This window comes from Blautia sp. KLE_1732_HM_1032, from assembly GCF_025147905.1.
GTDB classification, from domain to species: domain Bacteria; phylum Bacillota; class Clostridia; order Lachnospirales; family Lachnospiraceae; genus Blautia_A; species Blautia_A fusiformis.
Genome location: NZ_CP102266.1, coordinates 2,634,981 through 2,865,666, shown reverse-complemented (window position 1 = coordinate 2,865,666; position 230,686 = coordinate 2,634,981). Strand labels below are relative to the sequence as shown.

The 230,686-nt window shown below is 45.0% G+C and carries 204 protein-coding genes, 9 tRNA genes, 3 pseudogenes, 1 riboswitch and 2 other annotated features (2 of these 219 only partly in view); of the genes and pseudogenes, 171 read left to right on the top strand and 45 right to left on the bottom strand.

Features of this window, described 5'->3' with window-relative positions; genetic code table 11:
* The 5 genes from recA to xerD all read left to right on the top strand — a co-directional run.
* Window positions 1-608, top strand: the 3' portion of a protein-coding gene (gene recA / locus NQ489_RS13650) for a recombinase RecA (RefSeq protein WP_021650811.1). The gene continues 445 nt to the left of window position 1, outside the view; the window shows 608 of its 1,053 coding nt (coding positions 446-1,053); its start codon lies beyond the left edge, outside the window; its stop codon occupies window positions 606-608.
* A gap of 3 nt (window positions 609-611) precedes the next feature.
* Window positions 612-1,100: a regulatory protein RecX gene (locus NQ489_RS13645; protein WP_021650812.1), complete on the top strand. Its 489-nt coding sequence runs from the start codon at window positions 612-614 to the stop codon at window positions 1,098-1,100.
* Window positions 1,101-1,393: 293 nt separating this feature from the next.
* Window positions 1,394-2,953 (top strand): ribonuclease Y, encoded by a 1,560-nt coding sequence (rny, locus tag NQ489_RS13640; protein ID WP_021650814.1) that lies wholly within the window; start codon window positions 1,394-1,396, stop codon window positions 2,951-2,953.
* A 131-nt stretch (window positions 2,954-3,084) separates the two neighbouring features.
* Window positions 3,085-3,693, top strand: a complete 609-nt coding sequence (locus NQ489_RS13635; protein ID WP_021650815.1) for a stage II sporulation protein M — start codon at window positions 3,085-3,087, stop codon at window positions 3,691-3,693.
* Between the two features lie 179 nt (window positions 3,694-3,872).
* Window positions 3,873-4,757 (top strand): site-specific tyrosine recombinase XerD, encoded by an 885-nt coding sequence (gene xerD, locus NQ489_RS13630; RefSeq protein ID WP_015526990.1) that lies wholly within the window; start codon window positions 3,873-3,875, stop codon window positions 4,755-4,757.
* 139 nt (window positions 4,758-4,896) lie between these two features.
* On the opposite strand, the gene NQ489_RS13625 is transcribed toward xerD, so the two are convergent.
* Together NQ489_RS13625 and NQ489_RS13620 are read right to left on the bottom strand one after the other, a co-directional pair.
* The gene (locus tag NQ489_RS13625; protein ID WP_021650817.1) at window positions 4,897-5,928 is read right to left on the bottom strand and encodes a 3-deoxy-7-phosphoheptulonate synthase; all 1,032 of its coding nucleotides are present in this window, start codon (window positions 5,926-5,928) and stop codon (window positions 4,897-4,899) included.
* A gap of 42 nt (window positions 5,929-5,970) precedes the next feature.
* Window positions 5,971-7,305, bottom strand: a complete 1,335-nt coding sequence (locus tag NQ489_RS13620) for a polysaccharide biosynthesis protein (protein ID WP_021650818.1) — start codon at window positions 7,303-7,305, stop codon at window positions 5,971-5,973.
* A 122-nt stretch (window positions 7,306-7,427) separates the two neighbouring features.
* Here NQ489_RS13620 and NQ489_RS13615 point away from each other — a divergent pair, with 122 nt between their 5' ends.
* From NQ489_RS13615 to NQ489_RS13600, 4 genes are all read left to right on the top strand, one after another.
* A complete protein-coding gene (locus tag NQ489_RS13615; RefSeq protein WP_015526993.1) occupies window positions 7,428-7,856 on the top strand; it encodes an RrF2 family transcriptional regulator in 429 nt (142 codons plus the stop codon).
* 25 nt (window positions 7,857-7,881) lie between these two features.
* Window positions 7,882-9,069 (top strand): cysteine desulfurase NifS, encoded by a 1,188-nt coding sequence (gene nifS / locus NQ489_RS13610; RefSeq protein ID WP_021650819.1) that lies wholly within the window; start codon window positions 7,882-7,884, stop codon window positions 9,067-9,069.
* A 28-nt stretch (window positions 9,070-9,097) separates the two neighbouring features.
* A complete protein-coding gene (nifU, locus tag NQ489_RS13605; protein ID WP_015526995.1) occupies window positions 9,098-9,544 on the top strand; it encodes a Fe-S cluster assembly scaffold protein NifU in 447 nt (148 codons plus the stop codon).
* An 89-nt stretch (window positions 9,545-9,633) separates the two neighbouring features.
* On the top strand, window positions 9,634-12,192 hold the full coding sequence (locus NQ489_RS13600) for an HAD-IC family P-type ATPase (protein WP_021650821.1): 2,559 nt from the start codon (window positions 9,634-9,636) through the stop codon (window positions 12,190-12,192).
* Between the two features lie 135 nt (window positions 12,193-12,327).
* On the opposite strand, the gene NQ489_RS13595 is transcribed toward NQ489_RS13600, so the two are convergent.
* Both NQ489_RS13595 and NQ489_RS13590 read right to left on the bottom strand, forming a co-directional pair.
* Window positions 12,328-14,472 (bottom strand): alpha-amylase family glycosyl hydrolase, encoded by a 2,145-nt coding sequence (locus NQ489_RS13595; RefSeq protein ID WP_227945543.1) that lies wholly within the window; start codon window positions 14,470-14,472, stop codon window positions 12,328-12,330.
* A 75-nt stretch (window positions 14,473-14,547) separates the two neighbouring features.
* On the bottom strand, window positions 14,548-15,366 hold the full coding sequence (locus NQ489_RS13590; RefSeq protein WP_021652274.1) for a histidinol-phosphatase HisJ family protein: 819 nt from the start codon (window positions 15,364-15,366) through the stop codon (window positions 14,548-14,550).
* Window positions 15,367-15,671: 305 nt separating this feature from the next.
* Between NQ489_RS13590 and gap the strand changes: the two genes are divergently transcribed.
* From gap to tpiA, 3 genes are all read left to right on the top strand, one after another.
* The gene (gene gap, locus NQ489_RS13585) at window positions 15,672-16,691 is read left to right on the top strand and encodes a type I glyceraldehyde-3-phosphate dehydrogenase (RefSeq protein WP_021652276.1); all 1,020 of its coding nucleotides are present in this window, start codon (window positions 15,672-15,674) and stop codon (window positions 16,689-16,691) included.
* Window positions 16,692-16,877: 186 nt separating this feature from the next.
* On the top strand, window positions 16,878-18,074 hold the full coding sequence (locus tag NQ489_RS13580; protein ID WP_015527000.1) for a phosphoglycerate kinase: 1,197 nt from the start codon (window positions 16,878-16,880) through the stop codon (window positions 18,072-18,074).
* A gap of 44 nt (window positions 18,075-18,118) precedes the next feature.
* Window positions 18,119-18,868 carry a triose-phosphate isomerase gene (gene tpiA / locus NQ489_RS13575; RefSeq protein ID WP_015527001.1) on the top strand — a complete coding sequence of 250 codons (750 nt, stop codon included), beginning with the start codon at window positions 18,119-18,121 and terminating at the stop codon, window positions 18,866-18,868.
* Between the two features lie 115 nt (window positions 18,869-18,983).
* Here the strand turns inward: tpiA and NQ489_RS13570 are convergent, their stop codons facing one another.
* Entirely contained in the window at window positions 18,984-19,262 is a 279-nt protein-coding gene (locus NQ489_RS13570; RefSeq protein WP_015527002.1) for a helix-turn-helix domain-containing protein, read from the bottom strand.
* Between the two features lie 101 nt (window positions 19,263-19,363).
* Between NQ489_RS13570 and NQ489_RS13565 the strand changes: the two genes are divergently transcribed.
* The 8 genes from NQ489_RS13565 (at window position 19,364) to NQ489_RS13530 (ending at window position 27,744) form a co-directional block, all read left to right on the top strand.
* Complete coding sequence (locus NQ489_RS13565; RefSeq protein WP_021652279.1) at window positions 19,364-19,585, top strand: hypothetical protein; 222 nt, start codon at window positions 19,364-19,366, stop codon at window positions 19,583-19,585.
* Window positions 19,586-19,768: 183 nt separating this feature from the next.
* Complete coding sequence (locus NQ489_RS13560; RefSeq protein ID WP_021652281.1) at window positions 19,769-20,887, top strand: Mbeg1-like protein; 1,119 nt, start codon at window positions 19,769-19,771, stop codon at window positions 20,885-20,887.
* A 53-nt stretch (window positions 20,888-20,940) separates the two neighbouring features.
* On the top strand, window positions 20,941-22,236 hold the full coding sequence (locus NQ489_RS13555) for a homoserine dehydrogenase (RefSeq protein ID WP_021652282.1): 1,296 nt from the start codon (window positions 20,941-20,943) through the stop codon (window positions 22,234-22,236).
* A 211-nt stretch (window positions 22,237-22,447) separates the two neighbouring features.
* The gene (gpmI, locus tag NQ489_RS13550) at window positions 22,448-23,989 is read left to right on the top strand and encodes a 2,3-bisphosphoglycerate-independent phosphoglycerate mutase (protein ID WP_015527007.1); all 1,542 of its coding nucleotides are present in this window, start codon (window positions 22,448-22,450) and stop codon (window positions 23,987-23,989) included.
* 257 nt (window positions 23,990-24,246) lie between these two features.
* Entirely contained in the window at window positions 24,247-25,599 is a 1,353-nt protein-coding gene (locus NQ489_RS13545; RefSeq protein WP_015527008.1) for an MATE family efflux transporter, read from the top strand.
* 127 nt (window positions 25,600-25,726) lie between these two features.
* Complete coding sequence (locus NQ489_RS13540) at window positions 25,727-26,221, top strand: hypothetical protein (protein ID WP_227945542.1); 495 nt, start codon at window positions 25,727-25,729, stop codon at window positions 26,219-26,221.
* Window positions 26,127-27,362 (top strand): L,D-transpeptidase family protein, encoded by a 1,236-nt coding sequence (locus NQ489_RS13535; protein ID WP_015527010.1) that lies wholly within the window; start codon window positions 26,127-26,129, stop codon window positions 27,360-27,362. Before NQ489_RS13540 ends, NQ489_RS13535 begins: the two co-directional genes overlap by 95 nt.
* An 82-nt stretch (window positions 27,363-27,444) precedes the next feature.
* On the top strand, window positions 27,445-27,744 hold the full coding sequence (locus tag NQ489_RS13530; RefSeq protein WP_015527011.1) for a DUF3784 domain-containing protein: 300 nt from the start codon (window positions 27,445-27,447) through the stop codon (window positions 27,742-27,744).
* 106 nt (window positions 27,745-27,850) lie between these two features.
* On the opposite strand, the gene NQ489_RS13525 is transcribed toward NQ489_RS13530, so the two are convergent.
* Window positions 27,851-29,209 carry an MATE family efflux transporter gene (locus NQ489_RS13525; RefSeq protein WP_044962002.1) on the bottom strand — a complete coding sequence of 453 codons (1,359 nt, stop codon included), beginning with the start codon at window positions 29,207-29,209 and terminating at the stop codon, window positions 27,851-27,853.
* Between the two features lie 2 nt (window positions 29,210-29,211).
* Window positions 29,212-29,832, bottom strand: coding sequence for an HAD family hydrolase (locus tag NQ489_RS13520; RefSeq protein WP_021652286.1), 621 nt, complete (start codon window positions 29,830-29,832; stop codon window positions 29,212-29,214).
* A 303-nt stretch (window positions 29,833-30,135) separates the two neighbouring features.
* On the opposite strand from NQ489_RS13520, the gene sfsA reads away from it, so the two are divergent.
* The 3 genes from sfsA to NQ489_RS13505 are packed head-to-tail and all read left to right on the top strand — an operon-like array spanning window position 30,136 to window position 32,897.
* Complete coding sequence (sfsA, locus tag NQ489_RS13515; RefSeq protein WP_044961964.1) at window positions 30,136-30,816, top strand: DNA/RNA nuclease SfsA; 681 nt, start codon at window positions 30,136-30,138, stop codon at window positions 30,814-30,816.
* Window positions 30,817-30,828: 12 nt separating this feature from the next.
* Window positions 30,829-31,884, top strand: coding sequence for an A/G-specific adenine glycosylase (gene mutY / locus NQ489_RS13510; RefSeq protein WP_021652288.1), 1,056 nt, complete (start codon window positions 30,829-30,831; stop codon window positions 31,882-31,884).
* A complete protein-coding gene (locus tag NQ489_RS13505; protein WP_021652289.1) occupies window positions 31,881-32,897 on the top strand; it encodes a glycosyltransferase family 2 protein in 1,017 nt (338 codons plus the stop codon). The genes mutY and NQ489_RS13505 overlap by 4 nt, the downstream gene beginning before the upstream one ends.
* Before the next feature lie 25 nt (window positions 32,898-32,922).
* Here the strand turns inward: NQ489_RS13505 and NQ489_RS13500 are convergent, their stop codons facing one another.
* Window positions 32,923-33,612 (bottom strand): phosphatase PAP2 family protein, encoded by a 690-nt coding sequence (locus tag NQ489_RS13500; RefSeq protein WP_021652290.1) that lies wholly within the window; start codon window positions 33,610-33,612, stop codon window positions 32,923-32,925.
* A 73-nt stretch (window positions 33,613-33,685) separates the two neighbouring features.
* Window positions 33,686-34,618 carry a diacylglycerol/lipid kinase family protein gene (locus NQ489_RS13495; RefSeq protein WP_044961966.1) on the bottom strand — a complete coding sequence of 311 codons (933 nt, stop codon included), beginning with the start codon at window positions 34,616-34,618 and terminating at the stop codon, window positions 33,686-33,688.
* Window positions 34,619-34,798: 180 nt separating this feature from the next.
* Here NQ489_RS13495 and NQ489_RS13490 point away from each other — a divergent pair, with 180 nt between their 5' ends.
* The 6 genes from NQ489_RS13490 (at window position 34,799) to NQ489_RS13465 (ending at window position 41,083) form a co-directional block, all read left to right on the top strand.
* The gene (locus NQ489_RS13490; protein WP_021652293.1) at window positions 34,799-35,473 is read left to right on the top strand and encodes a response regulator transcription factor; all 675 of its coding nucleotides are present in this window, start codon (window positions 34,799-34,801) and stop codon (window positions 35,471-35,473) included.
* 154 nt (window positions 35,474-35,627) lie between these two features.
* Window positions 35,628-37,823 (top strand): DNA topoisomerase III, encoded by a 2,196-nt coding sequence (locus NQ489_RS13485; protein ID WP_021652294.1) that lies wholly within the window; start codon window positions 35,628-35,630, stop codon window positions 37,821-37,823.
* 114 nt (window positions 37,824-37,937) lie between these two features.
* Window positions 37,938-38,318 carry a DUF6483 family protein gene (locus NQ489_RS13480; RefSeq protein ID WP_022426444.1) on the top strand — a complete coding sequence of 127 codons (381 nt, stop codon included), beginning with the start codon at window positions 37,938-37,940 and terminating at the stop codon, window positions 38,316-38,318.
* Window positions 38,318-38,989, top strand: a complete 672-nt coding sequence (locus NQ489_RS13475; protein ID WP_021652295.1) for a YkgJ family cysteine cluster protein — start codon at window positions 38,318-38,320, stop codon at window positions 38,987-38,989. Before NQ489_RS13480 ends, NQ489_RS13475 begins: the two co-directional genes overlap by 1 nt.
* Window positions 38,990-39,068: 79 nt before the next feature.
* Window positions 39,069-39,968, top strand: a complete 900-nt coding sequence (locus tag NQ489_RS13470; RefSeq protein ID WP_015527022.1) for a LysR family transcriptional regulator — start codon at window positions 39,069-39,071, stop codon at window positions 39,966-39,968.
* A gap of 326 nt (window positions 39,969-40,294) precedes the next feature.
* Window positions 40,295-41,083, top strand: coding sequence for a shikimate kinase (locus NQ489_RS13465; protein WP_021652296.1), 789 nt, complete (start codon window positions 40,295-40,297; stop codon window positions 41,081-41,083).
* Window positions 41,084-41,224: 141 nt separating this feature from the next.
* Here the strand turns inward: NQ489_RS13465 and NQ489_RS13460 are convergent, their stop codons facing one another.
* Window positions 41,225-42,133: a LysR family transcriptional regulator gene (locus NQ489_RS13460; protein ID WP_021652297.1), complete on the bottom strand. Its 909-nt coding sequence runs from the start codon at window positions 42,131-42,133 to the stop codon at window positions 41,225-41,227.
* A gap of 286 nt (window positions 42,134-42,419) precedes the next feature.
* Here NQ489_RS13460 and NQ489_RS13455 point away from each other — a divergent pair, with 286 nt between their 5' ends.
* From NQ489_RS13455 to NQ489_RS13435, 5 genes are all read left to right on the top strand, one after another.
* Window positions 42,420-43,259 carry a sugar phosphate isomerase/epimerase family protein gene (locus NQ489_RS13455; protein ID WP_021652298.1) on the top strand — a complete coding sequence of 280 codons (840 nt, stop codon included), beginning with the start codon at window positions 42,420-42,422 and terminating at the stop codon, window positions 43,257-43,259.
* 113 nt (window positions 43,260-43,372) lie between these two features.
* Window positions 43,373-45,298, top strand: a complete 1,926-nt coding sequence (locus tag NQ489_RS13450) for an FAD-dependent oxidoreductase (protein WP_021652299.1) — start codon at window positions 43,373-43,375, stop codon at window positions 45,296-45,298.
* A 114-nt stretch (window positions 45,299-45,412) separates the two neighbouring features.
* Window positions 45,413-46,294, top strand: a complete 882-nt coding sequence (gene aroE, locus NQ489_RS13445) for a shikimate dehydrogenase (protein ID WP_021652300.1) — start codon at window positions 45,413-45,415, stop codon at window positions 46,292-46,294.
* 5 nt (window positions 46,295-46,299) lie between these two features.
* Window positions 46,300-47,499 (top strand): MFS transporter, encoded by a 1,200-nt coding sequence (locus tag NQ489_RS13440; RefSeq protein ID WP_021652301.1) that lies wholly within the window; start codon window positions 46,300-46,302, stop codon window positions 47,497-47,499.
* Between the two features lie 232 nt (window positions 47,500-47,731).
* Window positions 47,732-49,114, top strand: a complete 1,383-nt coding sequence (locus NQ489_RS13435; protein WP_015527029.1) for a hypothetical protein — start codon at window positions 47,732-47,734, stop codon at window positions 49,112-49,114.
* 235 nt (window positions 49,115-49,349) lie between these two features.
* Here the strand turns inward: NQ489_RS13435 and aroD are convergent, their stop codons facing one another.
* From aroD to NQ489_RS13420, 3 genes are all read right to left on the bottom strand, one after another.
* Window positions 49,350-50,111: a type I 3-dehydroquinate dehydratase gene (gene aroD, locus NQ489_RS13430; RefSeq protein ID WP_015527030.1), complete on the bottom strand. Its 762-nt coding sequence runs from the start codon at window positions 50,109-50,111 to the stop codon at window positions 49,350-49,352.
* A 37-nt stretch (window positions 50,112-50,148) separates the two neighbouring features.
* Window positions 50,149-51,027: a shikimate dehydrogenase gene (locus NQ489_RS13425; protein ID WP_044961967.1), complete on the bottom strand. Its 879-nt coding sequence runs from the start codon at window positions 51,025-51,027 to the stop codon at window positions 50,149-50,151.
* A 222-nt stretch (window positions 51,028-51,249) separates the two neighbouring features.
* Complete coding sequence (locus NQ489_RS13420; protein WP_021652304.1) at window positions 51,250-53,247, bottom strand: oxidoreductase; 1,998 nt, start codon at window positions 53,245-53,247, stop codon at window positions 51,250-51,252.
* Window positions 53,248-53,634: 387 nt separating this feature from the next.
* Between NQ489_RS13420 and NQ489_RS13415 the strand changes: the two genes are divergently transcribed.
* From NQ489_RS13415 to NQ489_RS13370, 10 genes and pseudogenes are all read left to right on the top strand, one after another.
* Window positions 53,635-54,138, top strand: coding sequence for an NUDIX hydrolase (locus NQ489_RS13415; RefSeq protein WP_021652305.1), 504 nt, complete (start codon window positions 53,635-53,637; stop codon window positions 54,136-54,138).
* A 310-nt stretch (window positions 54,139-54,448) separates the two neighbouring features.
* Window positions 54,449-54,814, top strand: coding sequence for a BMC domain-containing protein (locus NQ489_RS13410; protein ID WP_015527035.1), 366 nt, complete (start codon window positions 54,449-54,451; stop codon window positions 54,812-54,814).
* 11 nt (window positions 54,815-54,825) lie between these two features.
* Window positions 54,826-55,257: a BMC domain-containing protein gene (locus NQ489_RS13405; RefSeq protein ID WP_044961969.1), complete on the top strand. Its 432-nt coding sequence runs from the start codon at window positions 54,826-54,828 to the stop codon at window positions 55,255-55,257.
* Window positions 55,258-55,275: 18 nt separating this feature from the next.
* On the top strand, window positions 55,276-55,806 hold the full coding sequence (locus NQ489_RS13400) for a EutP/PduV family microcompartment system protein (RefSeq protein ID WP_021652307.1): 531 nt from the start codon (window positions 55,276-55,278) through the stop codon (window positions 55,804-55,806).
* 129 nt (window positions 55,807-55,935) lie between these two features.
* The gene (locus tag NQ489_RS13395) at window positions 55,936-56,118 is read left to right on the top strand and encodes a hypothetical protein (RefSeq protein ID WP_015527038.1); all 183 of its coding nucleotides are present in this window, start codon (window positions 55,936-55,938) and stop codon (window positions 56,116-56,118) included.
* Complete coding sequence (locus tag NQ489_RS13390) at window positions 56,111-57,562, top strand: alanine/glycine:cation symporter family protein (RefSeq protein ID WP_021652308.1); 1,452 nt, start codon at window positions 56,111-56,113, stop codon at window positions 57,560-57,562. Before NQ489_RS13395 ends, NQ489_RS13390 begins: the two co-directional genes overlap by 8 nt.
* A gap of 3 nt (window positions 57,563-57,565) precedes the next feature.
* On the top strand, window positions 57,566-59,176 hold the full coding sequence (locus tag NQ489_RS13385) for an amidohydrolase (protein WP_021652309.1): 1,611 nt from the start codon (window positions 57,566-57,568) through the stop codon (window positions 59,174-59,176).
* Between the two features lie 230 nt (window positions 59,177-59,406).
* A pseudogene (locus NQ489_RS13380) lies at window positions 59,407-59,676 on the top strand (DEAD/DEAH box helicase family protein); the annotation flags it as partial.
* A 455-nt stretch (window positions 59,677-60,131) separates the two neighbouring features.
* Complete coding sequence (gene tnpA, locus NQ489_RS13375; protein WP_044961972.1) at window positions 60,132-60,542, top strand: IS200/IS605 family transposase; 411 nt, start codon at window positions 60,132-60,134, stop codon at window positions 60,540-60,542.
* 54 nt (window positions 60,543-60,596) lie between these two features.
* Entirely contained in the window at window positions 60,597-61,853 is a 1,257-nt protein-coding gene (locus NQ489_RS13370; protein ID WP_227945541.1) for an RNA-guided endonuclease InsQ/TnpB family protein, read from the top strand.
* A 121-nt stretch (window positions 61,854-61,974) separates the two neighbouring features.
* On the opposite strand, the gene NQ489_RS13365 is transcribed toward NQ489_RS13370, so the two are convergent.
* Entirely contained in the window at window positions 61,975-62,838 is an 864-nt protein-coding gene (locus tag NQ489_RS13365) for an AraC family transcriptional regulator (RefSeq protein WP_044961974.1), read from the bottom strand.
* A gap of 201 nt (window positions 62,839-63,039) precedes the next feature.
* Here NQ489_RS13365 and NQ489_RS13360 point away from each other — a divergent pair, with 201 nt between their 5' ends.
* From NQ489_RS13360 to uvrB, 6 genes are all read left to right on the top strand, one after another.
* Window positions 63,040-66,078 carry a glycoside hydrolase family 2 TIM barrel-domain containing protein gene (locus tag NQ489_RS13360; RefSeq protein WP_021652315.1) on the top strand — a complete coding sequence of 1,013 codons (3,039 nt, stop codon included), beginning with the start codon at window positions 63,040-63,042 and terminating at the stop codon, window positions 66,076-66,078.
* Window positions 66,079-66,247: 169 nt separating this feature from the next.
* Window positions 66,248-67,645, top strand: coding sequence for an MFS transporter (locus NQ489_RS13355; protein ID WP_021652316.1), 1,398 nt, complete (start codon window positions 66,248-66,250; stop codon window positions 67,643-67,645).
* 351 nt (window positions 67,646-67,996) lie between these two features.
* Complete coding sequence (locus NQ489_RS13350) at window positions 67,997-68,797, top strand: helix-turn-helix transcriptional regulator (RefSeq protein ID WP_044961976.1); 801 nt, start codon at window positions 67,997-67,999, stop codon at window positions 68,795-68,797.
* 161 nt (window positions 68,798-68,958) lie between these two features.
* Complete coding sequence (locus NQ489_RS13345; RefSeq protein WP_021652318.1) at window positions 68,959-69,771, top strand: HAD-IIA family hydrolase; 813 nt, start codon at window positions 68,959-68,961, stop codon at window positions 69,769-69,771.
* A gap of 32 nt (window positions 69,772-69,803) precedes the next feature.
* On the top strand, window positions 69,804-70,352 hold the full coding sequence (locus NQ489_RS13340) for a hypothetical protein (protein WP_015527045.1): 549 nt from the start codon (window positions 69,804-69,806) through the stop codon (window positions 70,350-70,352).
* Window positions 70,353-71,046: 694 nt separating this feature from the next.
* On the top strand, window positions 71,047-73,125 hold the full coding sequence (gene uvrB, locus NQ489_RS13335) for an excinuclease ABC subunit UvrB (protein ID WP_021652319.1): 2,079 nt from the start codon (window positions 71,047-71,049) through the stop codon (window positions 73,123-73,125).
* 86 nt (window positions 73,126-73,211) lie between these two features.
* On the opposite strand, the gene NQ489_RS13330 is transcribed toward uvrB, so the two are convergent.
* The 4 genes from NQ489_RS13330 to NQ489_RS13315 form a co-directional block, all read right to left on the bottom strand.
* On the bottom strand, window positions 73,212-73,481 hold the full coding sequence (locus tag NQ489_RS13330) for a hypothetical protein (RefSeq protein WP_021652320.1): 270 nt from the start codon (window positions 73,479-73,481) through the stop codon (window positions 73,212-73,214).
* A gap of 117 nt (window positions 73,482-73,598) precedes the next feature.
* Window positions 73,599-75,194: a response regulator gene (locus NQ489_RS13325; protein ID WP_021652321.1), complete on the bottom strand. Its 1,596-nt coding sequence runs from the start codon at window positions 75,192-75,194 to the stop codon at window positions 73,599-73,601.
* Entirely contained in the window at window positions 75,169-76,344 is a 1,176-nt protein-coding gene (locus tag NQ489_RS13320) for a sensor histidine kinase (protein WP_021652322.1), read from the bottom strand. Before NQ489_RS13320 ends, NQ489_RS13325 begins: the two co-directional genes overlap by 26 nt.
* Window positions 76,345-76,353: 9 nt before the next feature.
* On the bottom strand, window positions 76,354-76,995 hold the full coding sequence (locus NQ489_RS13315) for a hypothetical protein (RefSeq protein WP_021652323.1): 642 nt from the start codon (window positions 76,993-76,995) through the stop codon (window positions 76,354-76,356).
* Between the two features lie 246 nt (window positions 76,996-77,241).
* On the opposite strand from NQ489_RS13315, the gene NQ489_RS13310 reads away from it, so the two are divergent.
* The 13 genes from NQ489_RS13310 to thiI all read left to right on the top strand — a co-directional run bounded on the left by NQ489_RS13310 (window position 77,242) and on the right by thiI (window position 91,975).
* Window positions 77,242-78,477, top strand: a complete 1,236-nt coding sequence (locus tag NQ489_RS13310; protein WP_015527072.1) for an ABC transporter substrate-binding protein — start codon at window positions 77,242-77,244, stop codon at window positions 78,475-78,477.
* A gap of 78 nt (window positions 78,478-78,555) precedes the next feature.
* On the top strand, window positions 78,556-79,434 hold the full coding sequence (locus NQ489_RS13305; protein ID WP_044961978.1) for a carbohydrate ABC transporter permease: 879 nt from the start codon (window positions 78,556-78,558) through the stop codon (window positions 79,432-79,434).
* Between the two features lie 11 nt (window positions 79,435-79,445).
* A complete protein-coding gene (locus NQ489_RS13300; RefSeq protein ID WP_021652326.1) occupies window positions 79,446-80,300 on the top strand; it encodes a carbohydrate ABC transporter permease in 855 nt (284 codons plus the stop codon).
* Between the two features lie 41 nt (window positions 80,301-80,341).
* Window positions 80,342-81,451 carry a glycoside hydrolase family 172 protein gene (locus NQ489_RS13295; protein ID WP_021652327.1) on the top strand — a complete coding sequence of 370 codons (1,110 nt, stop codon included), beginning with the start codon at window positions 80,342-80,344 and terminating at the stop codon, window positions 81,449-81,451.
* A 15-nt stretch (window positions 81,452-81,466) separates the two neighbouring features.
* Window positions 81,467-82,720: an ABC transporter substrate-binding protein gene (locus tag NQ489_RS13290; RefSeq protein WP_021652328.1), complete on the top strand. Its 1,254-nt coding sequence runs from the start codon at window positions 81,467-81,469 to the stop codon at window positions 82,718-82,720.
* Between the two features lie 175 nt (window positions 82,721-82,895).
* Window positions 82,896-83,939 (top strand): heat-inducible transcriptional repressor HrcA, encoded by a 1,044-nt coding sequence (gene hrcA / locus NQ489_RS13285; protein WP_015527075.1) that lies wholly within the window; start codon window positions 82,896-82,898, stop codon window positions 83,937-83,939.
* Between the two features lie 18 nt (window positions 83,940-83,957).
* On the top strand, window positions 83,958-84,593 hold the full coding sequence (gene grpE, locus NQ489_RS13280) for a nucleotide exchange factor GrpE (RefSeq protein ID WP_021652329.1): 636 nt from the start codon (window positions 83,958-83,960) through the stop codon (window positions 84,591-84,593).
* A gap of 53 nt (window positions 84,594-84,646) precedes the next feature.
* Complete coding sequence (gene dnaK, locus NQ489_RS13275; protein ID WP_015527076.1) at window positions 84,647-86,539, top strand: molecular chaperone DnaK; 1,893 nt, start codon at window positions 84,647-84,649, stop codon at window positions 86,537-86,539.
* Window positions 86,540-86,560: 21 nt separating this feature from the next.
* On the top strand, window positions 86,561-87,751 hold the full coding sequence (dnaJ, locus tag NQ489_RS13270) for a molecular chaperone DnaJ (RefSeq protein WP_021652330.1): 1,191 nt from the start codon (window positions 86,561-86,563) through the stop codon (window positions 87,749-87,751).
* 158 nt (window positions 87,752-87,909) lie between these two features.
* A complete protein-coding gene (gene prmA / locus NQ489_RS13265) occupies window positions 87,910-88,863 on the top strand; it encodes a 50S ribosomal protein L11 methyltransferase (protein WP_021652332.1) in 954 nt (317 codons plus the stop codon).
* 4 nt (window positions 88,864-88,867) lie between these two features.
* On the top strand, window positions 88,868-89,611 hold the full coding sequence (locus NQ489_RS13260; RefSeq protein WP_021652333.1) for a 16S rRNA (uracil(1498)-N(3))-methyltransferase: 744 nt from the start codon (window positions 88,868-88,870) through the stop codon (window positions 89,609-89,611).
* A gap of 3 nt (window positions 89,612-89,614) precedes the next feature.
* The gene (locus tag NQ489_RS13255; protein WP_021652334.1) at window positions 89,615-90,769 is read left to right on the top strand and encodes a cysteine desulfurase family protein; all 1,155 of its coding nucleotides are present in this window, start codon (window positions 89,615-89,617) and stop codon (window positions 90,767-90,769) included.
* A gap of 24 nt (window positions 90,770-90,793) precedes the next feature.
* A complete protein-coding gene (gene thiI, locus NQ489_RS13250; protein WP_015527083.1) occupies window positions 90,794-91,975 on the top strand; it encodes a tRNA uracil 4-sulfurtransferase ThiI in 1,182 nt (393 codons plus the stop codon).
* A 165-nt stretch (window positions 91,976-92,140) separates the two neighbouring features.
* Here the strand turns inward: thiI and NQ489_RS13245 are convergent, their stop codons facing one another.
* Window positions 92,141-92,377: an HPr family phosphocarrier protein gene (locus NQ489_RS13245; protein ID WP_015527084.1), complete on the bottom strand. Its 237-nt coding sequence runs from the start codon at window positions 92,375-92,377 to the stop codon at window positions 92,141-92,143.
* 133 nt (window positions 92,378-92,510) lie between these two features.
* On the opposite strand from NQ489_RS13245, the gene mtaB reads away from it, so the two are divergent.
* The 9 genes from mtaB to NQ489_RS13200 all read left to right on the top strand — a co-directional run bounded on the left by mtaB (window position 92,511) and on the right by NQ489_RS13200 (window position 99,659).
* Window positions 92,511-93,839, top strand: a complete 1,329-nt coding sequence (gene mtaB, locus NQ489_RS13240) for a tRNA (N(6)-L-threonylcarbamoyladenosine(37)-C(2))-methylthiotransferase MtaB (RefSeq protein WP_021652336.1) — start codon at window positions 92,511-92,513, stop codon at window positions 93,837-93,839.
* Window positions 93,840-94,023: 184 nt separating this feature from the next.
* Window positions 94,024-94,296, top strand: coding sequence for an IreB family regulatory phosphoprotein (locus NQ489_RS13235; protein ID WP_015527087.1), 273 nt, complete (start codon window positions 94,024-94,026; stop codon window positions 94,294-94,296).
* 1 nt (window position 94,297) lies between these two features.
* Window positions 94,298-94,750: a Holliday junction resolvase RuvX gene (ruvX, locus tag NQ489_RS13230; RefSeq protein WP_015527088.1), complete on the top strand. Its 453-nt coding sequence runs from the start codon at window positions 94,298-94,300 to the stop codon at window positions 94,748-94,750.
* Window positions 94,751-94,842: 92 nt separating this feature from the next.
* Window positions 94,843-95,112, top strand: a complete 270-nt coding sequence (locus tag NQ489_RS13225) for a DUF1292 domain-containing protein (protein ID WP_044962006.1) — start codon at window positions 94,843-94,845, stop codon at window positions 95,110-95,112.
* A 281-nt stretch (window positions 95,113-95,393) separates the two neighbouring features.
* Window positions 95,394-97,028, top strand: coding sequence for a ribonuclease J (locus tag NQ489_RS13220; RefSeq protein ID WP_044962008.1), 1,635 nt, complete (start codon window positions 95,394-95,396; stop codon window positions 97,026-97,028).
* Between the two features lie 4 nt (window positions 97,029-97,032).
* Window positions 97,033-97,371 carry a YlbF family regulator gene (locus tag NQ489_RS13215; protein WP_021652339.1) on the top strand — a complete coding sequence of 113 codons (339 nt, stop codon included), beginning with the start codon at window positions 97,033-97,035 and terminating at the stop codon, window positions 97,369-97,371.
* A gap of 11 nt (window positions 97,372-97,382) precedes the next feature.
* On the top strand, window positions 97,383-97,787 hold the full coding sequence (locus tag NQ489_RS13210; protein WP_015527091.1) for an endolytic transglycosylase MltG: 405 nt from the start codon (window positions 97,383-97,385) through the stop codon (window positions 97,785-97,787).
* Entirely contained in the window at window positions 97,784-98,476 is a 693-nt protein-coding gene (locus NQ489_RS13205) for an O-methyltransferase (RefSeq protein ID WP_021652340.1), read from the top strand. The genes NQ489_RS13210 and NQ489_RS13205 overlap by 4 nt, the downstream gene beginning before the upstream one ends.
* Window positions 98,436-99,659, top strand: coding sequence for a peptidase U32 family protein (locus NQ489_RS13200; protein WP_021652341.1), 1,224 nt, complete (start codon window positions 98,436-98,438; stop codon window positions 99,657-99,659). Before NQ489_RS13205 ends, NQ489_RS13200 begins: the two co-directional genes overlap by 41 nt.
* A 54-nt stretch (window positions 99,660-99,713) precedes the next feature.
* On the opposite strand, the gene sigK is transcribed toward NQ489_RS13200, so the two are convergent.
* Entirely contained in the window at window positions 99,714-100,343 is a 630-nt protein-coding gene (sigK, locus tag NQ489_RS13195; RefSeq protein WP_021652342.1) for an RNA polymerase sporulation sigma factor SigK, read from the bottom strand.
* 181 nt (window positions 100,344-100,524) lie between these two features.
* Between sigK and NQ489_RS13190 the strand changes: the two genes are divergently transcribed.
* From NQ489_RS13190 to NQ489_RS13180, 3 genes are read left to right on the top strand one after another with little or no spacing between them, the layout of a single operon-like run.
* Window positions 100,525-104,064, top strand: a complete 3,540-nt coding sequence (locus NQ489_RS13190) for a DUF5717 family protein (RefSeq protein ID WP_021652343.1) — start codon at window positions 100,525-100,527, stop codon at window positions 104,062-104,064.
* Complete coding sequence (locus NQ489_RS13185; RefSeq protein WP_021652344.1) at window positions 104,061-105,335, top strand: DUF5716 family protein; 1,275 nt, start codon at window positions 104,061-104,063, stop codon at window positions 105,333-105,335. The genes NQ489_RS13190 and NQ489_RS13185 overlap by 4 nt, the downstream gene beginning before the upstream one ends.
* Window positions 105,332-106,111, top strand: coding sequence for a hypothetical protein (locus NQ489_RS13180; protein ID WP_021652345.1), 780 nt, complete (start codon window positions 105,332-105,334; stop codon window positions 106,109-106,111). Before NQ489_RS13185 ends, NQ489_RS13180 begins: the two co-directional genes overlap by 4 nt.
* Here the strand turns inward: NQ489_RS13180 and NQ489_RS13175 are convergent.
* Window positions 106,108-107,547: a helix-turn-helix transcriptional regulator gene (locus tag NQ489_RS13175; protein ID WP_044961981.1), complete on the bottom strand. Its 1,440-nt coding sequence runs from the start codon at window positions 107,545-107,547 to the stop codon at window positions 106,108-106,110. The two genes, NQ489_RS13180 and NQ489_RS13175, sit on opposite strands and share 4 nt — an antisense overlap.
* Before the next feature lie 167 nt (window positions 107,548-107,714).
* Here NQ489_RS13175 and NQ489_RS13170 point away from each other — a divergent pair, with 167 nt between their 5' ends.
* From NQ489_RS13170 to NQ489_RS13140, 7 genes are all read left to right on the top strand, one after another.
* Window positions 107,715-108,437, top strand: a complete 723-nt coding sequence (locus NQ489_RS13170; protein WP_044961983.1) for a LytR/AlgR family response regulator transcription factor — start codon at window positions 107,715-107,717, stop codon at window positions 108,435-108,437.
* Between the two features lie 92 nt (window positions 108,438-108,529).
* Window positions 108,530-109,420, top strand: coding sequence for an amino acid ABC transporter substrate-binding protein (locus NQ489_RS13165; protein WP_044961985.1), 891 nt, complete (start codon window positions 108,530-108,532; stop codon window positions 109,418-109,420).
* Window positions 109,421-109,649: 229 nt separating this feature from the next.
* Window positions 109,650-110,300 (top strand): amino acid ABC transporter permease, encoded by a 651-nt coding sequence (locus NQ489_RS13160; protein ID WP_022426149.1) that lies wholly within the window; start codon window positions 109,650-109,652, stop codon window positions 110,298-110,300.
* A 21-nt stretch (window positions 110,301-110,321) separates the two neighbouring features.
* The gene (locus NQ489_RS13155; protein ID WP_021652351.1) at window positions 110,322-111,014 is read left to right on the top strand and encodes an amino acid ABC transporter ATP-binding protein; all 693 of its coding nucleotides are present in this window, start codon (window positions 110,322-110,324) and stop codon (window positions 111,012-111,014) included.
* Between the two features lie 122 nt (window positions 111,015-111,136).
* The gene (purB, locus tag NQ489_RS13150) at window positions 111,137-112,570 is read left to right on the top strand and encodes an adenylosuccinate lyase (RefSeq protein ID WP_044961987.1); all 1,434 of its coding nucleotides are present in this window, start codon (window positions 111,137-111,139) and stop codon (window positions 112,568-112,570) included.
* A gap of 120 nt (window positions 112,571-112,690) precedes the next feature.
* The gene (locus NQ489_RS13145) at window positions 112,691-113,965 is read left to right on the top strand and encodes an adenylosuccinate synthase (protein WP_022426147.1); all 1,275 of its coding nucleotides are present in this window, start codon (window positions 112,691-112,693) and stop codon (window positions 113,963-113,965) included.
* A 134-nt stretch (window positions 113,966-114,099) separates the two neighbouring features.
* Window positions 114,100-114,921, top strand: coding sequence for an HAD-IA family hydrolase (locus NQ489_RS13140; protein WP_021652355.1), 822 nt, complete (start codon window positions 114,100-114,102; stop codon window positions 114,919-114,921).
* 134 nt (window positions 114,922-115,055) lie between these two features.
* On the opposite strand, the gene NQ489_RS17995 is transcribed toward NQ489_RS13140, so the two are convergent.
* Complete coding sequence (locus NQ489_RS17995) at window positions 115,056-115,190, bottom strand: helix-turn-helix domain-containing protein (RefSeq protein ID WP_442863932.1); 135 nt, start codon at window positions 115,188-115,190, stop codon at window positions 115,056-115,058.
* A gap of 126 nt (window positions 115,191-115,316) precedes the next feature.
* Here NQ489_RS17995 and NQ489_RS13135 point away from each other — a divergent pair, with 126 nt between their 5' ends.
* The 5 genes from NQ489_RS13135 (at window position 115,317) to thrS (ending at window position 120,012) form a co-directional block, all read left to right on the top strand.
* On the top strand, window positions 115,317-115,910 hold the full coding sequence (locus NQ489_RS13135) for an alpha-L-rhamnosidase-related protein (protein ID WP_021652357.1): 594 nt from the start codon (window positions 115,317-115,319) through the stop codon (window positions 115,908-115,910).
* Complete coding sequence (locus NQ489_RS13130; protein ID WP_021652358.1) at window positions 115,907-116,449, top strand: alpha-L-rhamnosidase-related protein; 543 nt, start codon at window positions 115,907-115,909, stop codon at window positions 116,447-116,449. The genes NQ489_RS13135 and NQ489_RS13130 overlap by 4 nt, the downstream gene beginning before the upstream one ends.
* A 188-nt stretch (window positions 116,450-116,637) precedes the next feature.
* Window positions 116,638-117,147: an SEC-C metal-binding domain-containing protein gene (locus tag NQ489_RS13125; protein WP_021652360.1), complete on the top strand. Its 510-nt coding sequence runs from the start codon at window positions 116,638-116,640 to the stop codon at window positions 117,145-117,147.
* Window positions 117,147-117,629 (top strand): YdcF family protein, encoded by a 483-nt coding sequence (locus NQ489_RS13120; RefSeq protein ID WP_021652361.1) that lies wholly within the window; start codon window positions 117,147-117,149, stop codon window positions 117,627-117,629. Before NQ489_RS13125 ends, NQ489_RS13120 begins: the two co-directional genes overlap by 1 nt.
* Window positions 117,630-118,050: 421 nt before the next feature.
* Window positions 118,051-120,012, top strand: coding sequence for a threonine--tRNA ligase (gene thrS, locus NQ489_RS13115; protein WP_044961992.1), 1,962 nt, complete (start codon window positions 118,051-118,053; stop codon window positions 120,010-120,012).
* A gap of 126 nt (window positions 120,013-120,138) precedes the next feature.
* On the opposite strand, the gene NQ489_RS13110 is transcribed toward thrS, so the two are convergent.
* Window positions 120,139-121,005: a shikimate dehydrogenase gene (locus tag NQ489_RS13110; RefSeq protein WP_021652363.1), complete on the bottom strand. Its 867-nt coding sequence runs from the start codon at window positions 121,003-121,005 to the stop codon at window positions 120,139-120,141.
* 297 nt (window positions 121,006-121,302) lie between these two features.
* Here NQ489_RS13110 and NQ489_RS13105 point away from each other — a divergent pair, with 297 nt between their 5' ends.
* The 18 genes from NQ489_RS13105 (at window position 121,303) to NQ489_RS13015 (ending at window position 141,683) form a co-directional block, all read left to right on the top strand.
* Complete coding sequence (locus NQ489_RS13105; RefSeq protein ID WP_044961994.1) at window positions 121,303-122,154, top strand: sigma-E processing peptidase SpoIIGA; 852 nt, start codon at window positions 121,303-121,305, stop codon at window positions 122,152-122,154.
* Between the two features lie 67 nt (window positions 122,155-122,221).
* Window positions 122,222-122,896: an RNA polymerase sporulation sigma factor SigE gene (sigE, locus tag NQ489_RS13100; protein ID WP_235812409.1), complete on the top strand. Its 675-nt coding sequence runs from the start codon at window positions 122,222-122,224 to the stop codon at window positions 122,894-122,896.
* Between the two features lie 40 nt (window positions 122,897-122,936).
* A complete protein-coding gene (locus NQ489_RS13090) occupies window positions 122,937-124,094 on the top strand; it encodes an HD domain-containing protein (RefSeq protein ID WP_021652365.1) in 1,158 nt (385 codons plus the stop codon).
* 230 nt (window positions 124,095-124,324) lie between these two features.
* Window positions 124,325-124,534: a binding site (T-box leader), on the top strand.
* A gap of 158 nt (window positions 124,535-124,692) precedes the next feature.
* Window positions 124,693-126,132 carry a proline--tRNA ligase gene (proS, locus tag NQ489_RS13085; protein WP_015527114.1) on the top strand — a complete coding sequence of 480 codons (1,440 nt, stop codon included), beginning with the start codon at window positions 124,693-124,695 and terminating at the stop codon, window positions 126,130-126,132.
* 185 nt (window positions 126,133-126,317) lie between these two features.
* Window positions 126,318-126,740, top strand: a complete 423-nt coding sequence (gene tnpA, locus NQ489_RS13080; protein ID WP_227945539.1) for an IS200/IS605 family transposase — start codon at window positions 126,318-126,320, stop codon at window positions 126,738-126,740.
* Window positions 126,740-127,837, top strand: coding sequence for an IS200/IS605 family element RNA-guided endonuclease TnpB (gene tnpB / locus NQ489_RS13075; protein WP_147602701.1), 1,098 nt, complete (start codon window positions 126,740-126,742; stop codon window positions 127,835-127,837). The genes tnpA (NQ489_RS13080) and tnpB (NQ489_RS13075) overlap by 1 nt, the downstream gene beginning before the upstream one ends.
* 260 nt (window positions 127,838-128,097) lie before the next feature.
* Window positions 128,098-129,438 carry a CCA tRNA nucleotidyltransferase gene (locus NQ489_RS13070; RefSeq protein WP_021650640.1) on the top strand — a complete coding sequence of 447 codons (1,341 nt, stop codon included), beginning with the start codon at window positions 128,098-128,100 and terminating at the stop codon, window positions 129,436-129,438.
* 59 nt (window positions 129,439-129,497) lie between these two features.
* Entirely contained in the window at window positions 129,498-130,472 is a 975-nt protein-coding gene (locus tag NQ489_RS13065; RefSeq protein ID WP_022427359.1) for a hypothetical protein, read from the top strand.
* A 98-nt stretch (window positions 130,473-130,570) separates the two neighbouring features.
* The gene (locus NQ489_RS13060) at window positions 130,571-132,304 is read left to right on the top strand and encodes a phospho-sugar mutase (RefSeq protein ID WP_015527116.1); all 1,734 of its coding nucleotides are present in this window, start codon (window positions 130,571-130,573) and stop codon (window positions 132,302-132,304) included.
* Between the two features lie 117 nt (window positions 132,305-132,421).
* Window positions 132,422-132,700 carry an HU family DNA-binding protein gene (locus NQ489_RS13055; protein WP_015527117.1) on the top strand — a complete coding sequence of 93 codons (279 nt, stop codon included), beginning with the start codon at window positions 132,422-132,424 and terminating at the stop codon, window positions 132,698-132,700.
* A gap of 73 nt (window positions 132,701-132,773) precedes the next feature.
* Complete coding sequence (locus NQ489_RS13050; RefSeq protein ID WP_015527118.1) at window positions 132,774-133,013, top strand: RNA-binding S4 domain-containing protein; 240 nt, start codon at window positions 132,774-132,776, stop codon at window positions 133,011-133,013.
* A 90-nt stretch (window positions 133,014-133,103) separates the two neighbouring features.
* Window positions 133,104-133,385, top strand: a complete 282-nt coding sequence (yabP, locus tag NQ489_RS13045) for a sporulation protein YabP (RefSeq protein ID WP_044960948.1) — start codon at window positions 133,104-133,106, stop codon at window positions 133,383-133,385.
* Window positions 133,386-133,496: 111 nt separating this feature from the next.
* Window positions 133,497-133,811 carry an FtsB family cell division protein gene (locus NQ489_RS13040; protein ID WP_021650636.1) on the top strand — a complete coding sequence of 105 codons (315 nt, stop codon included), beginning with the start codon at window positions 133,497-133,499 and terminating at the stop codon, window positions 133,809-133,811.
* A 119-nt stretch (window positions 133,812-133,930) separates the two neighbouring features.
* Window positions 133,931-135,424, top strand: coding sequence for a SpoIIE family protein phosphatase (locus NQ489_RS13035; protein ID WP_044960946.1), 1,494 nt, complete (start codon window positions 133,931-133,933; stop codon window positions 135,422-135,424).
* A gap of 25 nt (window positions 135,425-135,449) precedes the next feature.
* A complete protein-coding gene (gene tilS / locus NQ489_RS13030; protein ID WP_044960944.1) occupies window positions 135,450-136,892 on the top strand; it encodes a tRNA lysidine(34) synthetase TilS in 1,443 nt (480 codons plus the stop codon).
* Window positions 136,889-137,416 carry a hypoxanthine phosphoribosyltransferase gene (hpt, locus tag NQ489_RS13025; RefSeq protein ID WP_015527123.1) on the top strand — a complete coding sequence of 176 codons (528 nt, stop codon included), beginning with the start codon at window positions 136,889-136,891 and terminating at the stop codon, window positions 137,414-137,416. Before tilS ends, hpt begins: the two co-directional genes overlap by 4 nt.
* Window positions 137,417-137,432: 16 nt before the next feature.
* Window positions 137,433-139,280 (top strand): ATP-dependent zinc metalloprotease FtsH, encoded by a 1,848-nt coding sequence (ftsH, locus tag NQ489_RS13020; RefSeq protein WP_021650633.1) that lies wholly within the window; start codon window positions 137,433-137,435, stop codon window positions 139,278-139,280.
* Between the two features lie 285 nt (window positions 139,281-139,565).
* The gene (locus NQ489_RS13015) at window positions 139,566-141,683 is read left to right on the top strand and encodes a glycoside hydrolase family 13 protein (RefSeq protein ID WP_021650632.1); all 2,118 of its coding nucleotides are present in this window, start codon (window positions 139,566-139,568) and stop codon (window positions 141,681-141,683) included.
* A gap of 80 nt (window positions 141,684-141,763) precedes the next feature.
* Here the strand turns inward: NQ489_RS13015 and NQ489_RS13010 are convergent, their stop codons facing one another.
* The gene (locus NQ489_RS13010) at window positions 141,764-142,075 is read right to left on the bottom strand and encodes an ArsR/SmtB family transcription factor (RefSeq protein ID WP_022427364.1); all 312 of its coding nucleotides are present in this window, start codon (window positions 142,073-142,075) and stop codon (window positions 141,764-141,766) included.
* Window positions 142,076-142,209: 134 nt separating this feature from the next.
* Complete coding sequence (locus NQ489_RS13005) at window positions 142,210-144,522, bottom strand: heavy metal translocating P-type ATPase (RefSeq protein WP_021650630.1); 2,313 nt, start codon at window positions 144,520-144,522, stop codon at window positions 142,210-142,212.
* Window positions 144,523-144,534: 12 nt separating this feature from the next.
* Here NQ489_RS13005 and NQ489_RS13000 point away from each other — a divergent pair, with 12 nt between their 5' ends.
* The 11 genes from NQ489_RS13000 (at window position 144,535) to NQ489_RS12950 (ending at window position 152,720) form a co-directional block, all read left to right on the top strand.
* Window positions 144,535-145,383, top strand: a complete 849-nt coding sequence (locus NQ489_RS13000) for a hypothetical protein (RefSeq protein WP_227945659.1) — start codon at window positions 144,535-144,537, stop codon at window positions 145,381-145,383.
* 250 nt (window positions 145,384-145,633) lie between these two features.
* Window positions 145,634-146,176, top strand: coding sequence for a 5-oxoprolinase subunit PxpA (locus NQ489_RS12995; RefSeq protein ID WP_227945538.1), 543 nt, complete (start codon window positions 145,634-145,636; stop codon window positions 146,174-146,176).
* A gap of 168 nt (window positions 146,177-146,344) precedes the next feature.
* Window positions 146,345-147,127, top strand: a complete 783-nt coding sequence (locus tag NQ489_RS12990; protein WP_021652375.1) for a ZIP family metal transporter — start codon at window positions 146,345-146,347, stop codon at window positions 147,125-147,127.
* Window positions 147,128-147,146: 19 nt separating this feature from the next.
* Window positions 147,147-148,058, top strand: coding sequence for a ketopantoate reductase family protein (locus tag NQ489_RS12985; RefSeq protein WP_044962024.1), 912 nt, complete (start codon window positions 147,147-147,149; stop codon window positions 148,056-148,058).
* A 14-nt stretch (window positions 148,059-148,072) separates the two neighbouring features.
* The gene (locus NQ489_RS12980) at window positions 148,073-148,741 is read left to right on the top strand and encodes a class I SAM-dependent methyltransferase (RefSeq protein WP_044962031.1); all 669 of its coding nucleotides are present in this window, start codon (window positions 148,073-148,075) and stop codon (window positions 148,739-148,741) included.
* Window positions 148,731-149,432 carry a transglutaminase-like domain-containing protein gene (locus NQ489_RS12975; protein WP_015527132.1) on the top strand — a complete coding sequence of 234 codons (702 nt, stop codon included), beginning with the start codon at window positions 148,731-148,733 and terminating at the stop codon, window positions 149,430-149,432. The genes NQ489_RS12980 and NQ489_RS12975 overlap by 11 nt, the downstream gene beginning before the upstream one ends.
* A 40-nt stretch (window positions 149,433-149,472) precedes the next feature.
* Window positions 149,473-150,024: a class I SAM-dependent methyltransferase gene (locus NQ489_RS12970; RefSeq protein ID WP_110102478.1), complete on the top strand. Its 552-nt coding sequence runs from the start codon at window positions 149,473-149,475 to the stop codon at window positions 150,022-150,024.
* Between the two features lie 53 nt (window positions 150,025-150,077).
* Window positions 150,078-150,500 carry an IS200/IS605 family transposase gene (tnpA, locus tag NQ489_RS12965; protein ID WP_110102477.1) on the top strand — a complete coding sequence of 141 codons (423 nt, stop codon included), beginning with the start codon at window positions 150,078-150,080 and terminating at the stop codon, window positions 150,498-150,500.
* Window positions 150,500-151,597: an IS200/IS605 family element RNA-guided endonuclease TnpB gene (tnpB, locus tag NQ489_RS12960; RefSeq protein ID WP_259852170.1), complete on the top strand. Its 1,098-nt coding sequence runs from the start codon at window positions 150,500-150,502 to the stop codon at window positions 151,595-151,597. The genes tnpA (NQ489_RS12965) and tnpB (NQ489_RS12960) overlap by 1 nt, the downstream gene beginning before the upstream one ends.
* Before the next feature lie 507 nt (window positions 151,598-152,104).
* Window positions 152,105-152,377 (top strand): hypothetical protein, encoded by a 273-nt coding sequence (locus NQ489_RS12955; protein WP_021650832.1) that lies wholly within the window; start codon window positions 152,105-152,107, stop codon window positions 152,375-152,377.
* A gap of 175 nt (window positions 152,378-152,552) precedes the next feature.
* Window positions 152,553-152,720 carry a tyrosine-type recombinase/integrase gene (locus tag NQ489_RS12950; RefSeq protein ID WP_021650830.1) on the top strand — a complete coding sequence of 56 codons (168 nt, stop codon included), beginning with the start codon at window positions 152,553-152,555 and terminating at the stop codon, window positions 152,718-152,720.
* Between the two features lie 278 nt (window positions 152,721-152,998).
* Here NQ489_RS12950 and NQ489_RS12945 read toward each other — a convergent pair whose 3' ends face one another.
* On the bottom strand, window positions 152,999-153,922 hold the full coding sequence (locus NQ489_RS12945) for a LysR family transcriptional regulator (protein WP_015527133.1): 924 nt from the start codon (window positions 153,920-153,922) through the stop codon (window positions 152,999-153,001).
* A gap of 136 nt (window positions 153,923-154,058) precedes the next feature.
* Between NQ489_RS12945 and NQ489_RS12940 the strand changes: the two genes are divergently transcribed.
* Window positions 154,059-154,400, top strand: coding sequence for a demethylmenaquinone methyltransferase (locus NQ489_RS12940; protein WP_015527134.1), 342 nt, complete (start codon window positions 154,059-154,061; stop codon window positions 154,398-154,400).
* Window positions 154,331-154,609 (top strand): annotated as a pseudogene (locus NQ489_RS17880) (NAD(P)-dependent oxidoreductase); the annotation flags it as partial. The gene NQ489_RS12940 and the pseudogene NQ489_RS17880, both read left to right, overlap by 70 nt.
* 786 nt (window positions 154,610-155,395) lie before the next feature.
* Here NQ489_RS17880 and NQ489_RS12930 read toward each other — a convergent pair.
* A tRNA-Tyr gene (locus NQ489_RS12930) sits at window positions 155,396-155,477 on the bottom strand.
* A gap of 194 nt (window positions 155,478-155,671) precedes the next feature.
* Between NQ489_RS12930 and fba the strand changes: the two genes are divergently transcribed.
* The 8 genes and pseudogenes from fba (at window position 155,672) to NQ489_RS12895 (ending at window position 167,511) form a co-directional block, all read left to right on the top strand.
* Window positions 155,672-156,535: a class II fructose-1,6-bisphosphate aldolase gene (fba, locus tag NQ489_RS12925; RefSeq protein ID WP_015527136.1), complete on the top strand. Its 864-nt coding sequence runs from the start codon at window positions 155,672-155,674 to the stop codon at window positions 156,533-156,535.
* A 276-nt stretch (window positions 156,536-156,811) separates the two neighbouring features.
* Entirely contained in the window at window positions 156,812-158,140 is a 1,329-nt protein-coding gene (locus NQ489_RS12920; RefSeq protein ID WP_021650828.1) for an ABC transporter substrate-binding protein, read from the top strand.
* A gap of 118 nt (window positions 158,141-158,258) precedes the next feature.
* The gene (locus NQ489_RS12915; protein WP_110104281.1) at window positions 158,259-159,107 is read left to right on the top strand and encodes a carbohydrate ABC transporter permease; all 849 of its coding nucleotides are present in this window, start codon (window positions 158,259-158,261) and stop codon (window positions 159,105-159,107) included.
* The gene (locus tag NQ489_RS12910; RefSeq protein ID WP_021650827.1) at window positions 159,107-159,943 is read left to right on the top strand and encodes a carbohydrate ABC transporter permease; all 837 of its coding nucleotides are present in this window, start codon (window positions 159,107-159,109) and stop codon (window positions 159,941-159,943) included. The genes NQ489_RS12915 and NQ489_RS12910 overlap by 1 nt, the downstream gene beginning before the upstream one ends.
* Before the next feature lie 89 nt (window positions 159,944-160,032).
* Window positions 160,033-161,571: a response regulator transcription factor gene (locus tag NQ489_RS12905; RefSeq protein WP_059085412.1), complete on the top strand. Its 1,539-nt coding sequence runs from the start codon at window positions 160,033-160,035 to the stop codon at window positions 161,569-161,571.
* Window positions 161,546-163,249 (top strand): sensor histidine kinase, encoded by a 1,704-nt coding sequence (locus NQ489_RS12900; RefSeq protein WP_021650824.1) that lies wholly within the window; start codon window positions 161,546-161,548, stop codon window positions 163,247-163,249. The genes NQ489_RS12905 and NQ489_RS12900 overlap by 26 nt, the downstream gene beginning before the upstream one ends.
* Window positions 163,239-164,366: pseudogene (locus tag NQ489_RS17990) on the top strand (extracellular solute-binding protein); the annotation flags it as partial. The gene NQ489_RS12900 and the pseudogene NQ489_RS17990, both read left to right, overlap by 11 nt.
* A 471-nt stretch (window positions 164,367-164,837) precedes the next feature.
* Window positions 164,838-165,820, top strand: a sequence feature (16S ribosomal RNA rRNA prediction is too short).
* Between the two features lie 284 nt (window positions 165,821-166,104).
* The gene (locus NQ489_RS12895) at window positions 166,105-167,511 is read left to right on the top strand and encodes an MATE family efflux transporter (protein ID WP_044961660.1); all 1,407 of its coding nucleotides are present in this window, start codon (window positions 166,105-166,107) and stop codon (window positions 167,509-167,511) included.
* On the opposite strand, the gene NQ489_RS12890 is transcribed toward NQ489_RS12895, so the two are convergent.
* The 3 genes from NQ489_RS12890 to NQ489_RS12880 all read right to left on the bottom strand — a co-directional run bounded on the left by NQ489_RS12890 (window position 167,493) and on the right by NQ489_RS12880 (window position 170,636).
* Window positions 167,493-168,635, bottom strand: coding sequence for an RluA family pseudouridine synthase (locus NQ489_RS12890; protein ID WP_021651844.1), 1,143 nt, complete (start codon window positions 168,633-168,635; stop codon window positions 167,493-167,495). The two genes, NQ489_RS12895 and NQ489_RS12890, sit on opposite strands and share 19 nt — an antisense overlap.
* A 65-nt stretch (window positions 168,636-168,700) precedes the next feature.
* Window positions 168,701-169,321, bottom strand: coding sequence for a response regulator (locus NQ489_RS12885; RefSeq protein ID WP_021651843.1), 621 nt, complete (start codon window positions 169,319-169,321; stop codon window positions 168,701-168,703).
* A gap of 133 nt (window positions 169,322-169,454) precedes the next feature.
* Entirely contained in the window at window positions 169,455-170,636 is a 1,182-nt protein-coding gene (locus NQ489_RS12880) for a sensor histidine kinase (protein ID WP_044961657.1), read from the bottom strand.
* A gap of 357 nt (window positions 170,637-170,993) precedes the next feature.
* On the opposite strand from NQ489_RS12880, the gene NQ489_RS12875 reads away from it, so the two are divergent.
* From NQ489_RS12875 to NQ489_RS12845, 9 genes are all read left to right on the top strand, one after another.
* Entirely contained in the window at window positions 170,994-171,923 is a 930-nt protein-coding gene (locus tag NQ489_RS12875) for an ABC transporter ATP-binding protein (protein WP_044961680.1), read from the top strand.
* Window positions 171,924-171,935: 12 nt separating this feature from the next.
* A complete protein-coding gene (locus tag NQ489_RS17660; protein WP_015524315.1) occupies window positions 171,936-172,382 on the top strand; it encodes an ABC transporter permease in 447 nt (148 codons plus the stop codon).
* Complete coding sequence (locus NQ489_RS17655) at window positions 172,379-173,059, top strand: ABC transporter permease (protein ID WP_227945535.1); 681 nt, start codon at window positions 172,379-172,381, stop codon at window positions 173,057-173,059. Before NQ489_RS17660 ends, NQ489_RS17655 begins: the two co-directional genes overlap by 4 nt.
* Entirely contained in the window at window positions 173,046-174,191 is a 1,146-nt protein-coding gene (locus NQ489_RS12865; protein ID WP_021651837.1) for an ABC transporter permease, read from the top strand. The genes NQ489_RS17655 and NQ489_RS12865 overlap by 14 nt, the downstream gene beginning before the upstream one ends.
* Before the next feature lie 72 nt (window positions 174,192-174,263).
* The gene (locus tag NQ489_RS12860; protein WP_021651836.1) at window positions 174,264-175,235 is read left to right on the top strand and encodes a D-2-hydroxyacid dehydrogenase; all 972 of its coding nucleotides are present in this window, start codon (window positions 174,264-174,266) and stop codon (window positions 175,233-175,235) included.
* A gap of 29 nt (window positions 175,236-175,264) precedes the next feature.
* A complete protein-coding gene (locus tag NQ489_RS12855) occupies window positions 175,265-175,864 on the top strand; it encodes an NUDIX hydrolase (RefSeq protein ID WP_021651835.1) in 600 nt (199 codons plus the stop codon).
* 48 nt (window positions 175,865-175,912) lie between these two features.
* Entirely contained in the window at window positions 175,913-176,107 is a 195-nt protein-coding gene (locus NQ489_RS17985; protein WP_227945534.1) for a PF20097 family protein, read from the top strand.
* Between the two features lie 153 nt (window positions 176,108-176,260).
* A complete protein-coding gene (gene udp, locus NQ489_RS12850) occupies window positions 176,261-177,052 on the top strand; it encodes a uridine phosphorylase (RefSeq protein ID WP_021651833.1) in 792 nt (263 codons plus the stop codon).
* Between the two features lie 36 nt (window positions 177,053-177,088).
* The gene (locus NQ489_RS12845; RefSeq protein WP_015524321.1) at window positions 177,089-177,517 is read left to right on the top strand and encodes a cytidine deaminase; all 429 of its coding nucleotides are present in this window, start codon (window positions 177,089-177,091) and stop codon (window positions 177,515-177,517) included.
* A gap of 172 nt (window positions 177,518-177,689) precedes the next feature.
* On the opposite strand, the gene NQ489_RS12840 is transcribed toward NQ489_RS12845, so the two are convergent.
* Window positions 177,690-177,760 (bottom strand) — tRNA-Trp (locus tag NQ489_RS12840).
* Between the two features lie 127 nt (window positions 177,761-177,887).
* Window positions 177,888-177,975: transfer RNA gene (locus NQ489_RS12835), tRNA-Ser, on the bottom strand.
* A gap of 156 nt (window positions 177,976-178,131) precedes the next feature.
* On the opposite strand from NQ489_RS12835, the gene epsC reads away from it, so the two are divergent.
* From epsC to NQ489_RS12810, 5 genes are all read left to right on the top strand, one after another.
* Complete coding sequence (gene epsC / locus NQ489_RS12830; protein WP_022426729.1) at window positions 178,132-179,052, top strand: serine O-acetyltransferase EpsC; 921 nt, start codon at window positions 178,132-178,134, stop codon at window positions 179,050-179,052.
* A 134-nt stretch (window positions 179,053-179,186) separates the two neighbouring features.
* Window positions 179,187-179,257, top strand: a tRNA-Gly gene (locus NQ489_RS12825).
* A gap of 3 nt (window positions 179,258-179,260) precedes the next feature.
* Window positions 179,261-179,333 (top strand) — tRNA-Gly (locus tag NQ489_RS12820).
* A gap of 35 nt (window positions 179,334-179,368) precedes the next feature.
* Window positions 179,369-179,439 (top strand) — tRNA-Gly (locus NQ489_RS12815).
* Between the two features lie 3 nt (window positions 179,440-179,442).
* Window positions 179,443-179,515, top strand: a tRNA-Gly gene (locus tag NQ489_RS12810).
* A 105-nt stretch (window positions 179,516-179,620) separates the two neighbouring features.
* Here NQ489_RS12810 and NQ489_RS12805 read toward each other — a convergent pair.
* Both NQ489_RS12805 and NQ489_RS12800 read right to left on the bottom strand, forming a co-directional pair.
* Window positions 179,621-179,836 carry a DUF378 domain-containing protein gene (locus NQ489_RS12805; RefSeq protein ID WP_021651831.1) on the bottom strand — a complete coding sequence of 72 codons (216 nt, stop codon included), beginning with the start codon at window positions 179,834-179,836 and terminating at the stop codon, window positions 179,621-179,623.
* A 211-nt stretch (window positions 179,837-180,047) separates the two neighbouring features.
* Window positions 180,048-181,211, bottom strand: coding sequence for a DUF5067 domain-containing protein (locus tag NQ489_RS12800; protein ID WP_021651829.1), 1,164 nt, complete (start codon window positions 181,209-181,211; stop codon window positions 180,048-180,050).
* Between the two features lie 241 nt (window positions 181,212-181,452).
* Between NQ489_RS12800 and NQ489_RS12795 the strand changes: the two genes are divergently transcribed.
* From NQ489_RS12795 to NQ489_RS12785, 3 genes are all read left to right on the top strand, one after another.
* Entirely contained in the window at window positions 181,453-182,391 is a 939-nt protein-coding gene (locus tag NQ489_RS12795) for an alpha/beta fold hydrolase (RefSeq protein WP_022426630.1), read from the top strand.
* A 97-nt stretch (window positions 182,392-182,488) separates the two neighbouring features.
* The gene (malQ, locus tag NQ489_RS12790) at window positions 182,489-184,033 is read left to right on the top strand and encodes a 4-alpha-glucanotransferase (RefSeq protein ID WP_021651827.1); all 1,545 of its coding nucleotides are present in this window, start codon (window positions 182,489-182,491) and stop codon (window positions 184,031-184,033) included.
* Window positions 184,034-184,070: 37 nt separating this feature from the next.
* Complete coding sequence (locus tag NQ489_RS12785; RefSeq protein ID WP_021651826.1) at window positions 184,071-184,499, top strand: hypothetical protein; 429 nt, start codon at window positions 184,071-184,073, stop codon at window positions 184,497-184,499.
* A 129-nt stretch (window positions 184,500-184,628) separates the two neighbouring features.
* Here the strand turns inward: NQ489_RS12785 and NQ489_RS12780 are convergent, their stop codons facing one another.
* Window positions 184,629-185,159 (bottom strand): VanZ family protein, encoded by a 531-nt coding sequence (locus NQ489_RS12780; RefSeq protein ID WP_021651825.1) that lies wholly within the window; start codon window positions 185,157-185,159, stop codon window positions 184,629-184,631.
* Between the two features lie 225 nt (window positions 185,160-185,384).
* Between NQ489_RS12780 and thyA the strand changes: the two genes are divergently transcribed.
* Together thyA and NQ489_RS12770 are read left to right on the top strand one after the other, a co-directional pair.
* Window positions 185,385-186,233 (top strand): thymidylate synthase, encoded by an 849-nt coding sequence (gene thyA, locus NQ489_RS12775; RefSeq protein ID WP_015524333.1) that lies wholly within the window; start codon window positions 185,385-185,387, stop codon window positions 186,231-186,233.
* Window positions 186,234-186,256: 23 nt separating this feature from the next.
* On the top strand, window positions 186,257-186,751 hold the full coding sequence (locus NQ489_RS12770) for a dihydrofolate reductase (protein WP_015524334.1): 495 nt from the start codon (window positions 186,257-186,259) through the stop codon (window positions 186,749-186,751).
* 147 nt (window positions 186,752-186,898) lie between these two features.
* Here the strand turns inward: NQ489_RS12770 and NQ489_RS12765 are convergent, their stop codons facing one another.
* Complete coding sequence (locus tag NQ489_RS12765; protein WP_021651824.1) at window positions 186,899-187,924, bottom strand: branched-chain amino acid aminotransferase; 1,026 nt, start codon at window positions 187,922-187,924, stop codon at window positions 186,899-186,901.
* A 148-nt stretch (window positions 187,925-188,072) separates the two neighbouring features.
* Here NQ489_RS12765 and NQ489_RS12760 point away from each other — a divergent pair, with 148 nt between their 5' ends.
* From NQ489_RS12760 to NQ489_RS12735, 6 genes are all read left to right on the top strand, one after another.
* Window positions 188,073-189,308, top strand: coding sequence for a 5-bromo-4-chloroindolyl phosphate hydrolysis family protein (locus NQ489_RS12760; protein WP_021651823.1), 1,236 nt, complete (start codon window positions 188,073-188,075; stop codon window positions 189,306-189,308).
* 71 nt (window positions 189,309-189,379) lie between these two features.
* Complete coding sequence (locus NQ489_RS12755) at window positions 189,380-190,528, top strand: toxic anion resistance protein (RefSeq protein ID WP_044961654.1); 1,149 nt, start codon at window positions 189,380-189,382, stop codon at window positions 190,526-190,528.
* Window positions 190,529-190,612: 84 nt separating this feature from the next.
* Window positions 190,613-191,677, top strand: coding sequence for a flavodoxin-dependent (E)-4-hydroxy-3-methylbut-2-enyl-diphosphate synthase (ispG, locus tag NQ489_RS12750; RefSeq protein WP_021651821.1), 1,065 nt, complete (start codon window positions 190,613-190,615; stop codon window positions 191,675-191,677).
* Window positions 191,677-196,170 carry a PolC-type DNA polymerase III gene (locus NQ489_RS12745; RefSeq protein WP_021651820.1) on the top strand — a complete coding sequence of 1,498 codons (4,494 nt, stop codon included), beginning with the start codon at window positions 191,677-191,679 and terminating at the stop codon, window positions 196,168-196,170. Before ispG ends, NQ489_RS12745 begins: the two co-directional genes overlap by 1 nt.
* Before the next feature lie 98 nt (window positions 196,171-196,268).
* Window positions 196,269-198,227 carry a fructose-bisphosphatase class III gene (locus NQ489_RS12740; protein WP_021651819.1) on the top strand — a complete coding sequence of 653 codons (1,959 nt, stop codon included), beginning with the start codon at window positions 196,269-196,271 and terminating at the stop codon, window positions 198,225-198,227.
* A gap of 60 nt (window positions 198,228-198,287) precedes the next feature.
* Window positions 198,288-199,046, top strand: a complete 759-nt coding sequence (locus tag NQ489_RS12735) for a hypothetical protein (protein WP_049947001.1) — start codon at window positions 198,288-198,290, stop codon at window positions 199,044-199,046.
* Window positions 199,047-199,151: 105 nt separating this feature from the next.
* On the opposite strand, the gene NQ489_RS12730 is transcribed toward NQ489_RS12735, so the two are convergent.
* The gene (locus NQ489_RS12730; RefSeq protein WP_015524345.1) at window positions 199,152-199,367 is read right to left on the bottom strand and encodes a helix-turn-helix domain-containing protein; all 216 of its coding nucleotides are present in this window, start codon (window positions 199,365-199,367) and stop codon (window positions 199,152-199,154) included.
* Between the two features lie 184 nt (window positions 199,368-199,551).
* On the opposite strand from NQ489_RS12730, the gene NQ489_RS12725 reads away from it, so the two are divergent.
* From NQ489_RS12725 to NQ489_RS12675, 11 genes are all read left to right on the top strand, one after another.
* Window positions 199,552-201,123 (top strand): YifB family Mg chelatase-like AAA ATPase, encoded by a 1,572-nt coding sequence (locus NQ489_RS12725; RefSeq protein WP_021651817.1) that lies wholly within the window; start codon window positions 199,552-199,554, stop codon window positions 201,121-201,123.
* 25 nt (window positions 201,124-201,148) lie between these two features.
* Entirely contained in the window at window positions 201,149-202,036 is an 888-nt protein-coding gene (gene dprA, locus NQ489_RS12720; protein ID WP_044961671.1) for a DNA-processing protein DprA, read from the top strand.
* Window positions 202,037-202,111: 75 nt separating this feature from the next.
* A complete protein-coding gene (gene topA / locus NQ489_RS12715) occupies window positions 202,112-204,184 on the top strand; it encodes a type I DNA topoisomerase (protein WP_021651815.1) in 2,073 nt (690 codons plus the stop codon).
* A gap of 145 nt (window positions 204,185-204,329) precedes the next feature.
* Window positions 204,330-205,115, top strand: a complete 786-nt coding sequence (codY, locus tag NQ489_RS12710) for a GTP-sensing pleiotropic transcriptional regulator CodY (RefSeq protein ID WP_015524350.1) — start codon at window positions 204,330-204,332, stop codon at window positions 205,113-205,115.
* Between the two features lie 297 nt (window positions 205,116-205,412).
* Window positions 205,413-205,697: a co-chaperone GroES gene (groES, locus tag NQ489_RS12705; RefSeq protein ID WP_021651813.1), complete on the top strand. Its 285-nt coding sequence runs from the start codon at window positions 205,413-205,415 to the stop codon at window positions 205,695-205,697.
* 47 nt (window positions 205,698-205,744) lie between these two features.
* Entirely contained in the window at window positions 205,745-207,364 is a 1,620-nt protein-coding gene (gene groL, locus NQ489_RS12700) for a chaperonin GroEL (RefSeq protein WP_021651812.1), read from the top strand.
* Between the two features lie 113 nt (window positions 207,365-207,477).
* Window positions 207,478-207,981 carry a DUF6106 family protein gene (locus NQ489_RS12695; protein ID WP_044961649.1) on the top strand — a complete coding sequence of 168 codons (504 nt, stop codon included), beginning with the start codon at window positions 207,478-207,480 and terminating at the stop codon, window positions 207,979-207,981.
* 68 nt (window positions 207,982-208,049) lie between these two features.
* Window positions 208,050-209,504 (top strand): IMP dehydrogenase, encoded by a 1,455-nt coding sequence (gene guaB / locus NQ489_RS12690; protein ID WP_021651810.1) that lies wholly within the window; start codon window positions 208,050-208,052, stop codon window positions 209,502-209,504.
* A gap of 112 nt (window positions 209,505-209,616) precedes the next feature.
* On the top strand, window positions 209,617-210,333 hold the full coding sequence (locus tag NQ489_RS12685) for a peptidoglycan recognition protein family protein (protein WP_044961668.1): 717 nt from the start codon (window positions 209,617-209,619) through the stop codon (window positions 210,331-210,333).
* A 97-nt stretch (window positions 210,334-210,430) separates the two neighbouring features.
* A riboswitch (ZMP/ZTP riboswitch) is annotated at window positions 210,431-210,512 on the top strand.
* Window positions 210,513-210,598: 86 nt separating this feature from the next.
* Window positions 210,599-211,312 (top strand): IMP cyclohydrolase, encoded by a 714-nt coding sequence (locus NQ489_RS12680; RefSeq protein ID WP_015524355.1) that lies wholly within the window; start codon window positions 210,599-210,601, stop codon window positions 211,310-211,312.
* Window positions 211,313-211,350: 38 nt separating this feature from the next.
* Window positions 211,351-212,535, top strand: coding sequence for a phosphoribosylaminoimidazolecarboxamide formyltransferase (locus tag NQ489_RS12675; RefSeq protein WP_015524356.1), 1,185 nt, complete (start codon window positions 211,351-211,353; stop codon window positions 212,533-212,535).
* A 164-nt stretch (window positions 212,536-212,699) separates the two neighbouring features.
* Here NQ489_RS12675 and NQ489_RS12670 read toward each other — a convergent pair.
* Window positions 212,700-212,772: transfer RNA gene (locus NQ489_RS12670), tRNA-Gly, on the bottom strand.
* A gap of 166 nt (window positions 212,773-212,938) precedes the next feature.
* On the bottom strand, window positions 212,939-213,628 hold the full coding sequence (locus NQ489_RS12665; protein ID WP_044961647.1) for a lysozyme family protein: 690 nt from the start codon (window positions 213,626-213,628) through the stop codon (window positions 212,939-212,941).
* Between the two features lie 162 nt (window positions 213,629-213,790).
* Between NQ489_RS12665 and NQ489_RS12660 the strand changes: the two genes are divergently transcribed.
* Window positions 213,791-214,870, top strand: coding sequence for a 3D domain-containing protein (locus tag NQ489_RS12660; protein ID WP_044961645.1), 1,080 nt, complete (start codon window positions 213,791-213,793; stop codon window positions 214,868-214,870).
* Window positions 214,871-214,974: 104 nt separating this feature from the next.
* Here NQ489_RS12660 and NQ489_RS12655 read toward each other — a convergent pair.
* Both NQ489_RS12655 and NQ489_RS12650 read right to left on the bottom strand, forming a co-directional pair.
* Window positions 214,975-215,047: transfer RNA gene (locus tag NQ489_RS12655), tRNA-Phe, on the bottom strand.
* Window positions 215,048-215,177: 130 nt separating this feature from the next.
* Window positions 215,178-216,362: an iron-containing alcohol dehydrogenase gene (locus NQ489_RS12650; protein ID WP_015524359.1), complete on the bottom strand. Its 1,185-nt coding sequence runs from the start codon at window positions 216,360-216,362 to the stop codon at window positions 215,178-215,180.
* 312 nt (window positions 216,363-216,674) lie between these two features.
* Here NQ489_RS12650 and NQ489_RS12645 point away from each other — a divergent pair, with 312 nt between their 5' ends.
* The 3 genes from NQ489_RS12645 (at window position 216,675) to NQ489_RS12635 (ending at window position 219,852) form a co-directional block, all read left to right on the top strand.
* Window positions 216,675-217,577: an NAD(P)/FAD-dependent oxidoreductase gene (locus tag NQ489_RS12645; protein WP_021651805.1), complete on the top strand. Its 903-nt coding sequence runs from the start codon at window positions 216,675-216,677 to the stop codon at window positions 217,575-217,577.
* Window positions 217,578-217,626: 49 nt separating this feature from the next.
* Window positions 217,627-217,926, top strand: coding sequence for a thioredoxin (trxA, locus tag NQ489_RS12640; protein ID WP_021651804.1), 300 nt, complete (start codon window positions 217,627-217,629; stop codon window positions 217,924-217,926).
* Window positions 217,927-218,028: 102 nt separating this feature from the next.
* Entirely contained in the window at window positions 218,029-219,852 is a 1,824-nt protein-coding gene (locus NQ489_RS12635; protein WP_021651803.1) for a DUF6020 family protein, read from the top strand.
* On the opposite strand, the gene NQ489_RS12630 is transcribed toward NQ489_RS12635, so the two are convergent.
* Window positions 219,849-220,529 carry a Crp/Fnr family transcriptional regulator gene (locus NQ489_RS12630; protein ID WP_021651802.1) on the bottom strand — a complete coding sequence of 227 codons (681 nt, stop codon included), beginning with the start codon at window positions 220,527-220,529 and terminating at the stop codon, window positions 219,849-219,851. The two genes, NQ489_RS12635 and NQ489_RS12630, sit on opposite strands and share 4 nt — an antisense overlap.
* Before the next feature lie 223 nt (window positions 220,530-220,752).
* Between NQ489_RS12630 and NQ489_RS12625 the strand changes: the two genes are divergently transcribed.
* The 3 genes from NQ489_RS12625 to trmL all read left to right on the top strand — a co-directional run bounded on the left by NQ489_RS12625 (window position 220,753) and on the right by trmL (window position 223,727).
* The gene (locus tag NQ489_RS12625; RefSeq protein ID WP_044961642.1) at window positions 220,753-222,438 is read left to right on the top strand and encodes a B12-binding domain-containing radical SAM protein; all 1,686 of its coding nucleotides are present in this window, start codon (window positions 220,753-220,755) and stop codon (window positions 222,436-222,438) included.
* A 104-nt stretch (window positions 222,439-222,542) separates the two neighbouring features.
* Window positions 222,543-223,154 carry an AIR synthase-related protein gene (locus NQ489_RS12620; RefSeq protein WP_021651799.1) on the top strand — a complete coding sequence of 204 codons (612 nt, stop codon included), beginning with the start codon at window positions 222,543-222,545 and terminating at the stop codon, window positions 223,152-223,154.
* 72 nt (window positions 223,155-223,226) lie between these two features.
* Window positions 223,227-223,727, top strand: coding sequence for a tRNA (uridine(34)/cytosine(34)/5-carboxymethylaminomethyluridine(34)-2'-O)-methyltransferase TrmL (gene trmL, locus NQ489_RS12615; protein WP_015524365.1), 501 nt, complete (start codon window positions 223,227-223,229; stop codon window positions 223,725-223,727).
* Between the two features lie 101 nt (window positions 223,728-223,828).
* Here the strand turns inward: trmL and NQ489_RS12610 are convergent, their stop codons facing one another.
* Genes NQ489_RS12610 through NQ489_RS12600 form a run of 3 tightly spaced genes read right to left on the bottom strand, consistent with a single transcriptional unit; the run spans window position 223,829 to window position 228,333 of the window.
* A complete protein-coding gene (locus tag NQ489_RS12610; RefSeq protein ID WP_021651798.1) occupies window positions 223,829-225,238 on the bottom strand; it encodes a sensor histidine kinase in 1,410 nt (469 codons plus the stop codon).
* Complete coding sequence (locus tag NQ489_RS12605; protein WP_015524367.1) at window positions 225,235-225,936, bottom strand: response regulator transcription factor; 702 nt, start codon at window positions 225,934-225,936, stop codon at window positions 225,235-225,237. The genes NQ489_RS12610 and NQ489_RS12605 overlap by 4 nt, the downstream gene beginning before the upstream one ends.
* A 15-nt stretch (window positions 225,937-225,951) precedes the next feature.
* The gene (locus NQ489_RS12600) at window positions 225,952-228,333 is read right to left on the bottom strand and encodes an endonuclease MutS2 (RefSeq protein ID WP_021651797.1); all 2,382 of its coding nucleotides are present in this window, start codon (window positions 228,331-228,333) and stop codon (window positions 225,952-225,954) included.
* Between the two features lie 307 nt (window positions 228,334-228,640).
* Between NQ489_RS12600 and NQ489_RS12595 the strand changes: the two genes are divergently transcribed.
* Together NQ489_RS12595 and rlmD are read left to right on the top strand one after the other, a co-directional pair.
* Window positions 228,641-229,588 carry a 3'-5' exoribonuclease YhaM family protein gene (locus NQ489_RS12595; RefSeq protein ID WP_021651796.1) on the top strand — a complete coding sequence of 316 codons (948 nt, stop codon included), beginning with the start codon at window positions 228,641-228,643 and terminating at the stop codon, window positions 229,586-229,588.
* Between the two features lie 3 nt (window positions 229,589-229,591).
* Window positions 229,592-230,686 carry the 5' portion of a 23S rRNA (uracil(1939)-C(5))-methyltransferase RlmD gene (gene rlmD / locus NQ489_RS12590; protein WP_021651795.1) on the top strand. 273 nt of this gene lie beyond the right edge of the window, so only the first 1,095 of its 1,368 coding nucleotides appear in the window; its start codon is at window positions 229,592-229,594; its stop codon lies off the right edge, out of view.

The following is a 230,686-nucleotide window of genomic DNA, read 5'->3' as shown; positions in this document are numbered from 1 at the left end:
CCCTGGTCCCCAAGGCTGAGATCGAAGGAGATATGGGAGACAGCCATGTAGGTCTGCAGGCCCGTCTGATGTCACAGGCACTCCGTAAACTGACGGCTGTTATCAGCAAGTCTAACTGCGTGGTGATCTTTATCAACCAGCTTCGTGAGAAGGTTGGAGTGATGTTTGGTAATCCGGAAACTACAACCGGTGGACGTGCGCTGAAATTCTATGCATCTGTCCGTATGGATGTACGCCGTGTGGAAACATTGAAGCAGGGTGGTGAGATGGTTGGAAACCACACCCGTGTGAAAGTAGTTAAGAACAAGGTGGCTCCGCCATTTAAGCAGGCAGAGTTTGATATCATGTTCGGAACCGGTATTTCCAGAGAGGGAGATATCCTGGATCTGGCTGCAGAATGCTCCATCGTAAACAAGAGCGGAGCCTGGTATGCATATGAAGGGGATAAGATCGGACAGGGACGTGAGAATGCCAAATTATTCCTGAGAGAGCATCCGGAGATCCGCGATGAGATCGAGAAGAAGGTTCGTGTACATTATCATCTGGATCCGGCAGATGAGACAGCAGAAGCAGTAGTACAGGCAGAAGATACAGAGAAGGAAGAGTAATCCATGCTGGATCTGGAAGAACGAAACCGTGCAAGAAAGAAAGCCATGCGGCTTCTGGAACATATGGACCGCACAGAGAAAGGCCTGACGGATAAACTCCGTCAGGCTGAATTTTCACCGGAGGCAGTAGAAGATGCCATTGCTTATGTGAAGTCCTATGGGTATATCAACGATGCCCGTTATGCCAGAACCTATATCTCCTTCCGCATGGAATCCAGAAGTCGTCAGAAGATCTTCTCGGAACTTCAGTTAAAGGGTGTGGACCGTCAGACTGCCCTGGATGCCTGGAATGAGATGGAAGAGCTTCTGGAACCGGACGAGCGGGAGGTATTACGCAGGACGATCGAGAAGAAATATGCGCCGGACACAGAGCTTGATGAAGGACAGATGCGAAGGCTGTATGGATATCTGGCCAGACGAGCGTTCCGGTATGAGGATATTTCCCATACCCTGGAAGAAATGAACATCCGGGTGAACCGTGATATGGAATAACTCGTTACTGTTCACTGGTAATGTCCCGCGAGGTGTTTTTTGTGAGCGAAGGTCACAGAAAACCCGAGACATACCGCGCGAATTTATGCGATCAGCATAAATTCTGTGCATCGCGAAGCGTGTTACTGAGAACGGAGTGAACAGTAACAATAACTCTGCGGAGAAAAAGAGCCAGTTTATATGTGCTAACCAAAATCTGCTTTTTCATGAGAAAAACTTGACATAAATGTGAAAAACAGCTAAACTTGTATTGTTGTATTTGTACAATGAAAACTAAATAAGGAGGTGCTCCTGTGGCAGGCACAATTATCGGTGTTATTGTCGCTGTGGTAGTCACGCTACTTATTGCAGTTCCTGTTACTTGCAAGGTTGCTGTTGACAAGAAAGTACGCAAGGATGCGGAAATCATAGGTACAGCAGAGGATAAGGCAAGGAATATTCTTGATGAAGCATTGAAAGCAGCAGAGACCAAGAAACGCGAAACTTTACTTGAAGTAAAGGAAGAATCTCTGCGAACTAAAAATGAACTGGAAAGGGAAACCAAGGAACGGAGAAACGAGCTGCAGAGATACGAGAAGCGAGTTTTGTCAAAAGAGGAATCTGTTGACAAAAAAGCCAATGCAGTGGAGAAGCGTGAGCTGGAATGTACAGCGAAATTTAACGAGTTACAAGAAAAAGAAAAACGAGTAAATGAACTTGAGGAAAAAGGAGTACAGGAACTGGAACGAGTTTCAGGTCTTACCTCCGAACAGGCAAAAGAAGAATTACTGAAATCTGTAGAAGATGACGTAAAGGTGGATGTTGCAAGACTCTATAAAGAGCTTGAGAACAGAGCCAAGGAAGATGCCAATAAGAAAGCCAGGGAATATGTAGTCAATGCCATTCAGAAATGTGCAGTGGATCATGTTTCCGAGACAACGATTTCTGTGGTACAGCTTCCAAGTGATGAAATGAAGGGAAGGATCATCGGTCGTGAAGGCCGTAACATCCGTACACTTGAGACACTTACCGGTGTGGATCTGATCATTGATGATACACCGGAGGCAGTGGTACTCTCCGCATTTGATCCGATCAGGAGAGAGATCGCCAGAGTGGCTCTTGAGAAACTGATCGTGGATGGACGTATCCATCCGGCAAGAATTGAAGAGATGGTAGAGAAAGCCCAGAAAGAAGTGGAAGCACAGATCCGGGAAGACGGTGAGAATGCTGCCATGGATGTAGGGGTACATGGAATCCATCCGGAACTTCTGAAGCTTCTTGGACGTATGAAATTCCGTTCAAGCTATGGACAGAATGCTCTGAGACATTCAATTGAGGTTGCACAGCTTTCCGGACTTCTTGCAGGAGAAGTTGGTGTGGATGTGCGTATGGCCAAGCGTGCCGGACTTCTTCATGACATTGGTAAATCCATTGACCATGAGGTAGAAGGTTCTCATATTCAGATCGGTGTGGATCTCTGCAAGAAATACAAGGAGTCCCCGATCGTTATCAACACGGTTGCGTCTCATCATGGTGATGTGGAGCCGGAATCTCTGATCGCGTGTATTGTACAGGCTGCTGATGCAATTTCCGCAGCAAGACCTGGAGCAAGACGTGAGACCCTGGAAACCTATACCAATCGTCTGAAACAGCTTGAGGATATCACCAATGAATTCAAGGGTGTAGAGAAGTCTTTTGCTATTCAGGCAGGAAGAGAAATTCGTGTTATGGTCGTGCCGGATCATGTAAGTGATGCAGATATGGTTCTCCTTGCAAGAGATATTGCAAAGCAGATCGAGGCAGAGCTTGAGTATCCTGGACAGATCAAAGTTAATGTGATCCGTGAAAGCAGAGCGGTTGACTACGCAAAATAAGCTTTCAATGGAAGAAAGTTCTGGAAATACCAAAGGCCGGACAGCTTTTTAGCTGGCCGGTCTTTTTTTGTCGTGAGGAAAAACGGTCATATTACTGGAAAAACAGGCGTAAACTGGTACAGGGTGAGTAAATGGAGAGTAAGACAGAGAACCGGAAGTGGAAAAATGCCGGACGTTTTCCGGCGGAGCTTCTTTTTATGACCGGAGTTTTTGCGGGAAATGTGTTGCCGAATCTGATCTGGAAAATGGAGTGGAAGCAGAAAACCCTGGCTTCTTTTTATCTGATCCGCAGCTTTGCAGGAAAAGATATTTCCGGCGGAGCTTATTTCCTGGAAGTGCTGCGACGAAGAGGAGGTTTTTTTCTTCTGTTGTTTTTATGCGGATTTACAATATTCGGAGTGCCTTTGACGGTCGCATATATGCTGTTTTTGGGAATGGAGACAGGAATGATCCTGGCATTATCGGTTCTGGAATTTGGTATTTATGGCGGTGTGGCCGGCGCTGGACTTCTGATGCCGCAGTATCTGGTCTATATTCCGGCGTATTTTTATCTTGCAGGTATCGTATACAGACAATCGTATGGGATCTGGAAAAATTATGGACTTGTGCCGCAGAAAACAGGGGCTTATTTTCGGCAGGGGATCACAGTTTTTCTGCTGTATACAGGAGGAATCCTCGCAGAAAGTTTTCTGAATCCCTGGATCGTAGAAAAAGTTATAAAGGGCCTGAAATTTTTTTGAGGAAAATTTCCACAATATCTAGTAATGGTTTCCATAAAATCTGCGATATTTGGTGGTTTGTGCCGGAAAGTGTTGAAATTGTGCGGTTTTACGATGAAAAACTGTTTGATTTTATGTAAAATTCACAGTATAATTCAGTCATAAACGAGTATGATTTTAGAGAAACGGGATGCAGAGAAATGGACATAGAGATACGGGAATTTATTACATATTTACATAATAGAAAAAGGACGTCACATAATACAGAAGTATCTTACCAGAGAGACCTGAAGAAGATGGCAGTGTATTTTGCAGATCGTGGGATCTATGATATCCGAGATGTAGGAGAACTGGAGCTGGAAGGCTATCTCAGCTATATGGAGAGAGGACAGTTCGCTTCCTCAACGATCTCCAGAAATGTAGCATCTATCCGTGCCTTGTTTCAGTATCTTTATCAGGAGAACAGGATCGAGAGGGATCCGTCTCTGGAACTGAAGCCGCCCAAGGTTGAGAAGCGGATGCCGGAGATCCTTACTGTGGATGAGGTAGACCGCCTTTTGAAACAGCCGGATCTGAATACACCGAAGGGAATCCGGGACAGTGCCATGCTGGAGCTTTTGTATGCTACAGGAATGCGTGTCAGTGAACTTTTGCGGCTGAATCTGGAGGATCTCAATCTGCGGCTTGGTTATGTAGTCTGTCACGATGAGGATAAGGAACGGGTGATCCCGATAGGAAATGTATGCAAAACAGCCATGGAGAAATATCTGAAGGAAGCCCGTGGAAAATTTGTGAAAGAAAATGAGACGGAGAGTCTTTTTACCAACTGTTCAGGAAAATCCATGAGCAGACAGGGATTCTGGAAGGTTCTCAAGGGATATGCAGAGGAAGCCGGGATCCAGCATGATATCACGCCGCATACACTGAGACATTCTTTTGCCGCACATATGCTGCAGAATGGAGCGGACGTGAAGAGTGTGCAGGAAATGCTTGGACATTCGGATATTTCCACCACACAGGTCTATCTGAATTTTGGCGTTGCGAAAATGCGAGACGTATATATGAAAGCACATCCGAGGCATTGATCTGTAAGAAATAATATAAAAAACGCGTTCAAAAAAGAACCGGCAGCTTCCAAAATGGAAGAATGCCGGTTCTTTTTTTGAACATAAATTGTAGAATGATCACAAATGTCTGTTCCCTGAACTGCAGATCAGACAGATCTTAGCAATTTTCAGCAATCGTGTAAAGCAGCTTCTCAGACTCATCCCAACCAAGGCAGGCATCTGTGATGGATTTTCCGTAGATGTGATCTCCACCGATCTTCTGGTTGCCTGGCTCGATATAGCTCTCGATCATGAGACCCTTTACCATGGAGTGAAGCTCAGAATCTACCTGACGGCTGTGAAGAACCTCACTTGCGATACGAACCTGCTGCTCGTAATGCTTGTTGGAGTTGGAGTGGTTGGTATCCACGATCACTGCCGGGTTGGCAAGGTTCTTTGCATGGTATTTGTCATAGAGAAGACGAAGATCCTCGTAATGGTAGTTCGGGATCGCTTCCCCATGCTTGTTTACAGCACCGCGAAGGATTGCGTGAGAGAGTGGGTTGCCGGTGGTCTCAACCTCCCAGCTTCTGTAAATAAAACGATGAGCGCCCTGTGCTGCAACAATGGAGTTCAGCATAACGCTGTAGTCACCACTGGTAGGATTCTTCATACCAGCCGGAACATCCATGCCGCTGACAGTCAGTCTGTGCTGCTGATCTTCAACAGAACGTGCGCCTACAGCAACGTAGGAAAGCAGATCAGAGAGATAACGGTAGTTCTCCGGGTAAAGCATCTCATCTGCACAGGTGAAGCCACTTTCGCGGATAGCACGCATGTGCATCTTGCGGATCGCGATCAGTCCGGCAAGAAGGTTCGGTTTTTTCTCAGGATCCGGCTGATGGACCATTCCCTTGTATCCTTCACCGGTCGTACGTGGTTTGTTTGTGTAAACACGCGGGATGATAAGGACTTTATCCTCGATTTTTTCCTGAACTTTGCGAAGTCTTAAAAGATAATCGCATACGGCATCTTCGTTATCTGCAGAACATGGTCCGATGATAGCGAGGAATTTATCGGATTTTCCGGTGAAAACGTCGCGAATCTCAGCATCGCGTTTCTCCTTGAGCGCCTGAAGTTCAGCATCGAGCGGATACTGATTGCGGATTTCCTCAGGAGTTGGCAGTTTTTTTATGAATTCAAAACTCATAGTACTTTATTCCTCCATAACTATAGACATTTCGATTATTTATTATAAACGATTATTGGCCGATTGTCGATAGGGAAATTTTAGCGCTTTCACGTGTAGAAGAGTAAGCAGCAGCTCACCCAGAAAAATCCCGTAAAAATAGCCTCGGATCCCTGTTGCCGGAATTATAAAAACAACGGAGAAAATACGGATGAGAATGCCGGCAATACTGTGGATCAGACAGAGCCCCGGTTTTCCAAGTCCCTGCAGGATGCTGGTGAGCATGGTGTTTGTATAAAGAAAAGGACAGATAAAAGACAGATACCGTATGTAGGTTCCGGCAGTCTGGCTGTGAAAAAGCAATGCTCCGAGGAATGGGCCAAAAAGAAAGAATCCGCTTCCGCATAGAAATCCCAGGAACATGCACAGAAAAAAGGTCTGGTCAGTGACACGGCGGATCTGCTGCTGCTCTCCCAGTGCATCAAGCTGTGCGATGGAAGGCATCAGCATCACAGCGGCGGAAGACGTAAGTGTGGAAGGAAACAGGAGCAGGGGCAGTGCCATTCCTGTAAAGATCCCATAGATCTTCAGTGAGTCTGAGGCTGTCATGCCGGAACGCAGAAGCATCTGTGGGATCAGGACCGCTTCTATGCTGCCGAGAAGTGTCAGAAGGATCCTGTTCAGGGAAATGGGAAAAGACAGTGTGAAAAGGTCCTTTATCAGCGGAAAGATCCTGACGGGAGTCTTTTCGTGTACAGGGTGATTTCCGAAATGAAAGGAAACTACCAGCAGCGACACCAGCGAAGCGGCAGTCTCTCCGGCAAGGGAACCTCCCGCTGCGATCAATGCAGTGATCGGACGTCCTTCGGAAAGAAAGATCAGATACAGGATATAGGTAGTGCCGATCCGTGCAGACTGCTCCGAAAGCTGCACGACTGCCGGAACAGAGGCTTTTTTCCGGGCATAATAATAGCTGTCAATGCAGGAATGAATGGCACAGAGAGGAATACTGACAGCTATTAGGCGAAGAAGACCGGCAGTCTGCGGTGTTTTCAGAATTGCGGAAGCAAAAAAATATGCGTGCTGAAAAAGCAGAAAACCGGCTGCAGCAGAAAAAAAGACAGCCATAAGTGTTCCTGTGACCAGCGAAAAACGTGCCTCCTTTTTCTCCTGAAGGGCAAGTCTGGATGCGATCAGGCGTGAAAGGGCAGACTGGATCCCTGTATAGGATAAAGCGGCCATAAGTCCCTGGAGAGGAAGAACCAGCTGATACAAACCAAGACCTTCCGCACCAATGGCATGGGAGAGGAATATTCTATAAAAGAAACCTGCGATACGGCTGATAAGGCCTGTGCAGGCAAGAATCAGGGTTCCTTTGAGAAATATTTTTTTTGACATGGATAACCTTGAGTCTTTTTTGTCAGTATATGAAGAAGTTAGTCTTGACAGAACCATATGTTTCTGATAGAGTAAACATGAAATCCGAGGAAAACACTGGGAATTGAAAAAGAGGTGAGCGGATGAAACTGTCAACAAGAGCAAAATACGGACTTAAGGCTTTAATAGACCTTGGTCTTTACAGTGAAAAAGAAGCGGTCTCGCTTCAGAGTATTGCGGGCCGTCAGAATATATCAGTCAGCTATCTGGAGCAGCTGATGGCACTTTTGAAGAAAGCGGGCCTTGTGAAGAGTGTCCGCGGCGCAGCCGGAGGATACTTCCTTGGAAGACCGGCAGAAGAGATTTCAGTGGGAGATATCCTTCGTGTCCTGGAGGGTGGCCTGGAGGCTGCAACATGTCCGGGAACAGAAGGTGACGGTGGCTGCCAGGGTTCTGATCTCTGCGTGGCTAAATTAGTGTGGAAGAGGATCAACGACAGCATCACAGATGCAGTGGATACCCTGATGCTCAGTGAGCTGATCGAAGAAAGCCGGAGAATACACGAAAAATAATTATCCTGAACAGGAGGAAAAGAAAATGGGAAAAATGATATATCTGGACAATGCGGCTACCACAAAGACCGCACCGGAAGTTGTGGAGGCTATGCTGCCGTATTTTACAGAGTTTTATGGAAATGCTTCAACCGTTTATGATTTTGCGGCAAACAGCAAGGCTGCCATCGCAAAGGCAAGACAGCAGATCGCAGATGTGATCGGAGCCAAAAAAGAGGAGATCTATTTTACAGCAGGTGGTTCCGAGTCTGATAACTGGGCTCTGAAAGCGACCTTTGAGGCATATAAAAATAAAGGAAACCATATCATCACAACAAAGATCGAGCATCATGCCATCCTTCATACCTGCGAGTACCTTGAAAAAGAGCGTGGTGCCAAGGTCACATACCTGGATGTAGATGAGAATGGTTTCATTGACCTGGATGAGCTTCAGAAAGCCATCACACCGGAGACCATCCTGATCTCTGTTATGGCTGCAAACAATGAGATTGGTACTCTTGAGCCGCTGAAAGAGATCGGACAGATCGCACATGAGCATGGAATCCTGTTCCATACAGATGCTGTTCAGGCATTCGGCCAGATCCCGATCAATGTAGATGAGTTCAATATCGATATGCTCAGCTCCAGCGGACATAAGATCAACGGACCGAAGGGAATCGGCTTCCTCTATATCCGTAAGGGCGTTAAGATCCGCTCCTTCGTACATGGCGGAGCACAGGAGAGAAAACGTCGTGCAGGTACAGAGAACGTTCCTGGTATCGTAGGATACGGTCTTGCAGCAGAGCGTGCAAACAAGTCCATGAAAGAGCGTACTGCAAAAGAAATCGAGATCAGAGATCATATGATCAGCAGGATCCTCACAGAGATCCCGTACGTACGTCTCAATGGAGATAAAGTAAAACGTCTTCCGAACAACGTAAATGTAAGCATCCAGTTCATCGAGGGAGAGTCACTTCTTCTGATGCTTGATAATTTCGGAATCTGTGCATCCAGCGGTTCCGCATGTACATCCGGTTCTCTGGATCCGTCACACGTTCTGTTAGCTATCGGTCTTCCTCATGAGATCGCACACGGATCTCTCCGTATGACCTTAAGCGAGGAGACGACAATGGAGGATGTTGATTTTGTAGTAGATAAGCTGAAAGATATTACTGCAAACTTAAGAAGCATGTCTCCATTATATGAAGATTTTATTAAAAAGCAGAAAAAATAATAAAAATACTTGCCAGGAGGAAAAAATAATGTATAGTGAAAAAGTAATGGATCATTTTCAGCATCCACGTAATGTCGGTGAGATCGAGAACGCAAGCGGCGTGGGTACTGTAGGAAATGCAAAATGCGGTGATATTATGAGAATATTCCTTGATATCGATGACGAAACTCATATTATCAAAGACTGCAAATTTAAAACATTTGGATGCGGTGCAGCAGTTGCAACAAGCAGCATGGCAACAGAACTTGTAATGGGCAAGACCATTGAGGAAGCTATGGAAGTAACCAACAAGGCCGTTATGGAGGCTCTGGACGGACTTCCGCCGGTAAAGATCCACTGTTCCCTGCTTGCTGAGGAAGCAATTCATGCAGCTCTTTGGGATTATGCAGAGAAACATCACATTAAGATCGAGGGTCTTTCCAAACCGAAGTCTGATATCCACGAGGGTGAAGAGGATACAGAAGAGGAGTATTGATCCCTTTTATTTATGATCATAACCGGGGCATGAGCAAGCTTCAGTTGAACAGAACCGTAAGCCATTGAAAGGACAGGTAAGTAAGAAGCATGACAGGACTTACGAACGAAGAAGTTCAGGAAAGAATTGCGCAGGGCCAGGTAAATAATAACGAAAACCCCAACACCAGGACATATAAGCAGATCATTCTGGAGAATACGTTGACATTCTTCAATTTTCTGAACCTGGTGCTGCTGGTTCTCGTACTGCTGGTTGGTTCCTACAAAAACTCCATGTTTGTAGGAATCATTTTTATTAATACCGTGATCGGGATCATTCAGGAGGTCCGTGCCAAGAAGACGATTGACAAGCTGGCCATCCTGACAGAATCCAAGACGGTTGTTCTGCGTGAAGGAAAAAAATGGAAAATTTCTACAGAGAAGCTGGTTGTCGATGATCTGATATTCCTGAAGGCCGGAGAACAGGTTCCGGCAGATGCGAAGATCCTGGAGGGAAGTCTTGAGGTCAATGAATCTCTGCTTACCGGTGAGGCAGACAATCTTCCGAAGAATCCGGGAGATGAGCTTTTTTCCGGAAGCTTTGTGACGGCGGGACAGGCCTGTTGCCAGATCATCCATGTGGGAAGTGACAACTATGCGTCAAGGATCACCAGCGAGGCAAAGGAATTCAAACGCCATAATTCAGAGCTTAGAAATTCCCTGAATGCCATTCTGAAGGTGATCAGTATCATTATCGTACCAATGGGTGCGCTGCTTTTTTATAAACAGTATTATTTTGTGGGAGACAATATCCGGGATTCTGTTGTCAATATGGTTGCAGCGGTCCTGGGAATGATCCCGGAGGGACTGGTCCTTCTTACCAGTGTGGCACTGACTCTGGGTGCGCTGAAGCTTGCCCAGAAGAAGACGCTGGTGCAGGAGCTGTACTGTATAGAAACTCTTGCACGCGTGGATACGCTCTGCCTGGATAAGACAGGAACTATCACAGAGGGTACCATGTGTGTGGAGGCGGTGGAGAACTATCCGCCGGTGTATGATGAGATTTCAGAGACAATATCCGGGAAAGATCCTGAATCCGGCGAAGGTGACAGCGATGGAACTGAGAGTTCTGCGACTTCTGCAGTTTCAGCAACAGATGCGATCGCAAAGGAGGATGGAAGCGCGAATCTCGTATTACAGGAAAAGTCAGAAGCTGACCCGGAGAAACATAGTCAGGAAGATCCGGAGAAGACCCGGGAGATCGAGCATATCATGGGAAATCTGCTTTCTGTGCTGAAGGATCAGAATGCCACTGCCGATGCACTCAGGGCAAGATTTAAAGTATCTCAGGATATGGAGCTGGATCATGTGATCCCGTTTTCTTCTGACAGGAAGTACAGCGGAGCTGCATTTACAGATACAGGTACTTATCTGATGGGTGCAGCGCAGTTTCTTTTTCCGGAAGGGAACCCGGAGCTGATGGAGTATTGTGGCAGATTTGCAGAGGAAGGTCTTCGTGTGTTGGTTCTTGCCCATAGTGTAAATGTGAGTGAGGGAGCGGAGCTTCCGGAGGGACTGGAACCTGTCGGACTTTTGCTTATTACCGATGTGATCCGTGCAGAGGCACCGGATACGCTGGCATATTTCGAAAGTCAGGGTGTTGATCTGAAAGTGATCTCCGGTGATGATCCGATGACGGTTTCTGCAATTGCCAGACGTGCAGGCCTTAAAAATGCAGAGCATTATATCGATGCGACAACGATCACAACTCAGGAACAGATGGACGAGGCAGTTGCAGAATATAGTGTGTTCGGGCGTGTAACACCTCAGCAGAAACAGGCAATGGTGAAGTCTTTGCAGGCTCAGAAGCATACGGTTGCCATGACCGGTGATGGTGTCAATGATGTTCTGGCGCTTAAAGAGGCGGACTGCAGTATTGCCATGGCTGAGGGCAGTGATGCGGCCAAGAATATTGCCAATGTGGTATTGCTGGATTCTAATTTTGCAGCAATGCCGGAAATTGTGAATCAGGGACGCCGGGTTGTAAACAATATCCGTACTGCGGCATCTATGTTTCTGATCAAAACGATTTTTTCCGTGCTGCTGTCACTGATCACGATCTTCTTCGGGGATTCCTATCCCTTTGAGCCGATCCAGATGTCTCTGATCAGTGCCTGCGCTGTTGGTATTCCTACATTCCTTCTGGCACAGGAGAATAATTATGAGAAGATCGACCATACATTTTTGCGTCATGTATTTATGAATGCATTTCCGGCTGCTGTGACCATCACGGGCTGTGTGTTCAGTGTGATGCTGGTATGCCAGAATGTATACCATTCCAATGTTATGCTGAATACAGCCTGTGTGCTTGTAACAGGATGGAATTATATGGCGGCACTTAAGACAGTTTACGCACCTCTGAATAAGTATCGAAAGGTGATCATTTACAGTATGCAGGTGATCTTTTTCGGTGCGGCGGTGGTTCTGCAGAATCTTCTGACACTGGGATCGCTGGAATTCGGAATGATCATTCTGGTGTTCCTTCTGATGACATTTTCTCCGATCCTGATCGATGTGATCACGGCCTGGCTCAGAAATATTTACAGCCGTTCGCTGGATAGTGGGGAACAGGGGAAATTTGCTGCATTTATTGATAAGCTGAGAAAATAATAATATGAGAAATAAAAAAGGACACTGCCCGTTGAAAATGGCAGTGTCCTTTTTTTGCAAATAAACTGTGAAGCAGTTATCCGGTGCAGAGCTGTGTAGAGAATGCAGATTGTGGATATCCGCCTGACAAAGCTATTATTTTGTGTGCATAAGCCAGATAAATCCGAAGGCCGGGATCTCTACAGCCTGTGCGTCTCTCTGAACTCCTGTGAGAAGATCTGTGTAGGTACCGTCCTGTTCGTTGATCCAGGCTACCTTATCCTGGTCGCTGAAGTTGTAGATGCAGATCAGCTTTTCTTCAGAAGTTTCTCTTACCAGGGCAAGGAGAGCTTTTTCCCAGGTTTCCAGTGTATGTGCAGAAACTTCAGGTGCAAATACCGAATGGCTGGCACGGATGGATTCCAGCTGTTCAAGGCTGTTGAAAATGCGTCCCTGGATCGTTTCGGCATCGGCTCTGTTCCGGGCAAGTGCCCAGTTGAAACGTCCATTGTGGAGCCAGCGAGGATCAGCTGCTTTGGAAATGTCTGTTTTATAGGTGTAGTCATTCAGCTGTCCGACCTCGTCACCGCTTCGAAGTACCGGAATTCCGGGGAGGGAAAGAAGCAATGCATGAAGTGCTACGTCATAGCGGATTCCCCGGCTGACACCCTCCATATTTCCTTCATAATCAAAACGCTCGATTCCTGCAAGAGATGCGGTTGTTCCGCAGAGCTCGGATTCCTCGGTTTCCGGATTTACATAAATTTCACCCCGGGCAAAGGAATCAGGGAAAATACCTGCCAGGAATTCATTCAGATAATCTCTGTGAGGCCCTTCTGTGATAAAGCTTCCTTTCAGGAAATCATAGTCCAGATTCCAGCGTACCGTGTTGCGGTTACGGAGGTAATTCTGGAATACCGGTGCCTGCGGAAGGTCTGCAGCTCTGTCGATTCCCCGGCGGAGAAGGGCAGTGTCCTTTGTGGCAACGGTATGCCAGAGATCGGACATCAGCTGGGTGCTGTTTACAATGTGAAGTTCCGGCATATCGGAAGTTCCGCCAAATGCAGCAGCCTCTGCAGGTGGGCGGTCTGTTTCGCCAAGGAGAAGAATTCCGGGGCATACGATCTCACACACCATTCGGGTCATACGCAGCAGAGAGTGAAGCTTCCAGAGATTTTCTTCCGGCATCATCGGAAGGATACCAAGGCTGAATACAGAAGCACCTTCATTTGCAAGCTCCATGATCTGAAGAAGCATTGCATTGAAATAAGCCGGAGTCTGGAGCACACATGGCGCACCGGACTGTGGGTCATCCACAGAAAGACTTAACGGGATCTCAAGAGCCAGGCGGATACCTGCTTTCCTACAGTTAGCTGCAAGTGTGTACAGATCTTCGGAGGTTCCGATCTCCGGGATAATGCGAAGAGAGCAGTTGGAGGTTGCCTGGAAAAGATCTGTCAGGTACAGAGTGTCTGCTTTGCATTCACTGATATAGTCCAGTTTATCGGACAGCCCGGAAAGAGTATCTGCGAAGTCAGCAGGATTTACAGCCATTCCGGTGAAAGTAGTCTTACGGAACCAATCAGGATCTGCAGCGCAGTTCTGGTCGGCTTCCTTCATGGAAAGAGAACGCTCACGGTAGATTTCTTTCATCTTTTTTGTGAGGCTTGAGAATGTGCCGGTAACTTCCGGGTGATCGCGGAACAGTTCGCAGTAAAGCCATTTCAGATCATTGTAGTAGTGTTTCAGACGTTTCTCGTAGAGGGCATCGTAAGCTGTGTCCTCCTTGGAAGTTTCGACTTTCAGAGGCTCGGTCTTGGAAGTAGTAACTTTCGCCGGCTCAGTCTTGGAAGTCTCGACCTTGATCGGTTCGGTCTTGGAAGTCTCAACCTTGATCGGCTCGGTCTTGGAAGTCTCGACCTTGATCGGTTCGGTCTTGGAAGTCTCAACCTTGATCGGCTCGGTCTTGGAAGTCTCGACCTTGATCGGTTCGGTCTTGGAAGTCTCGACCTTGATCGGTTCGGTCTTGGAAGTCTCGACTTTGATCGGTTCAATCTTGGAAGTCTCGACCTTGATCGGTTCGGTCTTGGAAGTCTCGACTTTGATCGGTTCAGTTTTGGAAGTTTCGACTTTAAGCGTTTCCTTCTTTACGGTTTCAAGTTTTTTCACTTCGGCTTTAGCATTTTCAACAGATTTGGCAGCACTGGAACTGGTGCCGGCAGCAGAGGTATTTTTTTTCAGTTGCTTTTCTTTTTTTGCCTGCATGGCAGCTTTCTTTTTCTGGAGTCTTTTTGTTGACATATAGAGTTCCTCCTTAGATAAAATGATATTTTCGGTATAAAAATGTAAACTCTCTCACCGGAGAGAGAAACAGAGCTACAGCTTATGAAAAACAGGACGGCGGTTTTTAAATACAGCATAATAGGAAAAACCACATTCACGGAGAACATCAGCCGCCTTGTCAAAAGCATAGCCGATCTTATCCGGAGTATGGGCATCTGCACCGATGGTGATGATCTCACCGCCAAGCTCACGGTAACGTCGGATAATATTGACACAGGGATTCGGTTCACCAAGCCCGTAGTGATAACCGCCTGTGTTCAGCTCGATTCCCACATTTTTGTGGATCAATGTCCGCAGGATCTCGTCCAGGATCTCCTTATATCGTCCGTAAGAATACTGACGGTTCTGATTTGGACCATAACGTACTACATAGTCGATATGTCCGTACACATCCATCTCGTCAAAAGCAGCGATATTTTCCAGGATGGATTCAAAATATTCCATGTAGCATGCGGATTCCTTACGGCCCTCAAAATAAGAAGGATAATAAGGATCGTATCCGTGCACCACATGGGAGGAACCAATAACGAAATCAAAGGGAACTTCTTTCAGAAGATCGGAAAAAGATTCTGCAAGCTGAGGCTGAAGTCCAAGCTCGATCCCGAAGTTAACCTGAATCTGGTCTTTAAAAGCATCCGCAAGACTCTCAAGTTTCTGGCGGTATGCAGGGATGTTCAGGGAAAAATCAAGATTTTCCGGAGTATCGGGATAATCCGGATCAAAATGTTCAGTAAAACAGATTCCCGTGAGACCCTGGTCTGCGGCAGTCTGGATCATTTCTTCCATCGGTGTATCGGAATCTGCGGAAAAAGAGGAGTGCATATGGCAGTCCCATAAAATTTTCTGGTCCATTTTGTACCTCCATATTCAAGCCTTTATATTCTGTGACAATGATCGTATCTGCCTGTTATGAATCCGGGAAAGTCAAACTTCCAGCGGGAATATAGATATCCGTTTTGGGAATCAGCAGGACAGAACTTTCTATCAGAGAATTATAGCACATTTTTCAGAAATTTTCTTAATATTTATTTTAATGTTCTTTTTTATAAATAGCTCTTGAATTTTTGTTTGGAATTAGGTACAATATGAAACAGGTTGATGTTTCTTTAACAAAGGAACGATTTAAATCACCATTCAATTCATAGGAGGAATTTATCATGGCAGTAAAAGTTGCAATTAATGGTTTTGGACGTATCGGTCGTCTTGCATTCCGTCAGATGTTTGGAGCAGAAGGATTTGAGATCGTAGCAATCAACGATCTTACATCTCCTAAGATGCTTGCTCACTTATTAAAATATGATTCTACACAGGGAAGATATGCTCTTGCTGATAAAGTAACAGCAGGCGAGGATTCCATCACAGTAGACGGAAAAGAGATCAAAATCTATGCTAAGGCTAACGCTGCAGAGCTTCCATGGGGAGAGATCGGTGTAGACGTAGTTCTTGAGTGCACAGGTTTCTACACATCCAAAGACAAAGCTCAGGCTCATATCGATGCAGGTGCTAAGCACGTAGTTATTTCCGCTCCGGCTGGAAACGACCTTAAGACAATCGTTTACAACGTAAACCATCAGGGTCTTACAAACGAGGACAAGATCATCTCCGCAGCTTCCTGTACAACAAACTGCCTTGCACCAATGGCTAAGGCTCTTAACGATCTTGCACCGATCAAATCCGGTATCATGTGCACAATCCACGCTTACACAGGCGATCAGATGACACTTGACGGACCGCAGAGAAAAGGCGATCTGAGAAGATCCCGTGCAGCTGCAGTTAACATCGTTCCGAACAGCACAGGTGCTGCTAAAGCTATCGGACTTGTTATCCCAGAGCTTAACGGCAAACTTATCGGTTCTGCACAGCGTGTACCTACCCCAACAGGTTCTACAACAATCCTTACAGCAGTAGTTGAAGGAAACGTTACTAAAGAGCAGATCAACGCAGCTATGAAAGCAGCTTCCAATGAGTCCTTCGGATACAACGAGGATGAGATCGTATCCAGCGATATCGTTGGTATGAGATTTGGTTCCCTCTTCGATGCTACTCAGACAATGGTACTTCCACTTGAGAATGGCACAACAGAGGTTCAGGTAGTTTCCTGGTATGACAACGAGAACTCCTACACAAGCCAGATGGTTCGTACAATCAAGCACTTCGGAAAACTTCTGAACGCTTAATTTTCTGCGAACGGGTGTAGAAGAATAGACTCAGAAAGGGTCCGGTCTGAAGAGGACCGGGCCCTTTTTTTCCAAAAGATCAAACAAAAAAATGTCTGAGGAAATGACTGTTAACAGAGCGGACAACAATACCGCTCGCCCTTATTCATCTGCTTTTGCAGAAATAAAAGTTAAGGAGATATAGAGATGCTGAACAAAAAAAGTGTTGACGATATCAATGTAAAAGGACAGAAAGTACTTGTAAGATGCGACTTCAATGTTCCGCTTCAGGATGGAAAGATCACAGATGAGAACCGTCTTGTAGCTGCTCTTCCTACAATCAAGAAACTGATCGCAGACGGCGGAAAGGTTATCCTTTGCTCCCACCTTGGAAAACCGAAGGGAGAGCCGAAACCGGAGCTTTCTCTTGCACCTGTAGCAGTTCGTCTTTCTGAGCTTCTTGGCCAGGAAGTAAAATTTGCAGCAGATCCTGAGGTAGTAGGACCGAACGCAAAAGCTGCTGTAGCAGAGATGAAAGATGGCGATGTAGTTCTTCTTGAGAACACACGTTATCGTGCAGAAGAGACAAAGAACGAAGACAAGTTCAGCGAAGATCTTGCTTCCCTCTGTGATGTATTTGTAAATGATGCATTCGGAACTGCTCACAGAGCTCACTGCTCTAACGTAGGTGTTACCAAATATGTAAAAACAGCAGTTGTAGGATATCTGATGCAGAAAGAGATCGATTTCCTTGGAAACGCTGTAAACAATCCGGAGAGACCATTCGTAGCAATTCTTGGCGGTGCTAAGGTTTCCAGCAAGATCTCTGTAATCAACAACCTTCTTGACAAGGTAGATACACTGATCATCGGTGGTGGTATGTCCTATACGTTCTCCAAGGCTATGGGCGGACATATCGGAACATCCCTCTGCGAGGATGATTACCTTCAGTATGCTCTTGACATGATGAAGAAAGCAGAGGAGAAGGGCGTGAAGCTTCTTCTTCCTGTAGATAACAGAATCGGTGATAACTTCTCCAACGACTGCAACATCCAGGTTGTAAAACGTGGTGAGATTCCGGACGGATGGGAAGGAATGGATATCGGACCGGAGACTGAGAAGCTTTTTGCAGACGCTGTAAAAGATGCCAAGACTGTTGTATGGAACGGACCGATGGGATGCTTCGAGATGCCGAACTTCGCTCATGGTACAGAAGCAGTTGCCAAAGCTCTTGCTGAGACAGATGCAACAACGATCATCGGTGGCGGTGATTCTGCAGCAGCTGTAAATATCCTCGGATATGGCGACAAGATGACACACATCTCCACAGGCGGCGGTGCTTCTCTTGAGTTCCTTGAGGGAAAAGAGCTTCCGGGTGTAGCAGCAGCTAACGATAAAGACTGATAAAAAATAAAGTGTTCCAAGAACACAAAAAAGGAGATAAAACCATGGCAAGAAAGAAAATCATTGCTGGAAACTGGAAAATGAACATGACACCAAGCGAGGCTGTAAAGCTGGTTGAGACTTTAAAACCGCTTGTTGTTAACGACGAAGTTGATGTAGTATTCTGCGTACCGGCTATCGACATCATTCCTGTTGTTGAGGCAGCTAAAGGAACAAACATCCAGGTTGGTGCTGAGAACATGTACTTCGAGGAGAAAGGTGCTTATACAGGCGAGATCGCTCCTGCTATGCTCGTAGACGCAGGCGTTAAGTACGTAGTACTTGGACATTCCGAGAGAAGAGAATACTTCGGTGAGACAAACGAAGACGTTAACAAAAAAATGCTTAAAGCTTTCGAGCATGGTATCACACCGATCATGTGCTGCGGTGAGACACTTACTCAGAGAGAGCAGGGCGTGACAATGGACTTCATCCGTCAGCAGGTTAAGGTTGGATTCCAGGGTGTTACAGCTGATCAGGCTAAGACAGCAGTTATCGCTTACGAGCCGATCTGGGCTATCGGAACAGGTAAGACAGCTACAACAGAGCAGGCTCAGGAGGTTTGCGCTGATATCCGTAAATGCATCGCTGAGATCTATGATGACGCTACAGCAGCAGAGATCCGTATCCAGTACGGCGGATCTGTAAACGCTGCAACAGCTCCTGACTTATTCGCTCAGGCTGACATCGACGGCGGTCTTGTAGGTGGCGCTTCCCTGAAACCAGATTTCGGAAAGATCGTAAACTACAAATAAGATTCACTTAAAAAGGGGCTTCGGCCCCTTTTTTTATATCTTTTTATAAAAAAACCAGAAAAACTCTCCCTGACACGGATAGCACAGCCAACAAAAAAGCTGCATCTGATCACAGTCAGAGAGAGTTTTTCTTATCTTCAGAGTAAGGATTGTTTTTCTCTGAAGCTTTTTCTGTATGTTCGTTCCTTTCGTCAGGCTCGGGAACGTGTTCCACAATGTCCTCGATCTCGCAGTGGAGAATGGAACACAGCCTGTCTATGGTATAAATTTCAACATTTTTATTTTTTCGAAGTCTGTCCAGAAGTGAACGGGTGATCTGGTAATGTTCATAAAGATCATACTGAGTGATTCCACGCTCCTTCATCGTGACCCAAAATCTGTCATATTTTATCATATATATATCCTGTCCGATTCATCCTTGAATTAATCTTATTATGAAGGTAAAATTGGAATCACAACAGTGTCCTTATATCGACACTACAGAAAGGAGAAGCAATGAGGAAGTTTTTTAAAATCTTAATTTCAGTGGTGATCACACTGTATTTTTCAGCTACCATGTTCTACTGCTTTGTGGCAGGAACACCGGATGACGGAAAAGGGGCAGTGATCTATATGATGTCAGCAGCAGGCCTGTCGATACTGTTTCCGGCTTTTACCTGCGGCTGCATTCATTACATCCTTTATCTCAGAAAAAAAATGGATGAAAGGAGCAAATGATCAGGATTTATGGTATGATAACAATAAATATCTGGCAGGGTATGTCGTTTCAGAAAACGGTTATCTGATAACGGCAGAAACGCATCAGATGGCTGTGCTGTGATGCAGCCGTTACGTATTATAATAGAAAGAAAGCCTGCAGCTGTGCGTAAGACGCTTATATGATCATTTGCGGAGGATTTTATGGGGAATATTCTGGATTATCTTGACTGGAGAGGAGATCTTACCTTTGAGCAGTCACCCTTTAATGAAGTTGACAATCTGATACTGGCGTGTTTTTCCTATCTTGATCTGGATGAGAGGGCAGAAGTAAAAAACGGAAATACTCTTTCTGTAGAAGAACTCTTTGCGGCTTTTTCCAGACGGGAAATGAAGAAGGATCTGAAAGCAGAAAGCGCCTTTCTGCAGAATACACCGGTGCTCCTTGAAAAAATGGCCTGTGCGGAGAGATTCCGGAAATGTACAGTAGGAGGCTTTGTCAATGAAATCCTTTCCAGTCAGGCTCAGCAGTTTGCGGCAGTGACTATAGGACTGGATGATGGAACCACATATATTTCCTTTCGGGGAACCGATGATACCATTGTGGGATGGAAGGAGGATTTTAACTTAAGCAACGGAGTTGTTCCTTCGCACAGAAAGGCGTTGGGATATCTGGAAACGCATGGAACTTATATACAGTCCATGCTGCGGATCGGCGGTCATTCCAAAGGAGGAAATCTGGCTATGTATGCAGCGATGCAGTGCAGTGACATCCTGCAGGAAAAGCTTCTTTCTGTCTATGATAATGATGGCCCGGGTTTCCCGGAAGGATTTTTCAGTCCCGGAAGAGTGGAAAGGGTTTTGCCAAAAGTCACTCGTATCATTCCCGAGGCATCTGTGATCGGTATGCTGCTCAGCCACCAGAAAGATCCGCGGATCGTAGCCAGTACACAGAAGGGGATCCTGCAGCATGATGCTTTTACCTGGGAGGTAATGGGGCCATCCTTTATAGAGAAAGAAAGTTTGACAAGAAGAGCTGCGGCGTCAGATCGAAGTCTTCATAAATGGATCGACCATATGGATGAAAAACAGAGAGAGCATCTCATCGGGGAACTCTTTTCTGTGTTGGAAGCAACCGGAGCAGATACCATTTCCCAAATCCAGGAAGGTGGTCTGAAAAGTCTGGCTGCCATGGTGCGCCAGCTGGATAAACTGGATCCACAGTCAAAAGCTATGGTGCAGGAACTGATCACCGGACTTTTTGGCAGCTGGCTGGAATTACTTCCTCTGCCGGAACTTGACAAAAAGCGTTTTCTGCCATAACATAGGAGTTACTTTGATAAAAATTGGAAAAAACGGAAAGGGGACATCAGAAAATGAACGAAAAAGTCGTAAATGCGGCCCTTCTTGGTCTCGGAACAGTAGGAACCGGTGTATATAAAGTGATCAAAAGCCAGGAGCAGGAAATGACAGCCAAGCTTGGATGCCAGGTAAAGATCACAAAGATCCTGGTGCGTAACCTTGAGAAAGCGTCCGGGAAGGTAGACGATCCTTCTGTTCTTACAACAGACTGGGCAGATATTGAGGGAGATCCTTCCATTGATATTGTGATCGAGCTGATCGGCGGGATCGAGCCGGCACGTACTTATATCCTTGCAGCACTGAAAGCTGGCAAGAACGTTGTAACTGCAAACAAGGATCTGATCGCAGTCCACGGAAAAGAGATCCTGGAAACTGCCAGGGCAGCGCAGAAGGATTTTCTGTTTGAGGCAGCAGTTGCCGGAGGAATCCCGATCATCAGCCCGTTGAAGAACAGTCTTGAGGCCAACCATGTAACGGAAGTTATGGGAATCGTAAACGGAACTACGAACTTTATCCTTACCAAGATGTCCCAGGAGGGAATGGAATTTTCAGATGCTCTTGCTCTTGCTACAGAACTTGGATATGCAGAGGCAGATCCTACTGCAGATATCGAGGGAATTGATGCTGGAAGAAAGGTTGCCATCCTTGCATCAGTTGCCTTTAATTCCAGAGTTACCCTTGATAATGTTCATATAGAAGGAATCACAAAGATCACGGCAAAGGATATCCGTTACGCAAAAGAAATGGGCTGCGAGATCAAGCTTCTGGGTGTTGCACGCTGTCAGGAGGACGGCGTTGAGGCCTATGTCTGCCCGATGCTGATCCCGGCAGAGCATCCCCTTGCATCCGTCAATGATTCTTATAATGCGGTTTTTGTACACGGAGATGCAGTAGGAGATACCATGTTCTACGGACGTGGAGCAGGTGAGCTTCCTACAGCAAGTGCGGTTGCCGGTGATGTATTTGAGGTAGTCCGTAATATGAAGGCAGATTGCTGCGGAAGAGTAGGCTGCACCTGCTATAAGACACTTCCGGTAAAAAATATGGCAGATACCCATAACCGTTATTTCCTCCGCCTGCAGGTAGAGGACCGCTGCGGTGTGCTGGCTGAAATCCTGGAGCATTTTGCAAAATATCAGGCAAGCGTGGCACAGATCATGCAGAAAGAAAGCAAGAGACCGGATACCGCAGAGGTTGTTGTGATCACCAAACTTGTAAGCGAGGGCGCTTTCTTTAAGGTTAAGGAAGAACTGGAAAACAGCGCATCTGTAAGAAAGATTTCTTCTATGATCCGTGTATACCAGAAATAATATCTTTCGCGTAAATTTACAGATCAGCCGTATCAGTTGTCGGGAAATTGAAAACAGACAAATTTTTGTCAAAGAAAACGTTGCAAAATTTCTGGATTTTGGTACTATATAAAATGGAAAACAAAAGAATCCTGAATGGTACAGAGGGTTTCAGAATCAGTGAAGAGCTGTGCCGGACAGATTTTCGATCAAAGATAAGAAGGGGAAAATTATGAGCAAAAAACCAACAGTTTTAATGATCCTTGATGGATACGGACTCAATGACAGACATGACGGAAATGCTGTATATGAGGCAAAAACACCGGTTATGGACGGACTCATGAAAGATTATCCGTTTGTAAAAGGCAATGCCAGCGGTCTTGCGGTAGGTCTTCCGGACGGACAGATGGGTAACTCCGAGGTTGGTCATATGAACATGGGCGCAGGCCGTATCGTATACCAGGAGCTTACAAGGATCACAAAAGAGATCCAGGACGGCGATTTCTTCAAGAATGAGGCACTTCTTTCTGCTATGAAGAATGCAAAAGACAACGATTCCGCGATTCATTTTATGGGACTTCTTTCTGACGGTGGCGTACACAGCCACAATACACATCTCTACGGACTTCTTGAGATGGCAAAGAGAGAGGGACTCAAGAAAGTTTACGTACACTGCTTCCTGGATGGACGTGACACACCGCCTGCATCCGGTAAAGAGTTTGTAGAGCAGCTGGAAGCTAAAATGAAAGAGATCGGCGTTGGTGAGATCGGTGTGATCTCCGGACGTTATTATGCAATGGATCGTGATAACCGCTGGGATCGTGTTGAGCTTGCATATAAAGCTCTTACACAGGGCGAAGGCGTAAAGGGAACAGATGCTGCAGCAGCAGTTCAGGCTTCCTATGATGATGACAAGACAGATGAATTTGTGCTTCCGACTGTTATCGAGAAGGACGGCAAACCGGTTGCAACTATTTCCGATAAGGATTCCGTTGTATTCTTCAACTTCCGTCCGGACCGTGCAAGAGAGATCACAAGAGCTTTCTGTGATGACGATTTTAAGGGCTTTGAGAGAGCAAAGAGACTGGATACCACATTCGTATGCTTCACAGAGTATGATGATACCATCCAGAACAAGCTGGTAGCATTCCACAAGGTTCTTCTTCACAATACCTTCGGTGAGTACCTTGCAGCTCACGATATGACACAGGCACGTATCGCCGAGACAGAGAAATATGCACATGTTACATTCTTCTTCAACGGTGGTGTTGAGGAACCAAACAAAGGAGAGGACAGAATCCTTGTAAAATCCCCGAAGGTTCCGACCTACGATATGCAGCCGGAGATGAGTGCACCGGAGGTTTGCGAGAAGCTTGTAGAGGCGATCAAATCTGACAAATATGATGTGATCATCATCAACTTTGCGAACCCGGATATGGTTGGCCATACAGGTGTTGAGGCAGCTGCGATCAAGGCTGTTGAGACTGTTGATGCGTGTGTTGGTAAGGCTGTAGAGGCAATCAAAGAGGTTGACGGACAGCTCTTTATCTGCGCTGACCATGGTAACGCAGAGCAGCTTGTAAATTATGAAACAGGTGAGCCATGGACAGCTCATACAACTAACCCGGTACCGTTTATCCTTGTAAACGCAGATCCGAAATACACACTTCGTGAGAACGGATGTCTTGCAGATATCGTTCCGACTCTGATCCAGCTTATGGGTATGGAGCAGCCGAAGGAAATGACAGGAGAGTCTCTTCTTGTTGAGAAATAAATAAGCTTCACGGAATCCCGGCAGATTTTTACGGATCTGCCGGGATTTTTTCATCCGATTGTTTCTGTTTCCACACATGAAAAAAATTTTCAAAATCATCTTGTAAAATCATTCCATTTCAACTATAATCCCTCTGATACATAAAAACAGGTAACTTTTGAGCAACTGTAAAGTTACAGAAAGAATAATAAAAAGAATAACAAAAAGCAGCACAAAGTTTATGAACGATCAAATTAAATGGGGGGAAAAAAGATTTCATGAAAACAGACATGACACAGGGAAAACCGGTAAAAGTGCTCCTGGGATTTACGATCCCGGTATTTATTGGTAATGTATTTCAGCAGTTCTACAATATGGTAGATGCGGTGGTTGTAGGAAAATTTGTAGGAACAAAGGCACTGGCGGCAGTTGGCTCAACAGGAACTATCATCTTTTTGATCATAGGCTTTCTTCTGGGACTTACTGCCGGTTTTACCGTACTGACTGCACAGAAGTACGGTGCGGGAAAAATGGATGAGATGCGTCAGACCGTGGGAAATGCACTGATCCTGACAGCGCTGGTCTCGGCAGTGATGACAGCAGTCAGCATGACAGGTATGCATGCACTTCTGAAATTTATGCATACGCCGGATGATATTTTCAAGGATGCATATGCTTACGTTATGATCATCTGCGGAGGGATTTTTGCCCAGGCATTATATAATATCCTGGCCAGTATCCTCCGTGCACTGGGAAACAGTAAGGTACCACTGTATTTTCTGATCTTATCTGCAATGCTGAATATTGTGCTTGACCTTGTATTTATCATCGTGTTTAAGCTGGGAGCACCTGGAGCAGCCTGGGCTACCATTATTTCCCAGGGAGTTTCAGGAGTCTTATGTCTGGTATATATCTGGAAGTTTGTGCCGGAGCTCCGTATGAAAAAAGAAGACTGGTATTTTAGACGTAACCTCGCAGCCAAGCAGATCGGTGTGGGAATCCCAATGGGACTGCAGTATTCCATTACGGCGATCGGAACCATGATGGTACAGTCAGCCTTAAATATGCTTGGCTCTTATGCGGTGGCGGCGTTTACAGCAGGAAGTAAGATCGAGCAGATCTTCACCCAGGCATATGTGGCACAGGGAACTGCCAGCGCTACCTACAATGCACAGAATATCGGAGCCGGAAAGCTTGAGAGAGTGCGGGAAGGCTTCCGGGCTTCGCATTTTATAGGAATTGTATATTCTGTTGTTGTTGGCAGTTTTCTGTTCTTTGCGGGAAAATATTTCGCATATCTGTTTATCTCAGATAACATTGAAGAAGTGCTTCCTATGGTAGCAATCTATGTAAAATGTGTGGCACTGTTTTTTATTCCTCTGTATTTTGTCAATGTACTGCGAAACGGGATCCAGGGAATGGGATATGGTCTTCTTCCTATGATGGCCGGTGTAGCTGAGCTTGCAGGAAGAGGGATCACCGCTACCATTGCAGCCGGAAAAAGTAGCTATATCGGTACCTGTCTTGCAAGTCCGGTGGCCTGGATCTTTGCGTCAGTGCTCCTTTGGGTAATGTACGTCTATGTTATGAAAGATATGGCGCGGAAGCTGTACGGTACAAATAAGTTATAAAAAAACCGTGAAATGAGATGCAATTTCCGGAAAGTATGATATAATGAAAAAGCTGGTGAGTAAGACCAGAAAGTATCAATGGAAAGATGCCTTTTTTGAAGGCACATGAACATAGAGGTGAATAAATATGAGCAACGATGAAAAGAGGGATATCGAGGACAGGATCAATGATGCCATGGCAAAAATCGTCAGTGATACTGCAGGAGAGCCTCAGCCTGAAAATAAAAATAACAGATCAGCTGCTCACAAGTCGGCAAGACCTTCGAAATCAGCAAGGCCAAGGAAGATCACCTACGTACCTATCGATGAATCTGAATTTGAACCTATCGTTATACCCGAAAAGAAAAAGCATAAGGCACTGAAGGTGACCGGAATGATCGCCGCCATGGTTTTGGTAGTGGCAGGCTGTGCATATGCAGGAGTATCTTATTATTACACCAGTCATTTCTTTGAGGGCACAACGATTAACGGGATCGACAGCTCCAACAGGACTGCATATGAGGTTGAGCAGGAGATCGCAAAAAAAAATGGAAGGCTATTCCATCCAGGTAAAGGCCAGAGATCAGGAACCGCAGACTATAGAAGGAACGGATATCAGTTATCGTTATATATCCAGTGGTGAAGTTCTGAAGCTTTTGAAAGCGCAGAAGCCCTATGAATGGGTGAGAGGATTTTTTGAAAAGACGACTTACACAGCCAGTGAGCAGACAGCTTTTGACAAGTCAAAGCTGGAGTCAGAAGTGAAAGCACTGAACTGTGCCCAGAAAGAGAATCAGGTAGCACCGGAGAATGCGTACGTAAGCTTTAATGATTCCGAGTTTACGATCGTGCCGGAGACAGTGGGAAGTGAACTGAAGGTAAAAGAAGCCTATCAGATGATCAGTGATGCTATCAGCAGCGATGACGGGGAAGTAGATCTTGGCAGTAACCCGGATGCTTATGTGAAAGCAGATGTGACCAGCGACAGTGCAGATCTGCAGGCAACGGTGGATGCATATAATAACTTTGCGAGGGCAAGCATCACCTACACATTTGGAGATGAGACAGTAACACTTGATGGAAGCACCATCAAGAACTGGCTGCAGTTTGACGAAAAGGGCCAGCTGATCCAGGATGATGCATCCTTCAAACAGCATATCGTGGATTATGTGGCACAGCTTGCAGCGGATCATGATACAGTAGGTACAGAGCGTCAGTTCCAGACAACAAGCGGAAGAACTGTTTCGGTTTCCGGTTCTGCATATGGCTGGAAGATCGATCAGGACGGAGAGGTGGCACAGCTTACCCAGGAGATCCAGTCCGGAGCTCAGACGACCAGAGAGCCGGTTTATTCCATGAGAGCCAATTCTTATGGTGTGAATGATCTGGGAAATACCTACATTGAAGTGGACCTTACAGAACAGTATATGTGGTATTATCAGGATGGAAATGTGATCTTTGAATCAGATATCGTATCCGGACTTGCAAGTGATCCCAAGAGAAAAACACCTCCTGGAATCTTCACCTTGTACTATAAGAAGAGCCCGGATGTGTTACGTGGCACCAAGAAACCAGACGGAACCTATTCCTATGAACAGCCGGTAACCTACTGGATGCCGTTTAACGGAGGCATTGGATTCCATGATGCAGACTGGCAGCCGTATTTTGGAGGCGATCGGTATCTAACCGGAGGTTCCCACGGCTGTATCAATATGCCGCCGGATAAAGCGGGAGAGCTTTACAACATTATCCAGTATAATGTTCCGATCGTCTGTTTCTATTGATCGGAGCTGTAGTCAAAAAACAAACAGGAGCCAGCCGGTGATCCGGTGTGTGGCTCCTGTTCTTTAGCAGGAGGAAAACATTATGTTTGATCAGTCATTCAGCTTTATACTTACAATCGCAGCACTGGTAGTAGGATTTATGCTTTTTACCGGACACGGTTCCTTTTTTATGAAAGGCGGAAACACACAGGCCAGAGCCCAGAAGTATGATGAGAAAAAAATGGAAAAAGTTTCAGGAATCTGTCTGATACTTATCGGAGTGGCTACAGGAGTTGACGCATTCACCACAAGTGTAGCAGCAAAGATCGCCTATGTAGTAATTCTGTTTGTGATACTTGCGGTATTTCTGTTTGTACTCAGAACAAAATGTATCAAAAAATGATCAGAAGTATCAGAACTATCCTTTAGGTAAAAAAGCAGAACTCCCCGTGAAACGGTAACCTGTCTGATCAGGCTCCGGTATCCGCGGGGAGTTTTTCTGTCTGTATTTAGTTTAATTTCGTTCGGCTGGTCTGCCGGAATGTCAGAGTAAAGATGATTCCCTTTACGATAGAAGTAAGGGAAAGTGCCCACCAGATACCATTGAGTCCCATTCCCGCATGAGTCAGCAGCATGGCAAGCGGGATTCTGGCCCCTGTCAGGATAATACTGATGATACTGCAGAGCTTGGTCATACCAAGGCCGGACAGTGCACCGATGGTCATCAGCTCAATGGCCATGAAAGCCTCACAGAAGCCGATGATGATCAGGTAATTTACAGAAATCCCAAGGGATTCCGGATCATGGAAAAACAGTCCGGAGATCGGGCGTGGGAGCAGCACAAAGGCTGCAGTTATGATAAGGCCCCAGATTGTCAGGATACCAAAGGAAATACGGTAGCCCTGGCGGATGCGGTCGTATTTTTTTGCACCGAAATTCTGTGCGGTAAAAGCATTTAAGGCAGAGGCAAAGCCGTCCGCGGTGTTCCAGGAAACGGATTCGATCTGTCCGCCCACACGTTGGACAGCAATGGCAGCAGCACCGAAGGCGGAAACCATTCTGGTCAGTACCATGGAGATCATACAGTAGAGCATGCTCTGGATAGCGGTTGGAAAACCAATGCGGAAGATATTTTTATAAAATTTTCCCGGAAAACGTGAAAAAAGATGAAGTTCACGAAGTACATTTGTTTCCAGCCCGGAAGTAAAGATCCGGAAAACCAGCACTGCAAAAACCAGAAACTGTGCAGTTACTGTGGCAATGGCAGCACCTAACGTTTCAAGCCGTGGAAAAGGTCCAATGCCAAGGATCAGGAGCGGATCCAGGAGCATATTTCCCACAAGTCCAAGAAAATTGGCCATCAGCGGAGATCTGGAATCTCCCTGGGCTGTAAAAAGTCCGGTGAGAGTCAGGTTCAGGAAGGAAAAAATGATCAGTCCGCAGGTGATCAGCATATAAGATCTGGCAGAAGAATATGCTTCCGGGTCTGTCAGATTAAAAAATCCGATCAGAGGATCAAGAAATATAATACTTGCTGCAGAAAATAAGAGACCGAAGAGAATGGTCATCTGCAGGGCACTGGCCGCGTAGGAACGTGCCTCTTTATAATCCTTCCGGCCGCAGGATTGTGCGGTGTTTACCTGTCCGCCCATTCTCGGAAGGGCTACCAGTCCCTGGGAAAGCCACACATACATGCCGCCCACACCGACACCGGCAACTGCCTTGGAGCCCAGAAGCCCGATCCAGGCCATATCTGTGATATTATAGGCAGTTCCAAGAAGGGAAGATGCCATGATAGGAAGAGCAAGCTCTGAAAGCGTTTTCAGGATCGGACCGGAAGTAAGGTCTATGGATTTTGATCTTTTCATACTCATCTGCATATCTCCGTAAGGTCAAAAGGCCTGGTGATCCGGTAATCCGGTTTATCCACCTGACCGAAACCGTATTCAGCAAAGATAAAAGGAACTCCTGCTTTCCGGCAGGCATTAAAGTCTCCTATAGTATCACCGATATAAACCGGATCGGAAAGATTATTATCCTCGCGGATCTTCATGATATTTTCCGCTTTGGCCATGCCGGTGTCACCGGGACAGAGATGGCCCTTGAAATAGTGTCCGAAGCCTGTGGATTTCAGGAACACTTCAATATATCCGGCCTGGCAGTTACTGACGATAAAAAGAGGAAAACGGCTGGAAAGAATCTTCAGTGTTTCCTCAAGATCCGGATACAGCGGAGCACATTTGCGAAGCAGTGCCTCGTGCTCTGCCTGGCAGCAGCCGTCGATGATACGAAGCTGTTCTGCTTCCGGAAGCTCAGGGAAAAGAGCCTTTGCGATATCCGGCAGCAGCTGGCCGAAAAGCCCCATCAGTCGTTTGGCGCTTACATCGGTATCCATGTGCTCCGTATGGATAAGGTAATCACTCCAGGCCTCAGCTACGATCCCGGTGGAATCCCAGAGCGTACCGTCAACATCAAAAATAATACTGTCCATCAGAAAAACCTCCCCAAAAAACTATGATATGTAAAAAAAGCAACCCTTTGTACTGGACATAGTACAAAACAAGTTACTGTTCACTCCGTTCTCAGCAATACGCTTCGCGATGCACAGAATTTATGTTAATCGCATAAATTCGCGCGGTATGTCTCGGGTTTTCTGTGGCCTTCGCTCACAAAAAACACCTCGCGGAATATTACCAGTGAACAGTTATCAAAACAATTCTATATGAGAAAAGAAAAAAAAGCAACTGCGCTTTTGAAGATTTTATGTTATAGTAAGGGTTACGAGGGAAAAACTATGAATTATAAGAATACGATCAGAGGTATATTCAAAGACAGGCCTAACCGTTTTATCGCTCATGTGCAGATCGGGGATCAGCTGGAAACGGTCCATGTGAAGAATACAGGCAGATGCCGGGAACTTCTTGTTCCGGAAGCAGAAGTGATCCTGGAAAAGAGTGATAATCCTGCCAGGAAAACGAAATACGATCTGATCAGTGTGAACAAGGAGGGCCGCTGGATCAATATGGATTCCCAGGCCCCGAATAAAGCAGCAGAAGAGTGGGTGGCGGCCGGAAATCTTTTTCCGGAGAAAGTGACTGTCAGGAGAGAAAAGACATACGGAAATTCCCGTTTTGACCTGTATGTGGAATCCGGGAAGCGAAAGGCTTTTATCGAGGTAAAAGGCGTCACTCTGGAAGAAAATAATATCGTGCGCTTTCCGGACGCACCTACAGAACGGGGGATCAAGCATCTCTGTGAGCTGATGCATGCAGCAGCTGACGGCTATGAGGCGTATCTTCTTCTGGTGATCCAGATGAAGGGTGTAAGGTATTTTGAACCAAATCGGGAGACACATCCGGAATTTGGAGAGACACTTAAGGCGGCAGCAGATGCCGGTGTTCACATCCTGGCCTATGACTGTGCCGTCACGGAAGATTCCATGAAGATCTGTGATCCGATACCGGTAAGATTATAGAAAGGAAACGATATGCCTGAAAACATTGCAGAACCCCTTCTGAAATGGTACGATAAAAACAAAAGGATCCTGCCCTGGAGAGATAAAGACAATGCCTATTATACCTGGGTATCTGAGATCATGCTCCAGCAGACCCGAGTGGAAGCTGTGAAACCTTATTTTCAGCGCTTTATTCAGGAACTTCCGGATGTAGCAGCCCTTGCGGCGGCACCGGAAGAGAGGATCATCAAGCTGTGGGAAGGCCTTGGCTATTACAGCCGTGTCCGCAACATGCAGAAAGCGGCTGTTCAGGTCATGGAAGAATATGGAGGCAGGATCCCTGAGGATTTTGAGACACTTCTCTCGTTAAAAGGAATAGGAAGATATACGGCAGGTGCCATTGCGTCCATTGCCTACGGAAAGAAAGTCCCTGCAGTAGATGGAAATGTGCTGCGGGTATACGCAAGACTCACCGAAAACCGTGGAGATATCATGAAACAGTCTGTACGGAAATCGGTGGAAAATGATCTTACAGAGCAGATGTCTGAGGACAGACCAGGGGATTTCAACCAGGCTATGATGGAGCTGGGAGCTGTAGTCTGTGTTCCAAACGGAGTAGCAAAGTGCGAAGAATGCCCGCTGGGGCATTTTTGCCTTGCCAGAAAGCATGGAACTGTAGAAGAACTTCCCGTAAAAGCACCGAAGAAAGCCCGCACCATAGAACAGCGAACGGTCCTTGTGATCCAGGACGGAGCAGGTACAGCGATCCGTAAACGTCCGGATACAGGACTTCTGGCAGGCCTTTATGAGCTTCCAAATGTGGAAGGACATCTGACGGAGAAGGCGGCACTTGCCCGGGTAAAAGCCATGGGGCTGGAACCACTGCGGATCGAAGCACTGCCGGATGCGAAGCACATTTTTTCCCATATTGAATGGAGGATGTGTGCTTATCGTATCGCTGTATCCTCTCTGGAAGAAGCACCGCAGGGGGAGTTCCTGTTTGTGGATAAGAGAGAATCCGATAAAAAATATGCAATACCATCTGCGTTTCGCGCATACACCAGATATATGAAGGAGGAAAACACATGAAACTTTTGAGCGTAGCAATACCATGCTATAATTCAGAGGCTTATATGTCAAAATGCATCAATTCCCTGCTGATCGGAGGAGAGGAAGTAGAGATCATCATTGTAGATGATGGCTCCAGTGACCGTACTGCCGAGATCGCAGATGATTATGCCGAGAAATATCCAACTATCGTAAAAGCCATACATCAGGAAAATGGCGGCCATGGACAGGCAGTCAACACAGGGATCAAAAACGCAACAGGACTTTATTTCAAGGTTGTGGACAGTGATGACTGGGTAAATCAGGATGCCTACTATGAGGTCCTGAAAACACTTTATGAACTGATACGTGGGGCTGAGACCGTGGATCTTCTCATCAGTAATTTCGTTTATGAGAAGCAGGGAGCTACCCGCAAAAAGGTCATGCAGTACAGACACTGTTTTCCGACAAACCAGATTTTCGGATGGGATGAGGTACGCCACATGAAAAAAGGCCAGTATCTCCTTATGCATTCCATGATATACCGTACAAAACTTCTCCATGACTGTGGAATGGAGCTTCCGAAGCATACGTTCTACGTAGATAACCTGTTTGCGTTTGAGCCGCTTCCCTATGTAAAAAATCTCTATTATCTGGATGTAAATTTCTATCGATATTTTATTGGAAGAGATGATCAGTCTGTCAATGAGAAAGTGATGATCAAGCGTATCGATCAGCAGATCCGTGTAAACAAACTGATGGTGGACGCCTATCTGAAGGCTAATGTGAGCAACCGCAGACTTCGTGCTTATATGTTCAGCTATCTGGATATCATCACAACCGTTTCTTCGATCATGCTGGTAAGAGCTGCAACGCAGGAATGCCTGGATAAAAAACAGGAGCTGCAGGATTACATCAAAGATCAGAATATGGGACTGTACCGGAAGCTTCGGAGAAGTCTCTTCGGAAGGGTGTCCAATCTTCCCGGAAGAGGTGGAAGAAAGATGTTTGTGGCAGCCTATAAGATCTGTCAGAAGTTTTATGGATTTAATTAAAAAAAAGCCCCCAACGGGGCTTTTTTTATAAATTCTGTTCCGGCTTCTTCTTGCGCATATGAGATAGGGAGCGCTGTTCCTCGTAATCCTCCACTCTCTGTGGATAGAACAGGAGATGTCCGAACAGTGCCAGTGTGGTACCAAGACATACATCGATCACGGAGTGCTGCTTGATAAACATGGTGGACAGGATGATCAGAACAGAAAGGATCAGGGCTCCTCGCTGAAGCCATTTCCTGTCTTTCAGTGCCTGGCAGTGATGAATGGCAAAATAAACAGCCAGGGAATTAAATACATGGATACTTGGCAGGATGTTGGTGGGAGTATCTGTCCGATAGAGCTCGGCCACCAGTCGTGTAAAGATGTTGCTTCTGGGGAATACCGCAGGGCGGAGATACTGAACGTTCGGATAGATGTAGGAAACAACAAGGAAAACCGTCATTCCCATCATCAGGTTGAAGATCAGCTGGAAATATTCCTTTTTATTCTTATTGCGAAACAGGAAATACACAACCGTTATTACCACATATGGAAACCATAAAAGGTACGGAATAATAAAAATCTCGCAGAACGGGATCATATCATCAAAAACAGTATGTACAACATGGTAGGCTCGTACAGGCCGCTGCTCCAGATATCCAAACAGGATAAGATAGGCAACGAAATAGATTGCTATGATAAAACCGTGCCTGTATTTTTTTATTTTACTCAACATTTTGCCGCTCCTTTTCTTGAGGTATGGCTGATGTCAGCCTTAAGCTTCTTTTTTGTTAAGTATCTACCTGCTACTATAACACAGGCATTATGATTTTTAAAGGTTTCTTTTCAATGGTCACAGAAAATTCACGCTGGATTCCGCCGGATTCTCCGTCTTTATGCACAGGAAGGGAATGGGCACTTGTAATATGTACGTTCCTGCACTGTAAAATATGTACACCGCGAATGCGGGTATGTTTTCCCCAGAGAGCGCTCGGCAGGCAGAACAGCATTTTCAGCTTGGAGATTCCTTCAATAACGATCACATCCAGTAAACCATCCTCCGGACTGGCGTTTGGACAGAATTTAAAGCCTCCGCCTTCATATTTCTGGTTCATTACAGCCGCAAACCAAGTCCTGCTGAAGGTTTGTGGCTTGTTCCCGTCAAGTGTTATCGTGACCGGGGACGGAGTAAGGAAGAGAAATTGCTTCAGTGCCACCATAAGGTAGATGAGTTTACCCATATGGAGACGGTTGAGAAATTTTTTGCCAGGTGTGATCAGGACTTCCTGACAGATTGCCGCATCGTAGCCCATTCCTGCACTGATGCCGAAACGGTAGGAATGGCTGCCAAGGTGGAGAACAGGAACATCCATGGAAATGGTCCGTCTGTTTTCAAGGATAGAGCGAAGCGCTTCAAAAGGATCAAAGGGCAGGCCCATACTGCGGCAGAAATCGTTGCCGGACCCGACCGGGATAAATCCGAAAACAACCGAAGACAGATCAATGATCCCGGTAAGTACTTCATAAATAGTGCCGTCACCGCCTACTGTTACCAGAGTTACCGGATCCTCCGGTGTTCCGGCGGCACTGATCCTTCGTGCCAGTACTGTGGCGTGTCCCACATATTCTGTGAGAAAATACTGATATGAGATCCCCTGACTTTCCATGATGCTGCGAAGCCGGTTCCAGACATTACGTCCCTCACCGGATCTTGAATTGGGATTCACAATAAAAGAATACATAATAAAAAACCTCCAAACAACTCTCTGCTTTATCATAACATTGACGTTCGGCTTTTACAAATTAAAATTTCTTAAGGATTTCTATATTTTACATAAACTTAACCTTTTTTCTATGTTGGATTTTACGAATGCACTTTATACTTGCACGTATCAGATGAAAAATGAAGCTGGAGGAAAATTATGATATATCTTGTGGAAGATGATGAAAGTATCCGTGAACTTGTTGTATATACATTAAACAGTCAGGGTCTGGAGGCACAGGGGTTTGAACGGCCATCACTTTTCTGGAAAGCGTTGGAAAAAGAACTGCCTTCACTGGTGCTTCTGGACATTATGCTTCCGGAGGAAGACGGACTGTCTATTTTAAAAAAAATCCGTATCCGTCCGGATGTGCGGAAGCTTCCGGTGATCATGCTTACGGCAAAGGGTAGCGAATTTGATACCGTGGTAGGTCTGGACAGCGGCGCAGATGATTACATTCCGAAGCCGTTCCGTATGATGGAGCTGATCTCCAGGGTACGTGCCCTTCTTCGGAGATCAGAGGACAATGGCGCAGAGGAGTATCGTATGGAAAATCTTTATGTATGTCCGGGAAGACATGAGGTAACTGTTGATCAGGAGCCTGTGAATCTGACACTGAAAGAATACGAGATGCTTTGTCTCCTTCTGAAAAACAGTGGTACGGTTCTTTCCAGAACACAGCTTTTAAATCAGATCTGGGGATATGAATTCGACGGGGAGAGCAGAACCGTAGATGTACATATCCGTACCCTTCGCCAGAAGCTTGGCCCGGCAGGAGATCTGGTGGAAACAGTTCGTGGAGTGGGCTATAAGATCAGCGGAAAATGTGCATGAACAGCTGCTGAGAGTAATATGAAAGTAAAGAGCATTTCGACGGAAAAAGGCTTCGGCCCTTTTCTGGACGAAGTGCTTTTTTCATGCTATAATAGTTGAACCCCGGAGCCATTAGGAAACAGGCTCCAAAGAGTAAGAGGTGAAAGAAAAAAATATGAAATCATTAGTAATTGCGGAGAAGCCATCCGTTGCCAGAGACATTGCCAGAGTCCTCCACTGCAGTCAGAAGGGGAACGGAACCCTGGAAGGAAAAGACTATGTAGTGACCTGGGCCCTGGGACATCTGGTAACACTGGCAGATCCGGAAGAATACGATAAAAAATATACCAAATGGGAGCTTTCCACGCTTCCCATGATGCCGGAGAAAATGAAACTGGTGGTGATACGCCAGACCTCCAAGCAGTACAATGCGGTGAAAACCCAGCTTTACAGGAAGGATATCGGGGAGATCATCATTGCCACAGATGCTGGACGTGAGGGAGAACTGGTAGCAAGATGGATCCTTGCAAAGGCAGACTGCCATAAACCTATTAAGCGTCTGTGGATCTCATCCGTAACGGACAAAGCAATCCGTGACGGCTTTGCCCACCTTAAAAACGGCCATGATTATGATGATCTTTACCGTGCGGCACAGGCCAGGGCGGAGGCGGACTGGCTGGTGGGAATGAACGGGACCAGAGCGCTGACCTGTAAATATAATGCCCAGCTTTCCTGCGGACGTGTGCAGACCCCCACCCTTGCCATGATCGCAAGAAGAGAGCAGGAAATCCGGGAATTTAAGCCGGAGGATTATTACGGGATCACTCTGCAGGCGGGAAATGTACGCTGGACCTGGCGTGACGGAAAAAGCGGAAGCCTCCGCACCTTTAAGAAGGAGCGTGCCCAGGAGATCCAGACAAAGGCAGGAAAAAGCAACCTTACCATAACAAAGGTTTCCAGAAAGCCGAAGAAGACCTATGCGCCGGGGCTTTATGACCTGACCACTCTTCAGAGAGAAGCCAATCAGAAATACGGCTTTTCTGCAAAGGAAACTCTGAATATCATGCAGAGGCTCTACGAGAATCACAAAGTCCTTACCTACCCAAGAACGGATTCCAGATATATAGGAAAAGATGTAGTTCCTACCATTAAAGAGCGTCTTCAGGCATGCGGGACAGGTCCTTATCGAAAACTTGCCGGTGCGCTGGTCAATAAACCGATCCAGACCAGTGCTGGCTTTGTGGATGACAAAAAAGTCAGTGACCATCATGCCATCATTCCTACAGAACAGTTTGTACAGCTGGATCATATGACCAACGAGGAACGGAAGATTTACGATATGGTAGTACGCCGTTTCCTGAGCGTGCTGTATCCGCCGGCTGTATATGAGCTGGTAAGCATGGAAGGAACTGCAGCAGGAGAAACTTTCGCTGCAAGCGGACGTATTGTAAAAAGTGCAGGGTGGAGAGAGGTTTATGAAGGCGGCTGGCAGGATGAGGATGAAGAGGAATCCGGTGATAAGCTGAAAGACCAGAAGCTTCCGGAGCTTACGGAAGGTCAGATACTTACTGTGGAAGGAGCAGCTCTTACAGCAGGCAAAACAAAACCACCGGCCAGATTTACAGAGGCCACACTTCTTGGTGCCATGGAAAATCCGGTTCATTTTATGGAAAGCCACGACAAAAAAGCGGCAAAAACCCTTGGTGAGACCGGTGGACTTGGAACGGTAGCCACAAGAGCGGACATCATCGAGAAGCTTTTCAACAGCTTTATGATGGAAAAAAGAGGCAATGAGATCTACATTACCTCCAAGGCGAAACAGCTTCTGGAGCTGGTTCCGGAAGAATTGAAAAAGCCGGAGCTTACCGCAGACTGGGAGATGAAGCTCAGTGATATTGCAAACGGAAAGCTCCGTCAGGATAAATTCCTCACAGGGATCCGTAAATATGCCTGTGAGATCGTAGATGAGATCAAAGGCGGACAGGGAACATTCCGCCATGACAATATGACAAACAAGAAGTGCCCTAACTGCGGCAAACATCTTCTGGCAGTCAACGGAAAGAATGCCAAAATGCTGGTGTGCGAGGACCGGGAATGCGGATACAGAGAGACAGTATCCAGGACCACCAATGCGCGCTGTCCGAAATGCCATAAGCGTATGGAGATGCTTCTGAAGGGAAAAGAAGAGACCTTTGTATGTCAGTGCGGCTATAAAGAAAAGCTTTCATCCTTCCAGGCAAGACGAGCCAAAGAGGGTGCAGGTGTGAATAAGCGTGATGTGCAGCGTTATCTTAAGAAACAGCAGAAAGAGGCCAATGAGCCGGTGAACAATGCATTTGCACAGGCGTTGTCAGGAATTAAACTGGATTAAATAAATTGCCTGTCCAGATATCCGGGGTTCGGATGAGCGGAGGACCGGATGCAGATACGTCGGTCGGAGAAATGTGTCTGGCAGAACAGGACAGCAGAAAGAGAGGAAAACGATTTGGGATTACAGGATGACAGAATGTCAGGAAATATTCAGGATATCGCAAGACTGATCACAAGACTTCTTCTTAAGGGAGATATGCCGCAGTATACACTTCCTGCAGCAGAGGCAGATTATACAGAGGCAGACCAGCTTTTTAAGAAGGTTATCGGACTTGCTGATGAGGGTGATATCAACGGAGCGGAAAATGAGCTTCTTATGAACATGGAGGAAGATGATCCAGATTATCTGGAGCTTGCCCTTACCTTTTATCTGCATCTCAATGATATGGACGTAGATTACCTGGATGATCACGATTATTCCAGGGAGGAGATCCTGGACGGGTTGAAAAGCCTGGCTGAGGACTGGGGAGTTACAGGACTGGAGGCACTTGTCTGATGCGGCGGGAGGTTACACTGGAGGAAATTTCCGACGGTCGTTTATACGAGGCAAATGACATGGTAAAGGCAGACTGTCAGGACTGTAAGGGCTGTTTTGACTGCTGTACGGGAATGGGAGATTCTGTTGTATTGGATCCGCTGGATGTATGGCGGTTAAGTCAGGGACTTCACTTAAGTGTGGACCAGCTGCTTGCCGGAAAAATAGAGCTTGGCGTCACAGACGGAAATATTCTGCCGCATCTTAGGATGACAGGGGCAGAGGAACGATGCGTATTTCTGAATAGCAACGGAAGATGCTCCATCCACAGCTTTCGTCCGGGCTTCTGCCGTTTGTTCCCGCTGGGAAGATACTATGAGGACGGGAGTTTTAAATACATCCTTCAGATCCACGAGTGCAAAAAGACCAGCCGCAGTAAGATCAAGGTCCGGAAATGGGTAGATACTCCGGATTTTCAAAATTACGAAAAATTTGTCTGTGACTGGCATTATTTTCTTCTGGATGTCCAGGCGGTTCTCTATGAGAGCGAGGACAGTGATCTGATCCGAAACCTGAACATGTATGTGGTGAACCAGTTTTACAGGAAGCCTTATGATGAGAAGCGGGATTTTTATGAGCAGTTTTATGAGAGACTTGCGGCGGGAAAAGAACTCCTGAGCCTTGGAGTGTGAAACAGACCAGGCAGCGAGGTGTCTGAGCTTACCTGCCTGAAAGTCTCTCGCGCGGAGGAAAGAAAGGATTTTTTGACATATGAACTTAAATCAGCTCACATATTTTGTGACTCTTGCCCAGATCGAAAATTATACCAGAGCAGCCAAGAGGCTGGATATAACCCAGCCAAGCCTGAGCCATGCGATCTCCAACCTTGAAAAGGAACTGCAGGTTCCACTTTTTGAGCGTCACGGAAGAAATGTGACCATGACCAAATACGGGGAAATGTTTCTGAAATATGTGCAGGACTCCTTACATATCCTGAATCTTGGTGTGGAGAGGATACAGGAAGCGGCAAGGATTCCGGGAGGAAGTATTTCCATCGGGTATATCCATACCCAGGGACGCAGATTTATCCCGGAGCTTGTCCGGGGGTTCCTTAATGAACAGGAGGGGAAGAAGATTGATTTCCGTTTTCAGAATGCAGCTACCGGAAGTCTGATCCGGGGTCTGAAGGAAGAGAAATTCGACGTGATCTTCTGTTCCCGGGCAGAGGGCGAGAAGGAGATCAGCTTTGTGCCGGTGTCAGAAGAAAAGCTGGTGGCTGTAGTGCCTGAGAACCATGCTCTTGCAGACCGAAATTCAGTGACCATAAAAGAGCTGGGGCAGTATCCGCAGGTGACCTTTACCCCTGCAAGCGGACTGTATTTTGTGATCCGGGAGCTTTTCGAAAAGGAAGGACTTTCACCGGAGACGGCCTTTGAGGTAGAAGAGGATGGTGCACTGGCAGGTATGGTGGCGGAGGAATTTGGTGTAGGCATTGTGCCGGATGTACCGGTGATCCATACACTTCCTGTGAAAATCTTAAATATTGAGAATCTGCACTGCCGTCGTTACATATACATGGGAATGATGAAAAACCGGTACCCAAGTGCGCTTGTGGAGCAGTTCCGGGATTATATATACAAGCATTACCGGATCTATGAAGTGATACAGTAGAATCTTGGTGATAAAATTTCTGTAAAAAATCTCTGCTTCTGTAAAAGGGCGGAGATTTTTTTGACACAGATCCTGGCGTGAATACTATAGCAATTCCATAAATTACTGCAAACAATTCAGTCCATCATAGCGTGAAGTCCGGCGTCGGATATCTTTGCCGTGCCTAAAAATTATAAAAATAATCTATAGATCACATGCGTAAATTCAATGAAAATTTGGGTTGAGATAAAAATGACCAGTTGGTATAATAAGGACAGATACTTGATTTAAAGTGATAAAGTGATGACGGAAATCCGTAATAAAATGAACGAAGTAAAGGAGATATTATGAACCAGTTAGAAGTATTAAGAGAAAGCCTTGGACAGTGCGATGAGATCATCCTGGACGCACTCCTTATGAGAAACAGGATCGTAGAGGACATCATGGTATACAAGGAAGCTAACGATCTTCCGGTACTTCAGCCGGAACAGGAGGCGAAGCAGAAAGGATGGCTGGAAGCCAGAATGGAAGGCAGACGTCATAAGAAAGAGGTCAATGATGTTTTTGCAAGCATCACACAGAACAGTAAAAGGATCCAGTCCAGAAATCTTTTCAATTATAATATCTTCCTGATCGGATTTATGGGAGCTGGTAAATCTACGATCTCCGATTATCTGAAGAATGTTCTTGCCATGGATGTTGTGGAGATGGATCAGTGTATCGTGGAGAGACAGGGAATGAGCATTTCCGATATCTTTGAGACTTACGGTGAAGAGTATTTCCGTGAGCTTGAGACAAATCTTCTGATCGAGATGCAGTCCAGATCTAATGTTGTAGTATCCTGTGGCGGTGGTGTTCCGATGCGGGAGCGCAATGTTACCGAGATGAAAAAAAATGGCCGTGTTGTACTTCTGACTGCAAAGCCGGAAACTATTCTGGAACGTGTAAAGGATAATCATGACCGTCCTTTACTTGAGAACAACAAAAATGTTTCATTTATCGCTGATCTGTTGGAAAAACGTCGCGCGAAATATGAGGCAGCAGCAGATATAGTTGTTGAGACAGACGGAAAGAGTGAGCTTGAGATCTGCGAGGAGCTGATCCACAGACTTCGTGAGGCAGAGGCAAATAAATAACTGCTGATCATAAAACAGAATAGTTTTACATATAAAAGGGACAGCTGTCCGATAAACCGTACAGAAACAGAACGGAGATCGGGCAGCTGTCCTTTATGATATAAAAGATCCGGACCATATATTTGCAGATGAACAGATCGTTTAATTGGTCTTATAAAAAATCTCCCTCGAGGTTTCCTCGATCACAAATTTTTTAAAGGCTTCCACGACCGGCGGATGGTATACATCCTTCAGCATGGCCATGTAGAAATTCCGCTGCCAGCTTGGAGAGACAAGGGGCAGGATCTTAAGGTTCAGAGAGTGAAGGATCGGGATATCCGGTGCAATGCAGATGCCGAAATCATTGGCAACAAATCCTGCGGCAACCTGATCCTCATCGATTTCAAAAGCCACATCCGGGTACTGACCGATGCTCTTAAATAACTGGTCAATGATCTGGCGGAGACCGCTTCTCTTCTTGAAGATGATCTGCTTGTATGGAAGCGTTTCCTCCAGATGAATCTCGGATTTCTCAGCAAGAGGATGTTCCGGCGGAACGATGACGACCAGATCCTGCTTGGCAACCGGAATAAATTCGATCAGTGGTTCGTCGTCAAATTTGGAACAGAAGCCGATATCGTATTTCTTTTCTTTCAGTCCGGTGAGGATATCGCCGGTAAGCACCTTATCGCAGAACAGATTGAAATGGATCTGTTTTCCCTTATTGGCATTAAGAAAGCTGCGGATGATCTTTGGCATAAAGTCAACACCCAGAGTTCTGAGAAAAGCCACATCGATCTGTCCTTCTCCCTTTCCTGCAAGCTGGAGACCGTTTACGGAGGAATCCAGCCGGTTCAGGGTTTGTTCCACATCCTCCAGAAAAGACTTGCCATATTTGGTGAGAGAAACATTCCGTCCGTTTTTTTCAAATAATTTCACTCCAAGCTCTTCCTCCAGAGAAGAGATCGCGTGACTTAGGCTGGGCTGTGTGATGGCCAGAACATCCGCAGCTTTTGTATAATGTTCCAGATGAGCCAGTGTCACGAAATAGCGAAGATGATACAGATTCATTTTTCAATACTCCTTTCGTAAGTTTATCTGAATGTTTTACTTCGAACAGATCCCCGGTAAGTCTGACAGACATAAGAGATTTGCCGGGCCGTATGCAGTGACGGCGGCAATACGGCTGAATATGTTTTATATAGTATAACATGATATATTGATAAAATCTATGGATTCTCCTGGTACAATCAATTTGTTTTGTATTTAACAAAGTTATATAATGCTTATAGAAAAAAGATACAAAATAATTTAAAAAAAACAAATAAAATTATTTAAATTTTCAGGAGGAATTATCATGTCAAAAGAATTTCCAATCACAATCAGTTCCTGGACACTGGGAGATCAGTGCAAATTTGAGGACCGTGTAAAAGCTGCCAAAGAGGCTGGCTATGAGGGAATCGGCCTGAGAGCAGAAACCTACGTAGATGCCCTGAATGAGGGACTTTTCGACGAGGATATCCTGGCGATCCTGGATAAATATGAAATGAAGGTAACAGAGGTTGAGTACATCGTGCAGTGGGCAGAGGAGCATCGTTCCTATGAGCAGAAATACAAAGAACAGCTCTGCTTCCATATGTGTGAATTATTTAACGTAAAACAGATCAACTGCGGACTGATGGAGAACTATTCCGTAGAGTACACAGCACAGAAGCTTCGTGAGCTTTGCCACAGAGCAGGCAAATACATCATCGGTGTTGAGCCAATGCCATACAGCGGAATCCCGGATGTGAAAAAGGGCTGGGCTGTTGTAAAAGCTGCTGACTGCGAGAATGCGAAACTGATCCTTGATACATGGCACTGGGTAAGAGCAAACCAGCCGATCGAGCTTTCCGTACTTGAGGGAATCCCGGCAGACAAGATCGTATCCATCCAGATCAACGATGTATGGGAAAGACCATATGCAACAACAATCTTAAGAGATGAGTCCATGCATGACCGTCTTGCTCCTGGAACAGGAATCGGAACAACAGTACCGTTCGTAAAAATGATCAAAGAAAAAGGCATCAGACCAAATGCCATCGGCGTAGAGGTTATCAGCGATGCAAACCTTGAAAAAGGTATCGAGTATGCTGCAAAACATACATATGAGAACACAAAGAAGGTACTGGAAGAGGTTTGGCCGGAAGTACTGTAATTAATATAAGAAACTAATATTTCAGACGGGCCCCTGTTTCCGACGTCATACCGGTGACAGGGCGTTACCGTGAAAGAAACAAAAAGATTGTTTCAAAGGAAAGGAGAACGCATATGAAATTCAATGCGATGTTTCAGCCGATCGAGATCGGTCCTATGACAGTAAAGAATCGTTTTGTTGTTCCGCCAATGGGAAATAACTTTGCAAACACAGACGGAACAATGAGTGAGCAGTCCGCTGCATATTACAGAGAAAGAGCAAAAGGCGGATTTGGTCTGATCACTATCGAGGCTACTGTAGTTCACAAGGGCGCAAAGGGCGGCCCGCGTAAACCATGTCTTTATGACGACTCTACGATCGAGAGCTTCCGCAAGGTTATCGACGGATGTCATGCAGAAGGAGCAAAGGTGTCCATCCAGCTTCAGAACGCAGGTCCGGAAGGAAATGCAAAGAACGCAGGAGCACCGATCACAGCAGCAACCAGTATCCCGTCAGTGTGCGGCCGTGATATTCCGAAGCAGCTTACAACTGAGGAAGTTTACGAGCTGATCAAAGGCTACGGTGAGGCTGCAAGAAGAGCAATGGAAGCAGGAGCAGATGCTGTTGAGATCCATATGGCACACGGTTATCTGGTAAGTACCTTCCTTTCTCCGAGAACAAACAAGAGAGTGGATGAGTTTGGCGGATGCTTTGAGAACCGTATGCGTTTCTCCCGTCTGATTATCGAGGAAGTTAAAAAAGCAACACAGGGAAAAATTGCAGTTCTTGCAAGAATCAACTGTGCAGATGAGGTTCCGGGCGGACTTGATATCCACGACAGTGCAGCGATCGCAGCATATCTGGAAAGTTGCGGACTGGACGGACTCCATGTATCCCGTGCCGTTCATATCAAGGATGAGTTTATGTGGGCACCGACTGTTATCCACGGTGGATTCTCTGCAGCAGAGGTTGAGGAGATCAAACGTGCGGTAAATATTCCGGTGATCACAGTTGGACGTTATACAGAGCCACAGTTCGCAGAGCTGATGGTAAAAGAAGGAAGAGCAGACCTTGTAGCATTCGGACGTCAGAGCCTTGCAGATCCGGCTATGCCGAAGAAAGCACAGGAAGAGCGTCTTGAGGATATGACTCCTTGTATCGCCTGTCTTCAGGGCTGTGTTGCAAACATGTATGCAGGAAATCCGGTATGCTGTCTGACAAACCCGTTCCTGGGTCATGAGGCAGAGCCGCTTGAGAAAGCGGAAGAGCCGAAGAAGGTTATGGTTATCGGTGGTGGTGTTGCAGGACTTTCCGCTGCATTTATCGCAAAAGAGAGAGGCCATGAGGTAACACTTTATGAGGCAGGAGATGTTCTCGGTGGAAACATGAGACTTGCTGCATATCCGCCGGGAAAAGGTGACATCACAAACATGATCCGCAGCTACATCCATCGCTGTCAGAAGGATGGCGTTAAGATCGTGATGAACTGTGAGGTAACTCCGGAGCTTATCAAAGAAGAGAAGCCGGACAGCGTGATCATTGCCACCGGTTCCAAGACTCTGATCCTTCCGATCGAGGGAATCGACAATCCGGCTATCATCCACGGCTCTGACCTTCTGGATGGCAAGAGAGCAGCAGGCAAAAAGGTTCTCGTTGTCGGCGGTGGAATGGTTGGATGCGAGACAGCTGCATTTTTAGGCGAGCAGGAGCATGATGTAACTGTTATCGAGTTCCGTGATACCGTAGGTGCAGACGTGATCCACGAGCACAGAGTATATCTGATGAAGGATTTCGAGGACTACGGAATCAAGGAAATCACCGGAGCAAAGGTATGCAAATTCTATGAAGACGGTGTAGAATATGAGACCGCTGACGGAGTACGTCACGAGTCAAGAGGATATGATTCTGTGATCCTTTCCATGGGATTCCGCAACTACAATCCTCTGGAAGAGAAGATCAAAGACCTTGTACCTGAGACACATGTGATCGGAGATGCTATCCGTGCAAGACGTGCACTGGATGCAACAAAAGAGGCTTATGAGGTAGCTTCCAGGATCTGATCTGCCAATCTATCCAATAAACCGGACAGTACAAAAATTAAAAAGATGACCTGTCAGACACCGGAGAAAATATATCCGGTGTCTGACAGGGGAAAATGCAGGAGGTAAAAAGAAATGGAACAGAGAATTAAAGGAACAACTGGTTTACTTGCACTGATCGGAAGCCCTGTAGGACATTCCGGATCCCCGGCTATGTACAACTTCAGCTTCCAGTACCATAACCTGGACTATGCCTACATGGCATTCGATATCAAAGAGGATCAGGTTCCGGCAGCTCTTGATGCAATGCGTCTGTTCAAAATGAGAGGCTGCAATGTAACCATGCCTTGCAAGAACAAAGTAGCTCAGTGTGTAGACGAGCTTTCACCGGCAGCAAAGATCATCGGCGCTGTAAACACCATCGTAAATGAGGATGGAAAACTTGTTGGACATATCACAGACGGTATCGGATTTGTCCGCAATCTGAAAGAGCACGGTGTTGATGTAAAGGGCAAAAAGATGGTAGTCCTCGGAGCAGGCGGAGCAGCTACAGCTCTGACTGTACAGTGTGCCCTTGACGGAGCAGCATCCATCGCGATCTTCAACCCTGACGATCCATTCCTTGACAGAGCAAAAAGAACTGCTGAGAAGCTTGCAAAAGAAGTACCGGACTGCAAAGTAAGCGTATATTGCCTTGACGACCAGGACAAACTGAGAGAAGAGATCGCAAACGCAGATATCCTCGCGAACGGAACACTTGCAGGAATGAAACCACATGATGACATCACACTGGTTGACAAATCCATGTTCCATAAGGATCTTGTTGTTGCAGACTGCGTATACAATCCGGCCGAGACAAAGATGGTAAAAGAAGCAAAAGAAGCAGGCGTGAAGCTTGCAGTAGGCGGAAAAGGAATGCTTCTGTGGCAGGGTGCAGCATCTTACAAGCTTTACACAGGTCTTGAGATGCCGACAGATGAGTACCAGAAATTTCAGGCTGAGAACGAAGGGAAATAAGAAAAATGAGCCAGACAGGTAAGAAAAATTTAGTGATTACTTCTATCGCGCTGTATTTTACATATTTCATCCATGGAATCGGAGCTTCCATCATGGGTCAGTACAAGCCGGAGCTTGCGGCTCACTGGGGAGCAAAGGCTTTAAGTGATGGAACTATGGATGTCAGCATGGTAGTATCTGTAATTGCCGCACTTGGACTTGGAAGACTGATCTCTCTTCCGTTTTCCGGTCCCCTGTCCGACAAATTCGGACGCAGATTAAGCGGAATCATCGGCGTGATCTGTTATGCAGCATACTTTATGGGAATCGCATTTGCTCCATCTATGGGAGTTGCCTACGCTTTTGCCATTGTAGGCGGTATCGCAAACTCCTTCCTGGACACCTGCGTAAGCCCGACATGTATGGAGATCTATGTAAATAATCCTTCTGTAGCGAACCTGTTTACAAAATTCTCCATGTGTATCAGCCAGTTTCTGCTTCCTTTCCTCATCGGATTTGTAGCAGCGGCGAATATGTCCTACAGAACCATCTTTATTGTTGCAGGTGCTGCGATCTTTATCGATGGAATCCTGATCCTGTTCCTGCCATTCCCGGAGAGAAATACAGCAGGTACAGTAAAGAAAGAAAAAGCAAAATTAAAGATCACTCCTGCAGCTCTTGCAGCAATCCTCATCGGATTTACAAGCTCTTCTACATTCATGCTGTGGCTGAACTGTAATCAGGAGCTCGGAAAGCTTTATAACTTAAGTGATCCTTCCAAGATCCAGTCCTTCTATGCAGTAGGAACCTTTGCAGCGATACTGTGTTCCTCTGTATTTATCAAAAAAGGACTGAAGGAGATCAATATCCTGATCATTTATCCGCTGATCTCTTTCATCATGCTGGGACTTTGCTACTTTATCCAGAATCCGACAATCTGTCTTATCGGTGGATTTGTGATCGGTTTTGCAGGTGCAGGCGGTGTGCTTCAGCTGGCTGTTTCCACAACTGCGGAGTTCTTCCCGGAAAACAAGGGAACTGCAACATCCATGGTCATGATCGCATCCAGCGTTGCGAACTACACCATTCTGACACTGGCCGGCTACATTACAAAGACTGCCGGAACCAGTGCTCCGAGAATGATCCTGCTTCTCAATATGGCAGTGACATTCATAGGAATCCTTCTTGCACTGTTCGTTAAGATGAACCGTGGAAAAGAGGCTTGACTGAATCAAGGAAATCCCTTGGGGTGAATATCCGTTTGACTACAGTAAAAAAAGTGAATCATTGTATGGATACAGACAAAGATGACTGAATCTGTGCAAAACAAAGTTCCAATTCGGGAACAATTCCCGGATTGGACTTTACCGTTTTTGAAAATGTTTGTTAATTAACAAACTTACAAAATAAAAGATACTATATATGTATTATCAAAAAAAACGACAAAGGAGAATCGTTATGGCACGTGCAGCAAGACAGCGAAGAGAAAACGAACTGCCCTACATTCCGTTTGGGCCATTTCAGATTCGTTTTCCGTTTATTCACTATAAAATTGAGTCCGTAGAGTTTATCCAGGGCCTGATCCTCGGGGTTACGGCACTGGCGGCGGTTCCTTATCTGGAACAATATCTGGGATTGCCTTATGAGCTGGCATGGAGCTGTGTGATCATAGAGACCATGCTGTATATGCTACACAGCTTACTTGGTGATCCGGTTGTACCGGGATGGATCACACCGACCCTTCCGCTGACGATCGTATTCCTGGAAGGCTTCCCTATGGGAAAAGAACGTATCCAGGCAATGATCGCCCTGCAGATGCTGGTTGGTCTCGTGTTCATATTTATGGGCATCACCAAGCTTGCGGATAAATTTGTCCATGCAGTACCAAATTCTGTTAAGGGTGGTATCCTTCTTGCTGCGCCGGTGACGGTTATGGCAGGACAGCTGGGAGAGGGCGGCAACATGCATAAGTATCCGCTGGCGATCGTTGCCGGTGTAGGCCTTCTGATTCTGATCAGCTTTTCAGATAAATATCAGGAGAAGAGAAAGAACAACAAATTCCTGGATCTTGTTGCCAGGTATGGAAACCTTTTCCCGTATCTGATTGCCATGGTGGTAGGTCTTCTTGTAGGCGAGCTGGATGCGCCTGGTTTGGAGCTGGGAACCTTTATCAAGATCCCGCAGTTCAAAGAGATCATCTCACAGGTAAGTATCTTTGGTGTGGGAATTCCGCCGGTCTCCATGTTTGTCAAAGCGCTTCCTCTGGCACTTGTATGCTATGTTATCGCATTTGGTGATTTTGTTACCACAGAGACACTGGTTACAGAGGCACGCCAGTCCAGAGATGATGAGTACATTGATTTCAATTCCAGCCGTTCCAACCTGGTCAGCGGCATCAGGAACCTGATCCTTTCCGTCATTGCCCCGTTCCCGCCGCTTTCCGGTCCGTTATGGGTTGGAATGACAGTATCTGTTTCCATCCGTTACAAGGAGGGAAAGAAAGCTATGAAGTCTCTGATCGGCGGTATGGCATCCTTCCGTATTGCAACGTTTTTAAGTGTGCTGATCATTCCGGTTGTAAGCTTCTTCCGTCCGATCTTCGGAGTCGGTTCCTCCATTACTCTGATGTTTCAGGCCTTTGTCTGTGCAAGGATCGGTATGGATTACTGCAGAACAGACCGTGACAAGATGATCGCAGGTGTTATGGCAGCTGTGCTTGCAACCCAGGGAACTGCATGGGCATCTGCATGGGCCCTGGCTGTAGGCTTCGGTCTGAATATCTTCCTTTCAAACTGGGACCCCAGAAAGAAAGAGGAGAATGCCATCGAGGATAAAAATTGATCAGAGGAATAACAAAGATATAAAAAACAGAAAAAGAAGAAGTGTGCTGGATGGGTCAGCACACTTCTTTTTTTGTCATGAGATTTGTTGTTTTTAATTATTATTTTAATAGATTTGCTATTATGGGATTAAAATTGCAAAAATTTGTTACATCAATTGGGTTTAAAAATTGGTTTATAATTCGCGTTCTGTTACAAAAATCTACCGTAGATCCTTTTTATGGGAGGTTACAGGATCACAGGCTTTTGTGGATAATGTCAAGAACCTGTGCAAGCTCGTTGACATTGATCTGTCCTGGTGCGGAAGCTTTGGTAGCTGCACCGAAGGTAAGGGCGGAACCGAAGGTTTCGCCGGCGAGACGGCTGACAACACCGGTACCTGCCATGGACATGGTAATGATCGGGCGGTCGGCGAACTGCTCGGACATTTCCAGCGTGGCACTTAAGAGTGTAAGCACGTCCTGTTTGTTTCTTGGCATAACAGCCATTTTCGGGATATCTGCGCCATAGTCCTGCATCATGCGAAGACGGCGCACGATCTCATCCTTCTCAGGAGTTGCGTCAAAATCATGGTTGGAAGCGATGACCTTTACGCCATAGCTGTGTGCTTCCTGGATCATGCTTTTTACGATCTCCTCACCTGTGAAGGCTTCTACATCAATGAGATCTACATAGCCGCTTTTTGCGACAGCCATGTTGAGTGCTTTGTAAGCTTCGTTGGAGATCGCTTTTTCTCCGCCTTCCTTTGCAGTACGGAAGGTGAAGAGAATCGGAGTGTCCTTTAAAACGGTCTGGAGATCTTTTGCCACATCCAGAACCTTGTCTGTGTCAAAAACGTCCTCAAACCAGTCAACACGCCATTCCACAACGTCTACGGGGATCCTTGCGAAGGTCCCTGCCTCAAGGAGGATATCATCCTTTGTCTGTCCCACGATCGGGACACAGATCTTCGGTCTTCCCTCTCCGAGTGTGATATTTCTTACCTGAACTGTTTTCATAATGGTCCTTTCTGATACGACAGGAACAGATAGCAGTTTAGTCGTCGTATCTGATGTTAAGAATCTCTTTCATATGTTCGATCGGCATCGGTTCGCCGGTCCACAGTTCAAATGCAGCGGAGCCCTGGAAAAGCATCATGCCAAGGCCGTTCATTGTCTTGCAGCCAACTTCCTTTGCCATAGAACGCATAGCAGTTTCAAGAGGGGAGTAAGGCACGTCAACAACGATAAGCTCCGGGCGGAAGTAAGACTTGTCCGGAACAACGGACTGACCTTCCAGTGGTTTCATTCCAACACCTGTCGCATTTACGAAAATATAACTGTCAGCCATTTCTTTTTTCAGTTGGTCAAGATCTGCCAGATCATAGAGAACAGCATGGCTTGAAGTTCTGGTATTGATCTTTTCTACCGTAGATACTGCACGGTCCCAGAATTCATCTTTGCGGTTGAAGATCACAATCTCGCCTACACCGTCAAGTGCTGCCTGGATCTCGATAGCAGTTGCGGCACCACCTGCACCTACGATGGTCATTTTCTTTCCGATGGCGTTGATGTTATTGTCTTTCAGTGCTGCCATAAATCCGATACCGTCTGTGATATGGCCTGTAAGATGACCATGATCATTAACAATGGTGTTTACAGCGCCGCACATTTCTGCTGCCGGTGAAAGCTCGTCAAGGTACTGGCCTACCAGAGTTTTGTTCGGCATGGAAACGTTGGAACCTCTCATTTTCAGAGTACGGATGGCCTTTACAGCATCCTCGATCTCGTCTGCACCAACCTCAAATGCAAGATATGCATAATCATAGCCAAGCTTTGCAAAAGCTTCATTCTGCATGGCAGGAGAGCTGGAGTGGCGGATCGGATATGCCATAAGACCAATCAGTTCGGTATGTCCTGTGATTCTTTCTGACATGGTAATAACTCCTCTCATTGGTAAAATCTGGATGAAGATTTGTCTTTTTTAAACCTCCCACCACATAGATCTGAAGAAGTTGCGGACATTCTCCGGACGGCTGCGGGGGAGGAAGACGTGGAAAAACTATGTTACGGATCACCGAGTGAACTGTAACATAGTTATATACACTTTCCGGTAGAAGGATTGAAATGTTCCCGGAAAGGGTATAGCGGAAAAATATTAAAGGTATCCCTTCTGCTCAAGAATGGTAAGGATATTGCGTCCTTCCTGGGTACCGTCAATGATTCGTCTTGCTCTCTGGCTGTCGCCGATGTTCATGATCTCAACATCCTCAGAAGAAAATTCCTCTGTGAGGTTCTGGTAAAGCTGTCCCTGAGCTCTCATTCCGAGACATACGAAGCCGTATTCAAATGGAAGCTCATAAGGCTCGCCGTCGCCTTTGACAAGGAAGGAAGAATCCTTAACCTCAAGGAGAGCAGTTTTTGTAAGCTGATGTACATTGTGTTTTTTCATCATGGTCTTTGTGTCATTCTTGCTTACCGGGTCAAGATCACGTCCGATCTGATCCATCATCTCAACGATAGAGATGTCTGCATTTCTGTCAGCAAAGAATTCCACAACATCAAGACCTACAGCACCGCCGCCTACAACAACAACCTTTTTGCCTTCCAGATCCTTCGGAAAATCATTAATGTGGCTGATCATACCAAGAATAGAATAAATATTATGGTTCTCGTTGTCAATACGATCCTTCAGTCCTGCGATCGGAGGCAGAAGCGGAGCGGAGCCGGTGGAGCTTACGATGATATTCGGATGGAACTTACGGATGTTTTCCGGTGTTCCTTCTGTGTTTTTGAAGATGTAAAGATTATCAAGCTGTTCAGCACGATGCATGAGATAGTGCGGGAAATCAGCAAGACGGTTCTTTGCAGGGATCTTTGAGATCAGAGATGCAAGTCCGCCAAGCTCATTGCCTTTTTCCAGAAGGAAGGTATTGCATCCAACCTCTGCGGCTGTACAGGCAGCTTCCAGTCCGGCAGTGCCACCGCCGATAACGACCACGTTGCAGTTTTTATTTACATGTTTTTTCTTATATACATCGCCCTCAAGAACAGATGGGTTTACAGTACAGCGGATCGGACGGTTTACACCGATACGGTTTCCGGCACAGCCAACGTTACAGGAGATACATTTGCGGAGGTCACACTCATGACCTGTGGCAACCTTGTTTACCCATGCAGGGTCTGCGATCAGACCACGGCCCATACCGATCAGGTCTGCATCACCGTCAGCCAGGATACGCTCAGCAACCTTCGGGTCACGGACATTACCCATGGAGATACATGGCTTGTTGAATTTTTCTCTTACGGCCTTTGCCATGTAGGAACGCCATCCGTCCGGGAGATAATTTGCATCGATTTGGTACTGGATGGAACCGTTAAGTCCGCAGGAAACATCGAAGATATCAACCTCTTCCTGAAGATGATCCAGGTATTCCAGAGTATCCTCCAGTGTATTTCCACCTTCCATCAGCTCATCCGCACTGAGACGGAGCATGATCGGGAAGAAAGGTCCTACCTGTTTCCTTACCTCATCGATGACCATACGACAGAAACGGGTACGGTTCTCAACAGATCCGCCGAATTCATCGGTACGCTTGTTTGTGATCGGGGAGAGGAACTGACTGATCAGATAGGAGTGTCCTGCATGGATCTCTACTGCGTCAAAGCCAGCTGTCTGTGCACGTTTTGCAGCCTCACCGTATTTTTTTACGATGTGAAGAATCTCGTCTTTGGAAAGAGGACGCGGGATCTCGCCGCCTTCTTTGGATGGAACGTCGGATGCGGAAACCGGCTGCATGTTGATCCTGGAAGAAACAGCGGAAGCTCCGGCATGGTTGATCTGGATCGCGATCTTTGTTCCGTATCTATGAATATTTTCACAGAATTTGAAAAGACGTGGCAGATAGTTGTCATGGTCGATGCGCAGCTGTGTGGTTCCGTTGGAGCCCTGCGGGGAATCGATACTTGCGTTCTCTACGATGATGAGACCTGTGCCACCCTTTGCACGCTGCTCATAATAATTGATATGAAGAAAACTCATTTCGCCGTTCTGTTCACCGTAGTTGGTGCCCATCGGCATCATAACAATACGGTTCTTGATAGTCATATTTTTAACGGTTAATGGGGAAAAAATATGCGGATAATCATTCTTCATCTGAAAAAAACCTCCCTGGTTATTTTAAATAGAATCGTTTGTTTGTGTTAATTATATAACAGAATAATCTATAAAACTAATTCATAATACGAGCAATATAATAAAAATAATCTATAGATTTTTGGATATCATCTTTCAGGCTGCAGGTACTTGCATGTTTATAATGTGAAAAAAAACAGATGTAGAAGGACAACTGGTTACTGAGAACGGAGTGAACGGTAACGCTAACTGGAAAATGGTATCGGATCCAGGGGTTTACATATATGATTTTAACGTGTTATCATAACAAATAAAAAAGATACAGAAAACGGAGAAACGGGCAGGCTGAAACGGATCAAATGTAAGACTGTATTTCCGCGTTCTGTAAAAAGACAGGAGATAGATAAAATGGAATTCTGGGATATTTACGATGCAGATAAGAAACCGACAGGACGGACTATGAAGCGCAATGACTGGTGTTTAAAAGATGGAGAGTATCATCTGACAGTTTTGGGCGTGGTAGCAAGACCGGACAAGACCTTTCTTATTACCAAACGTGTGATGACAAAGGCCTGGGCTCCGGGCTGGTGGGAGGTTTCCGGCGGTGCAGCCCAGGCGGGAGAGGCATCCCGTGATGCAGTACTCCGTGAGGTAAAAGAGGAGACCGGACTGGACGCCAGTGAGGCAGAGGGCGGATACCTTTTTACATATAAAAGAGAGAACCCGGGGGAAGGAGATAATTACTTTGTGGATGTGTACCGTTTTGTCATGGATGTGGAGGATAAGGATCTGAAGCTTCAGCTGGAAGAGACAGACGGATATATGTTTGCAACCCTGGAGCAGATCCGGGCGTTTGCCGCAGAGGGAAAATTCCTACATTATGACAGTATTAAGAAGGCGTTTGAGTTTTAAGCAGATTTCTGACTGGTTTTCCGCGAGGATTTGAAAATAAATGTTGTTTTTTGTGGATTTTTATTTTTAAAAACGTTGTTTTTTGACTTGTTTTCGAAGAATTGTCTTGACATTAAAATTGGTAAATAGTAAAATTAAATCAGATGAACTGCCAGACGGTTTTTTGACCATGAGCAGGTAGCAGAGCGGATTTCAAAGATCTGCTTGACTTTAGGAAGCTGTAAGCCGGATGAATGAAATCCGGCTTATAAAATTATCCAATATTATCAGATCGAGAATAATATAAAATTTTGAAAGCGAGGAATCATCAATGGCGGATGAACATAGAGATCAGATCAGAATCGTACAGGAAACCGTAGCCGGTAAGGAGATCACATTTGCCCATATCATGGGTGGTCCAGCACCTATCATATATCAGAAGCTTGGACTGAATCCGCAGGTGGACTATGGATCATCTGCAATTGGTATCATGAATATGACACCTTCCGAGTCTGCTGTGATCGCATCCGATATTGCTGTGAAGAGCGGTAATGTGTATCTTGGATTTGCAGACCGTTTTACAGGAACACTGATCATAACAGGAGAGATTTCCGATGTGCAGACTGCAATGGAGGAGATCGTGGATTATTTCCGTGATACTCTGGGATATGTAGTATGCAATATCACCAAGAGATAAGGAAGTGTACCATGGAAGAACGGATAACGAAGGAAGAACTGCTGGAGAGGCTGTTTCATGATGATTATGAGAACCTTAAGGGAAGAAGACTTCGGCTGACCCGGGTGAGAGTACCTGGAAAGGAGCTTTCCTTTGCACATGTTTTTACACCAAATGATAGATCGATATATGAGAATCTTGCGTTACATATCGGTGTTCATGAAGGTGAAGATCACAGAGGAGATGCCATCGGCATGGTCCGTGTCACACCCTGGGAGGCAATCGTGGTTGCGGCAGATGTTGCAGTGAAGGCAGCTCATGTGGAAGTAGGATTTATGGATCGTTTCTGCGGGACGCTGATCCTGACAGGCGGTTTTACGGAAGTGATGACAGCCGTGGAGGAAGTGGTACGATTTTTCCATGAGACATTGAAATTCGATGTCTGTAAGATCCACAGAAGCTGAGGCAGGACGGGATAAAAAATGAAAAAAATTTTTCTGATGGGTCGAAGTGAAGCCGGCAAAACATCCCTGACACAGGCGCTTAAAGGGGAAGAGCTTCATTATCATAAGACTCAGTATACCAATACAAATGAAGATACTATTGATTCACCGGGAGAATATGCGGAATCCAAGCATTTCAGCGTAGGACTGGCCTGCTTTTCCTTTGAGGCGGATGTGATCGCCATTGTACAGGCAGCCAATGAGCCCTTTAACCTGTTTAGTGACGGCAGCAGGAATTTTCTACTACGGCCGCTGATCGGGATCATCACCAAGGTGGATTCTCCCCATGCCAACATTCCCATGGTCAGACAGTGGATGGAGAACATGGGTTGTGAACGGATCTTCATGGTAAATAACAAGACCAGGGAAGGCATCAGTGAGCTGATGGATTATCTGCAGGATGATCTCCCGAAGCTTACGCTTGAACAGGCGAAATTCAAGCAGAGCCTTGGCCTTAACGAATGGGATTCCATGCCGGAAGGGGTGGAGTATCCGGAATCCATACGGTAAAATAGTAATATTCACGAAAAATGAATAAAAATACAAAATTCAAACAGAAAAAGTAGAAATTCCTCCGGAACTGTGATATACTGTCATTGTTTGGAAGATTCGTGGGCTGAAATGTAAGATCCCCAGAGCATGAAGGATAAAGAGGATAGAAACGGGGCTCGCAGATATATGGCAGAAGAGCTGTATGTCGGGAACACCGGGTATCCGTATCTGCCTTCATGTTCCGGGGATTTTTTATATTCTATACACAGATTTTCCGAATGGATGCAAAAGACAAAAAATAAGAAGGACAGGAGAGGAAAAGATGTTTGAATTATTTGAAAATCTGACCAACTGGCTCTGGGGACTGCCGTTGCTGATCACGATCCTCGCTACAGGCGTATATCTGACAGTACGTTCCGGTTTCTTCCAGTTCCGCCATTTTGGTTACATTGTGAAAAACATGTTCAGTAAAGAACGTCGCCAGGAAGGCGGAGATGACGGAAAGAGCCTGACACCGTTCCAGGCTATTTCCATTGCGATCGGAGGTACTGTTGGTGTATCCAATATGTCCGGTGTTGCAACGGCTATTGCAACAGGAGGACCTGGGGCATTATTTTGGCTCTGGATCGCAGCGCTTCTTGCCATGGTCATCAAGATGGCAGAGGTAACACTTGCTGTATACTACAGAGAGAAACAGCCAAACGGTGAGTACCAAGGAGGCCCGACCTACTACATGCAGAAGGGTCTTGGCGGAGAGAAAAAGCTTCCCTTCTGGAAACTTTTTGCAGTACTGTTCGGCGGCTGTATTTTCATGACATGGTTCATTACTTTGCAGAATTATACAGTATCAGAGGCTGTCGGAAGTACCTTCCACCTGCCGTACATCGTACCGTCACTTTTGTATGTGGCAGCGATCTATCTGATCATCATCGGCGGTGTAAAGAAAGTCGGCGTGATCTCTTCCTATATGACACCGATCATGTGCATGCTTTACATTGTAGGCTCTCTCGCAATACTGGTAGTGAATTTTGACAAGCTGCCGGAAACCTTTGGACTGATCTTCAAGGGTGCATTTACAACACAGGCGGCAGTCGGCGGATTTATGGGAGCCGGTGTTGCAACAGCAATGCGTCTTGGCTTTGCCCGTTCCGTATACAGCAACGAGGCAGGCTGGGGAACATCTCCTATGATCCATGCTTCTGCAAAGACAGACCATCCTGTAAAACAGGGACTGATGGGAGCATTTGAGGTATTTGCAGACACCATCGTAGTCTGCTCCATGACAGGTCTTGTTGTTATCATCACCGGCTACTGGAATTCAGGACTTCAGGGATCAGAGCTGACACTGACAGCATTTGAGTCTGGAATGGGCTCCATTGCGAGAGCACTGATCGCAATCAGTATTTTTCTTTTTGGATTAACAACATCAACCGGATGGTTCACCTACTACAGCGTGATCCTGAAGCACTGGCTGAAAAATAATCAGAAGGTTCTGAAGATCGCAGAGAAGGTTTTTATCCTTGGAACACCATTATGGGGTCTTCTGGTCACAGTGCTTACTCTTTACGGAAACGGAACACCGGCGCAGCTGTGGGTAATTGCAGACTTTACAACCGTATTCCCTACATTTGTAAATGTTGCCACATTATTTATCTTAAGTGGTACTTTCTTTAAACTGCTGAAGGATTACAAGGCGCGTTACATGGGAATCGGAAAGGTAGACAAGGATATGGCACTTTTCTACGAGGATAAAAAAGAAAAAGAGGAAAAATAAACAGTGGATACAATTTTTTTTAACGGATGTATAAGAACACTGGATGACAGTGAAAAAGTGGCAGAGGCTGTGGGAATCGAAAATGGTCGGATCGTTTTTGTGGGAACTGATAAAGAAGCAGAAGCTTTTTCCTGCAAAAAGCGGATCGACCTAAAGGGAAGGCTGATGCTGCCCGGTTTTGTGGATACACATATGCATATGCTGCATTATGCATTTGTGGAAAGATCTGTAAAACTGTTTGACTGCACAAGTGTTGAGGAAATGCTTGCCGCAGCAAAAAAAAGACTGGAGGAGAGCAAAGGTCAGAAGCTGACCTGGCTCTACTGCAGAGGCTGGAATGAGGAGCATTTTGATAAGCCACGCTATCCGCACAAGGATGAGCTGGATGCGCTCTCAACGGAAATCCCCATCATTATGGTGCGTGTCTGCGGGCATGTGGCTGTGTGCAACAGCTGCGGTCTGGAGCTTCTGAAAAAAATCCCGGAGTTCCCGGAGATTGAGAAGGAGGTTGACCTGGATACCGGACTTCTGAAGGAGAATGCAGTACAGTTTTATTCTTCCGTATTGGAAGCACCATCCCAGGAAGAAGTGGAAGACTACATCAAATACAGTGCGAAGAAGCTGAATGAATGTGGATTTACAGGTGTACAGTCCGATGATCTTGCCTCCCTTCCGGGGAAAAACTGGCGTCGGATCATGGCCTCCTATAAGGCACTGGATGCCAGAGGAGAGCTGAGTATCCGCCATTATGAGCAGTGCCTTTTTGAGCGGGCGGAGGATGCGAAGGCTTTTATTGAGGAAGGATATCGTACCGGACAGAGGGAGGATCACTTTACTGTCGGACCGATGAAGCTGATCCAGGATGGTTCCCTTGGTGCAAGAACAGCGGCCATGAATGAGCCTTACGAGGATTCGCCGGGAAATACCGGGATCATCACATTCAGTCAGGAGGAGCTTGACGATCTGTTTGCTTTTTTTGACCGGCATCAGATGCAGGCAGCGGTACACTGTATTGGCGATCGTGCCATGGATATGGTCATTGAGGCAGCTGCGAAATCTCCTTACCGGAAGGATAATAAAAAGGGCAGACATGGTATCGTACATTGCCAGATCACCAATCCGCGTATTTTGCAGGGGATGAAAGACCAGGATCTTCTGGCATATATCCAGCCGGTATTTATCGATCTGGATATGAACACAGTGGAACCTGCCATCGGCGCACACCGTATGGATAAGGTGTATGCATGGAAGAGTATGCTGGATATGGGAATCCATACGTCCGGTGGTTCGGATGCTCCTGTGGTAAGCTTTGATGCCATGGAGAATATTTATTTTGCAGTCACCCGCAAAAATATCAGTGGTCAGCCACAGGAAGGCTGGATCCCATCCGAAAAAATGTCTGTAGATGAGGCGGTGAAGCTTTTTACAAAAAACGCAGCTTACGCTTCCTATACAGAAGACGAGAACGGAACCATCGAAGTGGAAAAAAATGCAGACTTCGTAGTTCTAGAGAAAGATATTTATAAGATTGATCCGGATGAGATCAAGACCACGAAAGTGGATATGACAGTTCTTGGCGGTGAGATCGTTTATGAGAGAAAAGTAGAAGAATGACGGCAGTATAAAAAGAAAAAAGTGAGAGGCAGAGTCTGAGTGGAGCAGGCGCTGCCTTTTTGTGTGGTGCAGTAAAAAGTATAGAACAAATATTCGGTTGACCTATACTTTTTTTACGCTGAACGATATACTGTAAAAGCAACAATAATAAAGATAAAAGCACTCTCTTTACATATAGTAACAGGCAGTATTTACATATCCACAAATTTCAGAACAACAAGGAGAACCGTATGGATCATTTCAAATTACACTCCGAATATCAACCCACAGGCGACCAGCCTCAGGCTATCGAAAAACTGGTCAAGGGTTTTAAGGAAGGCAACCAGTTCGAGACTTTGCTGGGTGTCACCGGTTCCGGTAAGACCTTCACCATGGCGAATGTCATTGCCCAGTTAAACAAGCCAACTTTGGTACTTGCGCACAATAAAACACTTGTGGCTCAGTTATATGGTGAGTTTAAGGAATTCTTCCCTGAGAACGCAGTGGAATACTTTGTCTCTTAGCAGGGAATATTATGGAAGATCAGCAACGACTATTGAAAACAAATGCAAGATAGAGTATGGAACAGAGCAAGGATTAGCAGCACTGATTTATGGAGAAAAAGGGTTAAGCTCGTTGCCAATACAGGATATTGCAGGGGAGCATATAGATACAGATAATGAGTACATGTATTACTATTCGATTGAATTTATAAAATAGCACTAATAAAAAGAAGAGGATGTCACGTAATCTGCTTTGATTCGTTGGCATCCTTTTTTGACATTTAGGACAATAAGCGGGAATCCTCGGCAATTCAATTACCGAGATGAAAGCGCAGGATTGTGCATATCTGCACATTGAAATAATATAATAATCTCCCAATCCCTTGGTATTAATGCCGTAACCGGCATATAATCAATCGAAAATATGTTTGTTTTTTATTGTGTATTTCTACTTGTTATGTTATACTATATGTATGAAAGAAAATCTAATACATTACAGGACTTGTGTGTGTAATATTAATTACCATATGGTGTGGTCGGTGAAATACCGGCGGAAGATATTAGACCCAGAAATTGAGGAATACCTAAAGGAACTGGTGCAGCAGATTGCTGAGGATAAAGGTTTTACTGTTCATTTATTTGAATGTGGTGAAGGTGATCATGTCCATTGTTTTGTATCAGCTCCACCAAAACTGTCCATAACAGCGATCGTCAAGTATCTGAAGGGGATCACCGGCAGAAAACTGTTCGAACGTTTTCCGGAAATAAGAGACCAGCTATGGAAGGGAGAGCTGTGGAACCATTCCTATTATGTGGAAACGATCGGATCTGTATCGGAGGAAAATATCCGCCGTTATATTGAGCATCAGAGCAAGTCGTATTAAACCAAGGTGGAGTGTAGATCTCTATCTGCATAGCTGTCCAAAGGGGGAAGAGGAATGCTGCTGTCACACAGAACATCTGTAAAGATCCGGCCGGAATATTCCAATATCATAGGGCATATGTGTTATGCAGCTTCCAAACTCTGGAATGTCTGCAACTACGAACGTCATCATTATAAAGAGCTGGGACTGGAAAAGTATCCTGACTGGTATTATCAGAAAAAAGCGCATAAAGGAGATCTGTGGTACAGGCAGCTTCCGTCACAGACAGCACAGGAGACCTGCAAGCAACTGGACAAAGCATGGAGATCTTTCTATGTCCTGAAAAAGACTGGAGGGATCAAAGATCCAAATCCGCCCCGTTTTAAACAGGATAATATCCCGGTCACATACATGCAGATGGGGATCCGGCATGAGAAAGGTTCAGACCAGCTTCGGCTGTCTCTGCCAAAGAATCTGAAAATCTATATGGAAGAAACCTATGGGATCCATGAAAGATTTCTATATCTTGAAAATAAGATTTTCAGGGACATGGATCATATAAAACAATTGCGGATCTATCCGCCGGAAAACGGAAAATGTGACCTTATCGTTATCTATGAGATCGAAGGACCAGAGCAGCTTTCCCAGAATGGACATTATTTATCTATTGATCCTGGACTTCATAATCTGATGACCTGTTATGATTCCGGAAATGGCCGGACTTTTATCCTTGGAAGGAAATATCTTTCATTGGAAAGATACTTTCATAAAAAGATCGCCAGAGTGCAGTCTGTTTGGTATGCGCAGCAATCGGAAAGAGGGATAAGATATCCAGGATCATCGAAACATATCCAGAGACTTTACAGAAAAAAGCAGAATACAGTGAAGGATTATCTTCATAAAGTGACCAGATGGATTGCAGAATACTGCAGAAAAGAAGATATCCGCTGTGTGGTTGTGGGAGATATCCGAAATATCCGTAAAGAGAAAGATATGGGGCATAAGGTCAACCAGAAGTTTCACGGACTGCCATATAACAGGCTGTATATCATGCTGGGATATAAGCTGAAACTGTATGGGATCCAATTGATAAAACAGGAGGAAAGCTATACCAGTCAGTGCAGCCCGTTATCACCGGAAGTATCAAAAAGATATGCAGAAGCAACAAACCGAAAAGAACGGGGTATGTATATAACTGACAGAGTAAGCTACAATGCAGATGCAGTAGGCGCATTTAATATCCTGCGGAAATATCTTTCCGTATCCGGAAAGCAGAAGGAACTGTCCGTAACCGGACTAAAAAATCCAGAAGTAATAAAAGTAGCTGTATAGCCGAAAGGCAAGCAGTATTGGTGTCATGGACGCACCCTGAAAAAAGGCGGTATCCCGCCAGATTTCAGATGCTCTGGTAACTAAGTTGCCGAGTAGTTCACTTTTTATGACATTATAGATTTCATAACCTATTTCTTATTTTTCGGTATTCTCTCGGCGAATATCCTTTCAGCTTGTGAAAAAGCCGACTGAAATAAAGCTGGTTATCATATCCGACAATCTTAGAAATCTCATGGATGGAATAAGTTGTTGTTTCAAGTAACATCTGAGCATTGTTGATGCGGATTCCCACAATGAATTGCATTGGTGTAGAACCGGTATATTTTTTGAAATTTCGGATAAACCAGCTGACACTCATGCCTCGTGAGGCAGCATAATCATCAATATTGATATTTTGATTGTAGTTTTCACTGAAAAAGGTAACAGCATTATCCATCTCATGATCAAGGTATTCATTTTTTAATATGTGCTCTCTTGTCAGTTCCCGGTGGAAACTGATCAGAAGATGACGTAGCAAAAGGACAAGCATTTCCTCATAATTGTCTTGACAGCGTTGCAGCTCGATAATGATACGTTTGAAAATTTGTTCATATTCATTAGATGTACCCACTTGAAAGACACGTTCTTTATCCGGAAACCCATATTGACGTAAGATATTTTTTACATTGCTCCCTGTGAAGTGAATCCAGTATACTTCTGTCTTATCTTCTCCGTAATATTCATATTTTTGGAGTTCTTTCGGTCTGTACAGTACAATGTTGCCGGCTGGAACAATCGTTTCATTATTTACATTATCAAAATGAAAATGCCCACAACCGGCAGTGATATATATAATCTGATAATCCAGACGACCCTTTGGACGGTAGGTCGGAAGTTTGGGATGTCTGGAAAGACGGTAAGTACCACAGCTACCTACAATCAGCGGACGACTTTTGTCTTTGAAATCCATATGTGAGTGGTTCAAATAACCGGTGTTCAAATACATAGGACAGCACCTCTTTTCGTACTTTTTATCATTGTATCATTTAGTGCATATTTTGCCTAATCCAATTCATAGACATATTTTGCGAATTAGGATAAGCTATATATATAACATAACTAAGGAACGTAAACAAAAAGTAAAGTATAAGGTTTTCTTTAGGAAAACAAAGAACAAAAAAGTATATGTATTGGAGGAGAGCTATTTATGATCGTACCACGTTATTATGAAAATCTAAGCGTACTGCACGAAAACACAATGCCAGCCAGAGCCTATTATATTCCGGCATCCAGAAGAATGGATAACTTGGTGGAACACAGAGAAGAGTCAGATCGTATGCAGTTATTGAATGGAACTTGGAAATTCCAGTATTTTAACAGCATCTATGACATTCAGGATTCTTTCTTTGAGAAGAATTATGATACAGAAAATTTTGATGAGATTCAGGTTCCAAGTGTATGGCAGATGGCTGGATATGATACACACCAGTATACAAACATCCGGTATCCATTTCCGTTTGATCCACCATATGTGCCACAGGACATTCCGTGTGGAGCCTATGTACATACTTTTGAGTACAGTAGAGATGAGAAAGCGCCAAAATCTTTTTTGAACTTTGAAGGAGTAGACAGTTGCTTTTACGTATGGATCAATGGCTCTTACATAGGATACAGCCAGGTTTCGCATATGACCAGTGAGTTTGATGTTACCGATGTACTTCAGGATGGAACGAATACGGTGGCAGTGTTGGTAATGAAGTGGTGTGATGGTTCCTATTTGGAAGATCAGGACAAATTCCGTATGAGTGGTATTTTCCGGGATGTGTACATTTTGAAACGCCCAAAACAGGCAATCAGTGATTATCATATTAAAACAAGAATTGAGGATATGCTTGCGAAAGTAGAAATTGAAATGAAATTCTACTCTCCGTTAAATGTAAAAATTTCGATTGAAGATAGAAACGGAGCAGTTGTAGCACTAGGAAGTATTGCTGAAGAAGGAACAGCTGTATTAGAAATCGCAAGTCCGGAACTTTGGAATACAGAAAATCCATATCTATATAAACTGATTCTTGAAACAGAGAATGAAGTAATTGTAGATCACATTGCATTAAGAAAGATAGAGATTAAAGACCAGGTTATTTATTTAAATGGACAGAAGATTAAATTCCGTGGTGTCAATCGACATGATTCTGATCCGGTTACTGGATTTACAATCAATCCGGAACAGATTACAACCGATCTTACGTTAATGAAGCAGCATAATTTTAATGCAATCCGTTCCAGCCACTATCCGAACGCACCATTTTTCTATGAAATGTGTGACAAGTATGGATTCATGGTAATAGATGAAGCAGATATTGAAGCTCATGGTCCATTTATGATCTACAGAAAAGAAGACACTGATTACAATCGGTTCAAACGATGGAATGAGAAGATTGCAGATGATCCGGTATGGGAAGAGGCAATCGTTGATCGCGTAAAACTCATGGTGGAACGTGACAAAAACCGTTTCTGTATTGTTATGTGGTCAATGGGAAATGAGAGTGCTTATGGCTGCAACTTTGAAAAAGCACTGGAATGGACAAAGAATTTTGATCCAGACCGTATCACACAATATGAGAGTGCAAGATACCGTAATTATGATGAAACATATGATTACAGCAATCTGGATGTGTACAGCCGGATGTACCCAGCGCTTTCCGAAATTCAGGAATATCTGGATAAAGATGGAAGCAAACCCTTCCTTTTGGTAGAGTACTGTCACAGCATGGGAAACGGACCTGGAGATTTTGAAGATTACTTCCAGATGATTCAGGATAATGATAAAATGTGCGGCGGCTTTGTCTGGGAATGGTGTGACCATGCGATTGCTCATGGAACTGCTGAGAATGTAAAGACTATATATGCTTATGGGGGCGACCATGGCGAAGAAATTCATGATGGCAACTTCTGTATGGATGGATTAGTATATCCGGACAGAACGGTACATACAGGACTTTTGGAATACAAGAATGTTTATCGCCCGGCAAGGGTTATTTCCTATGACAAAGAAAGCGGAGAACTGGTGCTTCATAACTACATGGATTTTGATGACTTGAAAGATTATGTGAAGATTAGTTATGAGCTGACACAGGATGGTCTTGTGATCAGCAAAGGCATACTTCCGGAGTTTTCTGTGGCACCACATGGGGAAGGAAAAACAAACCTGAAGATCAATGTTCCAGAGAATGGGAAATGTTATTTAAAACTTATTTACCATCTGAAAAAAGAATTGCCACTGTTGGATGAAGACCATATTCTTGGATTTGATGAAATTGAGGTAAGTAAAGAGGATACAAAATGTAAACTTGCAGAGAAATGGATACCAAAAACAGTAGTGGACTCTGAATTACAGGTAAATGAAAATGATACACAGATTCATATCAAGGGGCGTGAATTTGCTTATACCATAGACAAACGTACTGCACTCTTTACAGAGATGAAATTCGCAGGGCGGGAATACTTGAACCATCCGATGGAATTAAATATTTGGAGAGCTCCAACAGATAACGATATGTACATCAAGTCTGAATGGAAGAAAGCCCACTATGATAAGGCTTACACAAGAGCTTACACGACAGAGGTCGTGCAGGGAAAGCATGGTGTGAAAATTACAAGCCATGCTTCCGTTGTGGCAGAGACAGTACAGAAGATTCTTGATGTGACGATCACATGGAAAATAGAATCTGCTGGAAAGATTGATGCAGATATTGCAGTAACAAAAGCTGATGAATTTCCGGACCTGCCAAGATTTGGTGTGAGGATGTTCCTGGATAAAAAACTTTCAGCTGCACGATACTTTGGAATGGGACCACAGGAAAGCTATTGTGATAAACATCAGGCTGCGAGCCACGGTTTGTATCAGGCAAATGTAGATGATTTGCATGAGGATTATATTCGCCCACAGGAAAATGGAAGCCATTATGATTGTGAATATGTAGAGCTTAACAACAGCCGATATGGAATTGTGGCATCCGCAGAAAAGGCATTTTCATTCAATGCTTCTTATTATACACAGGAAGAACTTGAGAAGAAAACGCATAATTATGAACTGACAGAATCAGATAGTGTAGTATTTTGTGTTGACTATGCACTAAATGGCATTGGTTCTAACAGTTGTGGTCCAGTTGTATTGGAGCAGTACCGATTTGATGATGTATTATTCCGGTTTCAGTTTACACTGATACCGTATGTAAAGGGATAATAAAGTTTCATGTAACCCGTAAACAAGGAAAGAGAGTCTGATTGTTATGTAAAGTCCGGATATACAGAGCAATCAGACAAAAACAGAGAAAAAACTAGAATAAGACATCATACTCTGTTAGACATCTTGAAATTCTAAGTGCGATGAAGATGAGGAGCAAAGAAATTCGATGGAAGAAAAAAAGTATTTGAAATGGTATAACAAAATTGGATATGGATCAGGTGATATTGCAGGTAATGTAGTCTATGCCTTCCTGACATCTTTTATGATGGTCTATCTGACGGACTCAGTAGGACTTGCTGCAGGTGTCGTAGGTACCCTGATTGCCGTATCAAAACTATTTGATGGTTTTACGGATATATTTTTTGGATCAATGATTGACAAAACACACAGTAAAATGGGAAAAGCAAAACCCTGGATGCTATATGGATATATTGGTTGTGCCATTACGCTGGTCTGCTGTTTTGCAATACCAGTCAGCTTGGGAACAACGGCTAAATATGCATGGTTCTTTATCTCTTATACACTGTTAAATGGTGTGTTTTATACAGCAAACAATATTGCTTATTCAGCACTTACGTCACTGATTACAAAGAACAGCAAAGAGCGTGTACAGATGGGATCTTACCGTTTTATTTTTGCATTTTCAACAAGTCTTCTGATTCAGGCGATTACAGTTGGATTTGTAGATAAATGTGGTGGAGATGCTGCGGCATGGAGAACGGTTGCTATTATCTATGCAATCATTGGTCTGGTCGTAAATACGATTTCAGCACTTTCTGTTAAGGAACTTCCGGAGGAAGAACTTAACGAAGGAGAAGTAAAGGATGATAATGAAAAGTACGGAATGGTACAGGCATTCAAGCTTCTTGTTAAAAACAAATATTACATGATGATTTGTGGAACATATATTTTACAGCAGTTATATGGTGCCATGATTGGAGCTGGCATTTATTACATGACATGGGTACTGAAAAATAAGAATTTGTTTGGACAATTTGCATGGGCAGTAAATATTCCACTGATCATTGCCCTGATTTTCACACCGACATTAGTTGGTAAGTGGAAAGGTATGTATAAACTGAACTTAAGAGGTTATGTCTTAGCAGTCATCGGTAGAGCACTTGTTGTTGTTGCCGGATATATGGGCAGTGTTCCGCTGATGATGGCATTTACAGCTCTTGCAGCCTTAGGTCAGGGACCATGGCAGGGAGATATGAATGCAGTTATCGCATCCTGCTCTGAGTACACTTATCTTACACAGGGAAAGAGAATTGACGGAACGATGTACTCTTGTACTTCTCTTGGCGTAAAAATCGGTGGAGGTATTGGAACCGCTGTTGTTGGATGGCTGCTTGAGTTCAGTGGATATATCGGAACAAATGCAACTCAGCCGCAGTCTGCACTTGATATGATGCAGTTTATGTATCTTTGGCTTCCGTTAATCTTTGATGTATTGATTATGTTTGTACTTTCAAGAATGAATGTAGAAGATGCAAATAAAAAACTGAAAGCAGAAAAAGAAATTGCTGCAGATGAAGTAACAGATGCATCAGACATAAATTAGAATTGACAGGAGAAAGCGTTGTCTGGTCGTTGCTCGATGAGACAGTGCTTTTTTCTATATATAAAGTGATTGAACTGTATTTTGAAAATAAAAAAGGACCACTTCATTTTTGTGAAATGGCCTTAAGAAAATATTCAGTTTTCACAAAATAGTCCTTTTAGTATTTATACATGGTAAGGATGCTCAAAATATTCAGTGTAGAATACTAAAAGGCCATTCAGATATTTTTTTAGGTTGCTCATTTGCAATTCCTCCTTTCCTTATTTACAAGTTGATTATAAGATAGGTGTAAAAGGATTGCTTGCCAAATCGAAAGAAGATATAGACAAATGTTGCAAAGGGGAGTATTTCATGCAGTTAAAATATGTTGACACAAAAGAGGAGATCATAGCAATAAATAGGAAGTCAAAACATATTGAACCACATCTTCATAATGCACTGGAGATCGTTTGTGTAACAAGTGGAGCATTAGAACTTGGTGTCGGACAGGAACTATACCATATGGAAAAAGGAGATATAGGCTTTGTATTTCCAGATGTTATTCATCACTATCAGGTACTGACACCCGGTGTAAATAAAGCGACTTATCTGATTGCATCGCCATTTACGATAGCCAAATTTGCAGATATCATGCAATCCATGGCTCCTGAATACCCAATCATCAAAGAGGAAAAGGTTGAACCGGAGGTATATAGGGTTATAAATGCAATTTTAGAGACAGAACAGTCGGATATTACTGTTGCACAGGCATATCTTCAAATTGTGTTGGCACGCTGCATAGGAAAATTAAATTTGGTAGAAAAGAGCAGTGTGGGGAGCAACGATCTTATTTACCAGACAGTTTCCTATATATCAGCAAATTTCAAGAAGAAGTTTTCGTTGGAAGAGATGGCAAAAGACCTGGGCGTGAGCAAATATGTTTTATCCAGACTCTTTTCCAAGACATTCCATAGAAACTTTAATCAATATCTTAACGATGCAAGGCTGAACTATGCATGCCATCGTTTGGAAAATACGAGTGATTCTATTACAAATATTTGTCTAGATAGTGGATTTGAAAGTCAGAGAACGTTTAACCGAGTATTTAAAGAAAGATATAAAATATCACCAAGTGATTATCGAAGTACTTGTGTGAAAGAGATGTTGTCATAAAAGGTTCTGTTGATCGAAATATTTACTTTGATTTTACAGTGCTATGTATTTGATTTCATGTGTGGATGATATAATATAAAAATATTTGTAGAAAATAGCGCTTTATTTTATTATGAAAAGAGTAAGGTGTATTCTAAAGAGACAAGAAAGGCAGGGCGCATATGAACATGATAAAATCCATAATCGATTTTAATGAAAAAAAAGGATTCATCTGTGATATGGATGGTGTGATCTATCATGGCAATCAGATATTGCCAGGTGTTCCAGAATTCATCCAGTGGTTGCATGATGAAAAGAAAGAATATTTGTTTTTGACAAATAATAGTGGATATACACCACGAGAATTAAATCAGAAATTGGCTAGGATGGGACTTGATGTGCCAGAAGAACATTTTTATACCAGTGCATTGGCAACAGCCGCATTTTTAAAAGAACAGGCGGCAGGCTGTTCGGCATTTGTGATAGGAGAAGCCGGCCTGTTAAATGCACTTTATGATGTAGGTATCACAATGAATGATGTAAATCCGGATTATGTTGTTGTGGGAGAGGGACGCTCCTATTCATTGGATACATTAACAAAAGCAACGAATTTAGTTCTGAAAGGTGCAAAGCTGATCGGAGCAAACTCAGATGTTTCCGGACCGATTGAGAACGGCATTGCTCCTGCTTGTCGTGCATTGATTGCACCTATAGAAATGGCAACAGGTACACAGGCATATTTCTGTGGGAAACCGAATCCACTGATGATGAGAACAGGATTGAATATGCTTGGATGTCATTCAGCAGAAGCTGTAATGGTTGGGGATCGTATGGATACAGATGTGATTTCAGGAATGGAAAGTGGTATGTCTACTGTATTGGTTCTCTCTGGATGTTCAACGAAGGATACACTCAAAACTTATGCTTATCTTCCGACAATGGTATTGAATGGAGTGGGAGATATCGCCAGTATGGCAAAAGCAAAAGAGGAATAGTGTGATTAGGCAAATACCAGGAGGTAAAGTATATGATGAAACTTGATAATTTTGTAGGAATGATGACAGGACATTTTGATAATAAGGATCAATTTAATAAGATGCAGGCAGAAGGGAAAACATATCCATATGCGGAACATGTAAATACAATCTGTAATGACAAAATAAATAACCTTCCTGAAGATTTCAAAGGAAAATTTGTTGTTGAAGAGAGTTATTATGAAATTAATGGAAAACGTCATGCATCTCCACATCTTTTCCTTATCACGGAAATAGAACAGGGAATTTTACTTTCTTCTTATAAAATTCCAAAAGGAGAAGATAAAAATACATTTTCATATGATTCTATGAAGAATGTTGATTACTCTAAACTAGAAAAATCTGAAAAATTTAATCCGGCACTTTATCATGAAAAGGACGGAATCTGGGAGGGAGGCAGCACAAGCCAGTTCTCTCCGGTAATGACATTCAAACTTTGGGAAAAGTTTTCCAACAATTTTCTGGAAGTATCGGAAAGCATGGAAGTTAATGGAAAGAGAACTTTTGGATATGATGAACCAATAATTTATAAGCGTGTATAATCAAAGGTCTGCATATTGGGATGAACTTCAGTTTGTAGAGGATTCGATGAATTTGCGTAATATTGGGCGTTACATGAATGTTAATTTAAGAAAATAATATGGTAAGCAAAAGCGGGATAACTTTTCAAATATAAAAATAAGCGATATTATAAAAATTCTTTTTCAATTAAAAATAAGAAATAATTATCTGCCGTACGACGGCAAAAGAAAAAAGCCGTCGTACAGCAGTCATTTGACACGCCCGTATAAAATGGCGGCTTTGACTTTTCAAAGTCGCTGTTTCTTTGCGTTTACGCAAACTTATCATATTGAGTGAAGTATCGAAAGTGATTGAAATAGACTTAATCCTGGAGGAATATTTCAACGCAGCATGATAAAAAATAGAATAGTAGTGATAGAAAAAAGTACAAATAAGAATCGAACATTTGTACTTTTTTCTTGCGTTAATCTATATACTTTCAAAAATTTATTTGATATAATAGGGACTGTTACAAGAACAAACAGTAAAAATATGACAGGACCGGAGGTTAGTATTTTCAGGTATTTCCGAGTGCTGTTTTATCCGCAAATATTAGTTTTGTGACTTTTATTTGTAACGAGGTGAGAAACACATCTATTCACTATAAAAATGAGCTTTTCGTTACGAATCTGGATACGAATTTTTGGCTGATAATGATCATAGTAAAAGTCACAAATGGAGGGATTTACCATGAATGCAGAAAAAGGACATTCGCAATCCGCTGACAATAGTCAGCTACTTGCTCATAAAAGCAGCCCACAGGGCGGACATGCTTTTAAATTAAAAGCCCCATACAAGCCAACCGGCGATCAGCCCCAGGCCATCGAGAAATTGGTCGAGGGATTTAAAGAAGGCAACCAGTTCGAGACTTTGCTTGGTGTTACTGGCTCCGGTAAGACTTTCACAATGGCGAATGTCATTGCCCAGTTAAATAAACCAACTCTGGTACTTGCCCACAATAAAACACTGGCGGCCCAGCTTTACGGCGAGATGAAAGAATTTTTTCCTGAGAACGCAGTGGAATATTTTGTCTCCTACTACGACTACTACCAGCCGGAGGCTTACGTTCCTTCCACAGACACCTACATCGCCAAGGATGCATCCACCAACGACGAGATCGATAAACTCCGCCTTTCTGCCACAGCGGCCTTATGTGAGCGGAAAGACGTGATCGTAGTTTCATCGGTATCCTGTATTTATGGCCTGGGTGCGCCGCAGGAATTTTTTGATATGATGATCTCACTTCGGCCGGGGATGGAGAAGGATCGTGACGAGGTTATCAAACAGCTGATCGATATCCAGTATACAAGAAATGAGATGGATTTCCACCGAGGAACATTCCGGGTGCGTGGCGATGTGCTGGAGATCTTTCCGGCTAACTCTACAGACCGGGCGGTGCGTGTGGAATTTTTTGGAGATGAGATCGAGCGTATCACAGATATCGATGTGCTTACCGGAGAGATCAAAAGTGTGGAAAGCCATGCAGCGATTTTCCCTGCATCTCATTACGTTGTGCCTCAGGAGCAGATCCGTCGTGCAGCAGATGCCATTTTGGAAGAGATGAAGCAGCAGGTGGAATACTTTAAAAGTGAGGATAAGCTGATCGAGGCTCAGAGAATTGCGGAGCGTACCAACTTTGATGTGGAAATGATGAAGGAAACGGGATTCTGCTCCGGGATCGAGAACTACTCCAGGCACCTGACAGGGCTTGCACCGGGGCAGCCACCGTATACACTGATGGATTACTTCGGAGATGATTTTTTACTTATTATAGATGAGTCCCATAAGACAGTTCCCCAGGTTGGCGGTATGTATGCCGGTGATCAGAGCCGTAAACAGACACTGGTGGATTACGGCTTCCGACTTCCATCTGCTAAGGATAACCGTCCATTGAGCTTTGATGAATTCGAGAACAAGCTTGACCAGGTAATGTTTGTATCTGCGACACCGGGAGAATATGAATATGACCATGAGCTTCTCCGCGCAGAGCAGATTATCCGTCCTACAGGGCTTCTTGATCCGAAGGTGGAGGTGCGTCCGATCGAAGGACAGATCGATGATCTTGTAGCAGAAGTAAATAAGGAAATTGAAAAGAAAAATAAAGTCCTGATCACGACCCTGACCAAACGTATGGCAGAGGACCTTACCGATTATATGAAGGATCTGGGAATCCGTGTCCGATACCTTCATTCAGACATTGACACTCTGGAACGTGCGGAAATCATCCGTGATATGCGCCTGGATGTGTTTGATGTGCTGGTCGGGATCAACCTTCTGCGAGAAGGACTGGATATTCCGGAGATTACACTGGTAGCGATCTTGGATGCAGATAAGGAAGGCTTCCTTCGTTCGGAAACATCCCTGGTACAGACTATCGGCCGTGCTGCCCGGAACAGCGAAGGCCATGTGATCATGTATGCGGATAACATGACAGAATCCATGGAAAAAGCAATCTCGGAGACAGAAAGAAGGAGAGCGATACAGGAGGCTTACAACAGGGAGCATGGCATCACTCCGACCACGATCAAGAAGGCGGTCCGTGATCTGATCGCTGTTTCGAAGAAGGTGGCAGAGACAGAAGTGAAGCTTAAGAAGGATCCGGAATCCATGAACCGAAAAGAACTGACGAAGGTGATCGCTCAGGTAGAGAAGCAGATGCGTGCTGCGGCAGCAGACCTGAATTTTGAGCAGGCTGCTGAGCTGAGAGACAAGATGCTCGAATTAAAAAAGAATCTGGAAGAATTAACGGAATAGGCTGCAAAGCAGCTGACAGTACAACACCCCTGGCTGTAATAGCCAGGGGTGTTGTCGGGTATGCTCGATCTGTTTTTGGGAAAAGCTTATTTTGTAGTTGAAAAGCCCAGGGAGCGCAGGGTGATGCCGGAGCCCTTGAGAAGATCAGTCCAATATGGAACAGCCATATCCAGAGTGTCGTTGGCAAGCTCGGAAGCATCTTTTTGTGTCAGGATCTGCCTTAGCCTGGAAGAACTGATCCTGGGAGCGGCCTCTGTAACACAGACTGTGCCAGGCAGAATTGCCGATTCTGCCGGAAGCATGGCCAGTACAAAGACTGTTATCAGAGATATCAGGATTTTTTTCCATTTTTTCATAGCGATCCCTCCTTCGAAAAAATATGATGGTTCTCTTTATTGATTGATTATAAGTAAAATTCCGGAGAAGGGCACTGGCATTTGTGCCAGTAACTTTGTTATAAAGAAGAGAAGAAGTTATGTATGCTGTTCCCGATAGGCGGAAGGTGTGATCCCCATTTTCTTTTTGAAACTGGTGCTGAAATAATATTGATTGGCATAACCACATTTCAGGCTGATCTCCTTCAGACTCATAGTAGTCGTAGTCAGGTAACGGGCGGCTGCGGAAATTCGCTGAGATGTGATAAAGTCACTGAGACTGATTCCCTGATTTTTTTTGAAAAGAGCACTTAAATAAGCAGGGCTTACATTGGCAGAGGCAGCAATATCATTGAGGCAGAGCGTATTGTCAGTGTAGTGTTCGTTGATATAGGAAATCACCAGTTCACAGAGCTTCTGGTGATAATCATTCATGGAGGAATCAAGCTTCCGACATAAAAGATGGCACAGATCCTTCAGCCATTGACATAGCTCTTCCGTATTATGAAACTCATTTATGTGGTTGTAAACATACAAAATTTTAGCTTCAAGGTCATGCGTATCCAGATTTAATTCATAGAAAAATTTCAGGATCCGGCCAAGAAGAGAATAAATCTGTATGAAAGCGAAATTCTTTGTGCGAAATTTCTGAGTGAGCCAGTCGGAAAAATTCTGAAACCAGAGATCTATGGCAGCGGTATCCTTTTTGCAGAGAAGCCGGATCAGTTCATCCTCCTTTGTATCTGAAAAATCTGCAACAGACAGATCGGAACCCAGAGCCTCTCTTCCGTCAAAGATATTCTGATGCGGGAAAAAGAATCTGTATTCCAGTGCATGTACGGCGCTTTTATAAGAATGGTTCAGGTTCCAAAAATCCTGGACAATTGTTCCAATACCTGCGTTGAGAGAAAGTCCCAGTGGCTGGCAGGCATCTGCGATTGAGGAAATAAGTCCGCTGGTAAGCTGGCGGAAGCTGTTGGACTGACAGCCGCTGTGTCCCAGAATGCACAGATAGCCATCCATATCCGGGAGAAGATACACAAAATCAAGAGAAGCGGTTTCCTCAGTTATCAGATCCTGAAGGTTGAAAAGCTCCATCTGAAACTTTTCAATCCCGTAAACAGCTTTTAGATCCGGAGCATTTTCAAGCTCCAGAATAACAACTGTATAAAAATCATAATTCAGCTCCAGGTTCAGATACTTAAGATAAGGCTTCAGTCGGTAGGCTGCTTCAGAAGACGGAAGGTGTGTGATCTCGCGGAAAAATTTTTCCGTAAGAAGAGGCCTGCTTTGTTTCAGAAGCTGGAGATTTTTCTGTTCCTTTTCCATCAGTGCAAAAGCGTTTTTTACCTTCTGGATAAGATAGGCATAATCCAGAGGCTTTTCGATATAATCTAGAGCACCGAGGAGCAGAGCGCGTCTTGCATATTCAAATTTATCATAGGCACTGATCAGGATGATCTTCACCATAGGATTGATCTCAAGAGCTTGACGGCTCATGGAAATGCCGTCAAGATCAGGCATTTCAATGTCAGAAATGATCAGATCTGCCGGTTCTTTTTTCATGGCTTCGATAGCAGAGGTTCCATTGTAGCAGACATGGATGATCTCTGCATTCAGTGTTTCCCAGTCTATGTTTTTTTCGATACCTTCTGCAGATAAGTAATTATCATCTACGATCATTATTTTTTTCATCGATATCTTCCTCCATCTGTTCGAATTCAATGGTGACGTATGTGCCGTTTCCGGGGTTGCTGCGGATCCTTACGGAACCGTTTCCGTATAATGGGTTGGAAATACGGGAACTTACGTTGGAAATTCCAAAATGCTTCTCATAATCAATAACATTATGCTCAATAGCATGGCGCAGCTGTGCAAGGGTTTCGGAGTCCATGCCGGCACCGTTGTCCTCAATGGAGATCACAACCGTATCATCGCCATAAAGAACATGGATCGAAATGAAAACAGCTGGTGTGCCCGAAGAAATCCCGTGCAGAATGGAATTTTCGAGAAATGGCTGAAGTGTAAACTTGCAGATCAGGAAATTTTCGATTCCATCTTCTGCTTCGATCTCCCAGTCCAGATTATCTTTATGACAGAGCTTTTCCATTTCCAGATAAAGCCGGGCAATTTCCAATTCATCTTTAATAGGAATAAGTTCCTTTGATTTACGCAGGGTAAGACGGTAAAAGGCAGTCAGATTTGCAATCATCTGATCAGCAATGTCAAGCTTTCCAAGGGACTGGCAGGTACGGATCGATCCCAGGATATTGTAAAGAAAATGCGGATTGATCTGTGACTGGAGCAGCTGGTATTTCAGACGTTCTTCGTTTACGGAAAGATTTACAATGGACTTCAGGTTTCCGGCTATTGTGTGCTGCATATCTTCAAAGGTGATGCCCAGTCTGTCAATCTCATCATACCTGGAAGGATCATCCGGGTGGGGAACAGTAACGATAGATAGATGTTCCGGGTCATATCCCAGCTGAAAGGCTTCCATTGCATAGGAAAGTGCAGTGATCTTCCGGGTAAGATTTTCGGAAAACAGGATAACGATGATAACAGTAAGGAGCAAGAAAATAAGGACAGTGATCAGTAAGGCACGGATCAGGATGTGCGTGTTGCCCTGAATATAGCTTTCCGGGATTTCGGTAACATGAAGCCAGCCATTGCTTAAGGTGCAGCAGTTATAATATTTGTCGCCGCTGTGAAAAGAAGAATCTGCATTTCCTTTGAGTTTCTGAAACTGTGCTTTGGAAATTCCGGATAAATTCAGTGAGGATGTATTTTTTGCTGCAATCTCTCCGTGATCTGTGAGAATGTAGCTGTATATGCGGGAATCCAAAGCAGCAGGCTACAGATAAGTGGTAAGCTCTGAGGTGTCCAGAGCAATGCCGTAGGCGTATTCCAGAATACCGGTGGCCTGATTTTTCAGTGCCCGGACGCAGAGGATCACATCGGCAGATGATTTTTTTGTGGACAGTATTTTAGGCAGAGGCATATTGGAAACCGGTATCCAGACAGAGGAAAAGCCTGAACCGGAAACAATATTTTTATCCAGACCATATGCAGAAAGCTCATCTGTGGAAAAGAAGTACAGGCTTTCTTTTGAACCGAGCTGATCGGGCTGCAGAAAAACATATATATGGAAGAAATCGAATGTGGATTTATACAGCGAAATATTGTTTTTTACAGTGGTGAATTTTTTCAGTGCATCTACCTTATTAGAGGAAGGCTGATTTAGGGAGTACATTTGAAACTGTATGGTATCTGCTACATTTTCAACCTGACCGAGGCGGTCGTTCAGCTGAGAGACCAGCTGCTTGTCAGTCATTACGGCAGAATCGATGATACGATCTCTGGCAATGTTATAGGAAATGTGATAGCTGATGAAGGTCAGGGAAATCAGAGGTACCATAGTTGCGATCAGAAATGCGAGCAGGAGCTTATAGCGAAATGAGGAAAAAATGGGTGGGATACATTTGTGGAATTTCATAGTACATACTCTCCTTTATGTCGAAAACAAATTAATGAAACCGAATCCAGCTGTGAAAAAAAGCCGTTACAAATATAGATTATATAAAAGGATTATAAAAAATTAACAACAAAAATACAAGAGAACGAAAAATAATATAAAGAAATCATAAAATATTGTATTTAGAATGAGGGGGCTCTCTGGTATCCTTAAACCATCAAAAACAGGTGTGGACAAACACGAAAATGTCCAGAAAGGAAGAAAGATATGAAGAAAAAAGTAATGAGTGCAGTTTTGGCAGCAGCGATGGTTGTGGGTATGGCAGGTAACGTGGTTACTGTTTCCGCAGAGGAGAAATATGATCTTACCTTATACAGCATCGACACCACAGACCCGGATTTTGAGGACTGGCTTGCAAATGTGGAAGATGCCACGGGCCTGAACATTAATGTAATTGCGGCACCTACAGATACAGATACCCGTCAGCAGAAGATCACCACAATGCTTTCCACAGGAGATGCTTCCGTGGATGTCATTCAGATCAACGATGAGATGAGTGCGGCATTTAAAAATTCCGGATGGCTGGAAGGACTGAATGATACAGTAATGACAGATGATATCGCTGATCAGTTTGCCCAGGGATATGTAAAGAATATGATCACAGATAAGGACGGAAACATCATCGGTGTTCCAGGCTATACAGGATATTTTGCATTCTGGGTAAATCAGGAGATCATGGATGAGGTCGGAATCAAATCCATTGATACAAAAGAGGATTTCATGAAGTATATGAAGGCTGTTTCCAAGGACGGAAGATTCGGCTACGGCGGTTCCTGGGAGAAAACTTATGCATTTAACGAGCTTGCACAGTTTGTAAACATGTTCGGCGGCGATTATTTTGACTGGACCAAAGAGGAAAACAAGGAAGCAGTTCAGTTCCTCCACGATCTGGTTGCTGATAAAGAAACATCCATCGAGCAGATCGCTGATAAATATGAGCAGATGAATCCGAAGATCAATGACGGAAAATACGGATGCTGGTTCATGTGGGGCCTTGGAACAGATTATGCAAAGGCAGATATGCTTGGCGCAGATAAGATCCACATGGAAATGGTACCGGATTTCAGCGGCAAGGGAGAGCGTGCGATCTTTACAGATTCCTGGAGCTATGTTCTCAACAAAGCATCCAAGAATAAAGATGCAGCTGTGAAATTCCTCCAGTATATGGCTGATGAAGGCGGAATGGAAGCTTCCTATAAAGCATTTGACAGATATCCTGCAAGAAAGGATGTTGCAGAGAAGGTAGTTCCGGATTCTGACCCGGCAAAAGAAATGTACAGCAGATATGCAAATGAATGCAATGTACAGGGACGTCCGATGGTGGCACAGACAATGGAATTTATCAGCGATATGGGAACAATCTTCCAGTCCTGTATGAAAGACGAGATTACAGTTGATGAGTTCTGCAAGAAGGCTCAGGATGTGGTAGATATGTATAAGTAAAAGATATAAAAAAACAGCAATGTAAAGCAGAGGTAAAAGTCTGCTTTACATTGCTTGATGAACAGGGAGGAAAGTTCCATGACAATAAGCAAAAAAAATATGAAGTGGATACCATGGCTTTTGATCCTGCCGGTTGTACTGATTCGAGGTTTTACAACAGTATATCCCATTCTGATGACTGTGAAAAACAGCTTCTTTAATATCAGTATCCTTGCAGGTATCAATGAATTTATAGGCTTCAAGAATTACCTGAAGGTATTTTCTGATCCTAAAGTGCTCACATCGATCAGCTTTACGGCAATATTTGTGGTTGCTTCCATGATCTTTCATGTGATCCTCGGAGTTATCCTGGCACTGATCCTGAATATGAAATTCAAAGGCCGCCGTTTTCTGAGGACCATCGTGCTGATCCCGTGGGCTATGCCTGCAGTAGTAGCCGGTATGGCTGCAAAATGGGCATTTAACAATGATTATGGTCTGATCAATGATTTTATCCGCTGGTTTGTACCGGGTTACCAGAACAGCTGGCTGATCAATACAGGTACTGCAAGAGCAGCGGTAATTGCAATGGACCTGTGGAAGGACCTTCCGTTCTTTGCAATTCTTGTACTTTCCGGACTTCAGTTTATTTCCGGCGATATCTATGAGGCAGCAAAGGTAGACGGTGCAAACGGGATCCAGAGCTTTTTCCGGATCACACTTCCGCTGATCGCAAAAAATGTCCTGACTTTATGTATTCCGTTCACACTCTGGAGACTGACAACCTTCGATCTGGTTTATTCCATGACATCTGGAGGCCCTGGAGAGGATACTGCGCTGATCGCATACAGAATCACAACAGAAGCATTTACAAATCTAAACGTAGGATATGCTTCGGCGCTGGCTATGCTGCTGTTTGTTGTAATGGCGATCTTCAGCTGGCTGAATATACGTGTTATGAATAAGTTTGACAGTTAGGGGGAATTATCGTGAAGAATACAGGAAAATATAATGTTTATCATGGAGTGGTAGCCGTTGGAAGATGGGTTCTGTTTGCAGTTGTGGCTTTTCTGATCCTGTTCCCGGTTTACTGGATCTTTATTTCTTCGATCACACCGTCAGGAGAACTGTTTAAAACACCGATCGATTATCTTCCGGATCATCCCACACTGGAAAGCTATAAATTTCTGATACAGAATGTAGGACTGCTTTCAAAGATCGGAAATACAGTTCTGATCGTAGGCATTACACTTGTGATCAGTACCGTGCTGTGTGCAATGGCTGCCTATGGCTTCTCAAGATTTAACTCAAAGGGAGTTTCTGTTGCATTTGCGTTTGTTCTGGCTACCATGCTGATCCCTGAGGTTGTCACAGCCCGCCCGCTGTATGAGTTTATGCAGAAGGTAAAGCTGTATGATACATATCCGGGACTTATCCTTCTTTATATCAGTACCGTTATACCGTTTACGGTTCTGATCCTCAGAAACTTTGTCGGTGAGATCCCGATCTCACTGGAGGAGGCAGCTGCTATTGACGGCGCATCTTTTTCACAGAGACTGTTTACGATCGTTCTGCCGCTGATGAAGCCGGCAATCGCTACGGTTTGCATTATCAACTTTATTACCTGTCTGAATAACTTTTTCACACCGTTGTTTTATTCAAATGGTATTCAGGTACTTTCTGTTTCCATCGTACAGCTTCCGTTACGTGACAACATGTATGGAGTTCCGTGGGATCTGGTCAGCGCCATGGGATGGATCATCCTTCTTCCGATCATTATCTTTGTAGCTGTTTTTGAGAAACAGATCATGGATGGTATCATGGCAGGTGGAGTAAAAGCGTAAATATAATATTTTTAATTTCCAAAAGAGAGGAGAAAACAGATATGTATCAGGCATTTACAGGCGGACTGGGAGGGATCGCACTTGCAAAGCATGGAAAAAGCCGTGCGATCAACGCAGAAAATCCTCATGGAGAAAAAGGCAGAGGCGGTATGGCTGCAAGTCATCTGGGACCGTCCAGAAAAGGAAGCCCGTGTCTCAGGGATATTGAGCCGGGAACTGTGGTAACTCTGGCAGAAATGGAAGGACCGGGACAGATCAATCATATCTGGATCACCGTTGATAACAAGACTACAGAGGCAGATTGCTTTGTACTGAGAGATCTTGTAATCCGTATGTACTGGGATGACGAGGAAACTCCTTCCGTGGAAAGTCCTCTGGGTGATTTCTTCTGCTGCGGATTCGGAAGGGAATGTTTTGTAAATTCTGTTCCGGTGGCTGTTGTTCCAAACAGGGGCTTTAACTGCTATTTCCCGATGCCGTTTAAGAAGAAAGCAAAGATCACACTGGAAAACCAGCATGCAAATAAAATCCCGGCTTTCTTTTATCAGGTAGATTACTGTCTCTATGATGAGCTTCCGGACGATATTGCTTATTTCCATGCGCAGTGGAGAAGGGAACGGTTGACAGAAAAAACAAAAGATTATACAATTTTGGATGGAGTAAAAGGAAAAGGCCATTATATAGGAACCTACATGGCACTTACCACACTGGAACGTTACTGGTGGGGCGAGGGAGAAATGAAGTTTTATATTGACGGAGATGAGGAGTATCCGACCATCTGTGGAACAGGAACGGAAGATTACTTTGGTGGTTCCTGGAGCTTTGCCAAACAGGTGGATGGAAAAACCGTGGAACAGAATTATAACACGCCGTATCTGGGATATCCGTATTATTCTGCCCATGACGAGCTGATCCACAATTTTTATCATAATGATGACTGCCCGCCAATGAGAGGCTTTTACAGATGGCATTTACAGGATCCAATCTGCTTTGAAGAGGATCTTCGCGTTACGATTCAGCAGATAGGCGTCGGATACCGTGGCCTGTTTGAACGACAGGATGATGTGGCAAGTGTAGCGTACTGGTATCAGACACTTCCTCATGCACCGTTCCAGCCGTTGATGTCAAAAGAGGATAGATGGCCCAGATAAAAAGGGTGGTAGAGATTGAAAAAACAGGTATTTTGCGGGGTATTTGCCCTGGCTCTGGCAGTGACAGGATGTGGAGTCCAGAAGAAGGAGGCTGCATCTGATATTGTGCCGGAGAACAGACAGGAACTGACGATCCTTCATGTGGATGCAGGCACAGAAGGCTTTGATTCTTTTATCAGCCAGGCGGAAAAAGATCTTGGAATAAAGATCCATATTGAAAAATGTCCGGCCAATGCGGACAATCGCCAGGCCAAAATAGCAACTCTTCTGACATCAGGAGATGATTCTGTTGATCTGATCACAGTAAATGATGAGATGATATCCGAATTTAAACATAAGGGATTTCTTCTTCCGTTGGAAGATACGGTTATGACAGAGGAGACAGCGGCGAATTTTCTGCAGGAATACCTGAAAGAAATATGCATGTCAGACGGACATATTTTTTCGGTACCGTTCAGGATGGATATCATGGCATTCTGGGTGAACCAGGAATTGCTGGATCAGGCTGGTCTGGACAGACTCTCCTGTCTCAGTGATCTTGAGATCCTTCAGAAAAAGCTTCAGAATACGGGAAAATATGCATATGGGGATGCATGGGAGATTTCTTACATATATAATAGTATCAGCGAGTATGTCGATTTTTTCGGAGGAGATTATACAGACTGGACGGATCCGAAAACAAGAGAAGCGGCAGAATATATGAAGCGAATGCTGGATACAGGGATGATATCAGAGGAGAATCTGATCGACCAGCATGACCAGCTGAATGAAAAATTTATAAACGGCCAGTATGGATGTATGTTTATGTATACCGGTGTGTTGAGTACTTTTCAGAATGCAGGCGTGTATGGAAAAGATAAGATCCATATGGCACCATTTCCGGAATTTGACGAGAAGGTGACCAATATCGCAACCTGGCAGTATGTACTGAATAAAAATTCTGATCATAAAGAAGCAGCTCTGAAGTTCCTTCAGTATGTGTCCGGATATGAGGCCAGTAAAAATTACGGACAGCTGACAAAAATGTGTCCAGCAAGACTGGATGTGATCGAGGATAAGAATTTTGATCTGGATGGCATTGAAATGATCCGGCAATATCTGAAAGATTATAAGCTGAAGGCAAGACCACTGTGCGCCGATTCCATAGAAGCTGTTTCGACTATGGGTACGGAATTTCAGAAATATGTGCTGGGACAGAAAACAGAAGCGGAATTTTTTACCGGAGCACAGAACTGCATAGACCAGTATTACAAAAAAGCATCGTACTGATGCTTTTTTTGTTGCGAAAAAATAAGAACTTTTTTTCAAAACATATTGACAAATATTTTACATGGTGATATCTTAAAGACTGTAGATGTTAGCACTCCACTAAAATGAGTGCTAACAGATATAAAAAAAGAATCAACATCCGTCAGGAAGAATAAAAAGGAAAGGAGATGGCTTCATGGAAGAGGTGTTGAATGAGCGCAAGCAAAAAATCTTAAAAGCAATCATCAAGACCTATATGGAGACCGGAGAACCGGTTGGTTCCAGGACCATTTCCAAGTATGCGGATCTCAATGTAAGTTCCGCAACGATCCGAAATGAAATGTCAGACCTGACAGATATGGGCTATATCGTCCAGCCTCATACCTCAGCAGGAAGGATTCCTTCAGATAAAGGCTACAGACTTTACGTCAATGAGCTGATGAAAGAGAAGGAAGCAGAGGTTGCAGAGCTGCGAGATCTGATCATTGAGAAGACAGATAAGATGGATAAGGTGCTTAAGAAGGTTGCGAAGGTTCTTGCTTCCAATACCAACTATGCTACCATGGTTTCCGTTCCGCAGTACAGCGGCAACAAGATCAAGTTCATCCAGCTGTCGAGAATGAGTGAGCTTCAGCTTGTGGCTGTGGTTGTCAGTGACAACAACACAGTCCGGAACCAGATCATCAATCTGGATGAGGAAATGGACGACCAGACGATCCTGAAACTGAATCTTCTTCTTAACACCAATCTCAATGGGATCCCGATCCAGGATATCAACCTTGGGATGATCGCCAGACTGAAGGAACAGGCAGGCAGCCACAGCGGTGTGGTGGCAACGGTTCTGGATGCAGTGGCAGCCACCATTCATGTGGAAGAGGAAGATATGGAGATCTATACTTCAGGTGCAACGAACATCTTCAAGTATCCGGAGCTTGCCGATAAAGAGAAGGCAACGGAGCTGATCTCCGCATTTGAGGAGAAGCATGAACTTGCCGATCTTGTAAAAGAACAGATGTCAGATGGAGAGAATACAGGAATCCAGGTTTATATCGGTGATGAGATGCCGATCCAGACCATGAAGGACTGCAGCATTGTAACTGCCAGATATGAACTGGGAGACGGAATGTACGGAACCATCGGGATCATCGGTCCCAAACGAATGGATTATGAGAATGTAGTGGACAGTCTGAAGGAACTGAAGAATCATCTGGATGACGTTTTGAAAAAGAAGAAAACTTAGAAAGGCGGTAGAAAAAAAGTGTCGGAGGAAACAAAGAAAACATCCGAAGAGCAGGAAACGGAGAAGGAAATCCCCGTAACTGACGGAAATCAGGAAGAAGAAAACCTGACACCGGAGGGAGAAGATCTGCCGGAGGAAGAAAACAATACTCCAGGCGAAGAAGCTGCCTCAGAGGATAAAAAAGAAGAAAAATCAAAAACTTCCTTCTTCGGAAAGAAGAAAAAAGATAAATCTGAGCAGAAGGTGGAGGAACTTACCGATCGCCTGAAGCGTACCATGGCTGAATTTGATAATTTCCGTAAAAGAACGGAAAAAGAAAAATCCAGTATGTACATCATCGGAGCAAAAGAGATCGTTGAAAAGATCCTGCCGGTTGTGGATAACTTTGAAAGAGGTCTTGCACAGGCACAGGAAGGCGATGCTTTTGCAGATGGAATGAAAATGATCTACAAGCAGCTTACCACAACACTGGATGAGCTTGGCGTGAAGCCAATCGAAGCAGTGGGAAAGGAATTCAACCCGGATTTCCATAATGCAGTGATGCATGTGGAGGATGAAGAGGTTGGAGAGAACATCGTGGTGGAAGAATTCCAGAAGGGTTACACTTACAAGGATTTCGTAGTACGCCACAGTATGGTGAAGGTTGCGAACTAACTGACAACAAACTTTATTTTAACAGATACAGACTAAAACAGGAGGAAAAAATCATGGGAAAGATTATTGGTATTGACTTAGGTACAACAAACAGCTGTGTAGCCGTAATGGAAGGTGGACAGCCGACAGTTATCGCAAATACAGAAGGCGCAAGAACAACACCATCCGTTGTAGCATTTACAAAAACAGGAGAGCGTCTGGTAGGTGAGCCTGCAAAACGTCAGGCAGTTACAAATGCAGACAGAACGATCTCCTCTATCAAAAGAGAGATGGGTACCGATTACCGTGTAACCATCGATGACAAGAAATATTCTCCACAGGAGATCTCAGCAATGATCCTTCAGAAACTGAAAAAGGATGCAGAGGCATATCTTGGTGAGAAAGTAACAGAGGCAGTTATCACAGTTCCGGCTTACTTCAACGATGCTCAGCGTCAGGCTACCAAAGATGCAGGTAAGATCGCAGGTCTTGATGTAAAACGTATTATCAACGAGCCTACAGCAGCAGCTCTTGCATATGGTCTTGACAATGAGAAAGAGCAGAAGATCATGGTATACGACCTTGGCGGCGGTACATTCGATGTATCCGTGATCGAGATCGGTGATGGCGTTATCGAGGTTCTTTCCACAGCTGGTAATAACCGTCTTGGTGGAGATGACTTTGATAAGAAAGTTACAGATTACATGCTTTCCGAGTTCAAGAGAACAGAGGGCGTAGACTTAAGCAACGATAAGATGGCTCTTCAGAGACTGAAAGAGGCAGCTGAGAAAGCTAAGAAAGAGCTTTCTTCCGCAACAACAACAAACATCAACCTTCCGTTCATCACAGCAACTGCTGAGGGACCGAAGCATTTCGATATGAACCTTACAAGAGCTAAATTTGATGAGCTGACACATGATCTTGTAGAGATGACAGCAGAGCCGGTTCGCCGTGCACTGTCTGATGCAGGTATCACAGCTTCTGAGCTTGGCCAGGTACTTCTGGTTGGTGGTTCTTCCCGTATCCCGGCTGTACAGGATAAGGTAAGACAGTTAACAGGCAAAGAGCCGAGCAAGAACCTGAACCCGGATGAGTGTGTTGCACTTGGTGCTTCCGTACAGGGTGGTAAACTTGCAGGTGATGCAGGTGCCGGTGATATCCTTCTTCTGGATGTTACTCCACTGTCTCTGTCCATTGAGACAATGGGTGGTATCGCAACTCGTCTGATCGAGAGAAATACTACAATTCCTACAAAGAAGAGCCAGATCTTCTCCACAGCAGCAGACAACCAGACAGCTGTAGATATCAACGTTGTACAGGGTGAGCGTCAGTTCGCGAAAGACAACAAATCCCTCGGCCAGTTCCGTCTGGATGGAATCCCGCCAGCACGTCGTGGAGTTCCGCAGATCGAGGTAACATTTGACATCGATGCCAACGGTATCGTTAATGTATCTGCTAAGGATCTTGGAACAGGTAAGGAGCAGCACATCACGATCACAGCTGGTTCTAACATGTCCGATTCCGATATCGACAAAGCTGTCAAAGAAGCAGCTGAGTTCGAGGCTCAGGATAAGAAACGTAAAGAGGCTATCGACACAAGAAACAATGCAGACTCCATGGTATTCCAGGTTGAGAATGCACTGAAAGAAGCTGGCGACAAGCTTGACGCAAACGATAAAGCAAGTGTTGAGGCTGACCTCAATGCACTGAAAGATCTTCTTGCACAGACAGCAAATGCTCAGGAGCTTACTGATTCTCAGGTTGCAGATATCAAGGCTGCACAGGAGAAGATGATGGAGAGCGCTCAGAAACTGTTCTCCAAGATGTATGAGCAGACTCAGGGAGCTCAGGGTCAGGCTGGTCCTGGACCGGATATGGGCAACATGGGCGGAAACGCTGGTGCCCAGGGCGGAAATGAAGCAGGATACGGCGATGATGTTGTAGATGCTGATTACAAGGAAGTCTAAGACAAGTAGGAAATAATTACAATGGCTGATAAAAGAGATTATTATGAAGTCTTAGGTGTGGATAAAAACGCCGACGACGCAACATTAAAAAAAGCATATCGTAAGTTGGCCAAGAAATATCACCCGGATGTAAATCCGGGTGATAAAGAGGCTGAGGCGAAGTTCAAAGAGGCGACAGAGGCTTACTCCGTTTTAAGTGATGCCGACAAGAGAAGACAGTATGATCAGTTTGGTCATGCAGCATTCGAAAACGGCGGCGGAGGCGGTGCCGGCGGCTTTGGTGGATTCGACTTCAACGGTGCGGATATGGGAGACATCTTCGGAGATATCTTCGGAGACCTGTTCGGCGGCGGAGGCAGAACCAGACGGGCCAACAATGGACCGATGAAGGGTGCCAACCTTCGTGCACGTGTGAACATTACTTTTGAGGAAGCGGTTTTCGGATGCGAGAAAGAGCTGGAGATCGTTCTCAAAGATGAGTGTACCACATGTCACGGAACCGGAGCGAAACCGGGAACATCACCGGTCACATGTCCGAAATGTAAAGGCCAGGGTCAGATCGTTTACACTCAGCAGTCCATGTTTGGTATGGTACGTAATGTTCAGACCTGTCCGGACTGTAATGGAACCGGTAAGGTGATCAAGGATAAATGCAGTGCCTGCCGTGGAACCGGATATACTTCTTCCAGAAAGAAGATCCAGGTATCTGTACCGGCCGGTATCGACAATGGCCAGTGCATCCGTATCCGTGAAAAAGGTGAGCCGGGAACCAACGGCGGTCCGAGAGGAGATCTGCTGGTGGAGGTAAATGTAGCCCGTCATCCGATCTTCCAGAGACAGGATATGAATATCTTTTCAACAGCTCCGATCACATTTGCACAGGCTGCACTCGGCGGTGAGATGCGTATTAATACCGTTGACGGTGAGGTTTCCTATGAGGTGAAACCGGGAACACAGACGGATACAAGAATCCGCCTGAAGGGCAAAGGTGTTCCGTCATTACGTAACAAGAATGTTCGTGGTGATCACTATGTAACCCTGGTAGTCCAGACTCCGACAAATCTCAATGAGGAAGCAAAGAAAGCTCTGGAAGCTTTTGATGCGGCATGTGGAAACCGTCCGTCAGAGGACAGCACATCCGAGACTTCCGAAAAAACCGAAAAGAAGAAAAAAGGTTTCCGTGAGAAAGTTAAGGAAATGTTTGAGGAATAAATAAAGTGAAAACAGGAAAGAGGCACAAAATGCCTCTTTCTTTTTTTTCTGTATTCGTGTATATTAAAAGAAGTGCCCGTTTTCGAGACAATAGAAAACAGGCGACAGACTGGAATGAAAATCCGTAAATGTGTATACAGCATAAGGAGATATAAAAGATGAAATGGAACCGTTTTACACTTAAGACAAAAACAGAGGCAGAGGATATTGTGATCTGTACACTTGCCGAGGTGGGGATTGAAGGTGTGGAGATCCAGGACAAACAGCCGCTGACCGATGAGGACAAAGCACAGATGTTTGTGGATATCATGCCGGAGGGACCAGCAGATGACGGGATCGCATATCTGAACTTCTATCTGGAAGAGGATGCGGATACCGAGGCAATCCTGAAAGATGTGAAGGCTGCACTGGAGGATCTGAGAAGCTTTGTGGATATCGGAGAGGCAACCATCACAGAATCCCAGACAGAGGACAAGGACTGGATCAATAACTGGAAACAGTACTTCCATCAGTTCTATGTAGACGACATTCTGATCGTACCGTCCTGGGAAGAAGTGAAGGCAGAAGATAAGGACAAGATGATCCTCCACATTGATCCGGGAACTGCCTTTGGTACAGGAATGCATGAGACCACACAGCTTGTGATCCGTCAGCTGAAGAAATTTGTGAAGCCGGGAATGGAGATTCTGGATGTGGGAACCGGAAGTGGAATCCTGGGAATCGTTGCACTGAAGCTTGGTGCAGGTCATGTGGTTGGTACAGATCTTGATCCCTGTGCAGTTCCGGCAGTGTCTGAGAACAAGGAGGCCAACCAGATCGAGGAGAAATCCTTTGACATGATGATCGGAAACATCATCGATGACAAAGAAGTTCAGAATCAGGTCGGATATGAGAAATATGATATCGTAACTGCAAATATCCTGGCAGATGTTCTGGTACCGCTGACTCCGGTGATCGTTGCACAGATGAAAAAAGGCGCTTACTACATTACATCAGGCATCTTGGATGTAAAGGAGGATGTCGTAGTGAAGGCTGTAAAAGACGCCGGACTGACGCTTGTTGAGGTGACTCATCAGGGCGAGTGGGTATCTGTGACAGCAAGAAAGGACTGATCTCATGCAGCGATTTTTTGTGGAACCTCATCAGATCGACAGGGACAGACATGAGATCCGTATCACAGGAAATGATGTCAATCATATTGTCAATGTGCTCCGCATGAAAAAAGACGAGGAGCTCTGGATCAGCGATAAGGAAAAAGAATATCACTGTGTGATCGAAAACGCAGGGGAGAATGAAGTCCTGCTTCATATCCTCTATGTACAGGAGCCGGATTATGAGCTGCAGAACCGTATTTATCTTTTTCAGGGACTGCCGAAGGCTGATAAGATGGAGCTGATCATCCAGAAGGCAGTAGAGCTTGGAGCATATTCCGTAGTTCCGGTTTCAACCAGACGCTGCGTGGTAAAACTGGATAACAAAAAAGCAGAAAAAAAAGTATCCCGCTGGCAGCAGATCGCAGAAAGTGCGGCAAAACAGTCCAAGCGTATGCTGGTGCCGGAGGTACATTCTGTGATGACCTTTAAAGAAGCCCTTGTCTATGCAAAAGAACTGGACGTTCTATTGATCCCTTATGAGCTTGCAAAGGGAATGAAAGAGACGAAAGAACTGATCCGGTCGATCGAACCGGGAAAAAGCATCGGTGTCTTTATCGGCCCTGAGGGTGGTTTTGAAGAGCAGGAAGTGGCAGATGCCATGGAAGCCGGTGCGAAACCTATCACCCTGGGACACCGGATCTTACGGACAGAAACCGCGGGACTCGCAGTACTTTCTGTTCTGATGTTTCAACTGGAGGATGAATAGATTATGGAAGCATATTTTGACAATTCCGCGACAACGAGATGCTTCGATGAAGTAAAGGATATTGTCTGCAAAACCATGACAGAAGATTTCGGAAATCCTTCTGCCATGCATAAAAAGGGAATGGAAGCGGAGAATTATGTCCGCAGAAGTGCCCAGACCCTTGCAAAATTACTGAAAGTGAATGAAAAAGAGATTCTTTTTACCTCCGGTGGAACAGAATCGGATAACCTTGCTATCATCGGTGGTGTGGAAGCCAATAAGCGTATGGGAAACCATATCATCACAACTGCAGTAGAGCATGCAGCAGTGGCCCAGCCTTTTGCTTATCTGAAGGAACAGGGCTATGAGGTGACCACTCTTCCTGTTGATCATCAGGGTGTTGTAAAGCTGGATGCACTGGAAACGGCTCTTCGTCCGGATACCATTCTGGTGTCTGTGATGTACGTGAACAATGAGGTGGGAGCCGTGATGCCGGTAGAAGAGATCGGAAAGCTTGTCCATGAAAAAAGTCCGAAAGCACTTTTTCATGTAGATGCCATCCAGGCATTCGGAAAGTATCGTATCTATCCGAAAAAGCTGGGGATCGATCTTCTTTCTGTGAGCAGCCACAAGATTCATGGACCAAAGGGCGTAGGCTTTCTCTATATTAACGAAAAAGTAAGAGTACAGCCGCAGATCCTTGGCGGCGGACAGCAGAACGGTATGCGTTCCGGAACAGACAATGTGCCGGGGATCGCAGGCCTTGGCGTTGCCGCAGATATGGTATACACAGATTTTGATAAAAAGATACAGCACCTCTATGCTCTGAAGGAGCGGATGGCAGAGGGACTTTCAAAGCTTGGCGATATCACTGTCAACGGAATGCCGTTAATGGAGGGAGCGCCACACATCATGAGTGTAACCTTCCACGGAGTACGGAGTGAGGTTCTTCTCCATACGCTGGAAGAATTCGGAGTATATATTTCCGCAGGAAGTGCATGCTCCAGTCATAAGAGAAAACCGAGTGCAACACTGACAGCTATGGGACTTTCAAGAGCGGATGTAGAGAGTACCGTCCGCATCAGCTTCTGTGAGGAAAATACCTTTGAAGAGGTAGATTACTGCCTGGAAGCACTGGGAAAAACAATTCCGATGCTGCGCAGGTATGCACGTCGATAGAGAATACAGAAGAAAGGGATTTTTATGTTAGTACATGCATTTCTGATCAAATATGCGGAAATTGCCCTTAAGGGAAAAAACCGCTATCGTTTTGAAGATGCTCTCGTACATCAGATGGAGATCGCACTCTCCAAGATCGAGGGAGATTTTGAAGTAAAAAAAGAGCAGGGAAGAGTTTATGTATTCTGCCCGGAGAATTATGATTACGATGAGGCTGTAGATGCGCTGCAGCATGTATTCGGTATTGTAGGCATCTGCCCGGTTATGATCTATGAAGAACAGGGCTTTGAGAAGCTTGCCGAAGATGTTGTGGGTTATATGAAGCAGTGGCATCCGGACTTTAACGGAAGCTTCAAGGTCTGGACGCGCCGCGCAAAGAAATCCTATCCGATCAGCTCCATGGAAGTCAGCGCTGAGCTTGGCGGACGTATCCTGGATGCGTTCCCGGAGGCAAGTGTAGATGTTCATCATCCGGAGCTGGATCTTTCTGTTGAGATCCGTGACAAGATTTACGTATATTCCCAGACCATTCCGGGCGCAGGCGGAATGCCCATCGGAACAAACGGAAAAGCCATGCTTCTTCTTTCCGGTGGGATCGACAGTCCGGTTGCCGGCTATATGATCGCAAAACGTGGTGTCAAGATCGATGCGGTATATTTCCATGCACCGCCCTACACCAGTGAGCGCGCAAAACAGAAGGTAGTGGATCTTGCCCGCCTGGTAGCCAAATACAGCGGACCGATCCGTCTCCATGTAGTTAACTTTACAGATATACAGCTTTATATTTATGATCAGTGTCCTCATGATGAGCTTACTATTATCATGAGAAGATATATGATGCGTATTGCCGAGCATTTCGCTAAAAAAGACCGTTGTCTCGGACTTATCACAGGTGAGAGCATCGGACAGGTTGCAAGCCAGACCTTACAGAGCCTTGCTTCTACAAATGAGGTCTGCACACTTCCGGTATATCGTCCGGTGATCGGCTTTGATAAAGAGGAGATCGTCCGTATTTCCAGAAAGATCGATACCTTTGAGACTTCTATTCAGCCGTTTGAGGATTGCTGTACCATCTTTGTAGCGAAACATCCTGTAACAAAGCCGAATCTTAAGGTGATCCGCCGTTCTGAGCAGAAGCTTTCTGAGAAGATCGATGAGCTTATGGAAACGGCTCTGAATACCACAGAGATCATTGAAATTCAGTGATCCGTTTTTAGATAAGAAAAAACAAACAGGGAACCTCGCTACAGAGGTTCCCTGGAATTACCGATATATCAGGAAAAGGGAGTTCATTGAGAACAGAAGGATTCTGAAAGCATGAAAAAAGAGGAACTGTATCCGATACAGTTCCTCTCAAATATACAGTATAGATTAGTCGATTGTATATTTGGAAATAATCTGCATTACGTTATCCAGAGCAGCGCCATCTGCATGGATGTTGAGGTCGATCGGCTTGGAAAGATCCAGGCTGAAGATACCCATGATGGATTTTGCATCGATCACATATCTTCCGGATACTAAATCAAAATCGCAGTCGAATTTGCTGATCTCGTTTACGAATGCTTTCACCTTATCGATGGAATTCAGTGAGATTTTAGCTGTTTTCATTATAATAACCTCCCTTGATAAATTTTTGTTGTTTTACAGCTTTCATCTTACCTGTCAGTACCCAAAAAGTCAAGGTGAAAAGAGATAAAAATTGTTTTAATAATTAGTTAAAGTGTAAAAAAAGTGAGGAAAAATGGGAAATAAAGTTGCATTACACAACCTGGGCTGCAAAGTAAATGCCTATGAGATCGAGGCCATGCAGCAGCTTCTGGAGGAGGCGGGATATGAGATCGTGCCTTTTGAGCCGGGAGCGGATATTTATGTGATCAATACCTGCACAGTAACCAATATTGCAGATAGAAAATCAAGACAGATGCTCCACAAAGCAAAAAAAATGAATCCGGAAGCGATCGTGGTGGCAACGGGCTGTTATGTACAGACCGGTGGCGAGAAATTGGAAAAAGACGAAGCCATTGATCTTGTTCTGGGAAATAACCAGAAGATCAATATTGTGGAGGCACTGGCCGAATATGCGGAAAACAAACCGGGCCATGGTTCCCATGTGATCAAGATCAATCAGACAAAAGAGTATGAGGAACTTTCCATTGATCATACAGCAGAACATGTAAGGGCATATATCAAGGTTCAGGACGGATGCAATCAGTTCTGTACGTACTGTATCATTCCCTATGCAAGAGGCCGTGTCAGAAGCCGGAATATTGAAAGTGTGCTGAAGGAGGTCCGTGCACTTGCGGAAAAAGGGTATAAGGAAGTGGTCCTTACAGGAATCCATTTAAGCTCCTATGGAGTGGATTTCCCGGAGGAGAAAAAAGAGACGCTGCTTTCTCTGATCCGTGCTGTGCATGAGATCGAAGGAATCAGGCGTATCCGTCTGGGATCGCTGGAACCGGGAATCGTTACAAGAGAATTTGCGGAAGGGATCGCGGCGCTGCCGAAGGTATGCCCGCATTTCCATCTTTCCCTGCAGAGTGGCTGTGATGAGACCCTGGAGAGGATGAACCGCAGATACAGAAGCGGGGAATACAGAGAGCGCTGTGAGCTTTTAAGAGAAGTGTATGGAAATCCGGCACTGACAACGGATGTGATCGTAGGCTTTCCGCAGGAATCGGAGGAAGAATTCCGGAAATCCTATGATTTTGTGGACAGCATCCGTTTTTACGAGACTCATATCTTCAAATATTCCAGAAGACAGGGAACAAAGGCGGCTGCCATGGACGGACAGCTGACAGAGGCGGAGAAATCCTTCCGCAGTGAGAAGATGATCGAGTTGCATCATCGTCATGCAGGGGATTATGAGAAATCCATGCTTGGCAAAAACCTGGAGGTACTGATCGAGGAAGAGTATACAAAGGATGGACGGACCTGGTATCTGGGACACAGCCGGGAGTATATAAAAACTGCTGTACCGAAATCGGAAGCTTATGGCGTAAATGATATCGTAATCGTAAAGGCAGAAGGCTTTCTTGAAGAGCATATCATGACCGGTGAAGCCGTGGAGTGAAGAACGGGATCGTATGTTGAAAGGTTGTTTGTTCCTGGTAATATTTTGCGAAGCGTGTTACTGAGAACGGAGTGAACAGTAACGTTGACAGTTTGTATTCGCAATCCTCGTTAAATTTAAGATTGTAATTTATGTAAATTTATATTAAAATAAAAAAGAATATATTTTAAGGACGTGAGAGACAATGGCAGAGAATAATCTGGGAAATACACAGTATTTCAGAACAAAACCGGATCAGGAGCTTCAGGTAAAAGAAGTCCTGGATCTGGTGTACAATGCAATGGATGAGAAGGGCTACAATCCGGTGAATCAGATCGTAGGATATATTATGTCCGGAGACCCGACCTACATCACAAGCCACAAGGGTGCGAGAAGCATGATCATGAAGGTGGAGCGTGATGAGCTGGTAGAGGAGCTTCTCACCGAGTATATCAAGAATAAGTCCTGGGAACGTTAATATGAGAGTACTGGGACTGGACTATGGCTCGAAGACCGTTGGGGTTGCAGTGAGCGATCCCCTTGGTCTGACAGCCCAAGGTGTGGAAACCGTATGGCGCAAGCAGGAAAACAAGCTTCGTCGTACTCTGGCACGTATTGAAGAGATCATTTCGGAGTATCAGGTTACGGAGATCGTTCTGGGATACCCGAAAAACATGAACAATACAGTAGGAGAGCGGGCCGAGAAATCTCTGGAGTTTAAGGAAATGCTGGAGAAACGTACGGGTCTGCCTGTTGTTATGTGGGATGAGAGACTGACTACCATGGCGGCAGACCGTACTCTGGAGGAGACCGGTGTGCATAAGGAAGACCGTAAACAGTATCTGGATCAGGTAGCAGCAGTCTTTATCCTGCAGGGATATCTGGATGCTGCCGCATACAGAAGAGAGCAGCAGGAAGGCGTGGAAGAATGATCGGAAACGCAAATAGATATTTTGAGCGGATCAGGTAGCAAATGCGGATTGTGAATATCCGCTTGACAAGAACGGATAAGGAAGAATTAAATATGGAAAAAATAATATTTCAGTCAGACGACGGCACAGCTGCTGAGTTTTACGTAGAGGAGCAGACCAATATTGCGGGTGTGACTTATCTTTTGGTGTCCGATTCACATGATGAGGAAGCAGACGCATATATTCTGAAGGATATTTCAGCTCCGGGAAGCACAGAAGCCTGTTATGAGATGGTCGAGGATGATGACGAACTTCAGGCTGTATATGCAGTTTTTCAGCAGATGCTGGATGACGTGAATTTTGAATGGAGGAGCGATTTTTGAAAAGCGAGAACAACGATGACAACAAAAATGCGGAGAGCAGAGTACAAGTTTCCGCAGGCGGTGCCAGAAGAACCGCAGCAAGACAAAAGAATGCCGGATCAAGAACAAGACAGTATCGTGGTGGCAGCAAAAACCGTCAGGATAAGCCTTTCCGGCCAACAGCAAAGAAAACAGCAGCCGGTGGCGCTGTAAAAAACAGCAGAAACACACAGAAATCGGCAAAGACCGGCGGCAGGCCATCCGGTCGGAAAACCGGCCGCAGAACAACATCCAAGCTTAAGATCATACCACTTGGCGGTCTGGAGCAGATCGGAATGAACATTACCGCTTTTGAGTATGGCGACAGTATTGTAGTTGTAGACTGTGGTCTTTCTTTCCCTGAGGACGATATGTTGGGAATCGATCTGGTCATTCCGGATGTAACATACCTTAAGGAAAATATTTCCAAGGTGAAGGGATTTGTGATCACTCATGGACATGAGGATCATATCGGAGCTCTTCCGTATGTGTTGAAAGAGATCAATGTTCCGATCTATGCTACCAAGCTGACACTGGGACTGATCCGCAACAAACTGAAAGAGCATAACCTTATGCGTTCTACCAAATTGAAAGAGGTAAAACACGGGCAGGTGATCAATCTTGGGGATTTCGCTGTGGAATTTATCAAAACGAATCACAGTATCCAGGATGCATCCGCACTTGCTATTTATTCACCGGTGGGAATCGTGATACACACAGGAGACTTTAAGGTTGATTATACACCGGTATTTGGAGATGCCATCGATCTGCAGCGTTTTGCAGAGATCGGCAAGAAGGGTGTGCTTGCACTGATGTGTGAGAGTACCAATGCAGAGAGACCGGGATTTACAATGTCCGAGCGTACAGTGGGACATGTATTTGATAATCTTTTTAATGAGTACCGTACATCCAGGATCATCATTGCAACCTTTGCATCCAACGTGGATCGTGTGCAGCAGATCATTAACACTGCATACCGGTTCGGAAGAAAGGTTGCTGTGGAAGGCCGCAGTATGGTCAATGTTATTTCCGTAGCGTCAGAGCTTGGCTATCTGCAGATCCCGGAGAACACACTGATCGAGATCGATCAGGTGAAGAATTATCCGGACGATAAGGTGGTTCTGATCACAACCGGAAGCCAGGGTGAGTCCATGGCGGCACTTTCCCGTATGGCAGCCAATATCCATAAAAAGATCACGATCAAGCCTAACGATACCATCATCTTCAGCTCCAATCCGATCCCCGGAAATGAAAAGGCAGTTTCCAAGGTCATCAACGAACTGTCTATGAAGGGAGCCAAGGTTATTTTCCAGGATGTCCATGTTTCCGGACATGCCTGCCAGGAGGAGATCAAGCTGATCTACTCCCTCGTAAAACCGAAATATGCCATTCCGATCCATGGTGAGTACCGTCATCTGACTGCACAGAAACACATTGTGGAAGATCTGGGAATCCCGAAGGAGAATATTTTTATCCTTTCTTCCGGAAATGTTCTGGAGTTGGACGGACAGGATGCCAAGGTGACAGGAAGCGTTCATACAGGTGCGATCTTCGTAGACGGACTTGGCGTTGGCGATGTGGGAAATATCGTACTCCGTGACCGTCAGCACCTGTCTGAAGATGGAATCATGATCGTAGTTATGACACTGGAGCGCCACAGTAATGTAGTTCTCGCAGGTCCGGATATCGTTTCCAGAGGTTTTGTGTATGTAAGAGAATCTGAGGATCTTATGGAGCATGCCAGACAGGTTGTGGAAACTGCACTGGATTCCTGCCTGGAGAACAATATCACGGACTGGGGCAAGATCAAAACCGAGGTCAAGGATGCCCTTGGAGAGTATCTGTGGAAACGGACCAAGAGAAATCCTATGATCCTGCCTATCATTATGGAGGCGTAGGTTCATGGATGAGATCAGCATGGAGATCGAGAAGCTTCTCGATGCTGTGCACAGAAGCGATGAATATCAGGAATATCAGAAACAGGCAGCCCAGCTTGAAGGGGATCCTGAGCTGAAAGCCAGAGTGATGAGATTCCGTGGAGATAATTTCAGACTGCAGAATCATTCAGACAAGGATGAGCTGTTCCATATTGCGGAACAGCTCAATCAGGAGTCTGCAAGTCTGAGACAGAACCTGAAAGTAAATGCCTATCTCGACGCAGAGCTTGCGCTGTGCAGACTGATGCAGCGGATATGCAGGACGCTGGTGGACGGAATCGACATACAGATTCCTGACTTATAGGAGGAAAGACTATGGCAGACACAAGAGACAAGGTTGGCAGGGCCGGCGTTTTTCTGGCTGGAGGGGTATTTAAAACCGCTGTATATATCTTTATTATCGTATTTCTGATCTGGGTTGGAAAATCAGCATATCAGTTTGGCTACGATGTGTTTAACCAGCAGGCTATGAGCCCGGGAGAGGGACAGCAGGTCACGGTAGTCATAAAAGAAGGTGCCTCTGCATATAAAGTAGGCAAGACACTGGAGCAGAAGGGTCTTATCAAGGATGCGCTTGCATTTACCATACAGGAAAGAATGTCCGCGTATCACGGACAGATCAAAGCAGGTACATACCTTCTCAGTACAGCTTATACACCGACCAGGATCATTGCAGTGCTGTCAGGAGAAGAGAGCAAGGAAGGATCGAACAGCCAGTGATCGTAGAAGAACGCATGCAGACCTATATCAATTCACTGGATATGGGGAATACTCCATTTCTGCAGGAGTTGGAGACAAAGGCACTTGCAGACCGGGTGCCGATCATCCGGAGAGATATGCAGAGCTTTATGAGGATGCTTCTGGCACTGAAACAACCGAAGCGCATTTTGGAGGTGGGGACTGCCGTAGGCTTCTCCACACTTCTTATGTGTGAGTATGGGCCGGAAGATATGGAAATTGTTACCATAGAGAATTATGAAAAAAGAATTCCTGTCGCAAAGGATAATTTCAGGCGCGCAGGAAGAGAGTCACAGATCACGCTTCTGGAGGGAGATGCCGGAGAGATCCTGAAGAATCTTACCGGAACCTTTGATATGATCTTCATGGACGCAGCCAAGGGCCAGTATATCCACTGGCTTCCTGACGTGCTGAGACTGATGAAAGAGGGAAGCGTGCTGGTATCTGACAACGTGCTGCAGGAAGGGGATATTATTGAATCTCATTATCTTGTGGAACGGCGTAACCGTACAATCTATAAAAGAATGAGAGAATATCTCTGGCAGCTGACTCACAGTCCGGTGCTTCGTACATCGGTGCTTCCTCTTGGAGACGGAGCGGCTGTAAGTGTAAAAACAGGAGAACAGGTTTATGAAACGACCAGAACTATTGGTTCCGGCGAGCAGCCTTGAGGTTTTAAAGGTTGCCGTCATATATGGTGCAGATGCTGTTTACATCGGCGGAGAAGCTTTTGGACTTCGTGCAAAGGCTAAGAATTTTTCAAAAGAAGATATGTGTGAGGGAATCGCATTTGCCCATTCCCATGGTGTAAAGGTTTATGTGACAGTAAACATCCTGGCGCATAACCGTGATCTTGAGGGTGTAAGGGAATATCTTCAGGAACTGAAGGAGATCGGACCGGACGCACTGATCATCGCAGATCCGGGAATCTTTATGTATGCAAAGGAAATCTGCCCGGAGATCGAGCGTCACATCAGTACACAGGCAAATAATACCAATTATGAGACTTACCGTTTCTGGTATAACCTTGGTGCCAAACGTGTGGTAAGTGCAAGAGAGCTTTCTCTGGAAGAGATCCGGGAGATTCGGGCACATATTCCGGAGGATATGGAGATTGAAACGTTTATTCACGGTGCCATGTGCATTTCCTATTCCGGAAGATGTCTTCTCAGTAACTTTATGGCAGGAAGAGATGCCAATCAGGGAGCCTGTACCCATCCTTGCAGATGGAAATATTCTGTTGTGGAGGAGAAGCGTCCGGGAGAATATATGCCGGTATTTGAAAATGAGAGAGGAACTTTTATTTTTAATTCCAAGGATCTTTGTATGGTAGAACATATGGAAGATATCCTTACAAGCGGTATTGACAGCCTGAAGATCGAAGGACGTATGAAAACAGCTCTTTATGTGGCAACAGTGGCAAGAACCTACCGCAAAGCCATTGACGACTGTATGGAAAGTCCGGAAAAATATCATGCAAATATGCCATGGTATCAGGAGCAGATCTCAAACTGTACCTACCGTCAGTTTACCACCGGATTTTTCTACGGAAAGCCGGATGAGAATACCCAGATCTATGACAGCAACACATATGTAAGAGAATACACATATCTTGGATTTGCAGAAGAGATCGATGAGAGAGGTCTGGCAAGACTGACACAGAGAAACAAGTTTTCTGTAGGAGAGACCATTGAGATCATGAAACCGGACGGAAGGAATATTCCGGTCACAGTGGAAGCCATTTATAATGAAGAGGGCGAAGCTATGGCGAGTGCACCACATGCTCAGCAGAGGATCTATGTGAAACTGACTGAGATGCCGGAGGTATTTGATATTCTCCGAAGAGGTGAATGATCCGAAAGGGTGGATAAGAGAGGAAAGGGGAGAACGAAAAGAACGTTCTCCCCTTTACTGATTTTCAGGAAAAAGAGTACGGAGTTTTCGAAGAGCGTTCTTTTCGATACGGGATACATAGGAGCGGCTGATGGAGAGATTTTCAGCAATCTCTCGCTGGGTCAGTGGCTCCTGGCCATTCAAACCGTAGCGGCAGCAGATCACCTGGTATTCCTTTGGGGAGAGTACTGTCCGGATATAACGGAGAAGATAGGAAATGCTGTCCCTTTTGAAACAATCATCCACAACATCAACGGGTGGACTTTCAATGATATCGAGAAGGCTGATCTCGTTGCCTTCTCGGTCTGTGCCGATGGGTTCATAGAGAGAAACTTCTCTGGAACGTTTCCTGCGGGCACGGAACATCATGAGAAGCTCATTGTCAATGCACCGTGCAGCATAAGTGGAAAGCTTGGAAGTCCGGCTGGGATCAAAGGTGGAAATGGCTTTGATCAGACCTATGGTGCCTATGGAGATCAGATCATCCGGATCCTCGTCACATCCCTGATATTTTTTTGCAACATGTGCTACGAGGCGGAGATTGTGTTCGATAAGGATATTTTTTGCTTTCGGATCGCCCCTTTGGAGCTGTAGAAGATAGAACTGCTCTTCCGCAAAAGAAAGCGGTTTCAGAAAGGTTTTCAAGGGTTCACCTCAAAGGGGATTTCCTTATAGCTTATGAGCCGGACGTGCTTTTCGTGCTTTTCCAACAGAAACTTTATAAAAAGGACAGAGGCGAACACCTGTTGCGCCACATTCTGATCTGGTGTATAATCATAAAATACGAGTGACAACAATCAGTGTATATTGATGAGGAGTATATATTTTGAAAAAGAGGATAGAACAGCTTCTTAACGGAAAATTTATTTATGAACAGCCTGAGCTTCTGTTTTCACAGGACCGTATTTTCGCTACGCTGAAGGCAGGAGAGACTACAAAGGATGAGATTTATTTCGGTACCGATGACAACCGCAGGATCAGTGGCTTTGTGACTTCATCTGACCGGAGACTGGTGCCGGGATTTGACCGCTTTTCCGGAACCACAGTGCGCATGCCTTATGGGGTAGATGCAGAGGGAATGAGGCCGGGAGAGAGCTTTGAAGGCTGGCTGTGTTTTACTACCAGTATCGGAGAATATAAGCTGCCGTTCACTGTACAGGTACAGACGGAAGAGGTGAAGAGTGCAGGCAGAAAGGTATCTTCTCTGGAAGAATTTCTGCACATTGCAAAGGAAGATTTCCATGAGGCTTACCGGATCTTTACAGAACGACATTTTTCCCTGATCCTGAGTGATCAGAGTGAGAAGATCCGTTCTCTTTATGCAGGAATGTCACAGCAGCCGGTGACCTATCAGCATCTGGAGGAATTTCTGATCGCAGCCGGTGCCAAGGAAAAGGTGACATTGAGTCTGAACAGAGAAGAGGCCGGTTTTTATGATGTCAGTGAATCTGTTCAGGAATCCCTTTATATCCACAGGAGCGGATGGGGACACCTGCGGGCAGATATTGAGGTAAACGGGGATTTTCTGGAGGCAGGTAAGCATGTGGTCACAGAAGAGGATTTTATCGGAAGTACCTGTGAAATAAACTATGTGATCCGCCAGGAAAAACTGGGAAAAGGAAATCAGTACGGCGAGATCATTGTAAAAACCCCATACCAGAAACTGATATATCACGTTCTTGCATCCAGAGGAACTGAGAGTGCCGTGAACCTGGATCTTCTGGAAAAACAGTACCGGATATCTCTGATGAAGGAATACCTGGGATATCTCTGTAAAAGAACAGATTTTCAGGCCTGGACAGCCTCTACTCATGAGAAGCTTGACCGTATGGGCGAAAACGGACTGAAATATCCGGAATATCAGCTTCTGGAAGCCTATCTTCTTCATCTGGAAGGAGAAGATGACCAGGCTTCAGAAATCCTTGAGCGTTATCAGAATAAATCCTTTCATCACAATGAACTGGAACTGGCAGGGATTTATCTGTATCTGTGTACACAGACCGGGCTGTACCGGGATAAGGAACAGGCCCTCCGCAAGGTACAGAATTTCCAGATGCAGAAGGAAGACAGCTTTATCCTTCTGAAACTGGTATTTGAAATGGATCATACGCTTTCTCCGTCAAAAAAGATCTTTCTGATGGAGGAACTTTTTGAGCGGGGATGTACAAGTCCTTTTCTGTATCTGGAAGCATGGAACCGTATTTGTGCAGATATGTCTCTGCTGCATCGAATCAATGGGTTCTGGGCCCAGGTATTCCTTTTTGCAGGAAAAGAACAGATGCTGACGGAAGAGCTGGTCATGCGCCTGGCATATCTTTCCGGTTATGAGAAAGCTTTTAACGAAAGTCTGTACCGTGCTATGGCCATGGGATGTGAAGCCTTTCCGTCGGATGATACCGTGGAAGCTATCTGTAAATATATTATGAAGGGAAATCCAAGAAAACCGGAATATTTTCAGTGGTTTTCCGCTGCCGTGGACCGCGGGATCCGGATCACACGGCTGTATGAATATTATGTGGAAACACTGGATACTTCTTATCGGAGAGTCCTGCCGAAACCGCTTTTGATGTATTTTACCTATAACAACAATACTCTCGGTGATTCCAAGCGTGCCTATCTGTATGCATGCATCATTGCAGGGAAGGAACGTGATCCACAGACATACGAAAGTTATCGTGAAAGCATGGAGGAATTTGCTTTCCGTAAGTTACGGGAAGGCCGGATGAATGAAAATTATGCCGCTGTTTATCAGGAATTCATGCGGGAACCATCGGACAGCGAAAAAGCGCAGGTGATCGCCTCCAGAATGTTTACCTGCCGGCTGTATACGGATGATCCGAAGGTTCGCAGTGTGATCGTCCGTCACAGACAGATGAAACAGGAAGAAATCTATCCGTGTATCCATGGGATCGCTTACCCAAGGATTTGCAGCGAAGATGCGGCCGTTGTATTTCAGGATGAAAAACAGAGACGTTATGCTACTACGGTAGATTATAATCTGACACCACTTTTTGATGATCGTGAGATGGTTCCGGCAGTGTTGGAAAAAGGGGCGGATGAACCGGCTGTGCTTTTGTATTACTGTCAGGGTCAGGAGATCAGTCGTAAGAATCTGGGAATTTTTCAGAAACTGGTCCTTTCACCGGCGTTTACCGATGAATATAAGAGGCTGATCCGCAAAAAGATCCTGGATTATTATCGGGATCACGTGCAGGGAGAAGATCTGGATGCCTGTCTGGAGATGATGGATTATCGGGAATATGCCATGGTCGACCGGAAAACCCTTCTGGAGATCCTGATCCAGCGGGGACTGTTTCCGCAGGCTATGAGCGTGGTGGAAGCATTTGGATTTGAAGGAGTAGAGGAGCGTGCGCTTCTGAAGCTGGTAAGCCGTATGATCATCCGCTGTGACTGCGCGGAAGACGAAGAGCTGATCGCACTTTCCTCTCATGTATACCGACAGGGAATCTATGATGAAGTGATCCTCATGTATCTGATGAAATTCCGGTTTGGACCTGTGGATGAACTTCTGGATATCTGGAAAAGTGCCTGTGGGTTTGAGATGGATACCTATAATCTGGAGGAGAGGATCCTTTCTCTTCTGATGTTTAACTGGGATTACCGGCCAGAGGGTGCGGATATCCTGAAAGCATATATCCGTCATTCCGGAAAAGAGAGTGTGATTGGTGCGTATCTGACTCTGATGTCTTACGGAATGTTTGTAAAAGAAATGCCGGAGATGCCTGGACTTAAGGAGTATCTGAAAAATCGCAGAGAAAAGGAGTGGCCCGGAGACCGGATCTGTGACCTGACCCTTCTGAAACTGCTTTCCGAAGAAAAAACTGCTGATGAAGAAAATCTGGAAATGGAGGAAAAAATCCTCTCCTCCTGTGTAAAGGAAGGAATGCTATTTGAGTTTTTCCGGAATCTGGATCAGAGTATCCTGCGACCGTATCAGCTGGATGATAAGACTTTTGTAGAGTATCATACTTCACCGGAGACTTTGGTCACACTGTATTATTCCCTGGATACAGGACTTGGAACTGTACCGGACTATAAAAGTGAACCGCTCAAAAATGTCTATGAGGGAATTTTTGCCAGAGCATTTACATTGTTTTATGGAGAGACCCTGCGATATTATTTCCAGACAGAAGATGAAACCGGTGTACACAAAACGGAAGAAAAAATACTGACCATGAGCCAGAGTAATGACCAGGCATCCAGCAAATATCAGCTGATCAATCAAATACTCTGTGCAAGGAAACTGGAGAAAGATACGGAAGTGAAGGAGAAGCTGGCACAGTATCTCCGGCAGGAACAGTACGTTAATGAAATGTTTGTCATAGAGAAGGAACCGGAAAGATGAATGAAATTCGTGACTTGATCATAGGAATTGATATTGGAAAAGAATACACACAGATCTGTTATTATGACAGAAAAGCAGAAGAAGCCCGTTCTCTTTCCATGAAGGTAGGAGCCAGTCAGTACGAAGCTCCGGGCTGTATCTGCTATCGTACCGATCACGGTGATTACTGCGTAGGCCTGGAAGCAGAGTATTTTGCCAGGGAAAAGGGCGGGATCATGATCGGAAATATCTATGATATCTGTCAGAAGGAAGAAAAGATCCAGGTGGCAGGAGAGGAAAAAGAGCCGGCAGAGCTTCTGGCACATTTTCTAAGGGGAATCCTGAAATTTCTGGGAATCCAGGATATCGTAAAGAATACCCGGTGCCTTTGTATCACATCGCCGGAGCTTAGTACACTTCAGGTACGGAATTATCAGAAGGCCTGCAGTCTTGCAGGTTTTTCCCGTGAGAAATATATGCTTATGGACTATGGCGAGAGCTTTTATTATTATGCACTGGGACAGAAACGGGAAACCTGGAATCGAAGTGTAGGCTGGTATGCCTTTGCAGGCGATACGGTAACTTTCCGGAAGCTGACCATCAACGGCTCTTCCAGACCGGTGCTTGTAAAACTGGAGGATCCGGTCAGTACAAAGCTTGAACCGGAAGAAGAGATCCGTGATGTGGGATTTTACCGTTTTATCAGTAAGACTCTCGGCAAAGAGCTCTTCTCCAGTGTGCAGATCACGGGAGAAGGATTTGACCAGCAGTGGGCACAGCAGTCTGTAAAGCTCCTGTGTCATCAGGGACGGAAGGTTTTTTACGGAAACAATCTTTTTGCAAAGGGAGCCTGCATAGCCGGTAAGGACAGGCTGGAGGATAAAAAACTCAAAGGTTACCGCTATTTAAGCGATTCGCTGGTGGCTGCGGACGTAGGGATGGATATGCGGGTGATGGGCTCTCCGGCTTACTATCCGCTGATCGAAAGCGGCAGCAACTGGTATGAATGCAGTGCATCCTGTGAGCTGATCCTGGATGATACCAGTGAACTGGTATTTGTGGTAAGTATTCCGGAAGAAACCGAGAAGAAACGTGTGGCCATGGCACTTGAGGGGCTGCCAAAGCGGCCTAATCGGACTTCAAGGCTTTCCCTCACGCTGAAATACGTATCGCCGAGAGACTGTGAGATCACAGTAGAGGATCTGGGCTTTGGCGAAATGTATCCTTCCAGTGGGAAGATCTGGAGGGAACTGGTACGATGGGATGAGCAGGAAGAAAGGAAGCAGGCATGAGCGGATATATTTTATGTCAGGTAAAAAAAGCAGAGAAGCCGTTTTATATCGAAAATATCAGTACCAATATCTATTCTATAGAAGAACTCTGCTATTATCTTTATAACAATCTTTATCTTGTGGACAGCTCATTGATCAGCAGTAAGCTCTGTACCTGGCTGGAGGAAGAACTGGAGCTTCCGAAGCTTGCGGCCAAGCTGAAACCTTATATTGGAAGAGAGGCCGGACTTGAAGAAGTACTGTATCCGATATTTAAAGAGATCAATTATCTGGCTTATGAAGAGCTTAAGACCTTAAACGGGCGCATTGAAGCCAGAAAACGTGAACCTGAAGAAATACGGGAGAAACGCAAAGGTGATGCGCTGATGGAGAATCGGATGTATGTGAATGCACTCCGTGTTTATCAGAAGCTTCTGGAGCATGGCGGGAAAGAAATCACCGGAGAGATGCGTGAAAGGATCCTGCATAATCAGGGATGCGCATACAGTTACCTGTTCCAGATGGATAAAGCGCTGGATTGCTTTTGGAAAGCATGGAAGGAGAATCATTCAGAGAAAGCGATGAAGGTTTATCTTCTGGCCTACCGCAGTGTTCACAGTGAAGAAGAATACAGGAAACGACAGGAAGATCTGAAGACAGATGAAATGGTAAGGCAGGAAACAGACCAGGCTCTGAAAAGCTTTGCCGGTCTCCCGGAGCAGCATATCGCATCCGGAGAAACCGACAGGATCCTGGAGGATCTCACAAGAGAATATCACAGAAGTACCGGCTCTTAAAGCTGTTCAAGAAGTCCCAGCAGGATCTGCCGGGCTTCTTTTTTTGTATATACGGATTCTTCCTCAGACAGGGAACAGAGGTAATCATTCAGGGCCTGTCCGATACTGGTCTCTTTCAGATAGATACAGAGAAAAGTATCTTTTTCGGAAAGAAAGCAGAGAAAAACGGAATAGTCAGACAGAACTTCTAGATGGATCCCAGTTTCAGGAAGTACGGAAGGCTTCAGGATCCTGCATTTTTCATGTCCCATATCTGTGTCAAGAAGATGCTTGAGGGCTTTTTTTCGTTCTTCTTTCGGAAGAGGGGTCTGATGGTAGGAATAAGGTCCGTCAAGGAGTCCGGTACGGGCAAATTTCCGGATCCCGTTCAGTGTAAAATAATTGCAGGAAAAGGCAGCTTCGGTAAAAGCAAAGGAAGTCTGGTTCAGAACCACTGCCAGCTGGGTATAGACCGGATCGGAAAGATCGATATCCCGGTTATCAAACAATGACTGGACAAAGCCCGGGCCATAGGACATCAGTGCAAGGCAGGGATGAGATTCCAGTGCAAAATTTGTTGAGATCTTTGTCTGCATGATAGAACCAAAGATATTAAGGATCCTGTCCGGAGAATCCGACTGCAGGAAGAATTGGCTGGAATTCTCAAGAGCCCGCCGGAATTCCTGTTGATATGCGTGGATCGCTTCCGGATTTTCAGTAAAAATACAGGTCATCATATCCGAGGATAACAGCAGCAGCTTTTTTTCAGTGAGTAAGAAAAAAGGAAACAGTTCATAGCTGGAAAACTCTCGGCCTGTCTGAGTATAGTAATAATATGGCTGGTAGCCCACAAAACCTGACAGGATCGGAAGGAGTGTGCAGAGAAAGGTTTCCAGATTCATGTTGTAATCCGGTGAGGCGGACGGGTTCTGGTGAAGCGGCAGAATCTGGATCACCGGTGGCAGTTTCTCATATTTGGGATAAAGATGGGAAAAGATCTGTACAAGAAGCCGGCAGTTGGCCGGAAGGTTGGTACGGATCGTTTCAGAAGAACCGGAAGACAGGATGTCCTCAAAAAGGCTCAGGACCTTCTTTTCCACATCAAGAGAAAAAGTTCCACGGTAAAAGGGAAAGGATGGAAGCCTGAGAAAACCCTCCCGGGAAATGACCTGCTGGGAGCTGATAACACCCAGAAGCTCCTGTATATATTTGCGGTTGTAATATATTTCTTTTCCGATTTTTTCTATTTTATATAATTCCATTAGTTCCCTGCGCTGGGAAGGATTGATCCGGAGGGAATCGCAGAACTGGCGCACAAAATCAATACCGGGAAGACGTTTCCCTGTGATCATACGTTGTAGCGAGGTACGGTCAAGTCCCGAAGAAGCAGATAACTGATAAACGTTTTCTCCTGTATCCTTTAGGTATTCCCGGCATTTGTTGCTGAAATCAGACATAGTAGTACTCCTTTTGGTGCTTATATGACATTATTATACGAAAACAGATCATGAATTGCAATAATTTGTAAAAAAACAAGGCACAATTAGAAGCACATATTGCGTAGGTCTTTCTTTGAAAATAAAATGTTAATATCAGAAAGAGCATGAGGGAGGAAAACACGGCAATGGCAGTGATGACGATCGCGATATGTGATGAAATACGAAAGGATGCACAGAAGCTGTACAGGCAGCTTTCCACACTGGTCCCTGATGCAGAGCTCCTTCTGTATCGGACCAGAGAGAGTCTTCTGAAAGGACTGGCAGAGGGACATAAGATCTGCGATCTGATATTTCTGGGGCTGGATGGTGATCAGGGCAGGAGTCTGGAAACTGTACGGACAATGCGCCTGAAAGGACATTATATCCCGGTTGTGCTGGTGGCAGAGAATGAAAAATTCTATAAAGAAGCATTTGAAGTGTTTGCCTATAACTATCTGGTCAAACCGGTTGAAAGTGGAGAACTGGAACATGTTCTGGTACATATCCTGGAGGTATGCAGGCGTGAAGGCGGAAGAGCGCTGTATTTTCGCTACAGGACACATGTTTATACACTGCAGCACGATCATCTGGCATATATATCCAGTAGTCTTCACAGTGTGACATTTCATCTTACCGATGGAAAAAAGATCAGCTGCAGAGCCAGGCTGGGGGATTTTTCGGGACAGCTGTCAGACAGCAGCTTTTTGAGATGTCATCAGAGCTTTTGTATCAACATGGAGAAGGTAACTTCACTTAAGAAGAACAGTTTTGTGGTCGGACAGACGGAAATCCCAATTTCCAGAACATATCTGAAAACGGCCAGAAAGAAATACAAAGATTATCTGGCAGAGCAGAAGGTTTGCTCTTGACAGCTCCTTTTGGGTATGTTACTATAACCATACGCTTTCGCGTGGTAGAGTGACCATGTGATAAAGAGATAACCGAAAAAAGGAGAATGACCATGAAGAAAAGAACAGTTGCAGTAGTAATGGCGGCAGCGATGACAATAGGAATGATGGTAACAGGAGTGAGTGTACAGGCAGGTGTTGAGGATAAGACCCTGATCGTAGGATTTGATGCTGAATATCCTCCGTTCGGATATAAGGATGATAACGGAGAATATGTAGGATTTGACCTTGACCTTGCCCAGGAAGTATGTGATAATCTTGGCTGGGAACTTGTTAAGAAGCCTATCAACTGGGATTCCAAGGATATGGAGCTGAACTCCGGAACGATCGACTGTATATGGAATGGATTTACTATCAACGGACGTGAGGATGACTATACATGGAGTGATCCATACATCAACAATGAGCAGGTGATCGTAGTTGCCAAGGATTCCGGAATTGAGAAGCTTGCGGATCTTAAGGGCAAGAACGTAGTGGTACAGGCTGCATCCGCTGCACTGGACGCATTGAACAATGATGACAATAAGGAACTGAAGGACAGCTTTGCATCTCTTACAGAGAATCCGGACTACAACACTGCATTTATGAATATTGATTCCGGAGCTGCAGACGCTGTTGCTGTTGATATTGGTGTTGCTAACTATCAGCTTTCCCAGAGAGGCAAGGATAAATATGTGATCCTTGACGAGCCAATCCAGAACGAACAGTATGGCATCGGATTCAAGAAGGGAAATGATGAACTGAAGGATCTCGTATGGGATGAGGTCAAGAAGCTTGACGAGTCCGGTGAGGTAGACAAGCTTGCAGATAAGTATGAGCTGGATAAGAGTATGCTCTGCATCAGCGAGGACAAGGATAAGACAGAGAATTCTGATTCAGCAGAAGCTGACACAGAAGAAAGTGCAGACAGCACAGAGAAAGAGACCGATTCTGAATCCAAATGATCCGGTACAGATCCGGTACAGTAAAAGCTGTGAAGATATTTTTTTAAGATATCCAACAGCAGCAGAAATAAGAAACATAGCAGAAGCTTTTGAAGCTTCCGCATAAAAAGGAAATGAGGGTGCTTCGGCGCAGAAAGAGCTGCCGTACACGCTCATTTCCTGTTGTTTACAGGAATTACAGGTATCAGTCCGATAAATGGGACTGATACTCCGAACCAGGAGGAAAAAAATGAGTTTTAGTGTAATGCTCCAGCAGCTGGCAGGAGGAATGCTGGTCTCTATTGAGATCTTTTTTGTAACCTTGCTGTTTTCTCTGCCGCTGGGACTTCTGATCTGTTTTGGCAGAATGTCCAGAAACAAAGTGATCCGTACCATTGTATCCGGTTACATATCCATCATGAGAGGAACGCCGCTGATGCTGCAGCTGATGGTGGTATATTTCGGTCCGTATTTTATCTTCGGGATCCGTATTTCCATGGGATATAGTCTGATCGCTGTATTTATCGCATTTGCCATCAACTATGCAGCTTACTTTGCAGAAATCTATCGCGGCGGCATTGAATCCATGCCGGTGGGACAGTATGAAGCTGCAAAGATCCTTGGATACAATAAGGTGCAGACATTTTTCCGCATCATCCTTCCACAGGTGATCAAGAGGATTTTGCCGTCTATTACAAATGAGGTCATTACGCTGGTCAAGGATACTTCCCTTGCGTTTGTTGTGGCAGTTGCGGAGATGTTTACCATTGCCAAGCAGATCGCAAGTGCACAGACAACAATGATGCCATTTGTGATCGCTGCGATATTTTATTATGTGTTCAACCTGATCGTGGCTGTTGTGATGCAGAAGGTTGAGAAAAGTATGAATTACTACCGCTAACCGGAATGGAGAGTATAAAATATGAAATTATTTGAAATGAAACATATCAAAAAAAGCTTTGACGGACTGGAAGTTCTCAAAGATATCTCTCTTGACGTGGAAGAGGGAGAAGTTTTAAGTATCATCGGTCCTTCCGGTTCCGGCAAGTCAACCATCCTGCGTTGTGCCACAGGACTTGAGACGCCGGACAGCGGCGAGATCATCAAAAACGGTGATGTGGGACTTGTGTTCCAGCAGTTCAATCTGTTTCCGCATTTTTCCGTACTGAAAAATATAGTGGATGCACCTCTGAAGGTGCAGAAGAGAAAGAAAGATGAGGTTTACGCCCAGGCAAGAAGCCTTCTTAAGAAAATGGGCCTTGCAGACAAGGAGAAGGCATATCCTTTTCAGCTTTCTGGAGGACAGCAGCAGCGAGTTTCCATTGCCCGTGCGCTCTGTATGAATCCGAAGATCCTGTTTTTTGATGAACCTACATCTGCACTTGATCCGGAACTGACCGGTGAGATCCTGAAGGTTATCAAGGATCTTGCTCAGGAGCATATCACCATGGTGATCGTTACTCATGAAATGAATTTTGCAAGAGATATTTCCGACCGTATCATCTTTATGGATAAGGGTGTGATCGCAGTGGAGGGAACGCCGCAGGAGGTATTTTCTTCCGAAAATGGCAGAATGAAGGAATTTTTGGGAAAATTCCATCAGGGTATGGAGTAACAAACGGTTGCTTTTAAAGAGGCAATGTTATATAATTTCAAGAGGCGTGAATTAACCAGATTCGGGCAGATAACGGATCATTCGCCATTCCGGCCCGGATGTATGTAATCAGGAGGATAATAATGAATACAGACAGATATGTAAGCCCGCTGTCAGAGCGGTACGCAAGCAAAGAGATGCAGTACATTTTTTCCCCGGACATGAAATTCCGCACATGGAGAAAGCTGTGGATCGCACTTGCTGAGACGGAACGTGAGCTTGGCCTTAACATCACCCAGGAGCAGATTGACGAGATGAAAGCTCATGCGGATGATATCAACTATGATGTGGCTAAGGAGCGTGAGCGTCAGGTTCGCCATGATGTAATGTCTCACGTGTATGCGTTTGGTGTACAGTGCCCGAAGGCAAAAGGTATCATCCATCTGGGAGCGACCTCCTGTTATGTAGGAGATAATACGGATATCATCGTTATGACAGAGGCACTGAAACTTGTCCGCAAGAAACTTGTGAACGTGATCGCTGAGCTTTCCAAGTTTGCTGCACAGTATAAGGATCAGCCGACTCTGGCGTTTACTCATTTCCAGCCGGCACAGCCGACAACCGTAGGTAAGAGAGCAACTCTCTGGACTCAGGAATTCCTGATGGATCTTGAGGACCTTGAGTATGTATTAAGCACTATGAAGCTTCTTGGCTCCAAGGGAACAACCGGTACACAGGCTAGCTTCCTGGAACTTTTTGACGGGGATCAGGAGACCATCGACAAGATCGATCCGATGATCGCAGAGAAGATGGGATTCAGATCCTGCTATCCGGTTTCCGGACAGACCTATTCCAGAAAGGTTGATACCCGTGTGCTGAATATCCTTGCGGGAATCGCTGCAAGTGCACATAAGATGTCCAACGATATCCGTCTTCTTCAGCATCTGAAGGAAGTAGAGGAGCCATTTGAGAAATCCCAGATCGGATCTTCCGCTATGGCATATAAGAGAAATCCGATGAGAAGTGAGAGAATTGCTTCCCTGTCCAGATATGTGATGATCGATGCACTGAACCCGGCGATCACATCTGCAACACAGTGGTTTGAGAGAACTCTGGACGACTCTGCAAACAAGCGTCTCAGCGTTCCGGAAGGATTCCTTGCGATCGACGGAATCTTGGATCTCTGCCTCAATGTTGTAGACGGACTGGTTGTTTATCCGAAGGTTATCGAGAAGAGACTGATGTCTGAGCTTCCATTTATGGCAACTGAGAATATCATGATGGATGCAGTTAAGGCAGGCGGAGACCGTCAGGAACTTCATGAGCGTATCCGTGAGCTTTCCATGGAAGCAGGAAAGAACGTGAAGGTAGAGGGTAAAGATAACAATCTTCTTGAGCTGATCGCAGCAGATCCGGCATTTAACCTGACTCTTGAGGATCTTCAGAAATCCATGGATCCGTCCAGATATACAGGACGTGCCAAAGAGCAGACAGAGGCATTTATCGCCAATGTGGTACAGCCGGTTCTGGATGCACATAAGGATCTGCTTGGCGTTAAGGTTGAGATCAACGTATAATTCCAAGATGTTATAAACATTAAGAAATGAACACAGACAGGAATGACGTGTCTCTGTGTATTACAGGCAGAGAACATGCCGTTCCGAATAATAGAGAAAGACACAAGGAGGAACTGTGTTATGGTAACTGCAGTAGTAGGAGCAAACTGGGGAGATGAAGGTAAAGGCAAGATCACAGATATGCTTGCTGAGAAAGCCGATATCATCGTAAGATTTCAGGGTGGAGCCAATGCGGGCCACACCATCGTAAATGATTACGGTAAATTCGCACTTCATACACTTCCGTCAGGTGTGTTTTACGGACATACGACCAGTGTCATCGGAAACGGTGTTGCACTGAACATTCCGGTATTCTTCAAGGAGTACAACGAAGTAGTAGGCCGTGGAGTACCGGCACCGAAGATCCTGATCTCCAACAGAGCACAGATGGTAATGTCTTACCACATTCTGTTCGATCAGTATGAAGAGGAGCGTCTTGGAGGCAAGGCTTTCGGTTCCACAAAATCCGGAATCGCTCCGTTCTATTCTGACAAATATGCAAAGATCGGCTTCCAGGTAAGTGAGCTTTTTGATGAGGAAGCACTGAAAGAGAAGGTTGTACGTATCTGCGAGACCAAGAACGTAACACTTGAGCATCTCTATCATAAGCCTCTTCTGAAACCGGAAGACATCATGAATGAGCTGATGGAATACAAGAAGATGGTTGAGCCATACGTATGCGACGTATCTCTCTATCTCTGGAATGCACTGAAAGAGGGAAAACAGGTTCTTCTTGAGGGACAGCTCGGAACTCTGAAAGACCCGGATCACGGAATCTATCCGATGGTTACATCCTCTTCCACACTGGCTGCTTATGGTGCTATCGGTGCAGGCCTGCCTCCATATGAGATCAAGAAGGTCGTAACCGTATGCAAAGCTTACTCCAGTGCAGTTGGAGCAGGTGCATTCGTTTCTGAAATCTTCGGCGAGGAAGCAGATGAGCTGAGAAAACGTGGCGGTGACGGTGGTGAGTTCGGTGCTACTACAGGCCGTCCGAGACGTATGGGATGGTTCGACTGTGTTGCATCCAAATACGGATGCCGTCTCCAGGGAGCTACAGACGTTGCTTTTACAGTACTGGATGTTCTGGGATATCTGGATGAGATCCCGGTTTGCACAGGCTATGAGATCGACGGAGAGGTGACAACAGAATTCCCGACAACTGTGCAGCTTGAGAAAGCAAAACCGGTTATTGAGAAGCTTCCGGGATGGAAATGCGATATCCGTGGAATCAAAAAATATGAGGATCTTCCGGAGAACTGCAGAAAATATGTAGAGTTCGTAGAAAAACATATTGGATTCCCGATCACAATGATCTCTAACGGACCAGGAAGAAACGACATCATTTACAGATAATTATTTTTACAGTATCAGGATTATGACAACAGGAAGCGCCGGGGAAGAATTTCTCCGGCGCCCTTTTGTTTCAAAGAGATATTCAGTTAAAATAACAGATAGAATAGCGGATGTATCATGTGAAAGGAAGCTCAATGAAAAATTTTAAAAGAATCGCGGCACTTGCAGGTGTTGTCATATTACTTCTTATATTCTGCCTTCCAATGGCATTTGCCTGGGGAAGCAGTGAAAACGCCCAGGCTTTGTTCCGGGGGGCTTTTGCGGCAGCAGTTCTGGTACCGATCGTAGCGTATGTTTTCTGGATGGCGTACCGGATCTGGGGAAATAAGAAGCCGAGAGAGGATGAAAACCGTATGATCGAGAATATTATTTTTGATGTGGGAAATGTGCTGATGGGCTATGACTGGGAAGAGTATCTTCGGAGCTATGACTTCCCGGAAGAAAAGTATCAGAAAATCGCAGATGCAGTATTTCGAAACCCGATCTGGGAGGAACAGGACCGTGGACAGCATGAGGAGTCCTGGTATGTAGATAAATTTGTGGAAAGTGCACCGGAATATGAAGCAGATATCCGTGAGGTGGTACGACGTGATCCGGAGTGTATGCATCTGTATGATTATGCGGAAACCTGGGTGAAATATCTCAAAAACCAGGGATATCATCTCTATGCCCTTTCCAACTACGGAACTTATATGCTGGATCGTACAAAGCAGGATATGTCTTTTCTGAAATATATGGATGGAGTGGTATTTTCCTGTGATGTGCAGCAGATCAAGCCTGAGGTGGATATTTACAAAACACTTCTGAAGCGTTACAGCCTGAAACCGGAGAAATCGGTATTTCTGGATGATCGTGCCGTGAACTGTGAGGGAGCCGGAAAAGCCGGTATCCATACCATCCAGTTTGAGAATCTGAAGCAGGCGGCGAAGGCGCTTGAGAAGCTTGGTGTGAAATGACCTTCAGTGTGAAAAGAGAAACGCAGAGGGCCTGCACCATCGCGAAGCCCTCTGCATTCTAAAGGGGAGGATATGATAAGTATCTCCCGGAACGGCATCTGTTATACAGAAAATATATAAGATCTTGTAATCTTTTATTCCCTGTTCTTCTTCCGGTATTCACCGGGAGTCATTCCATATGTTTTTTTAAAAGTACGCATGAAATGCTCCGGACTTTCATACCCTACAAGTTCACAGATCGCAAGATTGTTGAGAGAGGTTTCACGCAGAGCATGACATGCCTGGTTCAGCTTGATATCCCGGATGATCTGTAAAAATGTCCGTCTGGTAGACAGAGGATCTCAAAAAATTCATGTTCATGGGGAAGCCCTCAGGACGCACCGGCATTTTTCAGATTGAAGTTCGGAGAGATCGCCAAGGAGATGACCGAGGATTCTGCAGACTATGACGGATGGATCAGCAGAAGCTGGATACAGGAAGAATTTATCCATATCGATGTTCTTCCGGCAGAGCTGAAGCTTCCGAGAAGATATGCCTTCCGTTATATGGAGATCGAAGCTATAGATACTTCCATGAAATGGCAGATGGTAGTGGAAGATGTGTTCTGTACCAGTGTTTCTTCTGTCAGAATGGAAGATGTGAACTCGGTGGAAAGCGAGGATGAAATGATCTGCAGACTGGATCGTGTCAGCCTTCGTACTCTGCAAAACTGCATGCAGACCGTATTTGAGGACGGCCCTAAGAGAGACCGCCGTCTGTGGCTTGGAGATTTAAGACTTCAGGCGCTTGCAAATTATGAGACATTCCACAACATGAAGCTGGTAAAAAGATGTCTGTATCTGTTTGCAGGACAGACAAAGGACAATGGACAGGTAAGTGCCTGTGCATACCGTCAGATGGAAATCGCAAAAGAGCAGTTTGATGAAAACGGACTTATGAAAAACGGGGATGGTTTCTGGGGCTTTATCGACTGGACAGAGGGTCTGTGAACAAGCAGAGTGCAATGCAGGGTGTTTATATCTACTGTGCAAAGAAGGGACAGAAGATCGCAGAGCTCCTCGGAGATACGGAAAAAGCAGAAGAACTGAAAAAAGAGGCTGAGGCAAAAACAGCGTCTGCAAAAAAATATCTTTTTGATGAAAAGATCGGGCTGTTCGTCAGTGGCGACGAAAAACAGATCAACTATGCAAGTCAGGTATGGATGATCCTGGCGGAAGCAGTCAGCGGCGAAGAAGGAGCAGAAATACTGGAGCGTCTGGTGGAACTGAAACCGGAAAAAGGAATGGTTTCTCCGTATATGAACCATCATTTTGTGGAAGCACTTCTGATGTGTGGTAAAAAAGACCAGGCAATGGAATATATGAAATATTACTGGGGCGGAATGATAAGCTACGGTGCGGATACATTCTGGGAGCTTTATAATCCAGAAAATCCTGCAGAATCTCCATATGGAAGCAGCATTGTCAACAGCTACTGTCACGCATGGAGCTGCACTCCGACTTATCTTCTCAGAAAATATTTTAACTGAAGCAAGTAAGTCCCCTGCGGGGGCGCGAATATCTGCTTGAACTAAATCACAGTGTGATAAAATAACTCGGATATGAAACAGATGTATTTGATTTCTTCGCCAAAAGATGATATAATAAATAGAAATTGCGAAGCGGAATATAAATCTCCGTCTTATTTATCTAAAATTTTGGAAAAGAGGATCAGACAATGAGCGATATGACAATTCTTGAGCAGTGGCGTTCCATTGCTTATAATCAGAATGCAGATAAGAATAAGCTTCAGCGCTTCTGGGCAAATTATTTTAACATTGAGAAGAATATTTATGAGCAGCTTCTTGAGAACCCGGATGAGATCGTTTCCGGAACTGTAAAAGAGCTTGCTGAGAAATACGGTCAGGACGTTATGACTATGGTTGGTTTCCTTGACGGAATCAATGACAGTCTGAAGGTTCCGAACCCGATCGAGACTATGGATGAGGATACCAAGGTAAACCTTGCATTTGATAAAGAGGCACTCTATAAGAACATGGTAGATGCCAAGGCTGACTGGCTTTACAACCTTCCTCAGTGGGACAAGATCTTCACAGAAGAGAAAAAGAAAACCCTCTACATGGAGCAGAAGAAATCCGGCACAGTTGTGAAACCGCACAAGGTCGGAAGGAACGATCCGTGCCCATGCGGAAGCGGCAAGAAATACAAACACTGCTGCGGAAGATAATGAGCGTAAAGAAGAATCTGGATTACATTATCGTGTTAGGTGCCCATGTGGACGGAACACGGATGACACTTGCCCTTCTGGAACGAGCCAGAAGGGCTCTTCTTTATCTTGAAGAAAATCCGGGTACGAAGGCAGTGCTCTCTGGAGGAAAAGGCGATGGAGAAAACATTTCCGAGGCAGAGGCCATGTATCGCTACCTTACCGGTCACGGAATAAACGGGGACAGACTGATACGGGAAGAGGAATCTACCAGTACGAAAGAGAATTTGGAATTCAGCCGCAGAAAGATCGGAACCACAGACTGTTCCGTAGGCGTGGTGACGAACAATTTTCATGTATGGAGAGGAGCAGCCATTGCAAGAAAATGTGGATTCCGGGAAGTGGCCATGGTACCTTCCAGGTATCGAAGCTGGCGTCTTTTTATCTACATTCCCCGTGAGATTATGGCCATTATCAAAGACAAACTCATGGGAAATCTGTAGATCTGTGCGAGAAGAGAAATCTCAAAAATTTTGTCAACATGCGTTGACAAATAAAAATACTGCGCTTATAATGAACCACAGAAAAAGAAATAAAAAACACGTTGACGAGACGAGTAAGCTGTGAAACGTTACAGAGAGAGATGTGAAATGCTGGAAACATCTTATCGGGAAACAGCCGAAGACTACCTCCGAGTGGCCCCAATCAGGTCCGGTGATTCCGTTATCATCATAATTAAGAGGCTTTGCATCCTGGCATGACCGGGCAGCAGAGCAAGCAGGGTGGAACCGCGAGAATGAATGAACTCGTCCCTTACAGTATGTGATGTACTGTGAGGGATTTTTTTATTGCTGAATCTCTTGCAAAAGCAGACACATACTGTGTACCATAGAAACTTCATTTAAAATGAAAGGAGAAAAAACAATGATCATTACATTAAAAGACGGCTCAAAAAAAGAATATGCAGAAGCAAAAGCTGTGATCGATATCGCATATGACATCAGCGAAGGCCTTGCACGTGCTGCATGTGCAGGAGAAGTAAACGGAGAGGTCGTAGATCTTCGTACAGTTCTTGACAGCGACTGTGAGCTGAATATCCTTACAGCGAAAGACGAGAAGGGCCTTGCAGTTCTCCGTCATACAGCATCTCACGTAATGGCACAGGCTGTACAGAACTTATACCCGGAGGCAAAGGTTGCCATCGGACCATCCATTGATACAGGCTTCTACTATGATTTCGACCACGAGCCATTTTCACGTGAGGATCTTGACGCCATTGAGAAAGAGATGAAAAAGATCATCAAAAAAGGCGCAAAGATCGAGCGTTTTACAAAATCCCGTGAGGATGCCATCGCATACTTTAAAGAGAAAAATGAGCCATACAAGGTTGAGCTGATCGAGGATCTTCCGGAGGGAGAAGAGATTTCCTTCTATTCACAGGGAGACTGGACAGACCTCTGTGCAGGCCCGCACCTGATGAGTGTAAAAAGCATCAAGGCATTCAAACTTCTTTCTTCTTCCAGCGCATACTGGAGAGGCAGTGAGAAGAACGCAATGCTTACACGTATCTACGGAACAGCCTATGCTACAAAGGATGAGCTGAAAGAGCATCTGGAGCAGATGGAAGAAGCAAAGAGACGTGATCATAACAAGCTTGGCCGTGAGATGAAGATCTTCACAACTGTAGATGTGATCGGACAGGGACTTCCGCTTATCATGCCAAACGGTGTGATCATGATGCAGGAGCTTCAGCGCTGGATCGAGGATGAGGAGACAAAGCGTGGATACGTAAGAACAAAAACTCCTCTTATGGCAAAGAGCGATCTTTACAAGATCTCCGGACACTGGGATCATTACAAAGATGGTATGTTCGTACTTGGTGATGAGGAGAAGGACAAAGAGGTTTATGCACTTCGTCCGATGACATGTCCGTTCCAGTACTATGTATACAAAGCAGAGCAGCACAGCTACCGTGATCTGCCGATCCGTCTCGGCGAGACCTCCACACTGTTCCGTAATGAGGATTCCGGAGAGATGCATGGCCTGACACGAGTTCGTCAGTTTACTATTTCCGAGGGACATCTGATCGTAAGACCGGACCAGATGGTAAAAGAGTTCAAAGACTGTATCGCACTTGCCCAGTACTGTCTGCAGGTACTTGGTGTTGAGGAAGATGTAACCTATCATCTTTCCAAATGGGATCCGACAAACAAAGAGAAATACATCGGTGAGCCGGAGGTATGGGAAGAGACAGAAGGCCATATCCGCCAGATGCTTGAGGAGCTGAACATTCCATTCACAGAGGATGTGGGCGAGGCTGCTTTCTACGGACCGAAGGTTGATATCAACGCAAAGAACGTATACGGAAAAGAAGACACAATGATCACGATCCAGTGGGATGCACTTCTCGCAGAGCAGTTTGATATGTACTATATCGATGAGAATGGCGACAAACAGCGTCCGTACATCATCCACCGTACATCCATGGGATGCTATGAGAGAACACTGGCATGGCTCATTGAGAAATACGCAGGAATGTTCCCGACATGGCTCTGCCCGGAGCAGGTTCGTGTGATCCCGATCTCCGAGAAGTATAACGATTATGCACAGAAGGTTGAAGCTCAGATGAGAGAAGCAGGAATCCGCTGCTCTGTAGACGGACGTTCCGAGAAGATGGGATACAAGATCCGTGAGGCACGTCTTGAGAGAGTACCTTACATGCTTATCGTTGGTGCAAAAGAGGAAGAAGAGGGTAAGGTTTCCGTAAGAAGCCGCTATCTTGGCGATGAGGGAATGAAAGAGCTTGGTGAGTTCATTGACTTCATCAAAGAAGAGATCAAGAACAAGACGATCCGTAAGATCGAGGTTCAGGAAGAGAAGAAATAAACAAAACAGATGATTGACGGATAAATAAAAGGCGACCCGTGTGATAGGCGGGCCGCCTTTATTTTTGATCCGGCAATATTGAGACCACGCTGTGATGCGGAGGCGGTCAGTATTGCCGGATATTTTTTATTTAAAATATTTCTCCCTCACGAGCTCAACCGGCATGTCTAGTCCGGTCCAGATGTGGAAAGCCTTTACACCCTGGTGGAGCAGCATGTACATTCCGTTAAAGGTCGGACATCCGGCTTCCCGGGCTTCCCTGAGAAGTCTTGTTTCTCTTGGCTCATATACAACATCGGCTACGGTAAGCTCCGGATGGAACAGAGCCTTGTCCGGGATCACGGTGCCTGTCACATCCGGAACCATTCCCACAGAAGTTGCATTGATGAGGAGATTGCTTTCCTCCAGTGCGTCCTTCAGCGCAGTGTGATCATCCATCTCATGAAGGATCATCTCACATTCTGTCATATGAGACATTTTTTCTGCCATGGCAGCAGCACGTTCCCAGTAACGGCTGGTAGGACGTGCAAAAACATGGATCTTTTTTGCACCCTCCAGGGCGGACTGGCCGCAGATCGCCATTCCGGCACCGCCGACACCCATAACGGTGATAGTGCGCCCCTTTACATCACAGCCGGCATCTCTGGCAGACTGGGTAAATCCATAACCATCAGTATTAAACCCCTTTAATTTTCCATTGTCGTTGCGTACGGTATTTACCGCTCCAATCAGCTGGGCAGTGGGAGAAAGCTCGTCCAGAAGCTCCACGATCTTATTCTTGTTTGGCATGGTCAGGTTAAAGCCCTTGATCCCACAGGCTTTCAGTCCTTCCACAGCCTGGGGAAGGGTCTCCTCTGTTACATCAAAACAGAGATACACATAATCAAGTCCAAGATAACGGAATGCCTCATTGTGCATTAAAGGTGATACGCTGTGTGCCACGGGGCTTCCCAGAAGGCCGGTAAGCCCGGTATGTCCGGTAATATTGATCATTGTTCGATTCCCTCCTGTATCTCATATAATAGAATTTCTTTACGAAATATAATAAAAAATATTTTAGCACTATAAAGTGCGAAAATCAACAAATACAAATATTGTACGGAAATTTATACATTTTTGTCGCCGATTCATAGAAAAAATCTATAAATGTCGAGACAGACAGAAACGACCCGATAAGTTAGAAGAATCGACATCCGGATTTGACAAAATATGCAAAGAGCCTGCCCTATAATAAATACACTTACCAAAGTTGAGAATCGATGGCAGACGAAACAGCAGTGGGGGAAGCTTATGTATCAGAGGATATACATAGATATCGTTTTTATGACGAATTTCCTTATGGATTACATGCTTTTAAGACTTGTGGGAAAATTTCTGCATCTTGACGGGAAACGCAGAAGATGTGTGATATCCGCTGCCTTTGGATCTTTTGTATCCTGCCTGCTTGTATGTGTACCTTTTAAGATCATTTTTCCTGCCGCTGTACTGATCCATGGCGGCTGCGCTTTTTTTATGGCGTCGTTTGCTTTTCGACTGAAAAAAGGCGGCCTTCTTGTAAAAACCATTCTGGCTCTGTATTTCACAGCTTTTGTGGTTGGCGGGATCTATCAGGCACTGGAAACGGAAAGAACCATGACGGTGAAAATATTTCTGCTTTTTCTGGCAGGGATTTATGGCACACTTTATACTCTGGGATGTGTGACCGAGACCTTCCGGTTTGGAAGAAGAAATATTTTTCCGGTCACTTTGAAATATCAGGGGAAGCTGCAGCAGACATACGGCTTTTATGATACCGGAAATCTCCTTATGGATCCTGTGAAAAAACAGCCGGTATCGATCATCAAACAGGAACTTTTGGGAAGCCTGATATCGAAAGAGCAGGTGAAAAAACTGATGGATATTAAAGATAAACCAGAGGAACTGGAAAATACAGGATTTGTCAGTCTGCAGCCGCATTTTCTGAGCTGTCATACCGCAGATGGAAAAAAAGGACTGCTGCTGGCAGTGATCCTTGATGAACTTCTGATCCAGACTCCCGAAAGGGTGGTACATGTAGGAAAACCGGTGCTTGCTATAACATCCGAGCCCTCAGCTTTGGGAGAAGAGTACGAGATACTTTTGAATTCCAGACTATTAAATTGAGAAGGGGGCTTATGTTATGAACAGAGCAGCTGCAAGATCCTATCCGTTTCAGGTGATCCGGAAATTTATGTTCAATCGTCCGGGAGAGGTTTTTTATATTGGTGGAAATGATATCCTTCCGGCGCCGTTGTCAGCGGAACGGGAGGCTGAAGTGATCGAAATGTTGGGAACAGAAAAGGAAAAAGAGGGAAAGTCGGTTCTGATCGAGCATAATCTACGGCTGGTGGTTTATATTGCAAAGAAATTTGATAATACAGGGGTAGGTGTGGAGGATCTGATCTCCATCGGAACCATAGGGCTCATAAAGGCTATCAATACCTTTGATCCGGTAAAAAATATCAAGCTTGCTACCTATGCATCACGATGTATCGAAAATGAGATCCTGATGTATCTGAGGAGAAACAGCAAAACAAAGATGGAGGTTTCCATTGATGAGCCGCTGAATGTGGACTGGGATGGAAATGAGCTGCTGCTTTCGGATATCCTGGGAACGGATGACGATGTGATTTCCAGACGTCTGGAAGATGAGGTGGAGATCGCACTTCTTGGAAAAGCCATCAGCAAACTGACAAAGCGGGAACAGATGATCATCCGTCTGCGATTCGGCATCGGAAACCGGGAAGGAAGCGAGAAAACACAGAAGGAGGTAGCGGATCTTTTAGGAATTTCGCAATCCTACATTTCCCGCCTGGAAAAGCGGATCATGAAGCGGCTGAGGAAAGAAATCGTAAAGTATGAATAGATGAAACCGGAAAAAACGGTTTACCGGACAGGTTTCCCTTATGGAGGAAGTAAAACCAAAAAATATTTTTGAGACACCACAGAGAGATGAGCGTCTTGGATGGACCGGTGATGCAGAAATCTTCTGCCGTACGGCATGCTTCCTTGAAAATACCTATTCCTTCTACCGAAAATGGCTCCGTGATGTGGAGGCAGACCAGACAGAGGAGGGCGGTGTTGCCCATGTTGTTCCGGATATCATTTCCGGAAACGAAGGGGATAATTGGCTCCTTGAGCAGGGAAGTCATTCGGCAGCAGCGAGAAGATTTAAAATTCCGGGAAATACAGTAGAATTTGTCAGAGACCTTCGATATAATAAATACAGAGTGTTTACAGAGCTACAGAATGAACAAAAGAAGAAGGGGTGTGGCAGAATGATCGACATTGCACATGCAAAACAGGAATTCGAAAAATATCTGGATGAATACGACCGGGAGGATGAACAGATCTGTCTGAAGATCGTACATACCTATGGAGTGATGAAATACGCAGGAGAGATCGCCAGAAAAATGGAATGTTCCGGTGAAGATGTGGAACTTGCGGAGCTGATCGGTCTGCTTCATGATATTGGTCGTTTTGAGCAGATCCGTAGATTTCACAGCTTTGAGCCGGGAACCATGGATCATGCTGTGTTCGGTGCAGAACTTCTCTTCGGGGAGGAGAAGCTGATCCGGCGCTTCGTGGAGGATGATAAATTTGATGAGCTGATCGATGCAGCAATTCGGAAGCACAGTGATTTCAAACTGGAAGGAATCCACGATGCAAGAACACTTTTCCATGCAAAACTGATCCGGGATGCCGACAAGCTGGATAACTGCAGAGTAAAGCTGGAGGCGTCTGTTGAAGCCATGCTGGGAGTCTCTGAGAAAGCTGCAGGAGAAGGGCTGATCTCACCGGCAGTGTGGGAGTCCTGTCTCAGAAGAGAATCCGTGTTATCCGTAGACAGACATGTGCCGGTGGATTACTGGGTATCTTATCTTGCACAGTATTATGATATCAATTTTCCTGAGACCTGTGAGATCATCGAAGAAGAGGATTATATCACCAGGATCGCAGGCCGGCTGACGTACCAGGAACAGGATACCAGAACTAAGCTCCATATTCTCACAGAAGATCTGAACAGGTATCTGGAGATGCCGGCTGTGTCTGTGAAGGAATAGGAGTATAGCAGTTACTGTTCACTGGCAATGTCCCGCGAGGTGTTTTTTGTGAGCGAAGGTCACAGAAAACCCGAGACATACCATGCGAATTTATGCGATTAACATAAATTCTGTGCATCGCGAAGCGTGTTACTGAGAACGGAGTGAACAGTAACTCATAGCAGAGAGACTTGTTATATTTTTTTGTTTGGGGTTGACTTTGAGGTGGTTTTCGCCTAAAATATATCAAAGATACGGCGATGATGAGAATAGTACACAGGGAATTATCTCAGAGAGGGATCTGCTTTGGTGGAAGGATCCTGTGCGTGAACTGTGGAACCGGCCTCGGAGCTCTGCGTGATTGAAGCGTGGCGTGTGTTTCCGGCGTTAACGGGTGTTGAGAGAACAGCTTTTCAGGCTGTTAACTGGGGTGGTACCGCCGAAGTCATTCGGTCCCTTGTGAGGGATTTGGATGGCTTATTTTTTTGTCCATAAAACGGGATTGTAAATGCAGTGTACGGTTTATGGGACAGAAGAGTGAGCTGGAAGGATTCCGGATTGCTGTGGCTGCTTGACAGCCGGCAATATGTAACAGATCACAAGAAAAAGGAGATTTATCATGGCAAAAGAAAAGAAATTAGTACAGGCCATCACATCTATGGATGAGGATTTTGCTCAGTGGTATACAGACGTTGTTAAGAAGGCTGAGCTCTGTGGCTATACAAGTGTTAAGGGCTGTATGGCGATCAAACCTGCAGGTTATGCGATCTGGGAGAATATCCAGCATGAGCTTGACCGCAGATTTAAAGAAACCGGTGTAGAGAACGTTTACATGCCGATCTTTATCCCGGAGTCTCTTCTTGATAAAGAGAAAGATCATGTAGAAGGTTTTGCTCCGGAGGTTGCATGGGTGACTCATGGCGGCCTTGATCCGCTGCAGGAGAGACTTTGCGTGCGTCCGACTTCTGAGACTCTGTTCTGCGATTTCTACCAGAAAGAGATCCAGTCCCACAGAGATCTTCCAAAGGTATATAATCAGTGGTGTTCCGTTGTCCGTTGGGAGAAGACAACACGTCCATTCCTTCGTTCCAGAGAGTTCCTGTGGCAGGAGGGACATACTGCTCATGCAACAGCTGAGGAAGCGGAGCAGCGTACCATCCAGATGCTGAACATCTATGCAGACTTCTGCGAGGAAGTTCTTGCGATTCCGGTCATCAAAGGCCAGAAGACAGACAAGGAGAAATTTGCAGGTGCTGAGGCTACTTATACCATCGAATCTCTGATGCACGACGGTAAGGCTCTCCAGTCCGGTACAAGCCATAACTTTGGAGATGGCTTTGCCAAAGCATTCGGAATCCAGTACACAGATAAAGATAACACACTGAAATATGTTCACCAGACATCCTGGGGAATGACAACCCGTATGATCGGTGCGATCATCATGGTTCACGGTGACAACAGCGGACTTGTTCTTCCTCCGAGGATCGCTCCGGTACAGACTGTGATCATTCCGATCCAGCAGCGTAAAGAGGGTGTTATGGAGAAGGCTGACGAGCTTCTTGCAGCACTGAAGGCAGCAGGCATCCGTGCAAAGGTTGACGCTACAGACAAGAGCCCGGGATTCAAGTTTGCTGAGCAGGAGATGCGTGGTATCCCGCTTCGTGTGGAATGTGGCCCGAAGGATATCGAAAACGGCCAGGCAGTTCTCTGCAGAAGAGATACCCGTGAGAAATACACAGTATCCTTCGAGGAGCTTGCAGATAAGGTAAAAGAGCTTCTGGATACCATTCAGCATGATATGCTGGAGCGCGCACGTGCACACAGAGAGGCACATACTTACGTAGCAAAGAATTATGAGGAGTTCGGTGAGATCATCAACAGCAAACCGGGATTCATCAAAGCTATGTGGTGCGGTGATCGTGCATGTGAGGACAAGATCAAGGAAGATTTCCAGGCAACATCCAGATGTATGCCATTTGAGCAGGAGCAGTTAAGCGACGTTTGCGTATGTTGCGGAAAACCGGCTAAGAAGATGGTTTACTGGGGACGCGCATACTAAAATATAATTTATATTGCAGAAACAGCGGCGGGGCAAAATATGCTCCGCTGTTTTTATCCAATGCGTCGTAAAACCCCTTGCTTCGGCTATGGGGATATAAGACGCGTCCATCGAATTTATGCAAGTAATTGAAGATGGACAAAATAGTAATTGTATTAACTAATGAACCATAGTATAATATAAATATGAACATAACATATAAATTAAATAACAATGTCGTCTATTCCTGTAAATACCATGTAGTATGGTGTCCAAAGTATAGACGAAAAGTATTAATTAATGGTGTGGACGTCCGGCTGAAGGAGCTGCTCACAGAGTATGCTGCAAATCTTTCTGTAGATATTTTGGAAATGGAGATCATGCCAGACCATGTTCATATGCTTTTGGAAGTAGATCCTCAGTTTGGCATCCACAAAGCTGTAAAGTCATTTAAAGGCTATACGTCCAGAAGTTTAAGACAGGAATTTTCCTATCTTAAAACGAAAATGCCGACTCTTTGGACAAACAGCTATTTTGTATCGACGGTGGGCGGTGCTCCGCAGGAAACAGTAAAACAGTATATTGAAAACCAGAAAACATCGCAGAGACAAAAGGATAAGATGGGATAATGCAAAAAGGAATTAAATTTAGGATCTACCCGAACAGAGAACAGAAAAACTTCATCCATCAGACCCTGGGATGCTGCCGGTTCATCTACAACCGGGGACTTGCCATGCGGAAGGAAGGCTATGAAAATGGGGAAAAGATCGGCTATTCCCAGACTTCCGCCATGCTGACTGAACTGAAAAAGCAAGAGGAGTTTGCCTTTCTGAAAGCAGCAGATTCCATTGCATTACAGCAGTCTTTGCGGGATCTCGACCGGGGATTTGTGAATTTCTTTGAGAAACGGGCTTCCTATCCAACCTTCAAAAGTAAACATAACCGGTTCCAGTCATACAGAACGGTAAATCAAAAAGATAATATTCGTATTGTGGGAAGATATATCAAACTTCCGAAACTTGGATTTGTTAAAATACGGCAGTCGATGGAAGTGGAAAAGATTAATCACGTGATCATTGAGCACACACCGGCTGGAAAATATTTTGCGGTTTTAAATGTTGATTTTGAACCGGAACCACGCTCAAATGCTGGCGGAACGATAGGGATTGATGTCGGGATCAAAGCGTTCTACTCCGACAGTAATGGAAATACGGTATCAAATCCCAGATATCTGGAACGCTCAATGCGAAAACTCATAAGAGAACAGCGCAGGCTTTCCCGAAAACAAAAAGATTCCCATAACCGCGAGAAGCAGAGGATCAGGGTGGCAAGAGTGTATGAGAAAGTAACCAATCAGCGGAATGATTTCCTGCAGAAACAGTCAACGATGCTGGTGCGTGAAAACCAAACCATCTGTATTGAAGATCTGAATGTTAAGGGGATGATCCGGAATCATAAACTGTCAAAATCGATAGCGAGTGTTTCCTGGGCAAAATTTTTTGAAATGCTGGAATATAAAGCTGGCTGGTATGGAAATGAAATTCACAGAGTACCAACGATGTATCCGAGCAGTCAGACCTGCAGCTGTTGTGGCTACAGAAATCCACGGATAAAAAATCTAGGCATTCGTATCTGGGAGTGTCCCAAATGCCATGCGGTTCATGACCGGGATACGAATGCAAGTATCAATATTCTGAAAAAAGGACTGCAGATGCAGTCTGCATAAATATAAAAACTGTACCGTAGGGCATACGGGAACAGTATAAATATAGCTTGTGGACACTGTGTAAGACATTGCAGTACCGTAAGGTGTTTGCCAATGCAGTAGTGGGAGAAGCAAGAATCCCCCTGCTTTAGCTGTGGGGAGTGTCAAAATAGCGTTAAGGAAAACATATCAGAATATTATTCAGCTGCTGACATGGAGTTGATACAGCGAAATATAAACGTGTTTTGAATGGACAGCAGCGATCATCAAGAGGAGTTATTATGACGATCAACATACCACAAAAAGCAGAACAGATCCTGCGTACTCTCAATGAAGCCGGCTATGAGGCTTATGTAGTCGGCGGCTGTGTCCGGGATTCCATCCTGGACCGGGTGCCTGGGGACTGGGATATCACTACCTCCGCACTTCCAGAGCAGGTGAAGGAGCTTTTTCACAGAACTGTAGATACGGGGATCCAGCATGGAACAGTAACTGTAATGATGGGCAAAGAGGGCTTTGAGGTGACAACCTACCGTGTGGACGGAGAATATCATGATGGCCGTCACCCGGATGCCGTGACCTTTACTAGGAGTCTTGAGGAAGATCTGAAACGAAGAGATTTTACCATTAACGCCATGGCTTATCATCCGGAGCATGGACTGGTGGATCTGTTTGGCGGAATGGAGGATATCAATAGGAAGATCATCCGTTGTGTCGGGGATCCGGTGGAACGTTTTACAGAGGATGCTCTTCGGATGCTCCGTGCAGTGCGTTTTTCCGCACAGCTTGGTTTTACTGTGGAGGAAAATACGAAAGCGGCACTGGCGCGGATGTCGGGGAATCTGGAGCATGTCAGTGCAGAGCGTATCCAGACAGAGCTTGTAAAGCTTCTGGTATCCGATCATCCGGATTATCTCCGAACCGCCTGGGAGACAGGTCTTACCCGGGAATTTCTTCCGGAATTTGACGCCTGTATGGAAACCGAGCAGAATACCCCTCATCATTGCTATAAAGTGGGAGAACACATTCTGAAAAGTCTTACAGAAATCGAGAATGACCGGCTTCTCCGTATCACCATGCTTCTTCATGACATTGCCAAGCCGGTTGTAAAAAAGACAGATGAGAATGGCAGAGACCACTTCAAGACTCATGGTCCTGCAGGCGAGAAGCTGGCGGGGAAGATCCTGCGCCGTCTGAAATTTGATAATGTAACGATCCGAAATACCTGTCGTCTGATCCGGTATCATGATCTTCGTCCCACTCCGGACGCCGAGGATGTGCGGAGAGCTGTGAATCTTATCGGAGAAGAGCTTTTTCCGCTGTATCTGAAAGTGCAGAAGGCAGATCTTTTATCCCAGAGTACTTACAGGAGAGAGGAGAAGCTGGCACGGTTAAGCGGTGTGACGGAAGCTTATCAGGGAATCCTTGAAAGAGGTGAATGTACATCTCTGAAAACCCTGGCAGTTTCCGGAAAGGATCTTATAAAGGCAGGACATCCGGCCGGACCGGCACTGGGAGCACTGCTCGAAAGACTTCTTGACTGTGTGCTGAAAGATCCAACCCTTAATACAAAAGAAAAACTTCTTGAAACAGCAGAAAAAGACAGCATAAAAACCGAATAGAATAACAAAAATCCCCCCTGCATAAAATAGAACGTAAAATAAGGCAGGGGGGAACTTTTTTGTATGATTATGGGTTGAGCGTGCTGGAGCAGTATGGGCTTACGGCTTCATTCTCCGGCAGGGTGCGGGGGGCACTTCTGTGCCGGACAGAAAAAGGTCCGGTGATACTCCGGGAATTTCATGGCTCGGAAAAAAAGCTTTCCATGCAGCAGCAGCTTCTTGAAAAAATGAAAGAACAGAACTGTCTTGTGGACGCCTATCTCAGAAACAGGGAAGGCGTACTGGTAAGCAGGGACAAAGATTCTGTTCCATATACTGCACAGATCTGGTTTGAGGGACGGGAATGTGACACGAGATCCGAAAACGATATTTTAAAAAGCATCCGGACTCTGGCACAGATCCACAAGATCATGCAGCTTCCTGTGGAAATGGATTATGCGGGAAGAAATCTGCAGGAAGAATATATCCGGCATAATCAGGAAATGAAAAAAATACGCCGTTTTATCCGAAAAAAAGGAGCGGTCAATTCTTTTGAGAAAGATTATCTGAAAAGCGTGGAATGGTTTCTGCAAAAAGGAGAAGAAGCGGCAGCTATGCTGGAAACCACGGATTATAAAAATCTGCGGCAGCAGTCTCTTCAAAGCGGCAGTATCTGTCATGGCGAATATAATCAGCATAATGTGCTGATACTTGGGAAAAACACAGCGGTGACGAATTTCAGTCACTGGAGCTTTGATGTGCAGATGGCAGATCTGTACCGCTTTATGCGGAAAATCCTGGAGAAATACAGCTGGGATCTGCACCTCGCGCAGAAGATGCTTTCTGCATATGATTCCGTACGGCCGCTCTCGGAGTCTGAGTGGCAGAACCTGAGAGTCCGGTTCTGTTATCCGGAAAAATACTGGAAACTGGCAAATCATTATTATACACATAACAAGGCTGTGATCTCCGGAAAAAATGTGGAAAAGCTGAGAACCCTGATCCATCAGAAAAAACAGTGGGAGGAATTTTCAAAACAGTGCTTCAGGCAGTAATGATTCTGAATGTGACAAAAACAAAACTTCCCTTTTTCTGAAAATTGTTATATAATATTAAGTATCTTATATAAAGAAACAGGGAGGTATTTTGGAACATGGATTATAAAGAAATCTATAATCAGTGGCTTGAAAACCCATACTTCGATGAGGCGACAAAAGAAGAACTGAAAGCGATCAAAGACGACGAGAATGAGATCAAAGAGCGTTTTTATATGGATCTAGAGTTTGGTACGGCAGGCCTGCGTGGTATCATCGGCGCAGGTACCAACCGTATGAATATTTATGTGGTAAGAAGAGCAACCCAGGGGCTTGCAAACTATATTGCCAAGGTTGACAAGAAATCCCAGGGAGTTGCTATCGCATATGATTCCCGTCATATGTCACCGGAGTTTGCCCAGGAAGCAGCACTTTGCCTGGCAGCAAACGGGATCAAGGCTTATATCTTTGAGACACTTCGTCCGACACCGGAGCTTTCCTTTGCAGTACGTCATCTGGGCTGTGTGGCAGGTATCAACGTAACAGCCAGCCACAATCCTCCGGAATACAACGGATACAAGGTTTACTGGGAGGACGGCGCGCAGATCACACCACCTCATGATTCCGGTATCATGGGCGAGGTAAAGGCGATCTCCGACTGGAATACCGTAAAGACCATGGACAAGGAAGACGCAGTAAAGGCAGGACTTTTCGAAGTGATCGGACAGGCTGTCGATGATGCTTACATGGCAGAGCTTAAGAAACAGATCATCCATATGGATGCGATCCAGGCAGAGGGCAGGAACCTGAAGATCGTTTACACACCTCTTCACGGAACCGGCAATATCCCGGCCAGAAGGATCCTTAAAGAGCTTGGATTTGAGAATGTATATGTAGTACCGGAGCAGGAGCTTCCGAACGGGGATTTCCCGACAGTCAGCTATCCGAACCCGGAGGCAGCAGAGGCATTTGAGCTTGGCCTAAAGCTTGCGAAGGAAGTGGATGCAGACATCGTACTTGCCACAGACCCGGATGCAGACCGTCTTGGCGTCCGCGTAAAGGATAAAAACGGAGAGTATCATGATCTTACCGGTAACATGTCCGGATGCCTTCTTGCAAACTATGAGCTGAGCCAGAGAAAGGCTGTAAACGGAAGCCTTCCGGAGGACGGAGCTCTTGTAAAGACTATCGTTACAACAAACCTGGCAGATGCCATTGCCAAGGGATACAACGTGAATCTTATCGAAGTACTTACCGGATTCAAATACATCGGACAGCAGATCCTCGGATTTGAGAACAGTGGCAAGGGTACATATCTTTTCGGATTTGAGGAGAGCTACGGCTGCCTGATCGGAACCTATGCAAGAGACAAGGATGCCATTGTTGCTACCATGGCACTTTGCGAAGCTGCTGCTTACTATAAGACACAGGGCAAGACTCTCTGGGATGCAATGATCGATATGTATGAGGAGTTCGGTTACTATAAGGATGCCATTCAGGCAGTTACCATGAAGGGTATCGAGGGACTTCAGAAGATCCAGGAGATCATGACAACACTTCGTCAGAATCCGCCTGCTGAGTTTGCCGGACATAAGGTGACTGCTGTACGTGACTACAAGCTGGATGAGATCACAGATCTTGCAACAGGTGAGAAGAAGCCGACAGGACTTCCGAATTCCAATGTTCTCTACTATGAGCTTACCGATGATGCATGGGTTTGCGTAAGACCGTCCGGAACAGAGCCTAAGGTTAAATTCTATTATGGCGTTAAGGGAACATCTCTTGCAGATGCAGACGAGAAATCCGATGCAATGGGCAAGGCTGTTCTCGAAATGGTTGATTCCATGAAATGATAAAATGGTCACATTCCGCCTGTAATATGCGAAAAACCTTGACATTATAAGCCAAAAGCGGTATATATATAAAGCAAAGTCAAAAATAAGAGAACATCAATTATAGGAGGAAACACCATGAATAAAACAGAGTTAGTGGCAGCAATGGCGAAAGACACCAATCTTTCCAAGAAAGATGTAGAAGCTGTTCTGAAATCTTTTATCGATGTTGTAACAGATGAACTGAAAAAAGGCGAGAAGATTCAGCTGGTTGGATTTGGAACTTTCGAAGTAAGCACAAGAGCTGCAAGAGAGGGAAGAAATCCTCAGACTGGTGAGACCATGACGATCGAGGCTTCCAAGTCTCCGAAGTTCAAAGCAGGAAAAGCTTTAAAGGACGTTGTCAACGGTAAATAATCTGTTGGTTCAGAGTGATAACGGCAGGGGAAACCGGTTTTTGGTTTCCCCTGCTTTTTTAGGAGGAAAAATTATGCGTCTTGATAAATATCTGAAAGTATCCAGACTGATCAAACGCCGTACGGTGGCAAATGAAGCCTGCGATGCAGGAAGAGTTCTGGTCAATGACAAGCCGGCCAAGGCTTCTGTACAGGTAAAGACCGGTGACACTGTGGAGATCCAGTTTGGAAGCCGTAATGTAAAGGTTGAAGTCCTGGAAGTTAAGGAAACGGTAAAAAAGGATGAGGTGGAAAGCATGTTCCGCTATATCTGATGCAGGGACAGCTGCCGTTTGGGCTTGATGGTCTATTCCGGATGGATTTTTCATAAAATAAAAGAGAAATCATCCCCAGGGAGGTATGGATTGGACGAGAAGAAACCGGCAGCATTTCACAGTCTGATGCTGGAGCGGCAGAAAGGCGGCACCATAACGGGAATCCGGGAGGTGATCTCTTTCGATGAAAAAGAAATACTGCTGCATACAGAGGAAGGAAAGTTATCCATAAAAGGCGAAGGACTTCATGTAAAACATCTTGATCTGAAAAGCGGGCAGCTTAGCTTGGAGGGAAAAATCGACAGTCTTACCTATCTTGGCAGGAAAAAGGACAAAAAAGAAGGATCCCTTTTAAAAAGACTGTTCCATTAAAGCTAAAATGACAGCAAACCGGTTGATATTTTTTTGAAGAAGTTGTAAAATTTGGATGTATAAGCTCGTAAAAGGTAAAGAGATCAGATTGTGTAAAAAAGGAGCAGCAGATTGAAAAATCCAAAAAATGGAAAAGAAAAAAAAAGGATCGGATATAATTATCTTGGCATGGCGGGGATCATGGTGATCGCACTGGTGTTGCTGGGAAGCCTTATGCTGCAGAGTAAGACTCTGGAACGGCGCAGGGATTATTATGATTCCAAAGCTACAGCACTGGAGAAGTCCATTGAAAGTGAGAAGGAACGTACCAAGGAGATCGAAGCAGAGAAAGAACATATGAAGACCGACGAATATGTGGAAGAGGCGGCTCGTGAGAAGCTGGGACTTGTGAAAGACAACGAGATCGTGTTTCAGGAAGAAAAATAGCTGAAAATCAAAGGTTTCGACGAAATTTTTTTTGACATTTTCGTGCGGCTTTGACAGATATTTCAGGGATCTTCCTTTATAATGTTCAGTCAGTGAAGGTTATAAGGGGAGGGGAAAATATGCAGGAATGGATCATTGCCATGCTCGTAGTCAGCATACTGCTGATACTCCGGGACATGGCAAAAACTGTCTTTTCGGGAAAAACGAAGGAAAAAGAAGAAATGCTGCCGCTTTGTGAAAGCCATCCCCAGAAGGAAAAAGTGGAACGGTATGCAGCATCCTTCCGGAAGCTTGCGGATACATTCTACGGAATGCCTTACCGTAAGGAATTTTTGAGCGGAGGACAGCTGAACCGTATCATATCGGACACCAGTGCGGCTGTATGTTCCAGATGTTATCAGAGAGAGATCTGCTGGGGAGAGCGTGCCGGGGAAACCATGCGGGGCAGTGAGAATATGATCCGTACCATGGAGGAAGGCAATGAAGAGAGTATCCAGAGAGCACGCAGTGAATGGATGGGAGCATGTGGCCGTTCCGCCCAGTATTTTCAGGTCCTGAATGAGGGATTTCGTGAAGAAAGGCAGAATCTCGTGTGGGATAACCGGATGATCGAAAGCCGGCTTGCAGTTGCACAGCAGCTGACGGAAATCTCGAGGATCATGGATCATATGGCAGAAGAGCTGTATGATATCATGCCGGCAGATCCGCAGTTTCAGGAAGATCTGAAAAAGGCTCTTCGTAAAAAGCATGTACTTGTAAAGAATGTCTGGGTCATGGATAAGATCGAAGGAAGACGGCAGATATTTCTGAATCTGAGAGCCAGGAGCGGACAGTGTGTTTCCATGACAGAGATCGCACAGATCCTGTCCAGGATCTGCGGAAGCTCCATGACGCCGGACGCCGGCAGCCGCAGTATTGTAAATGGAGATTTTCGTATGGTCCATTTTGTGGAGGATGTCAGTTATCAGATGCTTTACGGAGTAGCGCGGCTTACAAGAGAAGCGGAAAAGGTTTCCGGAGACAATTATATCTGTCGTCAGGAAGAGGATGGCAGGTTTTTTCTCTGTCTGTCTGATGGGATGGGTTCCGGAATAGAAGCGTTTAAAGAAAGCGAGATCGTGGTAGAACTTCTGGAACAATTTCTGGAATCCGGCTTTTCTCAGGAAACAGCTGCCAGAATGGTGAATTCCGCACTGCTATTGAAAGGACGGGAAGGGATGTTTTCTACTGTCGATATCTGTGCGGTGGATCTTTATACCGGGATCTGTGATTTTCTGAAAGCAGGGGCGTCTTCCACATTTATTAAAAGAGATCACTGGGTGGAATCCATTGCTTCGGAAAATCTTGCAGCAGGCTTGGTCCAGCAGCTGGATTTTGATACTGCCTCAAGGAAGCTTTATCATGGAGATTATCTGATCATGATGACAGATGGAGTTCTGGATGCACTTCCTACAGAACGGGAAGAGGAAACCATGAAGGAGATCATTATGGATGTCCGGGAAAAAGAGCCCAGGGAGATGGGACGGGGAATACTGGAAAGGGTCCTGGGATACAGTGATTATCATGCCAGGGATGATATGACAGTAGTTGTGGCAGGATTGTGGAAAAAATAGAGTATTTTTGGTTACAGGAGAAAAAATGATCACACGTGTAAGAAAATATATCAGAGACAATCGGATGCTGAAAGCAGAGGATATGGTTGTGGCAGGGGTTTCCGGAGGGGCGGATTCCATAGCAATGCTTCATATTTTGAAAAGTCTTCAGAAAGAGATCGGTTTTTCCATGGAAGTGGTTCATGTCCATCATGGGATCCGGGGCCAGGAGGCGGACCGGGATGAGCAGTTTGTGGAAAAAATCTGCCGGGATTGGGGAATCCCTTTCCGGTCCAGGCATTATCCGGTTCCGGAACTTTCCGGAAAGTGGAAGCTGGGAGAAGAAGAAACCGGAAGAATCGTGCGAAAACAGGCGTTTCAGGAGGAAAAAAAGAGACTTGGTTTTTCCGGAGAACAGTCAAAAAAGAACGGACAGTTCCGGGTTGCGCTGGCACATAATCGCAACGATCTGGCAGAGACTATGCTGCATCATCTGGCAAGGGGAACCGGTATCCGGGGACTTTCCGGGATACAGGCGGTAAATGGTGAGATCATCCGGCCGGTTTTGTGTTTAGAACGGAAGGAGATCGTCAATTATCTGAAAGAGAGAGGTATTTCCTATATCACAGACAGCAGCAATCTTTCAGATGACTATACAAGAAACCGGATCCGTAACCATATTCTTCCGGCTATGGAACAGAAGATCAATGCAAAAGCGGTGGAGCATATGGCAGAAACCGCACGGGTTCTGGCAGAGGCAGATTCGTATCTTCAGAAAAAGGGAAGGGAGCTTTTGGCAGGCTGCCGGAAAGAAAATGGCTATCTTCTGGATGAAAAATTTTTTGCACAGGATCCTATCCTTCAGGAATATGCGGTGATGGAGGCGTTTGAGATACTGGCAGGAAAACGTAAGGACTTTACATCTCTTCATGTGGACCAGGTCCTTTCGCTTCAAAAAAAAGAAAACGGTCGTTATATCAACCTTCCGGAATCGCTGCGGGTAATACGACAGTACAGAGGGGTATGTCTGAAAAAGAACTCTGCATCAGACAGAGAGAATGCTGCTTCCACTGAAAAAAAAGTATCAGCAGGTCTCAGAGAAATGTCTATGGAGCTTCCGGTACCTGGAATTCTGGAAAGTCCTTTCGGAGTTTTTGAGTCGAAAATTTTTTCTTATAAGAAACAGAAGATTGAAGAAAAAAAGTATACGAAATGGTTTGATTATGATAAAATAAAAAATAGTCCATGCGTTCGGACTAGAAGACAGGGAGATTATCTTACTGTAAACAGTGAAGGCGGAAGAAAGAAGCTGAACCGGATCTTTATTGATGAGAAGATTCCGGCGGAGATGAGAGACAGGCTTCCGGTTGTTGCGGTAGGATCTGAGATACTCTGGATCCCGGGAGGACGGATGAACGAGAAGTATAAGATCACTTCCACTACAGGGAGAGTGTTAGAATTACATTACCAAGGAGGAGCTTTAGCATGAGCGAAAAAATCAGGGTTTTACTCAGTGAAGAAGAGGTAGATGCCCGTATCCAGGAAGTTGCAGATATGATCAACAAGGATTATGACGGAAAAGATGTACACATGATCTGCGTTCTGAAAGGCGGCGTTTTCTTTATGTGTGAGCTTGCCAAGAGGATCACACGCCCGGTAACACTGGATTTCATGTCTGTGTCCAGTTACGGTGATGATACGAAATCCAGCGGTGTTGTAAAGATCGTCAAGGATCTGGATCAGCCACTGGACGGGAAAGATGTTCTGATCGTAGAGGATATCATTGATTCAGGCAGAACCTTAAGCTATCTGCTGCGTATCCTGAAGGGCAGACATCCGGCAAGCATCAGACTCTGTACACTTCTTGACAAACCGGAGAGACGTGTGACAGATGTAGAGGTAGATTACTGCTGCTTCAATATTCCGGATGAGTTTGTAGTAGGATACGGACTTGATTATGCCCAGAAATACAGAAACCTTCCTTACATCGGAGTAGTGGAGCTTCAGGACTGAAAGGAGATTTAACCAAGTGAGCAAGCATTCAGGTAAGATAGGCCTGTACCTTCTGCTTATTGTGGCACTGATCGCAGGATATCTGTATCTCAATGACCAGGTATCTACCCAGGGCAGCTACACAATGGGCCAGCTGGAAAGGGCTCTGGAAGAAGACAAAGTGACGGATGCGGTGATCCATCAGAACAGAGAAGTGCCCACCGGTTATGTAACAGCAAACATTGTTTCAGATGGTCAGAAGACAGTCTACGTAACCGATGTAAAGGAAGCGGAGGCGCTTCTTGAAGAACATGATATCGATCCGACGATCCGCAATGTACCCAAGGACAGCTCCATGATCGGAACAGTACTTCCGGTAGTGCTTACCGGCGCGATCCTTCTCTTTTTCTTTATGATGATGAACCGGCAGATGTCCGGAGGCGGCGGAAGCAATGCGAAGATGATGAATTTCGGAAAAAGCAGAGCAAAGATGTCGTCCCCTGATGATAAGAAAGTAACATTCAAGGATGTTGCAGGCCTTCAAGAGGAGAAGGAGGATCTGGAGGAGGTAGTTGACTTCCTGAAATCCCCACAGAAGTATACCAAGGTAGGTGCCAGGATCCCGAAGGGAGTGATCCTTGTGGGCCCTCCGGGAACAGGTAAAACTCTTCTCGCGAAGGCAGTTGCAGGAGAGGCCGGAGTTCCGTTTTTCTCCATTTCCGGATCCGATTTCGTGGAGATGTTTGTTGGTGTCGGTGCTTCCCGTGTACGAGATCTTTTTGAAGAGGGCAAGCGTCATGCACCGTGCATCATCTTTATTGATGAGATCGATGCGGTAGCCCGTCAGAGAGGAACCGGTATGGGCGGCGGCCACGATGAGAGAGAGCAGACGTTGAACCAGCTTCTTGTAGAGATGGATGGTTTTGGAGTAAATGAAGGAATCATCGTAATGGCAGCGACCAACCGTGTGGATATTCTGGATCCTGCGATCCTCCGTCCGGGACGATTTGACCGTAAAGTCGATGTGGGACGCCCAGATGTCAAGGGCAGAGAAGAGATCCTTATGGTCCATGCCAAGGACAAACCGCTGGGAGATGATGTGGATCTTCGCCAGATTGCCCAGACAACCGCAGGATTTACAGGTGCAGATCTGGAGAATCTTCTTAACGAAGCTGCCATTGATGCTGCAAAAGAGGGCCGTCCTTATATCATGCAGAAGGATATCAAGAAAGCATTCATCAAGGTCGGGATCGGTGCAGAAAAGAAGAGCAAGGTCATCTCTGATAAAGAGAAAAAGATCACAGCTTATCATGAAGCAGGCCATGCGATCCTGTTCCATGTACTTCCTCATATGGATCCGGTATACACCATTTCCATTATCCCTACGGGAATGGGAGCTGCCGGCTACACCATGCCGCTGCCGGATAATGATGAGATGTTTAATACAAAGAACAAAATGCTGGAGGATATCACCACGCTTCTTGGCGGACGTGTGGCTGAGGAGATCATCTTCGGAGATATCACCACCGGTGCTTCCAATGATATCAAACGTGCCACAGAGACTGCACGCTCTATGGTAATGAAATACGGTATGTCTGAAAAAATTGGTCTGATCGCTTACGGCAACGATGACGATGAGGTATTTATCGGCCGTGATCTGGCACATACCAGAGGCTACAGTGAGGAAGTGGCAAGAGAGATCGATGGGGAGATTTCCCGTATCATCCGTGAGTGCCATGAGAACGCAGAGAGCATCATCCGTGAGAATATCGGCGTTCTTCACAGCTGTGCGGCCCTTCTTCTCGAGAAGGAAAAGATACATCGTGAAGAGTTTGAAGCACTTTTTACAACAGAAAAAGAAGAGGTTGCAAAAACAAACGAATAAAATGCACAAAAAAAAATATTGAATTTTGTGAACTTTGTGCACACTTTTTGGTGGACACATGGTACTATAAATACCGTAAAAACCCCCCAATACATTATATAGTTTTTGCTACACCCCATAAGAAGAAATACCTTCTCCAAAAAAGGCAGCTTAACCAGCTGCCTTTTTTACTGCCCAAAAATAAAAGACGAATTACGGAGAAAACAGATATATATGCTTGCGGGATGGAAAAATTAAGATAATATATTTAAAACATGGTACTAAAAACGGAATGAGGAAGATAGAATGTTATATGAAAGCATGGAGACTGCAAAGAAGATGCGGTATATACTCAATATGAGTCCGGTATTAAATAAAGACGCAATGTTCAGTGACGGGACGGAATATTACCGTACACCTGTGGAGCCGCGGGAAGGTGATACAGTTACGATCCGTTTTCGTACCCAGAGAAATAACGTGGACAACGTCTGTCTTGTGCATGACGGAGAATATCTGGAAATGAAGCGGGAAAAAACTTCCGGAAGCTTTGATTATTATACTGCACAGATCGTAATGGGAAAAGATCTTGTACGATATTACTTTGAGATCCATTCAGGACTTGTTACCTGTTATTATGATACAAATGGTGTAAGCACCAGACATGAGGAAAGGACAGAATTTGAGATCTATCCCGGATATCATGTGCCTGAGTGGCTGAAGGGTGCTGTGATGTATCAGATTTATGTGGATCGTTTCTGTAACGGAGATCCTTCCAATGATGTGGAAACAGGGGAATATTTCTATATCGGGGACACTTCCGTAAAAGTGGATAACTGGGAAAAGGTTCCGGCTGTGATGGGTGTCCGGGAATTTTATGGCGGCGATCTTCAGGGAGTTATGGATAAGCTGGATTATCTTCAGGAGCTTGGAGTAGATGTGATCTATCTGAATCCGGTCTTTGTCTCTCCCAGCAACCATAAGTATGACTGTCAGGATTACGATCATATCGATCCGCATATCGGAAGGATCGTAGCGGACTGTGATGGTCTGTTAAGTCCCGGAGACAGTGATAACAGTCATGCCCTTAAGTATATCCGCCGTGTGACCGATAAACGGAATTTGGAGGCCAGTAATAAGCTTTTTCAGGAGCTTGTGGAGGAAATTCACAGAAGAGGGATGAAAGTGATCCTGGATGGGGTATTTAACCATTGCGGATCCTTTAATAAATGGATGGACAGGGAACGGATCTATGAAAATCAGGAAGGCTACGAGAAGGGGGCTTATGTTTCGGCGGACAGCCCTTATCGTTCTTTCTTCTGCTTCCAGGATCAGAACCGCTGGCCCTATAATCCAACCTACGACGGCTGGTGGACCCATGATATCCTGCCAAAGCTGAACTACGAAGAATCTGAGGAGCTTTGCCGGACGATCCTTGATGTGGGCAGAAAATGGGTTTCGCCGCCGTATAACGTAGACGGCTGGAGACTGGATGTAGCTGCAGATCTGGGCCACAGCAATGATTTTAACCATCACTTCTGGAAAGAGTTCCGGAGGACAGTAAAAGAAGCCAATCCTGAAGCAGTGATCCTTGCAGAACACTACGGAAATCCGGAAAGCTGGCTTCGCGGCGATGAGTGGGATACGGTTATGAACTATGACGCTTTTATGGAGCCTGTAACCTGGTTCCTGACCGGAATGGAGAAGCACAGTGATGAGTACCGGGAGGACCTTTATGGCAACAGTGAGGCCTTTATCGGGGCGATGAAGCATCATATGCAGTCTTTGCATATGGGAGCGCTTTATGGAGCCATGAATGAGCTTTCAAACCATGACCATTCCAGATTTTTGACAAGGACCAATCACAGAGTAGGAAGGCTTTCCTACGCAGGCGCAGAGGCAGCATCTGCAGGCATCAATCCTGCCATCATGAGAGAGGCTGTTGTGATCCAGATGACGTGGCCTGGTTCGCCTACGGTATATTACGGGGATGAGGCCGGCGTCTGCGGCTTTACAGATCCGGATAACCGCAGAACTTATCCCTGGGGAAAAGAAGACCAGGAGATGCTGGACTTTCATAAACGCATGATCTGCATACACAAGGCATATCCGATTCTTGCAAAGGGTTCCCTGGAATTTCTGTGGAACGATCATCAGGGCTTGAGCTATGGTCGTTTTTCTGATTCTGAACAGATCATAGTGATCCTTAATAATCAGGATCAGGAGAGAGACATAAGGGTAACAGCCTGGAAAACCGGTGTAAGCCGGAAAGAAGCAACGGCTTTTCAGCGCCTGATGCTTTCTTCCGGAGAGGGTTATACGGAAATGCCGGAAGAATATATTGCAGATGCAGGGATTCTTCAGGTGAAGATGCCTGCATACGGAGCGATGGTGCTTCACCACAGGGCGAGGGATAAATACAAATGATGCACGAGTAAGGCAGAGAAAAAAGCCAATCTGTTCTTCCATTAGGAAGCAGATTGGCTTTTTGCATTGTGTTTTATGAGTTATTCTTCTGTAACGTGTTCCAGACCCTGATTCATGATGGTTGCCACATGGCTGTCTGCCAGGGAGTAGTAAATGGTTTTTCCATCTCTTCGAAATTTGACCAGTGACATCTGCTTCAGTACCCGGAGCTGATGGGAAATGGCACTCTGGGTCATGGAAAGACGATCGGCAATATCCTGAACACAGAGCTCTTCCACAGAAAGTACGTACAGGATACGGATCCTGGTAGGATCACCGAAAACCTTGAACAGGTCGGCAAGCCGGTACAGTGTATCATCATTGATCGGGTAATCTATATGTGTTTTCTTCATTTGCGCATCCTCCAAACTGTTAACTTCTATTGTAGCTGAAAAAAACGCACCGGTCAAATTCTTTTCTGCATCACTGGGGAGTTGTATGGATGCACAGGGATCCGCTGCAGGATATCTGCCCTGCAGAACGGATCTTATTTTTTATACAGGATACGAATGGAATTCAGCACGCAGATCATGGCAACGCCAGTGTCTGCAAATACGGCCATCCACATGTTAGCATGTCCGGCAAGACCAAGGATCATAACTGCGATCTTGATCACCAGGGCAAATATTACGTTCTGCCATGCAATACGGTTTGTGCTTCGTGCAATGGCGATGGACTGAGGGATCGCATCTACATTGGAATTCATAAATACGGCATCTGCGGCTTCAATGGCAGCATCTGCACCGCTTCCCATGGCAGCACCTACATCAGCACCTGCAAGAACAGGAGCGTCGTTGATACCGTCACCGACAAACATAACCGTTCCATGTGCCTGGCGGACCTTTTTCAGGGCATTGAGCTTATCCTCCGGAAGAAGCTTTGCATAGATCTCATCGATCCCGGCATCTTTTCCTACAGCCTGTGCACTGTCTTCGGAGTCTCCAGTGAGCATAACGGTGTGGAGACCAAGCTTTTTCAGAGAAGCAATGGCTTCCTTTGCGTCAGGTTTGATGGTATCGGAGATCAGCATATATCCTGCGAAGGTTCCGTTTACTGCCATAAATACTTCAGAGCCGTAAGCGGCTTCCTTTAATTCTCCGATTGTAACTCCGAATTTATCCATCAGCTTGCGATTTCCGCAGAGAACTTTTCCCTCCGGCATTTCCGCAACGATCCCGTGACCGGAAATTTCTTCCAGGGAGATCGGTTTTTCAAATTGGATCTCACGTTCCTTTGCGGCAGCAACGATGCTGTTCGCAATAGGATGTGTGGAGTTCTGTTCACAGCCTGCACACATGGAAAGGAGTTCATTTTCTGTGTATTTACCGGTGGCAACAACCTTCTGAAGCTGGAAGTTACCCTCTGTGATAGTACCGGTCTTATCCATGATCACAGCGCCGAGCTTACTTAATCCTTCGATGGAAAGGCCACCCTTGAAAAGGATACCCTTTTTAGAACCGGCACCGATCCCGGAGAAGAAGGCCAGCGGGATACTAAGTACAAGAGCACAAGGGCAGCTCATTACCAGGAAAGTAATGGCTGTGTAGATCCAGTAATGCCAGTTTCCGGTAACAAGGGATGGGAGTATGGCAGTTGCCACTGCGATTCCTACAACACAAGGAGTATAAACCCTGGCAAAACGTGTGATAAAGCGGTCAATCTTCGGTTTGCTTGCTGCCGCGTTTTCTACGGAATCCAGAATACGAGTGACCATGGATTCTTCCAGAGGTTTTTCCACGCGGATCTTAAGCTGTCCGGAGGTGTTGACGCAACCAGAAGTGATCTCATCACCTTCATTTACAGCAACCGGTACAGGTTCTCCTGTGATCGGAGAAGTGTCGATACGGCTGTTTCCCTCAATTACGATACCATCAAGAGGGATGCGGTCTCCGGGACGGACCAGAAGAATGTCTCCGATCTGAGCCTCTTCAGAGGGAATTACCTGGATATCATCGCCTGTGACCAGGTTTACAACTTCCGGACGAAGGTCTACGGCATCCATGATCTGCCCGCGGCTTCGTTCAACGGCTTTTTCCTCAAAAAGCTCGCCGATGCGGTAGAAGAGCATAACGCCTACGGCCTCAGCAGAATCATTGATGGCAAAAGCGGCAAGTGTTGCAATGCTCATGAGAAAGTTTTCGTCAAAAATCTGTCCGTGAGAGATGTTTTTGGCAGCTTTTACAACGATAACACCCCCAAGCGCCAGGTATGCGATCACAAATACAGGAAGAGTGGCACTGGTACCAAAGCCTTTGTGTTCCATGATCTCTCCGGCAACGAAGAGTACTGCACCGATGATAATACAGATGATATCTACGTTTTCCCTGGAGAAAAATTTCTTCTTGGAAGCGGTTTGGTGAGTCGCTGTTGTTGGGGACTGAGCCTTTGGCTTCGGATCCTTTTCTTTTACAAGAACTTCGGATTCAATGGATGTACAGATCTTACGGATTTGATCCAGGTATCGATCCGGATTCTTTGCAGTTAAGCGAAGCTGTTTTGTTGCAAAAGTGATGGTTGCTTCGGAAATGCCTTCAAGGTTTGCAATCTGTTCCTCCATTTTGGAAGCGCAGTGAGCGCAGCCTAGATTCTCCAGAAGATAGGTCTTAGTTGTTATGTCAGTGGAAGCTGCCGGAGCTGGATTTCTCGGAACAACTTTAACTTCAGACTCAATGGATGTGCAGATCTTGCGGATCTGCGGAAGCAGAGCGTCTGGATCTGCAGCCCCTAAGCGAAGCTGTTTTGTTGCAAAAGTAATGGTAGCGCTTTCGACGCCTTCAAGAGCCTGGATCCGTTCCTCCATTTTGGAAGCACAGTGAGCGCAGCCGAGGTTCTCCAGAATGTAGACACGCTTTGCGGTGAGAGCATTGTGGGAGTGACCATGGTGCTCATGCTCGTGATCCCCGCAGCCACAGCTGCAGTGCTCGTTATGGTGGTGATGGTGTTCGTGTGCATGATGTTCGTGTTCGGAATCCTCGCAGCCACAGCCGCAGTGCTCGTCATGGTTGTGAAGGTGCTTGTGTTCATGATGTTCGTGCTCGTGATCCTCGCAGCCACAGCCGCAGTGTTCGTCATGGTTGTGAAGGTGCTCGTGTTCATGATGTTCGTGCTCGTGATCCTCGCAGCCACAGCCGCAGTGTTCGTCATGGTTGTGAAGGTGCTCGTGTTCATGATGTTCGTGCTCGTGATCCTCGCAGCCACAGCCGCAGTGCTCGCCATGGCTGTGATGGTGCTCGTGTTCATGATGTTCGTGCTCATGATCCTCGCAGCCACAACCACAGTGCTCGCCATGGCTGTGAAGGTGCTCGTGTTCATGATGTTCGTGCTCATGATCCTCGCAGCCACAACCACAGTGCTCGCCATGGCTGTGATGGTGCTCGTGTTCATGATGTTCGTGCTCATGATCCCCGCAGCCACAGCCGCAGTGCTCGTGTTCATGATGTTCATGTTTATGATCCTCACAACCACAGCCGCAGTGCTCATGGTGGTGATGATGCTCATGTTCATGATCTTCATGGTCATGATTCTCGTAACCACAGACGCAGTGATCATCATGGTGATGGTGCTCATGATCGTGATGTTCTTCATGCTCATCATGGCTGTGATGCGCATGCTCGTGACCGCAGCCGCAGGAATCTGCGGACTTCATGGAATCTTTCTTTAATTTTTCTTCCATATGAACTCTCCTTGCTGATTCGTTTGTTTTTTTATATGAATATATGAATTAATGTTCATATGACTATTTAATCATATATAAAAATCTTTGTCAACAGCTTTTCAAAGAACGGATCAAAGAAAAGTAAAATTTATTGCAAAAGAAATATAGAAAATATTAATATATTCTGAAAAAATAATCTATTTTATTATTTTTATTTAACATGTTATACTTTCAACAAGTAAAGAAAGGTAGCAACATGTACAGTATCGACTTAAACAGTGACATGGGTGAGAGCTTTGGCGCATATAAGCTTGGCGGCGATGAAGAGATCATCAAATATGTCACAACAGCAAATGTAGCATATGGCTGGCATGCAGGCGATCCGATGGTAATGGATAAGGTAGTCCGCATGGCAAAGGAACGTGGCGTTATGGTTGGAGCCCATCCTAGATATCCGGATCTTCTTGGCTTTGGACGAAGAAAGATGGTTCTCTCTCATGATGAAGTTAAGAATTACGTCAGATACCAGATCGGAGCACTGGCTGCATTTACCAAGAGCTACGGAATGAAGCTTCAGCATGTCGCTCCTCATGGAGCAATGGGGAATGCCTGCCAGTATGACGAGGATATTTCCACAGCGATCTGCGAGGCAATCTGTGAGTATGACAAAGATCTGATCGTTTATTACTGTGCAGGAGCAGTTCTTGGTGATATCGCTGAGAGCAAGGGACTTCGCACAGCATCTGAGATTTTTGTAGATCGTGCATACATGGATGATCTTTCTCTTGTAAATTGTTAAAAGAATTATATTGTTATATGATTTCGTAAGTGATATACTTAAACATAAGGAAAACCGTGTGAAATTACAGTTTGCTTTTTGCACGGTTTCTTTTATATATGATAGTTAGTTAAAGCTAACAACAGAACGATGTGAAAGTACTTTTGACTATACAGAAAGGAATACATAATGCTAATGAATGTTTTTGAAGGTATACTGATTCCATTTGTTGGAACAACGCTAGGTGCAGCATGCGTGTTTTTTATGAGAAAAACACTTAGCAAGTTACTGCAACGTGCACTTGCAGGGTTTGCAGCAGGTATAATGGTTGCTGCTTCAATCTGGAGTCTTCTGATTCCGGCAATTGAACAATCTGAGAATATGGGAACTTTATCGTTTGTTCCGGCAGTTGTTGGGTTCTGGATTGGTATATTGTTTTTACTCGCACTTGATCATTTGATTCCACATCTTCATGTTGGAAGTGATCAGACAGAGGGACCGAAAAGCAAACTTGGCCGTACTACGATGATGGTGTTGGCAGTTACATTACATAATATCCCTGAAGGTATGGCAGTTGGTGTAATGTATGCAGGATTTCTTGCTGAAAATGCACAGATTACAGCAACAGGTGCACTTGCTTTATCACTTGGAATTGCTATCCAGAATTTTCCAGAAGGAGCGATTATATCCATGCCGCTTAGGGCAGAGGGTGAAAGTAAGAGAAAGGCATTTCTGGGAGGTGTACTTTCAGGAGTCGTTGAACCGATTGGAGCAGTAATGACGATTCTTGTCGCACAGCTGGTAATCCCGGCATTACCATATTTACTCAGCTTTGCAGCAGGAGCTATGTTATATGTCGTGGTTGAAGAACTAATTCCGGAAATGTCTCAGGGACAGCACTCGAATATCGGTACGCTTTTCTTTGCACTTGGATTTAGTTTGATGATGATCTTGGATGTGGCACTGGGGTAAGAGGAGAGGAAAGATTCTTATGAGAATATTGATTTATGGTGCTGGTGTGATTGGATCCTTGTATGCGGCTTTATTTGCAGAAGCCGGTTATGATACAAATATTTATGCCAGAGGTAAAAGACTTGAGGCTTTAAGAAATAATGGATTGAAATATAAGAAAAATCAGGAAGTAATAAAGGCAGAGATTAGGATTCTTGGAGAACTACCAAACGATGATATTTATGATTTTGTCTTGCTTACTGTCCGGGAAAACCAGCTGTATGAAGCACTTACTGAATTGAAAAATAATAAAAGTAATACGATTGTTACAATGATAAATTCACTGGACAGTTACAATAAATGGGAAGACATTGTCGGAAAAGGAAGAATATTACCGGCTTTTCCAGGAGCAGGCGGAAGTATAAATGATGATGGTATCCTTGATGCAGCACTTACTCCAAGGTTGATTCAGCCAACAACATTTGCAGAAATATCAGGAAATAAATCCGAAAGAACTAAGCAGTTTTCAGAGATATTGAGGCATGCTCATATACCATACCAGAAAGTAACGGATATGCATCTATGGCAGCTTTGTCATCTTGCTATGGTGGTACCGATTGCAGATGCGTATTATGAATCAGACGATCCGGAGAAAGTGGGAAAAGAATGGAAAATCATGAGGAAAACAGCAGAAAGGCTGAAAAGAAATTTTAATTTTTGGCGAAAACAAAAGGGTAAACTGTCACCATGGAAAATGAATATTTTTCGCTTTTTACCATTGTCATTTCTGACGATTATGCTGGCAGTTACATTTGGAAGCAGTTTTGGAGATAAATTTATGTATCAACATGCTATGAAGGCACCAGATGAAATGAGGGAATTGCATAAGCAGTTTTATGCTTATATGAAAAAAATGAAGAAATGCGGATGCAAGGCGAAAAAGGTACAGTGATTGGAGAAAAAAGCATGAAAAATGAAGAATATAAAAAATTGTCAATTAAAGAGTTTACAAAAGCAGCAGGAAGATATGAAAGTAACCATGCTGGCATTTACGAAATGTGCAAGAAAGATTATCCGGATATTCTGGAAGAATTAGAGAAGGAGCCATTTAGAGATTTATTAGATGCAGGCTGTGGGCCTGCTCCGATGATTTCTTTATTAGCAGAAAAACATCCAGACCGGTATTATACAGGACTGGATCTGACTCCGGCAATGATTGAACAGGCAAAAAAGAAAAATATACCAAATACAACATTTGTTGTAGGAGACTGTGAGAACTTTCCTTTTGAAAAGGATTCATTTGATGCAATTATTTGTTCTATGAGCTTCCATCATTATCCGGATCCACAGGCATTTTTTGACAGTGTGAAAAGATGTCTTCGCCCAAATGGAAGATTGATACTGAGAGATGTGACCAGTGACAATAAAGTATTGGTATGGCTAATGAATACATTGGAAATGCCGTTGGCAAATATATGCGGACATGGAGATGTCCAAGTGCCAACAAGAGATGTGGTCATAAAATGTTGCAAAAAAGCAGGATTAAAAGTAGAAAAATTTGAAATTCGTAAAGGTATGCGAATGCATTGTGTTGTGAGAAAACCTATGGGAAAGGCGATAGGAAATGAAAGATAAGTATCTTAGGGAAACACGAATGGTTGATTTTTCTAATCCGGCAATTCAAAAACTTATTCAAAATATGAAATGGAAGGAAATGGGTGAATTTGAAAGGATTAAGGCAATCTACAACTATGTAAGAGATGATGTTTTATTTGGATATAATATTGATGACGGAATTTCAGCTTCAAAAGTACTTGCAGATGGTTATGGACAATGTAATACAAAAGGAACTTTATTTATGGCACTTTTACGTGCCTGCAATATTCCATGCAGAGTACATGGTTTTACGATTGATAAAAGATTGCAGAAAGGGGCTATGACCGGGTTTGTTTACCGTAATGCTCCAAAAAGTATTTTCCATAGCTGGGTAGAAATTAATTTCGAAAATCAGTGGTACGAACTGGAAGCTTTCATTTTGGATAAAACCTACATAAAGAAGTTACAGGAACAAAATTCGGAATGTACAGGTGCATTTTGCGGTTATGGAGTAGCAGTCAAGGATTTCAGAAATCTCATTATTGAGTTTGATAGGAACAATACTTATATTCAGAGCGAGGGAATCAATCAGGATTTTGGTGTTTATGATTGTCCAGATGAACTGTTGAAGGAACATCATCAAGAAATTTCAGCCTTTAAAGCATTTGCTTATAGACATATTGGAAGACACCTCATGAATCGTAATGTCAGGAAGATTAGAGAACGATAGTTTTAAGCTTTTAGAATTAAAATTAAATTTGGAGGGTAATATGGCAGACAAAATACAAAATGCTTATGAAACATCAAAAAATATATATGACGATGTTCTTACGCAAAGAAATATTTTCAGCAAACTGTATATTAAGCTATTTTGGAGTGGCACGGATGATAATGATATAGCACGAAAAGTTTTATCATATGTTCCTGATGACTTTTCAGGAAAGCTTCTTGATGTTCCGGTTGGAACTGCTGTATTTACGGAAAACAAATGGAGCTCTCTGAAAAATGCACATATTACTTGTATTGATTACAGCATGGATATGCTTGAACAAGCCAGAAAAAGACTTGGTAGTCATGCGCATATCAAATGTATTCAGGGGGGTGTGGGAAACCTGCAAATGGAGGATGAATCTGTTGATACCGTTGTCAGTATGAATGGTTTTCATACATTTCTTGATAAGCAAAAAGCATTTCATGAAATATGGCGTGTTTTGAAACCAGGCGGCGATTTCATTGCCTGTTTTTATCCAATGCGTCGTAAAACCCCTTGCTTCAGTTATGGGGATATAAGACGCGTCCATCGAATTTATGCAAGTAATTGAAGATGGACAAAATAGTAATTGTATTAACTAATGAACTATAGTATAATATAAATATGAACACAACATATAAATCAAACAACAATGTCGTCTATTCCTGTAAATACCATGTAGCATGGTGTCCAAAGTATAGACGAAAAGTATTAATTAACGGTGTGGACGTCCGGCTGAAGGAGCTGCTCACAGAGTATGCTACAAATCTTTCTGTAGACATTCTGGAAATGGAGATCATGCCAGATCATGTTCATATGCTTTTGGAAGTAGATCCTCAGTTTGGCATCCACAAAGCTGTAAAGTCATTTAAAGGCTATACGTCCAGAATTTTAAGACATGAATTTCCCTATCTTAAAACGAAAATGCCGACTCTCTGGACAAACAGCTATTTTGTATCGACGGTGGGCGGTGCTCCGCTGGAAACAGTAAAACAGTATATTGAAAACCAGAAAACATCGCAGAGACAAAAGGATAAGATGGGATAATGCAAAAAGGAATTAAATTTAGAATCTACCCGAACAGAGAACAGAAAAACTTCATCCATCAGACCCTGGGATGCTGCCGGTTCATCTACAACCGGGGACTTGCCATGCGTAAGGAAGGCTATGAAAATGGGGAAAAGATCGGCTATTCCCAGACTTCCGCCATGCTGACTGAACTGAAAAAGCGAGAGGAGTTTGCCTTTCTGAAAGCAGCAGATTCCATTGCATTACAGCAGTCTTTGCGGGATCTCGACCGGGGATTTGTGAATTTCTTTGAGAAACGGGCTTCCTATCCAACCTTCAAAAGTAAACATAACCGGTTCCAGTCATACAGAACGGTAAATCAAAAAGATAATATTCGTATTGTGGGAAGATATATCAAACTTCCGAAACTTGGATTTGTTAAAATACGGCAGTCGATGGAAGTGGAAAAGATTAATCACGTGATCATTGAGCACACACCGGCTGGAAAATATTTTGCGGTTTTAAATGTTGATTTTGAACCGGAACCACGCTCAAATGCTGGCGGAACGATAGGGATTGATGTCGGGATCAAAGCGTTCTACTCCGACAGTAATGGAAATACGGTATCAAATCCCAGATATCTGGAACGCTCAATGCGAAAACTCATAAGAGAACAGCGCAGGCTTTCCCGAAAACAAAAAGATTCCCATAACCGCGAGAAGCAGCGGATCAGGGTGGCAAGAGTGTATGAGAAAGTAACCAATCAGCGGAATGATTTCCTGCAGAAACAGTCAACGATGCTGGTGCGTGAAAACCAAACCATCTGTATTGAAGATCTGAATGTTAAGGGGATGATCCGGAATCATAAACTGTCAAAATCGATAGCGAGTGTTTCCTGGGCAAAATTTTTTGAAATGCTGGAATATAAAGCTGGCTGGTATGGAAATGAAATTCACAGAGTACCAACGATGTATCCGAGCAGTCAGACCTGCAGCTGTTGTGGCTACAGAAATCCACGGATAAAAAATCTGGGCATTCGTATCTGGGAGTGTCCCAAATGCCATGCGGTTCATGACCGGGATACGAATGCAAGTATCAATATTCTGAAAAAAGGACTGCAGATGCAGTCTGCATAAAGATAAAAACTGTACCGTAGGGCATACGGGAACAGTATAAATATAGCTTGTGGACACTGTGTAAGACATTGCAGTACCGTAAGGTGTTTGCCAATGCAGTAGTGGGAGAAGCAAGAATCCCCCTACTTTAGCTGTGGGGAGTGTCAAATCAGGGGAAAATCGAAACGGACAGATTGGCTGGTAAAAAATATTCTTGCAAAGAAAGGGTGGTTTTCTCCACCGTTTCAGACGGAGAAAGAGCTGAGAGATATCCTTCAAAAACTATATAAAGAAACGGATATCCATGTTGACGGTTCTATGGTATATTTCCGTTGTGTGAAGTAATGCAATGATGCTGGATTTATAATAAAGTTTCAGATAATAAGTCTGGAACTTTATTTTTGTCTAAATGGATTATTGTCGTCCGTTCAGGTCTGGATAATGCTCGATTCTCATGTTAAGATAATAGAAAAAAAGGTTAGATGAAACTAATACAAAGAAATACCACTATGTGAAAGGAGAAGAAATTTGAATGTAAATGAAATTGCAAGTCTTGGAAGTAATGTGAAGCCTGTGATTCAGAATGAGAATTGCGCTGTTCTTATGTTAAATGATGCGACAGGAGAGGGCGTTATGACGGTTTACCGAGTAATGCCAGGTGTGATGATTTGTTTTTCAGACATGTACATGGAACAGTGCGCATCTGAATTTTATCTGTATTCTTTTGTGGCTTACCTGTATGAACTGGAGAGTGGGGCTGATTGCAGTGACGGGTGCTGCTGTTTCTCTGATTCAGGATGAAATTGAAATCGAATGGAATTTTGACGATATTTTTTCAGAACAGAGATAACTTGAGCAGGACAAGAATGATTTATCAGAAGATAATAAAGGTGCTGGGACTACCTGATGGAAACGTCAGATAGTCTTCGGCAGAAAAAAATAAAATTTTTTTGTCCTATACTTGACACATCCACATATGCTGAGGCATACGTTTTGCACCAGATGTGCAGAAGCTGGCCTAGATATCAAAGTTTTACAAATGATTATGGGACATAGTGACATAAGCATTACAATGAACATATACAATCACGTAGATGTTGCAAGAGTACAGAATGAAATAAAAAAGCTTGAAAATATAATGTAATAATCAGAGCCATTCCCTTTATCGGGCGTGGCTCTTTTATGACAATTTTTGTGACAAATAAAAGAAAATAGACGCAATCAGACGAAATATTGTTTTTCATGGAAATGCTGAAAATCCTTGTAAACAAAGTGTTCTTGATATATGATGAAACAAGTCGAAGCCCGTTGTTGCTTTATGTGGCGGAAAGCGGTGGATCAAAAATCCTGGTATAAATAATATAATAAGAAGAAACGGTAAAGCAGAAAATCTTCCTGACGGACTTGTGCTTACCGTTTTTTTTATTTCTGTCGTTCCCATACCTGGCCGATCGGGAAGGACGGAGTGGATTCTGCAAGAAAGTCTTCCAGTGCATTTTCGAAGAATTCCACGGCACGTTTGCTAGTGGACTTTGGATATTTATGCTTGATCTTATAGCAGACACGGTTTGGCGGTGTGTTTTTCAGTTCACTGATAAAAAGAGGCCGGTAATGGGAAAGCTCCAGGATCACAGACTGTGGTGCGACCATCCAGTTCCCCGGTTTTTTCCAGAGACGGTCCAAAAGTGTGATGGTATCTGCCGCAATGTGAGGCCTGGAAGCGGAGGAAAGCCAGCGGTCATGCCAGATCTGATAATTGTCATCCCAACTTAAAAACAGCTCCAGGGATGGATCCAGCTCATCGGTATGTATTGCCGGAGCCGGAATCACTGGCTGATCCGATTGTATCAGATAAAGTTTTTCTTCGAAGATTTTCTCTGTTATGATATTCTTGTAATGCAATTTGTGGTAGACAAATCCGATATCAATGCTGTGTTCTCCAAGAAGACCGTAGAGCTCTGAAGAGTGATGGGACTCGATGTTCAGGTCCAGCTTGGTCTGTTCATTTAAGATCCTGTCATACAGTGGTGCGAAAACAGCTACGTTCAGGCTGTCTGTACAGCCGATGGTAAGTAGCAGGGAATCCTGATTGCGCTGCAACTCCATAGTTTCCTTCCAGAGAGACATCCAGCGTTCCGCAAGGATGATAAAATCTGTTCCCTTGGCAGTCAGTTCCACCTGCTTGTGGCCTTTCTGACGGATCACAAGGGGAAAACCCAGTTCGTTCTCCAGAGATGTGAGCCGGTGGCTGACAGTAGGCTGGGAAAGAAAAAGAAGATCCGCTGTACGGGTGATGCTCTTGGTATTTACAATGGTGAGAAAGGTTTCGATTTCAGCAAGATTCATATGAACAGCTCCTTTTCTTTGGTGTTGTCTATAGGATGGTTTAAGCTTTGATAATATAAAAATTATTTATATTATACAGAGAAATTATTCGTTATTCAATAGTAAGCTTGTATATCAAAAGAAGAGAGGTTTTCATATGGCATTAGGATGTAGGATCAGACGAAATTTTGAAAGACCGTCAAAAGAATTAGTAGAAGCCTTCCGTGGAATTCCAGTTGCAAATATTGATGATAACTGTGGAAAGATCGCTGCCGTAGATTCCAGTATTTTCCCGCTGAACCCGAAGGCAAGACTTCTGGGAACTGCATTTACAGTAAATGCACCGGCAGGAGATAACCTTCTGTTCCATAAAGCACTGGATATGGCTCAGCCGGGAGATGTTATCGTTCTTGCAAACAAAGGAAGCAGGATAGAGTTATCCTTATCAACAACAGCCGTGGTCAGCTTGTTGTTGAGCAGGATCTGGCAGATGCTCTGAATAGTGGGAAGGTTTATGCTGCTGGTCTTGATGTTGTTTCTACTGAGCCGATCAAGGGGGATAATCCGCTTCTCAAGGCTAAAAACTGCATCATCACTCCGCATATCTCCTGGGCTGCTCAGGCTTCCAGACAGAGGATCATGGATATTACGGTTGATAATATCAAGGCTTTTCTGGATGGTAATACGGTTAACAGAGTTAACAAATAGATTTTTTTCGGTGTTTCGATTTCCTATGTATGATGTGTGAGGAAAGGACGGCTGTCTCGCTTTTTGGGGGGTGGCCGTCTTTTTCTTTGTGTGGTGGATTGAATGAACCGTACGCCGGGGATGTGGCAGCGGTACGGGCAGGGCTCCGTCGGCGGATACTGCTAAGGCTCCGGAAATCGGCTAAAAACATTGAGACAGGGGCAGAACTCGCCTCTGGCTCAGACAGCAGCCCCTGTCTCAATAACGCCGATCCCCGCAGCCTAAGCAGTATCACACCTCCTCCGCAGCAGCCCATACCGCTGCCACATCCCCGGCTGAAAATTCAACCGCAGAGAGCAGACAATAGAAGCGAATGTACATTCTGCCCAGTGCCCAAAAAACACAATATATAAAAATAAATCGGCACAACGTTCCACGTCCAACACCGAAGAATACAGGAACCAGATCGGCACAGTGTTCCGCATCCAACACCGAAGCATACAGAAAACGGCCTCAAAACAATCCATAACCAATAAAGCAGCCGGCCGTATCCCCCAAAAAATAAATCGGCACAGCATCCCGCATCCAACACCGAAGCATACAGGAACCAGATCGGCACAGCGTCCCACATCCAATACCCAAGCATACAGACACAAGTCAACACCCTCCCCTCATCCACAACCAAGAACTCCTTAAAAAAAGCCCGAGGGGTGTGCAGAGGGGCCGCGGCTTTGCGGCCCCTTTGCGGTTTTCTTTTTGCACAAAAAAATAGCTCCTACATCGCAAAGATGTAAGAGCTAAATTCGCTGGATGGAGAAGGATTCGAACCTTCGAAGGCGGTGCCAACAGATTTACAGTCTGCCCCCTTTGGCCACTCGGGAATCCATCCGTGAACAACAAATATATTATACATAACATTTGATAAAATTGCAAGCTTTTTCTCAAAAAAAATAATAATTCCCACAGCATCAGCATTTTTGGTAAAATACTGGACTTACCAAAGGAAATCTGCTATTATGAGTACGGTTGGATATAAAGGACACGGTTTTTCCGTATCCTAATACAGGTTAGGAGGATTTTATCATGTTAGTAAACGCAACAGAAATGCTGAAAAAAGCAAAAGCAGGCCATTATGCAGTTGGTCAGTTCAACATCAACAACCTTGAGTGGACAAAAGCTATCCTTCAGACAGCTCAGGAGCTCAACTCTCCTGTAATCCTTGGTGTTTCCGAGGGTGCCGGTAAATACATGACAGGTTATAAGACTGTTGTAGGTATGGTTAACGGTATGATGGAAGAGCTGAACATCACTGTTCCGGTTGCTCTTCATCTTGACCACGGCAGCTATGATGGATGCCTGAAATGTGTTGAGGCTGGTTTCTCTTCCATTATGTTCGACGGATCTCATTATCCGATCGATGAGAACGTAGCTAAGACTAAAGAGCTGGTTAAGATCGTTGCTGAGCACAACATGTCTCTTGAGGCAGAGGTTGGTTCCATCGGTGGCGAGGAAGATGGTGTTGTTGGTATGGGCGAGTGCGCTGATCCTGAGGAGTGCAAGAGAGTTGCAGATCTCGGAATCAACTTCCTTGCAGCTGGTATCGGTAACATTCACGGAAAATATCCGGCTAACTGGCAGGGCTTAAGCTTTGAGACTCTGGATGCTATTCAGAAACTGACAGGAGATATGCCGCTTGTTCTTCACGGTGGTACAGGTATCCCGGCAGACATGATCAAGAAAGCGATCAGCCTTGGCGTTTCCAAGATCAATGTAAATACAGAGTGCCAGCTTGCATTTGCTGAAGCTACACGTAAATACATTGAAGAGGGTAAAGATCAGCAGGGTAAAGGATATGACCCACGTAAGCTTCTTGCACCTGGAGCAGAAGCGATCAAAGCTACTGTTAAAGAGAAAATGGAGCTTTTCGGATCTGTCAATAAAGCATGATGAATCGAAAATAATATATGGAAGAAGCCGGAATGGGAGCAAGCCTGTTCCGGCTTCTTTTTTCATGGTAAAATATCAATATTTTTACTATATAAAAAAATCAACATGTTTCTTGATTTTTTTATATAGTGAAAATGACCTCTTCGATTTACAATAATATCAAGTTAATCGAGAAGCTGATTTGAAGCTTATCGGTCAGGAATATGCGAAATGGACGTTTTAAGCATATCCGCGAAACAAATTGAATATCATATAAGGTAAAGGAGAGGTACGATTATGAGAATGAAAAAAGCAACAGCATTTGGTCTTGCAGCTTTGATGGCAGCTACTATGATCCCGGCAGTTCCGGCTATGGCAAAAGGGGATGACAGTGAAGGCTCTGTTTATTATCTGAATTTTAAACCGGAGCAGGCAGATCAGTGGTCAGACCTGGCAAAGAAATACACCGATGAGACTGGTGTACCGGTTACCGTTGTTACAGCTGCTTCCGGAACTTATGAGTCTACTCTGAAATCAGAGATGGCCAAGGATGAGGTTCCGACACTGTTCCAGGTTAACGGACCAGTTGGACTTGCATCCTGGAAGGATTATTGCTATGACCTGAAAGACAGCGATGTTTATAAAAATGTGGAGAGTGACGATTTCGTACTGAAGGAGGACAGCGGTGCAGTTGACGGTATCGCCTATGTAATTGAAACATATGGAATTATTTACAACAAAGCGCTTCTTAAGAAATACTGTGAGATGGATGGCGCTGTGATCAAGTCTGCAGATGAGATCAACAATTTTGAGACATTAAAGAAGGTTGCAGATGATATCCAGGCTAAGAAAGATGACCTTGGAGTTGACGGTGCATTTACTTCCGCAGGCTTTGATTCTTCCAGTGACTGGCGCTTCAAGACACACCTTGCAAACCTTCCAATCTATTATGAGTACAAAGAAGACGGAATCACATCCACAGATGCGATCAAAGGGACCTATCTTGACAACTTCAAGAACCTGTTTGACCTTTATATCACAGATTCTACCTGTGAGCCAAGCCTTCTTTCCAGTAAGACTATCGATGATGCAAATGCTGAATTTGGTCTTGGAGAGGCTGTGTTCTATCAGAATGGAACATGGGCTTATGATAACATCAAAGATAACGAAGTAGCAGACGAGGATATGGGAATGCTTCCAATCTATATTGGTGTAGATGGTGAAGAGGACCAGGGACTTTGCACAGGCAGTGAGAACTACTGGTGCGTAAACAAAAAAGCAGATGAGAAGGATATCCAGGCAACTCTTGATTTCCTCAGCTGGGTTATCACAAGTGATGAAGGAAGAGAATCTATAAGCCAGGAAATGGGATTTACAACACCATTCAAGACCTTTGATGAGAATTATGAGTCTGCAAATCCGCTTGTAAAAGCAGCCGACGAATATGTAAAAGCTGGTAAAACTCCGGTTTCATGGAACTTTACAACCATGCCTTCTGAAGAGTGGAAAAACCAGGTCGGCAGTGCAATGCTTGAGTATGCACAGGGTACCGGCGAGTGGGATGCTGTGAAAACTGCATTTGTTGACGGATGGGCAAAAGAGTACAAAGCAGCAAATGAAGGCTGATAAGGTATAACTGAAACGTGATCACGAAGGGGTGGGCGGTTTCCGCCTGCCTCTTTTAATGAAGAGAGGATGTGTAAAGTAGGGAAGGATGCATCCTCAGGAGAAAGGAAGAGAAAACATGCAGAATAAGATGATGAAAAAGTATTTTCCGGTTTTTGTCCTGCCTACCCTGCTGGCATTTACCATTGGATTTATCGTTCCCTTTATCATGGGCGTATATCTTTCCTTCTGTAAATTTACCACAGTAACGGATGCAAAATTCGTGGGATTACAGAACTATGTGAAGATTTTTACTGAGGATGGAACCTTTGGACATGCATTATGGTACACCACCGCATTTACGGTTGTATCAGTAGTTCTGATCAATGTGATCGGTTTTGCAGTTGCGTTGCTTCTGACCAAGAAGATCAAAGGAACCAATATATTCCGTACTGTATTTTTTATGCCAAACCTGATCGGTGGAATCATCCTTGGTTATGTATGGCAGCTTCTGTTAAACGGTCTGCTTCTTCAGATCAATAAAACACTTACATATTCTTCTGTTTACGGATTCTGGGGTCTTGTGATCCTGATGTGCTGGCAGCAGATCGGATATATGATGATCATTTACATTGCAGGTATCCAGAATATCCCGGGTGAACTGATCGAGGCTGCACAGATCGATGGTGCGAACAAAGGACAGCTTCTGAAGCATGTGATTATTCCTATGGTCATGCCGTCCATCACCATCTGTACTTTCCTGACACTTACCAACTCCTTCAAGCTTTTTGACCAGAACCTTGCTCTTACAAATGGTGAGCCTTCCAATATGTCAGAAATGCTTGCACTGAATATTTACAATACCTTCTATGGACGTACCGGATGGGAAGGTGTAGGACAGGCGAAGGCCGTGATCTTCTTTATCCTGGTTGGAGCAATTGCCATGATCCAGAATCGTCTCACAAGAAGTAAGGAGGTACAGCAGTAATGAATAAAAAAGTAAAATTCAGCGGTCTGTGGACTGCGATCCTGAGTGTGGTATCTGTTGCTTATATTTTCCCGATTCTTCTGGTTTTGATCAATTCTTTTAAGAAAAAAGCATACATCAGCCGTTATCCTTTTGCAATCCCGACGGATAAAATGTTCGTAGGTCTGGAAAACTATGTAAATGGTCTCACAAAAACCGGATTTTTCCAGGCATTTGGATGGACATTATTTATCACAGTATTTTCTGTTGCGGTAATTCTGCTCTGTACCTCCATGTGTGCCTGGTACATCAACCGTGTTACCAACACGCTGACAAAAACCATGTACATGCTGTGCCTGTTTTCCATGGTTGTACCATTCCAGATGGTAATGTTTACTCTTTCCAAGATCGCAAACATCCTGAAACTGAATACTCCGTGGGGACTGATCATCATTTATCTTGGATATGGAGCAGGACTTGCGGTATTTATGTTCAGCGGTTTTGTAAAATCCATTCCGATCGAGATCGAGGAAGCTGCCATGATCGATGGCTGTACCCCGATCCAGACATTTTTTAAAGTGGTTCTTCCGGTTATGAAACCGACCTGTGTAACTGTAGCGATCCTGGAAACCATGTGGATCTGGAATGATTATCTTCTTCCATATCTGGTACTTGATATCAAGAAATATAAAACCATTTCCATTGCCATCCAGTATCTGAAGGGCGGTTACGGAACCATTGATATGGGAGCGATGATGGGCGTTCTTGTCCTTTCCATCATTCCGATCATTGCCTTCTATCTTGCATGCCAGAAATATATCATTGAAGGTGTGGTTGCAGGAGCTGTTAAGGGCTGACAAATTAGTTGAATAATGTTAAAATGAAAGAAAAACGGCCTGCTCTGCGTGCTTTTACGTGGATCAGGCCATATTTGGCGAGGTGAGGAATGTACAGAGTTTTGGTGGTAGATGATGAAAAACTGGAACGTGACGGAATCCGCTTTCTTCTGTCTATGGAGGAGGGAGAGTGGGAAATTTATGAGGCGGCTAATGGCAAGCTGGCATTAAATGAGCTGAGAAAGCATCCGGTGGATCTGATGCTGACAGATATCAAAATGCCGCATATGGATGGTCTGGAGCTTTCAAAAAAAGCAAGAGAGGAATATCCGGATCTGGAAATTATCATTTTCAGCGGTTATGGAGATTTTGCTTTTGCTCAGGAGGCGATCCGCTATGGTGTGACGGATTATGTACTGAAACCGGTGGATCCGGACCGCTTTCATGACACCATACAGAAGATCCAGAAGGAGATCGCATCCCGGAAAAATAAAGAGCAGCAGTCCATAAAAGAAAAGAGCTTTCTTCAGCAGTATTTTCTGTTGGGCTACATTTATTCCGGAGATCAGGAGCGTCTGAAGGAAGCGGAAGGAATTGTGGATTTTTCTGTCTGGGAGCAGTGGCACTGTGCAATTCTTATTGAATCGGATGAAGCTTTTTTTGATTCTGCCAGTGATGAGGTTCCCCTTGAGATCCGGGAAGAGCTTCGCCGTTCTTTCTTCTATCTGAATCTTAATGGCCGTCAGTCCTTGCTTCTTTTTAAGGATGTGTACTGTGATTATGTCCTTGTGGCAAAAAATGTCTATAATCTTCTGAAGCGCCTTCATCCTGTTCGCTTTCATCTGGCTGTAAGTCGGCGTTTTGACGGATATCAGGAATTGCCGGAAATCATGGAACAGCTGGAGCAGCAGATGGAAGAAAAATTTTATCATCCGGATATCCATGTCTACACCAGCGAGGAGGACGAGGAAAAAAATACCGGAGAAGAGGAGCAGGATTCCAGGCTTATGGAAAAAATCTCAGAAGATATTTCCAGAAAGGATGTGAAGCAGCTGTGGAGCCATTTCCGCAGCCTGGCATCCAAATATCAGTCCAATACCCAGTTTTCGGCCATGTATGTGAAATTTGTTTTTTCCAATGTGATAAGGGAGCTGTTTCAGGAGAATCGTTTTGCCGGAGAGCACAGGCTGGATCTGGAGGTGGATCATCTGTATGGCTGTTCTACCATTCAGGAGATCATTGAGGTTACAGAAAAAAATATCCGCCAGTACGAGGAGTTCCTGGACCGTTCCATGAGCGAATCCAGAGATGAGGTGGCAGCAGTCAAAAATTATATTTACAATCACTATGCGGAAGATCTGAATCTGGAAACACTGGCAGAAAAAGTATATCTTTCTTCCGGCTATCTCAGCTTTATTTTCAAGAAGGAGACGGGGATGAACCTGAATCGTTTTATCCGTGTGTTCCGCATGGAAAAGGCCAAGGAGCTTCTACGAACTACCAACATGAAAGTAGCCATGGTCAGCGAGCAGGTAGGATTTGCCAATTCTTCGTATTTCTGCCGGAGCTTCCGGGAATATTACGGAAGCAGCCCGGAGTCCTATCGGAAAGGAAACAATGAGGATGAAGAGTCTTCTGAAGAAGTATAATAATATGAAATACCGGTACAAGCTGACAAATCTTCTTGTGGTGGTATCCCTGGTGCCGATGACTGTGTTGGCACTGTATAGTCACAGTCGTATGAGTAGTCTTGTACGGAAAAATGAGATGGAGGATATGTACTCCATTTTGGAGCAGACCAGAGAAAACATTGACGGGCAGATCGAAATTTATGCCAGCCTTTTGAATTATCTTACCTATTCTCCTGAAATCCAGGAGGTGATCTTCAACAAAGATATGGATCGTTATACTGCATATGAACAGTATACGGAAGTTGTGGATCCGCTGTTGACGGTGCCGAAATCCTACCACGAAGCAATTCTGGGGATACATCTTTTTGCAGAAAGCATTCCCGTGCGCCATGAATATACCTTGGCTCCGCTTTCAGAGGTTGATGGGGAATGGTGGAGTGACAAATTAAATAATACCGTGACGGTTCAGTGGATCGTGGACCGGGATAATCGTCAGATCGCGGCAGTCAGGGAAATATATGATGGTAAGATCAGGGAGGCTGTGCTCTGTATTTTGTTGGATTACGGAAAAGTATTCCAGCCTCTGGCTAATATTATTGAACGGAATTCCGGAGGCTTTGTGGTGGATGATCAGCAAAATATCGTCTATCATGGAGAAAATCTGGCGGCCAGTGATATTTCAGCACAGAAAGAAACTGCAAAAAAGCTGGATCGTCTGAGGGAAGAATATACCTATGTCAGCAGCAGCGGACATGAAACAAGATGGACCTATTATTTTTACAAACCTCCGGCTGTGATCGAGAGCTCGGTTTCAAAAGTATTGATCAGTGAGATCCCACTGATCGGCTTCTGTGTTGTGATCATCATTGTGCTTGGAATGACGTTTTCTAAGCTGTTTACCAGAAAGATTGAGCAGCTTACCAGAAATATGGAACAGGTGAACCAGGGAAGCCGTGAAGTTACGGTTTACAGTGATTCCGGAGATGAGGTAGGACAGCTGGTGAGAAGCTTTCACCATATGATGGATGAAATTAATCGACTGATCGAAGAAGTGTATGAAAATAAGATCGCTCTGAAGGAATTTGAACTGAAAGCGTTGACTGCCCAGATCAATCCCCATTTTCTTTATAATTCTCTTTCTATTATAAACTGGATGGCGATTAAGAGCCGTCAGAAGGAGATCAGCCGTGTGACACTGGCATTATCTACATTTTACCGGACAGCGCTCAGTAAGGGAGCAGATATGGTGACTGTGGAAACCTGTATTCGGAATATCGAAGCTTATCTGGAAATCCAGCTGATCATGCATGACAATGATTTTAAGGTGGAGTGGAATATCGATCCGTCTGTGCAGCAGGAGTTGGTTCCGAAGCTTGCCCTGCAGCCCATCGTTGAGAATGCTCTGGAGCATGGCCTGGATGTGAAGGAGGAAGGGGAAAAGCTTCTGAAACTTTATTTCTTTGAAGAGAATGGAGATGTAGTGATCCGGGTTGAAGATAACGGAATAGGGATGGAGCAGGAGCAGGCAGAAAAGCTGCTCACATATCAGGCAAAAGGCTATGGTCTTAAAAATGTCAATGACCGTATGTGCATTTTATATGGAGAGAAATATGCCATCCGGATCCTGAGCAAGGTAGGTGAGGGGACAAGCGTTGATATGAGGATCCCGAAAGAGGTAAAAAAAGATGAGACTTAGTCTGGGAAAAACAGTGGTATTTCTGAGTACGATACTGAGCCTGGCACTTTTGACGGGGTGTTCTTTAGGAACTGCAGAAATGGAAAAAACAGATATAGACGTTCTGTCCGAAAAGAACAGTAGGAGCTGGGAACAGGCAGAAACCACGCCTCTGGGGAAATATCCGGAGCTTGTAACTTATACTCTGGGACAGATGAAAGGGGCTAATAATTCTAATCTTCCGGACGGGCAGACTTATGAGGACAATGCATATACCCGGTATCTGAAAAAAACACTGAATATTCAGAATAAGAATGTTTTTATGGAGAGTGAGGAGCGGTATGACGAAGCCCTGAACATCCTGGTCAAAGATCGGAATCTTCCGGATGTTTTTCTGGTGTCGGACAGGGAAACTCTGGAAGAACTGGTTGAAAATGATCTTATCGAGGATCTGACGGAAGTATACAAAAGCTGCGCTTCCGATAAAATAAAGGAAATGTATGAGAGCTATGGAGAGGAACTTTTGGCATCCGGGACTTTTGACGGAAAACTGTATGCACTTCCGGAGACTGCCATTGATGATGGGCAGCAGCTTTTATGGCTGAGACATGACTGGATGGAGCAGCTGGGACTGAAAGAACCGAAGACACTGGAAGAGGCTTTTTCAGTGATCCGTGCGTTTCAGGAAAACCGGATGGGTGCAGAGGATGGTGAAGATCCTGTGGGACTTGTCTGTGATCCGGGACTTGTGGGCACGGCCAGCACCAGCTATTCGGTGGACTCTGTGTTTGAAAAGTTCGGGGCATATCCGCAGCAGTGGATTGAAAATGCAGATGGGGAAATTGTCTATGGATCGCTGACGGAGGAGACAAAGGAGGCTCTGGGGTATCTCAGAGAGCTTTACAGGCAGGGAATACTGGATTCGGATTTTGCTTTACGTGCACAGAATAATATCCGTGATCTTGTGGTGAATGGAAAATGCGGAGCGTTTTTCGGGCTCTGGTGGACTCCGAATAATCCTCTTATGGATGAGTATCGGAAGAATAAAGAGGCAGACTGGGAACCGTATTATCTGACTGCGGATGTAAAGCGGACTGTGGAGGTATACTCTACGTTTCGAGATAATAAATATGTAGTTGTGCGTAAAGGGTATGAGCATCCGGAGATTGCAATGAAGATTTTGAGTGTGTTGTTTGACCATTCCAGATATGAGGCAGAGGATGCGGATGAGATGAACACTTATTTTGCCTTGAATGTGGATCCTACGGCGCGTCCGCTAATGATCAATGTGGATTATAATGAGGCTACTTATATAGTGACAAAGCATATCCGTGAGGTTCTTTATAGTCCGGGCGATGAGAAGACCAGGGAGGATCTCAGTGCCATTGAGGCGTCTTATTTTGATGCGTGTAAGGAGTATCTTGAGGCGGAGGTGCCTTCGGTAGAGGCCTGGGCGGCGTATAAGTCCAGGATCTCGGCGGTGGGGCTTCTGGTGGATGCGAATTACCGTGCTCCGGAGAAGAAGTATCTGGGGGATGGTGACGGGGAGATTCCTCAGACTTTGCGTTTGCTGGAGAAGAACGCATTTATCCAGATCATTATGGGGAGGATGCCTGTGAGCTCTTTTGACTCTTTTGTGGAAGATTGGTATCGTAAGGGTGGAGACAGTCTTACGGAGCGGGTCCGGGAAGGGCTTGTGGACTCGTGAGGCGGATGTATAGAGGGACGCTAGAGGAAGGTGCATTAGTCCGGGGGGGATGTGGTTGAGGGACGCCAGAGGAAGGCGGCTTACTGGACGGTAACTGACGTTGAGGCTCGAAAGCGTGGGGAGCAAACAGGATTAGATACCCTGGTAGTCCACGCGGTAAACGATGAATGCTAGGTGTCGGGGAGCAAAGCTCTTCGGTGCCGCCGCAAACGCATTAAGCATTCCACCTGGGGAGTACGTTCGCAAGAATGAAACTCAAAGGAATTGACGGGGACCCGCACAAGCGGTGGAGCATGTGGTTTAATTCGAAGCAACGCGAAGAACCTTACCAAGTCTTGACATCCTTCTGACCGGAACTTAACCGTTCCTTCCCTTCGGGGCAGAAGTGACAGGTGGTGCATGGTTGTCGTCAGCTCGTGTCGTGAGATGTTGGGTTAAGTCCCGCAACGAGCGCAACCCCTATCCCCAGTAGCCAGCGGTTCGGCCGGGCACTCTGAGGAGACTGCCAGGGATAACCTGGAGGAAGGCGGGGATGACGTCAAATCATCATGCCCCTTATGATTTGGGCTACACACGTGCTACAATGGCGTAAACAAAGGGAAGCGAACCTGCGAGGGTGGGCAAATCCCAAAAATAACGTCCCAGTTCGGACTGTAGTCTGCAACCCGACTACACGAAGCTGGAATCGCTAGTAATCGCGGATCAGAATGCCGCGGTGAATACGTTCCCGGGTCTTGTACACACCGCCCGTCACACCATGGGAGTCAGTAACGCCCGAAGTCAGTGACCTAACCGCAAGGAAGGAGCTGCCGAAGGCGGGACCGATGACTGGGGTGAAGTCGTAACAAGGTAGCCGTATCGGATTCAGCCGATCCAGATCTTTTTTCTGCCGGCTTAGATCACTTTGAAAAACTTTGACACTGAAATTGTGATACAGCTGGAATAAAAGTTCAAAGATCAGGATATTGCAGACGAGAGTCGTATGGTGGAGTAAAAAGATACAAAAAAACGGAGATTTATCGTTATAAAGACTATTGAAAATAAAAGAAGTTTGTAGTAAGGTAGTAGCTACAACGCTTACGAAAGGGAAGACTGTTTCGGGTGGGCAGTCTCCTTTTTGTGGAGAATTTTGGATGAAGAAAAACGAAAAACAAGGGGGGAAGAATTTATGGAGAAGGTAAAAGAGAAATCTTCTTTTTTCCGAAAGTTCGTAGGAGATAAGAGGTTTTATCTGATGGTCCTGTCTATTGCAGTACCGATCATGGTACAGAACGGAATCACAAATTTTGTCAGTCTTCTGGACAATATTATGATCGGTCGTATCGGTACCGAACAGATGTCTGGAGCGGCGATCGTCAATCAGCTGATCTTTGTATATAATCTATGTATTTTCGGCGGGGTGTCCGGAGCGGGAATTTTTACAGCACAGTATTTCGGACAGAAGGATCATGAGGGTGTCCGCCAGACACTTCGTTATAAATTGTGGATGGCAGTGATTCTGACAGCGATCACTATTATACTGTTTCTGACAGCAGGGGGTTCACTGATCAGCATGTATTTAAAAGGTGACGGGACCGCACAGGAGATCAGGGATACTCTTATTTATGGAAAACAGTATTTATGGATCATGCTTCTGGGACTTCCGCCATTTATGATGGTGCAGGTCTATGCAAGTACCTTACGTGAATGCGGTGAGACCGTACTTCCAATGAAGGCCGGGATCGTGGCAGTGCTGATCAATCTGATATTTAATTATCTTCTGATCTATGGTAAATTTGGATTCCCGGAAATGGGAGTAAGAGGTGCGGCTGTTGCTACAGTGCTCTCCAGATATGTGGAAGCCTGCATTGTCCTGAGCTGGACACATAAGCATACAGAAAAGAATATTTTTGCACAGGGTCTGTATTCAACATTAAAGGTTCCGGCGAACCTGACAAAGAAGATACTTATTAAGGGAACCCCGCTGCTTCTGAATGAGACTTTATGGGCAGCCGGAGTGGCCATGCTGACACAGTGTTATTCAGTCCGTGGACTGAACGTGGTTGCGGGATTAAATATTTCCAATACTATCAACAATGTATTTAATATCGTATTTATCGCACTTGGAGATTCGGTAGCCATTGTTGTAGGACAGCTTCTGGGGGCAGGTAAGATGAAGGAAGCCAGAGATACGGACAATAAGATGATCGCATTTTCTGTGTTCTGCTGTACCTGCGTGGCAGCTGTGATGTTTGTAATGGCACCACTGTTTCCAAGGCTTTACAATACCAATACTGAGGCACGTACTCTGGCGAAATATTTTATTATGCTCACAGCATTTTTCATGCCGCAGAATGCATTCTTGCATGCAACATATTTTACTTTGCGTTCCGGTGGAAAGACCATCGTTACATTTCTGTTTGACAGTGTGTTTATCTGGGTGGTAAGTGTAACGATCGCATTTACCTTAAGCCGTTTTACAGGTCTGCCTGTACTTGTGATCTACGCAATGGTCCAGGCAGCGGATATGATGAAATGTGTCATTGGATTTATCCTTGTAAAAAAAGGCGTATGGCTTCAGAATATTGTTTCATAGAATTTTTTGAAATCTTCCGGGAGGGGTGCTTCCAGGGAGATTTCTTTTTTGTCATTTTTGTCATGATGCATGGAAGCCCGGGTGTCGGAAGCAGATTCATCAATTGAAAATGGAAGTTGAAATTTAAGCTTCCATGCGTGGAGTGCAGCCCGGGAAAACGGATTCGATATGTCCGATAAACAGTACAGAGAATCACCCAGAAGAGGATGCCCGAGAGATGCCATGTGTACACGAATCTGATGGGTACGGCCGGTTTTCAAACGGAGCATTACAAGAGAAGCCGGAGCTGCTGCGTCAGGGCCGGTAGATTTCAGAACAGAATAAAGGGTTTCTGCATGTTTGCTTCCGGGAAGCGTGCCATCTGTGGATATGACCATTTTCAGACGGTTATCCGGGTCAGGTGCAAGGGGAACGGAGATCCTGTGAAAAGCTCCATCTTCATCCACAGGCATGAAACCGGAAACTGCAGCCAGATAGGTTTTCTCTGAAATCCCTTCTTCACGCTGGTTCTGTAATCTGGCGGCAGCAGTCTGGTTCCTGGCAAAGAGCAGGATACCGGAGGTTTCTTTATCCAATCGTCCGATAGACCGGACTTTGGTAGGCTCTCCTTTGGAACGGAAATAGGAAGCCACCTGGTTGGCGAGACTGTCACTGTAGTGAGAACCGGAAGGATGAGTGACAATCCCGGCAGGTTTATTTATGGCGAGGATATCCTGGTCTTCGTATATGATCGCCAACTCAGGAAGAAACTGTGACGTTGAAGCCAGTGAATGATAAATGTGAGAATTGACATCAGAACCTGCAAATTCTGAAGTTGCGGAATCAGAATATGAAATTGCGTCTGCGGAGAACTGGAAATTGTGATTGGACAAATTGACAGTAAAGGATGAAGATTCCAGCTGGGCAGAATCCACATCGTCTGCTTCCAGGCATACTATGATCTGATCCCCGGGATAAGCGGTTTCCGTTACCCGGCACTGTTGTCCGTTTTTTCGGATACCACCGGGACGGAACTTCGCCTGGCTGATCTGCTTTTTTGTAAGACCTGCCTGCGTGCGAAGAAAGCGGGAGACAGGTGCCGGAACAGCTGTTTTCGGGATATAGATAGTAAGATAGCGGTTCATTGTGAGGAATCCTCCGATTCTATTAAATTAATAAATATTTACAGGAATTTGGATGCAGGAGATTTTTACTTATGCTGATAATAAAAAACAGCAACTTGAGTCCGATCCCTCAGCTGCAGTTTATCCAGAATGGAACTGAGATAATTTCGTACCGTTCCCTCACTGAGAAACAGTTCTGCGGCAATCTCCTTATTGCTGTATCCGTTGGCAATCAGCCGGATGATATCCAGCTCCCGTTCGCTGATGTTTCTGGAAGCATAATCAAATCCATCGGAAGACTGCAGGAGTTCAGGGATTTTGGATATGATCTCTGTGCCGAATACGGTCTGGCCGGAGTAAACCGCCTGAAGAGCCGGAAGAATGCTGGTATGATCCTGCTTCAGAAGATAACCCTTTGTGCCGAGGCGGAGGGCTTTTACAATATATTCATCATCGGAAAAAGTAGTCAGAAGAAGAATTTTTGCCTCCGGAAATTCGCCCAGGATCTTTCTGGAAGCTTCCAGTCCGTCCATTCCTTTCATACGGATATCCATTAGAAGAATATCCGGAAGATACTCTCTGTACAGAGAGCAGGCTTCTTCACCATCAGAGCCGGTGGCAGTCACTTCGATATCCGGGTTTGCTTCAAGAATGGTTTTTAGTGCTCCTGCAACCAGGCAGTCGTCGTCTACGATTATAATTTTCATGTCAAAATCTCCTGTTTATGAGTTATAAAAAGTAAATTTACAGATCAGAAAAAACAGACGGATCCAATATGCCGGGAAAGTACTTTGATCAAATCAGGAAGGTTTCCGGAAAAGTGAGAAATATCTGTCTGATTCAATTAGAAAAAGATTTCGGGATCGTCACAAAGATCCGAAAACCATTCTCCTGCGTAATCTGGACCGTACCGCCCAGCGCCTTTGCACGGTCACGGATATTGGACAGTCCCATACCACCGGAAGTATTTTTTGCCTTATTGCTGTCTGATCCAGTTTGAATATCCGGAATTCCATTTTCCGGTGTCCCGTTATCCTCAATGCACAATTGATAAAGTGCAGGATGCTCCCGCAGAAGAATATCCACAGAATCCGCATTACTATGCCGCATCACATTGGAAAGCCCTTCCTTTGTAATACTGATCAGACTGTATTTCACCTCTCTTGGAATCTGCCTGGACATATCATAAGTAAGATTCACCGGGCAGAAGGTGAAATCCTTTACAAGTCCTTTTATGGCATCTTCCAGATCTATCGCATCATCATGAAGATCATGTACACTGGAACGGATGCTGTTCATAGCACCGTTCAGGGATTCTTCCAGATTTCCAAGCAGAGGATCAAGAGAATCATTTTTGTTGATGGTTTTGCAGGCAGCAGTCATAAGGATAGAACGGGATAGTACATGTCCCACATTATCATGGATCTCTCTGGCAATTCTGTTTCGCTCGCGCAATGTAGCAGCATAAATCTCGTAATCCTGTTTTTCCAGAAGTGCCTTGTTTTTTTCAGAAAGAAGAAGCGTATGTTCCTCACTGTCATCCCGGATCTGATGAAAATCCTGGTAAAGAGCCTGATATTTTCCGGCATAGAGCCAGAGAAAAAATGAGAGAACGAAACCAAAAATCCCAAGCAGACAAAGAACTGCCGGAAATCTATTGATCTGAAAAACCAGAAATCCCCAAAGTGGAAGCGCAGCCACTGCCAGAGGAAAAAGCCCAGCAGATAAGGTCTGATACAGCAGCAGCGGGAAAAACAGAAGAAGATCCGAAAACCACAGGGAACATAATCCAAAGATCACATAGCTTCCTGCAAGAACCGGAATGATATTTCCGGCGGGTTTCAATACTGGCAAAGAATTGTGTGAACAGGATTCTGTTTTACATACCCTGCACAGATAAGTAATGCAGCAAAGGATCACCGCAAAAAGGAGGGCAAACACAAGAGCCTGATCTGCAGGCACATAAAAAAATGTTAAAGTACTGTATAAAAGCAATAGTATGGAATCTGTAAAATAACGCATAAAAAATATACCCTCCTTTCTCAGAATTACAGCATTTTCCGAAAGTCAGGCAGATAACCGGCTAAAATTATCGTATCCTGTTCCAGGACTGTTCCAGGAGAACCCCTTTTGCTGCACAAATTTCTGAAATCAATGTGTCTTTATTATAATATACCGGTTCCTTCCCTGCAAAGAAAAATCTATCCTTCTGAAAAAGACATGACATTTGTCATTCGCAGGTGGTGACATTCAACACTTGGTGCAGAAAGAAGAAAAGGATATAATGGCATCATAGAAGAAATATGAATTTCTGCGAAAAAGACATAAAAGTCCTGCTTAATGGACTGTAAAAAAGGAGGAAAACATATGCCACAGAGTATGGTCCACATAGAAAATCTGGTAAAACGATACGGTGATCTTACCGCACTGAATCATCTGGAACTGGATATCCGGGAGGGTGAGATCTTCGGATTACTTGGTCCCAATGGCTCGGGAAAGACAACGGCCATCAGCTGCCTTTTGTCACTTCTGAAATATGACAGAGGTGAAATAAAGATATTCGGAGAAGAGATGAAGCCGGACAGCTATAAGCTCAAGGAACAGATTGGGATCGTGCTTCAGAATGTAGCCGTTTTTGATGAGCTGACAGTGCAGGAAAATATCGATTATTTCTGCGGCCTTTACATACGGGACAGGAAACGGAGAAAAGAGCTGGTGGAGGATGCCATTGAATTTACAGGTCTTGAAGATTTCCGCAAAATGTACCCGAAGAAGCTTTCCGGGGGCCTTTTACGAAGATTGAACATTGCCTGCGGGATCGCCCACAAGCCAAGACTGCTCATTATGGATGAGCCGACGGTAGCTGTAGACCCACAGAGCAGAAACAAGATCCTGGAAGGGATCCAGACGCTGAACCACCAGGGCTCCACCATTATCTACACATCCCATTACATGGAAGAAGTGGAGCAGATCTGTACCAGGATCGCCATCATGGATCACGGAAGAGTCATCGCTCAGGGAACAAAGGAAGAATTGAAGCAGATGATCAAAACAGGAGAGACCATCACCGTAGAAGCCATTGCCCTAGAAGAAAAAAATCTCCGGGATATCCGCACACTGGAGCATGTGTTTGATGTGCAGTATGAAAAACAGGTGCTGGTCGTGCGCTGTACCGATGCGAAGCATAACCTGATCCGTCTTCTTAATTATCTGCAAAGCCAGGATATTTCTTTTGGAAGAGTCTTTTCCGAACTGCCTACATTAAATGATGTCTTTCTGGAGATCACCGGAAAACAGCTAAGAGATTAGGAGGGATGGGAGATGTTGCATTTACTGAAATACAGTTTTCTTTCCAAGATCCGGAATTTTAACATTGTATTCTGGCCGCTTGTCTTTCCGCTTGTGCTTGGAACTTTTTTCTATTTTGCATTCGGAAATATCAATGAGGCAGATTTTCAGACGGTTCCGGTGGCAGTGGTGAAGGAAGCTTCTGCGGATACGTTTTTTATGACCTATCTGGATGAAGTGGAAAAAAGCAGTCCGGATCTTTTAAAAGCAGAAGAAATGTCGGAAAAGGAAGCGCTGGAAGCACTGCAGGATAAAAAAGTAGAAGGGATTTATTATGTGGGAAAAGAGCCTTCCCTTACAGTAGCAGGAACCGGAATAGAAGAAAGTATCCTTCAGACAGTTCTCGACAGCTGCGAAAACACCAGAACGACCATCACCAATATCATGAAAAAAATCCGCAGATGGATATGGAAACCATGAAATCCTTGTTAAGTTCCGACAGCCTGGTAAGGGAAGTCTCCCTTGGTGGCCGGACCATTGACGGAAATGTGCAGTTCTTTTACGCACTGATCGCCATGGCCTGCCTGTATGGATGCTTTATCGGATTTGGCTCTGCGATCGGGATCCAGGCCAATATCACACCTCTGGCAGCCAGACGGTGTGTAACGCCGACCCACAAGCTGAAGCTGATCCTTACAGACCAGCTGACATCTTTTTCTCTGGGCTATGTGGACGTGATCATTCTGATCCTGTATCTCCGGTATATTCTCAATCTGGATTTTCAGGGACAGATGGGAAAAATGCTGGTGGTATCTTTTTTCGGAAGTCTCATCGGTGTATCTATGGGAATGTTTATAGGCAGCTTCGGAAAAATGCAGGAAGGCGTCAGAATCGGGCTCATGCTTGGAATCTCTATGGTAAGCAGCTTTCTTGCCGGACTGATGAACGGAAATATGAAGGATATCGTGGAAAAAAGTGTTCCGTTTGTGAACCGGATCAATCCTGCATCACTGATCTCAGATGCGTTTTACTGTATCAATGTATATGATGATATGACCAGATACTATAGAAATCTGATCACACTGGCGGTAATGTGCGTGGTGCTGGTGATGGCATCCTTTTTCATGGTCAGGAGGGAACGTTATGACAGTATTTAAAGGCTATATGAGGATCATGAAAAAAAATACAGGTCTGATTCTCCTGTATCTGGGCATTTTTTTCGGAGTGACAATGGCACTTCAGGCAGCGGCCGGTAAGGAAACTTATACCAGCTATGAAAGCGAAAAAATAAAGATTGGAGTGGTGGATAAAGACAACGGACCACTTGTAGAAGGACTGGTAAAATGGCTTGAAGGTACGCATCACGTGACCATGCTGGAGGATAACAGGGAGAAGCTTCAGGAAGAGCTTTTTTACAGAAATGTAGAGTACATCGTGGTGATTCCTGAGGATTTTTATGAGAACTGTATGGTAAACGGTGAAAGTATTTCTGTGACCAAGGTGCCCGGATCTTATTCGGCATATTATGTGGATCAGCAGCTTGAGAGCTGCCTGAATACAATGCGGACATATCTGAAAGCCGGTTTTTCCCAGAAGGAAGCGGCAACAGCGATCCTGGATAAAAAAAGAGGAGAAGTCACCATGCTGGATACAGATGAAAACAGTGGTACGTCCGGATGGCTCTATTATTTCCGATATATTCCATATCTGTTTCTTGCATTACTTTGCTATGTGATGGGATATGTTCTGATGGCTTTCAAAAAAGACGATATACCAAAGAGAATGCAGGCATCTGCGATCTCTGCAAGACGACAGAGTCTGGAAGGGCTTCTGGCCATGTTTGTGATGGGTGGGGGCTTATGGGGAATCGGTATGGCTGGAGCCATCCTTATGTATGGAAAAACATTTCTCAGTTCAGAAAATTTCGGATACTATGTACTGAACACTCTGGTAATGATGGCAGTGGCACTTTCACTTTCCTATCTGATCGGTCTTTTTGTAAAAAATAGCAACATGTTAAGCGGGATCGCAAATATCCTGTCTCTTGGAATGTGCTTTCTGTGTGGTGTGTTTGTTCCCATGAATATTATGGACAGAAACGTCCTGAAGGTGTCTCAGTTTCTTCCTGTGTACTGGTATGAAAACGTAAATGAGACTCTTGGAAGTTATAGTCACCTAACAGGTGAGGCAGTTGTATCGGTGTGGAAAGGCATTGGACTGGAAGCTATGTTTGTGGTAGTTTTTGTCTGCATGATCCTGGCAGTGACCAGATATCAGCGGCAGAAATAACAGAAAATAATAGCAGATGGCTGTTAATTATGGTAGGATATAGCTGATAAAGATGATTTGCGGAGAAAAAACATGAAGAAAATACAAGTTTTAATAAAACCACAATGCAATGCAGAAATTCAAAATCAGTTTGCAACAAAATTCGGAGATCAGTGCGAATTTACATTTCAGGGCAAAGAAACTGAGGATGCGATCGCAGCAGCAGAAGTAGTGATCGGAGAGCCAGAGGAAGAAGAAATCCTGAAAGCAGAAAATCTTCGCTGGATCCAGCTGACCTGGGCCGGTGCGGACAAATATACAAAAATGAAAGCATTCCCGACAGGAGTTACATTAACCAATGCTTCCGGCGCTTTTGGAAAGATCATATCAGAATATGTGATCGGGAATATCATTGCGCTGTACCGTGAACTTCCGAACTACTGGAAGAACAAACAGAAACACCTCTGGGTACAGAATAGACCATCAGAAACCATATATGGAAAAAACATTCTCATCCTGGGAACAGGGGATATAGGAAGAAATATTGCCCATAGAATGAAAGCGTTTGAAACGCATGTGACTGGAATAAAAAGAACTGCAGTCCCGGAGCATTTGCAGCAGATGAAAGAGTTTGATGAGGTATATGATCTGACAGCGCTGGATCAGCAGCTTCAGAAAGCGGATATTGTGATCGGCTGTCTCCCGGGAACACCGGAAACAAAAGGCCTTCTGAATTACAAACGGCTGTATTCTATGAAAAAAGATGCAATTCTGGTTAATGTAGGAAGAGGAAGCCTCATTCCAACAGAAGACCTGATCAGAGTACTGGAGGAAGGCCACTTAAAAGGAGCGGTCCTGGATGTATTTGAAACAGAACCATTGCCGGAGACATCACCTCTTTGGAATATGGAAAACGTCCTTATCACTCCACACATTGCAGGCCCGAGTTTCGGTGGAAACGCTGAAGTCCAGGATATGATCTGGAACATCTGCATGGAAAATATGGAACGATATCTGAATGGAAAAAAATTAAAAAATATTGTCCGGTTAAAGGATGGGTATTAAATAAATTTAAGAAAGAGGCAGAGTGCATAATGATAACACGCCAGAAACTGATCGATCAGATAGAAAAATACAAGCCATATAATGAGCAGGAAGAAAAAGATAAAATCCTGATCCTGGACTGGATCAGAAATAATGAGAATGCTTTTTCCAGGGAAAATGCAGTAGCCCATATGACAGCTTCTGCCTGGGTAGTAAACAGAGAACGGACGAAAGTCCTTATGGTATATCACAACATATACAATTCCTGGTCCTGGCTTGGAGGACATGCAGATGGTGAGACGGATTTACTGTCCGTTGCTGTCAGAGAAGTAAAAGAAGAGGCAGGGATTTCCAATGTTCATCCGGTGTCAGAAGAGATTTTTTCCCTGGAATCCCTGACTGTAGACGGCCATATGAAAGAAGGGAAATATGTATCCAGCCATCTGCACTTTAACCTAACATATCTCCTTGAGGCAGATTCAGAAGAGGCTGTTTCCATAAAAGCAGATGAAAACAGCGGTGTAGCCTGGTTTTCACCGGAAGAAGCATTGATGAGATCAACAGAACCGTGGTTTGTGGAACATGTTTATATTAAGCTTTTGAAGAAAATGAATCTATGTTATAATGGGGTAAAGACAAAAGAGGTTTGACATTGACTGAGCAAATACGAAAAGCCGGAGGAGGCATAGAAAAATAAGATGAAATGTCCATATTGCGGAGGCGAAATGTGTGAAGGCCAGATCCATTCCTTCAATTCAGGAATAGAATGGAGGAGCAGAGGTGAATCTATGCGATTAAACACCGAAAGAGGCCTGTCGAAAATGCTATATGGTGATCGGATCGAGGCTTATCGCTGCGAGCATTGTAAGAAGATCCTTATATCTTATGAATGATCTTCTTATTGTAATGCAGGATATAGTTTTGCAGGGATCGATGGGAAGCAAGGTTAAAATAAAAGAATAAAGGACTGGATTGTATGAAAATGCAGTCTTTTTTTTATTCATAAGGAATAGGTAAACTGTTAGCTGAGAAAGGGGGAAACAAACATGAAAAATTATTCAGAGGATTCGGACAGACAGTATCACATTCAGGTAGCAAAAGGAGAAGTGGGACGTTACGTTATTTTACCGGGAGATCCGAAACGCTGCAAAAAGATCGCACAGTATTTTGATGATCCGGTTTTGTTAGCAGATAACCGGGAATACGTAACATACACCGGAACACTGGACGGAGTGAAGGTAAGTGTGACATCTACCGGAATCGGCGGACCGTCCGCTTCTATCGCAATGGAAGAGCTGTATCGGTGCGGGGCTGATACATTTGTACGCATCGGAACCTGCGGTGGAATGCAGCCAGAGGTAAAAAGTGGTGATATTGTTGTTGCAACGGGCGCGATCCGTATGGAGGGCACCAGCAAAGAGTATGCACCTATTGAATTCCCGGCAGTGGCAAATCTGGAAGTGATCAATGCACTTGTGGAAGGAGCAAAGAAAGAAGGATGTGAATTCCACACAGGTGTGGTACAATGTAAGGATTCCTTTTATGGCCAGCATGAGCCGGAAACCAAGCCGGTCAGCTATGAACTGATGAATAAATGGGAAGCGTGGAAACGTCTCGGCTGTCTTGCGTCGGAGATGGAATCCGCTGCTCTTTTTATAGTGGCAAGCCATTTAAAAGTACGTGTGGGCTCCTGCTTCCTGGTGCTTGCAAATCAGGAAAGAGAAAAGCTGGGTTTGGATAATCCTGTGGTACATGATACCGATAAGGCGATCCAGGTTGCAGTACAGGCGATCCGTGAACTGATCCGTGCAGATCAGGCACAGAAAAAAGAAGAATAACGTATACATGCCTGATTCAGGAAAGGTGGGAAAATTATGGAAGAAAAACAGATCAAAGAAATGATCGATCTGGCGATCAGACAGATGGACTATTCCTATGCGCCATACTCACATTTTCATGTAGGGGCGGTACTTCTTGCAAAAAACGGTACCTATTATACCGGATGTAACATAGAAAATGCTGCCTATACTCCAACAAACTGTGCGGAAAGAACTGCTTTTTTCAAAGCGGTCAGTGAAGGCATGAGAGACTTTCAGGCAATCTGTATCGTTGGCGGCAAGGATGGTGTTCCTACAGAGTATGCAGCACCCTGTGGAGTATGCAGACAGGTTATGATGGAGTTCTGTGATCCGGAAACCTTTCAGATCATACTGGCAGTCAGCAGAGAAAAATATGATATCTTTACGTTAAAGGAACTGTTGCCATTTGGATTTGGACCGGATAATCTGAAGAAACTGAAGTGATAAGCGCATGTGGATACGTGCAGAGATTTTCACGATATGAATGCAGTGAGAAGTAAAATATTGAAAAGTGATCGCCCGGATGTTGATATGACAGGCCGGGCGATTACTTTTTCTGCCATACAATAAAAAACGCTGAAAATCCTTAATTAAGGTTTTTCAGCGATTCTAATAGCAGGGGATGAGAGAATCGAACTCCCACCAAAGGTTTTGGAGACCCCTATCATACCATTTGACCAATCCCCTATATTAAATTGTGTTTTCATCACTGTTGCAATTATACATATAAAATATACAATTGTCAAGAGATGAGAGTGCTTTTTGTATAATAAAATATAAATAAAATTCTTCCTGTCATAAATCGGCAGAAAAGCGGAGATGGAGGGATTTGAACCCTCGCGCCGGTTGCCCGACCTACCGCATTTCGAGTGCGGACCCTTCAGCCACTTGGGTACATCTCCGGATGCAAACCTTTATTATTATATAAGGTATCCGGAGAAAGGTCAATCTTTTTTAAAACTTTTCTTTTTTGTATTATTGACGAATCTTCCAGACTATAATATGATAATGAGATAAAGTGTACAGACAGAAGTGGATGTGCAGAAATGGAGGGAATTATGAGCGATAAGAAATCTGCGATTCTCAGGGCGGCGAAGGGTCTTACTGAGAATTATGCTTCAGAAGAACTTTTTATGCCGAAGAGCGGCAGACGTCTGCCGAACCGTTCGGTGATCATTGATATAGTAAGAGATCTGAAATCTATTGTATTTCCGGGATATTTCAGTACGGATACCAGTGCTACCGTATTTCCGGAGTATTATGTGGGACACAGACTGAATGATCTTTATGACAGATTGAAGAATCAGATCGAGATCGCACTTCTTTATCACGGGGAGGAACCGGAAGAAGCAGCAGCTCATGCAGACAGAACTGCATGTGGATTTTTTGAGCAGCTTCCTGAGATCCAGAGACTGCTTCTGACAGATGTACAGGCTGGTTTTGATGGTGACCCCGCAGCCAAGAGCAAGGAAGAGATCATTTTTTCATATCCGGGATTATTTGCTATCTACGTGTATCGTCTGGCACATGTTCTTTATAAAGAAGAAATCCCATTTATCCCGCGCGTGATGTCGGAATATGCTCATGGCCGTACAGGAATCGATATCAACCCGGGAGCGACCATCGGAGAGTATTTCTTTATCGATCATGGTACCGGTGTGGTTGTAGGTGAGACTACAGAGATCGGAAATAATGTAAAACTGTATCAGGGAGTGACACTGGGAGCGCTTTCCACAAGAAAGGGACAGCAGCTTGCCAATGTAAAACGTCATCCGACGATTCGTGATAATGTAACGATCTATTCTAATTCCACAGTGCTCGGTGGTGAGACGGTTGTAGGAGAGAATACGATTATAGGTGGTAATACTTTTATCACAGAATCCATTCCTGCAAATACCAAGGTCAGTGCAAAAAGTCCGGAGCTTGTGATCAAGAAACCGAAGGCCCAGGTTTCTGCCACAAATGTATGGGAGTATTGATAAAAAATCCAATAAATAAAAAAAATAAAAAAAATAAAAAATTTCAAAAAACCTGTTGACAAATAAAACAGCATGCTATATACTAATCATCGTTGCAGCGGTCAAGCGATCGGTAATCACCGAAGCGACGATGCGCGGGTGTAGTTCAATGGTAGAACACCAGCCTTCCAAGCTGGATACGTGGGTTCGATTCCCATCACCCGCTTATGCGATAGTGGCGTAGTTGGTAACGCGCGACCTTGCCAAGGTCGAGACCGCGGGTTCGAGCCCCGTCTATCGCTCTCATCGAAGGATGAAGATTTATAATTTCATAACTGCGGGTGTAGTTCAATGGTAGAACACCAGCCTTCCAAGCTGGATACGTGGGTTCGATTCCCATCACCCGCTTGTGCGATAGTGGCGTAGTTGGTAACGCGCGACCTTGCCAAGGTCGAGACCGCGGGTTCGAGCCCCGTCTATCGCTCTTCGGAACTCTGAGGATGATCAGAGTTCTTTTTTGTTGCGAAAAAATCCTCTGCTTTATTTTTATGCAGCAGAGGATTTTTCGCGTTATGTGTTACTGCGTAGCTTATTCAGTTGTTTCACCCTGATCGATCAGAGTATAGAAGGTCAGAAGATAAAGCCCGCATAAGCCTACAAGTCCGTAGATGATCCGGGAGAGCCAGCTCATGCTTCCGAACAGGAATGCTACCAGATTAAAATTAAAGAAGCCGATCAGACCCCAGTTTATGGCACCGACCACAGCAATGGTCAGGGTGAAGTACTGCAGATATTTATTTGACATAAGTCACCATCCTTTCGTTATACAGGAAATAGTTTTTCATGGAATCAAAAAAATATACACAGGAATGAGAAAAAGAAAAACGGAAATTTCTGCCAGCCATGAAAAAATCATGAAGGAGAAATTTCCGTTTTCCTTGCATATGCAAGATAAAATGTAAATTTCCGGTTTATCGAATTTGGATCGTAAATATCCGCCAGGCGATTCCGATATCTTACTTCAGCTTCAGAATCTGAGAGGTTGTCTGTCCGCCGCTTACATTCAGAGTTTCTTTGCCCTGAAGCGTTACATCACTGGTAGTATCCTTCAGAAGAAATACCTGGCATACAGTGACGGTTTTTCCGGGATCAATGGTGCTCATGTAGTTATCTACAGCATCATCGCTGGCTTCCGGATAAGTTCCTTCCAGAACTTCTCCGTTCTGGGAAGCCTGCAGGGTGAAGTCTACAAATGCACTGGACTGGGAATCGCCGGAGTTTGTATAGTCGTAGTAGATCATCAGACAGGGATTTCCGCCGTAGTCCTTGGAAATCGCAAACTGTTTGAAACGGACGGAGAATTTGTCAGTTGTAATATCAATGGATGCACTTGTGCCCTCAGCAGAAGCCGTGCTGCCTGGGGTGGAAGAATCCTCCGCAGCGGCAGAACTGCTATCTGTGCTGTCATCCGTAAGCTGGGATGATATTTCGTCTTTTACGCTTTTGAAGTTTGCGCACATAACCTTGACGGTGGTGTCATCCAGAGAAACGATTTTCCAGTCGCTGCCGATTTTGATCAGAGGATAGGTAATATCGATCTCACTGTATTTCTCATCAGCTGTGGAAGCATTTTCGGCAAGAAGTGCAGCGAGCATTTCCTGGATATCATCCTGTGTCATTTCCTTTCCGGCATAGGCTGCGACAGCAACCTTACGGGTGTATTCCTGAATAGTTGCTGCATAGATATTGGTTCCGTCAATATATTTCATGTGAACCGTTATCCTGGCAGTTCCGTTCTGGATGTCAAATTTGTTTTTGGTGATCTTGTAGGTCATTTTTTTGTTGACGGTAGTGAAGAAATCTGTGTAAGCAGAATCACGGATATCTGCATCATCCAGAGCACTGAGATCATGACTCTGGAGAAGGTTCTCCATTGTGGTAAAATCCATGTTCTGCATGCCTGTGAGAAATTCTTCTGTGGCTTCTACCGGTTTATGGCGCTGCATCATATACCAGGCGGTTCCGCCGGCTGCGGCAGCGATCAGAAGGATGATCAGACAGATCACGAGAGGCTTTTTGCTTTTTTTCTTTCTGTGGGGAGTGTCGCCTTCAAAATCATTGGAGATCAATGATCTGGAGAGCTCATCGTCATAAAAATCATTATTGTCTTCTGTATTCATTATTCCTCCTTACAATAAGTCATTCTGGTTTTCGGGTGGGTAAGTCAGAGGATATCTGTTTGCATTTGCGGGCAAACAAGCATCACCCTATGTTACCGTAACGATTATATCATAGGTTTACTGTTTGAGAAACCCCCTGTGTTATGATATACTGGAAGACACAGAAAAAGTGGTTGAGTACAGGTGACAAAGCGGAATGCGAATGCCCGCTTTATGCAGCAGAAAAGGTGAGGTGAAATATATGTTACGGACAATTCAGTATTCATTTCCTTCAAAAGCAGACGGATTGGAAATTTCCTGTCTGGCAGTAGTGCCGGAGTTGGAACGTAATGAGAAATACCGTGGGATCATACAGATCGTTCACGGAATGAGTGAGTACAAGGAACGCTACATTCCTTTTATGGAATATATGGCAGAGCGAAAATATATAAGTGTGATCCATGATCACCGTGGCCATGGGAAAAGCGTACGCAGTAAAGAGGATCTTGGGTATATGTACGGTGGTGGGGCGGATGCCATGCTGCAGGATATCCATACGGTGAACTGCTTGATCAAGGATCATTTCCCAGGTATTCCGCTGATCCTTTTCGGACACAGCATGGGCTCTCTGGCAGTTCGTGCCTATGCAGCGCATCATGACAGCTGTATGGATATGCTGATCGTCTGCGGCTCACCCAGCTATAATGTATTTCGTCCGGTCGGAGTAGCTCTGGCAAAGGCGGGAAAGACTGTTTTCGGGCCTAAACACAGTGCGGGTCTGATCGAGATGATGTCTTTTGGAAGCTATGCAATGCACTTTAAAAAAGAAAAAAACCGTTTTTCCTGGATCTGCTCTGATCCGCAGGTTGTGCAGGATTATTCGGATTCAGAATACTGTGGATTTACCTTTACGGATGATGCATATCTGGCACTTTTTGACCTGATGAAAAGAGCCTATGATGTGAAGCACTGGAAGTGTACAAAGCCGGAAATGCCGGTGCTGTTTATCAGTGGGGCGGAGGATCCCTGCATGGGAAATGTGAGACAGTTTGCGAAGTCTGTCCGTGCCATGCGTTGTGCAGGATACCGGGATGTCCGGGGAAAATTATATCCGGGAATGCGCCACGAGATCCTGAATGAGAAAGACAGGGAAAAGGTTTATCATGATATATTTACATATATCTGCAAAAAAGGACTTTGAACGCTCTGTGACAGAGTGATATAATAAAAATCTGAGTGCTCCTGCAGACATCTGTGAGAGGGCGCAACTACTGAGAAAACAGGAGGATTCGTAAATTATGAGAGCAAGTGGGATTTTACTTCCAGTATCCAGTCTGCCATCGAAATATGGGATCGGATGCTTTTCTGAGGAAGCATATGAGTTTGTAGACCAGCTGGCAAGAGCAGGACAGAAATACTGGCAGATCCTTCCTCTCGGACCTACCGGATATGGAGATTCACCATACCAGTCTTTTTCTACCTTTGCGGGAAATCCGTATTTTATTGATCTGGAGGCTTTTGTAAAAGAGGGATATCTGGATAAAAGTGATTGCGAGGACTGTGACTGGGGTACAAACGAGAGCTATGTGGATTATGAGAAGATTTATAATTCCAGATTTCGGCTTTTGAGAAAAGCCTTTGAAAATTATGACTGTGAGACAGACCAGGAGTACCGTAAGTTTGTAAAAGAAAATGCTGCCTGGCTGGAAGATTACAGCCTGTATATGGCAATCAAGGACAGCCTGAATGGGATCAGCTGGATCGAATGGCCTACGGAACTTAAAAACAGAGAAAAAGCTGCATTGGCTGAAGAAAGAGAGAAGCTTGCAAAAGAAGTGGGATTTTACTGTTTCCAGCAGTTCTGCTTTTTTAAACAGTGGACAGCACTGAAAGCTTATGCAAATGCTAAGGGAGTGGAGATGATCGGAGACATCCCGATCTACGTTGCGTTTGACAGTGCGGATGCCTGGGCACAGCCGGAATTGTTCCAGTTTGATAAGGAAAATATTCCGATCGGCGTTGCCGGATGCCCGCCGGATGCTTTTTCCGCCACAGGGCAGCTCTGGGGAAATCCGCTTTATGACTGGGAATATCACAAGAAAACAGGCTATGCATGGTGGACACGCCGAATGGCAAATTGTATGAAGCTTTATGATGTGGTAAGGATCGACCATTTCAGAGGCTTTGATGAGTATTATTCCATTCCGTACGGAGATAAAACTGCCCAGTTCGGTCACTGGGAAAAGGGACCGGGAATGGATCTGTTCCGTGCGCTTGAAAAGAATCTTGGAAAGCTGGATGTGATCGCAGAGGATCTTGGTCTCCTTACAGACAGTGTGATTGAGATGGTGGAAGAATCCGGATTCCCGGGAATGAAGGTATTGCAGTTTGCTTTTGACGAGAATGAGGACAGTCCGTATCTGACGCACAGATATGAAAGGAATTGCATTGTTTACACAGGTACTCATGACAATGAGACAACAAGAGGATGGTTCCGCAATCTGAGCCAGCATGACCGAAATTTTGCCAGGGCCTATATTGGCTGTGAGGGCAAGCATGAGACTGCGGCAGTGTGGAGCATGATACGTGCGGCGATGTCCAGTGTTGCAGATCGCTGTGTGATCCCGGTACAGGATTATCTCGGCCTTGGAAATGAGGCAAGGATCAATGAACCGTCAACTCTTGGTGACAACTGGAAGTGGCGTATGAAAAAAGGCCAGCTCAATGAAACAATTATTCAGAAGATTTATAAAATGACAAAGCTTTATGGAAGACTTGTAAAAGAAGAAACGGAAGAGAAGGAAAAAACAGAAGCTGACAGGGAAAAGATATCTGACAAATAGAGAAATATAAGGATATCAGAAAGGACAGAAATACATCATGGAAAAACAGAAAAGAGAAAATAAGGAAGAGCTGCAGCAGGAAACTGCTGAGGAAAAGAATTCCGGACAGGGAAATTCTTCCACAAGAAGCAGTCTTCTGTGGATCTTTGCAGGCGGTTATCTTGTGTATACAGGATATCGTCTCTGTGCCAGTGTCATAAGCGGAGCAGAAGACTCCGGTGTGGTATTTCTGGCAGCGGGAGGTATTTTTGTTGTGATCGGAGCAGTGCTTTTGATCATGGCGATCCGTAATCTTGCAAAGGCTGGCGCACAGAAACATGAGCTGGAAGAAGCTGCTGCGAAAAAAGCGGCAGAGGAAGCTTCTCAAAATCCGGAAACCGTGGCAAAGAAAAAAATGTCAATTGCGGAGCGGGCGCATCTTGCGGAAAATCTGGATGACGCACCGGAGGAGAAAGACGAAAAATAAAACTGGATGCAGGTGAGAGTAAAATGCCTGCTGAGATATGACGATTAGTAATAGCAAAAACGGAACATCATAAGGCAAAAAAATCCTTATGTATGTTCCGTTTTTTAGATCAGGCAGATCGCAAAACAGTTATCTGCGTCTTTGCGCGTTTCTGCGTTTTTTTCGAGATTTTTTTCTGCCGGGGGTATGTAAGGTAGACCAACAGAATGCCTGTACCAGCAAAATTCCGATCATTGCTCCGCAGCTGTCGATCCCTACATCCCTTACGGAAGGTCCGCGGGCCTCTACAAAAGACTGGTGGTATTCATCCAGTCCGGCAAATCCCACACATACAAATCCGGCAAGGAGCATCAGCCAGATTCCCCGAACTCCGTATACATAGAAGGGGAAGGAAATAGATATGGCTAGCAGGCAGTATTCTGTCATGTGAGCAGCCTTACGGACATAAAATTCGATACCGGCAGCTTCCTGGGAAAGCTGTTCCAGGCTTTTGCCGGAAGCTAATATTTCGTTTTTGGTTTCTACGATCTGGTAGCTGATCTTGTAGCTCAGGGCACCGGAAACATCTCCGGTCTGTGCGGAAAAAGAGTAGATCACGCACATCATCAGGATCGCAGGTGTAAAAGAAAAAGGTTTTAATAATGTAATCAGTATTTTCATGGCTCTTAATATAGCACTCCCGTATGGAAAAGTCCAGAAAAATACAGAAAAAGAACAGGGAAAAGGAAAAACAGGGAGAGAAGGTTAAATGGGATAGGAGGTTAAAGGGGGAAGTGGACAGTAAGGACTGAAATGTGTTAGAATATAAAATAAATTTCAGGGGCATTTTTAAGAAAAAAGCAGCCCGGGATCGAATAGAAGAAAATTACAGGAGGAAATCAACAAATGAGTCTTGCAGATAATATATTTATTGACATGTGCAAAGATGTCATAGAAAACGGAACTAGCACAGAAGGTGAGAAGGTACGTCCTGTGTGGGAGGATGGAACTCCGGCTTATACCATCAAGAGATTTGGTGTTGTGAACCGTTATGATCTCCGGAAGGAGTTTCCGGCACTGACTTTAAGAAAAACAGCGTTAAAGAGTGCAATGGATGAGATTCTATGGATCTGGCAGCAGAAATCCAATAATATCCATGATCTTCACAGCCACATCTGGGACAGCTGGGCAGATGAGAACGGTTCCATCGGAAAAGCCTACGGCTATCAGTTAGGTGTGAAGCATCAGTATAAAGAGGGAATGATGGATCAGGTAGACAGAGTTCTTTTTGATCTTAAGAACAATCCGTACAGCAGAAGGATCATGACCAATATTTATGTACATCAGGATCTCCACGAGATGAATCTTTACCCATGTGCCTATTCCATGACTTTCAATGTAACCAAGGAACCCGGAAAAGACAAGCTGGTCCTTAATGCGGTGCTGAACCAGAGATCTCAGGATATCCTGGCTGCAAACAACTGGAATGTGTGTCAGTATTCTCTTCTTCTCATGATGATCGCACAGGCCTGCGATATGGAAGCCGGAGAGCTTGTTCATGTGATCGCAGACTGCCATATTTATGATCGTCATATTCCGGTAATTAAAGAACTGATCTCCAGAAAACCGTATCCTGCACCGACAGTAAAACTGAATCCGGAGATAAAGGATTTTTATAAATTCACCACCGATGATCTGATCGTGGAGAATTATGAGACATGGCCACAGATCAAAAATATTCCCATTGCAGTATAATTGCATAAAGAAAGGAAGAAAGAATGAATATTATTGTTGCAGCAGATAAAAACTGGGGAATCGGAAGAAATAATGAACTTCTGGTAAGTATTCCGGCAGATATGAAGATGTTCCGTGAGGAAACTACAGGAAAAGTGGTTGTTATGGGAAGAAAAACACTGGAGTCTTTTCCAAACGGACTTCCTCTGAAAAACAGAACCAACATTGTGATCACCGGCAACAGGGATTATCAGGTAAAAGGTGCGGTGATCGTTCACAGCATCGAGGAAGCACTGAAGGAAGTGGAGAAATATCCGGCAGAGGATGTGTACTGTATCGGCGGAGACAGTATTTACAAACAGATGCTCCCGTACTGTGATACAGCTCATGTGACAAAAATCGATTTTGCATATGAAGCGGATGCGTATTTCCCAAACCTGGATGAGGACCCGGACTGGGAGATCACAGCGGAGAGTGAAGAACAGACATACTTTGATCTGGAATATGCGTTTGTGAAATACGAGAGAAAAGATAGATAATGTGAGCACAGATCATAAAGCAGAATGAGAATGCCCGCTTTGTACAGAAAAACAATGAAGAAATAATAAAAAAACAGACCACCGAAAAAAATACGGCGGTCTGTTTTTTGGTGCTTAATGTTATGTATAATGACGAAAATCCGGTAATTACTCGATTACGTGGATCCATCCTTTCGGTGCTTCGATGCGTCCCATCTGGATACCGGTCAGTGTGTCGTACAGCTTCTGGATAACCGGTCCCATCTTCTCCATTCCGCTTGGGAAGCAGATTTCTTTGCCGTGATCATTGATCTTTCCGACAGGAGAGATAACTGCAGCAGTACCGCAAAGACCACACTCTGCAAAATCTTTAACCTCATCGAAGTAGACCTCACGCTCTTCAGCTTCCAGTCCAAGGTACTCCTTTGCAACGTAGATCAGAGAACGACGTGTGATGGAAGGAAGGATGCTGTCAGACTTCGGTGTTACAACCTTGCCGTCTTTAGTAACGAAGATGAAGTTTGCTCCGCCTGTCTCCTCAACTTTTGTACGAGTCTTGGGATCAAGGTACATGTTCTCATCAAAGCCCTGTTTGTGAGCATCTACGATAGCATGAAGGCTCATTGCGTAGTTCAGGCCAGCCTTGATGTTACCGGTTCCGCAAGGTGCGGCACGGTCATAGTCGCTGACACGGATCGTGATCGGTTTGGCGCCGCCTTTAAAGTACGGACCAACCGGTGTTGTAAGGATACGGAACTGATATTCGTCAGCCGGTTTAACACCGATCACGGCGTTGGAACCAAACATGTACGGGCGAAGATAAAGTGTTGCGCCGGAACCATATGGCGGAACCCATGCAGCATTTGCCTTAACAACCTGCTCAACAGCGTCGATAAATCTTTCCTTCGGGAATACCGGCATTTCAAGTCTTGCTGCAGATGCAGCGATACGCTCTGCGTTCAGGTCAGGACGGAAAGTAACGATATGTCCGTCTTCTGTTGTGTATGCCTTCAGACCCTCGAATACACTCTGAGAATACTGAAGCACACCAGCACACTCGTTGAGTACGATATTAGGGTCTGTGCTTAAAGTACCCTCATCCCATTTTCCATCTTTAAAATTAGACACGTATCTGTAGTCGGTTGGCATGTAAGCGAATCCGATGCTGGACCAGTCGATGTTCTTTTTTTCCATAACGATTCCTCCGTTTACAATTTTTACTTTTTACCATTGTAAAACTTTTACGTGATGACTTCAATAGTTTTTGTTCCTTTTTTTCATTTGCTTGTAATTTTAATATGATTTCGATATAATAAAAATTATCTATAGACTGGAGGGAAAAATGGACAATCACGAATTTGAAGACCTTGGAAAAAAGATTCAGGATATTGTAGATAATGCAGTGAATTCAAACAGCTATCACGAATTAAGCCATACGATCAACCAGACAGTAAATAAGGCCATTGATTCCGGAAGCGAAGCGCTGAAAAATGCGCTGAATTCCGTGTTTGATCCGGGTGCTGATCCGGAATTCCGTAAGAAAAGCTATACATACCAGAGCCCTTATTACGGAAGAAGCAGAAAAGCAAAGCAGCAGGCTGCAAGGAAACAGTCGGAACTGCTTTACGGAAAGACTACCGGTGAGAATCTCAAAGGCATGATGATGGCAGTTTCCGGTGGGATACTTTTAAGTGGCATGGGGCTTGGAGCCATGGTGCTTCTGATCTGGATGGGCATTGGACACAGCGGTGCACTTGCAGCAGGTGTGCTTGGAGTGATGTGTGCAGGCGCAGCAGGTGGCGGTGCTCTTCTTGGAGCGGGAACAAGCCGTCTCGGAAGACTGGGACGTTTCCAGAAATATATCCGTGCGCTGGGAGACCACACCTACTGTAATTTTCAGAAGCTTGCCCAGGCAGCAGGAAAGAACGAGAAATTTGTAAAAAAAGATATCAGCAGAATGATCCAGAAGGGCTGGTTTCTGGAAGGCCATGTGGATGAGCAGGGAACCTGTCTGATCACCAGTAATGAGACCTATCAGCAGTATCTGGAAACACAGAAGCAGCTGGAGCTTCGTAAACAGGAAGCAGATCCTAAGGTTCAGCTGGAGGAGAATATGAGTCCGGAAGCCCAGGAAGTCCTGAGAAAAGGAAATGAATTTCTTGTAAAGATCCGTGAGAGCAATGACGCCATTCCCGGGGAAGAAATTTCCGCAAAGATTTCCAGGATGGAAATGATCGTTCAGAAAATTTTTGAGCGTGCAGGAGAGCATCCGGAGGTGATTCCGGATCTTAAGAAAATGATGGATTACTATCTGCCCATGACTGTGAAGCTTCTGGATGCTTATGAGGATATGGATGGACAGCCTGTACAGGGCGAGAATATCACGGCTTCCAAGAAAGAAATTGAAGAAACCATTGATACACTGAATATTGCTTTTGAGAAACTTCTGGATTCCATATTCCGGGATACCGCATGGGATGTATCCACCGATATTTCTGTGCTGCATACAGTTCTGGCACAGGAGGGACTGACAGAGGATGATTTCGAAAAAATGAAACAGAATGTGGAAATGAAATAAGTACAACGAGCAGATCAGAAGCTGGAATACAGATATCTGCCGGAAGGTACAGCTGATCAAGGAGAATGCTTATGGGAGAAGAATTTAAAGACTTTGAGGTAGAAGCACCGGTGCTGACTCTGGAACCGGATCTCACGGAAGAAAAAGAAGAAATTGCAAAAAAAGAACCGGGGAAACCCCAGGAGCCTGCAGTAGAGGAACCGGTGTTATCTCCCCAGGAACAGAAAATCGTAGAAGATTTTGCAGCAAAGATCGATATTGAAAATACAAACCAGATCCTGCAGTACGGAGCCGGCACTCAGAAGAAGATGGCAGATTTTTCTGATGCAGCGCTGGTAAATGTGAAGACACAGGATCTTGGGGAGGCAGGAGAGCTTCTTGCAAATGTGGTAGGAGAATTGAAGGATTTTGATGCCACAGAGGAAAAGGGATTTTTCGGCTTTTTCAAAAAACAGACAGCGAAGGTGGAAACTCTGAAAAACCGTTACACAAAGGCCGAGGGAAATGTGACGAAGATCACGGAAGCTCTGGAGCAGCACCAGATGCGTCTGATGAAAGATTCTGCCGTGCTGGATAAAATGTATGAGCAGAACCTTGCATACTTTAAAGAACTTTCCATGTACATTCTTGCGGGTAAAAAGAAGCTTAGGGAAGTCAGAGAAGGCAAGCTCAACGAATTGCATCAGAAGGCAGCGGTAAGCGGACTTCCGGAAGATGCACAGGCTGCCAATGATCTGGAAAGCAAATGTGACCGCTTTGAGAAAAAGCTTCATGATCTGGAGCTTACCAGAACCATTTCTATGCAGACTGCACCGCAGATCCGCATGATCCAGAACAATGATACGACGATGATCGAGAAGATCCAGACAACCATTGTAAATACCATTCCTCTCTGGAAAAGCCAGATGGTGCTGGCTCTAGGGATCGCGCACTCCACAGAAGCCGCACAGGCACAACGGCAGGTTACGGATTTTACCAATGAACTTCTGAAGAAAAATGCGGAAACGCTTCACCTGGCATCTGTGGAAACTGCAAAGGAATCCCAGCGTGGTATTGTAGATATTGAAACTCTGAAAAAAACCAATCAGGAACTGATCCAGACACTGGATGATGTGATGAAGATCCAGCAGGAAGGCCGTGAAAAACGTCAGGCAGCAGAGGCAGATATGAGACGTATGGAAAACGAACTGAAAACAAAGCTGCTGGAGATCCGACGTTAGGAGTAAGAGTAAAAAGATAGTTCGGAAAGGAAAGGCAGGGCGTTTGAAGACACCTGCCTTTCAGGATTCATAAAGGAGATTTTTATGTACAGAGATCATACAAAAGTAATAAAAATTGGAAATCGTGTTATCGGAGGAGGAAATCCGATCCTTATCCAGTCCATGACCAATACGAAAACTGAAGATGTAGAAGCAACGGTTGCGCAGATCCTTTCACTGGAAAAAGCAGGCTGTGATATTATCCGCTGCGCAGTTCCTACTATGGAAGCTGCGAAGGCTTTATCCCAGATCAAAAAACAGATCCATATTCCGCTGGTTGCGGACATCCATTTTGATTATCGCCTTGCCATTGCAGCCATGGAGAACGGTGCGGACAAGATCCGTATCAATCCGGGAAATATCGGTTCCAAAGAGAGGATCCAGGCAGTTGTGGATACAGCAAAGGAACGGAATATCCCTATTCGTGTAGGAGTAAACAGCGGTTCCCTTGAAAAAGAACTGGTAGAAAAATATCACGGTGTTACAGCCGAAGGACTTGTGGAGAGTGCTCTTGATAAGGTGCACATCATTGAAGAGATGGGATATGACAATCTTGTGATCAGCATCAAATCTTCTGATGTTCTCATGTGCGCCAGAGCCCATGAACTGATCGCAGAAAAAACACAGTATCCTCTTCATGTGGGAATTACAGAAGCAGGAACTCTGTATTCGGGAAATATCAAATCAGCTATCGGACTTGGGATCATCCTGTATCAGGGAATCGGAGATACCATCCGTGTTTCTCTGACAGGCGCGCCGCTGGAAGAAGTGAAATCAGCCAAAAGGATCCTGAAAACGCTGGGACTTCGCAAAGGAGGCGTGGAGGTTGTTTCCTGTCCGACCTGCGGAAGAACAAAAATCGATCTGATCGGCCTTGCAAACCAGGTAGAGACTATGGTACAGGATATTCCTCTTGATATTAAGGTTGCGGTTATGGGCTGTGTGGTAAATGGACCGGGAGAGGCGAAAGAAGCAGATCTTGGAATTGCAGGAGGCGATGGTGTTGGTCTTCTGATCCGGCATGGAGAGGTTGTAAAAAAAGTACCGGAAACGGATCTTCTGGATACACTTCGTCAGGAACTTCTTACCTGGAATGAGCAGGAGTCATAATGGAGAAAGATTTTTTTGATGTATTTCCGCATCTTAAAGTGAAGAAAGAGCTGGAAGAACTTCTGGACATGGTATTTGTGACAAAGGTTTCCATGAACCCCGGAAGAACTCATCTGAGGGTTTATATCGAAAGCAGCCGCTGGATACACAAGAAGAATATTTTTGCGCTGGAGGATGAGATCGAACGGCAGTGCTTTCCGGGGATTCCCATGACTGTAACAGTTGTGGAAAAATTTCATCTTTCCGAGCAGTATACACCGGAGAACTTTCTGGAAAGCTACCGTTCCAGTATGGAGATGGAGCTGCGCAACTATAACATGCTGGAGTACAATCTGTTCCGTAGATCAAAAATCATTTTTACAGGAAAAGATACCTTGCGTATGGAGCTTCCGGATACGGTTATTTCCAGACAGAAAAGCGAAATACTTGTTGAATATTTTCATAAGGTTTTCTGTGAACGCTGCGGTATGGATCTGAAAGTGGAACTGGATTTTGTGGAAGTGAAAGAGAGTAAATACCGGAAAAATGCTGCACTTCAGATCAAACAGGAAGTGGAAAATGTCCTGAAGCATGCCAAACTCAGCGGGGATCAGGAAAGCGAACCGAAGCAGGAGGATACAGCCAGGGAAGAGACAAAGAAAACCTCTGGAGATAAGAGCGGCGAAAAGACAAACGAGAAGAAATCCGTTGACAAAAAACAGCAGAAGGTTCAGAAGGGGGATTTCCGCGGCAGCTTCGGATTCCGCAGGGACAGCAATCCGGATGTGGTTTACGGCAGAGATTTTGATGGAGAAACGATTCCGCTGGAGAGCATTACCGGTGAGATGGGTGAGGTTATCATCCGATGTCAGGTTATGGATGTGGAAGCTCGTGAGATCCGAAATGAGAAAACGATCCTGATCTTCCCTGTGACCGATTTTACGGACAGTATTGTTGTGAAGATGTTTCTGCGTAACGAGCAGGTTCCGGAAGTGACGGAAAGTGTAAAAAAAGGCGCATTCCTGAAGCTGAAGGGAGTTACCACCATTGACCGTTTTGACAGTGAGCTTACTATTGGAAATATTACAGGTATCAAGAAAATCGCCAATTTTACCAGCACAAGAATGGATACCAGTCCTCAGAAGCGTGTGGAGCTTCACTGTCACACCAAGATGAGCGATATGGATGGTGTCAGCGATGCAAAGGCATTGGTAAAACGTGCCTATGAGTGGGGACATAAGGCTATCGCTATCACGGATCATGGCGTGGTGCAGTCCTTCCCGGAGGCAAATCACTGCTTTGATGCCTGGGGCGGTTGTGTTCCAAAGGAGTCTGATTTTAAGGTGCTCTATGGAATGGAAGCGTATCTGGTAGACGATCTGAAGGGTATGGTCACCAATTCCAAAGGGCAGCGTCTGGATGGAGATTTTGTTGTTTTTGATATTGAGACTACGGGATTCTCAGCACTAACCTGCAGGATCATTGAGATTGGCGCGGTAAAAGTGGAAAAAGGACAGATCACAGATCGTTTTTCCACCTTTGTAAACCCGGAAGTGCCCATTCCGTTCCGTATTGAGCAGCTGACAAGCATCAATGATTCCATGGTCCTGGATGCACCTGTGATAGAGGAAGTACTGCCGAAATTCCTGGAATTCTGTGAGGGCTGCGTGATGGTGGCCCATAATGCGGACTTTGATATGAGCTTTATTATTGAAAACTGTAAACGGCAGGGGATTTCGGATGATTTTACTTATGTGGATACCGTTGGTATGGCTAGATTCCTTCTTCCTGCCCTGAACCGTTTTAAACTGGATACGGTAGCCAAGGCAGTAGGTGTTTCTCTTGATCATCACCACAGAGCTGTGGATGATGCGGCATGTACCGCAGAGATTTTTGTGCGGTTTGTAAAGATGCTGGAAGAAAGAGATATTTTTGATGTGGATGAGATGAACAGGCAGGGTGCGGTTTCACCGGATACCATCCGAAAGCTGCCCACATACCATGCTATTGTTTTTGCAAGAAATGAGACCGGAAGGATCAATCTGTACAAGCTGGTAAGCCAGTCCCATTTAAAGTACTATCACAGAAGACCAAGGGTTCCCAAAAGCGTGCTGGAAAAATACAGGGAAGGCCTTCTGGTGGGAAGTGCCTGCGAGGCAGGAGAGCTTTATCAGGCACTTCTTCGCAATGCACCGGATCAGGAAATCGCCAGACTGGTAAATTTTTATGACTATCTGGAAATCCAGCCTCTTGGGAACAATGCGTTTATGCTTGCGGATGAAAAACATGATATGATCAATTCTGAGGAAGACTTAAAAGAGATAAACCGGAAGATCGTAAAACTTGGAGAACAGTTCAAAAAACCGGTGGTTGCCACCTGTGATGTGCATTTTATGGATCCTCAGGACGAGGTTTACCGACGGATCATCATGGCAGGAAACGGATTTTCTGATGCAGATAACCAGGCCCCGCTTTATCTTCGTACAACGGAGGAAATGCTGGAGGAATTTTCCTATCTGGGAAGTGAAAAGGCGGAAGAGGTGGTGATCACCAATACCAATAAGATCGCGGATATGATCGAGAAGATATCACCGATTCATCCGGATAAATTTCCACCGGTCATTGAGAACTCCGAGCAGGATCTTAAGAATATCTGTTTCACGAAGGCCCACGAAATGTACGGAGATCCGTTGCCGAAGATCGTGGAGGACCGCCTGGACAGGGAGCTGAATTCTATTATCTCCAATGGTTATGCGGTAATGTATATCATTGCACAGAAGCTTGTGTGGAAGTCCAATGAGGACGGCTATCTGGTTGGATCCCGTGGTTCTGTAGGTTCTTCTCTGGCAGCGACCATGTCCGGTATCACGGAGGTAAACCCTCTGCCGCCTCATTATCTCTGTCCGAATCCGGACTGTAAATACAGTGATTTTGATTCCCCTGAGGTGAAAAAATACGCGGGTATGGCAGGATGTGATATGCCGGATAAGATCTGTCCGAAATGCGGTGCCAGGATGAACAAGGAAGGCTTTGATATTCCTTTTGAGACATTCCTTGGTTTTAAAGGTGATAAGGAGCCGGATATCGACCTGAACTTTTCCGGTGAATATCAGGCCAATGCCCACCGGTATACGGAGGTTATCTTCGGAAAAGGGCAGACCTTTAAGGCGGGAACCATTGGTACCCTTGCGGAAAAAACCGCATTTGGTTATGTGAAGAACTATTATGAGGAACGGGGGCAGCACAAGCGTTACTGTGAGATCAACCGTATCGTGAAGGGCTGTACCGGTGTCCGCCGTACCACTGGCCAGCATCCGGGAGGTATCATCGTACTGCCTATGGGTGAGGAGATTGAGAAATTTACACCTGTGCAGCACCCGGCCAATGATGTGAACAGTGATATCATCACCACACATTTTGATTACCATTCCATTGACGGAAATCTTCTGAAGCTTGATATACTTGGACACGATGATCCGACCATGATCCGTATGCTGGAGGATCTGACCGGCATCAGTGCAAGAACAGTTCCGCTGGACCAGAGAGATGTCATGTCCCTGTTTGCGGGAACGCAGGCTCTGGGGATCAGTCCGGAGGATATCGGCGGCTGCAGGCTGGGATGCCTCGGGATCCCGGAGTTTGGTACAGACTTTGCCATGCAGATGTTGATCGATACCAAGCCGAAATATTTTTCCGACCTGGTACGTATTGCTGGACTTTCCCACGGCACGGATGTATGGCTTGGAAATGCCCAGGTATTGATCCAGAATGGTACAGCTACCATTTCCACAGCAATCTGTACGCGAGATGATATTATGATCTATCTCATCGGAAAAGGAGTGGAAAGTGGTCTGGCGTTTACCATCATGGAGAGTGTCCGTAAGGGAAAGGGTCTTCGTGAGGAATGGATCCAGACTATGAAAGAGCATGATGTTCCGGACTGGTATATCTGGTCCTGTAAGCTGATCAAGTACATGTTCCCGAAAGCCCATGCGGCAGCCTATGTTATGATGGCGTATCGTATCGCCTGGTATAAAGTGTTTCATCCACTGGCTTATTATGCAGCATTTTTCAGTATCCGTGCCACTTCCTTTTCCTATGAACTGATGTGCATGGGAAAAGAACGTCTGGAATATTATATGGCGGAGATCCGGAAAAAAGGTGATGAGGCATCCAAGAAGGAACAGGATACACTGAAGGATATGAGGATCGTACAGGAAATGTACGCCAGAGGTTTTGATTTTGTGCCGATCGATCTTTATAAGGCAAAGGCACACCGGTTCCAGATCATCGGAGATAAACTGATGCCTGCTCTGGATACCATAGAGGGTCTTGGAGATAAGGCAGCAGAGGCAGTTGTGGATGCTGCCGCAAAAGGCAGATTCCTTTCCAAGGATGATTTCCGTGATCGTACCAAGGTCAGCAAGACCGTTATCGATCTGATGGATGATATGGATCTTTTTGGAGATATCCCGCAGTCCAATCAGATGTCACTGTTTGATTTTACGGGTTGATATATGATACCGGAAGGGCTTACAATAAATAAAAAATACTGCCGTTTATCCTGAAGGCTGATCTGGCAGTGAGAACTCCCAGGAGGATACCAGATACTATGAAAAAAGAAGAATTAAGATACCTGCAGCGACTTGCGGAGCTATATCCTACTATAGCAAAGGCTTCAACAGAGATCATCAATCTGCAGTCTATATTAAACCTTCCGAAAGGTACCGAGCATTTCATGTCGGACATTCATGGAGAATACGATGCGTTTTCCCATGTTCTTCGGAATGGATCAGGGGCTGTACGAAAAAAGATCGATGATGTATTCGGACATACCTTAAGCAACAGCGACAAACGTTCTCTTGCCACACTGATCTATTATCCGAAGGAAAAGATGGAGGTTGTAAAAAAACAGGAAGAAGACATGGAGAACTGGTACAAGATCACACTTTATCGTCTGATCGAAGTATGCAAGACAACGGCATCCAAATATACCCGTTCCAAGGTCCGTAAGGCACTTCCTGCAGACTATGCATATGTGATCGAGGAGCTGATCACAGAGAAAGCGGAAGTTCTGGACAAAGAAGCATATTACGATGCCATCGTCAATACGATCATTGAGATCGGCCGGGCAGAGAATTTTATCATTGCCCTGGCAGAACTGATCCAGCGTCTTGTTGTGGATCATCTTCATGTGCTGGGAGATATTTATGACAGAGGTCCGGGCCCGCATTTCATCATGGATCGTTTGATGAAATATCATTCGCTGGATATCCAGTGGGGAAATCATGATGTGGTCTGGATGGGAGCTGCTACAGGACAGAAAGCCTGCATTGCAACGGTGATCCGGAACAGCATCCGTTACCGAAATATGGATATTCTTGAGGATGGATATGGGATCAATCTCATGCCCCTGGCAACCTTTGCAATGGAGGCTTATAAGGATGATCCATGTACTGCTTTTGAGATGAAGGGAGATGCCAATAACTATAGTATTCTGGAAGAAGAGCTTGGACGGAAAATGCACAAGGCTATTGCCATTATCCAGTTTAAGCTGGAGGGGCAGCTGATCCGCCGGCACAAAGAATTCCATATGGAAAATCGTTGTTTGCTTCATAGGATCGATCCGAAAAAGGGAATGATCACACTTCCGGACGGAAAAGAATATCCGCTGACCGATACATATTTTCCTACTATTGACTGGAAAAAGCCATATGAACTTACTACAGAGGAAAAGGATGTAATGGAACGCTTGGATTCCGCGTTCCGAAACTGCGAGAAACTGCAGAATCATGTCCGGCTTCTTCTGGACAAGGGAGGCCTTTATAAAACTTATAATGGAAATCTTCTGTTCCATGGAAGTATTCCGCTTAATGAGGATGGAAGTCTGAAAGAAGTCCAGATTTATGGAAAAACCTACAAAGGAAAAGAATTGTACGATGTTCTTGAGACTTATGTGCGCCGGGCGTTTTTCTCTGTAAATGAGGATGAAAAGCGTAAAGGCAGAGATATTATGTGGTATATCTGGGCAGCTCCGAATTCACCGCTGTTCGGAAAAGACAAGATGACCACCTTTGAGCGTTATTTTATTAAAGATAAGGAAACACATAAAGAAACTAAAAATGCCTACTATCATCTTCTGGAAAATGAGGATGTTGTAGATGATCTGCTCCGTGAATTCGAACTGGATCCGGAAAAAGGTCACATCATCAACGGGCATGTGCCGGTTCACCAGAGTGAGGGAGAGAGTCCTGTAAAATGCAATGGCAAAGTTCTTGTGATCGACGGCGGTTTTTCCAGACCATATCAGAAGGTTACGGGGATTGCCGGTTATACACTGGTTTATAATTCCTACGGGCTGATCCTGTCTGCTCATGAGCCTTTTACTTCTGCGGAAGAAGCGGTAGCCAAGGAGCAGGATATTGTTTCCAACAGGGTGGCAGTTCACTACAATAACAAACGTACTCTGGTCGGTGATACCGATACCGGAACTGCTCTGAAGGAAAGGATCAGTGAGCTGATCCAGCTTCTGGAAGTTTACAGAAAAGGTATCATCAAAGAGAAAAAATAAGCAGAATTGAGAAATACAAGAAGGGTTTCCTGTATGCTATAGTAAACAGAGGTAATGCAGATGAGAAAAAACAAAAGAAGAAAAAAACGGCTGAGAGCAGTTCTGATCCTGTTGATCATTCTGTTTATTCTGGCAGGACTGGGAGGGATGCTGTATGTTTCCCACAGGGATAAAGTGGAAAAAGAACAACGAAGAGAGGCCGCATTGGCTGCATTGGACAGTATTCCGGAGGTGACAGCAACTCCGGCAGCAACAGCAACACCGGTTCCGACAGCGACGCCGACACCGTCATTGACACCGGTCCCGACAATCCTTCCGGCATTTGAACCGGAAAATTATCAGGGAATCTGGTACAGCGAAGACGGGCTGACAACGATCGATATTTATGATATCAGTCTGAAATCTGTTTCCTTTACCTATAAGAGAGTGAATGGAAAAGATCCTTCCATGACCGCAGAAGCAGATGTGACTGCAGAGGTAGCAGGAAATGCCACACAGTTCCGTTTTAAGGATTCCGAAGGGAATAAGGCAAAAGGAGAGTTTGTTTTCGATAAAAGTGGTGAGCTTTATGTGAAGGTAAAAACATATGAACGGGGAGATGGATCTCTGACCTATCCGAAAACAGAGTCTATTATGACCCGGCAGGAGCCATCCCTGGAAGTATCCGAAAATTCCGAAGAAGATGCTTCCTATAATGAAAGCAACGAAAGTTCCTATGAACAGGAATCCTACAGCGAAAGCAGTGAAGATTCTTCTGATGAAAATACAGAAGAATATGAGATTCCCTACGGAGAAGAAGAAACCTATTATACAGAATGATCAAAAAAAATAAAACACGGTAAAATAAAGAATCCCCGGATTTTGGCAATCAGGGAATCCCGATACAGGAATTCCCGAAACTGTTCCACATTTCCGGGGATCTCTTTATTTGATCATTTTTTTGCGGTCTGTGCGGCCGACGAGATAATCGATGCTGGTGTCGTAATAATTTGCCAGCCGGATAAGCATTTCGATAGGAATATTACGGGATCCCGTTTCATAATGGGAATAAGAACGCTGACTGATATGAAGAATCTCACTTAATTCTCTCTGGGACAGATCCGCGTCTGTACGTAAATCCTGAATACGCTGAAATTTCATTGTGCTCACCTCTTCTTTCTATTGAAAGTATAAAACAGAACGAAATGCACCCTTGCAAAAGAGAGCAAAATGGACTATACTAAATTTATTATCTTCTAAAATTCAGAAAATGTCTATCTGAAAATTCCCTTGTTTTTAACCAATGCGGATTTCGAATATCCGCCTGACCTGAAAAGACGAAAAGATGGAAGATCGGGATCCGTTTTTTTCGCAGAAAGGAATGTATTTGTTTGCGAGTGTTTTATCAGCAGCGATCTACGGAATGGAAGTACGTGAGATCCAGGTTGAGGCAGATGTCAGTGATGGTCTGCCTTCTTTTGCTATGGTAGGATTTCCCTCTGCCCAGGTGAGAGAGGCCCAGGAAAGAGTCCGGACTGCATTTAAGAACAACCGACTTTGTCTGCCACCAAAAAAAGTAACTGTAAATTTTGCACCTGCCGATATGAAAAAGGAAGGAGCCGGTTTTGACCTGCCTGTGGCGGCTGCAGTACTTGCGGCTGCCGGAATTCTGGAACCGGATCTTCTGGAAGGAGTTATGATCGTAGGAGAGATCAGTCTGAATGGAGAGATCCATGGGGTTGCCGGAGTTTTGCCACGGGTGATCCGCGCAAGAGAGATGGGCTTACGCTTTTGCGTTATTCCGGAGGAAAATATCCGGGAGGGGAATCTGGTGAAGGATATGCCGGTGTTTGGAGTAAAAAGTCTGAATGACATGATCCGATGTCTGAGAGACCCAAACACTTATACAAATGAGTATCAGGAAAAAGAAAAAACAGAAAATAAACCGGAAAAACCAAATGTTGATTTTGCGGACATCTGCGGGCAGGAAGGAGCCCGGCGCGCGGCCGAGATCGCAGTGAGCGGTTTTCATAATATTCTTTTTATCGGACCGCCAGGATCCGGAAAGACCATGCTGGCAAGACGTCTGCCTACTATTATGCCGGAGATGACATTTGAGGAAAGCCTGGAAATCACCAAGGTATACAGTGTGGCAGGACTTCTCACGGAAAAAGATCCGCTGATCCGGCAGAGGCCTTTTCGAAGTCCGCATCATACCAGTTCCCCTCAGGCTCTGGCAGGTGGCGGCAGGATACCGGGACCGGGGGAGATCACTCTTGCACACAGAGGTGTGCTTTTTCTGGATGAGATGCCGGAATTTTCCAGAAAAAGCCTGGAGATCCTGCGTCAGCCGCTGGAAGATAAGGAGATCCATCTGTCCAGAGCTGCCGGAACTTATATTTTTCCGGCCAGTTTTATGCTGGCGGCAGCGATGAATCCCTGTCCCTGCGGATTTTACCCGGATATGAACAGATGTCGCTGTACATCAGGGGAGATCACGCATTATCTTGGAAAGATCAGCCAGCCTCTCCTGGAGCGTATTGATATCTGCACGGAAGTTCCGGCAGTGAGTTTTTCAAAAATGAAAAAGAAAATTGCAGGGGAATCCTCTGCTCAAATAAGAAAGAGGGTGGAAGCAGTACAGGAGATCCAGAGAGAACGTTACAAAAAGGAAAAATTTTGCTTCAATGGGGAGCTTGACGGAAGAAAACTGGAGAAATACTGTGTAATGACGGGAGGGGCAGACAAACTTCTGGAGCAGGCATATGAGCAGTTTCAATTCAGTACCAGAGCATATCATAAGATCCTGAAAACGGCCAGGACCATCGCGGATATGGAATCTTCCGAAAAGATAAAGGAAGAACATATCTGCGAGGCGTTGGCTTACCGGGCATATGACAAGAAATACTGGTCATAAAACAGAAAAAAGGAAGGTATTTTATATGGAAGAAATACAGCAAACAAGGATCCGGTGTGCCCGGAAGGACAGTAGTGTTTATCCGGCAAGACTTAAGGAACTTCCCGGTATGCCAAAACAATTATATTACATTGAAAGCTTTCCGGATGATGCCAAACCTACAGCGGCGATCGTGGGAGCAAGGCTGTGCAGTCCTTACGGACGGATACAGGCCTTTAATTACGGAAAATTCTTAAGCGAACATGGTGTACAGGTGATCAGCGGTATGGCGGCCGGCATTGATGCTGAGGGCCACAAGGGTGCTCTGGAAGGTGGTACCCCGACCTTTGCCGTGCTGGGAAATGGTGTGGACATCTGTTATCCTTCATCCAGCAGAGGTATTTACCGGAGGATCCCCGAAAAAAACGGAGGGATCATCAGCGAATATGAACCAGGTACCAAAGGCAGGGCATATTATTTTCCGGCAAGGAACCGGATCATCAGCGGACTGGCAGATCTGGTGCTTGTGGTGGAAGCAAAAGAAAAGAGCGGATCACTGATCACAGCTGCCTGTGCACTGGAACAGGGGAAGATGGTATACGCCATTCCAGGAGCGGTAAATGATGCGCTGAGCAGAGGCTGTCACAAGCTGATCTACGACGGAGCAGGAATTGCATACTCTCCGGAAATACTTCTGGATGAGTGGGGATTATCTGTGAAAAAAAAGACAAATTTGTCTGAAAAAAGCAAGTTAGGACTTGCAACGGATTTGGATTTGGTGTATAGTTGTCTCGATTTACGACCAAAAAATCTGGATCATATTATCAGAAAAACCGGTTTTTCACCGGGAAAAACAGCCGGGATCCTGGGACAGCTTATTTTGATGGGGCTTGTGAAGGAAACCGGGAGACAGTATTATATCAGACTTGAATAAATGCTTTTTTGCCCGGAGATTTAGCAGGAGTTTTTAAGCCGGACAGGAAGGCAGAATGAGATTAGGAGAGGTAAAATGGCCAAAAATCTGGTGATAGTAGAGTCACCTGCTAAAATGAAGACAGTAAAGAAATTTCTGGGGGCAAATTATACAGTAGAAGCGTCCAACGGTCATGTGAGGGATTTTCCCAAGAGCCAGTTTGGTATTGACGTGGACAATGATTTTGAACCGAAGTATATTACAATACGGGGAAAGGGTGAGCTTCTTGCAAAACTTCGTAAAGAAGCAAAAAAAGCAGATAAGATCTATCTTGCAACTGACCCTGACCGTGAGGGAGAAGCAATTTCCTGGCATCTGATGCAGGCTTTGAAGACAGATACTGCAAAGATGCACAGGATCACATTTAATGAAGTAACAAAAACAGCAGTTAAGGCGTCCATCAAGCAGGCCAGGGAACTGGACATGAATCTGGTAGATGCACAGCAGGCCAGGCGTATGCTGGATCGTATGGTAGGTTATACCATCAGTCCGCTGCTCTGGGCCAAGGTAAAAAGAGGCTTAAGTGCAGGCCGTGTACAGTCTGTGGCACTGCGTATCATCTGTGACAGAGAAGATGAGATCAATGCATTCATTCCTGAAGAATACTGGAGCCTGGAGGGTGAATTTCAGGTAAAGGGTGAGAAGAAACCGTTGACAGCCAAGTTCTATGGAACAGATAAAAAACTTCCGATCAGAAACCGGCAGGAAATGGATGAGATCCTGAAAAGTCTGGAAGACTGTAAATATGAGATCACAGAAGTAAAAAAGGGTGAGAGGATCAAAAACGCTCCCCTTCCGTTTACCACAAGTACTCTGCAGCAGGAAGCTGCCAAGACACTGAATTTTTCTACGCAGAAGACTATGCGCCTGGCACAGCAGTTATATGAAGGTGTGGATGTAAAAGGCAGTGGTACGGTAGGTCTGATCTCCTATCTGCGTACAGATTCTACTCGAATTTCAGAGGAAGCAGATGCAGCAGCAAGAACTTATATTTCTGAGCAGTATGGTTTGGATTATGTTTCTCAGACAGAGAAGGCGATCAAAAACGGACAGAAGATACAGGATGCTCATGAGGCGATCCGTCCTACAGATATTGCGAGGACACCAGTTCTGGTGAAGGAATCCCTGACCAGGGATCAGTTCCGTTTATATCAGCTGATCTGGAGACGTTTTGCGGCGAGCAGAATGGCACCGGCACGTTATGAGACCACGTCTGTCAAGATCGGAGCAGGTGAGTATGTGTTCACGGTTGCAGCATCCAAGGTTGCCTTTGATGGCTTTATGTCTGTGTACACAGAAGAGGGCGATGACAAAAAGGGCAATGTTTTAAGTCAAAGTCTGGAAAAGGGTATGGAGCTGAAGCTGAAAGAACTGAAGCCGGAGCAGCATTTTACACAGCCGCCGGCACATTACACAGAGGCTTCACTTGTAAAGACTATGGAAGAGCTTGGAATCGGACGTCCAAGTACGTATGCGCCGACCATCACAACGATCATCAGCAGACGCTATGTATCCAAGGAACAGAAAAATCTTTACGTCACAGAGCTTGGAGAGGTTGTTAATAATATTATGAAACAGGCTTTTCCAAGTATTGTGGATGTAAACTTTACAGCAACTATGGAGGGACTTTTGGACTGCGTGGAAGCAGGTACCGTACAGTGGAAAACGGTTGTACGTAACTTCTATCCGGATCTGAAGCATGATGTGGATGAGGCTGAGAAAGAGCTTGAGAAAGTTGATATACAGGATGAGGTTACGGATGTGATCTGTGACAACTGTGGCCGCAACATGGTGATCAAGTACGGTCCTCATGGAAGATTTCTTGCATGCCCCGGATTTCCGGACTGTCGTAATACAAAACCATATTATGAGAAGATCGGTGTTGCATGTCCGAAGTGCGGCGGCGAAATTGTCATGAAAAAAACGAAAAAAGGCAGAAAATATTACGGATGTGAGAATAATCCGGAATGTGATTTTATGTCCTGGCAGAAACCTTCTGCAAAGAAATGTCCGAAATGTGGTAATTATATGCTCGAAAAGGGAAATAAGCTGGTTTGCAGCCAGGAAACCTGCGGATATGTGGAACAAAAACCAAAAGATGAAGATTGATTGAATAAATGCTTTTCCACCAATTTTCAGAAAATCCCGTTAAAAATAAAAAAATATAAAAAAGTCTTGTAAATTTCCAGAATAACGTGTAATATTAGACTAGAAAAACGATTTCTTTCAAAGTACGAAAGTGAAAGGAGGAAAAATGAGCGTTCAGTTGCTAGATAAAACTAGAAAAATCAATAAGCTTCTGCATAACAGCAGCTCAAGCAAGGTAGTGTTTAACGACATTTGCCAGGTGCTCATGGAAACCTTAAGTTCCAATATCCTGGTACTCAGTAAGAAAGGTAAGGTTCTGGGAGTCAGTATCTGCCCGGGTGTGGATGAGATCACAGAGCTGATCGATGACAAAATCGGCGGACATATCGACCCATTATTGAATGAGAGATTTCTTGGTGTTCTTTCCACAAAGGAGAATGTCAATCTCCAGACACTTGGCTTTGAGCATGTACCCGGAAATTATCAGGGAATCGTGAATCCGATCGATATTGCAGGTGAGAGACTGGGAACGTTATTCATGTACCGCAATGATCATCCCTATGATATTGAGGATATTATTGTCAGCGAGTATGGTACAACAGTTGTAGGCTTGGAAATGATGCGTGCGGTTCATGACGAGAACGCAGAAGAAGACAGAAAACAGCAGATCGTTAAATCGGCATTCAGTACACTGTCCTTCTCAGAACTTGAGGCGATCATCCATATTTTTGATGAGCTGGATGGGGATGAGGGTATCCTGGTTGCCAGCAAGATCGCTGACCGTGTAGGTATCACCAGATCCGTGATCGTAAATGCACTGCGTAAATTCGAGAGTGCAGGTGTGATCGAATCCCGTTCATCCGGTATGAAGGGAACTTACATTAAAGTTCTTAATGAAGTGATCTTTGATGAGCTTGAGGAGATAAAAGCACAGAGAAGCAAGAAGGCATAATGTGATCAGCACTGTCAGATGCTTGATATAAGATAAAGAACGTGACAAAAGAGACTTCCCGCTAGCGTGGGAGTCTCTTTTTTGTCTGTTTCATAAAATCAAAATAAATAATGAAATTGAGAAAACAAGAGAAAACAAGAGTATAAAAGAGATAAAATCAGAATAATATAGAAAAACCATATCTTAAAAGGGTTGCGAAAATATGTGAAATTCACTAATATAGCCATAGTGATTAGCACTCGTATAAAGTGAGTGCTAGCAGACGAAGATGGAACTTATAAAGGAGGAACATAGATCATGAAGTTAGTACCTTTAGGCGACAGAGTAGTATTAAAACAGGTTGAAGCAGAAGAGACAACAGCATCCGGAATCGTACTTCCGGGACAGGCACAGGAGAAACCACAGCAGGCAGAAGTTATCGCAGTTGGTCCTGGCGGAGTTGTAAATGGCAAAGAAGTAAAGATGGAAGTAGAAGTCGGAAACACTGTTATTTACTCCAAATATGCAGGAACAGAAGTTAAGATGGATGGTACGGATTACATCATTGTAAAACAGGAAGATATCCTGGCAGTTATTAAATAATATAAACATCTTATCGTATATCAATATAAATAGGAGGTCATTTTATCATGGCAAAAGAAATTAAATATGGCGCAGAAGCAAGAGCAGCACTTGAAGCTGGTGTAAATAAACTTGCAGATACAGTAAGAGTAACACTTGGACCGAAAGGAAGAAACGTAGTACTTGACAAATCTTTCGGTGCTCCGCTTATCACAAACGATGGTGTTTCCATCGCAAAAGAGATCGAGCTTGAGGACGGATTCGAGAACATGGGTGCTCAGATCATCAAGGAAGTTGCATCCAAGACAAACGATGTAGCAGGTGATGGTACTACAACAGCGACTGTACTTGCTCAGGCAATGGTTCATGAGGGAATGAAGAACCTGGCAGCAGGTGCCAACCCGATCATCCTCAGAAAAGGTATGAAAAAAGCAACAGATGTTGCAGTAGAAGCGATCAAGAACATGAGCCAGGCAATCAACGGCAAAGAGCAGATCGCTAACGTAGCAGCAATCTCTGCAAGTGATGAGCAGGTTGGACAGCTTGTTGCTGATGCTATGGAGAAAGTTTCCAAAGACGGTGTTATCACTGTTGAGGAGTCCAAGACCATGCATACAGAGCTTGACCTTGTAGAAGGTATGCAGTTTGACCGTGGATATATTTCCGCATACATGTCCACAGATATGGAGAAAATGGAGGCAACTCTTGATGATCCGTACATCCTGATCACAGACAAGAAGATCAGCAATATCCAGGAGATCCTTCCACTTCTTGAGCAGGTTGTTCAGGCCGGTGCGAAACTTCTCATCATCGCTGAGGATGTTGAGGGTGAGGCCCTTACAACTCTGATCGTCAACAAACTGAGAGGAACCTTCCAGGTAGTAGCTGTAAAAGCTCCTGGCTATGGTGACAGAAGAAAAGAGATGCTTCAGGATATCGCGATCCTGACAGGCGGACAGGTGATCTCCGATGAGCTTGGTCTTGACCTGAAAGAAGCTAAGATGGAGCAGCTTGGACGTGCAAAATCTGTTAAAGTTGCAAAAGAGAACACAGTTATCGTTGATGGTCTCGGTGACAAAGATGCCATTGCAAAACGTGTTGCACAGATCCGTGCGCAGATCGAGGAGACAAAATCCGAGTTCGATAAAGAGAAACTTCAGGAGAGACTTGCAAAACTGGCTGGCGGCGTAGCTGTTATCCGTGTAGGTGCTGCTACTGAGACAGAGATGAAAGAAGCAAAACTTCGTCTTGAGGATGCTCTTGCAGCAACAAGAGCAGCTGTTGAGGAAGGTATCATCGCAGGTGGCGGATCTGCTTACATCCATGCTTCCAAAGAGGTTGCAAAACTTGCAACAACACTTGAGGGAGATGAGAAGACAGGTGCTTATGTGATCCTGAAAGCCCTTGAGGCTCCGTTGTTCCACATTGCTGCAAACGCAGGACTGGAAGGCGCTGTTATCATCAACAAGGTAAGAGAGTCTGAGGTAGGTACAGGCTTTGATGCTCTGAATGAGAAATATGTAAACATGGTTGAGAATGGAATCCTTGATCCTGCAAAGGTTACAAGAAGTGCACTTCAGAACGCAACAAGTGTTGCATCTACACTTCTTACAACAGAGGCTGTAGTTTCTACGATCAAAGAGGATACTCCTGCTCCGGCACCAAACCCGGGAATGGGAATGATGTAATTTCAAGCAGGCAGGTAAATAATTTACAAAATGAGAGGGCCTGCGTCATGGACGCGGCTCTCTTTTTGTGTTATAATCAAAAGAAATCAGTAAATTACGAAAGGAAGAAGCAAATGAGTGACTTATATTCAGAACTTCTGGTAAAGAAGAAACAGACAGGGAAGGATCTTGTTATAAAATACGGTCTTATTGTACTGACCGTGATCATGGTTCTGGGAGGTCTGGTGCTGAATGCACTTCTTCTGGTTCCGGCTATCGCTCTTGGTGTTGCATGCTATTTTGTAATTCCGAAAACAGACCTGGAATATGAATATCTGTTTGTTAACGGGGAACTGGATATTGATATGATCATGTCCAAGTCAAAGAGGAAAAGAGTAAAATCACTTCAGCTTGCGGAGGCTGATCTTGTGGCACCTCTGAAATCCCACAGAATGGATTATTACAACGGAAATCAGAAGATGAAAACCATAGACTTTTCCTCAGGTATTGAGGATCATAAGCGCTATGCCATGATCGTAAGAGACAGCGGAGAAACCTGCAAGGTGATCCTGGAGCTGGATGATGAACTTGCCAATACCATGAAAAATTCTGCACCGAGTAAAGTTTTTTTGGATTGACATGAATCTTGTTTTTTGTTACACTAGTTCACAAATTTAAAATATCTTACACAAAGGGAGGAAATGCAATGGGTACTATTATTGGTGAAGGCATTACGTTTGATGATGTCCTGCTGGTTCCGGCTTATTCTAAAGTAATTCCGAATCAGGTTGATGTTTCAACGTATTTAACCAAGAAAGTAAAGCTGAATATCCCCATGATGAGTGCGGGAATGGACACAGTTACAGAGCACAGAATGGCAATTGCTATGGCCAGACAGGGTGGTATCGGTATCATTCACAAGAATATGTCCATTGAGGCACAGGCAGAAGAGGTTGACAAAGTTAAACGTTCTGAGAACGGTGTTATCACCGATCCATTTTATCTTTCAGCAGAGCATACACTGAAGGATGCCAATGACCTGATGGCGAAATACCGTATTTCCGGTGTTCCGATCACAGAAGGCAGAAAACTGGTAGGTATTATCACAAACCGTGATCTTAAATTTGAGACAGATTTCAGCAGAAAGATCAAGGAGTGCATGACTTCAGAAGGACTGATCACAGCTAAGGAAGGAATCACACTTGAGGATGCCAAGAAGATCCTTGCGAAATCCCGTAAGGAGAAATTACCCATTGTAGATGATGACTTTAATTTAAAAGGACTCATTACCATCAAGGATATCGAGAAACAGATCAAGTATCCGCTTGCAGCCAAGGATGCACAGGGAAGACTTCTTTGTGGTGCTGCGGTTGGTATCACAGCAAATGTGCTTGCACGTGTTGATGCGCTTGTGAAGGCTAATGTAGATGTGATCGTAATTGATTCTGCACATGGTCATTCAGAAAACATTTTAAAAGCAGTCCGCGAGATCAAGGTAACATATCCGGAGCTTCAGGTAATCGCAGGTAATGTTGCAACAGGCGAAGCTACCAAGGCTCTGATCGAGGCTGGAGTAGATGCAGTCAAAGTTGGTATCGGACCGGGATCTATCTGTACAACACGTGTTGTTGCAGGTATTGGTGTTCCGCAGGTTACTGCAGTTATGGATTGTTATGAAGTGGCTAACAGCTACGGAATCCCGATCATTGCAGACGGCGGTATCAAATATTCCGGAGATATCACCAAGGCCATCGCAGCAGGTGCCAATGTCTGCATGATGGGAAGCATGTTCGCAGGATGCGACGAGAGCCCGGGAACATTCGAACTTTATCAGGGAAGAAAATATAAAGTATATCGTGGAATGGGATCTATCGCAGCTATGGAGAATGGCAGCAAGGATCGTTATTTCCAGGAGAATGCAAAGAAGCTTGTGCCGGAGGGTGTTGAGGGTCGTGTTGCGTATAAAGGACATGTTGAGGATACCGTATTCCAGCTGATCGGTGGTTTAAGATCCGGTATGGGTTACTGTGGAGCAGAAAATATTGAGAAGCTGAAGACAACAGGCAGATTCATCAAGATTTCAGCTGCATCTCTTAAAGAGTCACATCCACATGACATCCACATCACAAAAGAGGCTCCAAACTACAGTGTAGATGAATAATAAAGGAAAAAAAGGTAAGACCGGTAAAAAGTCACCCAGGCCGTCCCATAGCGGGCGGCCTGTTTCCGTAAAGAAAACTTCCTCCGGGTCTTCCAGAAGAAAAAAGAAGTCTTTGAGAAAAAAGAACCCGATCAAGATCCTACAGAGGATTGTGCTGATATGTATCATTGTGATCGTTGCTTTTGCTGCGTGTGCGTTAGGATACGCATTTTTTGAGATGCGCATGGAACAGAGTGAAACTCAGTCCGGACAGGAAGAAATATCCGGGAATGCCAGCGGAAATGGCGGACCGGAACAATGGCAGGCAGAAGGAGCACCTTTTATTGATGTGGAGCTTCTGACACCGAATTCCTATTCCAGACCACAGATTTCTATCGAACAGGTAAATTATATAGCCATTCATTATACGGCCAATCCGGGATCTACTGCCATATCCAACCGGAATTATTTTGAAAATCTTGCGACAACGCAGGACAACAAAGTCAGCAGTCATTTTGTGATAGGTTTGGAGGGAGAAGTGGTACAATGTATTCCCACTTCAGAAATATCCTATGCCACAAATTCCAGAAATGTAGATACCATATCCATTGAATGCTGCCATCCGGATGAAACAGGGCAGTTTAATACAGCAACCTATGATTCGGCGGTAAAGCTGACAGCGTGGCTTTGTACACGCTTTGGACTGACTTCGGATCAGGTGATCCGTCATTATGATGTCACAGGTAAAGACTGTCCGAAGTATTACGTGGAAAATCCCGATGCATGGATCCAGATGAAATCAGACATTGCAGCACAGATCCAGACAGATTATGCATTACAGGGGAAATAAAGTGTTATTGTTTATTTTGTGAGCAACAAGAAGTCTGGAAAAATAATTTCTGAAAATAGGGGCTTGAAAATTAAGAAGAAGTATTGTAGTATAACAGCAGAAGCTGCATGACTGGCGGAAAGTAGGATTACCTACAGGGAGTGCAGTGAAGTGAGAAGCCGACCGCCTGGGCAGCCTGATAAGGGGTGTCCAGGCGGTTTTTTGTTACCGTTCATATCCTGGGATAAGCCCCGGGCCTTACATTAGACAAGGAGGACTGTGAAAAATGACGACATTTTCACTTGAAAAAGAACTGAAAGAAAATTCCTATCCGGGAAGAGGAATTGTGATCGGACGTTCCGCTGACGGGAAACATGCAGTTACTGCATATTTTATTATGGGAAGAAGCGAGAACAGCAGAAACCGTATTTTTGTTGAGGATGGGGAAGGAATCCGTACACAGGCTTTTGATCCGTCCAAGCTTACAGACCCGAGCCTGATCATTTATGCACCGGTACGTGTCCTTGGAAATAAGACCATCGTAACAAACGGTGATCAGACAGATACGATCTATGAGGGAATGGACAGACAGCTCACCTTTGAACAGTCTCTCCGCAGCAGAGAGTTTGAGCCGGATGCGCCGAACTATACACCTCGTATTTCAGGTGTTCTTCATGTTGAAGACGGTAAATTCAATTATGCGATGTCTATTTTAAAGAGCAATAACGGAAATCCGGATTCCTGTCTTCGTTATACATTTGCCTATGAGAATGCGGCGGCAGGACAGGGACGTTTTATCCATACTTATAAATGCGATGGAAATCCACTTCCAAGTTTCGAGGGAGAGCCGAAGCTGGTAGAGATCCCAAGCGATATTGATGAGTTTACGGATCTCCTCTGGAAGAGCCTGAACCAGGATAATAAAGTTTCTCTCTTTGTTCGTTTTATTGACATTGAGACAGGAAAATATGAATCCAGGATCGTAAACAAGAATAAATAAGAAAATAGGGATATCACAGAGAACGGAGGAGCTTTTTCATGAAAGAATTACAGTTAAAATACGGATGTAACCCAAATCAGAAACCATCAAAGATCTATATGGCAGATGGAAGTGAGCTTCCGATCCAGGTACTCTCCGGAAGACCAGGATACATCAACTTCCTGGATGCCTTTAATGGCTGGCAGCTGGTACGTGACCTTAAGAAAGCAACCGGACTTCCGGCAGCAACTTCATTTAAGCATGTATCTCCGGCAGGTGCTTCCATCGGACTTCCGCTGAATGAGACACTGGCAAAGATCTACTGGGTAGATGATATGGACTGGAAGAATTTTTCCCCGCTTGCATGTGCGTATGCAAGAGCAAGAGGTGCAGATCGTATGTCATCATTTGGTGATTTTATTTCTCTTTCTGATGTCTGCGACAAAGATACCGCAATGCTGATCAAGAGAGAGGTTTCTGATGGTGTGATCGCACCAGGATATACAGAGGAGGCTCTTGAAATTCTGAAGCAGAAGAAAAAAGGCAATTACAATGTGATCCAGATCGATGAAAACTATGTTCCAGAACCTTTGGAGCACAAACAGGTATTTGGAGTCACCTTTGAGCAGGGCCGCCAGGAGCTGGCAATTGATGATGCGCTGATCTCCAATATTGTAACAGAGAATAAAGAGCTTACGGAAGAAGCCAAGAGAGATATGAAGGTTTCTCTGATCATCCTGAAATATACACAGTCCAATTCTGTATGCTTTGTTAAGGACGGACAGGCTATCGGCGTTGGTGCAGGACAGCAGTCCCGTGTACATTGTACACGCCTTGCAGGTCAGAAGGCAGATAACTGGTATCTCCGTCAGTGTCCGAAAGTACTGGAGCTTCCGTTTAAAGACACGATCACACGTGCGGAGAGAGATAATGCCATTGATGTTTACATTGGTGAGGAATATATGGATGTCCTTGCAGATGGTGCATGGGAAAAGACATTCACAGAGAAGCCGGAAGTGTTCACAAAAGAAGAGAAGAGAGCATGGCTGGATGGTCTTACCGGCGTGACACTGGGATCCGATGCATTCTTCCCATTCAGTGATAATATCGAGCGCGCATATAAGAGCGGTGTAAAATATATTGCAGAGCCGGGTGGATCTGTACGTGATGACGCAGTTATCGATACATGTAATAAGTATGGAATGGTGATGGCATTTACAGGAATCCGCCTTTTCCACCACTAAAAGATGCATGCCTTGGCCATGATATGCAGCTGAAATAAAAGATAAAAAATATAAAGTCCCGAATCTGAATTTCTGGAAAAAAGAGATCAGACCCGGGACTTTTTGATCGAAAAAGGATAGTTTTAAAAATAAAAAAGAACTCTGAAAAACTCAGAGTTCTGAAGAGCGATAGACGGGGCTCGAACCCGCGGTCTCGACCTTGGCAAGGTCGCGCGTTACCAACTACGCCACTATCGCATATGTCTTATCGTTTCAAGTGTTTCCCTCAGCGACAAGACATATATTAGCATAGATTTTATATTCTGTCAAATGTTTTTTGGAATTTTTTTGAAATTATACACAACATATAAAGTTTATTCCAGACGTCTGAAATAGAACTTGTATATGACAATATTTCGGTGGTTTATGAGTTATTGTCTAAGTGGTAATAGCGCAAAACATGATCCGGATAGTATTGGTCACCATAGTCCCATGGACCGGCAGGATCATGAAGGGGATCATCTTCATCACGTTGTGTGCCGCCGCTTGCCATCTGAGCAAAGGCCTGAGCACTTTGGGCCGTCCACACAGTCTGACCGTTTTCTTCCAGATAAGCAAAATAGGAATCGGCTCCGAAATTGTATGCCTGCAGAGCCAGACGGATTTTGGAAAGATCAGTCGGACCGGTACAGACGGCCTTTTCCAGAGCATATTTCAGTTCCTGGATGCCACAGGAAATAGAGTAAGAAGGATCTGTGATACCATTGGGCTGCTGAGGATATCTGGTGTTGTAGGCTCCTTCTGAGGACTGCATGGGATCGGTACCCTGTCCGGAGCTTTCCTGCATCATCACAGCCAGGATCAGGTCTACATAGTCGGACATATCATATTGTGCTGCTTCGCTGGAAACCTCATCGCGATAAGCTTCACAGGCTGCATTGATCTGATGGGTTTCCTTCTGCCTGCCGGAAAATTTGGAAAAACGCAGAAGGATACAGCCCACGATCAGCAGAAAAAGACATGTCAGAAAGATCTTCTGCCTTCGCACCTGCTGTACACGGAGTTTGTGGCGCTGTTTTTTAGTAAGGGTTGGTTTCTTGTGTTTTGTATTCATATAAGTATTGTATCCGTTATGGATAGATTTGACCAGTTAAAAAATATGATCTTTTTGTTAAAAATTTCTGAAGACTGTCCTGTGAAATTGCAAAATATGATCTGATATGCTATGATAGTCGGGACAAACCGTAGAATGCCGGAAGAAAGGAGGCAAGATTTCATGCGAAAAAAGCTTCTGGCAATTATTTTATGTGCTTCTATGCTTTTCCCTGCATCCGTATCAGCAGAGGTACTGGGATATGAAGCAACACTGGATACATATACAAAGGAGAAAAAAACACCTCAGCAGTTTCAGATCGATGATGGGGCGGGAAATACAGTAAATGTTTTGGCGAAGAGTGATACGCTTTATGTTACAGCGAAAAATACGGAAATCCGGTCCAATCCGGGAGACAGTGGTACAGAGCTGCGTTCTGTGATCCTGGGAACGAAACTTGAAAGAATTGCAGTCTGTGACAATGGCTGGAGCAAGGTGACCTTCCAAAAGAAAGGTGAGGACAAGATCATCGGTTATGTTTCGGACAGCGTGCTCAGTGATACGGAGATCGTAAATAAATTTACAGATACAGTTACAGCGGCACAGGACAGTGATATCCTGGATTATCCCGGCAAGAAGGACGGAGAGGTTGTAGGAGAGGTCCTTCAGGATGATGAGCTGAAAAGAACAGGTACGGTAGATGCTATCTGGAGCAGGATCGTTTACACAGATGACAGTGGTTCAGATCACGTCGGCTATATTCCGACCAGCTGCCTGGAAGGTTATCAGGCTACGGAAGTGGCCAAGGCAGAGCAGGAAAAGAATACAAAAGCAGGATCCCTTACTAAGAGTTCCGGGGAGGGCGTTTTTGCGGATGCGGTAGATGGTGTAACTTCCACAGGTGGTTCCGGAAGTACCGCATCTGGCGTACAGATCGGAACGCCGGTATCAGTATCTTCTGACGCGACACTGAAACCACTGGGAACATTCCGGATCACGCATTATTGTCCGTGCAGCATCTGTTGCGGACCATGGGCGAATGGAATTACTTCCACAGGAGTAACGGCCACTACCAACCGTACGATCGCAGTGGATCCGAGTCAGATCCCATACGGTTCCAAAGTAGTGATCAATGGACAGGTTTATGTTGCAGAGGACTGCGGAGGAGCGATCCGGACCAATTGCATTGATGTATATGTGGCAACACACTCCGAAGCAGAGCAGAAGGGCGTGTTTTATACAGAAGTTTATTTGCTTCAGTGATCAGAAAAAGACTGCTGTAGATTCCACAAGGGATTTGCAGCAGTTTTTTGTATAAAAAAACTCTGACCAGCAGAGGCTATTCTGCGATCAGAGTAAAAAAATAATGCCCAGAGCCGGAATCGAACCAGCGACACGAGGATTTTCAGTCCTCTGCTCTACCAACTGAGCTATCTGGACATGTCTCTTTCGAGTACTTTGTTACTTTAACACATTTATGTAGAGAATGCAAGGAAAAAATAAAAAAAGCAGATGTTTTTCTGAAAAATCTGATTTTCAAAAAAACATCTGCAATATTATGGCTACAGATTTATCTGGCAGCAAGATAGATTTTTTCCATATCTTTCATGTTCAGCTGTTTGAACACACCGATGGTACGGGTGTCTTCAAAGCTGCATTTAAACGCCAGATCATGAATCTCCTTTTCTGTAAGATCAAGACCAAGCTCATGAAGGCTGGTAGGCATCTGGATGGAACGGAAATAGTCTTCCATGGCTTCTATGCCGGCAAGAGCAGTTTTGTTGAAGTCGGTACTGCAGGGAATGTCAAAGATATTGACTGCAAACTGGGCAAAGCGTTCCGGATTTGCATCATAAACGTAACGTGCCCAGCTTCCCCACAAAGCGGCAAGACCGGCTCCGTGAGCCACATCGTAGGTGCCGCCCAGTTCATGCTCCAGCTGGTGACAGGCCCAGTCACCACCGCCGGTTCCGCAGCCGGTAAGTCCATTGTGGGAAAGACTGCCGGCCCACATGATCTCTGCCCGTGCAGTATAATTATCCGTCTCCTTCATCAGGATCCGGGAGTTATAGATCACGGTCTGCATCAGAGATTCGCTGATACTGTCGGTGATCTCCATGGTTTCGATATTTACAAAGTACCGTTCCATAGTATGCATCAGGATATCCACACAGCCGCTTTCGGTCTGATATTGCGGCAGGGTATAGGTGAGGCGGGGATTTAAAATAGCAAAACGTGGGCGGCACAGATCGTTGCGGGCACTACTTCGTTTCAGCCAGCCCTCTTCATTGGTGATCACACAGGATCCGCTCATTTCACTTCCGGAAGCTGCGATCGTCAGGATAACGCCTACAGGAAGACAGGCTTTTGGGGTTTCGGTGCGGAGAAAAAAGTTCCATACATCTGTATCCGGATTGGCAAGTCCATAGCCGATGGCCTTGCAGGAATCAATAACGCTGCCACCGCCAACAGCCAAAAGAAAATCAACCTGTTCTTTGCGGCAAAGCTCAATACCTTCACGTACCTTGGAGAGACGGGGATTGGGAACCACACCGCCAAGAGTGACATAGGAAATTCCAGCTTCATCCAGAGAAGATCGGATCTCATCGATCAGACCGGAGCTTACTGCACTGTGGCTGCCATAATGGATCAGTACTTTGCTGCAGTTCTGCTCTTTTAGAACAGTGCCGATCTTAAGGTGTGTATCTTTTCCGAAAATAACCCGGGTAGGGGTAAAATATTCAAAATTTCTCATAGAGATTAGGCTCCTTTTTATGATTCATGATCTATTGATAAATATAAGGAATCTGTTTCCTTACAGGTCAAGCAGATATTTATGATCCCGCAGGGGTATCATCTTGATTCATTTAATTGGTTTAAAGTCGTTATAATAATAGCATAGAAGAGAAACAGACGCAAATAAAAGCTATTGAAAAAAAGGTGTAATTTTGGGGGAATGTGATATAATGACTTCTGTGAAGGAAAAGTGACCTGATCACAGAAACAGACCAATGCGAAGCGTATATTATAGAACAGATCCAAACGAAGAAGAAAGCAGGTGTCTGAAATGGAGAATATCATTATCATAGGAGCAGGTCCGGCCGGGATCTCGGCAGCACTTTATGCGGCAAGAGGAAATATGGATCCGCTGATCATAAATACAGGAATCGGTTCACTGGAAAAAGCGGAGAAGATCGAGAACTATTACGGACTGGAGCAGCCGCTGTCCGGCAGAGAACTTTTCGAAAGAGGTCTTGCCCAGGCAAGAGCACTTGGAGTACGGATCCTGGATGCCCAGGTTGTGGGAATGGGTGGTTTTGATACTTTTGAGGTGAAAACTACCGCAGGAGATTTTGAGGCACGCAGCGTGATCCTGGCAACCGGAAGCAGGAGAGCTTCTGCCAGGATTCCGGGAGTAAAGGAATTTGAGGGAAAAGGTGTCAGCTACTGCGCAGTATGTGACGCATTTTTTTACAGAGGAAAAGAAGTGGCAGTGCTTGGAAACAGTGATTTTGCTCTTCATGAAGCAGAAGAACTTTCTCATACCGCTTCCCGTGTGACGATCTTTACAGATGGAAAGAAACCGGAATTTTCAAGAGAAAATCCGCTTCCGGTTAACACCATGAAGATCCAGGCGATCGAAGGGGATGAGCGTGTTTCCGGCATCCGCCTGAAAAGTGATGTGTCCATGCAGGAAGCAGGTACCGGAGCAGATTCTTTTGTGCCGGCAGAGGGAGTCTTTGTAGCACTTGGTACAGCCGGAAGCTCGGAGATGGCCCGCCAGATCGGAGCGGAATTGAATGAAAAAGGAAATATCCGGGTCAATGAAGAGATGGAGACTACAGTTCCGGGACTGTATGCAGCAGGTGATTGCACCGGTGGACTTCTCCAGGTGGCAAAAGCTGTTCATGACGGTGCCCAGGCAGGACTTTCCGCCTGTCAGTATGTGCGGAAGCTTCTGAAGGCGTAAGCATAAGCTGATACTAAAAATAAATACAGGATCAAGGAGGAATTTTATCATGGCAAAAGTTTTTACAACAGACAATTTTGAAACTGAGGTATTAAAGGCAGAAAAGCCGGTACTGGTAGATTTTTGGGCAACCTGGTGCGGACCATGCAGACGTCAGGCTCCGGTCGTGGAAGAGCTTGCAGAAGCCGGATATGAGGTTGGCAAGGTTGACGTAGACAAAGAGCCATCACTGGCACAGCAGTACAAGATCATGAGTATCCCCACACTGCTGGTATTCAAAGAAGGAAAAGAGACCGCACGTTTTGTGGGACTGACATCAAAGACAGAGCTTGAGGCAGCGCTTCAGTAACCAAAACAGAAAACAGAAAAAACAGATACAGCTCTGGGAACCGAAATGGTTTCCGGAGCATTGTTGGTTTACTGAAAATTTTAGACAAGGGTTAATAAAAATATGGATGAGAAAATAATAAAAAAGAATGCAGTGCCTGTGATCGCGGCAATGATCACAGCGCTGGCCTTTTCTTTTACGGGCCTTCCAATGGATGGAAATACTTCTGTAGAGAAAATGAGCGATGTTTATAATGGATTGGGATGCACGAGCTTGCTTGCATGGATCCTGCTTCTTATTTTATACGTGAAAGGATGGGAGGGCTACCGGAAATACAGAAACTGGCAGGCACATGTTTTGGCAGTGATCTTTTCGGCGGGAATGCTTCTTGGAACTTCTTATTTTACAAATGGAAACTGGGATTTTCTGTTTGGCGCAAAGAAACAGATCCTGATCTCAGCCGGATGCTTTATAGGATTTTATATTATCTGTGATATGGGAATCACTTATTTCTGGAGGATTCCTGAGATGGAGTTCTTCCGAAAGGCCTGCGGGCGTATCCCGGCCAGAGAGGAAGAAGTAATGTGGTTCCGCCTGGCAAAGATATCTATGATCATTGGATGGACACCGTTTATCCTGGCATTTCTCCCAGGTTCGATCCCGGCAGATGGATTTCGGCAGCTGGATGTATTTTTGGGAGCTATGCCGCTGGACAATCATCATCCATGGGTCCTGACGATGATCATGGGTGGACTGCTGACACTTGGAAAAACTATCTGGTGTTATAATTTTGGAGTATTTTTGATCGTCATTGTGTTTACTTCTGTGGAAATCTGGTGTTACAGTGCGGTAGTCCGCTATCTGTACAGATGGAAGGCTCCAAAATGGATACTTTTTGGTACTGTTCTGCTGTTTGCATTTGTTCCCATATTTGGAAGCTATGCCCAGGCAGTGATCAAAGATGGATTATATACGGCAGTCATTACTTTGTATTTTGCAGTGTATATAGATATTTGTCATTCCTTTTCCAAGAGAAAGGCAGTATATTTATTTCTTCTGGGAATCAGTGTTTGTCTTACCCGAAATAATGGCATTCATCTGGTCCTGCCTTCTTTGATCCTTTTGTTTTTCTTCCTGGTAAAGGGCGCGAGGAAATATGCATTTATTGTAGCTGTCTGTGTTTTTGCCTGTTATCTGGGCGTAGAAAAGGGGGCAGCACCTGCCCTTGGCGTGGCACCTGGATCCCGATGTGAAATGCTTTCGGTACCGTTTCAGCAGACTGCCCGATATCTGAGAGAATATCCGGATGATGTAACCGCAAGTGAGAAGAAAGCGATCAACAGGATCCTGGATTATGATGTTCTTGCCGAGAAGTATAATCCGGAACTGTCGGATCCTGTGAAAATTACATTCAGGTTCAGAGATGATGATAATGATCCTAAATTGGATGGATACATGAAAGATTATTTTAAAGCCTGGTTTGCCATGTTCTGTCGTCATCCGGGAGTATATGTCCAGGCGACATTGAATAACACCTACAGCTATAATGATCCGTTCCATATGGGAAGAGGACAGCAGGGCGTGTACCGGTTCTACATAGATAAACTGTATCAGAAGAAATCCGGGATCGATGTCAGTTATGTTGGGCCAAAAAAAATCCAGTATATATTCCGGCTTTATGATGAATTATGGATGCGCGCACCTGGCCTGGGACTTATTTTAAGTGCAGGAACGTATACCTGGCTTACTCTGTTGCTGATGGGATATCTTCTGGTGAAGAAGCAATGGAAAAAACTCCTGATCTTTGCCATACCGGTGCTGAATATACTGATATGTCTTGTGTCTCCTGTAAATGGGATGATCCGTTATATGTGGCCGGTAATGACTATTATGCCGATGCTGTTCTGGTGGATCCTGCAGCCGGCACCTAAAACATCTTCAAATTAAAAAGTATTCATCATTTCATAAAGACGTCTTTTATCCAGAATGCGGATCGATCCCCGTGAGATCTGGATAGAGCCGTCTTTATTCATTTTTTTAAGGCTGCGGCTGACAGCTTCTCTGGCACTTCCGATGGAGCGGGCGATGGCTTCCTGTGTGAGAGCGAGCTCATCGGAACCGGTATCTGCAGCTTCATCCAGAAGAAAGGCTGCGATTCTCTGAGTCAGGGTCATAAAAAATGTCCGTTCGATTCCTGCGATCACATCTGAGAAATGTTCAGTTGTCCGTTTGTAGATGAAATTTTCCAGATAGATATTGTTTTTCATCAGCCGGGAAAAAGGAACTGCCGGAAGCAGAAGCAGATCACAGTCTGTTTCTGCATCGATCTGTACATCAAATGTAATGGCAGAAAGCATGCAGGAGGCGGAAAGAGTGCAGATGTCACTGTCCCTTAAACGGTAAAGGGTTGCTTCTTTTCCCTGAGCGGACAGTAGATAAACACGGAGAACTCCCTTCAGAAGAAAAAGAGTTCCCAGGCACTGGCGCTCTTCAGACTGTATGGCAGCACCTGCCGGGTAATGAAGCTCGCGAATGTTATCAAGAAGAAAATTCCGATCTTCTTCCGTCATATGTTCCCAGAAGGGAAACGCCTGAAAATAATTCAGACAGCTGTTTCGATCCATAAAAAGATTACTCCTTTATAAAAATATATAGTACTCATTTTAACGCTGTTTGGATGGAAATACAACAAAAACGGCATTTTTGCGGCAGGAGGGAAATCCCTGTTTTTCTATTTACATCCGGTGGCGGGAACGTTATAATCATAAAGCGAAAAGGATCAACAGAGAAATAATGAAAACTGCCGGGGAAAGAAATTATCCGACAGAAGTTAGGAGAATATAAAATTTGAAAATCTTACTTGCAGCATGCAATGCAAAATATATCCATTCCAATCTTGCGGTATATAACCTGAAATCCTGTTCCGGAGAATACAGCTCCAGGGTTGTGATCAAAGAATATACGATCAATCAGATCAGGGATGACATTTTAAAAGATATTTATCTGGAGCAGCCGGATGTGGTCTGCTTTTCCTGCTATATCTGGAATATTTCTTTTGTCAGGGAGCTGGTGCCGGATCTTAAGAAAATCCTTCCACAGGTGGAGTTTTGGGCAGGAGGCCCGGAGGTATCCTACGATGCGGTGGAATTTCTGAAAAAGAATCCTGCGTTTTTTGGAGTGATGGTGGGAGAAGGAGAGGAAACCTTCCATGAACTGGCAGGTTATTATATAGAAAGAAAACCGGAAACTTTGAGCGGGATCCGCGGAGTAGCTTTTCGTGATGAAAACAAAGGCAGGGATATTGTACACACGGGCTGGCGGGAATTGATGGATTTAAGTAAAGTTCCGTTTGCATACAGCAATCTTACAGAGTTTAAAAACCGCATTATTTATTATGAGAGCAGCAGGGGATGCCCCTTTTCCTGCAGCTACTGCCTTTCTTCCATAGATAAGAAGCTTCGGTTCCGTGATATTGAGCTTGTAAAAAAGGAATTGCAGTTTTTTATTGATAATAAAGTTCCTCAGGTCAAATTTGTGGATCGTACCTTCAACTGCAGGCATGACCATGCCATGGAGATTTGGAGGTATATTACGGAGAATGATAACGGGATCACCAATTTTCATTTTGAGATTTCCGCAGATCTTCTCCGTGCGGAGGAGCTGGCGCTGATGAAAACCATGCGTCCGGGCCTGATCCAGCTGGAGATTGGTGTACAGTCTACCAATCCTCAGACCATCAAAGCCATTCGGAGAACCATGGATTTTGAAAAGCTGAAAGGGATTGTAGAGCAGATCCACAGCTTTGGAAATATCCACCAGCATCTGGATCTGATCGCAGGACTTCCCTATGAGGGATACGACAGCTTCCACAAGTCCTTCTGCGATGTTTACGCACTGCGTCCGGAACAGTTTCAGCTTGGTTTTCTGAAAGTGCTGAAGGGATCATACATGATGGAAATGACAGGGGAATATCAGATTCTTTACAAGAATCGGGAACCCTATGAGGTACTTTCCACAGCCTGGCTGACCTACGGGGAGATTTTAAGGCTGAAAATGGTGGAAAGTATGGTGGAAGTGTATTATAATAGTGGGCAGTTCAAAAATACCCTTGTATTTCTGGAGAAGTATTTTGACGATCCTTTCCGGATGTATGAGGCACTTGGCAGATTTTATGAGAAAAAAGGATACTCGGAGATCTCTCATTCCAGGATGAGGCGCTATGAGATCCTTATGGAGTTTGCCGGAGAACAGAAAGAGATTCCGTCGGAAGCACTTTCCGATGTAATGCTCCTGGATCTTTATCTTCGAGAGAATTTAAAGAGCAGGCCATCCTTTGCTTCAGACCAGAAGCCGTATGAGCGGCTGATCTGGGATTACCGGAAAGCGAAAAAAATCCCGAAAACCGCCCATATCGAGGTGTTCCGGGACGGAAAGAAGCTTCTTTTTGATTATACAGACAGGGATCCTTTGACCAACAATGCGCAATTAACGGATATTACAGATGAGGTGAATAATAATTATGGGAATGTTTGATCCGAAAAAAAGAAAAGTGATCACAGCGATCATCGCAGTTATTCTGGTACTGGCAATGGTAGTTCCGACTGTGCTTTCACTTATCCTTTATTAAGGCGGCAGTTATGAAACTTGGAAAAAAAGCACTGGAGGCGCTTCAGGCAGAGATAGACGGACGGCTTATGCCGGGAGACGAGCTGATTGTGGCAGGCCCTGTGGCAGCAGAAGGAACTGCATGGATCACAAAGAATTATCATGACAGGCTGCGGGAGTTTTTTGCAGAACGGTTTCTCGAGGATGCTGTAAAGCTTCCTGAGGTTTACGGAACAGGAACAGAGAATGATAAAATTTGGAAAATGGCGGAAGAATCCGGAGCCAGTGCCCGATATCGGATGGGAGAAGGCGGCTTTCTTGCTGCCCTCTGGAAAATGGCGGAGGCATCCGGAGTAGGTCTTAGTGCAGATCTTCGAAGTGTGCCCATCCGACAGGAAACCATAGAGATCTGTGAGATCCTTGATGTGAATCCGTACAAGCTGCTTTCCGGCGGAAGTATTCTTATGGGAATCCATGGCGGTGATGCGTTTGTGCAGCAGTTGCGGCGAGAGGGGATCATGGCAGCAGTGATCGGGCAGACCGATTCCGGAAATGACAGGCTTCTTTACAGCGGCGGAAATGCCAGATATCTGGAACGCCCGGCAGAAGATGAGACCAAAAAGCTTGGCTTTTTGATCTCATGAGCAAGCAGCGAAGCGGATTGCGAATGCATATTTTGTATATTTAATGCTATGTAGAAAAGAGGAAAAAAATAAATGGGAGTTTTGAATATTGTGCTCCATGAGCCGGAAATTCCGGCAAATACAGGAAATATCGGAAGAACCTGTGTGGCAACAGGAACCAGGCTGCATCTGATCGAACCGCTTGGTTTTCGCCTGAATGAAAAGGCCATCAAGCGTGCAGGTATGGATTATTGGGAACATCTGGATGTGACCAGATATCTAGACTATGAGGATTTTCTCAAAAAGAATCCGGGAGCAAAGATTTATTACGCAACCACCAAGGCACCTCAGACTTATACAGATGTGCAGTATGAGGATGACTGTTTCATTATGTTTGGCAAGGAGAGTGCGGGAATCCCGGAGGATATCCTGGTAAACAATCAGGAAACCTGCGTGCGGATTCCGATGATCGGAGATATCCGTTCCCTGAATTTAAGCAATTCAGTTGCCATTGTGCTTTATGAGGCGCTGCGACAGCATAATTTTACGCATATGAATCTGGAAGGCCATCTGAGAAATTACGATTGGAAATAAGCCTGCAAAGAGTAAATAAAAACCTCTGATCTGGAAATACTGTAGGAGATATTGAGAGATATTTCTTTTACAGCCTTCCGGATCAGAGGTTTTTTGATGTTTTATTTTGCTTTTTCCAGTGTAAAGATAAATTCTGTTCCAACACCTACGGTGCTGATCACATTGATATTCTGCTTATGAGCGTTGATGATCTCTTTTACAATGGCAAGGCCAAGCCCGGTACCCTTGCGGTCTTTTCCACGGGAGACATCGATCTTATAGAAACGGTCCCAGATCCTGGAAAGACTTTCCTTTGGAATTCCGCTTCCATGGTCTTTGACTGAGACAAAAACCTTGCCATGATTGACCGTGGTTTCCAGTGTGATAGAAGAATTGTCGCTGCTGAATTTTACTGCATTGTCCAATAAATTGTACAGTACCTGCTGGATCTGTTCCATATCTGCACGGACAAAAAGCTCTTTTCCCGCAAGGAGGAGTTCCAGACGGATGTTTCGTTCCGAACAGGTTCCCTCAAAGGTGGCGGCTGTGGTACGGATCGTTTCATTGATATCAAAACGCCGCATATGCATCATACGCTTTTTGACATCCAGTTCGTTTAAGGTAAGGAGACTTCGGGTAAGCTTCTCCAGACGGGTGGATTCAAAAGCAATGACTTTCAGATAACGTTCCTGCATTTCCGGTGGGATGGTACCGTCCAGCATGGCTTCCACATAGCCTTTGATGGAGGTCAGAGGCGAGCGGAAATCATGGGACACATTGGAAATGAATTGTCGTTGATACTCTCCGTTTTTGTTCAGCTTGTCTGCCATGTAATTCAGGGAGTGGGAAAGATATCCCATCTCATCTTCAGAATCTACGGGGATCGTGTAGGTAAGATTTCCGTTGGCAAATTCCAGGGCACCCTTTAAGATTTCTTTCAGAGGTTTGTGGACCCTGTAAAAATAGATCAGAAGAAAACTGAAAAACAGTGCATAGATCACAATAAAGATCAGGATCATAACCTCTACGATATTGCTGCGGCTTTCGTAGAGGTTTTTCATAGGGTAGTGGATCACCAGATAACCAGTCACCAGATCCGTATCTTTTATGGGAACGACTGTGCTTAGCTGTGTGGTTTTTAATGTTCCGTAAAACGTACCGGAGGAATAGCAGGTATCTTCGTAGTCTTCCGGTCGGAAGTTCCTGACGGTGATATCACCGGAATCAGAGGACTGCTGGTTTGTGTTTATCAAAACGTTCCCATCTGTATCCATAACCCAGAAATCTGCATTTTGAAAGGCTGCTGCAGAGGAAAGAGCCAGGGAGAGGGATTCGTTTTTGGGGCTTTTTACAGCCTGACGAAGTTCATTTTTGGAAACCAGCTGGCTGGCAGTGCGGTAAAGGGACTCTCCGGTAGAGCGCTCCAGCCTTTTTTCTACCAGGTAGGAGCCACCGGAGGAAAGCAGCAGAAAGCAGATTCCGCCCAGCATAAAGTACAGGATCAGCAGTTTAGTATAAAGATGCTGTTTCATGAATCCTTTACCTCAAATTTGTAACCGATCCCCCAGACTGTGGAAAGAGCCCAGTTTGGGTTATCCTTGATCTTCTCACGTAGACGTTTGATGTGAACGTCTACGGTTCTGGTATCGCCAATGTATTCATAGCCCCAGATGTGATCCAGAAGCTGTTCTCTTGTGAAAACCTGATTGGGAGAAGCTGCCAGGAAATAGAGAAGCTCCAGCTCCTTTGGCGGCATATCGATCTGGTGTCCCATATAAGTTACAGAATAGTTGGTCAGGTTGATCACCAGATCCGGATAGGAAACACATTTTTCCTTTGGTGCGGCAGACGGAGATTTTACATGAAATCTGCGCAGTACCGCACGGACACGTGCCACCAGCTCTTTGGAGTCAAAAGGCTTGATGATGTAATCATCCGCTCCAAGTTCCAGTCCCAGGACTTTGTCAAAGGTTTCTCCCTTGGCGGAAAGCATAATGATCGGTACATCGGAGGTGTGACGGATCTCACGGCATACCTGGTATCCGTCAATGCCCGGAAGCATGAGATCCAGAAGGATCAGATCCGGGTGAAAAATATGGAACTGCTTCAGGGCTTCCTCGCCGTCATTTACGATCTTAGTCTCAAAGCATTCTTTTGTGAGATAGAGAGCAACCAGCTCTGCAATGTTGTTGTCATCGTCAACAATGAGGATTTTCTGTTTTGTAGCCATGGCTTCAGCTCCTTTTTATTTCTTGAATTCTACAATGGTCACGCCGGCATCGCCTTCTCCGAATTCGCCGAGACGGAAAGAAGCTACGTGCTTTTGGCGCTTCAGGTAATTGTGGACACCTTTGCGGAGGGCACCGGTACCTTTTCCGTGAACGATACGGACGGATTTCATGTGTGCGATATAGGCGTCATCCAGATATTTATCCAGCTCTGCAACTGCCTCATCTACGGTTTTTCCCAGAAGATTGATCTCTGTGGAAATGCTGGCTGCCTTGGACATACGGATCTTTCCGGCGCCGGTACGCTGCATGGACGGAGTGGTGATCACCGGCTCGTCCACAAGCTCCAGATCGGAGATATGAACCTTGGAACGGATGATACCCATCTGCACAAAGAGATATCCTCTGGAATCCGGATGACTGGAAACTGTTCCTTTCAGATTCAGGCTGAGCACCTTTACGGTATCGCCAAGAGAAAGATCGGATGGCTTCAGCTGTTTCTTTGGCTTTTGCTTCTGCTGCCTGGAAGACATTCCATTTTCGGCTTTTGACATACGTTTTTTCAGGTTCTGGCGTTCTTTTTCCACGGAAGCGGTATCTACGTGATCCTTCTGGAATTTATGGAAAAGCTTCATGGTCTGATCTGCGTATTCCTTGGTATCGCGGAGAATCGCATGTGCCTGTTCATTGGCTTCTCTGAGAATCCGCTCTTTACGTTCATCCAGCTTTTCTTCTTTTTCCTGAAGAGATTTTTTCAGCTCTTCTACCTGCTCTTTGTAACGGGCAATTTCAGCACGCTCGTTTTCGATGGTGACACGGCTCTGCTCCAGGGATGTCAGAACATCTTCGAAAGATTCATCCTGCTCGCTGATCTGTTCCTTTGCTTTGTCGATGATGAAATCTGGAAGCCCCAGCTTGGAAGAAATGGCAAATGCGTTACTTTTTCCCGGAACACCGATCAGAAGGCGGTAGGTCGGACGTAAGGTTTCCACATCGAATTCACAGCAGGCATTTTCCACACCTGGAGTGGAGAGGGCATAGATCTTCAGTTCGCTGTAATGGGTGGTTGCCATGGTACGGATACCCTGCTCGTGAAGATGTGACAGGATCGCAATGGCAAGAGCGGCACCCTCTGTAGGGTCCGTACCTGCACCAAGCTCATCGAAGAGGACCAGGGAATCCTGATCTGCGGATTTCAGGAAGGAAACCACGTTTGTCATATGAGAGGAGAAGGTACTTAAGGACTGTTCAATGCTCTGCTCATCTCCGATATCAGCATAAACCTCGCGGAAAAGTGCAAGTTCGGAACGATCCAGCGCCGGGATATGGAGACCCGACTGTCCCATTATGGTAAGAAGACCTACGGTTTTCAGAGAAACAGTTTTACCACCGGTGTTTGGTCCGGTGACAACCAGGAGGTCAAAATCATCCCCGAGACGGATGTCAATAGGAACGGCTTTTTTCTTATCGATCAGTGGATGACGGGCCTGGCGAAGCCGGATCCGGCCTTCTGTGTTGAAAACAGGTTCACTGGCGTTCATGTCCATGGCAAGTGCGGCACGGGCAAAAATAAAGTCCAGCTGTACCATGATGGAAAGATCTGCGTGAATAGCCTCCAGCTCAGCAGCTACCTGCTGGCTTAAGGATGCAAGGATCACTTCGATCTCTTTCTGCTCTTTCAGCTCCAGCTCGCGGATGTCGTTGTTCAGCTTGACAACAGCCATAGGCTCAATGAAAAGAGTGGAACCTGTGGCGGACTGGTCGTGGATCATACCGGGAACCTGGCCTTTATATTCAGCTTTTACCGGGATACAGTAGCGACCGTCGCGCATGGTGATAACGGAATCCTGAAGATAATTCCTGGCACTTCCTGCAACCAGAGAAGAAAGCTGGGTGTGTATCCGGTCGTTGGTGGCTTTGATGCTGCGGCGGATCTGACGAAGCGTGCTGCTGGCATCGTCACTGATCTCATCCTCAGAAAGGATACAGCGGCGGATCTCTGTGCTAAGGGGTGTCAGAGGTTCCAGTGCCGCAAACATTCCGTCAAGGGAATCGGTCATTCCGTCATCACGGTCACTTCTGGAATAGGCCTTTACACGACCGGTATTCTCAAGAAGACTGCAGACAGAAAGCAGCTCCAGTGCATTCAGGGCGCTGCCAACAGTAAGACGTTTTAATGTGCCACGGATGTCCTTGACACTGCCGAAGGAAATGCCGCCTTTTTTGAACAGGCGTGCAAGGGCATCGTGTGTCTGCAGCTGCATGGACCGGATCTCTTCAATGTCTGTGGAAGGGGTAAGCTCCCGACAGAGATCCTTTCCCATGGGGGAGGAGGCCTTGTCTGTGAGCAGATCTATGATTTTATAGTATTCAAGTGCTTTGTATGCTTTTTTGTTCATTGTTGCTGTAGTTACTCCTTTTTGTTACTTCTGTTGATTCTGTGCTTTTCTGCGTAACACAGGATATGCAAAAAAACACTTCGTTTCCTATTTTACATGATTTCCATAGCAAAGGAAAGTAAAATGTGTTATGATACTGAATAAAGCCCGGAAGTAAGTGGAAACTGTGCAAAAATGCCAGAAAGCCCGGACCGGGATGCGGCCAAAGATCATAAAGAAAGTCTGGCTATGAATGCAAAGTGTGAAGCGGATGTGTTCGTGAGTATGTCTGCTTTGAAAGTAAAAAGAACAGAAAGGCAAGAATTTTATGCGTTTTTTAAATGAATTACATGAGGGAGACAGAGTAAACGGGATTTATCTCTGCAAACAGAAACAGGCAGCTACAACGAAAAATGGCAAGCCCTATGAGAATCTGATCCTTCAGGATAAAACAGGGGTGATCGATGGTAAGATCTGGGATCCCAATTCTCTGGGAATTGATGAGTTTGATACTCTTGATTACATTGAGATCATGGGAGATGTGACAAGCTTTGCAGGCGCCATGCAGCTGAATATCAAGAGAGCACGCAAGGCAGGAGAAGGGGAGTATGATCCGGCAGATTATCTTCCTACCAGTGAGAACAGTGTGGATGATATGCAGAGCCAGCTGCGAGAGCTTATCAACAGTGTGAAGAATCCCTATCTTTTCCAGCTTCTGAAGAAGCTCTTTGTGGAAGATCAGGAATTTATGAAGATATTTGAGGGACATTCTGCAGCGAAGACCGTACATCACGGCTTTATCGGCGGACTGATGGAGCACACTCTTGGAGTGACACGTCTCTGTGATTACATGGCAAATGCATATCCGGTTTTAAACCGTGATCTTCTGATCACAACCGCACTTCTTCATGATGTGGGCAAAACGAAGGAGCTTTCTGCTTTTCCGATGAATGATTATACAGATGAGGGACAGCTTCTGGGACATATTGTGATCGGGGCACAGATGGTACATGATCTTGCAAAAGAGATCCCGGATTTTCCGGAGAAGCTTGAGAATCAGGTGATCCATTGTATTCTTGCACATCATGGTGAGCTGGAGTACGGTTCTCCCAAGAAGCCGGCACTTGCAGAGGCAGTTGCCCTGAATCTGGCAGACAATACAGATGCAAGGATGGAGACACTGACAGAAATTTTCCACGCAGACAAAGGCAAAAAAGAATGGCTTGGTTTCAACCGGCTTTTTGAGTCCAATTTAAGAAGAACAGGAGATATTTAATACATGGAATTCCGTAAAAACGATATACTCACTTTAGATATAGAGGATTGCGGAGTTGACGGTGAAGGTATCGGGAAAGCCGATGGCTTCACCGTTTTTGTGAAAGACGCCGTGATCGGAGACCGGATCAAAGCCAAGATCATCAAGGCAAAAAAGAACTATGGCTATGGCCGTCTGATGGAGGTGATCACACCGTCTCCATACCGTGTGAAACCTGCCTGCTCCATTGCCCGCCAGTGCGGAGGATGCCAGCTTCAGGCATTATCCTACGAGCAGCAGCTGAAATTTAAAGAGAAAAAGGTTCGTGGACATCTGGAAAGGATCGGAGGTTTTCAGAATCTTGATATGGAACCGATCATGGGGATGGAAGACCCCTATCATTATCGAAACAAGGCACAGTTTCCGGTAGGAAAAAATAAAGACGGAAAGATCATCACAGGCTTTTATGCAGGAAGAACCCACTCCATCATTGATAACCGAGAATGTATTCTGGGAGTGAAACAGAATAAAGAGGTTTTGGACCGTGTGATCGGACACATGGAAAAATATCATGTACAGCCTTACGATGAGGCCACGGGAAAAGGTCTTGTACGTCATATTATGATTCGTTACGGCTTCCATACAGATGAGATGATGGTCTGTCTGATCTTAAACGGAGATAAGATCCCTGCAGAAAAGGCTCTGGTGGAATCACTCTGTGAAATTCCGGAAATGACCAGCATTACCATCAATGTTAATAAAAAACGGAATAATGTGATTCTGGGTGATCAGCTTCGCCTCCTTTGGGGACAGTCCTATATAACGGACAGCATCGGAGATATTTCCTATCAGATTTCTCCCCTGTCCTTTTTCCAGGTCAATCCCATCCAGACCGAAAAACTGTATGGAAAGGCTCTGGAGTACGCCGGCCTTACGGGAAATGAAACTGTCTGGGATCTGTACTGCGGAATCGGAACTATCTCCCTGTTCCTGGCCCAGAAAGCAAAATTTGTCCGCGGCGTGGAGATCGTACCACAGGCCATTGACAATGCAAGAGAGAATGCGAAGCTCAATGGCATTGAGAATGTAGAGTTTTTTGTCGGAAAAGCAGAGGAAGTG

Excerpts from the sequence above, each read along its gene's own strand:
- NQ489_RS13645 (WP_021650812.1), top strand. The coding sequence starts at position 612 with ATGCTGGATCTGGAAGAACGAAACCGTGCAAGAAAGAAAGCCATGCGG.
- NQ489_RS13635 (WP_021650815.1), top strand. The coding sequence starts at position 3,085 with ATGGAGAGTAAGACAGAGAACCGGAAGTGGAAAAATGCCGGACGTTTT.
- xerD (WP_015526990.1), top strand. The coding sequence starts at position 3,873 with ATGGACATAGAGATACGGGAATTTATTACATATTTACATAATAGAAAA.
- NQ489_RS13625 (WP_021650817.1), bottom strand. The coding sequence starts at position 5,928 with ATGAGTTTTGAATTCATAAAAAAACTGCCAACTCCTGAGGAAATCCGC.
- NQ489_RS13620 (WP_021650818.1), bottom strand. The coding sequence starts at position 7,305 with ATGTCAAAAAAAATATTTCTCAAAGGAACCCTGATTCTTGCCTGCACA.
- NQ489_RS13615 (WP_015526993.1), top strand. The coding sequence starts at position 7,428 with ATGAAACTGTCAACAAGAGCAAAATACGGACTTAAGGCTTTAATAGAC.
- nifS (WP_021650819.1), top strand. The coding sequence starts at position 7,882 with ATGGGAAAAATGATATATCTGGACAATGCGGCTACCACAAAGACCGCA.
- nifU (WP_015526995.1), top strand. The coding sequence starts at position 9,098 with ATGTATAGTGAAAAAGTAATGGATCATTTTCAGCATCCACGTAATGTC.
- NQ489_RS13600 (WP_021650821.1), top strand. The coding sequence starts at position 9,634 with ATGACAGGACTTACGAACGAAGAAGTTCAGGAAAGAATTGCGCAGGGC.
- NQ489_RS13595 (WP_227945543.1), bottom strand. The coding sequence starts at position 14,472 with ATGTCAACAAAAAGACTCCAGAAAAAGAAAGCTGCCATGCAGGCAAAA.
- NQ489_RS13590 (WP_021652274.1), bottom strand. The coding sequence starts at position 15,366 with ATGGACCAGAAAATTTTATGGGACTGCCATATGCACTCCTCTTTTTCC.
- gap (WP_021652276.1), top strand. The coding sequence starts at position 15,672 with ATGGCAGTAAAAGTTGCAATTAATGGTTTTGGACGTATCGGTCGTCTT.
- NQ489_RS13580 (WP_015527000.1), top strand. The coding sequence starts at position 16,878 with ATGCTGAACAAAAAAAGTGTTGACGATATCAATGTAAAAGGACAGAAA.
- tpiA (WP_015527001.1), top strand. The coding sequence starts at position 18,119 with ATGGCAAGAAAGAAAATCATTGCTGGAAACTGGAAAATGAACATGACA.
- NQ489_RS13570 (WP_015527002.1), bottom strand. The coding sequence starts at position 19,262 with ATGATAAAATATGACAGATTTTGGGTCACGATGAAGGAGCGTGGAATC.
- NQ489_RS13565 (WP_021652279.1), top strand. The coding sequence starts at position 19,364 with ATGAGGAAGTTTTTTAAAATCTTAATTTCAGTGGTGATCACACTGTAT.
- NQ489_RS13560 (WP_021652281.1), top strand. The coding sequence starts at position 19,769 with ATGGGGAATATTCTGGATTATCTTGACTGGAGAGGAGATCTTACCTTT.
- NQ489_RS13555 (WP_021652282.1), top strand. The coding sequence starts at position 20,941 with ATGAACGAAAAAGTCGTAAATGCGGCCCTTCTTGGTCTCGGAACAGTA.
- gpmI (WP_015527007.1), top strand. The coding sequence starts at position 22,448 with ATGAGCAAAAAACCAACAGTTTTAATGATCCTTGATGGATACGGACTC.
- NQ489_RS13545 (WP_015527008.1), top strand. The coding sequence starts at position 24,247 with ATGAAAACAGACATGACACAGGGAAAACCGGTAAAAGTGCTCCTGGGA.
- NQ489_RS13540 (WP_227945542.1), top strand. The coding sequence starts at position 25,727 with ATGAGCAACGATGAAAAGAGGGATATCGAGGACAGGATCAATGATGCC.
- NQ489_RS13535 (WP_015527010.1), top strand. The coding sequence starts at position 26,127 with ATGGAAGGCTATTCCATCCAGGTAAAGGCCAGAGATCAGGAACCGCAG.
- NQ489_RS13530 (WP_015527011.1), top strand. The coding sequence starts at position 27,445 with ATGTTTGATCAGTCATTCAGCTTTATACTTACAATCGCAGCACTGGTA.
- NQ489_RS13525 (WP_044962002.1), bottom strand. The coding sequence starts at position 29,209 with ATGAAAAGATCAAAATCCATAGACCTTACTTCCGGTCCGATCCTGAAA.
- NQ489_RS13520 (WP_021652286.1), bottom strand. The coding sequence starts at position 29,832 with ATGGACAGTATTATTTTTGATGTTGACGGTACGCTCTGGGATTCCACC.
- sfsA (WP_044961964.1), top strand. The coding sequence starts at position 30,136 with ATGAATTATAAGAATACGATCAGAGGTATATTCAAAGACAGGCCTAAC.
- mutY (WP_021652288.1), top strand. The coding sequence starts at position 30,829 with ATGCCTGAAAACATTGCAGAACCCCTTCTGAAATGGTACGATAAAAAC.
- NQ489_RS13505 (WP_021652289.1), top strand. The coding sequence starts at position 31,881 with ATGAAACTTTTGAGCGTAGCAATACCATGCTATAATTCAGAGGCTTAT.
- NQ489_RS13500 (WP_021652290.1), bottom strand. The coding sequence starts at position 33,612 with ATGTTGAGTAAAATAAAAAAATACAGGCACGGTTTTATCATAGCAATC.
- NQ489_RS13495 (WP_044961966.1), bottom strand. The coding sequence starts at position 34,618 with ATGTATTCTTTTATTGTGAATCCCAATTCAAGATCCGGTGAGGGACGT.
- NQ489_RS13490 (WP_021652293.1), top strand. The coding sequence starts at position 34,799 with ATGATATATCTTGTGGAAGATGATGAAAGTATCCGTGAACTTGTTGTA.
- NQ489_RS13485 (WP_021652294.1), top strand. The coding sequence starts at position 35,628 with ATGAAATCATTAGTAATTGCGGAGAAGCCATCCGTTGCCAGAGACATT.
- NQ489_RS13475 (WP_021652295.1), top strand. The coding sequence starts at position 38,318 with ATGCGGCGGGAGGTTACACTGGAGGAAATTTCCGACGGTCGTTTATAC.
- NQ489_RS13470 (WP_015527022.1), top strand. The coding sequence starts at position 39,069 with ATGAACTTAAATCAGCTCACATATTTTGTGACTCTTGCCCAGATCGAA.
- NQ489_RS13465 (WP_021652296.1), top strand. The coding sequence starts at position 40,295 with ATGAACCAGTTAGAAGTATTAAGAGAAAGCCTTGGACAGTGCGATGAG.
- NQ489_RS13460 (WP_021652297.1), bottom strand. The coding sequence starts at position 42,133 with ATGAATCTGTATCATCTTCGCTATTTCGTGACACTGGCTCATCTGGAA.
- NQ489_RS13455 (WP_021652298.1), top strand. The coding sequence starts at position 42,420 with ATGTCAAAAGAATTTCCAATCACAATCAGTTCCTGGACACTGGGAGAT.
- NQ489_RS13450 (WP_021652299.1), top strand. The coding sequence starts at position 43,373 with ATGAAATTCAATGCGATGTTTCAGCCGATCGAGATCGGTCCTATGACA.
- aroE (WP_021652300.1), top strand. The coding sequence starts at position 45,413 with ATGGAACAGAGAATTAAAGGAACAACTGGTTTACTTGCACTGATCGGA.
- NQ489_RS13440 (WP_021652301.1), top strand. The coding sequence starts at position 46,300 with ATGAGCCAGACAGGTAAGAAAAATTTAGTGATTACTTCTATCGCGCTG.
- NQ489_RS13435 (WP_015527029.1), top strand. The coding sequence starts at position 47,732 with ATGGCACGTGCAGCAAGACAGCGAAGAGAAAACGAACTGCCCTACATT.
- aroD (WP_015527030.1), bottom strand. The coding sequence starts at position 50,111 with ATGAAAACAGTTCAGGTAAGAAATATCACACTCGGAGAGGGAAGACCG.
- NQ489_RS13425 (WP_044961967.1), bottom strand. The coding sequence starts at position 51,027 with ATGTCAGAAAGAATCACAGGACATACCGAACTGATTGGTCTTATGGCA.
- NQ489_RS13420 (WP_021652304.1), bottom strand. The coding sequence starts at position 53,247 with ATGAAGAATGATTATCCGCATATTTTTTCCCCATTAACCGTTAAAAAT.
- NQ489_RS13415 (WP_021652305.1), top strand. The coding sequence starts at position 53,635 with ATGGAATTCTGGGATATTTACGATGCAGATAAGAAACCGACAGGACGG.
- NQ489_RS13410 (WP_015527035.1), top strand. The coding sequence starts at position 54,449 with ATGGCGGATGAACATAGAGATCAGATCAGAATCGTACAGGAAACCGTA.
- NQ489_RS13405 (WP_044961969.1), top strand. The coding sequence starts at position 54,826 with ATGGAAGAACGGATAACGAAGGAAGAACTGCTGGAGAGGCTGTTTCAT.
- NQ489_RS13400 (WP_021652307.1), top strand. The coding sequence starts at position 55,276 with ATGAAAAAAATTTTTCTGATGGGTCGAAGTGAAGCCGGCAAAACATCC.
- NQ489_RS13395 (WP_015527038.1), top strand. The coding sequence starts at position 55,936 with ATGAAGGATAAAGAGGATAGAAACGGGGCTCGCAGATATATGGCAGAA.
- NQ489_RS13390 (WP_021652308.1), top strand. The coding sequence starts at position 56,111 with ATGTTTGAATTATTTGAAAATCTGACCAACTGGCTCTGGGGACTGCCG.
- tnpA (WP_044961972.1), top strand. The coding sequence starts at position 60,132 with ATGAAAGAAAATCTAATACATTACAGGACTTGTGTGTGTAATATTAAT.
- NQ489_RS13370 (WP_227945541.1), top strand. The coding sequence starts at position 60,597 with ATGCTGCTGTCACACAGAACATCTGTAAAGATCCGGCCGGAATATTCC.
- NQ489_RS13365 (WP_044961974.1), bottom strand. The coding sequence starts at position 62,838 with ATGTATTTGAACACCGGTTATTTGAACCACTCACATATGGATTTCAAA.
- NQ489_RS13360 (WP_021652315.1), top strand. The coding sequence starts at position 63,040 with ATGATCGTACCACGTTATTATGAAAATCTAAGCGTACTGCACGAAAAC.
- NQ489_RS13355 (WP_021652316.1), top strand. The coding sequence starts at position 66,248 with ATGGAAGAAAAAAAGTATTTGAAATGGTATAACAAAATTGGATATGGA.
- NQ489_RS13350 (WP_044961976.1), top strand. The coding sequence starts at position 67,997 with ATGCAGTTAAAATATGTTGACACAAAAGAGGAGATCATAGCAATAAAT.
- NQ489_RS13345 (WP_021652318.1), top strand. The coding sequence starts at position 68,959 with ATGAACATGATAAAATCCATAATCGATTTTAATGAAAAAAAAGGATTC.
- NQ489_RS13340 (WP_015527045.1), top strand. The coding sequence starts at position 69,804 with ATGATGAAACTTGATAATTTTGTAGGAATGATGACAGGACATTTTGAT.
- uvrB (WP_021652319.1), top strand. The coding sequence starts at position 71,047 with ATGGAGGGATTTACCATGAATGCAGAAAAAGGACATTCGCAATCCGCT.
- NQ489_RS13330 (WP_021652320.1), bottom strand. The coding sequence starts at position 73,481 with ATGAAAAAATGGAAAAAAATCCTGATATCTCTGATAACAGTCTTTGTA.
- NQ489_RS13325 (WP_021652321.1), bottom strand. The coding sequence starts at position 75,194 with ATGAAAAAAATAATGATCGTAGATGATAATTACTTATCTGCAGAAGGT.
- NQ489_RS13315 (WP_021652323.1), bottom strand. The coding sequence starts at position 76,995 with ATGAAATTCCACAAATGTATCCCACCCATTTTTTCCTCATTTCGCTAT.
- NQ489_RS13310 (WP_015527072.1), top strand. The coding sequence starts at position 77,242 with ATGAAGAAAAAAGTAATGAGTGCAGTTTTGGCAGCAGCGATGGTTGTG.
- NQ489_RS13305 (WP_044961978.1), top strand. The coding sequence starts at position 78,556 with ATGACAATAAGCAAAAAAAATATGAAGTGGATACCATGGCTTTTGATC.
- NQ489_RS13295 (WP_021652327.1), top strand. The coding sequence starts at position 80,342 with ATGTATCAGGCATTTACAGGCGGACTGGGAGGGATCGCACTTGCAAAG.
- hrcA (WP_015527075.1), top strand. The coding sequence starts at position 82,896 with ATGGAAGAGGTGTTGAATGAGCGCAAGCAAAAAATCTTAAAAGCAATC.
- dnaK (WP_015527076.1), top strand. The coding sequence starts at position 84,647 with ATGGGAAAGATTATTGGTATTGACTTAGGTACAACAAACAGCTGTGTA.
- dnaJ (WP_021652330.1), top strand. The coding sequence starts at position 86,561 with ATGGCTGATAAAAGAGATTATTATGAAGTCTTAGGTGTGGATAAAAAC.
- prmA (WP_021652332.1), top strand. The coding sequence starts at position 87,910 with ATGAAATGGAACCGTTTTACACTTAAGACAAAAACAGAGGCAGAGGAT.
- NQ489_RS13260 (WP_021652333.1), top strand. The coding sequence starts at position 88,868 with ATGCAGCGATTTTTTGTGGAACCTCATCAGATCGACAGGGACAGACAT.
- NQ489_RS13255 (WP_021652334.1), top strand. The coding sequence starts at position 89,615 with ATGGAAGCATATTTTGACAATTCCGCGACAACGAGATGCTTCGATGAA.
- thiI (WP_015527083.1), top strand. The coding sequence starts at position 90,794 with ATGTTAGTACATGCATTTCTGATCAAATATGCGGAAATTGCCCTTAAG.
- NQ489_RS13245 (WP_015527084.1), bottom strand. The coding sequence starts at position 92,377 with ATGAAAACAGCTAAAATCTCACTGAATTCCATCGATAAGGTGAAAGCA.
- mtaB (WP_021652336.1), top strand. The coding sequence starts at position 92,511 with ATGGGAAATAAAGTTGCATTACACAACCTGGGCTGCAAAGTAAATGCC.
- NQ489_RS13235 (WP_015527087.1), top strand. The coding sequence starts at position 94,024 with ATGGCAGAGAATAATCTGGGAAATACACAGTATTTCAGAACAAAACCG.
- ruvX (WP_015527088.1), top strand. The coding sequence starts at position 94,298 with ATGAGAGTACTGGGACTGGACTATGGCTCGAAGACCGTTGGGGTTGCA.
- NQ489_RS13225 (WP_044962006.1), top strand. The coding sequence starts at position 94,843 with ATGGAAAAAATAATATTTCAGTCAGACGACGGCACAGCTGCTGAGTTT.
- NQ489_RS13215 (WP_021652339.1), top strand. The coding sequence starts at position 97,033 with ATGGATGAGATCAGCATGGAGATCGAGAAGCTTCTCGATGCTGTGCAC.
- NQ489_RS13210 (WP_015527091.1), top strand. The coding sequence starts at position 97,383 with ATGGCAGACACAAGAGACAAGGTTGGCAGGGCCGGCGTTTTTCTGGCT.
- NQ489_RS13200 (WP_021652341.1), top strand. The coding sequence starts at position 98,436 with ATGAAACGACCAGAACTATTGGTTCCGGCGAGCAGCCTTGAGGTTTTA.
- NQ489_RS13185 (WP_021652344.1), top strand. The coding sequence starts at position 104,061 with ATGAATGAAATTCGTGACTTGATCATAGGAATTGATATTGGAAAAGAA.
- NQ489_RS13180 (WP_021652345.1), top strand. The coding sequence starts at position 105,332 with ATGAGCGGATATATTTTATGTCAGGTAAAAAAAGCAGAGAAGCCGTTT.
- NQ489_RS13175 (WP_044961981.1), bottom strand. The coding sequence starts at position 107,547 with ATGTCTGATTTCAGCAACAAATGCCGGGAATACCTAAAGGATACAGGA.
- NQ489_RS13170 (WP_044961983.1), top strand. The coding sequence starts at position 107,715 with ATGGCAGTGATGACGATCGCGATATGTGATGAAATACGAAAGGATGCA.
- NQ489_RS13165 (WP_044961985.1), top strand. The coding sequence starts at position 108,530 with ATGAAGAAAAGAACAGTTGCAGTAGTAATGGCGGCAGCGATGACAATA.
- NQ489_RS13160 (WP_022426149.1), top strand. The coding sequence starts at position 109,650 with ATGAGTTTTAGTGTAATGCTCCAGCAGCTGGCAGGAGGAATGCTGGTC.
- NQ489_RS13155 (WP_021652351.1), top strand. The coding sequence starts at position 110,322 with ATGAAATTATTTGAAATGAAACATATCAAAAAAAGCTTTGACGGACTG.
- purB (WP_044961987.1), top strand. The coding sequence starts at position 111,137 with ATGAATACAGACAGATATGTAAGCCCGCTGTCAGAGCGGTACGCAAGC.
- NQ489_RS13145 (WP_022426147.1), top strand. The coding sequence starts at position 112,691 with ATGGTAACTGCAGTAGTAGGAGCAAACTGGGGAGATGAAGGTAAAGGC.
- NQ489_RS13140 (WP_021652355.1), top strand. The coding sequence starts at position 114,100 with ATGAAAAATTTTAAAAGAATCGCGGCACTTGCAGGTGTTGTCATATTA.
- NQ489_RS13125 (WP_021652360.1), top strand. The coding sequence starts at position 116,638 with ATGAGCGATATGACAATTCTTGAGCAGTGGCGTTCCATTGCTTATAAT.
- NQ489_RS13120 (WP_021652361.1), top strand. The coding sequence starts at position 117,147 with ATGAGCGTAAAGAAGAATCTGGATTACATTATCGTGTTAGGTGCCCAT.
- thrS (WP_044961992.1), top strand. The coding sequence starts at position 118,051 with ATGATCATTACATTAAAAGACGGCTCAAAAAAAGAATATGCAGAAGCA.
- NQ489_RS13110 (WP_021652363.1), bottom strand. The coding sequence starts at position 121,005 with ATGATCAATATTACCGGACATACCGGGCTTACCGGCCTTCTGGGAAGC.
- NQ489_RS13105 (WP_044961994.1), top strand. The coding sequence starts at position 121,303 with ATGTATCAGAGGATATACATAGATATCGTTTTTATGACGAATTTCCTT.
- sigE (WP_235812409.1), top strand. The coding sequence starts at position 122,222 with ATGTTCAATCGTCCGGGAGAGGTTTTTTATATTGGTGGAAATGATATC.
- NQ489_RS13090 (WP_021652365.1), top strand. The coding sequence starts at position 122,937 with ATGGAGGAAGTAAAACCAAAAAATATTTTTGAGACACCACAGAGAGAT.
- proS (WP_015527114.1), top strand. The coding sequence starts at position 124,693 with ATGGCAAAAGAAAAGAAATTAGTACAGGCCATCACATCTATGGATGAG.
- tnpA (WP_227945539.1), top strand. The coding sequence starts at position 126,318 with ATGAACATAACATATAAATTAAATAACAATGTCGTCTATTCCTGTAAA.
- tnpB (WP_147602701.1), top strand. The coding sequence starts at position 126,740 with ATGCAAAAAGGAATTAAATTTAGGATCTACCCGAACAGAGAACAGAAA.
- NQ489_RS13070 (WP_021650640.1), top strand. The coding sequence starts at position 128,098 with ATGACGATCAACATACCACAAAAAGCAGAACAGATCCTGCGTACTCTC.
- NQ489_RS13060 (WP_015527116.1), top strand. The coding sequence starts at position 130,571 with ATGGATTATAAAGAAATCTATAATCAGTGGCTTGAAAACCCATACTTC.
- NQ489_RS13055 (WP_015527117.1), top strand. The coding sequence starts at position 132,422 with ATGAATAAAACAGAGTTAGTGGCAGCAATGGCGAAAGACACCAATCTT.
- NQ489_RS13050 (WP_015527118.1), top strand. The coding sequence starts at position 132,774 with ATGCGTCTTGATAAATATCTGAAAGTATCCAGACTGATCAAACGCCGT.
- NQ489_RS13035 (WP_044960946.1), top strand. The coding sequence starts at position 133,931 with ATGCAGGAATGGATCATTGCCATGCTCGTAGTCAGCATACTGCTGATA.
- tilS (WP_044960944.1), top strand. The coding sequence starts at position 135,450 with ATGATCACACGTGTAAGAAAATATATCAGAGACAATCGGATGCTGAAA.
- hpt (WP_015527123.1), top strand. The coding sequence starts at position 136,889 with ATGAGCGAAAAAATCAGGGTTTTACTCAGTGAAGAAGAGGTAGATGCC.
- NQ489_RS13015 (WP_021650632.1), top strand. The coding sequence starts at position 139,566 with ATGTTATATGAAAGCATGGAGACTGCAAAGAAGATGCGGTATATACTC.
- NQ489_RS13010 (WP_022427364.1), bottom strand. The coding sequence starts at position 142,075 with ATGAAGAAAACACATATAGATTACCCGATCAATGATGATACACTGTAC.
- NQ489_RS13005 (WP_021650630.1), bottom strand. The coding sequence starts at position 144,522 with ATGGAGGAACGGATCCAGGCTCTTGAAGGCGTCGAAAGCGCTACCATT.
- NQ489_RS12995 (WP_227945538.1), top strand. The coding sequence starts at position 145,634 with ATGTACAGTATCGACTTAAACAGTGACATGGGTGAGAGCTTTGGCGCA.
- NQ489_RS12990 (WP_021652375.1), top strand. The coding sequence starts at position 146,345 with ATGCTAATGAATGTTTTTGAAGGTATACTGATTCCATTTGTTGGAACA.
- NQ489_RS12985 (WP_044962024.1), top strand. The coding sequence starts at position 147,147 with ATGAGAATATTGATTTATGGTGCTGGTGTGATTGGATCCTTGTATGCG.
- NQ489_RS12980 (WP_044962031.1), top strand. The coding sequence starts at position 148,073 with ATGAAAAATGAAGAATATAAAAAATTGTCAATTAAAGAGTTTACAAAA.
- NQ489_RS12975 (WP_015527132.1), top strand. The coding sequence starts at position 148,731 with ATGAAAGATAAGTATCTTAGGGAAACACGAATGGTTGATTTTTCTAAT.
- NQ489_RS12970 (WP_110102478.1), top strand. The coding sequence starts at position 149,473 with ATGGCAGACAAAATACAAAATGCTTATGAAACATCAAAAAATATATAT.
- tnpA (WP_110102477.1), top strand. The coding sequence starts at position 150,078 with ATGAACACAACATATAAATCAAACAACAATGTCGTCTATTCCTGTAAA.
- tnpB (WP_259852170.1), top strand. The coding sequence starts at position 150,500 with ATGCAAAAAGGAATTAAATTTAGAATCTACCCGAACAGAGAACAGAAA.
- NQ489_RS12950 (WP_021650830.1), top strand. The coding sequence starts at position 152,553 with ATGCTGAGGCATACGTTTTGCACCAGATGTGCAGAAGCTGGCCTAGAT.
- NQ489_RS12945 (WP_015527133.1), bottom strand. The coding sequence starts at position 153,922 with ATGAATCTTGCTGAAATCGAAACCTTTCTCACCATTGTAAATACCAAG.
- NQ489_RS12940 (WP_015527134.1), top strand. The coding sequence starts at position 154,059 with ATGGCATTAGGATGTAGGATCAGACGAAATTTTGAAAGACCGTCAAAA.
- fba (WP_015527136.1), top strand. The coding sequence starts at position 155,672 with ATGTTAGTAAACGCAACAGAAATGCTGAAAAAAGCAAAAGCAGGCCAT.
- NQ489_RS12920 (WP_021650828.1), top strand. The coding sequence starts at position 156,812 with ATGAGAATGAAAAAAGCAACAGCATTTGGTCTTGCAGCTTTGATGGCA.
- NQ489_RS12915 (WP_110104281.1), top strand. The coding sequence starts at position 158,259 with ATGCAGAATAAGATGATGAAAAAGTATTTTCCGGTTTTTGTCCTGCCT.
- NQ489_RS12910 (WP_021650827.1), top strand. The coding sequence starts at position 159,107 with ATGAATAAAAAAGTAAAATTCAGCGGTCTGTGGACTGCGATCCTGAGT.
- NQ489_RS12905 (WP_059085412.1), top strand. The coding sequence starts at position 160,033 with ATGTACAGAGTTTTGGTGGTAGATGATGAAAAACTGGAACGTGACGGA.
- NQ489_RS12900 (WP_021650824.1), top strand. The coding sequence starts at position 161,546 with ATGAAGAGTCTTCTGAAGAAGTATAATAATATGAAATACCGGTACAAG.
- NQ489_RS12895 (WP_044961660.1), top strand. The coding sequence starts at position 166,105 with ATGGAGAAGGTAAAAGAGAAATCTTCTTTTTTCCGAAAGTTCGTAGGA.
- NQ489_RS12890 (WP_021651844.1), bottom strand. The coding sequence starts at position 168,635 with ATGAACCGCTATCTTACTATCTATATCCCGAAAACAGCTGTTCCGGCA.
- NQ489_RS12885 (WP_021651843.1), bottom strand. The coding sequence starts at position 169,321 with ATGAAAATTATAATCGTAGACGACGACTGCCTGGTTGCAGGAGCACTA.
- NQ489_RS12880 (WP_044961657.1), bottom strand. The coding sequence starts at position 170,636 with ATGCGTTATTTTACAGATTCCATACTATTGCTTTTATACAGTACTTTA.
- NQ489_RS12875 (WP_044961680.1), top strand. The coding sequence starts at position 170,994 with ATGGTCCACATAGAAAATCTGGTAAAACGATACGGTGATCTTACCGCA.
- NQ489_RS17660 (WP_015524315.1), top strand. The coding sequence starts at position 171,936 with ATGTTGCATTTACTGAAATACAGTTTTCTTTCCAAGATCCGGAATTTT.
- NQ489_RS17655 (WP_227945535.1), top strand. The coding sequence starts at position 172,379 with ATGAAATCCTTGTTAAGTTCCGACAGCCTGGTAAGGGAAGTCTCCCTT.
- NQ489_RS12865 (WP_021651837.1), top strand. The coding sequence starts at position 173,046 with ATGACAGTATTTAAAGGCTATATGAGGATCATGAAAAAAAATACAGGT.
- NQ489_RS12860 (WP_021651836.1), top strand. The coding sequence starts at position 174,264 with ATGAAGAAAATACAAGTTTTAATAAAACCACAATGCAATGCAGAAATT.
- NQ489_RS12855 (WP_021651835.1), top strand. The coding sequence starts at position 175,265 with ATGATAACACGCCAGAAACTGATCGATCAGATAGAAAAATACAAGCCA.
- NQ489_RS17985 (WP_227945534.1), top strand. The coding sequence starts at position 175,913 with ATGAAATGTCCATATTGCGGAGGCGAAATGTGTGAAGGCCAGATCCAT.
- udp (WP_021651833.1), top strand. The coding sequence starts at position 176,261 with ATGAAAAATTATTCAGAGGATTCGGACAGACAGTATCACATTCAGGTA.
- NQ489_RS12845 (WP_015524321.1), top strand. The coding sequence starts at position 177,089 with ATGGAAGAAAAACAGATCAAAGAAATGATCGATCTGGCGATCAGACAG.
- epsC (WP_022426729.1), top strand. The coding sequence starts at position 178,132 with ATGAGCGATAAGAAATCTGCGATTCTCAGGGCGGCGAAGGGTCTTACT.
- NQ489_RS12805 (WP_021651831.1), bottom strand. The coding sequence starts at position 179,836 with ATGTCAAATAAATATCTGCAGTACTTCACCCTGACCATTGCTGTGGTC.
- NQ489_RS12800 (WP_021651829.1), bottom strand. The coding sequence starts at position 181,211 with ATGAATACAGAAGACAATAATGATTTTTATGACGATGAGCTCTCCAGA.
- NQ489_RS12795 (WP_022426630.1), top strand. The coding sequence starts at position 181,453 with ATGTTACGGACAATTCAGTATTCATTTCCTTCAAAAGCAGACGGATTG.
- malQ (WP_021651827.1), top strand. The coding sequence starts at position 182,489 with ATGAGAGCAAGTGGGATTTTACTTCCAGTATCCAGTCTGCCATCGAAA.
- NQ489_RS12785 (WP_021651826.1), top strand. The coding sequence starts at position 184,071 with ATGGAAAAACAGAAAAGAGAAAATAAGGAAGAGCTGCAGCAGGAAACT.
- NQ489_RS12780 (WP_021651825.1), bottom strand. The coding sequence starts at position 185,159 with ATGAAAATACTGATTACATTATTAAAACCTTTTTCTTTTACACCTGCG.
- thyA (WP_015524333.1), top strand. The coding sequence starts at position 185,385 with ATGAGTCTTGCAGATAATATATTTATTGACATGTGCAAAGATGTCATA.
- NQ489_RS12770 (WP_015524334.1), top strand. The coding sequence starts at position 186,257 with ATGAATATTATTGTTGCAGCAGATAAAAACTGGGGAATCGGAAGAAAT.
- NQ489_RS12765 (WP_021651824.1), bottom strand. The coding sequence starts at position 187,924 with ATGGAAAAAAAGAACATCGACTGGTCCAGCATCGGATTCGCTTACATG.
- NQ489_RS12760 (WP_021651823.1), top strand. The coding sequence starts at position 188,073 with ATGGACAATCACGAATTTGAAGACCTTGGAAAAAAGATTCAGGATATT.
- NQ489_RS12755 (WP_044961654.1), top strand. The coding sequence starts at position 189,380 with ATGGGAGAAGAATTTAAAGACTTTGAGGTAGAAGCACCGGTGCTGACT.
- ispG (WP_021651821.1), top strand. The coding sequence starts at position 190,613 with ATGTACAGAGATCATACAAAAGTAATAAAAATTGGAAATCGTGTTATC.
- NQ489_RS12745 (WP_021651820.1), top strand. The coding sequence starts at position 191,677 with ATGGAGAAAGATTTTTTTGATGTATTTCCGCATCTTAAAGTGAAGAAA.
- NQ489_RS12740 (WP_021651819.1), top strand. The coding sequence starts at position 196,269 with ATGAAAAAAGAAGAATTAAGATACCTGCAGCGACTTGCGGAGCTATAT.
- NQ489_RS12735 (WP_049947001.1), top strand. The coding sequence starts at position 198,288 with ATGAGAAAAAACAAAAGAAGAAAAAAACGGCTGAGAGCAGTTCTGATC.
- NQ489_RS12730 (WP_015524345.1), bottom strand. The coding sequence starts at position 199,367 with ATGAAATTTCAGCGTATTCAGGATTTACGTACAGACGCGGATCTGTCC.
- NQ489_RS12725 (WP_021651817.1), top strand. The coding sequence starts at position 199,552 with ATGGAAGATCGGGATCCGTTTTTTTCGCAGAAAGGAATGTATTTGTTT.
- dprA (WP_044961671.1), top strand. The coding sequence starts at position 201,149 with ATGGAAGAAATACAGCAAACAAGGATCCGGTGTGCCCGGAAGGACAGT.
- topA (WP_021651815.1), top strand. The coding sequence starts at position 202,112 with ATGGCCAAAAATCTGGTGATAGTAGAGTCACCTGCTAAAATGAAGACA.
- codY (WP_015524350.1), top strand. The coding sequence starts at position 204,330 with ATGAGCGTTCAGTTGCTAGATAAAACTAGAAAAATCAATAAGCTTCTG.
- groES (WP_021651813.1), top strand. The coding sequence starts at position 205,413 with ATGAAGTTAGTACCTTTAGGCGACAGAGTAGTATTAAAACAGGTTGAA.
- groL (WP_021651812.1), top strand. The coding sequence starts at position 205,745 with ATGGCAAAAGAAATTAAATATGGCGCAGAAGCAAGAGCAGCACTTGAA.
- NQ489_RS12695 (WP_044961649.1), top strand. The coding sequence starts at position 207,478 with ATGAGTGACTTATATTCAGAACTTCTGGTAAAGAAGAAACAGACAGGG.
- guaB (WP_021651810.1), top strand. The coding sequence starts at position 208,050 with ATGGGTACTATTATTGGTGAAGGCATTACGTTTGATGATGTCCTGCTG.
- NQ489_RS12680 (WP_015524355.1), top strand. The coding sequence starts at position 210,599 with ATGACGACATTTTCACTTGAAAAAGAACTGAAAGAAAATTCCTATCCG.
- NQ489_RS12675 (WP_015524356.1), top strand. The coding sequence starts at position 211,351 with ATGAAAGAATTACAGTTAAAATACGGATGTAACCCAAATCAGAAACCA.
- NQ489_RS12665 (WP_044961647.1), bottom strand. The coding sequence starts at position 213,628 with ATGAATACAAAACACAAGAAACCAACCCTTACTAAAAAACAGCGCCAC.
- NQ489_RS12660 (WP_044961645.1), top strand. The coding sequence starts at position 213,791 with ATGCGAAAAAAGCTTCTGGCAATTATTTTATGTGCTTCTATGCTTTTC.
- NQ489_RS12650 (WP_015524359.1), bottom strand. The coding sequence starts at position 216,362 with ATGAGAAATTTTGAATATTTTACCCCTACCCGGGTTATTTTCGGAAAA.
- NQ489_RS12645 (WP_021651805.1), top strand. The coding sequence starts at position 216,675 with ATGGAGAATATCATTATCATAGGAGCAGGTCCGGCCGGGATCTCGGCA.
- trxA (WP_021651804.1), top strand. The coding sequence starts at position 217,627 with ATGGCAAAAGTTTTTACAACAGACAATTTTGAAACTGAGGTATTAAAG.
- NQ489_RS12635 (WP_021651803.1), top strand. The coding sequence starts at position 218,029 with ATGGATGAGAAAATAATAAAAAAGAATGCAGTGCCTGTGATCGCGGCA.
- NQ489_RS12630 (WP_021651802.1), bottom strand. The coding sequence starts at position 220,529 with ATGGATCGAAACAGCTGTCTGAATTATTTTCAGGCGTTTCCCTTCTGG.
- NQ489_RS12620 (WP_021651799.1), top strand. The coding sequence starts at position 222,543 with ATGAAACTTGGAAAAAAAGCACTGGAGGCGCTTCAGGCAGAGATAGAC.
- trmL (WP_015524365.1), top strand. The coding sequence starts at position 223,227 with ATGGGAGTTTTGAATATTGTGCTCCATGAGCCGGAAATTCCGGCAAAT.
- NQ489_RS12610 (WP_021651798.1), bottom strand. The coding sequence starts at position 225,238 with ATGAAACAGCATCTTTATACTAAACTGCTGATCCTGTACTTTATGCTG.
- NQ489_RS12605 (WP_015524367.1), bottom strand. The coding sequence starts at position 225,936 with ATGGCTACAAAACAGAAAATCCTCATTGTTGACGATGACAACAACATT.
- NQ489_RS12600 (WP_021651797.1), bottom strand. The coding sequence starts at position 228,333 with ATGAACAAAAAAGCATACAAAGCACTTGAATACTATAAAATCATAGAT.
- NQ489_RS12595 (WP_021651796.1), top strand. The coding sequence starts at position 228,641 with ATGCGTTTTTTAAATGAATTACATGAGGGAGACAGAGTAAACGGGATT.